This is a genomic window from Sphingobacterium paramultivorum (genome assembly GCF_014109745.1).
GTDB classification, from domain to species: Bacteria; Bacteroidota; Bacteroidia; order Sphingobacteriales; family Sphingobacteriaceae; genus Sphingobacterium; species Sphingobacterium paramultivorum.
On record NZ_CP058555.1, the window covers coordinates 1382975 to 1613660 of the forward strand.

207 protein-coding genes and 5 tRNA genes (2 of these 212 cut by a window edge) are annotated in these 230686 nt (G+C 40.3%); 105 read left to right on the forward strand and 107 right to left on the reverse strand.

What is annotated here, in order from left to right:
- A protein-coding gene (locus HS960_RS05905) for a hypothetical protein (protein WP_182331788.1) crosses the window boundary here: on the forward strand, window positions 1-149 show its 3' portion. Its footprint begins 304 nt before the window's first position; only the last 149 of its 453 coding nucleotides appear in the window; its start codon lies off the left edge, out of view; it ends in the stop codon at window positions 147-149.
- Window positions 150-193: 44 nt separating this feature from the next.
- Here HS960_RS05905 and HS960_RS05910 read toward each other — a convergent pair whose 3' ends face one another.
- Both HS960_RS05910 and HS960_RS05915 read right to left on the reverse strand, forming a co-directional pair.
- Window positions 194-1105 (reverse strand): helix-turn-helix domain-containing protein, encoded by a 912-nt coding sequence (locus HS960_RS05910; protein ID WP_075992934.1) that lies wholly within the window; start codon window positions 1103-1105, stop codon window positions 194-196.
- A gap of 65 nt (window positions 1106-1170) precedes the next feature.
- Window positions 1171-1974 carry an SDR family oxidoreductase gene (locus HS960_RS05915; RefSeq protein ID WP_182331790.1) on the reverse strand — a complete coding sequence of 268 codons (804 nt, stop codon included), beginning with the start codon at window positions 1972-1974 and terminating at the stop codon, window positions 1171-1173.
- A gap of 279 nt (window positions 1975-2253) precedes the next feature.
- Here HS960_RS05915 and HS960_RS05920 point away from each other — a divergent pair, with 279 nt between their 5' ends.
- Complete coding sequence (locus HS960_RS05920) at window positions 2254-2514, forward strand: hypothetical protein (protein ID WP_075992933.1); 261 nt, start codon at window positions 2254-2256, stop codon at window positions 2512-2514.
- Window positions 2515-2577: 63 nt separating this feature from the next.
- Here the strand turns inward: HS960_RS05920 and HS960_RS05925 are convergent, their stop codons facing one another.
- From HS960_RS05925 to HS960_RS05935, 3 genes are all read right to left on the reverse strand, one after another.
- Window positions 2578-3501: a helix-turn-helix domain-containing protein gene (locus tag HS960_RS05925; RefSeq protein WP_159726347.1), complete on the reverse strand. Its 924-nt coding sequence runs from the start codon at window positions 3499-3501 to the stop codon at window positions 2578-2580.
- Window positions 3502-3579: 78 nt separating this feature from the next.
- Entirely contained in the window at window positions 3580-4575 is a 996-nt protein-coding gene (locus tag HS960_RS05930; protein WP_182331792.1) for an aldo/keto reductase, read from the reverse strand.
- 100 nt (window positions 4576-4675) lie between these two features.
- A complete protein-coding gene (locus tag HS960_RS05935) occupies window positions 4676-5917 on the reverse strand; it encodes a site-specific integrase (protein WP_182331794.1) in 1242 nt (413 codons plus the stop codon).
- A 293-nt stretch (window positions 5918-6210) separates the two neighbouring features.
- Here HS960_RS05935 and HS960_RS05940 point away from each other — a divergent pair, with 293 nt between their 5' ends.
- The 9 genes from HS960_RS05940 to HS960_RS05980 all read left to right on the forward strand — a co-directional run bounded on the left by HS960_RS05940 (window position 6211) and on the right by HS960_RS05980 (window position 13156).
- Entirely contained in the window at window positions 6211-6378 is a 168-nt protein-coding gene (locus HS960_RS05940; protein ID WP_182331796.1) for a hypothetical protein, read from the forward strand.
- A complete protein-coding gene (locus HS960_RS05945) occupies window positions 6368-6784 on the forward strand; it encodes a response regulator (protein WP_153848205.1) in 417 nt (138 codons plus the stop codon). Before HS960_RS05940 ends, HS960_RS05945 begins: the two co-directional genes overlap by 11 nt.
- 20 nt (window positions 6785-6804) lie before the next feature.
- Window positions 6805-7659, forward strand: coding sequence for a helix-turn-helix domain-containing protein (locus HS960_RS05950; protein WP_153848204.1), 855 nt, complete (start codon window positions 6805-6807; stop codon window positions 7657-7659).
- Window positions 7660-7942: 283 nt separating this feature from the next.
- Complete coding sequence (locus HS960_RS05955) at window positions 7943-8212, forward strand: hypothetical protein (RefSeq protein ID WP_153848203.1); 270 nt, start codon at window positions 7943-7945, stop codon at window positions 8210-8212.
- A 187-nt stretch (window positions 8213-8399) separates the two neighbouring features.
- Window positions 8400-8843, forward strand: coding sequence for a hypothetical protein (locus tag HS960_RS05960; RefSeq protein WP_153848202.1), 444 nt, complete (start codon window positions 8400-8402; stop codon window positions 8841-8843).
- A 427-nt stretch (window positions 8844-9270) separates the two neighbouring features.
- A complete protein-coding gene (locus HS960_RS05965; RefSeq protein WP_182331798.1) occupies window positions 9271-9921 on the forward strand; it encodes a transcriptional regulator in 651 nt (216 codons plus the stop codon).
- A gap of 246 nt (window positions 9922-10167) precedes the next feature.
- Window positions 10168-11262, forward strand: a complete 1095-nt coding sequence (locus tag HS960_RS05970; RefSeq protein WP_182331800.1) for a sensor histidine kinase — start codon at window positions 10168-10170, stop codon at window positions 11260-11262.
- A gap of 132 nt (window positions 11263-11394) precedes the next feature.
- The gene (locus tag HS960_RS05975) at window positions 11395-12171 is read left to right on the forward strand and encodes an SDR family NAD(P)-dependent oxidoreductase (RefSeq protein ID WP_182331802.1); all 777 of its coding nucleotides are present in this window, start codon (window positions 11395-11397) and stop codon (window positions 12169-12171) included.
- Between the two features lie 58 nt (window positions 12172-12229).
- Complete coding sequence (locus tag HS960_RS05980) at window positions 12230-13156, forward strand: helix-turn-helix domain-containing protein (protein WP_182331804.1); 927 nt, start codon at window positions 12230-12232, stop codon at window positions 13154-13156.
- Here the strand turns inward: HS960_RS05980 and HS960_RS05985 are convergent.
- A complete protein-coding gene (locus HS960_RS05985) occupies window positions 13114-14982 on the reverse strand; it encodes a PAS domain-containing sensor histidine kinase (RefSeq protein WP_153848197.1) in 1869 nt (622 codons plus the stop codon). The genes HS960_RS05980 and HS960_RS05985 overlap by 43 nt on opposite strands.
- 305 nt (window positions 14983-15287) lie before the next feature.
- On the opposite strand from HS960_RS05985, the gene mdlD reads away from it, so the two are divergent.
- The 5 genes from mdlD (at window position 15288) to HS960_RS06010 (ending at window position 20872) form a co-directional block, all read left to right on the forward strand.
- Complete coding sequence (gene mdlD / locus HS960_RS05990; protein ID WP_153848196.1) at window positions 15288-16607, forward strand: NAD(P)-dependent benzaldehyde dehydrogenase MdlD; 1320 nt, start codon at window positions 15288-15290, stop codon at window positions 16605-16607.
- A 439-nt stretch (window positions 16608-17046) separates the two neighbouring features.
- Entirely contained in the window at window positions 17047-17802 is a 756-nt protein-coding gene (locus tag HS960_RS05995) for an SDR family oxidoreductase (RefSeq protein WP_182331806.1), read from the forward strand.
- Between the two features lie 185 nt (window positions 17803-17987).
- A complete protein-coding gene (locus tag HS960_RS06000; protein WP_182331808.1) occupies window positions 17988-18830 on the forward strand; it encodes a helix-turn-helix domain-containing protein in 843 nt (280 codons plus the stop codon).
- 392 nt (window positions 18831-19222) lie between these two features.
- On the forward strand, window positions 19223-19798 hold the full coding sequence (locus HS960_RS06005; protein ID WP_153848193.1) for a Crp/Fnr family transcriptional regulator: 576 nt from the start codon (window positions 19223-19225) through the stop codon (window positions 19796-19798).
- A gap of 63 nt (window positions 19799-19861) precedes the next feature.
- Window positions 19862-20872 carry an NAD-dependent epimerase/dehydratase family protein gene (locus HS960_RS06010; protein WP_153848192.1) on the forward strand — a complete coding sequence of 337 codons (1011 nt, stop codon included), beginning with the start codon at window positions 19862-19864 and terminating at the stop codon, window positions 20870-20872.
- Here HS960_RS06010 and HS960_RS06015 read toward each other — a convergent pair.
- The 6 genes from HS960_RS06015 to HS960_RS06040 form a co-directional block, all read right to left on the reverse strand.
- Window positions 20869-23199, reverse strand: a complete 2331-nt coding sequence (locus HS960_RS06015) for a GAF domain-containing protein (protein WP_153848191.1) — start codon at window positions 23197-23199, stop codon at window positions 20869-20871. The two genes, HS960_RS06010 and HS960_RS06015, sit on opposite strands and share 4 nt — an antisense overlap.
- Before the next feature lie 20 nt (window positions 23200-23219).
- Window positions 23220-23585: an NHL repeat-containing protein gene (locus HS960_RS06020; RefSeq protein WP_153848190.1), complete on the reverse strand. Its 366-nt coding sequence runs from the start codon at window positions 23583-23585 to the stop codon at window positions 23220-23222.
- Between the two features lie 251 nt (window positions 23586-23836).
- Entirely contained in the window at window positions 23837-24508 is a 672-nt protein-coding gene (locus HS960_RS06025) for a diacylglycerol/polyprenol kinase family protein (protein ID WP_182331810.1), read from the reverse strand.
- A gap of 10 nt (window positions 24509-24518) precedes the next feature.
- Window positions 24519-25229, reverse strand: coding sequence for a phosphatidate cytidylyltransferase (locus HS960_RS06030; protein ID WP_182331812.1), 711 nt, complete (start codon window positions 25227-25229; stop codon window positions 24519-24521).
- Between the two features lie 2 nt (window positions 25230-25231).
- Window positions 25232-25813: a CDP-alcohol phosphatidyltransferase family protein gene (locus HS960_RS06035; protein ID WP_182331814.1), complete on the reverse strand. Its 582-nt coding sequence runs from the start codon at window positions 25811-25813 to the stop codon at window positions 25232-25234.
- Window position 25814: 1 nt separating this feature from the next.
- Window positions 25815-26936, reverse strand: a complete 1122-nt coding sequence (locus tag HS960_RS06040) for a hydroxymethylglutaryl-CoA reductase (RefSeq protein WP_182331816.1) — start codon at window positions 26934-26936, stop codon at window positions 25815-25817.
- A 126-nt stretch (window positions 26937-27062) separates the two neighbouring features.
- Between HS960_RS06040 and HS960_RS06045 the strand changes: the two genes are divergently transcribed.
- Window positions 27063-28016: a hypothetical protein gene (locus tag HS960_RS06045; RefSeq protein WP_182331818.1), complete on the forward strand. Its 954-nt coding sequence runs from the start codon at window positions 27063-27065 to the stop codon at window positions 28014-28016.
- A gap of 141 nt (window positions 28017-28157) precedes the next feature.
- Window positions 28158-28754: an FMN-dependent NADH-azoreductase gene (locus HS960_RS06050; RefSeq protein WP_182331820.1), complete on the forward strand. Its 597-nt coding sequence runs from the start codon at window positions 28158-28160 to the stop codon at window positions 28752-28754.
- An 88-nt stretch (window positions 28755-28842) separates the two neighbouring features.
- Here the strand turns inward: HS960_RS06050 and HS960_RS06055 are convergent, their stop codons facing one another.
- From HS960_RS06055 to pfkA, 15 genes are all read right to left on the reverse strand, one after another.
- Entirely contained in the window at window positions 28843-30078 is a 1236-nt protein-coding gene (locus HS960_RS06055; protein WP_228280220.1) for an RNA polymerase sigma factor, read from the reverse strand.
- A 5-nt stretch (window positions 30079-30083) separates the two neighbouring features.
- Window positions 30084-30422: a YciI family protein gene (locus HS960_RS06060; protein WP_182331822.1), complete on the reverse strand. Its 339-nt coding sequence runs from the start codon at window positions 30420-30422 to the stop codon at window positions 30084-30086.
- A gap of 123 nt (window positions 30423-30545) precedes the next feature.
- Window positions 30546-31898, reverse strand: a complete 1353-nt coding sequence (locus HS960_RS06065; RefSeq protein WP_182331824.1) for an SWIM zinc finger family protein — start codon at window positions 31896-31898, stop codon at window positions 30546-30548.
- Window positions 31895-34576 carry a DUF6493 family protein gene (locus HS960_RS06070; protein ID WP_182331826.1) on the reverse strand — a complete coding sequence of 894 codons (2682 nt, stop codon included), beginning with the start codon at window positions 34574-34576 and terminating at the stop codon, window positions 31895-31897. The genes HS960_RS06065 and HS960_RS06070 overlap by 4 nt, the downstream gene beginning before the upstream one ends.
- A gap of 74 nt (window positions 34577-34650) precedes the next feature.
- Window positions 34651-35559, reverse strand: a complete 909-nt coding sequence (locus HS960_RS06075) for an SMP-30/gluconolactonase/LRE family protein (protein WP_182331828.1) — start codon at window positions 35557-35559, stop codon at window positions 34651-34653.
- Between the two features lie 45 nt (window positions 35560-35604).
- Window positions 35605-36678 (reverse strand): ACR3 family arsenite efflux transporter, encoded by a 1074-nt coding sequence (gene arsB, locus HS960_RS06080; protein ID WP_182331830.1) that lies wholly within the window; start codon window positions 36676-36678, stop codon window positions 35605-35607.
- Between the two features lie 22 nt (window positions 36679-36700).
- A complete protein-coding gene (locus HS960_RS06085; RefSeq protein ID WP_075992911.1) occupies window positions 36701-37120 on the reverse strand; it encodes an arsenate reductase ArsC in 420 nt (139 codons plus the stop codon).
- A 15-nt stretch (window positions 37121-37135) separates the two neighbouring features.
- On the reverse strand, window positions 37136-37705 hold the full coding sequence (locus HS960_RS06090) for a DUF6428 family protein (RefSeq protein WP_159726381.1): 570 nt from the start codon (window positions 37703-37705) through the stop codon (window positions 37136-37138).
- Window positions 37706-37744: 39 nt separating this feature from the next.
- Entirely contained in the window at window positions 37745-38074 is a 330-nt protein-coding gene (locus HS960_RS06095; RefSeq protein ID WP_075992909.1) for an ArsR/SmtB family transcription factor, read from the reverse strand.
- 190 nt (window positions 38075-38264) lie between these two features.
- A tRNA-Leu gene (locus HS960_RS06100) sits at window positions 38265-38349 on the reverse strand.
- A 5-nt stretch (window positions 38350-38354) separates the two neighbouring features.
- Window positions 38355-38427 (reverse strand) — tRNA-Gly (locus HS960_RS06105).
- A gap of 50 nt (window positions 38428-38477) precedes the next feature.
- Window positions 38478-38553 (reverse strand) — tRNA-Phe (locus HS960_RS06110).
- A gap of 175 nt (window positions 38554-38728) precedes the next feature.
- Window positions 38729-39727, reverse strand: coding sequence for a type I glyceraldehyde-3-phosphate dehydrogenase (gap, locus tag HS960_RS06115; protein ID WP_070561154.1), 999 nt, complete (start codon window positions 39725-39727; stop codon window positions 38729-38731).
- Between the two features lie 4 nt (window positions 39728-39731).
- On the reverse strand, window positions 39732-40583 hold the full coding sequence (locus HS960_RS06120; RefSeq protein WP_153844740.1) for a hypothetical protein: 852 nt from the start codon (window positions 40581-40583) through the stop codon (window positions 39732-39734).
- 17 nt (window positions 40584-40600) lie between these two features.
- Window positions 40601-41578 carry a 6-phosphofructokinase gene (gene pfkA / locus HS960_RS06125; protein ID WP_075994837.1) on the reverse strand — a complete coding sequence of 326 codons (978 nt, stop codon included), beginning with the start codon at window positions 41576-41578 and terminating at the stop codon, window positions 40601-40603.
- A 185-nt stretch (window positions 41579-41763) separates the two neighbouring features.
- Here pfkA and HS960_RS06130 point away from each other — a divergent pair, with 185 nt between their 5' ends.
- The 7 genes from HS960_RS06130 to HS960_RS06160 all read left to right on the forward strand — a co-directional run bounded on the left by HS960_RS06130 (window position 41764) and on the right by HS960_RS06160 (window position 53074).
- Complete coding sequence (locus HS960_RS06130) at window positions 41764-42435, forward strand: NUDIX hydrolase (RefSeq protein ID WP_075992906.1); 672 nt, start codon at window positions 41764-41766, stop codon at window positions 42433-42435.
- Window positions 42436-42604: 169 nt separating this feature from the next.
- Window positions 42605-43204 carry a TetR/AcrR family transcriptional regulator gene (locus tag HS960_RS06135; RefSeq protein ID WP_153844738.1) on the forward strand — a complete coding sequence of 200 codons (600 nt, stop codon included), beginning with the start codon at window positions 42605-42607 and terminating at the stop codon, window positions 43202-43204.
- A gap of 28 nt (window positions 43205-43232) precedes the next feature.
- The gene (locus HS960_RS06140) at window positions 43233-44576 is read left to right on the forward strand and encodes a TolC family protein (RefSeq protein ID WP_153844737.1); all 1344 of its coding nucleotides are present in this window, start codon (window positions 43233-43235) and stop codon (window positions 44574-44576) included.
- Window positions 44577-44590: 14 nt separating this feature from the next.
- Window positions 44591-45646 (forward strand): efflux RND transporter periplasmic adaptor subunit, encoded by a 1056-nt coding sequence (locus HS960_RS06145; protein ID WP_153844736.1) that lies wholly within the window; start codon window positions 44591-44593, stop codon window positions 45644-45646.
- A gap of 64 nt (window positions 45647-45710) precedes the next feature.
- Window positions 45711-48893 carry an efflux RND transporter permease subunit gene (locus HS960_RS06150; protein ID WP_153844735.1) on the forward strand — a complete coding sequence of 1061 codons (3183 nt, stop codon included), beginning with the start codon at window positions 45711-45713 and terminating at the stop codon, window positions 48891-48893.
- 150 nt (window positions 48894-49043) lie between these two features.
- On the forward strand, window positions 49044-50885 hold the full coding sequence (glmS, locus tag HS960_RS06155; protein ID WP_182331832.1) for a glutamine--fructose-6-phosphate transaminase (isomerizing): 1842 nt from the start codon (window positions 49044-49046) through the stop codon (window positions 50883-50885).
- An 8-nt stretch (window positions 50886-50893) separates the two neighbouring features.
- A complete protein-coding gene (locus HS960_RS06160; protein ID WP_182331834.1) occupies window positions 50894-53074 on the forward strand; it encodes a DUF4954 family protein in 2181 nt (726 codons plus the stop codon).
- A gap of 167 nt (window positions 53075-53241) precedes the next feature.
- Here the strand turns inward: HS960_RS06160 and HS960_RS06165 are convergent, their stop codons facing one another.
- The 4 genes from HS960_RS06165 to lgt all read right to left on the reverse strand — a co-directional run bounded on the left by HS960_RS06165 (window position 53242) and on the right by lgt (window position 57064).
- On the reverse strand, window positions 53242-53808 hold the full coding sequence (locus HS960_RS06165) for a helix-turn-helix domain-containing protein (RefSeq protein ID WP_120334066.1): 567 nt from the start codon (window positions 53806-53808) through the stop codon (window positions 53242-53244).
- Window positions 53809-54265: 457 nt separating this feature from the next.
- Window positions 54266-54808: a L,D-transpeptidase family protein gene (locus HS960_RS06170; protein WP_182331836.1), complete on the reverse strand. Its 543-nt coding sequence runs from the start codon at window positions 54806-54808 to the stop codon at window positions 54266-54268.
- A 94-nt stretch (window positions 54809-54902) separates the two neighbouring features.
- Window positions 54903-56093: a tryptophan synthase subunit beta gene (trpB, locus tag HS960_RS06175; RefSeq protein WP_220801536.1), complete on the reverse strand. Its 1191-nt coding sequence runs from the start codon at window positions 56091-56093 to the stop codon at window positions 54903-54905.
- 155 nt (window positions 56094-56248) lie between these two features.
- On the reverse strand, window positions 56249-57064 hold the full coding sequence (gene lgt / locus HS960_RS06180; protein ID WP_120334068.1) for a prolipoprotein diacylglyceryl transferase: 816 nt from the start codon (window positions 57062-57064) through the stop codon (window positions 56249-56251).
- A 271-nt stretch (window positions 57065-57335) separates the two neighbouring features.
- Between lgt and HS960_RS06185 the strand changes: the two genes are divergently transcribed.
- From HS960_RS06185 to HS960_RS06260, 16 genes are all read left to right on the forward strand, one after another.
- Entirely contained in the window at window positions 57336-58454 is a 1119-nt protein-coding gene (locus HS960_RS06185; protein ID WP_088161775.1) for a M42 family metallopeptidase, read from the forward strand.
- Between the two features lie 36 nt (window positions 58455-58490).
- Window positions 58491-58832: a DUF3467 domain-containing protein gene (locus tag HS960_RS06190; RefSeq protein ID WP_153844730.1), complete on the forward strand. Its 342-nt coding sequence runs from the start codon at window positions 58491-58493 to the stop codon at window positions 58830-58832.
- 418 nt (window positions 58833-59250) lie between these two features.
- Complete coding sequence (locus HS960_RS06195) at window positions 59251-60759, forward strand: carbon-nitrogen hydrolase family protein (RefSeq protein ID WP_075992894.1); 1509 nt, start codon at window positions 59251-59253, stop codon at window positions 60757-60759.
- 29 nt (window positions 60760-60788) lie between these two features.
- Entirely contained in the window at window positions 60789-62831 is a 2043-nt protein-coding gene (locus HS960_RS06200) for a M13 family metallopeptidase (RefSeq protein ID WP_182331838.1), read from the forward strand.
- A gap of 160 nt (window positions 62832-62991) precedes the next feature.
- Window positions 62992-63303 (forward strand): 50S ribosomal protein L21, encoded by a 312-nt coding sequence (gene rplU / locus HS960_RS06205; protein WP_028068281.1) that lies wholly within the window; start codon window positions 62992-62994, stop codon window positions 63301-63303.
- A 44-nt stretch (window positions 63304-63347) separates the two neighbouring features.
- Window positions 63348-63611: a 50S ribosomal protein L27 gene (gene rpmA / locus HS960_RS06210; protein ID WP_046672918.1), complete on the forward strand. Its 264-nt coding sequence runs from the start codon at window positions 63348-63350 to the stop codon at window positions 63609-63611.
- 323 nt (window positions 63612-63934) lie between these two features.
- Entirely contained in the window at window positions 63935-64678 is a 744-nt protein-coding gene (locus HS960_RS06215) for a hypothetical protein (RefSeq protein ID WP_153844728.1), read from the forward strand.
- A 5-nt stretch (window positions 64679-64683) separates the two neighbouring features.
- The gene (locus HS960_RS06220) at window positions 64684-65274 is read left to right on the forward strand and encodes a hypothetical protein (protein WP_120334071.1); all 591 of its coding nucleotides are present in this window, start codon (window positions 64684-64686) and stop codon (window positions 65272-65274) included.
- 236 nt (window positions 65275-65510) lie between these two features.
- Window positions 65511-66479 (forward strand): formylglycine-generating enzyme family protein, encoded by a 969-nt coding sequence (locus HS960_RS06225; protein ID WP_153844727.1) that lies wholly within the window; start codon window positions 65511-65513, stop codon window positions 66477-66479.
- Between the two features lie 26 nt (window positions 66480-66505).
- A complete protein-coding gene (locus HS960_RS06230) occupies window positions 66506-67819 on the forward strand; it encodes a Gfo/Idh/MocA family oxidoreductase (protein ID WP_182331840.1) in 1314 nt (437 codons plus the stop codon).
- A 12-nt stretch (window positions 67820-67831) separates the two neighbouring features.
- Window positions 67832-68854 (forward strand): FAD:protein FMN transferase, encoded by a 1023-nt coding sequence (locus HS960_RS06235; RefSeq protein ID WP_182331842.1) that lies wholly within the window; start codon window positions 67832-67834, stop codon window positions 68852-68854.
- Between the two features lie 15 nt (window positions 68855-68869).
- Entirely contained in the window at window positions 68870-69793 is a 924-nt protein-coding gene (locus tag HS960_RS06240; RefSeq protein ID WP_075992889.1) for a hydroxypyruvate isomerase family protein, read from the forward strand.
- Between the two features lie 95 nt (window positions 69794-69888).
- Entirely contained in the window at window positions 69889-71127 is a 1239-nt protein-coding gene (locus HS960_RS06245) for a nucleoside permease (protein WP_182333132.1), read from the forward strand.
- Between the two features lie 42 nt (window positions 71128-71169).
- On the forward strand, window positions 71170-72855 hold the full coding sequence (locus HS960_RS06250; protein ID WP_153844724.1) for a GMC oxidoreductase: 1686 nt from the start codon (window positions 71170-71172) through the stop codon (window positions 72853-72855).
- A 19-nt stretch (window positions 72856-72874) separates the two neighbouring features.
- Window positions 72875-74308 carry a Gfo/Idh/MocA family protein gene (locus HS960_RS06255; RefSeq protein ID WP_182331844.1) on the forward strand — a complete coding sequence of 478 codons (1434 nt, stop codon included), beginning with the start codon at window positions 72875-72877 and terminating at the stop codon, window positions 74306-74308.
- A 19-nt stretch (window positions 74309-74327) separates the two neighbouring features.
- Window positions 74328-74957: a gluconate 2-dehydrogenase subunit 3 family protein gene (locus tag HS960_RS06260; RefSeq protein ID WP_153844723.1), complete on the forward strand. Its 630-nt coding sequence runs from the start codon at window positions 74328-74330 to the stop codon at window positions 74955-74957.
- Between the two features lie 46 nt (window positions 74958-75003).
- On the opposite strand, the gene HS960_RS06265 is transcribed toward HS960_RS06260, so the two are convergent.
- Window positions 75004-75729: an acyl-[acyl-carrier-protein] thioesterase gene (locus HS960_RS06265; RefSeq protein WP_153844722.1), complete on the reverse strand. Its 726-nt coding sequence runs from the start codon at window positions 75727-75729 to the stop codon at window positions 75004-75006.
- Between the two features lie 324 nt (window positions 75730-76053).
- Between HS960_RS06265 and HS960_RS06270 the strand changes: the two genes are divergently transcribed.
- A complete protein-coding gene (locus HS960_RS06270) occupies window positions 76054-76320 on the forward strand; it encodes a hypothetical protein (RefSeq protein WP_172462508.1) in 267 nt (88 codons plus the stop codon).
- Window positions 76321-76441: 121 nt separating this feature from the next.
- Here the strand turns inward: HS960_RS06270 and HS960_RS06275 are convergent, their stop codons facing one another.
- The 6 genes from HS960_RS06275 to panB all read right to left on the reverse strand — a co-directional run bounded on the left by HS960_RS06275 (window position 76442) and on the right by panB (window position 83753).
- The gene (locus tag HS960_RS06275; RefSeq protein ID WP_153844721.1) at window positions 76442-77743 is read right to left on the reverse strand and encodes a TolC family protein; all 1302 of its coding nucleotides are present in this window, start codon (window positions 77741-77743) and stop codon (window positions 76442-76444) included.
- Between the two features lie 7 nt (window positions 77744-77750).
- Complete coding sequence (locus HS960_RS06280; protein ID WP_120334078.1) at window positions 77751-80834, reverse strand: efflux RND transporter permease subunit; 3084 nt, start codon at window positions 80832-80834, stop codon at window positions 77751-77753.
- 6 nt (window positions 80835-80840) lie between these two features.
- Complete coding sequence (locus HS960_RS06285) at window positions 80841-81902, reverse strand: efflux RND transporter periplasmic adaptor subunit (RefSeq protein ID WP_153844720.1); 1062 nt, start codon at window positions 81900-81902, stop codon at window positions 80841-80843.
- Between the two features lie 187 nt (window positions 81903-82089).
- Window positions 82090-82242 carry a 30S ribosomal protein THX gene (locus HS960_RS06290; protein WP_075992880.1) on the reverse strand — a complete coding sequence of 51 codons (153 nt, stop codon included), beginning with the start codon at window positions 82240-82242 and terminating at the stop codon, window positions 82090-82092.
- A gap of 83 nt (window positions 82243-82325) precedes the next feature.
- Window positions 82326-82928 (reverse strand): hypothetical protein, encoded by a 603-nt coding sequence (locus tag HS960_RS06295; RefSeq protein WP_145326891.1) that lies wholly within the window; start codon window positions 82926-82928, stop codon window positions 82326-82328.
- Between the two features lie 9 nt (window positions 82929-82937).
- Complete coding sequence (gene panB / locus HS960_RS06300; RefSeq protein ID WP_088161770.1) at window positions 82938-83753, reverse strand: 3-methyl-2-oxobutanoate hydroxymethyltransferase; 816 nt, start codon at window positions 83751-83753, stop codon at window positions 82938-82940.
- Between the two features lie 83 nt (window positions 83754-83836).
- Between panB and HS960_RS06305 the strand changes: the two genes are divergently transcribed.
- Genes HS960_RS06305 through HS960_RS06330 form a run of 6 tightly spaced genes read left to right on the forward strand, consistent with a single transcriptional unit; the run spans window position 83837 to window position 90064 of the window.
- Window positions 83837-84580 (forward strand): RluA family pseudouridine synthase, encoded by a 744-nt coding sequence (locus HS960_RS06305; RefSeq protein ID WP_159726405.1) that lies wholly within the window; start codon window positions 83837-83839, stop codon window positions 84578-84580.
- Between the two features lie 14 nt (window positions 84581-84594).
- The gene (locus HS960_RS06310) at window positions 84595-85188 is read left to right on the forward strand and encodes a TlpA family protein disulfide reductase (RefSeq protein WP_159726407.1); all 594 of its coding nucleotides are present in this window, start codon (window positions 84595-84597) and stop codon (window positions 85186-85188) included.
- A 23-nt stretch (window positions 85189-85211) separates the two neighbouring features.
- Window positions 85212-86048, forward strand: coding sequence for an orotidine-5'-phosphate decarboxylase (gene pyrF / locus HS960_RS06315; RefSeq protein ID WP_153844715.1), 837 nt, complete (start codon window positions 85212-85214; stop codon window positions 86046-86048).
- A 42-nt stretch (window positions 86049-86090) separates the two neighbouring features.
- On the forward strand, window positions 86091-87641 hold the full coding sequence (gene guaA, locus HS960_RS06320) for a glutamine-hydrolyzing GMP synthase (protein WP_159726411.1): 1551 nt from the start codon (window positions 86091-86093) through the stop codon (window positions 87639-87641).
- Entirely contained in the window at window positions 87598-88881 is a 1284-nt protein-coding gene (locus tag HS960_RS06325) for an ABC transporter substrate-binding protein (protein WP_159726413.1), read from the forward strand. Before guaA ends, HS960_RS06325 begins: the two co-directional genes overlap by 44 nt.
- A 7-nt stretch (window positions 88882-88888) precedes the next feature.
- Window positions 88889-90064 (forward strand): RsmB/NOP family class I SAM-dependent RNA methyltransferase, encoded by a 1176-nt coding sequence (locus HS960_RS06330; RefSeq protein WP_182331846.1) that lies wholly within the window; start codon window positions 88889-88891, stop codon window positions 90062-90064.
- An 81-nt stretch (window positions 90065-90145) separates the two neighbouring features.
- Here the strand turns inward: HS960_RS06330 and HS960_RS06335 are convergent, their stop codons facing one another.
- Window positions 90146-90619: a universal stress protein gene (locus tag HS960_RS06335; RefSeq protein WP_120334088.1), complete on the reverse strand. Its 474-nt coding sequence runs from the start codon at window positions 90617-90619 to the stop codon at window positions 90146-90148.
- 73 nt (window positions 90620-90692) lie between these two features.
- On the opposite strand from HS960_RS06335, the gene HS960_RS06340 reads away from it, so the two are divergent.
- A complete protein-coding gene (locus HS960_RS06340; RefSeq protein WP_182331847.1) occupies window positions 90693-91466 on the forward strand; it encodes a C40 family peptidase in 774 nt (257 codons plus the stop codon).
- A gap of 73 nt (window positions 91467-91539) precedes the next feature.
- On the opposite strand, the gene HS960_RS06345 is transcribed toward HS960_RS06340, so the two are convergent.
- The 6 genes from HS960_RS06345 to HS960_RS06370 all read right to left on the reverse strand — a co-directional run bounded on the left by HS960_RS06345 (window position 91540) and on the right by HS960_RS06370 (window position 96266).
- Window positions 91540-92127: an outer membrane beta-barrel protein gene (locus tag HS960_RS06345; RefSeq protein ID WP_153844710.1), complete on the reverse strand. Its 588-nt coding sequence runs from the start codon at window positions 92125-92127 to the stop codon at window positions 91540-91542.
- A gap of 311 nt (window positions 92128-92438) precedes the next feature.
- On the reverse strand, window positions 92439-93593 hold the full coding sequence (dnaJ, locus tag HS960_RS06350) for a molecular chaperone DnaJ (protein WP_046672894.1): 1155 nt from the start codon (window positions 93591-93593) through the stop codon (window positions 92439-92441).
- Window positions 93594-93603: 10 nt separating this feature from the next.
- Window positions 93604-94155 (reverse strand): nucleotide exchange factor GrpE, encoded by a 552-nt coding sequence (locus HS960_RS06355; protein WP_182331849.1) that lies wholly within the window; start codon window positions 94153-94155, stop codon window positions 93604-93606.
- A gap of 152 nt (window positions 94156-94307) precedes the next feature.
- Window positions 94308-94988 carry a cell division ATP-binding protein FtsE gene (locus tag HS960_RS06360; RefSeq protein ID WP_046672892.1) on the reverse strand — a complete coding sequence of 227 codons (681 nt, stop codon included), beginning with the start codon at window positions 94986-94988 and terminating at the stop codon, window positions 94308-94310.
- Window positions 94989-94993: 5 nt separating this feature from the next.
- Window positions 94994-95197, reverse strand: coding sequence for a fructose-6-phosphate aldolase (locus HS960_RS06365; RefSeq protein WP_153844709.1), 204 nt, complete (start codon window positions 95195-95197; stop codon window positions 94994-94996).
- Window positions 95198-95252: 55 nt separating this feature from the next.
- Complete coding sequence (locus HS960_RS06370) at window positions 95253-96266, reverse strand: acyl-CoA reductase (protein WP_182331851.1); 1014 nt, start codon at window positions 96264-96266, stop codon at window positions 95253-95255.
- Between the two features lie 156 nt (window positions 96267-96422).
- Between HS960_RS06370 and HS960_RS06375 the strand changes: the two genes are divergently transcribed.
- The 4 genes from HS960_RS06375 (at window position 96423) to HS960_RS06390 (ending at window position 99234) form a co-directional block, all read left to right on the forward strand.
- Window positions 96423-96773 carry a 4Fe-4S dicluster domain-containing protein gene (locus HS960_RS06375; protein ID WP_046672889.1) on the forward strand — a complete coding sequence of 117 codons (351 nt, stop codon included), beginning with the start codon at window positions 96423-96425 and terminating at the stop codon, window positions 96771-96773.
- 175 nt (window positions 96774-96948) lie between these two features.
- Complete coding sequence (locus tag HS960_RS06380; RefSeq protein WP_075992868.1) at window positions 96949-98385, forward strand: dicarboxylate/amino acid:cation symporter; 1437 nt, start codon at window positions 96949-96951, stop codon at window positions 98383-98385.
- A gap of 210 nt (window positions 98386-98595) precedes the next feature.
- Window positions 98596-98754: a hypothetical protein gene (locus HS960_RS06385; RefSeq protein WP_182331852.1), complete on the forward strand. Its 159-nt coding sequence runs from the start codon at window positions 98596-98598 to the stop codon at window positions 98752-98754.
- Window positions 98755-98805: 51 nt separating this feature from the next.
- Window positions 98806-99234: an alpha/beta fold hydrolase gene (locus HS960_RS06390; RefSeq protein ID WP_182331854.1), complete on the forward strand. Its 429-nt coding sequence runs from the start codon at window positions 98806-98808 to the stop codon at window positions 99232-99234.
- Between the two features lie 189 nt (window positions 99235-99423).
- Here HS960_RS06390 and HS960_RS06395 read toward each other — a convergent pair whose 3' ends face one another.
- From HS960_RS06395 to HS960_RS06440, 10 genes are all read right to left on the reverse strand, one after another.
- Window positions 99424-99843: a YchJ family protein gene (locus HS960_RS06395; protein ID WP_182331856.1), complete on the reverse strand. Its 420-nt coding sequence runs from the start codon at window positions 99841-99843 to the stop codon at window positions 99424-99426.
- Entirely contained in the window at window positions 99821-100633 is an 813-nt protein-coding gene (gene metQ / locus HS960_RS06400; protein WP_088161762.1) for a methionine ABC transporter substrate-binding lipoprotein MetQ, read from the reverse strand. Before metQ ends, HS960_RS06395 begins: the two co-directional genes overlap by 23 nt.
- A gap of 15 nt (window positions 100634-100648) precedes the next feature.
- Entirely contained in the window at window positions 100649-101302 is a 654-nt protein-coding gene (gene metI, locus HS960_RS06405) for a methionine ABC transporter permease MetI (protein WP_159726428.1), read from the reverse strand.
- A complete protein-coding gene (locus HS960_RS06410) occupies window positions 101295-102314 on the reverse strand; it encodes a methionine ABC transporter ATP-binding protein (RefSeq protein ID WP_145326884.1) in 1020 nt (339 codons plus the stop codon). Before HS960_RS06410 ends, metI begins: the two co-directional genes overlap by 8 nt.
- Window positions 102315-102463: 149 nt before the next feature.
- Window positions 102464-103324 carry a fumarylacetoacetate hydrolase family protein gene (locus HS960_RS06415; protein WP_153844704.1) on the reverse strand — a complete coding sequence of 287 codons (861 nt, stop codon included), beginning with the start codon at window positions 103322-103324 and terminating at the stop codon, window positions 102464-102466.
- A gap of 58 nt (window positions 103325-103382) precedes the next feature.
- Window positions 103383-104315 carry a TIGR01777 family oxidoreductase gene (locus HS960_RS06420; protein ID WP_182331858.1) on the reverse strand — a complete coding sequence of 311 codons (933 nt, stop codon included), beginning with the start codon at window positions 104313-104315 and terminating at the stop codon, window positions 103383-103385.
- A gap of 177 nt (window positions 104316-104492) precedes the next feature.
- Window positions 104493-105326: a DUF3347 domain-containing protein gene (locus HS960_RS06425; RefSeq protein ID WP_182331859.1), complete on the reverse strand. Its 834-nt coding sequence runs from the start codon at window positions 105324-105326 to the stop codon at window positions 104493-104495.
- Between the two features lie 153 nt (window positions 105327-105479).
- Window positions 105480-105680, reverse strand: a complete 201-nt coding sequence (locus HS960_RS06430) for a hypothetical protein (protein ID WP_182331861.1) — start codon at window positions 105678-105680, stop codon at window positions 105480-105482.
- A 246-nt stretch (window positions 105681-105926) separates the two neighbouring features.
- Window positions 105927-108305 (reverse strand): hypothetical protein, encoded by a 2379-nt coding sequence (locus HS960_RS06435; RefSeq protein ID WP_182331863.1) that lies wholly within the window; start codon window positions 108303-108305, stop codon window positions 105927-105929.
- 47 nt (window positions 108306-108352) lie between these two features.
- Entirely contained in the window at window positions 108353-109225 is an 873-nt protein-coding gene (locus HS960_RS06440) for an SH3 domain-containing protein (protein WP_182331865.1), read from the reverse strand.
- 269 nt (window positions 109226-109494) lie between these two features.
- Between HS960_RS06440 and HS960_RS06445 the strand changes: the two genes are divergently transcribed.
- The 4 genes from HS960_RS06445 (at window position 109495) to HS960_RS06460 (ending at window position 113492) form a co-directional block, all read left to right on the forward strand.
- Complete coding sequence (locus HS960_RS06445; protein ID WP_227550082.1) at window positions 109495-110307, forward strand: helix-turn-helix domain-containing protein; 813 nt, start codon at window positions 109495-109497, stop codon at window positions 110305-110307.
- 110 nt (window positions 110308-110417) lie between these two features.
- The gene (locus tag HS960_RS06450) at window positions 110418-112202 is read left to right on the forward strand and encodes a DUF885 domain-containing protein (RefSeq protein ID WP_182331867.1); all 1785 of its coding nucleotides are present in this window, start codon (window positions 110418-110420) and stop codon (window positions 112200-112202) included.
- A gap of 422 nt (window positions 112203-112624) precedes the next feature.
- Window positions 112625-112822 (forward strand): hypothetical protein, encoded by a 198-nt coding sequence (locus HS960_RS06455; protein ID WP_182331868.1) that lies wholly within the window; start codon window positions 112625-112627, stop codon window positions 112820-112822.
- Window positions 112823-113120: 298 nt separating this feature from the next.
- The gene (locus tag HS960_RS06460; protein ID WP_182331870.1) at window positions 113121-113492 is read left to right on the forward strand and encodes a helix-turn-helix domain-containing protein; all 372 of its coding nucleotides are present in this window, start codon (window positions 113121-113123) and stop codon (window positions 113490-113492) included.
- 143 nt (window positions 113493-113635) lie between these two features.
- On the opposite strand, the gene HS960_RS06465 is transcribed toward HS960_RS06460, so the two are convergent.
- On the reverse strand, window positions 113636-114523 hold the full coding sequence (locus HS960_RS06465) for an MBL fold metallo-hydrolase (RefSeq protein ID WP_153844696.1): 888 nt from the start codon (window positions 114521-114523) through the stop codon (window positions 113636-113638).
- 631 nt (window positions 114524-115154) lie between these two features.
- Between HS960_RS06465 and HS960_RS06470 the strand changes: the two genes are divergently transcribed.
- Both HS960_RS06470 and HS960_RS06475 read left to right on the forward strand, forming a co-directional pair.
- On the forward strand, window positions 115155-115733 hold the full coding sequence (locus HS960_RS06470) for a Crp/Fnr family transcriptional regulator (RefSeq protein ID WP_182331872.1): 579 nt from the start codon (window positions 115155-115157) through the stop codon (window positions 115731-115733).
- Window positions 115734-115796: 63 nt separating this feature from the next.
- Entirely contained in the window at window positions 115797-116771 is a 975-nt protein-coding gene (locus HS960_RS06475; RefSeq protein ID WP_153844694.1) for a quinone oxidoreductase family protein, read from the forward strand.
- A 151-nt stretch (window positions 116772-116922) separates the two neighbouring features.
- Here HS960_RS06475 and HS960_RS06480 read toward each other — a convergent pair whose 3' ends face one another.
- On the reverse strand, window positions 116923-118410 hold the full coding sequence (locus HS960_RS06480) for a RagB/SusD family nutrient uptake outer membrane protein (RefSeq protein WP_182331874.1): 1488 nt from the start codon (window positions 118408-118410) through the stop codon (window positions 116923-116925).
- A gap of 12 nt (window positions 118411-118422) precedes the next feature.
- Between HS960_RS06480 and HS960_RS06485 the strand changes: the two genes are divergently transcribed.
- Window positions 118423-118731 carry a hypothetical protein gene (locus HS960_RS06485; RefSeq protein ID WP_182331875.1) on the forward strand — a complete coding sequence of 103 codons (309 nt, stop codon included), beginning with the start codon at window positions 118423-118425 and terminating at the stop codon, window positions 118729-118731.
- 454 nt (window positions 118732-119185) lie between these two features.
- Here the strand turns inward: HS960_RS06485 and HS960_RS06490 are convergent.
- A tRNA-Ser gene (locus tag HS960_RS06490) sits at window positions 119186-119275 on the reverse strand.
- 127 nt (window positions 119276-119402) lie between these two features.
- Window positions 119403-121520 carry an HD family phosphohydrolase gene (locus HS960_RS06495; protein ID WP_153844683.1) on the reverse strand — a complete coding sequence of 706 codons (2118 nt, stop codon included), beginning with the start codon at window positions 121518-121520 and terminating at the stop codon, window positions 119403-119405.
- Between the two features lie 149 nt (window positions 121521-121669).
- Here HS960_RS06495 and rpe point away from each other — a divergent pair, with 149 nt between their 5' ends.
- The 4 genes from rpe (at window position 121670) to HS960_RS06515 (ending at window position 128836) form a co-directional block, all read left to right on the forward strand.
- Window positions 121670-122350: a ribulose-phosphate 3-epimerase gene (gene rpe, locus HS960_RS06500; protein ID WP_153844682.1), complete on the forward strand. Its 681-nt coding sequence runs from the start codon at window positions 121670-121672 to the stop codon at window positions 122348-122350.
- A gap of 361 nt (window positions 122351-122711) precedes the next feature.
- Complete coding sequence (locus HS960_RS06505; protein ID WP_182331877.1) at window positions 122712-125474, forward strand: bifunctional aconitate hydratase 2/2-methylisocitrate dehydratase; 2763 nt, start codon at window positions 122712-122714, stop codon at window positions 125472-125474.
- Window positions 125475-125524: 50 nt separating this feature from the next.
- Window positions 125525-127789 (forward strand): aconitate hydratase, encoded by a 2265-nt coding sequence (locus HS960_RS06510; RefSeq protein WP_182331879.1) that lies wholly within the window; start codon window positions 125525-125527, stop codon window positions 127787-127789.
- 174 nt (window positions 127790-127963) lie between these two features.
- Complete coding sequence (locus tag HS960_RS06515) at window positions 127964-128836, forward strand: hypothetical protein (protein ID WP_046672928.1); 873 nt, start codon at window positions 127964-127966, stop codon at window positions 128834-128836.
- Between the two features lie 96 nt (window positions 128837-128932).
- Here the strand turns inward: HS960_RS06515 and HS960_RS06520 are convergent, their stop codons facing one another.
- Entirely contained in the window at window positions 128933-129769 is an 837-nt protein-coding gene (locus HS960_RS06520) for an MBL fold metallo-hydrolase (RefSeq protein WP_182331881.1), read from the reverse strand.
- A 473-nt stretch (window positions 129770-130242) separates the two neighbouring features.
- Here HS960_RS06520 and pckA point away from each other — a divergent pair, with 473 nt between their 5' ends.
- On the forward strand, window positions 130243-131862 hold the full coding sequence (gene pckA, locus HS960_RS06525) for a phosphoenolpyruvate carboxykinase (ATP) (RefSeq protein ID WP_182331882.1): 1620 nt from the start codon (window positions 130243-130245) through the stop codon (window positions 131860-131862).
- Window positions 131863-131944: 82 nt separating this feature from the next.
- On the opposite strand, the gene ppk2 is transcribed toward pckA, so the two are convergent.
- Window positions 131945-132754 (reverse strand): polyphosphate kinase 2, encoded by an 810-nt coding sequence (gene ppk2 / locus HS960_RS06530; protein WP_182331884.1) that lies wholly within the window; start codon window positions 132752-132754, stop codon window positions 131945-131947.
- Between the two features lie 553 nt (window positions 132755-133307).
- On the opposite strand from ppk2, the gene HS960_RS06535 reads away from it, so the two are divergent.
- Window positions 133308-133478 (forward strand): hypothetical protein, encoded by a 171-nt coding sequence (locus HS960_RS06535; RefSeq protein WP_182331886.1) that lies wholly within the window; start codon window positions 133308-133310, stop codon window positions 133476-133478.
- A gap of 419 nt (window positions 133479-133897) precedes the next feature.
- Here the strand turns inward: HS960_RS06535 and smc are convergent, their stop codons facing one another.
- Window positions 133898-137440, reverse strand: coding sequence for a chromosome segregation protein SMC (gene smc, locus HS960_RS06540; protein ID WP_182331888.1), 3543 nt, complete (start codon window positions 137438-137440; stop codon window positions 133898-133900).
- Window positions 137441-137509: 69 nt separating this feature from the next.
- Window positions 137510-138214 (reverse strand): DsbA family oxidoreductase, encoded by a 705-nt coding sequence (locus tag HS960_RS06545; protein WP_182331890.1) that lies wholly within the window; start codon window positions 138212-138214, stop codon window positions 137510-137512.
- A gap of 110 nt (window positions 138215-138324) precedes the next feature.
- Between HS960_RS06545 and HS960_RS06550 the strand changes: the two genes are divergently transcribed.
- The gene (locus tag HS960_RS06550; RefSeq protein WP_153844672.1) at window positions 138325-139140 is read left to right on the forward strand and encodes a patatin-like phospholipase family protein; all 816 of its coding nucleotides are present in this window, start codon (window positions 138325-138327) and stop codon (window positions 139138-139140) included.
- Window positions 139141-139245: 105 nt separating this feature from the next.
- Here HS960_RS06550 and HS960_RS06555 read toward each other — a convergent pair whose 3' ends face one another.
- A complete protein-coding gene (locus HS960_RS06555) occupies window positions 139246-140160 on the reverse strand; it encodes a glycerophosphodiester phosphodiesterase family protein (RefSeq protein WP_153844671.1) in 915 nt (304 codons plus the stop codon).
- 378 nt (window positions 140161-140538) lie between these two features.
- Here HS960_RS06555 and topA point away from each other — a divergent pair, with 378 nt between their 5' ends.
- From topA to cmk, 3 genes are read left to right on the forward strand one after another with little or no spacing between them, the layout of a single operon-like run.
- Window positions 140539-142938 carry a type I DNA topoisomerase gene (gene topA / locus HS960_RS06560; protein WP_153844670.1) on the forward strand — a complete coding sequence of 800 codons (2400 nt, stop codon included), beginning with the start codon at window positions 140539-140541 and terminating at the stop codon, window positions 142936-142938.
- Between the two features lie 2 nt (window positions 142939-142940).
- Entirely contained in the window at window positions 142941-143354 is a 414-nt protein-coding gene (locus HS960_RS06565) for a hypothetical protein (RefSeq protein WP_153844669.1), read from the forward strand.
- Window positions 143354-144049 carry a (d)CMP kinase gene (cmk, locus tag HS960_RS06570; RefSeq protein ID WP_153844668.1) on the forward strand — a complete coding sequence of 232 codons (696 nt, stop codon included), beginning with the start codon at window positions 143354-143356 and terminating at the stop codon, window positions 144047-144049. Before HS960_RS06565 ends, cmk begins: the two co-directional genes overlap by 1 nt.
- Before the next feature lie 43 nt (window positions 144050-144092).
- On the opposite strand, the gene HS960_RS06575 is transcribed toward cmk, so the two are convergent.
- From HS960_RS06575 to HS960_RS06590, 4 genes are all read right to left on the reverse strand, one after another.
- Entirely contained in the window at window positions 144093-144386 is a 294-nt protein-coding gene (locus HS960_RS06575) for a hypothetical protein (protein ID WP_075992843.1), read from the reverse strand.
- 163 nt (window positions 144387-144549) lie between these two features.
- Window positions 144550-145749, reverse strand: coding sequence for a pyridoxal phosphate-dependent aminotransferase (locus HS960_RS06580; protein WP_182331892.1), 1200 nt, complete (start codon window positions 145747-145749; stop codon window positions 144550-144552).
- Window positions 145750-145846: 97 nt separating this feature from the next.
- Entirely contained in the window at window positions 145847-146221 is a 375-nt protein-coding gene (locus tag HS960_RS06585; RefSeq protein ID WP_075992841.1) for a DUF1573 domain-containing protein, read from the reverse strand.
- 98 nt (window positions 146222-146319) lie between these two features.
- Window positions 146320-147285 carry a KpsF/GutQ family sugar-phosphate isomerase gene (locus tag HS960_RS06590; RefSeq protein ID WP_153844666.1) on the reverse strand — a complete coding sequence of 322 codons (966 nt, stop codon included), beginning with the start codon at window positions 147283-147285 and terminating at the stop codon, window positions 146320-146322.
- A 101-nt stretch (window positions 147286-147386) separates the two neighbouring features.
- Between HS960_RS06590 and recQ the strand changes: the two genes are divergently transcribed.
- From recQ to HS960_RS06605, 3 genes are all read left to right on the forward strand, one after another.
- Window positions 147387-149576: a DNA helicase RecQ gene (gene recQ, locus HS960_RS06595; RefSeq protein ID WP_153844665.1), complete on the forward strand. Its 2190-nt coding sequence runs from the start codon at window positions 147387-147389 to the stop codon at window positions 149574-149576.
- Window positions 149577-149591: 15 nt separating this feature from the next.
- Entirely contained in the window at window positions 149592-150407 is an 816-nt protein-coding gene (gene kdsA, locus HS960_RS06600) for a 3-deoxy-8-phosphooctulonate synthase (RefSeq protein WP_120334127.1), read from the forward strand.
- An 84-nt stretch (window positions 150408-150491) separates the two neighbouring features.
- Window positions 150492-151586, forward strand: a complete 1095-nt coding sequence (locus tag HS960_RS06605; protein WP_153844664.1) for an SGNH/GDSL hydrolase family protein — start codon at window positions 150492-150494, stop codon at window positions 151584-151586.
- A gap of 152 nt (window positions 151587-151738) precedes the next feature.
- Here the strand turns inward: HS960_RS06605 and HS960_RS06610 are convergent, their stop codons facing one another.
- Both HS960_RS06610 and HS960_RS06615 read right to left on the reverse strand, forming a co-directional pair.
- Complete coding sequence (locus HS960_RS06610; RefSeq protein WP_153844663.1) at window positions 151739-153040, reverse strand: DEAD/DEAH box helicase; 1302 nt, start codon at window positions 153038-153040, stop codon at window positions 151739-151741.
- Window positions 153041-153093: 53 nt separating this feature from the next.
- Window positions 153094-153423 carry a DMT family transporter gene (locus tag HS960_RS06615; protein WP_153844662.1) on the reverse strand — a complete coding sequence of 110 codons (330 nt, stop codon included), beginning with the start codon at window positions 153421-153423 and terminating at the stop codon, window positions 153094-153096.
- A 152-nt stretch (window positions 153424-153575) separates the two neighbouring features.
- Between HS960_RS06615 and HS960_RS06620 the strand changes: the two genes are divergently transcribed.
- From HS960_RS06620 to HS960_RS06645, 6 genes are all read left to right on the forward strand, one after another.
- On the forward strand, window positions 153576-155822 hold the full coding sequence (locus HS960_RS06620; protein ID WP_153844661.1) for a tetratricopeptide repeat-containing sensor histidine kinase: 2247 nt from the start codon (window positions 153576-153578) through the stop codon (window positions 155820-155822).
- Window positions 155823-155834: 12 nt separating this feature from the next.
- Window positions 155835-156467 (forward strand): response regulator, encoded by a 633-nt coding sequence (locus HS960_RS06625; protein ID WP_182331894.1) that lies wholly within the window; start codon window positions 155835-155837, stop codon window positions 156465-156467.
- Window positions 156468-156781: 314 nt separating this feature from the next.
- Complete coding sequence (locus HS960_RS06630) at window positions 156782-158062, forward strand: hypothetical protein (RefSeq protein ID WP_182331896.1); 1281 nt, start codon at window positions 156782-156784, stop codon at window positions 158060-158062.
- A 65-nt stretch (window positions 158063-158127) separates the two neighbouring features.
- A complete protein-coding gene (locus HS960_RS06635) occupies window positions 158128-159132 on the forward strand; it encodes a YihY/virulence factor BrkB family protein (RefSeq protein WP_182331898.1) in 1005 nt (334 codons plus the stop codon).
- Between the two features lie 67 nt (window positions 159133-159199).
- Window positions 159200-159739: a helix-turn-helix domain-containing protein gene (locus HS960_RS06640; RefSeq protein WP_159726505.1), complete on the forward strand. Its 540-nt coding sequence runs from the start codon at window positions 159200-159202 to the stop codon at window positions 159737-159739.
- A gap of 106 nt (window positions 159740-159845) precedes the next feature.
- Window positions 159846-161069 (forward strand): retropepsin-like aspartic protease, encoded by a 1224-nt coding sequence (locus tag HS960_RS06645; protein ID WP_159726507.1) that lies wholly within the window; start codon window positions 159846-159848, stop codon window positions 161067-161069.
- A 65-nt stretch (window positions 161070-161134) separates the two neighbouring features.
- Here HS960_RS06645 and HS960_RS06650 read toward each other — a convergent pair whose 3' ends face one another.
- Together HS960_RS06650 and HS960_RS06655 are read right to left on the reverse strand one after the other, a co-directional pair.
- A complete protein-coding gene (locus tag HS960_RS06650) occupies window positions 161135-162292 on the reverse strand; it encodes a Gfo/Idh/MocA family protein (protein ID WP_153844655.1) in 1158 nt (385 codons plus the stop codon).
- Between the two features lie 34 nt (window positions 162293-162326).
- Entirely contained in the window at window positions 162327-163379 is a 1053-nt protein-coding gene (locus HS960_RS06655) for a sugar phosphate isomerase/epimerase family protein (RefSeq protein WP_182331900.1), read from the reverse strand.
- Window positions 163380-163710: 331 nt separating this feature from the next.
- Here HS960_RS06655 and HS960_RS06660 point away from each other — a divergent pair, with 331 nt between their 5' ends.
- Entirely contained in the window at window positions 163711-165399 is a 1689-nt protein-coding gene (locus tag HS960_RS06660; RefSeq protein ID WP_182331902.1) for a GMC oxidoreductase, read from the forward strand.
- A 20-nt stretch (window positions 165400-165419) separates the two neighbouring features.
- A complete protein-coding gene (locus HS960_RS06665) occupies window positions 165420-165989 on the forward strand; it encodes a gluconate 2-dehydrogenase subunit 3 family protein (RefSeq protein ID WP_153844652.1) in 570 nt (189 codons plus the stop codon).
- 29 nt (window positions 165990-166018) lie between these two features.
- On the opposite strand, the gene HS960_RS06670 is transcribed toward HS960_RS06665, so the two are convergent.
- From HS960_RS06670 to HS960_RS06685, 4 genes are all read right to left on the reverse strand, one after another.
- Window positions 166019-166558 carry a hypothetical protein gene (locus HS960_RS06670; RefSeq protein ID WP_153844651.1) on the reverse strand — a complete coding sequence of 180 codons (540 nt, stop codon included), beginning with the start codon at window positions 166556-166558 and terminating at the stop codon, window positions 166019-166021.
- Between the two features lie 142 nt (window positions 166559-166700).
- Complete coding sequence (locus tag HS960_RS06675) at window positions 166701-167411, reverse strand: LytR/AlgR family response regulator transcription factor (protein ID WP_202883763.1); 711 nt, start codon at window positions 167409-167411, stop codon at window positions 166701-166703.
- Complete coding sequence (locus HS960_RS06680; RefSeq protein ID WP_182331904.1) at window positions 167404-168579, reverse strand: sensor histidine kinase; 1176 nt, start codon at window positions 168577-168579, stop codon at window positions 167404-167406. Before HS960_RS06680 ends, HS960_RS06675 begins: the two co-directional genes overlap by 8 nt.
- A 63-nt stretch (window positions 168580-168642) precedes the next feature.
- Window positions 168643-171045 carry an outer membrane beta-barrel protein gene (locus tag HS960_RS06685; RefSeq protein ID WP_182331906.1) on the reverse strand — a complete coding sequence of 801 codons (2403 nt, stop codon included), beginning with the start codon at window positions 171043-171045 and terminating at the stop codon, window positions 168643-168645.
- A 247-nt stretch (window positions 171046-171292) separates the two neighbouring features.
- Between HS960_RS06685 and HS960_RS06690 the strand changes: the two genes are divergently transcribed.
- A complete protein-coding gene (locus tag HS960_RS06690) occupies window positions 171293-172315 on the forward strand; it encodes a bestrophin family protein (protein ID WP_153844648.1) in 1023 nt (340 codons plus the stop codon).
- A 6-nt stretch (window positions 172316-172321) separates the two neighbouring features.
- Here the strand turns inward: HS960_RS06690 and HS960_RS06695 are convergent, their stop codons facing one another.
- On the reverse strand, window positions 172322-172780 hold the full coding sequence (locus HS960_RS06695) for an Lrp/AsnC family transcriptional regulator (RefSeq protein WP_153844647.1): 459 nt from the start codon (window positions 172778-172780) through the stop codon (window positions 172322-172324).
- A gap of 144 nt (window positions 172781-172924) precedes the next feature.
- On the opposite strand from HS960_RS06695, the gene HS960_RS06700 reads away from it, so the two are divergent.
- Window positions 172925-174130 (forward strand): aminotransferase class I/II-fold pyridoxal phosphate-dependent enzyme, encoded by a 1206-nt coding sequence (locus HS960_RS06700; RefSeq protein ID WP_182331908.1) that lies wholly within the window; start codon window positions 172925-172927, stop codon window positions 174128-174130.
- A 208-nt stretch (window positions 174131-174338) separates the two neighbouring features.
- Window positions 174339-175523, forward strand: coding sequence for a metallophosphoesterase (locus HS960_RS06705; RefSeq protein ID WP_159726521.1), 1185 nt, complete (start codon window positions 174339-174341; stop codon window positions 175521-175523).
- Between the two features lie 35 nt (window positions 175524-175558).
- On the opposite strand, the gene HS960_RS06710 is transcribed toward HS960_RS06705, so the two are convergent.
- Together HS960_RS06710 and HS960_RS06715 are read right to left on the reverse strand one after the other, a co-directional pair.
- Complete coding sequence (locus HS960_RS06710) at window positions 175559-175963, reverse strand: NUDIX hydrolase (RefSeq protein WP_159726523.1); 405 nt, start codon at window positions 175961-175963, stop codon at window positions 175559-175561.
- A gap of 98 nt (window positions 175964-176061) precedes the next feature.
- The gene (locus HS960_RS06715; RefSeq protein ID WP_202883802.1) at window positions 176062-176712 is read right to left on the reverse strand and encodes an ankyrin repeat domain-containing protein; all 651 of its coding nucleotides are present in this window, start codon (window positions 176710-176712) and stop codon (window positions 176062-176064) included.
- Window positions 176713-177125: 413 nt separating this feature from the next.
- Between HS960_RS06715 and HS960_RS06720 the strand changes: the two genes are divergently transcribed.
- Window positions 177126-178337 (forward strand): amidohydrolase, encoded by a 1212-nt coding sequence (locus HS960_RS06720; protein WP_182331910.1) that lies wholly within the window; start codon window positions 177126-177128, stop codon window positions 178335-178337.
- 213 nt (window positions 178338-178550) lie between these two features.
- Window positions 178551-179294: an NAD(+)--rifampin ADP-ribosyltransferase gene (gene arr, locus HS960_RS06725; RefSeq protein ID WP_182331912.1), complete on the forward strand. Its 744-nt coding sequence runs from the start codon at window positions 178551-178553 to the stop codon at window positions 179292-179294.
- 32 nt (window positions 179295-179326) lie between these two features.
- Here the strand turns inward: arr and HS960_RS06730 are convergent, their stop codons facing one another.
- On the reverse strand, window positions 179327-179911 hold the full coding sequence (locus HS960_RS06730) for a hypothetical protein (protein WP_182331914.1): 585 nt from the start codon (window positions 179909-179911) through the stop codon (window positions 179327-179329).
- Window positions 179912-180235: 324 nt separating this feature from the next.
- Window positions 180236-180802: a YceI family protein gene (locus HS960_RS06735; protein ID WP_145326844.1), complete on the reverse strand. Its 567-nt coding sequence runs from the start codon at window positions 180800-180802 to the stop codon at window positions 180236-180238.
- 199 nt (window positions 180803-181001) lie between these two features.
- Between HS960_RS06735 and HS960_RS06740 the strand changes: the two genes are divergently transcribed.
- Window positions 181002-182057: an NAD(P)-dependent alcohol dehydrogenase gene (locus HS960_RS06740; protein ID WP_182331915.1), complete on the forward strand. Its 1056-nt coding sequence runs from the start codon at window positions 181002-181004 to the stop codon at window positions 182055-182057.
- 37 nt (window positions 182058-182094) lie between these two features.
- Here HS960_RS06740 and HS960_RS06745 read toward each other — a convergent pair whose 3' ends face one another.
- Window positions 182095-182541, reverse strand: a complete 447-nt coding sequence (locus tag HS960_RS06745; RefSeq protein WP_202883764.1) for a GNAT family N-acetyltransferase — start codon at window positions 182539-182541, stop codon at window positions 182095-182097.
- Between the two features lie 323 nt (window positions 182542-182864).
- Here HS960_RS06745 and HS960_RS06750 point away from each other — a divergent pair, with 323 nt between their 5' ends.
- Window positions 182865-183809, forward strand: a complete 945-nt coding sequence (locus HS960_RS06750) for an aldo/keto reductase (protein ID WP_182331917.1) — start codon at window positions 182865-182867, stop codon at window positions 183807-183809.
- Window positions 183810-183948: 139 nt separating this feature from the next.
- Window positions 183949-185664 carry a M14 family metallopeptidase gene (locus HS960_RS06755; protein ID WP_182331918.1) on the forward strand — a complete coding sequence of 572 codons (1716 nt, stop codon included), beginning with the start codon at window positions 183949-183951 and terminating at the stop codon, window positions 185662-185664.
- 45 nt (window positions 185665-185709) lie between these two features.
- On the opposite strand, the gene HS960_RS06760 is transcribed toward HS960_RS06755, so the two are convergent.
- Both HS960_RS06760 and HS960_RS06765 read right to left on the reverse strand, forming a co-directional pair.
- Complete coding sequence (locus tag HS960_RS06760; protein WP_227550078.1) at window positions 185710-186441, reverse strand: DUF3667 domain-containing protein; 732 nt, start codon at window positions 186439-186441, stop codon at window positions 185710-185712.
- An 85-nt stretch (window positions 186442-186526) separates the two neighbouring features.
- Window positions 186527-187333, reverse strand: a complete 807-nt coding sequence (locus HS960_RS06765; protein WP_202883765.1) for a DUF5694 domain-containing protein — start codon at window positions 187331-187333, stop codon at window positions 186527-186529.
- Window positions 187334-187483: 150 nt separating this feature from the next.
- Between HS960_RS06765 and HS960_RS06770 the strand changes: the two genes are divergently transcribed.
- Window positions 187484-188239 (forward strand): response regulator transcription factor, encoded by a 756-nt coding sequence (locus HS960_RS06770; protein WP_182331920.1) that lies wholly within the window; start codon window positions 187484-187486, stop codon window positions 188237-188239.
- A 59-nt stretch (window positions 188240-188298) separates the two neighbouring features.
- Here the strand turns inward: HS960_RS06770 and msrB are convergent, their stop codons facing one another.
- Both msrB and dxs read right to left on the reverse strand, forming a co-directional pair.
- A complete protein-coding gene (gene msrB / locus HS960_RS27215; protein WP_228280223.1) occupies window positions 188299-189294 on the reverse strand; it encodes a peptide-methionine (R)-S-oxide reductase MsrB in 996 nt (331 codons plus the stop codon).
- Window positions 189295-189695: 401 nt separating this feature from the next.
- Window positions 189696-191663 (reverse strand): 1-deoxy-D-xylulose-5-phosphate synthase, encoded by a 1968-nt coding sequence (dxs, locus tag HS960_RS06780; protein WP_317167973.1) that lies wholly within the window; start codon window positions 191661-191663, stop codon window positions 189696-189698.
- 58 nt (window positions 191664-191721) lie between these two features.
- Between dxs and HS960_RS06785 the strand changes: the two genes are divergently transcribed.
- From HS960_RS06785 to HS960_RS06795, 3 genes are all read left to right on the forward strand, one after another.
- Complete coding sequence (locus tag HS960_RS06785) at window positions 191722-193140, forward strand: aminotransferase-like domain-containing protein (protein WP_182331924.1); 1419 nt, start codon at window positions 191722-191724, stop codon at window positions 193138-193140.
- Between the two features lie 76 nt (window positions 193141-193216).
- Window positions 193217-193732 carry an N-acetyltransferase gene (locus tag HS960_RS06790; protein WP_182331926.1) on the forward strand — a complete coding sequence of 172 codons (516 nt, stop codon included), beginning with the start codon at window positions 193217-193219 and terminating at the stop codon, window positions 193730-193732.
- 211 nt (window positions 193733-193943) lie between these two features.
- Window positions 193944-195242, forward strand: a complete 1299-nt coding sequence (locus HS960_RS06795) for a hypothetical protein (RefSeq protein WP_182331928.1) — start codon at window positions 193944-193946, stop codon at window positions 195240-195242.
- Between the two features lie 152 nt (window positions 195243-195394).
- On the opposite strand, the gene HS960_RS06800 is transcribed toward HS960_RS06795, so the two are convergent.
- Entirely contained in the window at window positions 195395-195796 is a 402-nt protein-coding gene (locus HS960_RS06800) for a helix-turn-helix domain-containing protein (protein ID WP_182331930.1), read from the reverse strand.
- Window positions 195797-196726: 930 nt separating this feature from the next.
- On the opposite strand from HS960_RS06800, the gene HS960_RS06805 reads away from it, so the two are divergent.
- Window positions 196727-198067, forward strand: coding sequence for a M60 family metallopeptidase (locus tag HS960_RS06805; protein ID WP_153844632.1), 1341 nt, complete (start codon window positions 196727-196729; stop codon window positions 198065-198067).
- 171 nt (window positions 198068-198238) lie between these two features.
- Window positions 198239-198568: a YegP family protein gene (locus HS960_RS06810; protein WP_075992803.1), complete on the forward strand. Its 330-nt coding sequence runs from the start codon at window positions 198239-198241 to the stop codon at window positions 198566-198568.
- A gap of 108 nt (window positions 198569-198676) precedes the next feature.
- Here the strand turns inward: HS960_RS06810 and HS960_RS06815 are convergent, their stop codons facing one another.
- The 4 genes from HS960_RS06815 to HS960_RS06830 all read right to left on the reverse strand — a co-directional run bounded on the left by HS960_RS06815 (window position 198677) and on the right by HS960_RS06830 (window position 204134).
- Window positions 198677-200797 (reverse strand): ATP-binding protein, encoded by a 2121-nt coding sequence (locus HS960_RS06815; RefSeq protein ID WP_182331932.1) that lies wholly within the window; start codon window positions 200795-200797, stop codon window positions 198677-198679.
- 147 nt (window positions 200798-200944) lie between these two features.
- Window positions 200945-201463, reverse strand: a complete 519-nt coding sequence (locus HS960_RS06820; RefSeq protein WP_182331934.1) for a methylated-DNA--[protein]-cysteine S-methyltransferase — start codon at window positions 201461-201463, stop codon at window positions 200945-200947.
- A 119-nt stretch (window positions 201464-201582) separates the two neighbouring features.
- Window positions 201583-202809 (reverse strand): sensor histidine kinase, encoded by a 1227-nt coding sequence (locus tag HS960_RS06825; protein WP_182331936.1) that lies wholly within the window; start codon window positions 202807-202809, stop codon window positions 201583-201585.
- Between the two features lie 230 nt (window positions 202810-203039).
- Window positions 203040-204134, reverse strand: a complete 1095-nt coding sequence (locus HS960_RS06830) for a sensor histidine kinase (protein ID WP_153844628.1) — start codon at window positions 204132-204134, stop codon at window positions 203040-203042.
- Window positions 204135-204353: 219 nt separating this feature from the next.
- Between HS960_RS06830 and HS960_RS06835 the strand changes: the two genes are divergently transcribed.
- Window positions 204354-204818 carry a GNAT family N-acetyltransferase gene (locus HS960_RS06835; RefSeq protein ID WP_182331937.1) on the forward strand — a complete coding sequence of 155 codons (465 nt, stop codon included), beginning with the start codon at window positions 204354-204356 and terminating at the stop codon, window positions 204816-204818.
- Between the two features lie 37 nt (window positions 204819-204855).
- Here HS960_RS06835 and HS960_RS06840 read toward each other — a convergent pair whose 3' ends face one another.
- Window positions 204856-205377 carry a DinB family protein gene (locus HS960_RS06840; protein WP_182331938.1) on the reverse strand — a complete coding sequence of 174 codons (522 nt, stop codon included), beginning with the start codon at window positions 205375-205377 and terminating at the stop codon, window positions 204856-204858.
- A 194-nt stretch (window positions 205378-205571) separates the two neighbouring features.
- Window positions 205572-207152, reverse strand: a complete 1581-nt coding sequence (locus HS960_RS06845) for a discoidin domain-containing protein (RefSeq protein WP_200845515.1) — start codon at window positions 207150-207152, stop codon at window positions 205572-205574.
- A 251-nt stretch (window positions 207153-207403) separates the two neighbouring features.
- Here HS960_RS06845 and HS960_RS06850 point away from each other — a divergent pair, with 251 nt between their 5' ends.
- Window positions 207404-207895 carry a YdcF family protein gene (locus HS960_RS06850; RefSeq protein WP_153844625.1) on the forward strand — a complete coding sequence of 164 codons (492 nt, stop codon included), beginning with the start codon at window positions 207404-207406 and terminating at the stop codon, window positions 207893-207895.
- 65 nt (window positions 207896-207960) lie between these two features.
- Here the strand turns inward: HS960_RS06850 and HS960_RS06855 are convergent, their stop codons facing one another.
- The gene (locus HS960_RS06855) at window positions 207961-208929 is read right to left on the reverse strand and encodes an acyltransferase family protein (protein WP_317167974.1); all 969 of its coding nucleotides are present in this window, start codon (window positions 208927-208929) and stop codon (window positions 207961-207963) included.
- 516 nt (window positions 208930-209445) lie between these two features.
- Here HS960_RS06855 and HS960_RS06860 point away from each other — a divergent pair.
- A complete protein-coding gene (locus HS960_RS06860; RefSeq protein WP_153844623.1) occupies window positions 209446-209751 on the forward strand; it encodes a hypothetical protein in 306 nt (101 codons plus the stop codon).
- Window positions 209752-209786: 35 nt separating this feature from the next.
- Here HS960_RS06860 and HS960_RS06865 read toward each other — a convergent pair whose 3' ends face one another.
- The 4 genes from HS960_RS06865 to HS960_RS06880 all read right to left on the reverse strand — a co-directional run bounded on the left by HS960_RS06865 (window position 209787) and on the right by HS960_RS06880 (window position 213005).
- The gene (locus tag HS960_RS06865) at window positions 209787-210086 is read right to left on the reverse strand and encodes a hypothetical protein (protein WP_182331939.1); all 300 of its coding nucleotides are present in this window, start codon (window positions 210084-210086) and stop codon (window positions 209787-209789) included.
- Between the two features lies 1 nt (window position 210087).
- A complete protein-coding gene (locus HS960_RS06870) occupies window positions 210088-210600 on the reverse strand; it encodes an ATP/GTP-binding protein (RefSeq protein WP_153844621.1) in 513 nt (170 codons plus the stop codon).
- Window positions 210601-210878: 278 nt separating this feature from the next.
- Window positions 210879-210951 (reverse strand) — tRNA-Lys (locus tag HS960_RS06875).
- A 134-nt stretch (window positions 210952-211085) separates the two neighbouring features.
- Window positions 211086-213005, reverse strand: coding sequence for an ABC-F family ATP-binding cassette domain-containing protein (locus HS960_RS06880; protein WP_182331941.1), 1920 nt, complete (start codon window positions 213003-213005; stop codon window positions 211086-211088).
- A 60-nt stretch (window positions 213006-213065) separates the two neighbouring features.
- Between HS960_RS06880 and HS960_RS06885 the strand changes: the two genes are divergently transcribed.
- Together HS960_RS06885 and HS960_RS06890 are read left to right on the forward strand one after the other, a co-directional pair.
- A complete protein-coding gene (locus tag HS960_RS06885; RefSeq protein WP_088163570.1) occupies window positions 213066-214100 on the forward strand; it encodes a quinone-dependent dihydroorotate dehydrogenase in 1035 nt (344 codons plus the stop codon).
- An 8-nt stretch (window positions 214101-214108) separates the two neighbouring features.
- On the forward strand, window positions 214109-214888 hold the full coding sequence (locus tag HS960_RS06890; RefSeq protein WP_182331943.1) for a TIGR02757 family protein: 780 nt from the start codon (window positions 214109-214111) through the stop codon (window positions 214886-214888).
- Window positions 214889-214990: 102 nt separating this feature from the next.
- Here HS960_RS06890 and gap (HS960_RS06895) read toward each other — a convergent pair whose 3' ends face one another.
- The 6 genes from gap (HS960_RS06895) to HS960_RS06920 all read right to left on the reverse strand — a co-directional run bounded on the left by gap (HS960_RS06895) (window position 214991) and on the right by HS960_RS06920 (window position 222712).
- Window positions 214991-215998 carry a type I glyceraldehyde-3-phosphate dehydrogenase gene (gap, locus tag HS960_RS06895; RefSeq protein WP_153844618.1) on the reverse strand — a complete coding sequence of 336 codons (1008 nt, stop codon included), beginning with the start codon at window positions 215996-215998 and terminating at the stop codon, window positions 214991-214993.
- A gap of 6 nt (window positions 215999-216004) precedes the next feature.
- Entirely contained in the window at window positions 216005-216622 is a 618-nt protein-coding gene (locus HS960_RS06900) for a TlpA family protein disulfide reductase (protein ID WP_153844617.1), read from the reverse strand.
- Between the two features lie 221 nt (window positions 216623-216843).
- Window positions 216844-217938, reverse strand: coding sequence for an AI-2E family transporter (locus HS960_RS06905; protein WP_153844616.1), 1095 nt, complete (start codon window positions 217936-217938; stop codon window positions 216844-216846).
- A 249-nt stretch (window positions 217939-218187) separates the two neighbouring features.
- Window positions 218188-218385, reverse strand: coding sequence for a hypothetical protein (locus HS960_RS06910; protein ID WP_153844615.1), 198 nt, complete (start codon window positions 218383-218385; stop codon window positions 218188-218190).
- Between the two features lie 79 nt (window positions 218386-218464).
- Window positions 218465-221503, reverse strand: coding sequence for an AAA family ATPase (locus HS960_RS06915; protein WP_182331945.1), 3039 nt, complete (start codon window positions 221501-221503; stop codon window positions 218465-218467).
- Window positions 221504-221506: 3 nt separating this feature from the next.
- A complete protein-coding gene (locus tag HS960_RS06920; protein ID WP_159726545.1) occupies window positions 221507-222712 on the reverse strand; it encodes a metallophosphoesterase family protein in 1206 nt (401 codons plus the stop codon).
- Window positions 222713-222958: 246 nt separating this feature from the next.
- On the opposite strand from HS960_RS06920, the gene HS960_RS06925 reads away from it, so the two are divergent.
- A complete protein-coding gene (locus HS960_RS06925; RefSeq protein WP_182331947.1) occupies window positions 222959-223657 on the forward strand; it encodes a carboxylesterase family protein in 699 nt (232 codons plus the stop codon).
- Between the two features lie 90 nt (window positions 223658-223747).
- Here HS960_RS06925 and HS960_RS06930 read toward each other — a convergent pair whose 3' ends face one another.
- The gene (locus tag HS960_RS06930; protein WP_227550076.1) at window positions 223748-224509 is read right to left on the reverse strand and encodes a murein L,D-transpeptidase catalytic domain family protein; all 762 of its coding nucleotides are present in this window, start codon (window positions 224507-224509) and stop codon (window positions 223748-223750) included.
- An 82-nt stretch (window positions 224510-224591) separates the two neighbouring features.
- Window positions 224592-225611 (reverse strand): L,D-transpeptidase, encoded by a 1020-nt coding sequence (locus tag HS960_RS06935; RefSeq protein ID WP_153844612.1) that lies wholly within the window; start codon window positions 225609-225611, stop codon window positions 224592-224594.
- A 250-nt stretch (window positions 225612-225861) separates the two neighbouring features.
- On the opposite strand from HS960_RS06935, the gene HS960_RS06940 reads away from it, so the two are divergent.
- Both HS960_RS06940 and HS960_RS06945 read left to right on the forward strand, forming a co-directional pair.
- Entirely contained in the window at window positions 225862-226275 is a 414-nt protein-coding gene (locus HS960_RS06940) for an NUDIX hydrolase (RefSeq protein ID WP_153844611.1), read from the forward strand.
- Between the two features lie 70 nt (window positions 226276-226345).
- On the forward strand, window positions 226346-227728 hold the full coding sequence (locus HS960_RS06945; RefSeq protein WP_182331949.1) for an OmpA family protein: 1383 nt from the start codon (window positions 226346-226348) through the stop codon (window positions 227726-227728).
- A gap of 98 nt (window positions 227729-227826) precedes the next feature.
- Here HS960_RS06945 and HS960_RS06950 read toward each other — a convergent pair whose 3' ends face one another.
- Window positions 227827-228879, reverse strand: a complete 1053-nt coding sequence (locus tag HS960_RS06950; RefSeq protein ID WP_153844609.1) for an outer membrane beta-barrel protein — start codon at window positions 228877-228879, stop codon at window positions 227827-227829.
- A gap of 289 nt (window positions 228880-229168) precedes the next feature.
- On the opposite strand from HS960_RS06950, the gene HS960_RS06955 reads away from it, so the two are divergent.
- Window positions 229169-230473 carry an ammonium transporter gene (locus HS960_RS06955; protein WP_153844608.1) on the forward strand — a complete coding sequence of 435 codons (1305 nt, stop codon included), beginning with the start codon at window positions 229169-229171 and terminating at the stop codon, window positions 230471-230473.
- Between the two features lie 151 nt (window positions 230474-230624).
- Window positions 230625-230686, forward strand: partial view of a hypothetical protein gene (locus HS960_RS06960; RefSeq protein ID WP_153844607.1) — the 5' portion only. The gene runs 244 nt beyond the window's last position; 62 of the gene's 306 nt are visible here — the first part of the coding sequence; it begins with the start codon at window positions 230625-230627; its stop codon lies beyond the right edge, outside the window.

The window sequence follows — 230686 nt, forward strand, 5'->3', positions numbered from 1 at the left end:
CATTGACCATTCCTGAGCAGGCAGGTCTGGACGCTACGCCGATAAAAAAGACCGACCGTACCAAGTTGATGACCGTGGCCTGGTATGTGATCGGAGGATTGGCCGCAGGGATGGCCATGAAAGCATTGGGGAAGCGCAGGTTTCTTTAAATGTAACACACAATTCGCACTAAAATTTATTTTATACTGTTCTGTCAGTTAAACGATTGCCTGAATGCTAAAGGTGAAACATTGGTTTTTTTCTTAAACAGTTTGTTGAACGATTGCGGATGTTCAAAACCGAGTTTGTAGGCAATTTCGGCCACGGAAAGGCTTGTCGCCGTGAGTTGTTCCTTGGCTTCTTCAATTAACTTGTCGTGAATATGCTGCTGTGTGTTTTTACCGGTAACGGAACGTAGTAAATCGCTTAAATAACGTGCTGATACATGGAGGCTTTCGGCTAAATACTCTACGGTTGGAAGCCCTTGTTTTAAGGTTTCTTCGCTGTCGAAATAATCGTCCAGCAATTTTTCCAATTGGGTCAGCAGCGCATGGTTAACCGCTTTCCGAGTAATGAATTGACGCTCATAGAAACGGTTGCTGTATTGCAAGAGCATATCAATTTGGGACAAAATAATGTCTTGGGTATGCTTGTCGATATGCTGATATTCTTGTTCGATTTTAAGAAAAATTTCTATAATGTCTTTTTCTTCGCGTTCGGAGAGATGTAATGCTTCGTTAAGCGCATACGAAAAGAAATTGTAGTTTTTTATTTTGGTGGCTAGGGGATGGGTATACAAAAAATCAGGGTGGAATAGGAGCATGTAACCTTTTCCGCATTCGACCTTCATCTTTCTGATTTCGGCCATCGTTAACGATTGAATCTGCTTGGGCGCAATAAAATTCATTGTTCCTTTGTCGAAATCGTAATATTGTTGGCCGTACTTTATTTTTGCAGTAACATCTTTTTTCAGCGAAATACTGTAGAAATTCACGTAGAACTGCTCCCAGATGTCGCTTTCATCGGGTTTTATTCCAGCTACATCAATTACACTGACGAGCGGGTGTAATGGGGCCGGCAAGGACAATTGCCGATGAAATTCGGATATGGAATTGATACTATGCATCCTTTTTTTGTTATACAAATTTACAAAAAACAACTGCCTCGCAAGGCAGTTGCTGATTTAAAAAATTAGGCCTCAAATTGTTTCGCGATTTCTTGCCTGAAGGCTTCTTTTCCGATTTGTAATCGTCTTTCATAGAGTGCATGTGCATCTTCGCCTGCCAGATAACGTACCTGATCTTTATTGTCCGTGGCGGCTTCATACACCACTTGGGCAATTTGCTCGGCAGTGGATGCATTTTGCATCATCAGACCCATTTGTTCGAACAGTTTGTCTTCGATGTCCTGATAGTCCGAAGCTCGGTTTAGATCCAAAGAACGACCTGCAAAATCTGTCGCTATTCCTCCCGGAGCAACTGTTTTGATGGCTATTCCAAATTTTTTCAGTTCAAAGGACATGCTTTCGCTCCAGCCCTCCAGGGCGAATTTTGTCGCATGATACATGGAATTTAGCGGGAATCCCATAAATCCACCAATCGATGTGGTCGAGATAAATAAACCACTTTTCTGTGCCTTAAAATGGGGAATAAAGGCTTGTGTAACCCGCAATACACCCAATAGATTCGTGTCGATTTGACGAAGTATTTTTTCGTCGCTCAACGTTTCAAAGGCACCCATTAACCCATAACCTGCATTATTGAAAACGACATCAATGTTACTTATAGCGATTGCTTTTGCTACAGTTTCTTTGATCTGGGCAGCATCGGTAACATCTAATTTTAATAGCCTGATGTTTTCGATCCCGGTAAGTTCGGTTTCATTTTCGGGATTACGCATGGTTGCGATCACATTCCAACCCGCCTGTTGAAATAATTTGGCAGTTGCTTTTCCCAAACCGGAAGAAGCCCCTGTAATGAAAATTGTCTTTTGCATGCTGTTATTGTTTGATTCCATACCACAAATGTCTAAAGAAGGCATCGGATACCTGTTGCCAAATTGAGCTTGATTGTAGCCAAAATGACGAAATCAAAATGTGTGAAAAAAATCATCGCCAATGGAGCGGAAAATTCATCGACTTTGGCACGATTATTTGTTGATATTCGTTATAAAAATAATGCAATGTTAAGCTGATTTTTGCTCGATTTTATACTTTTTATCGTATTCGTATTGGCGTAATTGCTGTATTTTAAAAATTTTAGAAGATCTATATTTATGCAAGGCACAATTGACGGGATAAGCGGGGAACCACATCGTTCACAGGTGTTCCGTTTAACTTACAAAGGACAGGATTATCAGCTGGTGTTGTTGAAAAAATCTTTATCAAAGCTCGATACGGAATTGCCAATTTCGCTTGATGGAATTGACCAAAAACTCGTAAAAAAAGGCGACCACTGGTTTTTTGAAAACAGGCATTCAGATCAGCATTTTGCGACAGAAATCTGGCGCAATTTATCGCTTCGATATCGCCTCTAAGATCAAAAGTCTGCTGTATGGTGGCCCGCCGCTCAATATGCAGCAGATTTTAAGGATGCTATCTTAGCTTGTAGCCATCTTCCGTCTAAACTCCAGTGGTGAGAGCTCCGTTTTCTTTTTGAATAAACGATTGAGTGACTGCGGTTGTTCAAAACCCAGCTGATAGGCAATTTCGGCAACGGAAAGCTCCGACCTGGACAGCAGATCTTTCGCTTTTTCGATGAGCTTATGTTGGATATGGTTCTGCGCACTTTCACCGGTCTGTAACCGTAATAAATCGCTTAAATAGTTTTTCGACATATTCAGCCGCTCAGCAAAGTAGCCCACCTGCGGCAAGCCCTTGTGTTGGGTTTCGGCTTCAAAATACTGATCCAACAATTGTTCAAACCGGCTTACCAAGGGCACATTGTGTACTTTACGCGTAATAAATTGCCGGTTATAAAACCGCTGCGAATACACCAGCAACAGTTCGATGAAACTGACAATGGCATCCTGGCTATAGCTGTCGATCGGACTGTCATATTCGCTTAAAATCCCTTTTCCGATATTTCGGATCTGCTCCTTTTCCCGGTCGGACAGAAAAAGTGCTTCGTTGACTTCGTAATCGAAAAAACTGTAGCTGCCGATTTTGTGTGCCAGGTCATAGGTGCGGATAAAATCGGGATGGAAAACAAGGGAATAACCTACTTCGGCATGGGCAGTATCGGGATCAACACTGATCATCTGCCCGGGTTTAAAGAAGGTCATCAGGCCTTCCCGGAAGTCGTACTGATGTGGGCCATAACCCAATACGCATTGTGCATCTTCTTTGATGGAAATGCAGTACAGGTTGAGCTGAAAGGTGGTCTCGACCGTTGGATGTATATGCTTGTTTTTGGAGAAATCGGTGATGCTAAAAAGCGGATGCTGCGGTTTGGGCAGCTGCAGCGCTTCATGATAGTCGGCGATACTATTGATCCTGATCAGTACGGGTTCTTTCTTTGACATGCTCTTTTTGCCTGTTAAATGATAGCCTAATTTAAGTAAAATGCCATGCGCTTTCTGCTGGCATGGCATTTATATTTTTTATGATTGCAGCGGAATACTTACATCGCGGGATCCGGTATCCAGTCCGACCGGCAGAATAGCCTCAATGCGTTGCAGCTCTTCGGCGGTCAATAGGATGTCTGTAGCTGCGATATTCTGCTCCACATAGCGCACTCTTTTTGTCCCCGGTATTGGCACGATTCCTTTTTGGATCAGCCAGGCAAGGGCCAGCTGCGACGAGGTAACGTCTTTTTCTTTTCCAATCTGTTCGAGTTCACGCACCAGATCGAGGTTTTTATAAAACTGCTCGCCCTGAAACCTCGGGATAAGCCTGCGGAAATCATCTTCGGGGATATCGTCCGGCGACTTGATCTCACCCGTGATAAATCCACGGCCCAAAGGGGAGTAGGCGACCAGGCCTATACCCAGCTCCTGTGTCAGATCGTATACGCCATTGGTCTCCACCTCGCGTCCGAACAGGGAGATTTCATTCTGCACAGCCGTGATCGGGAAGGTCGCATGTGCCTTGCGGATCTGCTCGGCACTGACTTCCGAAATGCCCAGGTACCTGACCTTGCCCGCTGTGACCAGCTCGCCCATGGCACCTACGGTTTCCTCAATGGGTATGCTGGGGTCGGGGCGGTGCATATAATAGAGGTCAATCACATCGGTATCGAGGTTTTTCAGCGAGCGCTCGATAGACTTTCGGATATAATCTGGCCGACCATTGATACGCCAGGTCACCTGGTCGTTATCATCAATCTCAAAGCCGAACTTGCTGGCGAGGATATAGTCGTTGCGGTTGCCGCGTATGGCCCTGGAGATCAACCTTTCGTTTTCAAAGGGTCCATACAGATCGGCCGTATCCAAAAAGTTGCCACCCAGTTCCAACGATCGGTGGATGGTAGCTATGGATTCTTTTTCGTCGGCCTTGCCGTAGATATCGCCAGTGGACGCAAAACTGCTCATCCCCATACAGCCTAAGCCGATCATTGGAATTTCAAGTCCCTGCGCGCCTAATTTTCTTGTTTTCATCTGCTTCTTATTTTTGTTACCCAAAATTACGAAGCAGAGCCTGCAGCATGTTTACCCCAATTACGGAAACTTGTAACCGAATTACGGATCTAATCGCTAATTAAGCTACCCTGAATTTTTCGTTATAAGCATCTTCCAGGTACTGTCCCAACGTTCTTGTCCGCTCCGTATCAATGGTACTGATGTAGCGATGAAACATCTGCTCGGTACTGTGACCTGTAGCTTCCATCAGTAGCGGAGTAGGGATTTTACCGTAAAAATTTGAGGCAAAGCTTCTTCTTCCGATGTGGCTTGTGATCGCTTCCCATTTTTGCACAAACATTTCTACCGCCCGGAAGCCCTTTCTTTTGCGGACTTTGACCAGGCTATTGATACCGGCAAGTTCCGCGACTTCTTTGATCTGCAGATTATACTTTTGCGCAGTAAGCTTCTCTGGAAATACGTTTAAATTGCCCGACAATATGGTCAATGGTACCGGATGTAAAGGCAGCAGAATTTCTTTTTGCGTTTTCTGCTGGACAAATGAGATACAGGGTTTTCCCTTGATTATCTCGAGGTTCTGGATATCAAAATTCATGAAATCTGAAATGCGCTGGCCGGTGTAGCAGCTGATGATTAGCCAGTCCCGAGCTGCCTGTAGTCTTGGAGGGACATCCGTTTCCTTGAGTTTTACCAGTTCATCCTCACTGAGGGTGACAAAAAGATTGACTTTTTTTTCCTTGGGAAGCTCAAGTTCATATACGTAGGTTCTGACCCCTCTTTTCTCCAGAAAATTAAGCACCGTCCGGACAAAATGTATGGTGCGGCCGATCGTACTTTTATTGTATTCTTCCAGCTCGCCAAATTCAAGGAACTCTTTGACAAAGGATGCATTGACTTCGTGCAGCAAAAAGTGTCTTTGGCGATGGCCTTCAAATCGCTCGAGCAAATGGAGGAATACCCGGTAACGCTTGGAAGTCGGTTCGGAAATAAGGTGGGCACGGCTCCGGATATAAGTTTCCACATAATCTAGAAGGCTGTTGGCGGGGCGACAAGTCTTTGTACCATCACAATTTTCTTTTATGATCTTGCGGAGTTTGATATGCGAAATTTTGCTGTTTTTTGCCGCGACATTGCTCAGGTATTCGGCGATTCCGATTTTTAGCCTATCGAGCTTGGCATTTAAATTTTTATTTTTTTTGAGGTAAATATTGTGGGGTCGCTGTTTTTCGAAATCCCATAAATCCGGGCAAATTTTAAGGGGAGTATTGATCACATGTTCCGTCTGAGAATCATCAAGGATCGTGAGGGATATTGTTGAAAAGGGGGAGGAATATAGCAGCGTAAATTTGAAGTTTATCATTGGACTTGAATCTAATTTTCTGAAAATAAATATATAAGTTTTCCAGAGAAGTCCAATTCAGACTACAGTTCCAATAATCAAATGTAACTATTTTACCTTACAAAAAATAATCTAATAAATATTATTAAAAACTACACCTTAATCGCTATTCATTTCATGACAAATCCTATTCAGACAGATAATTTCATTTTTTATCCTTTATGAATCAGTTAATTGAAAAAAAGTTGTAGTCTGAATTGGACTACAGTGCTATGTAACTAACGCATATATTTCAAACTTAAACAGAATCGAAAATGAAGGATCAATTAAAGGCCAAACGAGAATATATAACACCTGCAATTCATGCAACCAGCGTGGAAATGGAGAATGCTTTCGGGGCTATACAGATTACTTTCGTAGCGGGAACTGAACAGGACTATTTGCCATTGGATATTTTGCAGAAGGGAGAAGATGGGAACTGAGATTGGAAGAAAAATAAAAATAGCATTTGTGGACGATAGTCTCTTTCAGCGGACGCTCATGAAAATAGTGCTTGTCAACAATGAAACATTTGATCTACGTTTTAATTGCAGCAACGGACTGGAGCTCCTGAAAAAACTCGAAAGTACCGCCGAGCTGCCCGACGTATGCCTTGCGGATCTTAATATGCCTGTAATGGATGGACATGAGGCCGCTCTTCATATCCGCGATCGGTTTCCATCGATTAAAGTATTCGGGTATACGACCACAGATAATATCACCGAACTTGAACGGTTTAAGGCCAACGGTGCACTTTTCATTTTCAGTAAAACCAACCTGAGAATGACATTGGACGAAATTAAATATTGGCTTGATGATGACATCCGATCTCCATTAAGCAAAGGATAGATACATAGCATAGCTCATTTATGGACAGTAAAGCGGCTGAATTTGAAATTATACCTTTAAAGGAATGGCAGCAGCAGCGGTTTCCCTACTGGTATCATGGTCAGGATCTTTTCACTATCCTGATACCATTTGATGACATTGAGATCCGCCTGGAGAATGATTCTTTTTGCATGGAAGGCAATACGCTCATTTTTATTGGTCCGGCGAAAGATTTTACCCTCAGGGGATCGGGCACTTCGAACGGGTATCTGATCCGCTTTACTTCACGGTTTTACGAAAGGTCGGCCCTGGATAGGACATTGATCAATTCGGGATTATTTTTTGACAGTGAAAGATTGCTCAAGGCCGTTAAAAGCCGGATAAAACAGGAAGAGATGAAGATGCAGATTATCGGAAATATCCAAGGTTATCAATCAAGAAACGCCGCGGTGACTTCGCTGATCGTGCACAACTTCATCGAGTCGGTCCTTTTACAAGGGATATGGGAAACAGATTTCGATAAGGAACTCAGCAGGGGTAGGGACAGTACGGTGCAGGGATTGGCCAACCGTTTTTCCATACTCGTACACAAACATTATAAAGAAAATTGCAACGTCAAATTCTATGCAGACAAACTACATATTACGCCAAGAAAGCTAACGAATCTATGTACAGAAGTCTGGAATAAAACGGCAAAGAATGCCATTATCGACATCGTTTTGAAAGAGGCGCTGCGCTATATTGAAAATACGGATCTTTCTATTTCCCAGATCTCCTATGAAATGGGGTTTTCAGAAGAGTCCAATTTTCGGCATTTCATCAAAAAACATTCGGGTTCCAATCCACTGCAATACCGTGGAAGAATGCGAAAGGCCAGCGGTCCATATGCGCATTAGCAGCTGTTTTTTTGTGCGGATTCGTGTAAAAAAATACTGGAACGAATCCCTTCGCCCCAGTGTCCATTAATATTATATTAAATAACAACCCGCAAAAAAGTTGTTATCCAAAAGTAGGGCGATAAAAGGTGTGAAAGTATGTGAATAGCGGCATTAAACGTGTAAAAAGTGGAAACCGAAAGGAGTGTGGGGGTATGTATAGCGGATCGAAGAAAATGAGATTGGGGCGAGAAAGTAGGGGCTGATTCGGTATTTAATAGAATACTTTAAAATAAATTAAATTATGGAAAAATTTGAAGATCAATGGCAGGATGGTGATGCGGATGTGGGACGTAAGATTAGAGAAGCCACATTAAATGATGAAGAGATCGGCCGATTAAGGGAGAAGCTCAAATCACTTCTGGGAAAATTTGCCGAGCATAAGTTGGTCGAAGGTGAGCTGCATCCATTCTTTAGGGATCAGAAGGTTCAGGATGAATACGATCATACGGTTCTTCTGATCGAAAAGAGACATGCCGAGATAAAAGGGCTGTTTTCTGTTAAAGATAACTGAAGCTTTTTTAAACGATTTCAATCTTACTCTTGTTTTTCTATCAATCCATTTGATGGATAAATAGTTAGAAAAGACCGGCACATCTTTGAGGTTTCTGGTCTATTCGTTCTAAAATAACCTGTCGATCTATGGGCTCGGCAAGATTGAGAACTTAACAAGCAAGATTGAAAAAGTAAAAAGACAACCTATGAACGGATTGAATAAAAATATGCTGGGCGGATTGATCGGTGCACTCGTCCTCAATATAGTGCACAGCGCTGCCAAAAGATTTGATTCCCAGTCGCCCGAAGTAGATAAAGTGGGTGAGGAGGCGATGAAGAAAACAGTACGCTTCGCCGGATTTAAACCACCCCAAGGTAATACGCTGGTAGCAGCTACATTTGGCGCCGATGTGGCCTCAAATACCATGTTATATACGCTTATCGGCTATGGCGGTCAGAAAAATAGGCTGCTGAAAGGAGCCTTGCTCGGTACTGTGGTAGGGCTCGCAACATTGACTATTCCGGAACAGGCCGGACTCGATGCCAAACCCATAAAAAAGACCAATCGTACGAAGTTAATGACGGTTGCCTGGTATGTTATCGGTGGTATTGCAGCCGGACTGGCCATGAAAGCGATGGAAAAACGCTAAGTTTTTTATAGCTCGGGCTTTGATACACCTTTTTAGGTACTATACGCTACACGGCTATGGTTCAACTGTACTACGCAGCTGCGGTTCAACTGGGCTCTACGCGGCAACGGTTCAACTGTACGCTAGGCAGCTAAGGTTCAACTGTACGCTGCGCGGCTACGGTTCAACTGGGCATTAGGCGGCAACGGTTCAACTGGGCTCTACGCAGCTACGGTTCAACGGTAGTTAGCTGCTGTGCGGTAGCGCCATTGTATTGAACTGATTAGCCAACTGTTGCGAATATGAATTAATATCCAGCGGATTGTAAATGTGATTAGCTAAATATTTATCAAGAGCAGAAAACAACTGACAAAAAGTGTAATTTACATTAATATCAGGTCTCAAGATCAGATTTTAATCGTTTTGAAATCGCTAAATTAAAACAATCATGATGAGAAAATATGTTGGTATAATGCTCTTTTTTATTGCAGCAGCGGGTAGCCTACATGGGCAAACGCTGACGACGAAATTGATCCCGATGCGTTTAGCTGCAAGTTTTGACCGCGTAAAAGAGGGCATCCCCGATATGTCCGGTCAGTTTGTCGACAGCAAAATCAAAATCACAGCGCTGGGAAGTACAGATTCGACTGCCCGTTTTGAAATCGAGGAGCAGGGGATAAGCATTGAAACGGTTGTGGATAACGAAAAAGAGTATCATAAATTGGTCACGGCTGCGGCAAAAGATGTTTCCAAACCAAGTATTCATATGCTGTATACGTACACGTTAAAGAATAAAAAATTGAAAGTACCGCCGCCGAGAAAAGTCTTTTTCTCTCCGGAATATGGGGTAATCTGGACTTTGACGTTAAAAAAAATAGCAGAAAAGGAAACCGAAGTTGTACTTAACTACAAATCACTATCGCCTGCATTCGCCGAGAAAATCGAAAGTGAATTTGAAAGCGACAGCTATTACAGCCACAAAATCGTAAAAATCGACGTCAATGATAAGCGAATGAATCACCTGATCAAGGAGATTTTGATCAATCAGATGCATGTCGACAGGGATTATCCCGCGCCAATCTATCCCACGCGCAATTAATCATTCCACATGAATTGAATTTTATCTATGGCTATTCCATTTCTTTACCCATGATAAAGTGTGTAAACCTTTATTTTATGTAATTTCTTTGCCGCTAACTGGGTAGCCGGATCGGCTCCCTGCGCCATAATTTGTGTATACGATAGTTTAAATGCAGTTTATTCTTTCAGTATGGCACTATTTGTGTGAATGTATTTGAACGATATTTCCATATTTTTTGATTTATTTTTACACAATTAGTTAATTATGATGCTCAACGATCAGTTTTTGCTGCCGATACTTGATATGTCTCCCTTGGCAACTGCTATATACAGCAGCCCCGATCTACATATAGCCTACGTCAATAAGTCTATGCTAGAAACCTGGCGAGCTGATAGCAGTATAGTCGGCAAAACGTTTTGTTCATGTTTTCCGAGTTTTCATAAAGAAGGATTTTCATCCATATTGAAAAATGTTTGGAAGACGGGAATCACGTACACAGCAAAGGATACTCCAGCAGATATTGTCTGTGGAAATCAAGTTGTAAAGCGCTATTTTGATTTTGAATACAAAGCTCTCCTTGATGATAATGGGAATACCTATGGCATTCTTCATTCTTCGTGGGATGTGACCGAGCGAAAACTAGCTTATGACATTGCCGAAAGTCAAAATGAGCAGTTGATCTTTAATAGAAAGCTTGATGCTTTTGCAAATACGTTATCTCATGATTTAAAAAATCCATTGTCAGTTCTAAAATTGGGAAATCATTTTTTGAGCAGAAACATTAACCTGCCACAAGATGTTAACCAAAAATGGCTTGAAAACATGAACATGGCTATACAGAATATCGAATCTATACTTGATAAAAAACTCCAGCTAAATAAAATAAGAGACCACAAACCTGTGATAGAGTACTTGGAGATGGATAAAAGAATGATGGAATGGACGGAAGAAGTCAAGTTGATATATCCAAATTCGCAGGTGAAATTTAAATTGGGAAAGCTTCTCGCACTGCGTACAGATGCCAATGCTGTTTATCAGATATTTTTTAACCTTATTTCAAATGCCATAAAATATGCGGCACAGACAGCCGATGATTATCTACATATCTACAGTGAGGAGACAAGTAAAGGAATTGTATACTATCTGGAAGACAATGGCGTCGGTATTCCTGATGTAAATCTCAATCTGGAATTTATGGCCCATGAAAGATTACATCTCCAACCGGATCAGGTTTCAGGAATAGGCCTTCCTCTGGTAAAAGAGCTTATCGAGCGTTTAGGTGGAGCTATTAATATTTCCAGTAAAATAGGGACAGGAACCGTTGTTCGTTTATTTTTTCCTACAATGCAACTCAACTGAAGTTTGTAAGGATTGTAGGTTAGCCGTGAATTTATATCTACCCTTAATTTGGTTAGAAATATCCACGATTCAACTACAACTGACCGCTCGTAGATGTGGAACTTTGTCCTGTTACATTTAAATAAGTTTAACATGCAGACAAATGAAATAAAAGTAGCCCTTGTTACAGGTGCCAATACAGGTGTTGGTTTTCAGATTGCCAAAGCTCTTGCTGAAAATGGATATCATGTGTTTGTTGGATCACGAGATTTAGAAAAAGGAAAGGATGCCGCCAATCAGATAGGAGGTGAAGCACATGCCATTCAACTGGATATTACCGACAATAATTCAATCAGGAATGCTGTCAGTAAAATAGAAAATGAGTTTGGGTACCTTACTTTGCTAGTCAATAATGCGGCGATTTCAAACGCAGGGATCCCCGGTCGTACGATGTGGGAAATTCTGAGTGCGCAGAAGGCAAGCGTCACATCCATAGCTGAAATGCGCCAGGTTTGGGAAACCAATGTCTTTGGCACGCTTGCCATAACACAGGCCTTGTTGCCCTTACTTCGGAATGCAAAACAATCTAGAATAGTAACCGTTTCAAGTTCTCTAGGCTCACTAACCCTGAATGCGGATCCGGACAATGCATTTCGTAGTGGATTTGATGCCGTATATGGCGCTTCGAAAACCGCTTTAAATGGTGTTTTCCTTTCTTTAGCAAATGAATTGGAAAATACCAATGTTAAGGTACATCTGGTAAGTCCGGGTTTTACAGCGACAGCCCTGAATAACTTTGAAGGTACAGATACAGTGGAAGAAGGCTCACTTGAGCCGATACGCGTGGCACTGGCGGAAGATATACCCAATGGAAGCTTTACGGGACCGGCTACCTATCGCACAGAACAAGGCGGTCAAGTGCCGTGGTAGAATTACACAAAGGAAGACCTTTAGCTACAAGCTAGAGGTTTTTTTATAAATTTAGTGTATGAAAAAGAAAGAGGATAAGTTAAAACGCTTTATATCTATATCCGAGAGTCACGAAGCTTTTGGCCTACCAAAACCGCAGCATCCCCTGATTAGCCTGGTCCATTTCAATCAGGATAATCCATTCAATACCGCTATGGCTCCAATATACGATGTCCTGAGTTTCTACAAGATAACTTTTATAACAAAAAACAGCGGAAAACTCAAGTACGGCAGGGGGTACTATGATTTTAATGAAGGAAGTATGCTTTTCTTTGCGCCCAATCAATTGGTGGGCAGCACAGAATATAATAGGGATACCTATGCTTATCTGCTGCTGATCCATCCTGACTTTTTTCTGGGTTCCGCTTTAGCCCATAAAATTAGGAAGTACGGCTATTTTTCCTATTCTGTGAATGAAGCGTTACATCTATCTGATCAGGAAAGAGAAACGATGATAGCGATCTTGAATTTCATGAAAAATGAACTTGACAATCGGATAGACGAATTTAGCCAAGAAGTCATTATATCGCAGGTGGAGTTAATGCTGAGCTACGTCAACCGGTTTTACAAGCGGCAGTTCATTACGCGAAGAAATATAAACAATGATATTCTAATGAAGGCAGAAGCGCTGTTGGATGATTATCTGGATCATGATCATTCGGTAATTCAGGGAGTTCCAACGGTCCATTTTCTTTCGGAGCAGTTGAATGTGTCTGCGGGTTATCTAAGCGATATGCTACGCTCGCTCATTGGCCAGAGCACGCAGCAGTATATCCACCATAAACTTATTGAGCGGGCAAAAGAGAAATTATCAACGACACAACTTACCGTAAATGAAATTGCTTACGAACTGGGTTTTGAGCATGCACAAAGTTTCAGCAAACTGTTCAAAAAGAAAACGGCTCAGACGCCACTGGAATTTAGAGGGATGTTTAAGTCAAAGTAAAACGTTGATCCTTTATCCTTCTCGCTTTCAAGCTGGATCCTTGTGCCATGGCAGCGCAATATTTCAGCCACGATATACAGGCCAATGCCAAATCCTGATATATAAGAGGTGTTCAGATTATCTACGCGATAAAAAGCCTTGAATAAATTTTTCTGATGTTTCTTTTCAATGCCTAATCCCTGATCGCGTACAAAAATGCGAATTTTTCCGTCGACGCTTTCCGCGCCGATAGTTATTGTGCCACCCTTAGGAGAATATTTCACGGCATTGCTCAATAGGTTCCCCAACACCTGGTCTATCTTTGGCCGGTCTGCGAAAAGTTCGCTGGAGGCATCGCAGCTCAGTTCAATGCGGTGGTTATGTGTACCAAGATCTGCTATGCAGTCTCGCATCAGTTCCCTTAGGTTGAAAGATGATCTATTGAGCTGTAGTTTTCCCTGTTCAACTTCTGCAACACTGAGGAAATCGCCGATCATAAGCATCATCTTTTTTACCTGGTTTTCGATTTTTGATCCCATCGCCGCGCTCTTTTCCCCGAACAGTTCTTTATGTTGCTGCATAATTTGTGCACTCAACAGGACACTTGTCAGCGGTGTCTTGAGTTCATGGCTGGCCATAGAGATAAAGACATTTTTGCGATGCTCTTCTTGCTTTTTCGCTGTGATATCCCTGGCGATCTTGGAAATTCCGATGATTTCTCCCAAATCATTTTTTATAGGGGATATCGTCAATGATAAATCGATCAGTTTGCCTGATTTTGTCCTACGCACTGTCTCAAAATGCTTTATGGAATGTCCTCGGCAAAGACGCTCCAGAATGTAATTTTCTTCCGCATGTCTTTCTTCAGGGATCAATTTTAATATAGACTGACCGACCATTTCCTTTGAAGAATACCCAAAGAGCTTTTCGGCTGCTGCATTCCAGCTTGTGATGATTCCTTGCAAAGTCTTTCCGATTATTGCATCATAGGATGAATTTACGATCGCCACCAGTTCCGCGCTTCTTTCGACCGCTATTTTCTGGTCTGTTATATCTATGATTGTACCGATTATTCTTCCGGCATGTTCGCTTCTACTAAAATAGGCCGATCCCTGTACCCGGATAAAAGCAATTAGACCATTGTAGCCGTTAATGATCCGACAGGTAAAATCAAAATGGCCGTCAGTTTTACGCTCACTTAGCTCTTGAATCTGTTTAAAGATCGTAGGCCTGTCTTCGGGATGTACAAGGTCGATAAGTTGTTCTTTACGGCATAACTCATTGGGCAGGCCTAATATATGTTGCGAACGTTCGGAAATACTGACCTTTGCAGATGCTGAATCCCAGTCCCAGGTACCCATTCCTGAAGAGACAATGGCAAGCCGCAGGCGTTCTTCCTTTTCCCCCAACATCGCTGTGAGTTTATCTTTCTTTTGTTCAGCCAGAACAGCTTCGGTGATGTCTTTGGTAAAGCACATGGAGTGAACAAACTCCGAGTCTTTCATCAGTGCGCTCGAATTGATGTTGACATACTTCAGATCACCGTTCTTGCAAATGAGTGTCGCGCGGCGGTCGATAATGCGCTGATCTGCGGCAAGCATCTGCAAGATATCCGCAATGATCTCCTGGTCGGCGTGAAAGTTCCTGATCGGCTTACCGATATATTCCTGTGGAGTATAACCGAGCAGATCAAGTTCTGCCTGATTGGCCCAGATGATAATCCCTTCGCTGTTGACCCAATGCAGGGATAGGGAGGCTTTGTCAATAAATTCAGACAGTTCGGAAACGCTGTTCCTCAGCTTCCGGTTTTCCTGTTGCAACCCTTCAATGGTATTGATGTCCGCCATAGATCTTTCAGATAGAAAATTTTATTAATGAGCCTAAAATAGGTATTACAGTCCAGTTTTGAATGGGTAAAATTACGTACTCTGCAAGGGTAATAATAACGTTAAATTGTGCTATAAATACAGGTTTCAGCTAATATATATGACAATATTATGTTTTGCACAATATAAAATTATTTTACCTTTGTTTTGTATCAAAGCACCGTAATCTTGGTCTACAAGATATAAACACGCTAGACACTTTTACTTTATTAAAACAAACACTTTATGCGCTATGCGTGTTTTAAAATGCATAAAATCACAAACAAATGACTACAGAAATTAAAAACAGAATAAAAGAAGTATTCGAAAAACAGAAAGACTTTTTCGGCACGCAAGCAACGAAGGAAATCACATTCCGTAAAAGACAGTTGCAAAATTTCCGTAAAGTTTTTGCGAGTTATACGGATGCGATCTGTGAAGCAGTGAATATCGATCTTGGAAAAAGCAGGGCAGAAGCAGAGTACGTCGAAGTTCAGATTGTTCTCGATGAACTCGACGATATGATCGAAAATATGGAAGAATGGGCAAAACCAACCTATGTCAAATCAAAACCGCATGCTTCGGGAGCGGAAGTCATCAGTAAGTACATTTATGAGCCCTACGGTGTAAACTATATCATAGGTCCCTTTAATTACCCGGTGCAGTTGACTTTTAGTCCGCTGATCGGTGCCCTGATGGCCGGAAATACGGCTATCATCAAACCTTCTGAAAACACGCCCCATGTTGCCCAGGTTATTGAAGATATTGTTAGCGAAGCTTTTGATGAAAAATATGTTGCCGTTTTTCAGGGCGCTATTGAAGAAAATACCTATCTATTGAGCCTTCCTTTTGATTACATCTTTTTTACGGGAAGTCCGAATGTTGGCAAAATTGTCATGAAAGCCGCTGCCGAACAACTGATTCCGCTTACACTGGAACTGGGGGGGAAATCCCCAACGATCGTGCACCATGATGCGGACATCGAAAAAGCAGTTCAGCGCATTTCTGCCGGCAAATGGATCAATTGCGGACAGACCTGTGTTGCTCCGGATTACGTTTATGTGCATGAATCTGTGAAGGGCGCCTTTATCGAACAGTTAAAATCTTATCTTAAAGCTACATACAACGACGAATCTTTAGGGAAAATCGGCAAGATTGTAAGCCAGCATCAGATCGGGAATTTAGCGGGATACCTGGATGCCGCTCCCGAAAAAGTTATTTATGGGGGAAAATATGATTTGGAAACGCGCCATTTTGAAGCAACTTTGATGGACGATGTCAACTGGAATGATGCGGTGATGCAGCAGGAAATTTTTGGTCCGATCCTTCCTATTTTAGCTTACAGCAATATTGATGAAGTACTGAAAGAGATCAATAGCAGACCCAAACCATTGGCGCTGTACGTGTTTTCTGAAAGTCAACAATTTGCAGATGATGTGATCGCAAGAACCACCAGTGGCGATGCGGAGATCAATAGTACATTGATCCACGTCGGATCGCATTACCTTCCTTTCGGTGGCGTAGGTGCTTCGGGAATGGGAAAATATCACGGCAGATTCAGTCTGGAAAACTTTAGTCACCAGCGTTCGATCCTGCAGGTAAAATAGCGATAATTTACGCAATGGCTATAATTTACGCACACAATTAATCAATTAATCAGGGGCCACCTCAACGGGGGGTCCTTTTTTTTGATATTTCCGGACGTTATATTTCCGTTTCAACCTCAGATCGGGTTAGTTAACTGTTTAATCCTCAGATCAGATTAGTTAAGTGTTTAATGAAAATCACTTCGACCGAGCTACTCTTTCTAGCTATCGAAGTATATGGATTGATAACCACGGGACTACCTGCTATTTTGATAAGTGTGATAGCATTGTGAAACCCTGTTTTTTTTGATTGGCAGCTCAATTATTGATATTTGGTTTGAGAGATTCTAGCGGGGTAAAATAGCTTTGAGAGGCCAGAATAAGCGCTGATAGAATCTAAACCTGTAATCCAGCGCATCCACGGCAAATCAGTGGGCGATGGATTCAAATTTTCAAATTTATGGCAAATCAAGAAGTAAATGGAAAAGTAGTTTTGATCGCAGGTGGTGCGAAAAACTTAGGGGGGCTGTTGAGCCGGGATTTTGCGGCACAAGGAGCAAAGCTTGTCATTCACTACAATAGTGAGAGCACAAGAGCCGAGGCAGAAAAAACATTGTCGGATGTACAGGCGTTTGGTGCCGAGGGACTGCTTGTCCAGGGCGACCTTACACAGCTATCAAATATAAAAGCGCTATTTGACAAAGCCGAAGAAAAGTTCGGTAAGGTTGATATCGCAATCAATACGGTCGGTAAAGTACTGAAAAAACCGTTTGTAGAGACGTCAGAGCTTGAGTACGACAGCATGAGTGATATTAATTCGAAGGTCGCTTATTTTTTTATTCTCGAAGCCGGCAAGCGGATCAATGATAACGGCAAAATCTGCACTGTCGTTACGTCTTTATTAGCAGCCTATACAGGCCTTTATTCGACATATGCGGGAATGAAAGCTCCTGTAGAACATTTTACAAGGGCTGCGTCTAAGGAATTTGGACCGCGCGGAATTTCAGTTACGGCGGTAGCTCCTGGTCCGATGGATACACCTTTCTTCTACGGACAGGAATCTGAAGATGCTGTAGCCTATCACAAGTCGGCGTCTGCACTGGGTGGACTTACCGATATTAAGGACATTGCACCACTGATTGAGTTTCTGGTAACTGATGGCTGGTGGATAACCGGACAGACTATTTTCGCCAATGGCGGGTATACCACAAGATAAAATATGTAGGCAAAAGGCAGTCAAAGCTGACTGTCTTTTGATACACAGATAACAGCGCATGATAACATAGCACAGCTTCCAATCCGATTTGGGTTCCAAACAGGATCAGCTTATGATCTCAGACAAGTGAAGATGAACTGCAGGAGGTTTTAGTGCTGATAACTGTATAAACGCTTATCAAGACGATGATGAATAGTAAGGACCTAGAAATAGGGCTACAGGATTTTGGGATTTGTACACTCGCCGAATTCCAACAAACCGAAAGTGATATAGCAAGTGATACTTATTACATCATAAAAATAGATGAACCGATCGTCATTGCTGTAAATAGGGAGTTTTATACGCTGGATAGCGGACAGCTACTATTTGTAGGGCCGAGAAAGCGAATCAAATTCATGAACGATGCGCCAATAGGGGGCTATGTGCTATCATTTACCGCAGCGTTTTATCTGAGATCGAAATCCGACGTGAAGATTCTCAACTCCATATTGTTCTATGGCATTCAGAATGCCATACAGATTGAGGGTAAAATGGGAAATCAGGTCTATTTTGATACGGCTATTATTGAACGCATAAAAATGGCGCGGGTACAGGGACCGGAAATATTGGATCTGGTCGCTCATCACTGTGTCGAGTCAATTTTGCTTGAAGGGCATTACAGGCTCTCTCTTCAGGGGATCCTATCAAAGCTGTGCAGTTCATCGGAACAAATCGTGTTTAACAGCTTTAACATTTTGGTATACAAGTATTATCGTGAAAGTACCTCAGTCAGTTTTTATGCCAATAAATTAAAACTTACAAGCAGAAGGCTTTCCGAGCTCTGCGCAGCGAATAGCGGGAAATCTGCAAAAGCATTTATTTCTGGAATTGTAATCGGGGAGGCTATTCGTTTGATCAGACATTCGAATTTATCCATTTCGCAGATTTCTTTCGAAATAGGTTTTAGTAATGTCGCAAATTTCAGAAGTTTCATCAAGAAACATACCGGCAAACAACCCCATCTGCACCGTAACGAAAGAGATAAATAATTTTGGATAACGTATATCATTTGCGGTCTAAGGGCTGGGATGAGTATAAACCAGACAGACCGGTGAGGGTAGGCAACCGCAAACCCTAAGCGGCATTTCGCAAAGACTATTTTTTCAATGACGCAGCCCCCGGGCTGCGTTATTTGTTATGAAGCAATATCCACTGCTTCATAAAAGGCTCTCGCAAAGCGTGACTTTGCTTTTTCAAATCGTGATTCAAATCAAGTATTTATTTCAATAAATTGATATTTGTCTACTAATTTTATTAGTATGTTAATCGCTTTTAGTATATTTGTTTAGTCAACGAAACGTTTCCCCGGATGCAATATCACGCGCAAAGCATTAGGAATGTACATAGCGCAAGGGTGAGGGGCACGAATAAAATAGATACAATGCACGCAAAGTTTATTCAGCTTATCAAACAACACAGCAAGTTATCGGAGCCAGAAATTGATCTGTGTAAGAACTATATGGAGCCAGTGCGCTATGCCAAACATCAGATCATCGAAGAGGAGGGAAAGGTACCGGCTTACCTCTATTTCGTTGTGTCGGGCTTTGTACGTCTGTTCCATTACAACGATAAAGGCGACGAACTGACGACACATATCAACTGTCCCCCGGGATTTATATGCTCTTACCAGAATTTTAGCAATCAGACGCGTTCCGAAGAAAACCTGGAAAGCATCACCGACTGCGAACTGCTGCGTATCACCAAAGCAAACCTCGATATGCTAACTGCACAATCGTCTGCATTTAAAGATTTTAGTATGTATGTGTTTCAGCAGGCCTTAAGCTACAATGAGAAGAGATCGAAAGAGCTAGCCACGCTTACGGCCGAAAAACGCTACCTCAAGCTCATGGCCGAACAGCCAGATCTGCTGCACAACGTACCCATGCAATATATCGCATCCTTCCTCGGCATGAACCCCAAAAGTTTGAGCCGTATCCGCAAACAGATCATTAGGTAACATTTGTGAACTGGTTTTGAATGGTCAAAGCAGAACTTTGTGCTATCATTTAAAATCAGACACATGACAACAAAAAAATTGGTACTGGTATCGGGCGCAAATGGGCACCTGGGCAACAACTTGGTGAGACTATTACTTTCACGGGGTTTTCAGGTACGCGCTTCTGTGCGAAATCTCGACAATAGCGCTGCACTACAAGATTTGCCCTGCGAGCTTGTGGCGGCAGATATCACCGATAAGGCTTCTTTTACAAGGGCGTTGCAGGGAGTGGATACCTTCTATGCCGTGGGCGCAGCTTTTAAACTATGGGCCCGGGATCCGCAAAAGGAAATCTACGACGTGAATATGCAGGGGACCCGCAATACCATCGAAGCCGCGGCGGCGGCAGGCGTCAAAAAAATCATCTATGTAAGTTCCATCGCTGCACTGGATTATACGCATACCCCCACAAGGGAGAGCAATGGCTATAACCCCGACCGGAGGGATGCCTATTACAATTCCAAAAACGATGGCGAAAAGTTAGCCTTTCAGCTAGCACGTGAATTGGGGATCGAACTCGTGTCGGTCATGCCCGGTGCCATGATCGGCAGCGAAGCCGCTCTGCCCCTCAATGTATCGTACGATGTGCTACGCCTTATTCTGACCAGGCAGATTCCTGTCGATACGGGGATATCCCTCAATTGGGTAGACGTCAAAGATGTCGCCGAGGGCTGCTACCTTGCCGCCCTACACGGAAAACCGGGAGAACGCTATATCCTCGCCAATGAAAAGTGCATGAGTATTAGTGATACGACCCGGCTGGCACAAAAGCTATATCCACAACTTCAGCTCAAGATTCCGGCAGCTGTTCCCAAAATAGTACTTTATACGATTGCCGGCCTGATGCAATTTGCGGCACGGCTGCAAGGGAAAGCTCCGGTGATCACCACCAAAGATATTGCGATGTTTTCGGGGCTGCAACAGGATTTTAACATCAGCAAAGCGCGCACGGAACTCGGCTTTAATCCAAAAAGCAGCGAGGAAGCCGTACGTGAGGCATTGGCCTACCTGATGGAACACCAGGAATTACTTTAGTGCAGATCTTGAAAGTTGAATCCCACACGGATCGCTTTCAGGCCAACTAGTCCCTGCAGATCTTCCACCTCAAACTGCTCGATATTATCGTCTAGTAATCCTTTGTGCTGTAGTAGGTTGATGTATCCCAGATATTCTGTTTCTTCATGTACATTGGAGTAGACAATAACCAGTTTGCCTTTTTGTGTGATGCGCTCCGTCGAGCCCTTGATCTTGGCTTTATCAATGCGTTTCTTGGCAATCTCGTAGCGCACATTGTAGGAGCCGTCGATATCGAACTGCTTCTCGTCCATGCGAAAGCGGATGGAAATGGGGGTGGCAAAGACCAGCACCAATGAGGTCACCTCCAGCTGATGCGGAAGGGCGGGCTGGAGCTGCCTAAACTCGCGTTCCATCGCACACATCACCTGCAGCTGCCATAGCCGTAAATTGCGTAGGTAGTAGAGCTCAAAATTCCGACCGGGAGCGATGGAGGCCCCGATATACATGTTGTGCTCGATACCATCTGTCTTGTAGCGCTCGTAATAATGAGGAAAGTATTCTTGGGCTTCTACCTGCTTTTCGTCGAGGATGGCCACCAGCTTTTTGTTGATCAGCGTGATAGAGTTGTCATAATCCTGTCGGGCCTCGTAAAAACCGCCGATAGAGAGGTTGATCCGCTCAAAATAGCGGTCGATGGCTTCGGTGGCGACGCTATTTTTGTTGTTTTTCCTGAAATTCTCCAAAATAGGGTGAATATCCTGGTTAAAATAATCGAGCATAAGCTGTTCCGTATCCGTCAGCAGCGCTTGCTGCAGCGTCGTCAGGTTTCTTTCCAGGTCGAAGACCTTCTGCTCAAAGAGCGGTAATCGCTGCGTTTGGTTGACTGCTGTGAACAATGCGATCAGTTCCTTGCTCTGATTGATCAGGTCCTGACGGATGGCCTGATTGCGGGATTCTGAGGAGCCCTGTACGTCGATCTGCCCATAGAGCGGATAAACATGGTCAAAGACGATTTCCTGCAGGGCATAGTCTTTTCCAAAGGCGCGGTCGTTGAGGAAATGCATGGCTTCTTCCTGAAACCGCCATTTAACACTCGGGTGTATAGCGGTATATTCCTTTTGGATCACCGCTTCGATCTGATTTTCAGTTTCGGCAAAGGCTTTCGATACTTTATCTTTGATAAAGGGCAAGATGAAGTTGAGCTTGTTGGCATTGACCGAATTGAGTTCCCGCACCTTGGATGAGGACATTTCCAGTAGACCCAGCACTTTGTCGCCTTCGACCAGGGGAACAAAAATAAAGCTCTTCACCTTTTGCTGCTTGAGCTTGTTGATAAAATAGGCCTGCTTTGGATCATCCAGTGGCAGCTTGTCAATATCCGGTACAACAAAATATTCGTCCTTGGTGAGCAGGTTTTCCAAGGTCTCGCTGCAGAGCATGTTTTCACATTCCTCGATCGTCGAGTCGTAAAGCAGATGACTGTACAGCTGTTTTTCGACAATCCGTAAGTTGTACTCGTTCCTGACCTTTTCAAAGGAGGTCAATCCGATGCGCAGATCATTTATTTTATAAATCGACCTGAAAATGCTTTCTATTTCTGCCAGCTGGACAGCGCTTTTTTCGCGCAACAGATTGCTCTTGAAGCTGGATACCGCATTTTCAATGGTCGCATCAAAAAGCGTCATAATGGAAAAGCCTTTCAGGATCCAGCTCTGCTCAGGGAATTTGGACTTCCATAGGGCAATATCCGAAAAGTTGTCGACCAGTTCGGTAATATCTTCAGCCGTAAGATCGAGCGCCCGTTCTGTCGGAAGGACATCGATAAAATCGGCATTGAATAGGACGCGGTAATGATGGATGATATTATCCTTGTCTGGAATATCCAAAAAGAGGGGGGCATCCATGGCATCCACTTTAAAGCCATAATACTGGCTGATGATAACGCAGCAATTGAGAATATAATAGGTATCGGGCGAGATATCACGAAGGCTAAATTCATAGTGATCGCCGGCATCCGCTAATATTTTTTCCAGTCTTGCGGTATGGTTGAACGTATAGAGATGGAAGGGAATGGTAACGGCCTTGATCTCATTATGTGTCAGTGAGCTCGGGAACAGGTCGGCCAGCAGCACCTTGATAATAGGCTCATAGCGCAGCAGGTCTTCTGCTTTTTCGACCCCATCGATAAGTTCGGGGTATTTGCTGATTTCTTCCAGCAGCGATCGGGCATAGCTGGCCTGAAAGCCAACCGGCGATAGGGCCGCTGCTTCAAAGGATGGTATAATCTTATGAAAAGCGATCAGGGTTTTAAACGGACTGGAATCAAAGGCGAAGTTAAATTGCATAATGGTTGTTCCCGACTAAATTAGATTATTGCTGGAAGATGTACAAAAATATAAAATAATCGGCGAAAAGAAAACCCAAAGCGGACGGATAAAAACAGTTCAATGACATTGACGCCATTGAACTGTTCTGCTTTGCCGATACCGTCTTTGCTGCTGTTGGTCGGGTTGTTGCCACCAGCAATGGTGGTCACTACACCATAACTATTGACAACCCGGATACTATAATAATGATTGTTGTAGTCGTTATCACAGACGACAATATACTGGTCTGACCACAGGGCTATACCCATCGGATTGCCAAATAATGCGGCATTGCCCTGGCCATCCTTGGCGGGTTTATGGTTGTTATTATTGGCTCCGGCAAGCAGGTAAAAGCAAAACTGCACAAATTTGTTGTTGGACGGCGACGCTAGCTATTCGGTAAGCCAAGTCCGTGTGATGTCATCCTTCAGTTCCGCTAATCTGTCCTGGCCGCTACTATCGTTTGCAAGGATGATAATAGCGGTATTCTTTTCGGGGTATAGGTAGCATAGTACAGTGAAGCCACAACCGTCGCGCCCCGTGTGCATAAGGTAGGAGATACCATTCGTATTCAATAACTCTGCAAATGAAATTAAGATTTCTGGACTGTTCGTTATCAGGGAAATAGAATATACAAACTGAGAATGCTACTGACCGGAATGCTTATATTGTCGTAACCGTCTTTGCTACATGCTTCGGCTATGGTCACGACGAGAGCCAGGGTACATATCATGGTGATTTCGCTCATGTGCAGGCTTGGCTCTTGCATATAGTGTCCAATTAAAACCACGGTAATCAAAGCGCATACAAAGAACACTGCGGACCCTAGTAGTGTTTTTCGCGCACCAAATAGGCGGTAAGAACCATAAGGCCATTTTTTGCCAGATAATGCTGCCATCGGATCACATATTGCCAAGGTGAGCAAAGGCAAATAATAAAAAATAGACCCTTTGTCCAACAATATCTGTGCGAGAAAGCAAAGATAGACTGCCGCAGGATAGGCCAGGCTACCGACAGATTTTCGGTCGATTGCATGGATAGAATTCAATAAATCGAACTTGATGGACAGCAATAAAATCAAAGTGAACAATCCGCATAGGATGAAAACAGACCAGTGGCTGCTAATCAAAATCGGGAATGACATGCAGATTATCCCCGTACCGACATGGACGAGTTTTCGGGTAAACTCTGCTTTGACCTTAAACTTTTGATACAATAGTTCAGCAAGTCCGAATAGCAGCAAGAAAAGGGTGCCTAATAGGAGCATACTCTCTAAATCGTTTTTCATAATCTTGTTTTTAAAGATAAATTAGTCCGTACATGGCTCCGCTGAATATAAAGCTGTCAAATCGATCCAGTATTCCGCCATGCCCTGGAATGAGGGGGGCGTAATCTTTAATTTGACAGCTTCGTTTGTACCACGAAGCCAATAGATCGCCCAGCAATGCGGAAAAGCAAATAAAAAGGGCGGTCTTTAAAGTTTGCGTGATGGACAGGTCGATGGATGGAAAGAGGAAAAGGCTGGTGCCAGTGGCAATGACCAAAGCGCCAATTAGACCCTCAACAGTTTTATTGGGACTAACCGAGGGAATAAGTTTTCTTTTGCCGAATAATTGACCGCAGAGCTGGCTGAATCCATCAAAAATCACCACCATAAAATAGATAAAACAAACCTTTTCTGTCGATGCCCTGTGCCCGAAGTTTATAAACGCAGCGATAAGAGCGACGTAAAGGACCACTACGGGACATAAGAATAGCAGTGGTCGTTCTGAATATAGGTGGGCCTTGACAATTTCGTAAAAACCGACTATTCCAATGCAAATAGCCAAAAGTCTGACATAGTCCATATAAATGGAAAAAAAGACAAGGATCAAAATCAGGAAGTAAAAACCCAGTTTTAACCAGCGTTCTCTGGCTTGCGCAACTTGACTATTCTTATTGAGATAGCCTGTGACCAATGCCCCGATGCAAAAAAATAACAACACTATATTCGCCATCAATACATACATAATCAAGCTTTTTTTTGTAATTGGATAAGGAATATACTTTTCAGATTGGATTGCAACTTCGGGAGAATAATCACGAGGACCAATTCTTCCAGATAGGCCAAATAACTTACGGTTAGCATCAGGTGGAAATAAAAGCTGTTAAAACCGAATACAAAATAGCTAAAGATAAATATGCCCTGGAGATAGCCCGTTAATTTATAGGACCATAAATGGAAGCTGGGAAAGCGTTTAAATCGGATAAGAGCATAGATCTGGGGAACAATCCATAGGGCAATAAGTAGGATAAATTCGACTTTATAGGCCATTACAAATCCTTTTTCCAATGTTATCATGCCGATGAATGCCATGAGGTATGTTCCGATATCTGCGATCGAATCTATTTTGGCGCCAAATTCCGTCTGAAGGTTAAATAGCCTGGCGATTAATCCATCGAGGATATCGCTAATCAGGTTGATGGACAGCAATAGGATAAAGAGATCCCTGTCTGCTGTTAAAAGGGCATAGCTGATAAAGGGTAATGCCAGTATACGGTAGGCGGAAAGTGCATTAGGCACATTCCATCTGTTTTCTTTTTTAGTTTCCATTTTATAGTGATTTTCTTCTGCCTAATTTTTGATGTGCCTGTGTAAAATGACCTGCCGAAAGGGCCGCGGCAATAGATAATTCTCCGGCGAGTGCAAGGGCTGCAGCTATTTCGGCATATTTTATGGCCTTCCCTTCGCCATAACAGTCCATCATTTCCAGGCACTCTCTTTGGGTCGGAAGTGCTGTTCCACCACCGATAGTGCCGACAATAAGATTGGGTAAAGTCACGGCTGCATAGAGTGATCCGTCTTTATTCTGCTCCATTCGCGTGATACCCGTTGCCGCTTCGGCGACGCAGGCGACATCCTGACCTGTTGCCAAAAACAAAGCGGCCAATCCATTGGCATAATGCCCCTGTGCACCTATAGCTCCACTTTGGATAACACCCATGGTGGACGTACGCCAATAGCGATCCATCAGCTCGGCTGAAGTTTTAAGGACTTCGGACACGATGTTGGCCGGTAATGTTATTTCAGCTGTTACCTTTTTACCCCTGACATGATTGAATGCTGCGGCGGTCGCTTTTTTGTCTCCCGAGCTGTTTCCCTCTATAAACCAGTGATTGGGCTTAATAGGACAAGAGTCAATCATAAACCGGCAGATGGCCTCTGTGCAGATGGTAACCATATTCTGGCCAGCCGCATCGGCAGTGAAATATTCAAAGGATATGGTTAAATGGTTGCCTTCAATCTGTATGCGGGTATCGGTTAACTTAGCAAATCTGCTTGTGCGTTTGACGATTTCCTGAAAGTTTTCTTTTTCTGCGAGGAACCAGGAAACAAAAAGACTTAAATCCTTGATGTTCTCAAATTTGAATACAGGACTTCTCTGAACCCCTTCTTGCAGACAGATCGATGTAATGCCGCCGGCGAGCAAACAGGCTTTAGATCCGCGGTGATAGGATGCAACCAATGCACCTTCAGTTGTGGCAAGTGGAATATGGTAATTTCCGTTGGCTGAAGTGCCATGAACTTTAAGGGGGCCGATGACGCCTGTAGGGATTTGACTCATACCGATGAAGTTTTCAATGTTGCCCTGGAAGAGTGATGGCGCTAGGCGGGTGTTTGTCAAGATCGGCAATTGGCTTGCGAATTCCTCTTGTTTATTTAATACGGTTTTCATAGTTGGCTTTTAATAAAATAAATGTGTATTGTCTTTCAAAGTTATTGTGATAATCGCAGTTAAAATTGTGAGAAACAATAATATAAATTTTTATTTTTGTGATTATCGCAAAAAAATAATTGGCTTATGTATCAGGAAAAGTTGATTCAGGAAATACAGCGAAAAATTGATCCCTCGAAATCTCTTATTGAGGTGATTGCTGACGCGCTTGATATTAGTTATGATGCGGCGCACCGCAGAATTTCAATGAAGAGTAAATTTTCAATAGGAGAGACGGTGCAGCTTGCAAATCGCTTTTCACTTTCTTTGGATAAGCTATTTCAGCAAAGTGATCACATCTTAGTAAAAAAAACAGCGGAAATCCAGTCCTTTAATGATCTGTCAAATTATCTGGAGCATTCGTTTAAATCGTTAACGGAGTTTGAACCCAATCTTCAGACTTACCTGTATTACTCGGCAAAGGATATTCCGATCTTTTATACCATCAATACAGGGCTTTTGTCCATATTCAAAAAATATGTATGGCTCAATTTATTGAGTCCAGACGGTTTGGAGTTGTCTTTCGAATCTTTTTTGTCGAAAACACCCATCGATAGTAGGGGGCAGAAGCTTTATGATTATTATTCGTCCATCCGGGTGAAAGAGATCTGGAATGATACCACAATTAACAGTACACTCCAGCAGATCATCTATTTTTCCCAGGCCGGCTTACTGACCGCCGAAAACGGAAAGATGCTCTGTGAGCAGCTTAAAGAACTGCTGTTTTCACTGGAGAAAAGTTGTGTGCCAAACAATGACCAGTACCAGCTGTACTACCATGAGCTATTGATTTTAAACAATAACGTCCTTGTTGGAAATAACGACAGAAAGTCATTATTCGTTCCGCATACGATGCTGGGCTATTTCATTACCAATGATAAAGACAGCTGTCGACACGCTTTCAATTTCTATCAGCATCAGCTCAAAAATTCCAGGTTGTTAAATACGGCCGGAACACGGGACAAGAAAATGTTTTTTAACAAAGTTTACCAAAAGATTGATCGCTATAAGGCACAGGTAAGTGCGGATAATGGAATGTAAGAAGAGAGCGCGATTGGTACATCGTTAAGGTTGAATTGGGTAATCGGAACGAGAGTGATGTTCGGATTGGGTGTTATTTCGAAGAATGGAGTGTCCCCTTTTGTTTTTCTTGGTCGTTAAGTCGTAAAATAGTTAAAACGAATGAAGACCATTTTACACATTACATCAAGTGCAAGAGCAGACAGCTCCTATAGCACAAATTTGGGCAAAGAAATTATTGATCGTATCAGAAAAAAATACGGCTCAATATCCGTGATCACATGGGATCTGGTTGATACACCTCCGCCTTTGTATACCCATGAGATGGTTCAGGGATTTTATACTCCAGTAGATACGCCAAATTATCGTTCGATTAAGTCATTGGCCTATGCGAATGATTTAATTGAGCGAATTAATGCGGCAGACATGCTCGTCATCAGTACGCCAATGCATAATTTCGGCATTTCTGCTCACCTTAAAGCATGGATCGATCAACTGGTTCGTTTTGGTGTTACCTACACGTATGATGGCACCGGTAATCGTGTTGGACTTATCGCGGACAAAGATGTCTATTTGGCTATTGCTTCCGGTGGAATGCAAAGTTCATCGCCGGTACAAGACTACATAGCGGATTATCTAGCTGCTGTATTCCGAACCTATGTTGGGATAACGAAAATCCAGACGTATCGGATAGAAGGTACGGTCTTCCCTAATTTTTCACCCGATTACAACGCGATATTGGCTGACTTTCCACACTAAGGTCAAAACAAGGGAATAAAGCTGATACCTTAACCGTTGTTTTTAGCCCAGATCCCAAGTCTTTTGCTTTGGGATCTGGTATCGATTATCACTGGAGTGCAAGGATTTGTTTTTGGTAAACATCCTGTTCAGTTAATGAAGAAGCTAAATTCAGCGCTTTAGTGTAGTTATCAATTGCTTCGGCTTGGTCAAGATCCCGATAGAGGTAGCCCAGTAATCCAAAATAATGGGACATTTTAATGAGATTAAGCTTTTTTGTTTCCTCGATACCTGCCTCTGTGCCATACATCTTGGCATAGGCAAATGCCCGGTTGAGGGCCGTCACGGGGGAGTATTCGATCAGAATCAACTGATTATAAAATTTTAAAATGTATTCCCATTTCGATTGGTTATCCACCACGGTGTGCCAATAAGCGATGGCTGCTTCGATATGGTATTTGGAGGTTTCCTGCGTATCGGTCGCCTGTACCATGTAGAAATTACCTTGATCGATCATATCGCTATCCCATTGTTGCACATCCTGTTGTTCAAAAAGTACGATTGCCCCATCCTTATCCATTCGGGCATCAAGCCGCGAGCTTTGGTAACACATTAACGCTATTAAAGCGTTGGTCTGTGGCAGGTTGGTTGTTTCATGTGCTGTCAACAGGAGAGCTAATCGTATGGCCTCCATGCATAGTTCTTTTCGAATGATGTGATTTTCATGTTGAGCATAATATCCTTCGTTGAAGAGAAGATATATCGTTTTCAATACTGCGGCTAGGCGAGCGCTTATTTGGCTATCGGATAATTCTTTTAGTTCAAATTTGCTATCCCTTAAGGCTGTTTTTGCTCTAAATATGCGCTTCTTTATGGTTTCTTTATTTGTGAGCAGCGCCTGGGCGACCTCTAGGATACTAAATCCGCATAAGATCTGCAATGCTAAACTAATCTGCCCCGCTATGGGTATTATCGGGTCACAGATGGCAAATAGCATCGCCAATTGGCTGTCGCTAATGGTACGTTGGTCTATGTCGTCTGGCAGCGTCTTTTCATTCAGTTCCTTTAAGATATTGTCTTTGACTTTAAGTTCAAAGACAGCCTTATGTTTAAAGTAATCTTTTACCTTGTTTTTGGCGACAGTGTAGAGCCAGGCCTGTGGGTTTGCTGGGATGCCGGTAACTGGCCAGACTTCCGAAGCTTTTAAAAATGTATCGCTGGCAATATCTTCCGCAAGCTGGATGTCGGACAATCCAAAATGACGGCATAATACAGCCGTCATTTTGGAATATAGGTCGCGAAACAGACCTGGTATCAACTCAGCTGTTGATGTAGGCTTTTCCAACGGAATTAGGATTTTAGGAGCTCACGCACTTCAATACTTCCGCCAATTTTAAATATTGGATTCTGTTTGGCAATTTCTACAGCTTCATCAATGTTTTCGGTCCGCACCACAATAAAGCCACTGACGTATTCCTTTAATTCGGTAAAGGGACCGTCGGTAACTACTTGATCAGCGGATATATGTCGTCCACTGTCGATCGTCGGTAAAAGTGTTTTTCCCTTATCCACCAATTTTTCCTGAGCAGCGATACTGGCCAGCCAGTTCATACGCTCCTGCATTTGTGCTGGAGAAGGCTTGAAATCAGCGCCGGCCTTTAGTCTGAAGATTAGCATAAATTCTTTCATCGTTTTTAAATTTTAGTATTTACCATCAAACGATCGAGCATTACAAAAGGGGACATCTGTGCTGGAAATTGAAAAAATAACATAGGAAACAGTCCATTTTAAAATGCTGCGGTGTATGGCAAGTTACGAAATATCACTCAGCTTCATCTTTACTGCCAGGATGTGTTTGCAGAGGCCTCTATTTGTCCTGTTATTCGTAAACCAGGTACAGGTACATTGTAGATCATTCCCTTTACCGACGACAATATGGCTCAGGTCTGCACTGCCTTTTACTTCGGCCTTAATACCATTTTTGTCATGCTGCAGGAGCAGCACTGCATCTTCATCAATCAACTTAACGGCATTTTGCAACCTTGGATTAAAGCGTTTTAAGCGTGAAAGTTTGAATGGAAGCTTTCTGTAAAAATAATTGTTGCTCCACAAATCGTAACCCAATAATCCCATACTGGATAATGAGGCTTGCATGGTTTCCATGGTGCCGAGCTGAATGTCATGTTCTATGGAAACTAGCGTAGGTTGAAAAACCTCATTGGTTTTAAAATAATTATTGATACCCAAGAGCCATTCTTCCGGCAGTTGAACAAGCAGGTTTTCGATATGCTTACTTTCACCAGAAAAACCGCGATAGACGCTTTCGGAAAGTAGAAACAGCATTTGTATGTCCTTAAAATCAAGTACTACCGCTGTACTTTGCTGATCTTCGTGTTTATAGAATGAGACACTGTCTACATGTATAAGGAGGTTTTCGATCAGATTGAGTCGATGAATGCCACCTATTTTTAAACTGTTGGGCTTGGCAACGGCAGAAAAAGTATAGCTGTTGCCCGATTTAGATAAAAAGTATTCGGGCTTAACCGCGCTTTTAGGTATAGCTTTAAAGAGCTGCAAGGCTTCAATTCTGTTCAATTGAAAGGCAAGTTCCATTTGCGATAAGTAGACTTGGACATTGCCTAGTCCTTTAATCCAGCGATCGGGTAGACTCACTTTTTTCTCTGTAGTCTCTGCGCGCGCAGTGATGACTTTCAGCTCATTGGAACCAACGCCTACAATCAATTTATCGGTGCGGTTAACGGTATTGAAAGCTCGGATCGTTACATCGTTAAAATCAACATTGGTACAGCCAGATTGAATAAACTCCCCGTCAATTCCTGTTTGCAGCACGTCAATGCGCGCGTAAACACTGTTGCAGGATGAAAATGCTTCAAAATGAAGCTGGCCATTACCGACAGAAACGATCGGGTCGCGCATATTGATGCGCTGATCTGGGCTAATTGCAAAATGAGAACGTACCGTTTTACCGAGTGTACTTAAACATTTTGAAGCAACAAATGAATTGATAATGCTGCCATGAAAGAAACAGGGAACCTGATTGTCCTGTTCGATTTCAGAACAATGCGCCAGGATGAACGATTTATCCTTACTCCCGATAGCGATCGTAGAAGTATGTTGATACAGATAATCAAAGTCTACATTCATTTGCGTTTTACTTTACTTAAAAATATCGGATTTACTTCGCTTTGAAGTTGGGCCGAAACCTCAACATAATGAGCGACCAATTTCTTGCTGTTTACGGGAAGGTGTTCGTTATCCAGATGTTCCATGGTTTTTTCCAGACATACGAATTGGAACTCTTTGATCTGCTGTGCTACAAATGGCCGATCTAAATATTCGATAAACCTATTGACCGGTGCATATCCGGCAGCAAGTAACCTACCGATGATATCAGCAAGGTAGGAAAGATCCTGTTTTCTATTTAAAAGCGCAAACTGCACATATTCTGTCGCCAGATCTCTCGAGATCTTCTTTTCAAACAATAAACAAACAGCAATATAGAGCCATCCGCTGCCCTGTACCTCCAGGCGATTATCCATCACGAACTGCATCGGGTATAGGCAGTTTTCCATGTCCGGGACTTCATTTCCTGAAGCGGTGTCTGGGATATAACGGCATAACAGCGGACCAATGTATTGAGGTGTTAAGCTGAGTTGAAAGGCAATGGCTTCTCGAAATGTCCTCGAAAAAGGTGCTGTATGATAGAATAACGGTGGGTAATGTTTGGTTTCTTCCTGCCGGCACCAGGTATAATTCCAGTTGTGTTCCAGAAATATTCTGTGCCAGGTTGCGTATTCGTTTTTGTCGACGACAATTTCGAATGTGATCTCAAATGGATTTACGACAGCGGGATAGCTTTTAGCTGAAGTATGTTCAAATTCCGGAAATACCTGATCGGGCTGTTTGATCCGTGTTACCTGAGCCCAGAGTGCCAATACATCTGCTGTAGGCTTAACCTGGTCTGTAGCTCCCAAAAAGTACTGCATCGCAGAAGCGTAATTTCCCTTTAAGGTCTTTACAAGACGAATGGTCTCTTCATCTGTTTGTTGATATAACAATCTGTTACAGGCGACGATTAGATCTTCTATTTCAATGGTAACCTTTTTTTGTTCATACGCGAGTAGGCGTTTTATCAGTACGTTAGGATGCAGGTAAAAGGGGAGGTGACTCGGCGTCGACAGAAATGGTAAGCTGTTGTTGCTGACGAGTTTTTGTCGCATCCAATCTAGCTTATGCTGTGCAAAGGGAATACTATCACTTTTATGGCCAGTTTTTTCGCCGCTATCTTCGCCAATCCAATAATGCATAAAATCAGCGAAAGAGCGCATGTAGTCAATGTCCCAAAAACGGCTGAACAGCTGTTTGCAATAGGGTTTCAATTGCTTTTTGTAGTCGTTGGGGATATCGTTCTGCAACTGATTCAGCCCTTCGAGGAAGAGGTCGAAATCTAGAGCAGACTTCGTTCTGATGAAATGACCGATCTGAAATAACAAAGCATCCCAAGTTGAAGGAATCGTGACCTGCTCCAGTTGTTCTGCCAACTCTTCAAACGCGGGGTCTGCCATGGCGGTATCTGCCACGAAGGGAGTCGCCCGCGCCAAGCCGAGAATTTCGAGGGTCTTAAGTTTTAAATTAGTGCGGTGGGGTTCAACGAGATCTTTCAGGACTTCCGGATCAGCCTGTTCCACTAAAAGCTGGGCACCTTTTTCCTGTACTTTTGAATCAGTCTGGAGTAACAGCATGGATAGATCTGCGGAAATGTCAAGCGATCTATATTCTTCTTTTTTCAGCAGGTGTTCGAGGATATCCAGGCACAGCAGCAGTGATTTTTCTATTTTCTCCTTTGGGAAAATAGTACTCACATGATCAATAAATCCATTTTCATCAAAACCTTCCATTTTATAGATTGTCTTGATCTGTCTGACCGAAAAATTAATAAGGCTTGTATTCGAGGTATTCAGTAGCGAAAACAAGAGCTGTTGTTGCTGTAGATAATCGTGTTGTGTTGTATTAAATATGCCCAAAAGTCGGATATGCCAATCTAAATGTGGCTTCTTCCAGTTATTGAGTAAGGATTCCATTAAATCTGGAATAATAGCGCGGTTAAATACATAGCCCTTCTCCTGCATGATCTGTATGACTTCGGTCCAATATTCAGTCACTTTTTTACAGACATATCCCGTACGTGCTTCCCATTTGGAAAGGTCGAGTACTGGAATTTCATAGCGGTGGAATTGTAGAAATACGTTGTCGATTACCGCAGGATTTTTCAATAAAAAATCGGCTTCCTCTTCTGTATTTCTGTCATGCGTATCTACTGTCAACAAACGAGCAACAAAATAGCTTTCATCAAAGGTGATCCAACCTTGTTGGTAAAATGCCCATAGTACCTTGAAATCAATACCGTCGAAACGTTCCTTTTGTGAAACCTTAACGATCTTATGCAGATAGTCGGGCGGAAAAAGCCGATAAAAGGCCATTAAGGGTTCTACGCCAATGGTTGGATTGCTTAAGTAGGACCTCAATGGGCACAATTGCCAAGTTCCATTTAAGCGTTTAATTTTAGCGATATCCTCAAATTGGCGGGTACAGGCAATAAGTGCAAAATTGAGCGTGGCGTAGACCTGTTGACGGTTCTCATGAAAATCAAGTCGTGCCGGTCCTTCTAAACTACTGTCATCCTTTGCTAAAATATCGCGATCAATATCCAAGGCATGTAAATATGCTATAGTTGCTGCACGTTCATCGGGATTGAGCACTTTACAGTGGTTCAGCACTTCTACCCAATTTTTGTCTCTGATATACTGTTTGAGGTTATTCATACGGTTAATTAAACATTCAAAAATAACATAAATCTGACGAGCTCCTATAAAAAATGTTTTTTCTTTTGTTGGTATTAATCCACTCCCTGGGTATGCATGGGGATCTTATAGATGGCTGTTGATGCGGTTATAAATAAAACCGTACGATCTTTACCACCAAAACAGACATTGGATGTCCATGGTTCATTTACTTCAATATGGCCGATCAGCAGGCCTGTCGGGCTATAAATAAAGACGCCTTTGCCCGTTAGGTAAATATTTCCTTGATGGTCTAATGTCATCCCGTCAGATCCCTGATCGATAAGCGCCGTCTGTCCGCTGAGCTTGCCGTCAGATTCAATGGTGTACTTATACGTTTTATTCCGTTCGATATCTGCGACATAGAGGTATCTTCCATCGGGCGAGCCGACAATGCCATTCGGCTTGCTTACATCATCAGCTACTACGATGGGTTTTTTCGCTTTTCCTGGAGGAAGGTAGTAGACTTTCTGCCTCGCTATTTCTGGCTTTTTCCGGGTCCAATAATCGCGCAGATAAAAGGGGTCTGTAAAGTAGATGCCACCTTTCTTGTCTGCCCAAAGATCATTTGGACCATTCAGTTTCTTTCCGTCGATAGCGGTCAGCAGGACGGTAACCTGACCATCTTTGCTGATTGACCAGATCTCGTTCTTTTCGTCGGCACAGGCAAGGAGCAGACCCTGATGGTTAAAGTACAATCCATTTGCGCGGCCTGCAGAATCTTTAAAAAGCGAAAGTTGCCCTTTGGTGCTATATTTCCAGATTTTGTTATTGGGCTGGTCGGTAAAATAGATGTCCCCGGTCTTGTCCACTGCCGGCCCTTCGGTAAAGGCAAACTGTCGGGCTATTAATTTTAGGCTGTCCTGATGAAACAACTGTGCGCTGAGGTCTAAGCCATTTAAGGAGAAGAGTACGGACAGCAGGAGTGTAGGCCAGTGCCTGCGAGAATGAGCTGAATGGAACATATCAACTAATTTATCAATTTTCTGGCAATAAATAATTTTCTTGGGTTATACCACCTGGCCTTTGTAATATTTCTTTCTTAACCAAAAAGCTACATTGACCAAGGCAATCAATGCGGGCACTTCCACGAGTGGACCGATAACACCGGCAAATGCCTGGCCACTGTTGATGCCGAAGACGCCAATAGCAACTGCAATAGCCAACTCAAAATTATTACCGGAAGCTGTAAAAGAAATGGCTGCATTTTTGGAATAATCTGCGCCCATTCGTTTACCGATAAAAAAGCTCACCAGGAACATAATGGCAAAATAGATCACCAAAGGAATCGCAATTCTGACAACGTCCATAGGAATCTGAACGATCAGTTCACCTTTTAGGCTGAACATGACTACAATTGTAAATAATAACGCGATTAAGGTGATGGGAGAGATCAGCGGTACAAATTTGCTTTGGAACCATTCTTCTCCATTTAACTTAATCAGGCCATAACGGCTGATTATGCCCAGTGCAAAGGGAATACCCAAATAAATTCCGACACTTTCCGCAATCTGACCGATCGAAATATTGACATCAAGACCTTTCATCCCAAATACTGGAGGCAGAACAGTGATAAAGATATAAGCATAGACGCTGTACAATAAAACCTGAAAAATGCTATTGAGGGCGATGAGTCCTGCAGCATACTCGCGGTTTCCTTCTGCGAGCTCATTCCATACAACGACCATTGCAATGCAGCGGGCTAGCCCGATAAGAATAAGGCCGATCATATATTCGGGATAGCCCCGAAGAAATACAATCGCCAGGATAAACATTAAAATAGGCCCTATGATCCAGTTCAGGAGTAGGGAAGTCCCCAGTATCTTTGTGTCCTTAAATACGTTGCCCATATTTTCATATTTCACCTTGGCAAGTGGTGGATACATCATCAGGATCAGGCCAATGGCAAGTGGAATATTGGTGGTGCCGCTCGAGAAAGAATTGATAAAATCAGATGAAGACGGGAAAAGGAATCCAATAGATACTCCGATTGCCATCGCCAGGAAAATCCATAAGGTAAGGTATCGGTCGAGGAAACTCAGTTTTTTCCTTTCATGTGCTGGGGCGCAGTTGTTGGCTGACATATTTTTTTGTTAGTGGGTATGTTTATTTATCGAGATTTTCCGCTACAAATTCAGCACTGTATGTTTTGATAAGATCACGTACCCTTCTGAATTCATTCATAACTTCTTCCTCCGTCCCGGTAGCTTTTGCCGGGTCTGGGAAATTGTAATGTAGTTTTTTAGCCCTTGAAGGAAAATATGGACAACTCTCTTTGGCATTATCACAGACCGTAATTACATAGTCAAAGTCTATTGCCGCATACTCATTGACATGATTAGAGGTGTGGGATGAGATATCAATGCCGGCTTCAGCCATAACCTGAATGGCTTTAGGGTTAACGCCATGCGTTTCTATACCGGCGCTATAAACCTCGGCTCGGCTACCTGCGAAATGTCTTAAAAATCCTTCTGCAATTTGGCTGCGGCAACTGTTGCCGGTGCAGAGTACCAATATTTTTTCCATTTTTTAATGTTTTGATTAGCAGCAGCCGCCACCAGGTTTACAAACGGGGCCATCAGCAGCCAGATTAACCATTTCCAGCTTTACAGGTTCGGCTTTAGCAACGGGTGCGCAGCATTCTTCTCCAGCTGACGTGTTGCCACAGCTTCCTCCACGGTTAATGGCTTTGCACTGGGTATAATCTGGAGTAAGGTTAACGATTAAATCTTGTCCGGACACGGTAAAATTACCCGGATACATTTGGCGTGTATCGAACTGCGAGTTGCCAAATTCAATTTTTACAATAGCATTGGGATTAAGCGGCAATTTCTTTTCAACGATATCCACGATAGACATCGCTTTACTTGCTTGCATTGCACGGCCTTCTTCTGTTTCCCTTGGTTCCCATAGTTGGACAATGATTTCAGTCCAGGAGTTCATTACGCCACCACAATCGACGGATACGATAGGAGCCTGTTTGATTTCTGTAATATGGTAGGAGGGATCTACCCATTTACCTTCTGCATATTCAAATTGTAAAATTTGATTCGGGTTTTGCTGGAGCTGCGTTTTAAACGTTTCCCAGTTGATAAATGCGGAGTTGCTCATGTTATATTGCAATTTAACGATTAATTGATGTAAATTTTTTTAGCAACAGTTTGTGTTCTCTTTATAAGAGTCAAAGAAAGCTGCCAGGTTTGTTTTCAATAATTTCCACGCTTTCGGTTCAATGCAATAGCATACCCGTACACCCTCAATGGTGCCCTGGATAATACCCGCATTCTTCAATTCTTTAAGGTGCTGGGAAATTGTTGGCTGTGCCAATCCTAGTTCCTCAACCAGATCACCACATATACACGAATTTGCACGGATGATGGATTGAAGGATCGCAATACGGGCAGGATGGCCCAATGCTTTGAGCATTGTGGCGAGCTGATTCTGCTCTTCTGTGAATATTTCTGTCTTAGTAAGTCCCATAATGTTATTGCAATATTACGATTAATTTTTCTAAAATCCCAAATTGGAAACATAAAAATTATGTTACGATGATATTAATCGTAGTACTGCGCTCAAATCGAACTCGAAATGGCCTAATATTAAATTTGGGGCAAAGGGTTTATATTGGTATAAAAAAAAAGAGACAACCGATATTCGGCGTCTCTTTTTGTACCTAGGGCGGGAATCGAACCCGCACTCCCTTAACGGGAACAGGATTTTAAGTCCTGCGTGTCTACCAGTTCCACCACCTAGGCAGGTGAGCGAAAAACGAGATTCGAACTCGCGACCCCAACCTTGGCAAGGTTGTGCTCTACCAGCTGAGCTATTTTCGCATTGGAATTATTATTCTTTCAATCTATCAGAACCTTGCGTTCTTCCTTTTTGGTGGTGCCAGCTGGATTCGAACCAGCGACACAAGGATTTTCAGTCCTTTGCTCTACCAACTGAGCTATGGCACCTTTTCAATTTAGCTGTCTGCCTTATTGATGATGCAAATATAGACGGATTATTTGAATTACGAAAGCTAAAAGCGCTTTTTTTTGCGTTTAAACGCCAACCTGCTGATTTTTAAGGAAAAAAATAAGGGGCTATTCGTGTAGAATAGCCCCTTTATAGGATTACTGGTCGAGTTGATTAAGACAATTTACCAACTTCTAATACCAAGTCAACGATTTTGTTTGAATATCCCCATTCGTTGTCATACCAAGATACAACTTTAACGAAGTTATCATTCAATGAAATTCCTGCTTTTGCATCGAAGATTGATGTACGTGCATCACCTAAGAAATCTGAAGAAACAACTTCGTCTTCAGTATAACCTAAGATACCTTTCAATTCGCCTTCAGAAGCTTCTTTCATCGCAGTTTTGATTTCTTCGTATGAAGCACCTTTGTTCAAACGTACTGTTAAGTCAACAACTGAAACGTCTGCTGTAGGAACGCGCAAAGACATACCTGTCAATTTACCTTTCAATTCTGGAAGAACCAAACCTACTGCTTTAGCAGCACCTGTAGATGAAGGGATGATGTTTTGGTATGCACCACGACCACCTCTCCAGTCTTTTACTGAAGGACCGTCTACAGTTTTTTGTGTTGCTGTAACCGCGTGTACTGTTGTCATCAAACCTTCAACGATACCAAATTTATCGTTTAATACTTTAGCGATAGGCGCTAAACAGTTTGTTGTACATGAAGCGTTTGAAACGATGTGTTGATCAGCTTTCAATTCTTTGTGGTTTACACCCATTACGAAAGTAGGGGTGTCGTCTTTCGCTGGAGCAGACATCACTACTTTTTTAGCACCTGCATCGATGTGTTTTTGAGCCAACTCTTGAGTCAAGAAGAAACCTGTAGATTCGATGATTACTTCAGCACCTACTTCATTCCATTTCAAGTTTGCCGGATCTTTCTCAGCTGTAACACGAATAGTTTTTCCGTTAACAACCAAATTACCGTCTTTTACTTCTACAGAACCGTCAAATTTGCCATGTGTTGAATCATATTTCAACATATAAGCCATATAATCTGGTTCAACTAAGTCATTGATACCAACAATTTCAATTTCTGGACGATTGATAGCCGCTCTAAATGCTAAACGACCAATACGGCCAAATCCGTTAATTCCAATTTTCATATTCTTAATTTTTATTGATATAATATTTAATTAAATTATGTATCGGCTCTTTTACAACAGTACCAATACTGATATTAAATTCGTCTGTGGCAACTTCCCGAAGCAAGTGCTCATAATTAAACGCTACTGAACCCGTAAAGTTTACATCACTGTCCGGATATTCTTTCATCAATGGCTTGATGTAGGTTTTTATAAACGTACGAAGCCCATTTTTAACCAATTGACTCATGAATAGATGATCCTTATTTTCGAGGACAAAGTCGGTAAATGAATTCAGAAAATTTGTCGGTTGTGGGGAAATATACACCCTTTCCAAAATGGTTTTCTTATCGATGTTAAATTCTCTTTCCAGTTTGTCCCGCAGATCAACAGGTAAGGTATCTGTCATATAATGTTTGAGCAACTGCTGGCTGTTCCAGTTTGTCGCCCCTTCATCGGCCAGAATATAACCTAGACCATAGTTATTGTCAATGATTTTTTTCCCTGTATAAAAAGCTGCATTTGATCCACTGCCAATGATGCCAATAATTCCTCTTTCGTCGCCGAAAGTCGAAATTGCCGAAGCAATGACATCATGATCAACCCGTACGCGCGCATTGACGAAAAAACGTTCGAGGACGTTTTTTATTTTATCCTTACGTTCCTTCGACGAAGATCCCGCACCAAAAAAATAGATCCGTCTGATTTTTTCGGCGTTGTTGATCAGGTTGGTGTTTTTATGCAAATGCTGTAGTATGGAGCGCTCATCTTGAAGATAAGGATTGATCCCGTTCATGCGGAACCCCGTGGTGATCCGCCCCTTGTCAGCCAATCTCCAGTCGGAAAATCGAGACCCACTATATACTACTGCTATCATGTCTGTTCAAATTATGATTATAAAATCTCAGCCATCTCCAATAAATCAGGGCTAAGTTTAATTTCCTTATTGCTGATTGCTTCTTCAATTGGAGTTGTCTTGATTTCATTACCACGAAGCCCAACAGTAACTCGTGTGTTTCCGGCCAATAATTCATTGACAGCAGCAAAGCCCAATCTACTCGCAAGCACGCGGTCGAAACTCGTTGGAGAACCACCGCGTTGCAAATGCCCTAATATACTAACTTTCGTGTCGTAATGATCAAACTTTTCTTTTACTTTTTTTGCGACATAATAAGCACCGCCGTTTTGGTCGCCCTCTGCGACAATAACAATAGACGACGATTTCTTCTTAATGGCACCGTCTTCTAAATGACGGATTAAATCGTCAATGGCGGTTTCTTTCTCTGGAAGTAAGATTGCTTCGGCTCCGCCAGCAATGCCTGCATTCAATGCAATACAACCTGAATCCCGGCCCATTACTTCAACAAAGAAAAGACGTTCATGTGACGCCGCAGTATCTCTGATTTTATCAATAGCTTCAATTACAGTATTGTTGGCCGTATCGTAACCAATGGTATAATCAGAACCATAAAGATCGTTATCTATCGTGCCGGGTATACCTATAATAGGTATCTCAAATTCTTTGGAGAAAAAATTAGCCCCTGTAAAGGTACCGTCACCACCAATGACCACCAATGCATCCACACCAGCAGCGATCAGGTTGTCATATCCTTTTCGACGGCCTTCCGGCGTCTTAAACTCCATGCAACGCGCTGTTTTTAATATTGTACCACCACGTTGTATAATATTGCTGACCGAACGCGTATCCATTTCTATGAAATTTGCGTCGATCAGACCTTGGTATCCTTGATAAATACCCGTTACTTGCAATCCCTTATGTAATGCTGTTCGAACAACAGCACGAATACAGGCATTCATCCCAGGAGCATCACCTCCCGACGTCAATACACCTATTTTTTTAATTTCTTTTATCACACGCTATATTTTAGGTTTTACGAATATAAGATTTTTATAGTGTATATTCTACACTTTGAATAAATTTTTCAATATTTTTTTGCGCATCACGTTTAGGAAGCGTATAATTGTTACAGATAACCCGATGATTAGTAACCGCTAAATTTAGCTCAGTATATTGCACATAAATAAATTTAGAAGTTTTGTATAGTAATTTTACCGTTGACTGTGTCATATTAGGCTTTCACGAAGGAGAATTAAAAGTTCTTTTGGCCGAAAGAAATGAATATCCTTTTAAGGATTGGTGGGCATTGCCAGGTTTTTTCGTGGATAATGACGAAGAGATGGAAGATGCCGTAAAACGAATTTTGTATGAGAATACAGGTTTGAAAGATGTATTTATGGATCAACTGCATTCCTTTGCCGGATTAAAACGGCATCCAAAGGGGCGGATTCTGACGGTGGCCTATTACGCCCTCGTGCAGCTGGATAATACCAAATTGAAAACCAAACCTGTTACAAATTATATGAAACAGGCGAAGTGGTTTCCCGTTCGGAATGTACCTGAACTGGCATTTGACCATAAGCAGATTTTGGACCTCTGTCTGGAGCGATTGCAGCGGCGCCTTGCTTATAAGCCGATTGCTTTTGAGCTGCTGCCCGAAAAATTTACCCTCACCCAGTTACAGCTGGTGTATGAGGGAATCTTGAATAAACCACTCGATAAACGCAATTTTAGAAAGAAAATGCAAAATTATGGCTTTCTAAAAGAACTCGACGAAGTGCAGACTGGAGTTGCCTATCGTGCAGCACGGCTCTATAAACTGGATAAACGAAAATTTTTAAAACATTTTCAGAACACGGTCGCATTCTAACAGATCTGTTCGTATAATAAAAGGCAAACTCGAGAGTTTGCCTTTTTTGTTGTCAGGTTAATATCAAAATTATTACAATTTCAAAATTTATTTTGCCCAACATGTTACTTTTTATATTTTTGAACAATTTTTGATAAAAGTCAGAAAGTAGAAAGGAGTTTTTTGAAGAATGGAAGATAGAAAAGATCAAATCATTCATGCGGCGATAAGACGCTTTATGCATTACGGTTTTAGTAAGACTACGATGAATGAAATTGCGGAGGATATAAAAATTACCAAAGCGAATTTGTACTACTATTATTCGGAAAAGAATGCACTTATACGGGATGTGATTGTGCGTTTGACGGATGAATATAGGGAAGAGGAGGAGAAGATGGTGGCTGTGCATGTGGGCACTACCTACGAGCTGATCATGAAAATACTGGAACTGCGCGATGCATTTGTCCGGAAATACTATATGCTGCACATGAACGAAAATCTGGAATGGATCAAGGGACTTTCCATGCAGGATTTTTTTCAGTGTCTCCACAATCGTGATGTACAGGCGCTGTATGAAATTCTTCAAGTGGGCGCTCAAAAAGGGGAACTGAATGAAGAGCATCTTTATGAAACGGCCGAAATCTATGTGGAATTGATGAAGAGCTTATCCTTGATGTGCAATATCTCGGATATCATTTCGGGGATTCCAAATCAGGATCGTTTTGATGAAGTGTTGCAAAAACAAAAGCTGGCTACCAAGCTGTTTTTTAATGGTATAAATAAAAAGTAGATATAAAATTAGGACAAATAAATTAGGAATGAAAACAATCAGAATACTAGCCAGCCTTTTATTAGGTACGATGGTTTTCCAGAGTCATGCACAGCAACAATTGAGCTTAAGTGATGCGATTAAATTTGCTTTGCAGAACAAAGCTGATGCGAAAAAGGCAGGGCTCGATGTCATAAATGCCGAACATAAAATCGCGGAAGTTAAATCAGGCGCATTGCCACAAGTGAATTTTAATGGTGGAATTACCTACAATCCAATGATCCAAAAAGTTGCTTTACCAGGAGAGCTTGTTGGTCAGCCAGGTACAACCGTTATGGCAGCTTTTGGACAAAAATGGCAATCCACAAATTCAATAAGTTTAAACCAACAGCTGTTTAATCAAACGGTATTTACTGGATTGAAGGCTGCTAAAACTACACGTGAATTTTATGTAGTCAACAAGACTTTAACAGATGAGCAGCTGATTGAGAAAGTGGCAAATAGTTATTATGATGTTTATCAGTCCAAATTGCAATTGAAAACTGTAGATAACAACTTGGAGAGCACAACAAAAACAAGGGATGTTATCGAGGGGTTGTTTAAAAATGGGTTAGCCAAGAAGATTGATTTGGACCGTACAAACGTTGCCGTGACGAATTTAAAAGCCTCTAGACAACAGCTGATAAATGCTGTTGAGCTAAAGGAAAATGCGTTGAAATTTGTGATTGGCATGTCCATGTCGGAGCCGATTTCCATGCCGAGCTCCACCTTTGAGACCGTTGCCTTAGATGCTGTATATAATCCGCTAGACGTTTCTGACAGGACGGAGATTCAGGTGTTGGCAAAACAAAATGAATTGCTTGAATTAAATAAAAAAGCAGAGATCTCCAAATATTATCCGACGCTGTCGTTGACTGCCAACTATGGAAGACAGGGTTTGGGACCTGTTTTTCCTTTATTTTCTAAAGCTGAAGGTGTAAATTGGTCCGGCTTTTCGGGTATCGGACTTAATCTGACCGTTCCTATTTTCAACGGATTCCTGACACGATCGAAAGTTCGTCAGGCGCAAATTGATATTGATAAGTTACAGGTGGATATTGCTGATACGAAACTGGCCTTAAGTATGGCAGCAGAGAATTCAAAGGTTCAGATCAAAAACTCCTTGTTGACGATCGAGTCGAATCGCAAAAATGTGGATTTGGCGAAATCGGTATTGGAAGATACAAACAACAACTATAAAAATGGTCTAGCGACATTGACTGATCTTTTGGATGCAGAAAACGCTTATGCAGATGCACAAAATAATTTAAACACTTCCTTGCTGGATTATAAAATTGCTGAAGTTCAGCTGATCAAAGCAAATGGAAAACTTAAATCACTCATTAACGAATAATTGACTAATACAATATGAAACGCGGAATTATTACCCTACTTATTATTGCTGCTGGTCTAGCAGGAATATTTTTTGTGTTAAATAAGAATAAAAAGAAAAACGAAGCCGAAACAGCAGAAGTAGCCAAGAAAAATGTGGCTATTGCTGTGCGTATCGATACAGCAAAAGTATCTTCCATGGATTTACGCTATACTGCTAACGGAACATTTTCTCCGAAACAGGAAGTAACTGTTTCGGCTGAAACTGCCGGCCGGGTAGTGAAAGTATTGGTTGATGAAGGTTCTCATGTGAGTGCGGGACAGACTTTGGCGATCATCGAGGGTGATAAACTGAATGTGAACGTGGCGAATGCGCAAGCCGCATATACCAACGCGCAGGCTGATCTGAATCGCTTTGAAAGTGCTTTTTCTACGGGAGGTGTAACCAAACAACAGTTAGACCAGGTGAAATTGCAATTTGAGAATGCGAAAAATAACTTAAGAGCTTCTAAATTGAATGCTGGCGATGTAACCATCAAAACGTCGGTATCAGGTATCGTCAATTCACGTAAAATCGAACCGGGAACTTACCTGAGTGTCGGTGCTGCGGCCTTCGATATTGTGAATGTTGCTACCTTGAAATTGCGTGTCAATGTAGACGAAAAGAATGTGGCGACCTTAAAGATCGGTCAATCTGTTGATGTGACAGCGAGTGTGTATGCAGACCAACGCTTTACTGGTAAAGTAACTTTTATTGCACCTAAATCGGATGGTAGCTTAAATTTCCCAGTAGAAATCGAAGTAAATAATGCATCGAACCAATTGCGTGCCGGTATGTATGGTACGGCCATCTTCGGCGAAGGCGTTGCCAGCAATACATTGATCGTACCACGAAATGCTTTTGTGGGTAGTGTGAGCGACAACAAGATCTTTGTGCTGAAAAACGGTAAAGCAATCGAAACAAATGTCAAATCGGGTAGAAACTTTGGTGATTACATCGAGATCTTAGGTGGTTTGCAAAATGGCGATCAGGTGATTGTTTCGGGTCAGATCAATCTATTTGACCAAAGCCCTGTAGAGATAATTAAATAGAGCATACTGTAATCAGTAGCAGATGGAACCCCGGTTGCATGGCTATTAAAAATAAATTATTCGAATGAAAATTACCGAAATATCGATAAAACGCCCCAGTATAATTATCGTATTATTTATAATACTGACATTAGGCGGGTTGTTTTCTTATACGCGATTGGGCTATGAATTGGTCCCTAAATTTGAAATTAACGTCATTACGGTACAGACGGTCTATCCGGGAGCTTCACCTGCAGAGGTTGAGAGCTCGGTGACCAAAAAAATAGAGGATGCAATTTCATCCCTGGAAAGTATCAAAAAGGTGGAGTCGACTTCGTTGGAAGGGGTATCGATTGTCATGATTACCCTCAACAACGGCGCGGATGTCAACTTCCTACTTACCGATGCTCAACGGAAAATCAATGCCGTAATCAACGATTTGCCGGATGATGTAAAGACACCTTCACTCTCCAAATTTTCCCTGGATGATGTGGCCATCATGAGTTTGGCCGTCACTTCCAACTTATCGGAGAAAGAACTCTATGATCTTTTGGATAATAAAATCCAGCCGGTCTTTGCGCGGATCAATGGTGTTGCAAAAGTAGACCTGATCGGTGGCGAGGAGCGTGAAATCCAGATCTCTGTAGATCCGAAGAAAATTGAAGGTTATGGACTGACAATTTCTCAGGTACAGCAAATAGTAGCTGCATCCAATCTCGATTTCCCGACAGGTAACGTAAGTACCCGCGATAACCGGACAACCATCCGTCTTTCGGGTAAAGTAACTTCGATCGAGGAGCTGCGTAACCTCCCGATCACAACGCCGGCAGGGGTGCAGATCTATCTGCGCGATATCGCCGATGTACGGGATGGTATCAAAGAGATTGAAAAAGTGGCCCGCCTGGACCGTCAGAATACGATCTTATTGCAGGTCTTTAAACAGTCTGATGCAAATGCGGTAGCGGTGTCCGAAGCGGTGAAGAAAACGATTGCTGTACACGATAAAAGTGGAAAAGTAATTAGTGGTGTAGAGAAGGATTATGCGGCACAGAATATTAAAATTCTGGTGGCCAATGACTCTTCAGAATTTACATTGAATGCGGCCGATAACGTGATCCACGACTTAATGATTGCCATTGCCTTGGTGGGCTTTATCATGTTGTTCTTCTTGCAGAGTTTACGTAATGCGGCGATCACCATGGTGGCGATTCCTTTATCTTTGATTGCAACCTTTATTGGCTTGCTTTTGATGGGCTATACCCTGAACTTGATGTCTTTATTAGGTTTATCTCTGGTGGTAGGTATTCTCGTGGATGATGCGATCGTTGTTATCGAGAATATTCACCGCCACATGGAGATGGGTAAAAACAAAGTGCGTGCGGCATTTGATGGTGCTTCGGAAATTGGATTTACGGTAACGGCGATCACCTTGGTTATTGTGGTGGTGTTCCTACCGATCGCGATGTCTACGGGCTTGGTGGCTAATATCCTGGCACAATTCTGTGTGACTGTAATCATCTCGACTTTATTATCCTTATTGGTGTCATTTACGGTAGTGCCTTGGTTATACTCGCGTTTTGGTAAATTGGAGCACTTGAGCAAAACTTCTTTCTTTGGCCGTATTATTCATGGTTTTGAAAGCGGTTTGAACAGCTTTACACATTGGGTTGCAGGATTGTTAGTTTGGGCCTTAAGAACCTGGAAAACCAAGTTGGCAGCTTTATTATTGGCCATTGGTTTGCTTGCGGCATCGTTTGTTTTGGTTGGTAAGGGGTATATCGGTTCGGATTTCTTCCCGAGTATCGACCGTAAGGAGTTTTTCATCCAGTTGGAACTCGATAAAGATGCTTCCCTGGAGAAGACCAACTTATTGACGCAGAAAGCGGAGGCTTATATTAAATCGAAACCCGATGTCAAAGAAATTATTACGACAGTGGGACAGTCTTCGGATGGTATGGCTTCGACAACGGGTTCGCGTTACAAATCGGAGATCCACGTGATCCTCGACAAAGAAAATTTTGAGGGCAACTCACAGGTGTATTCAGCGACATTAAAGCGTGAACTGGAAAATAAGCTGATCGGTGCAAAAATCAAAACCGTCAATGTGGGTATCATGGGAGCGGAGCAGGCACCATTGAAGCTGACCATCATCGGTGCTTCTGTCGAAGATGCACAGGAATTTGCAGAGAAGGCGGCAGATCAATTGCGCAAGATCCCTGGAGCAGCGGGTGTCAAATTGACTTCTGAAGCGGGTAATCCCGAGATCAATGTGAAGATCGACCGTGATAAAATGACCTCTTTGGGACTAAATGTCTCTACTGTGGGTATGACGATGCAAACGGCATTTTCAGGAAATACGGATAACAAATACAGAGCCGGCGATAATGAGTACGATATCAATATCCGCTATGCGGAAAATGGTCGTGCCAATATCGACAACGTGCGTGATCTGAAATTTATCAATAATCAGGGTGCTTCTATTTCTTTGGATCAATTTGCCAATGTTACTTTTGGTTCGGGACCTACTTTGTTGGAACGTCGCGACAAGTCGCCGGCAGTATCCATTCAGGGACAGGCGATCGGTAGACCAATGGGTACCGTAGCGCAAGAGTGGCAGGCACAGTTTGAAAAACTGCCGCGTAAACCGGGGATCGTCTTTATCTGGGGTGGTAATATGGAAAACCAAACCGAAGGTTTTGGTACTTTGGGAATTGCCTTATTGGCATCTATTATCCTAGTATATTTGGTAATGGTTGCTTTATACGATAGTTTTATCACACCATTTGTGGTCTTATTCTCGATTCCATTGTCGTTTATCGGAGCCCTGTTATTCTTGGCTTTGGGAAATCAGACCTTGAATATCTTTACGATTTTGGGTATCATCATGTTGATTGGTCTGGTGGCCAAGAATGCGATCATGCTGGTTGATTTTGCCAACCATCGTAAGGAAGCTGGCGATAGTACGCACGATGCATTGGTGGCAGCCAATCATGCACGTCTTCGTCCGATTTTGATGACGACAATTGCCATGGTATTTGGTATGATTCCTATTGCAATCGCTACTGGAGACGGTGCCGATATGAATAGAGGTCTTGCGATTGTTATCATCGGTGGTTTGTTATCTTCTTTATTTTTAACCTTGGTTATTGTACCGGTGGTATACTCCATTTTTGACAGTCTTCAACGTCGTTTTGGCAAGAAAGAAAAAACAAATTATGAAGCCTTGATGAAGGAAGATTATGACCATGTAGATGTGGCAGAACACTAAAAAATAATACATTTTACAATAGAAAAAGGCGGCTAATGTTTCATTAGCCGCCCTTTTTGTGTTAATTTTAGGTTAATCAATCGATTGCGTAGATATTTTTTATTACATTGCGGCGCATTAACAAAATATACACTTAAAATTGAGACATACATGTGTGGAATTGTAGGATACACAGGTTATCGTCAGGCGTACGGTATCGTCATTGACGGATTACAAAAGTTAGAATACCGTGGTTATGATAGTGCTGGAGTGGCATTGCATAAAGGTGAGCAGATCGATGTTTACAAAAAAACAGGTAAAGTCGCAAACTTGGAAGAGTTTGTGTACGACAAAGATCTGCAGTCGACCACAGGGATAGGCCACACGCGTTGGGCTACCCATGGTGAGCCTTCTGACCGGAATGCACATCCGCATTATTCCAACAGCGGACGTATCGCGATGATTCATAATGGCATCATTGAAAACTATGCTTCCTTAAAATCGGAATTAATCAATAAAGGTTATACGTTTAAAAGTGATACCGATACAGAGGTTCTGGTCAACTTTATCGAAGAAATCCAATTGCAGAATGAATGCTCTTTAGAAGAAGCGATTCGCATTGCTTTGAAACGGGTCGTAGGGGCCTATGTGATCCTCGTATTGGAGGCCGGTCATCCGGATCGTATTATTGCAGCGCGTAAAGGAAGTCCTTTGGTGATTGGTATCGGTAAAAATGAGCATTTTTTGGGTTCAGATGCTTCCCCGATGTTAGCATACACCAAAGAAGTTGTTTATATCAATGACTACGAACTAGCCATTATCACACCGGAGGAGTTGATCCTTAAAAATCTTGGTAATGAGCGCATCACGCCTTATGTCCAAAAATTGGATCTGGAGTTGTCGGCTATTGAAAAAGGTGGCTTTGATCACTTTATGTTGAAAGAGATCTTCGAGCAACCGCAAACGATCTTTGACTCCATGCGTGGACGTCTGGATCTGCAATCCCATCAGATTACACTGAGCGGCATTGAAAAATTTGCGAATGAGATCAGCAATACCAATCGCATTGTGATTGTTGCCTGTGGTACGAGCTGGCATGCCGGACTTATTGCAGAATATGTTATTGAGGAATTATGCCGTATTAATGTAGAAGTTGAATATGCGTCGGAATTCCGCTACCGTAATCCGGTTATTCATCCGGGGGATGTTATCTTGGCGATTTCCCAAAGTGGTGAAACGGCTGATACATTGGTTGCATTGGAAAATGCGAAAAAACAAGGCGCTATCATATTGGGTGTTGTCAATGTTGTTGGATCTTCTATCGCACGACTTTCTGATGCAGGTGCCTATACACATGCTGGACCTGAAATCGGCGTAGCGAGTACAAAGGCATTTACGGCACAGTTGACTGTATTGAACCTGATTGCCTTAAAGATTGCTTCTTTGAGAGGCTCGATCAGCGAAGAACGTTATCAAAAACTTGCGCAGGAATTAAATGAAGTGCCTGAAAAGGTGGAGTGGATTTTGGATACGCAGGTCGATAAAATCAAGGCCATTGCCAAAAAGTACAAAGATGCCCGAGACTTCCTTTTCTTGGGTAGGGGGTATAATTTCCCGGTTGCCCTGGAAGGCGCGCTTAAACTCAAGGAAATTTCTTATATCCATGCCGAAGGTTATCCTGCAGCAGAAATGAAACATGGACCTATCGCATTGGTTGATGAGAACTTGCCGGTTGTTTTTATCGCTACAAAAGATACTTATCACGAGAAGATTGTTTCAAATATTCAGGAGATCAAAGCGCGTAAGGGAAAGATTATATCGGTGGTTACCAAAGGCGATACCGTTTCTGAAAATCTATCGGATGATTTTATGGAAATTCCGGAGGCAGATGAGATCATTGCTCCATTGATTTCGGTTGTACCATTGCAATTACTATCGTATTATATTGGTGTAGAGCTAGGCTTGGATGTGGACAAACCACGTAACCTGGCGAAGTCGGTAACTGTAGAGTAAGGAGGCCGATGAGTGTATTGAAGAAGAAACCTTTGGAACAGCTGGGTTATGGATTTATCCCAGATGAGTTTATTCCAGCAGGACAGGACGAATATACCCTGCGCTTTCAGCAAAACCCGCGTAATGACTACCGTGACCTGACGGAAACGGAGGTTCAACAGTTGATTAACAATGGAAACTGGTCCAGCGACTGGTCCAAAGTCAAAGTATCGGCAATCTTTGATCCGAATCAGGTTCAGCACTGTAAATTCTATGGTTTGGTCCGTATCGGCAATTTGAGTCCGAGTTACCTGGATTACCGCAATTTGCAGCTGCCCATTGGCCTGTATCATTCGACGATCATCAGTTCAGATTTTGGCGACGATGTTGCTGTCCACTATGTCGGCTACTTGTCCTACTTTATTGTTGGTAATGAGGTGCTGTTGAGTCAGATCAAGGAAATGGAGACTGGTAGTACAGCCAAATTCGGGAATGGTATTCTCCGTGATGGTGAAGAGTCAGATAAACGGATCGAGCTGGAGCTCTGCAACGAAAATGGTGCCCGTTCGGTTTACCCTTTTGATGGTATGCAGGCTGCAGATGTATACCTTTGGACCCGCAATCGGCATGATCATGCTTTACAGCAACGATTTGGAGAACTGACTGATCAGAAATTTGGAAGTCAACGGGGCTATTACAGCCAGATTGGCGACCGTTGCGTCATCAAAAATACGTTAACGATCAAGAATGTCAAGATCGGGACAGATGTCTATATCAAAGGGGTCAGCAAGCTGAAAAATGTAACCGTCAATTCCTCGCAGGAATCGTATACGCAGATCGGTGAAGGCTGTGAGCTTGTTAATGGAATTATTGGCTATGGCTGTCGTATATTTTACGGCGTTAAAGCTGTACGTTTTATCCTGGCGTCCTATTCACAATTGAAATATGGCGCGCGTTTGATCAACTCTTATTTGGGTGACAACTCGACAATTTCCTGTTGTGAAGTGTTAAATTCCTTGATTTTTCCAGCGCATGAACAGCACCATAACAACTCGTTTTTATGTGCGGCATTGGTGATGGGCCAAAGTAATATGGCTGCCGGAGCAACCGTAGGATCCAATCACAACTCCAGAGCTGCGGATGGTGAAATTATTGCGGGACGTGGTTTTTGGCCTGGGCTCTGCGTCAGCCTAAAACACAACTCCAGATTTGCATCGTATTGCCTTATTGTGAAAGGGGATTTTCTGCATGAACTGGATATCAAGTTGCCTTTTACCTTAGTGAGCAATGACGTGCAACATGATCAACTGGTCTTGATTCCGGGGTATTGGTTTATGTACAACATGTATGCATTGGTACGGAATGCCAATAAGTATGCGGCGCGGGACAATCGACATTTCAAAAATCAATATTTTGAATACGATATGTTGGCACCGGATACGGTGAACGAGATGTTTGAAGGGATGGATATGTTGGCCTTGGCCGTGGCAGATAGTCTCCACACCGCCGTGGGGAAGGATAAGCAAGAACGTATTGTTGCCGGTCGGGCACTGCTTGCCAACAACATGGACCTAAAAGATCAGACAATTGTGCTGCAAGGAGCCGAAAATTCACGCAGACCGACTGTTATTCAGAAGGTTGGCGAGGCTTATCATTTATATCGTTCGTTTATTAAATACTATGGTGTACTGCACTTGATGGATGCCCTCGAGGAAGGCCTGTCACTGCAGGATATTATCGGGTCCTTATCGGGTAGATCGCGTACAAGCTGGGAAAATATAGGTGGACAGCTGATCGAAAGCAATGCCCTGCAAACTTTCCTGGATGATGTCAAATCAAAAAAAATAGATTCATGGGATGATATTCATGAATTCTATCATGATAAAAGTAAAGCATACCCCTTAGATAAACGTGAACATGCACTCTTGTCTTTAATAGAAGTCTTAAATTTGGAAGGTATGGTTTTATCAACAGATAAAATTGTATCTTTGTTGGATCAGGCGCTTGGACACCGGATCTGGATTGGTGAACAGATTTATAAATCCCGGGCCAAAGACTACAAAAATCAGTTCAAAAACATGGTTTATGCCAATGATGAAGAACGTGATATTGTGGTAGGAAAACTGGAGGAAAATTCTTTTATCAATCAACAACAAAAAGAATTAGAGATATTTAAGATAAGGGTTGCTAATTTGAAAGGGCAATTTTAAAAGAAAGGCTTCCGCTCGGAAGCCTTTTCTTGTTTTTGTGAATCACGTATTAGCGGTCTTGACAGTTGGTAATGTCCCAAAAGTGGCGTTGTAGATTCTTTTTCTGCGATAGGCAGAAGCGGTCAAACTTTGATTTCTTCCTGCGCTGTGAAGCGCATCGCAGGTCCTTAGTCGTTGATCTTATCAAGTGGTTTGCGTTTATTGTCTTTGATCTGTTTAAAGTGGCTTGGCGTCAATCCGGTTACTTTTTTGAATTGATTGCTCAAATAAGCAACACTGGAGTAATTGAGTTTATAGGCAATTTCACTCAGGGTAAGTTCGTCGTAAACCAATAACTCTTTCACATATTCAATTTTTTGGCCGATGAAGTATTTTTCGATGGTTATGCCTTCAACATCCGAAAAAAGATTGGAGATGTAGTTGTAATCATGGTGCACTTTCGTGCTGATGATTTCGGAAAGATTAAGAGTGGTATCGTTATGTTGATTGCGGATAAGATCCAATACCACATGTTTTACCTGTTCGATGATGACGGTTCTTTTATCGTCAATCAGTTCAAAACCAAGTGCCGAAAAATTGGAAGCAAGTTGCTTGCTCTCCGCTTTGGTCAGCTCTTCTTCAATCTCAACCTGGCCCAAAGAAATATGCTTAACATGGAGATTGAGCTTAGCCAATTCATTTTCAACAACCATAATGCATCTATTGCATACCATATTCTTTATTGCAAGTTTCATATATAAATTATTACTGATTTAAGTCTGCATCCTATGGTTTCATGAATGCTTCGCATCTTGTCTTTTAGAGGTCCTATGGAATATCCTGTTGATTTTATGCAGGTGTATTTAATTCTTGGATGCCGTGCATGCTGTGATGTGGTCATCGGTATTTGTGTTTATCACATTGGATATTCCATCGGAATTATTTTAAATACAAGTTACTAATGTAAACTCAAAAATCGATAATTTATTAGACATGGCGTTGTAATATTTAGGGTTTATCTTGTAGTATTTTGAAAACAGGGTGTAGGGTAAAATAGGGGGGAACGGCTAAGCGGCCAGCGGATGAGCGTAATGAGCGTAATGGGCGTAATGGGCGGGCCATTCGGCGCTTTAGCCTTGAGGTCGTTAGGGGTATGTTTCAGTCAAGAGTTATTTTAGTTAAGTCTTTATTCCAGTTAAGTCTTTATTTCAGTTAGGGTTTTATTTCAATAGCTGTGCCTATCGGAACAGCATCAAAAAGTTCGTCAATCTCTGCGTTTGTAAGTGCCATACAACCGAAAGTCCAGTCCATGTGGCGCTGCAATTTAGCGATAAAGCCTAGTCCGTTTCGAAGTCCGTGGATCTTAATGTCGCCACCGGCATCTTTTCCTAAACTTTTGGCGTGGGCGATATCCTGTTCATTCGGGTAGGAGACCCCCAGGTTTTTGTGATAGCTGCTATATTGATTTTTGTCGTTGATCGTGTAAAGCCCTTCGGGTGTTTTTAAATCGCCTTCAAATTCTTTGGAGCCCACAGGTTGGCCGCCCAATGAAATACGGTAAGATTTTAGGAGCTTTCCCTTATTATAGGCCAATAGTGTTCTTTTTGATTTATAGACGATAAGCTTGTCTACTTTGGCATGCTGATCCAACGTTGGTTCTGGATAAAGATTATAGCCTATCAGACCCAGGCAAAGCAAGACGAGGAGGCTGATTACTGTTTTTAAAACTATTCGACGATTTCTTGGTCGCTTCATCTTGGAGATTGTTAGCTAATGGATAAAATGTTTAGACCGACTGCCTAACCTAGGGCCCTGCACTCGGTCTAAACATGTATTTTGATGCTGCCGCCTAGAATTCGCGGTCAACATCTTTGTCGCCACGTCCCGAGAGATTCACAATAGCGACTTTGTTTTTGTCTTTTAACAATTTCACCGCGAGAGCAACAGCATGTGATGATTCAATGGCCGGAATAATACCTTCCAGTCGAGAAAGTAACTTGTAGGCATCGATCGCTTCTGCATCTGTCACGGGGTGATAGTTTGCACGATTGCTATCTTTTAGTTGGGCATGTTGCGGCGATATCCCCGGGTAGTCAAGGCCCGCAGACACCGAGGTTGACGGGATCGGATTGCCCTCATCATCGACAAGGCAGTACGAAAAGGTTCCCTGGAATACGGTTGGTTTGCCAAAAGAAAGTGTCGCAGCTGTTTTTGGATAAGTTCCGGTGCCACCGCCTTCGCCACCATGAATTTCGACCTCATGATCATCGAGAAAACCCGAAAATAAGCCAATAGCATTTGAGCCACCACCTACACAGGCGAAGATGCTGTCTGGAAGGCGCCCTTCCTGATCAAGAATCTGCTGGCGTGCTTCCTTACCGATAACGCTTTGAAAATAGCCGACCATTTTTGGATAGGGGTGTGGGCCAACGTGCGATCCCAGTAGATAATAGGATGTTGGATTTTCAACGTAATACATCAAGGCCGCATCGACGGCATCCTTCAATGTACGGCTACCTAAGTTGGTCGTTACAACTTCGGCGCCCAACAATTCCATGCGCTTGACGTTTAGGGCCTGGCGCGCAGCGTCGATTTCACCCATAAATACTTTACAGGGGATGTTTAACAATGCTGCTGCTGTTGCTGTTGCAACACCATGTTGACCAGCGCCAGTTTCGGCAATGATCTCTGTTGCTCCCATTTGTTTGGCCAGAAGAATTTGACCGATACAGTTGTTTATCTTGTGGGAGCCCGTATGGTTGAGATCTTCCCGCTTTAAATAGATTTTGGAACCGATATACTCGCTTAAATTCTTCGCGTAATATAAAGGTGAGGGGCGACCGACATAATGTTTTAAGATCGCAATAAACTCTTTCTGAAATTCTTCTTTTTGGACATGGCTATCGAAAAAAGCAGCCAGTTTATCTAATTGTTCTTCCAGTACCGGGGGGATGTAGGATCCGCCGTACGCTCCATATTGACCATTGTATTGAAGCATCTTTTCGTTTGCTTCGACAGATGCTGCTTGTGCTAGACTCATTTTAGGCTTAAGTTTCTTGTTGTAAAAGGATATATTATTTATTGAAGCCTAATATAGTAATCTTTGCAGGTATTGGAAAAAAAACAAGGCATCTTTTCTAGAAAAGATGCCTGTTAAATTTTGTATTTGCAAACAAGGACATATTGCGCCCTGTTTTAAGCTTTGGTTTTCCGGAATATAAAGTAGAAACCCACCAGAATAAAAGGTATACTCAGCAATTGGCCCATGTTTAAAGCCATACTTTGCTCGAAGGCTTCCTGGTCAATTTTAAAATGTTCCAAGACCATACGTGCACCAAATAATAAGACCATGAATATGCCAAATAATTGACCTTTTTGGCGATTGGGATTCGATTTGAATAGGGAACCAATGATAATAAAGATCAAAATATAGGCGATTGCTTCATAAAGCTGTCCCGGATGGCGCGGTACATTGTCGACACGTTCAAACACGATAGCCCAAGGTAGATCTGTAGGCGTACCAATTATTTCAGAATTGAAGAAATTTCCGATACGGATAAGTGCACCTGCAATAGGGACTACAACAACCAATCGGTCCGCTAGCCATAGAAAGTCGGTTTTTGTTTTTCTGCAGAATAAATATAGCGCGAGGATAATTCCGATGGCGCCACCGTGAGAAGCCAAACCTGCAAAGCCGGTGATATGAAATCCTGTTTTATCCCATTTAAATGGAAGGAAGATTTCAAGTATATGATCTTTGTAATAGTCAAAATCGTAAAATAGGCAGTGTCCTAATCGAGCGCCGATCAAAGTGCCCAGGAAAATATAAATTGAAAGCTGATCCAGCTGTTCTTGTGTGCGGCCTTCCTTTTTGAATATACGCAACATAATCACGTATGAAACAAAAAACGCTAATAACCAGCATAAGGCATAATAGCGAAGGGCAAAGGCGCCAAAGTTGAACATTTCCGGGTCAATATTCCAATGTATTGCACTTAATATTGAATTCATAAATTTTATAGCTGTTTAAATTACTTTGGAGTAAAGATAAGCTTTAATCTCATTTTTTATTCCTACAATTTGTTTTTAAGCATAATATCATTGGACTGCGAACCTAATTCATTCATCGTGAATGAAATATTGTCTTTTGCTGATCCTTTTTACTAAAATAGGGGGCTATGACCTAAAATAAATTGCACAAACAATATTTCAAAAAACATTTTTACTTTTGCATTTCATTGAAATTTTCATATTTTGACGAAAGTAAATAGAAAAGGAAAAGATGGCAGAAAAAAACAAGAAAAAAGAGCCGAAGCACAACGCGGTTGTGACTAAAGATTCGCTTTCATTTTTTGAGAAATATATCAATAATGCTTCTCCTACAGGATTTGAGTGGGAAGGACAGCGACTGTGGTTAGATTATTTGAAGCCCTATGTCGATGATACATTCGTTGACAACTACGGTACAGCTGTGGGGGTAATCAATCCAAAAGCAGAGTACAAGGTCGTTATAGAGGCTCATGCGGATGAGATTTCTTGGTTTGTCAATTACATTACCAAAGATGGACTGATCTATGTGATTCGTAACGGTGGTTCGGATCACCAGATTGCACCGTCTAAGCGCGTGAATATCCATACGGAAAAGGGCATTGTCAAAGCTGTATTCGGCTGGCCGGCAATTCATACACGTTCGGGAGAGAAAGAAGAAAATCCTTCGCTGAAAAATATCTTTTTGGACTGCGGCTGTAGTACCAAAGAAGAGGTTGAAGCCCTGGGTATACATGTGGGTTGTGTTATTACATACGAAGATACATTCTCTATCCTCAACGACCGTTATTATGTTGGGCGGGCTATGGACAATCGTGCCGGTGGTTTTATGATCGCTGAGGTTGCTCGTTTGCTAAAAGAGAATAAAAAGAAATTGCCATTTGGATTATATATCGTAAATTCGGTGCAGGAAGAGATTGGTTTACGTGGTGCCGAAATGATCGCAGATCGTATCAAACCGAATGTCGCTATCGTAACCGATGTGACACATGATACGCAAACTCCGATGATCAATAAGATCACGCAAGGAGATCTGTTTTCAGGAAAAGGTCCGGTATTGTCCTATGCTCCAGCGGTTCAGATTAATCTGAATAAACTGCTGGTTAAGGTTGCTGAGAAGAATAATATTCCTTTCCAGCGTCAGGCTTCTTCTCGTTTTACAGGAACTGATACGGATGCATTTGCCTATAGCAATGGTGGTGTACCGTCGGCATTGATTTCTTTACCTCTTCGTTATATGCACACAACAGTGGAGATGGTTCATAAAGAAGATGTTGACAACGTAATCAGATTGATCTACGAGACGTTATTGAATATTGAGAACGGACAAGACTTTAGAACATTTACAAAGTAGAATTTAAGAATATATTAACTTATCATTAGAATTATTATGGAAAATAACCAAAATCAAAACGAATTGAGCATTGAGTTGACAGAAGAAGTAGCAGAAGGAATCTACTCAAATCTTGCGATTATCACTCACTCTAATACTGAATTTGTGGTTGACTTTATCCGTGTGATGCCAGGAGTGCCAAAAGCAAAAGTGAAATCAAGAATCGTTTTGACTCCGGAGCATGCAAAACGCTTGTTAGGTGCATTGGTTGATAACGTGAACCGTTTCGAAGCATTAAATGGCCCAATTAAAATGGACTTAGGTGTTGCTGAACAACCTCAACAAGGTGGCGATCCTACAGTTGCATTCCCTTTTGGAACGCCACAAGGTCAAGCATAGTTGATAGCAGCTATCATTGAGATATCGAAGCGCCAATTGAACATTGGCGCTTTTTTTTATGTCCTTAATTTTAGAAAAGTCTTTCCGATACCCCGATTCGGTTCATGTATGAAAAAGACGATTGCCTAACTGCCTGTTAAGGGATAAGATCATCAAGATCTATATTAAAATTGAAACATCTGCATACCAGGTAGTTTCTATTAACATTTTTTAATCAATGTTTAGACAGTAATAAGTCAGTGCATATTCAGTCTACACTGAGCAAGCACTGAACGAGCACTGAACAATCACTGAGTAAGCACTGTCTAAAATATAAAATAGGGTGCCATCTAGTATTCGCTTGTTGCCTATTGCTAGTTTTGGACTTGGCCTTTACTTTTACTAAATTTAAATAACTAATTTCAAAAAGGAGATTTATATGGATATTCAAGTGCGTAACTTGACAAAGAAGGATTATGTTGATTTGAAAAAATCGATGGAACAGGCTTATGATGGTGTCGGCGAAACCTGGTCAAAGGAAAATATTCAGGATTTGATAGAATTATTTCCCGAAGGGCAGTTATGTGTGGAGATTGATGGACATGTGGTCGCTTGTGCCTTGTCGATTATCCTAAATTCAAAGAAGAATAATATTTACGATAGTTATTATGATATTATCGATGACGGTAAGTTTACCAAACATAGTGATGATGGAGATACACTGTACGGGATAGAAGTGTTTGTTCATCCGGCACATCGGGCGTTACGTCTTGGACGCCGTCTTTATGATGCACGTAAGGAGCTGTGTGAACAGATGAACCTCAAATGTATTGTTGCCGGGGGGCGTATTCCCAATTACCATAACTATGCGGATAAAATGAGTCCGCGGGTTTACATCGAGAAAGTCAAACGTAAAGAGATCTATGATCCGACGCTGACCTTTCAGCTTTCGAATGATTTTCATGTCAAAAAAATACTTAAGCATTATCTGCCCGAAGATGCTGAATCCATGGAATTCGCTACTCTGTTGGAATGGAATAATATTTATTATGAGTCAGAGACGCGCTCGATTTCGACGACGAAGCAGACGATCCGCTTGGGTCTGGTGCAATGGCAGATGCGTTTGTTTGATAACCTAGAGGCATTTTATGATCAGATCGAGTTTTTTGTGGATACAGTGAGTGATTATGGAACAGATTTTATCATGTTTCCGGAATTTTTCAATACGCCACTCATGAGCCCCTATAACGATCTCCCGGAGCGCCTGGCAATGGAAAGGCTTGCGCAGCATACTTCAGAGATTATCGATCGCATTCAACAGTTTGCCGTTTCCTACAACGTCAATATCATTGCAGGGTCGATGCCTTTGATGGAAAACAAAAAGCTCTATAATGTTTCCTACCTCTGTCATCGCAACGGTAAGCTGGATGAGTTTAAAAAAATTCACATCACACCAAATGAATTTAAATATTATGGTATGGTGGGCGGAAGTGAGGTGAAGGTGTTTGATACCGATTGCGGTAAAGTGGGACTGTTGATCTGTTACGACGTAGAGTTTCCTGAACTGAGCCGTATTTTGGCCGATCAGGGGATGCAGATCCTATTTGTGCCCTTTATGACGGATACCCAAAACGGATACATCCGGGTGCGTACCTGTGCACAGGCTAGGGCGATAGAAAATGAATGTTATGTGGCTATTGCCGGCTCTGTGGGCAATTTACCCCGTGTGAATAATATGGATATACAATATTCGCAGTCCGCTGTTTTTACCCCTTCGGACTTTGCTTTTCCCAATAATGCCATTAAAGCTGAGGCGACACCGAATGCCGAAATGGTGCTTATTGCCGACGTTGATCTTTATGCCCTGAGAGACCTGCATGAGTATGGTACTGTTAAAGTCAAGAAGGATAGACGGAAGGATTTGTATGAAGTGAAACTTTTGAAGTAAATTTAAATACTCTTTTAATCTCTTAAAATATGATACAAAAAGTCAAATGGGGGACGCTATCCATGGTCTTAATGATGATGTCATGTCAGTCAAATAAGAAAAGCGATACTGCTCAGGAGGTCCGCACAAATTTTTTTGATGTCTCAGGCATGGAGACTACAGTGAATCCAGGAGATAATTTCTTCCAATATGCGAATGGAAGCTGGATGAAAAACACCCAGATCCCGGCTTCTGAAACTGGCTGGGGTTCATTTTATATTCTTGCTGATGAAAACCTAGCAAACCTAAAATCTATTTTGGAAGGTGCGGCAAAGTCTGACAATAAAAAAGGTTCCGATCAGCAAAAGGCCGGCGATTTCTATGCGAGTGGTATGGATACGGTGACGATTGATAAATTGGGCGCAAAACCGATCGAAGGGGCCATTCAAAAAATCAATGGGTTGAAAAGTATTGATGAATTGATCGCTTATGCTGCGGATGGATTTAAGGAGGGTGATGGTGATCTTTTTACATTTTATGTGGCCGCAGATGACCGGATCAGCACTAAAAATGCATTGCAATTTTTTCAGGGGGGACTCAACCTGCCTGAAGCGAGTTATTACTTGGATCAGGATGACAAAGCGAAGAAAATCCGGGAGGCTTATGTTGCGTATCTGGTAAAATTATTCGGGCTGATCGGCGAAGGGGCAAATGCGCAAAAGTCGGCAGAGGAAGTGCTGCGCTTGGAAACAGAAATTGCCAAATCGCATGCTACACCTGTGGAATTGCGGGATCCCATCAAAAACTACCATAAATTTGCGGTACAGGAATTTCAGAAGCAAACGCCAAACCTCAATTGGAAAGATATTTTGCAACGCTTGGATGTGAAGACCGATACCATTTTGGTACAGCAACCTAAATTTTATCTTGCTTTAAATAATTTGTTGAAATCACAGTCCTTAGATAGTTGGAAAACAAAACTAAAAGCAGATCTAGCGAACGCTTCTGCGACGGCACTGAGCAAAGGTTTCAGGGATGCAAAGTTTGAATTATTCGGAAAAACCCTGAATGGACAGAAACAGGAGAAAGAGCGTTGGAAGCTGATGGTGAGCTCGGCCGACGAGAACCTTGGCGAGATTGTCGGGAAGCTGTATGTGGATGAGTATTTCAAACCCGAGGCAAAAAAACGAATGCTCGAATTGGTCGACAATTTGCAAAAAGTCTATAAGAGCCGGATTGAGAAATTGGACTGGATGACGCCTGAGACCAAAAAGAAAGCAATTGAAAAATTGGAAGCGTTCACCAAAAAAATCGGCTACCCGGAGAAGTGGAAAGATTATAGTGACGTGGAAGTTGCCAAAGATACCTACTATGCCAATTTACAGTCTGCTGCAAAGCATGCCTATAAAGAAATGGCAGGTAAAATCAGCAAACCGGTTGACAAAGCGGAATGGCTGATGACAACTCCTACGGTGAACGCCTATTACAATCCACCGTATAATGAAATTGTATTCCCGGCCGGCATCTTGCAGTTTCCATTCTTTGATGCCAATGCGGACGATGCGATCAATTATGGCGCTATCGGTGCCGTTATCGGACACGAGATGACACATGGTTTTGATGATCAGGGGCGTCAATATGATAAAGACGGTAACTTGAACGATTGGTGGACCGCAGTGGATGCGAAACAGTTTACGCAACGCGCCAATCAGGTAGCAAAGTTATATGGTAGTTTTACCCTGTTGGACAATCAACATGTAAACGGTGAGCTTACTTTAGGTGAAAATCTGGCGGATATCGGCGGTTTAAATATTGCCTATGACGCTTTCAAATTAACCAAGCAAGGGCAGGGGCAGGATAAAATTGATGGCTTTACACCAGATCAACGTTTCTTTCTGAGTTTTGCGCAAGTGTGGCGCGTAAAGAGCAGCGATGAGCGCATGCGATTACGTTTAAAAGTTGATCCACATAGCCCCGAACAATTTAGGGTAAATGGTCCCGTATACAATATGGAGGCCTTCTATAAAGCATTTAATGTACAGCCTACGGCAAAAATGTATGTAGCACCTGAGAAGAGAATTTTGGTTTGGTAAGCGAAAACAGGGGTGAACAGCATTGTCCCGATACAGATTAAGACAATGCTGTTCAACTGATAACGTTTAAATGGAAACGAAAAAGTAAATTTGTCTTTGAATTATGATAAAAACTGATTACTTTTGCCCTTCATTTAATAACACATTTAATTAATTAACAATGTACGCAATAGTAAATATAGCAGGACAGCAATTTAAGGTTGCAAAAGACCAGTTCCTTTTTGTACACCGTTTACAAGGAGATGAAGGCGCTAGTATTGAATTTGACAATGTATTGTTAGCAGAAGACGGTGGTAAATTCACCATTGGTACACCTAGCGTTGCTGGTGCAAAAGTTTCGGCTAAAATTTTGTCTCATTTAAAAGGCGATAAAGTTATCGTTTTCAAGAAAAAACGTCGTAAAGGCTACAAAAAGAAAAACGGTCACCGTCAACAATTTTCTAAAATCCAGATCACTGGTATTACGTTATAATTGAATTTTTAATCAGACAAATAGTCTTAAATTAAGATAAAGAAATGGCACACAAAAAAGGTGCGGGTAGTTCTAAGAACGGCCGTGAGTCACATAGCAAGCGTTTAGGTATCAAAATCTTCGGTGGTCAACAAGCAATCGCTGGTAACATCATCGTACGCCAACGCGGTACACAACACAATCCTGACACAAACGTTGGTATTGGTAAAGACCACACATTGTTCGCTTTAGTAGACGGTAAAGTAGTTTTCCGTAAAAAAGCTAACAATAAATCTTATGTATCTGTAGTTCCTACAGAACAAGCATAAGGTTTTGCAACAATATTGGAGAGGCATCAAGAAATTGATGCCTTTTTTGTTGTTTATACTTTTAGCTACTGTTCCGATGTGCCTGCTACCGGGTGATTTTGGAGCGGTATAGCGGGCTGCTCTGCGGAATTGCTACCTAGTATGCTGAATTTATCGGGCTTGGTACTGAGCTTTTTAAGCTTTTTGGACTGTTTAAATTGTTATTTTCTGTTAAATGTAACCGCTTTGGTACAATTTTTATAAAGGATAGGTGTTTTTAAGACAATAGGCGAAGCATTCGTAAATATCACTGGATGCAAGCACGATTGAATAAATACTTACATATGAAATACAACAATTTTGGATATGGTTTGTGTGCCGGGTTATTTGCCTGTTCATTTTATTCCTGTAGTTCGATTTATATGCCCAATGTGCCTTCAGCGCCGATGTTTACAGAAGCTGGCGAGGTCTATGTTTCCGGCAATATCAATACAAAGGCCAATGTATCTGCAAATCTGGGGGTAGCTGTAACTGATCATGTGGCTGTCATTGCCAATGGTTCATATGTTGATAATAGATCCAATATCAAAGACTATGCGCAAAAGATGGGCGAAGCGGGGATAGGTTATTATACACGCTTTGGCAGAAAAAATAATCGTGTATTTGAGGTTTACGGGGGTTATGGGCTGGGTAATACCAGTGTGGTTGATAAGCGTTCGTCGACGATGGGACAGGCCGTTGTAGAAACGAAGGACATGGATTTTGACAAGGTGTTTGTGCAGGTAAACTTTTCATCGGAGAAAAAGGATGCCCTGAAATTGTTTGGCAACCGGCATGATATCGATTACGGTACCATCATCCGACTGAGCAATATGCGTATGAAGAATTTTGCTATTGATGGTCTTCCGGCAGAGAAAGAAGATAATATGCTTATTGAACCTGTATTTTATACAAGAATGGGGTTAGGGAAAGGATGGAAGCTGCAATATACGAACGGTATGGTATTCGGTTTTAAAAGTAATACCTATTTAAAAGCAGGGTACCCATTGTTTACACTGGGAGTTTTATATAAATTTGGAGGAAAATAGTGGCTATGAGCAAGAAAATTTTATTTGGATGTTTGGTTCTGCTGGGTTTGTTTATTTCCGGCTGTGGTGTGAATCGACAAAAGGCACAGATCGAAAATTTGGCGAAATGTAAATTCGATGTGGAATCGGTAGATAGTATTCGATTGGCCGGAACATCATTGCAACGACTGATCAGGAATAATCAAATTGACCTGGGAGCGGCGCCGAGCTTGGCATTGGCCTATTTGCGGAAAGATATTCCATTGGAAGCAGTTATTAGACTTAAAATTGATAATCCGACGCTTAAAAAAGCGTCTATCAATAAGTTTCAGTATATCATTCTTTACGGTGGACAGCAGCTTGTGGAAGGGATTGTGAATCAATCGTTACAAATAGAGCCCGGAGAATCTACAGTGGCCAATGTGCGTATAGCGACCAATATCTATGATTTGTTGAAGAATTCGGACCTGCAGGATTTTTTAATGTCAAGCGATGAGAATAAAAAGGGGATATTTACGTTAAAAGTTAAACCTTCTATCAATATCGCAGGGCAGTCGGTGTTCTATCCGGGGTATATTACCATAGATAAAGCGGTAAGTCGTAAGATTCTGCTTTAGACACACGCATGCTGTGATAAGATATCAAGGTTTTCCATGAAAATGGAAAACCTTTTTTATTGATCTTGATTTTCAGGCTAGTTAAGTTCCCCCGGGACCCTAATCAGTATCTTGCTAAATCGTTATTACGAATGGACTATTATGTTAAGAATTAAACTGTAATAAAAAAGTTATAGTGTCAAAGTGTAAAGTATACACCTTATTTTATATTTTAGTCTCTAATTACAAACCTAAATATGTTAAAAAGAATCTTTATTCCTGTTTTGTTATTTGCTGGCGTGCACGCTATGGCTCAGAAGACGTTCGAACCGTATGAGCAACCCATTGAAGGGACTAATCTGACGTTCAAAATGCTAGCAATCCCTGGTGGTAGTTTTAAAATGGGAACTACAAGCGGGGGGAAAGAGGATGAAAAACCTGCACATGAGGTGAAGTTGGACCCATTTTGGATGGGGCAGTATGAAGTAACCTGGGATCTGTTTGAGCCATTTCTGTATAAAGATTATGAGATTGCAAAGAGCAAGGACGGTAAAGTATCCAAAGAGATTGATGCTGTTACGCGACCTACCAAACCCTATTTGGATATGACTTTTGGTTTTGGAAAAGAGGGGCACCCGGCCTTGGCGATGACACATTACAATGCCATCCAATTCTGTAAGTGGTTGTATGTCCGTACCGGTGTGTTTTATCGTTTACCAACAGAGGCTGAGTGGGAATATGCAGCTCGAGCTGGTTCAAAGACAACTTATTTTTTCGGCGATCAAGCAACGCCATTAGCAGATTATGCCTGGTATAAAGATAATGGTGAACAGAAAACACATATTGTAGGACAGAAGAAACCGAACCCTTGGGGCCTTTATGATATTTATGGCAATGTTGCCGAGTGGACTTATGATCAATATAAGGCCGATAGTTACAATGAAGGCAAAGGAAAGGTATTGACCAACCCCGTAGTCGTTCCGACAACCCTGTATCCACATGTTGTACGCGGTGGTGCTTTTGACAGCGGGGCAGAGGACATGCGCTCTGCTGCGCGTGGTGCTTCAGATCCCGTGTGGAAACAGTTGGATCCACAAATTCCAAAAAGTAACTGGTGGTTTCCGGAAGCCCCATTCGTGGGTATGAGACTGGTAAGACCCCTTAATCCACCAAGTCACGAAGAAATTATGGCTTATTACGACAAACAGCCAATCAAAGACTTTTAATATAAAATAATCAATATAAAACTGTTATGGAAAATCTAGAAAGAAGAGATTTTATTAAAACTTCTGCTGTAGTTGCTGGGGGCGCTGTGTTGAGCTCAATGCCTTTATCAGGTGCATATGCCGCTGGCTCAGATGTTATCAAAGTTGCCTTAGTGGGCTGTGGGGGCCGCGGAACTGGAGCTACATTTGATGCGTTAAGTTCGGGAATGAACATTAAAGTGGTGGCACTTGCAGATGCTTTTAAAGATAATTTAGAGAGTACTTATAAAACGCTCAAAGAAAAATGGCAAGATAAGATCGATGTAAGTGACAACCATAAATTTGTAGGGTTCGATGCGTATAAAGATGCAATTCAATTGGCCGATGTTGTTATCTTGGCAACTCCTCCAGGATTTAGACCAATGCATTTTGAGGAAGCGATCCGTCAAGGTAAACATGTTTTCATGGAGAAGCCGGTAGCTGTTGATATCCCTGGTGTACAGCAGGTCATACGTGTAGCTGCAGAAGCTAAACGTAAAAAATTGAATGTTGTGGTTGGTTTGCAACGCCGTTATCAAACGAATTACCGTGAGGCTATCAAGCGTATTCACGAAGGTGCAATCGGTGATGTTACCTCTGGACAAGTCTATTGGAACTCAGGAGGTGTATGGGTGCGTCCGCGTAAGCCAGAGCAAACTGAAATGGATTACCAAATGCGTAACTGGTATTATTTTAACTGGTTGTGTGGCGATCATATCGTTGAGCAGCACGTGCACAATATTGATATCGCCAATTGGGTGAAAGGTGCTTATCCTGTATCAATCCAAGGAACAGGGAGCAGAGCACACCGTACCGGCAAAGAGTATGGTGAAATCTATGATAATTTCGCATTAGAATTAACATATGCTGACAATAGTGTTGTTTATAGTCAATGTAGACACTTTGAGGGTATACATAACCGTGTAGACGAGCAATTCCAGGCAACAAAAGGACGTGCTTATCTTTCTGCAGGTGGACAGGCTGTATTGTACGACTGGAAAGGAAAAGAAATCTATCGCCATGATGCCAAGGGCAATCCAAATCCTTATCAACAAGAACATAAGGAACTTTTTACAGCAATTTCGAAAGGCGAATATAAATTTGATAATGCAGAATATGGTGCTTATAGTACGTTGACAGGTATTATCGGACGTATCGCTTGTTATACGGGTAAGGTGATCAAGTGGGATGAAGCCTTGAAATCGACCATCAAATTGGGACCAGATGTACTTGCTTGGGATGCTAAACCAAAATTACTTCCCGATGCAGAAGGTTTTTACCCTGTAGCGATGCCTGGTCAAAACACAAACCTATATATTTAAGTTTTTGGGCCAATGGGATTAAAGTGGAATTTGTGTCTTCTATTTTTTGTCACGATTTGTTGCATTGATGTACAGGCGCAAATACCATCAACGAAAGTCCATAAAATTAGGCTGGAGGGCCCCGCGCAGGGGACCCAATTCCATATCACTTACTTCGCTTCCGACAGTCTTGTTAGACGGTCGGAAGTTGATAGTATTTTAACGGCGATCGATTTGTCGATGTCAATTTATAGGAAGGACTCGAGAATATCCAAGTTCAATACAGATACGGTAATGTCTATCGTGATGGATAGTCATATGGCCAAGGTGATAAAAGCTTCCTTTAAATATCATAAATTATCGAAAGGTCAATTCGATATTACTATTGCCCCGCTAGTCAACCGATGGGGCTTTGGTGCTAATAAGAGCCCGGTCGCTCCAGATTCGGCGACGGTGCTAAAAGCGAAGGAACTGGTGGGAATGCACTATCTGAAGGTTAGCGGCAATCGGCTGATCAAAAAGAAAAAGGGGATTAAAATTGATGTCAATGGTATTGCGCAGGGCTATACGGTGGATGTTTTGGCCGACTATCTTGGCCGGAAGGGAATTGCCAATTATATGGTAGAGGTAGGTGGTGAAATCAGGGCTTTGGGGACTCCGCCAGGTGGACAGGGTTTTTCCATTGGTATTGTTCAGCCCGATGATACGGGTGGGGAGGAATTGATGACCGCTGTTGCGCAGCTCAAAGAAGGGGCGCTCACAACGGCCGGCAGTTTTGAAAAGTTTATTAAATACAAAGGGAAAAAATTGGGGCATCATATAGACCCTGTTTCGGGTTTCCCATACATGACCGATATATTGAGTGTCAGCGTCTATGCGAAGACTGCTATGGAAGCGGATGCACTGGATAATTATTTTATGGGCATGGAACCCGAACAAATTAAGACAAAGGCCAAAAAATTGAAGGGTGTGGAGGTTTTTGTCATTTTTAAAAATAAAAATCAGTCCATTGAAGCGATTTATTCGGATGGATTTGGTAAATTATTTAAAAATTAATCAATTATAAATAAAATGAAGAGATCGGATTTTATTAAAGGTAGTCTTTTGGCCGCCGGGGCAGGACTAGCTGGACAGACTTTTGCGTCAACCACTCAAAATACAGCAAATACAATGGATAAAGGAAAGACATTCAACTTAAATTATGCCCCGCATCAGGGGATGTTCAAAAATCATGCAGGTGATAACTTCCTCGATGAAATTCGGTATATGTATGATTTGGGATTTCGCGGAATAGAAGATAATGGCTATTTGGGCAGAACATTGGACGAGCAGAAGAAGATTGGTGATTTATTAGCTAAGTTAGGCATGACCATGGGTGTATTTGTTGTGGATGGCGGACAAAACTGGATGCCTTCTTTAGCGACGGGTAAACAAGAGTATTTAGACAAGTTTGTCGAAACATGCAAGAAGTCCGTCGAAGCTGCCAAGCGTTGCAATGCAAAATGGCTGACTGTGGTACCGGGCTTTTATGAAAGAAAACTGCCTTGGGGTAATCAGTTCAGCAACATACTTACTGCCATGCGTAAGGGTGCGGAGATCTTTGAACCACATGGTTTAGTAATGGTGTTGGAAACCTTAAGTGATACACCAGATTTATTTTTGCAGCAAACACATGAGACCTATGCTTTATGTAAAGCGGTGAACAGTCCATCCTGTAAAATTTTATATGATATTTATCATATGCAGCGTACCGAAGGAGATTTAATTGCAAATATGAATCGTTGCTGGGATGAAATTGCTTATATTCAAATCGGCGATAATCCAGGTCGTAAAGAACCGACTACAGGCGAGATCAATTATAAAAACGTATTCAAACACATTCATAGTAAAGGATATAAGGGTATCATGGGAATGGAACATGGCATTTCCAAACCTGGTAAAGAGGGGGAGGATCGCTTGGTGGCCGCTTATCGCGAGGTCGATAGCTTTTTGTAATATTTTAATAGTGTACTATTGACAATTAGATTTAATTTCTTAAATTGAGCAGGTAAAACCAATTAGTAGTATTGTAAAACACCATTTTTTTTATGATTTCATCAACAATAAAATTTAAACTATCCTTCATGATGTTCCTCGAATTTTTTATTTGGGGGGGATGGTTTGTCACATTAGGTACTTTCTTGAGTAAGAATTTGAATGCAACAGAATTTGAAAAGGCTAATGTATTTTCAACACAATCATTGGGTGCTATTATCGCTCCTTTTATTGTCGGAATGATTGCAGATCGCTATTTTAATGCAGAGCGTATTTTGGGTGTTTTACACTTGGTTGGTGCAGTATTAATGTATCAGATGTATGGTGCTGCAGACATGTCGACATTTTATCCGTATGTATTGGCCTATATGATACTTTATATGCCAACATTGGCTTTGACTAGTTCAGTTTCTTTTCGACAATTGACGAATCCGGAAAAGCAGTTTTCAGGTATACGTATCTGGGGAACTATTGGTTGGATTGTAGCAGGTTTAGTTATTAGTTATTTTTGGGATGCAAAAGCATCAGAAGGAGCATTAAAAAATACTTTCCTATTATCGGGCGTTGCTTCTTTAGTATTGGGTGTATTTTCTTTTGCACTGCCCAAAACGCCGCCGGTTAAATTGGATGAAAACGAAAAACCATCCTTTGCATCAATTATTGGTCTGGATGCGATTAAATTGTTAAAAGACAAGAACTTCTTTATCTTTTTCATTTCTTCGGTATTGATCTGTATTCCTTTGGCATTTTATTATTCTAATGCAAACCCTTTTCTTTCCGAGATAGGGCTGGAAAATGCTACTGGTAAAATGACAATCGGTCAGGGGTCTGAGGTATTGTTCTTATTGGCCTTACCAATTTTCTTTACAAGATTTGGCTTTAAGAAAACAATTTTGGTGGGTATGCTGGCTTGGGTAATCCGCTACCTGCTATTTGCTTATGGCAATGCGGGTGAATTATCCTTTATGTTGTTGATCGGTATTGCATTGCACGGTATCTGTTATGACTTTTTCTTTGTTTCAGGACAGATTTATACAGATAGCAAAGCTGGTGTTAAATACAAATCAGCAGCACAGGGCTTGATCACTTTGGCAACCTATGGCGTTGGACAGTTGATCGGTTTCTGGGTAGCAGGTTACGTAGGAGACAAATACAAAGAGATGAAAGCAACAGACCTAGCAGGATTTTGGAATCATACCTGGGTTGTACCTGCAATAATCGCAGCGGTTGTATTTTTTATCTTTTTAGCCCTATTTAAGGATGAAAAGATCGACAGTACAAATGCTGCACACTAAACAGAAAAAATAACTATTTAAAAACAAATAATTAGAAGAGAGATGGCAACAAATACTTATGACGCAATTGTAATCGGTTCGGGGATAAGTGGTGGATGGGCTGCGAAAGAATTGACAGAGAAAGGGCTGAAAACAATTATGCTGGAGCGTGGTCGTAACATTGAACACATCAAGGATTATACTGCGCCAAATAAAAATCCATGGGAATGGCCTCATGCTGGCGGTCGTACGCAACAAATGATCGAAGATTATCCGGTTTTGCGTAGAGATTATCCTTTGAATGAGAAGAACCTGGATTTTTGGGTAAATGAAAAAGAGAGTCCATATACCGAAGTAAAACGTTTTGACTGGTACCGTGGGTATCATGTTGGTGGACGTTCTTTAATGTGGGGAAGACAATCTTATCGTTTGGGCGATTTGGATTTTGAAGCTAACTTAAAAGATGGTCACGGTGTAGATTGGCCGATTCGTTATAATGAAATTGCTCCTTGGTATAGTTATGCTGAAAAATTTGCGGGTATCTCTGGGAATAGAGACGGTGTACCGTCTTTGCCAGATGGAGATTACATGCCGGCAATGGCGATGAACATCGTTGAAAAAGACCTGGCTGAGCGTTTGAAAAAACAATACGGTGGTCAACGTCATTTCATCATGGGTAGAACAGCAAACATTACTGTTCCGCATCATGACCGTGTAAATTGTCAATATCAAAATCAATGTTGGTTGGGTTGTAATTTTGGTGCTTATTTCAGTACGCAATCGGCGACTCTTCCTGCAGCAAAAAAGACAAATAACTTAACATTGCGTCCTTTTTCTATCGTAACAAAGATTATCTACGATAAAAACACGAAAAAGGCAAAAGGCGTTGAGATTGTTGATGCTGAAACAAACCAAACCTATGAGTTTTTCGCTAAAGTAATTTTTGTTTGTGCGTCTGCATTAAACTCGACTTGGGTATTGATGAACTCAGCTACAGATGTTTGGGAAGGTGGTTTAGGAAGTAGCAGCGGTGAATTGGGCCACAATTTGATGGATCACCATTTCCGTTGTGGTGCTGGTGGTAAGTTGGAAGGCTATTTAGATAGCTATGTATTTGGACGTAGACCGACAGGTTTGTATGTACCACGTTTTGTAAACGTAGAAGGTGATACCAAAAAACGCGACTATGTACGTGGATTTGGCTACCAAGGTGCTGCAGGTCGTGGACGCTGGTCTGGTGCAGTAGCAGAGATGGAAGTAGGTGGCGCTTGGAAAGATGCAATCTGTGAGCCAGGCGACTGGACGGTTGGCTTTACAGCCTTTGGAGAAACCTTGCCATATCACGAAAATAAAATTACACTTGACAAGTCCAAAAAAGATAAATGGGGTTTACCTGTATTATCATTTGACGCTGAGATCAAGGATAATGAATTGAAGATGCGTGGTGACATGCAAAATGAAATGAAGGAAATGTTGGAAAGCATTGGCGTAAAAGATACGTATACGTACGATAACGTATATGGTCTGGGCCAAGGTATCCACGAAATGGGAACTGCCCGTATGGGACGTGATCCGAAAACTTCGGTATTAAATGGTAACAACCAAGTTTGGGATGCATTGAATGTTTTCGTAACGGACGGTGCATGTATGACTTCTGCAGGTTGTGTCAACCCTTCATTAACGTATATGGCGCTTACTGCTCGTGCGGTTGATTTCGCAGTGAGCGAATTGAAAAAAGGTAACATCTAATAGCTAAAGATTGATAACAATGGAAAATAACTCAAATAAGACGAGTAGAAGAGGTTTTATAAAGAGCGCAGCAACTGCTGCTGCGGCTTTTATGATCGTCCCTCGCCATGTATTGGGCGGAAATGGCTTTACAGCTCCAAGTGACAAATTACAAGTAGCAGGTATTGGTGTAGGGGGTAAAGGTTTTAGTGACATCAATGCATTTCATGATTCAGGAAAAGCAGATCTAGCTTTCTTGTGTGATGTGGACGACCGTCGTGCAGCTGGTGCGTTGAAACGTTACCCGAAAGCAAAATATTACAAAGACTACCGTGAGATGTTGGATAAGGAGCACAAACGTATAGAAGCCGTTTCTGTATCAACTCCAGATCATCAACATGCGATTCAAGCGCTTGCAGCTATGCAATTGGGTAAACACGTGTACGTTCAAAAACCGTTGACTCACGATGTATGGGAAGCTAGAGCATTGACGCATGCAGCTAAGAAATATAGGGTTGTTACCCAAATGGGAAATCAAGGTGCATCGAATGATGGACCGCGTTTTGTACGCGAATGGTATGAAGCGGGTCTGATCGGTGATGTACATACGGTATATTGTTGGACAGATCGTCCGGTATGGCCTTCAGGTATTGCATGGCCTACAGGTAAAGCTGAAATTCCAAAAGAATTGGATTGGGACCTTTGGTTAGGTACAGCGCCGCATAAAGAGTATGTTGATAAATTGGTGCCTTTCAACTGGCGCGGCTGGTGGGATTATGGTACTGGTGCACTGGGCGATATGGGTTGCCACTTGTTGGAAGTTCCTTTCAGTACCTTAGGATTGACTTATGTACAAGATGTACAGGCAACTGTAGGATCGGTGTATGTGGATGAGTTCAAACGCGGATATTTCCCTGAAAGTTGCCCTCCATCGAGCCATGCGACATTAACTTTCCCTAAAACGCCACGTACAAATGGTCCTGTTACCTTACATTGGATGGATGGTGGTATTCAGCCTGCTCGTCCGGATGAATTAGGTCCAAACGAAATTTTTGGTGATGGTGGTAATGGTATTTTACTTGTTGGTACAAAAGGTAAAATCCTTGCTGATACCTACGGCCAGAATGCACGCTTGTTGCCAACTTCAAGAAAAGAGCAGGTGGTACAGAAATATGCCCGTGTTCAAGGACAAGAAGGCGGACACTATGCACAATGGGTTGAAGCTTGTCAAGCTGGATACGGCAAGAAAGAAGTGAGTTCACCTTTTGAAATAGCAGGTCCGTTGACAGAAGCTTTATTAATGGCTAACCTAGCGATCAGAGGTGCTGATTTACGTATTGATGGTAAATACCCTGGACGTAACTTAAAATTGTTGTGGGATAACGATAACATGCGTGTCACCAATTTTGATAACGTCAATCAATATGTAAAACGTAATTACAGACAAGGTTGGGAAATGAAATATAATTTCTAAAATTAAGATATTTAGTAGTATGAATAGAAGAGAAGCATTACAACGAGTTGCCTTAATTTTAGGAGGTACCGTTATCGGCGCTAATTTATTTTTGGAAGGTTGTACACGCTCAGCAACAAAAGATGTACAAGCCTTGTTTGAAGCGAAGACAACTGATTTATTAGGTGACTTGGCTGAAGCAATTTTACCAGCTACCGCAACTCCGGGTGCGAAAGAAGCAGGGGTAGGAAGTTTTATTCCGGTCATGGTTCGCGATTGTTATACGGAGAAGCAACAAAAAGCATTTTTAACTGGTTTGGGGAGCTTAGATGATAAAGCAAAAGAGGTGAAAGGAAAACCATTCCTGGAGCTTTCTGCTGAAGACAGAACAGCTGTTGCCGCTGCTTTGGATAAAGAAGCAAACGAGTTTAATAAAAAGCAAGCTGAAGATCAAAAAGATATTCTGGAGAAAAATAGAGAAAAACAAAATCAATTGTACAATTATGTTGAGAACGATCCACCACACTGGTTCACGATGTTCAAACAGTTGACATTGACTGGTTTCTTTAACTCAGAGCTGGGTTGTACAAAAGCATTGCGTTTTGTGAAGATCCCAGGAAGATTTGATGGCAACCTTCCTTACAAAAAAGGAGATAAGGCATTTGCATAACATTATGCTATATGTAAAATAGAAGGGAGGCTCAAAGCCTCCCTTTTTATTTTGTTTCTATAGCCAAAGCAAAGTGGATTCGTTGCTGTTTAGTAACAGTCATAAAGTAACCTTGATCTGTCGCATCGCCGTTAATTTCAACGGTATCATTATAGCGTAATTCACGCAGGTAATTCATCTCTAAAGATCTGATCTGATTGGTCAATACAAGCTCAATGGGCAATCTGTCCATACACCAGTCCAGGTATTTTACATTGTTGGCGTGATTGACAATATCCAGGTCAGAGAGCTTAACGCTATATTCATCAATATTTTTGACGGTCTGGGAAATATCCAATTTTGAAAATGGCTGTTGTGTTGCCGGGCGATCAGGGTAGGTGGTAAAATCTTCGGTGGAAATTGCGAGTGTTTCAGAGCTCCTTTTCACGGTATTGATGACAGCCCAATAACTGGTTGCAGTAACATAGATCTGTCCATTGACTGTAATTTCAAAATTCCGCGTTGAGCGTGCGCCCTCTAATTCTTGAACCCAAGTTTTTACCTTGACATGATCCATCCATTTGGGCAACCGTACAATCTCTATGCGTATGCGGCTAAGTACCCAGGTTTGGTTATGTTTGGCCATTTCTTTAAAACCGAATCCGACAGCATTGGCATGTTCTCCGGCGGTAAGCTGCAGGATATTGGATAAATCGGAGAAACGAATGCGGCCGTTAGAATAGCATTGTGTGAAATAAATTTCCCACTCTTTTTCAAAAACAGATTTTTCCATTTACATATTATTTTGAGTAAAAATAGGCAATATGAATGATTTGGACTATAAATTCAAAATGAAATGACACTATATTTAGATATCTCGTTATAAATGCCTGTTGGGCTTGCTGGTGCCCCCCAAAGCGGAGCAGTGTGTCCAAAGTACAATCGTTTTTTTATTGTAAAATAAATGATAGTTTTCAAGTATTTAATTGATTTTTATCATGGGAATCGGTAGATTTAAATAAGCCAATGGCAGAAAGAGATAAAATAAGATTGGCTTTAAAGCGTTATAAAAGTAGTATAGCGCAAAACAATAATTTACACATTAAATGCTAGTATTATGGTTGGAGAACTAATAGCTAAAGAGGAAATTCCTCAATTTAAATTTATCCCGGCGAGTGAAGATAAGACAGCGACTTTTATGGATAAATTGAAAGGGGCACTTCGGTTGGGAAATGAGTTTAAATCCAAAACTGAAATCGCCTTTGAGACTGATTCCGGACCAAAGCGTATCGAGACCACTGTATGGTCGTTAACCGATAGATATATTCAGATTAAAAGTGGCGTTTTAATACCGCTGAAATCTATTATAGCAATTGACTATTAAATAGACAAACGAAAGGCTCCTCATTTAGTTAAGGAGCCTTTCGCTTTTAATGATAGATGCTGTTAAAAAGCGCATCAGTATTGTGTTCCTTTCTAAGAGGACCTCTTGTAAAAAGAAATTTCTAATACGTTTCGCCTGTTAATTCTTTTAGGCGTATCTCGGATACCTTCGCATCATATTGTGCTGTATAGCTACGTGTCATTACATTGATGTAGTTTAACTGCGCTGTTCTTACTTCTAAGGTTGTGATGGTACCGATACGGAATTTATCCATCGTGATGTTTAAATTTTCTTTTGCCAGCTCCTCATTTTTCCGTTCTACATTAGCCAGCTCCATATTGGTGATGTAGGTTTGGAATAGGGTTCTGACCTGAGCCTGGATATCTTGTTTTTGTTGCTGTATCTGTAGTTCTGAGCCTTTAATCTGAAATTTGGCTATCCGTTCGTTTCTATTTTGAAGAAATCCATTGAATATATTAAGGGAAGCCGATACGCCGTAGGTAAGACCTCTATTTTTGTTTTCTGTCGAGAAACCGAGGGAGGAGTGTGATTCGTTCCAGTTGTACCCACTATTTAAGCCAATTTTGGGATAACGTTCGGCCTTAACTGCTTTTAGGTTGAGTTCGGCCACCCGATTGTTGATGATGGCAAGCTGAATTTGCGGATTTTGTCGATCAGCAATTTCGATCAGATTACCAAGTTTAAGATCCGTATCAAGTTTCATTTCGTCTTCAATTTGAAAATCTAAGCTCAAGTCGCGCGTCATCAGCTGATTGAGGTAAGTCTTGGTATTTTTGAAGCTTTCCTGCTGTCTGAGCAGGTTTGTCTGATCGGTATTCAAATCGACTTTTGCATTCAGGAGATCAAGCTTGGAGCCTTTTCCGATCTCCAGGCGATTTTCGGCAAGCGTGACACGGTATCTCGATAAGGTGATGGTTGTATCTAGGGCATTTATCAGGCGCTTTTGTTGCACCAGATTGTAGTAGGTTGCCATGACTTCGCTGAGTTGGGTAATCACTTGATATTTAATCTCCGCTTCCCCTTGACGTTGTATTTCTTTGAAGCGGTCGCGACGGGCAAACATGCCCAATCCATCGAATATCGTCCAGTTTAGGTTGACTCCATAAGACATGTTATCATTTTTTGCATTGGAAATCTGCTGTATTTGACCATCTGCTCTGACCTGTCTTGAATTCTGGATGGAGTTGCTTCTGCTGAACGTTCCAGTTACTGCTGGAAGCATACCAGCGCTTCCTAGACTGGTATTCTCCATATCAATGTTATTGTCATTTTTAGCCAAAAGAATATTGAAGTTATTGCTCAACGTTGTTTTTAGCGCATCTTCCAAGGTCAGTATCTCTTGTGCACGAGCTTGAAACATGATGGAGTAAAGTAATACTAGTAGGATGAAATTTCTCTTCATGTCTTTATTATTCGTAGCTTTTAATGTTATCAAATTCAGGTCTATGCTTTTTTTGTCTTGACCACATGTAATAGATCGCCGGGATAATGAACAAGGTTAGGATAAGGGAGAATATTGTACCACCAACGATAACAACCCCCATACCAATTCTGCTCGTTGAAGCAGCGCCAAGTGACATGGCAATTGGTAATGCACCCAGGGCAATGGCCAGACTTGTCATTAAGATCGGTCTGAGTCGTGATTCGGCGGAGTGCATAATTGCCTCAAATTTTTCCATTCCTTCTTCGCGCATTTGGTTAGCAAACTCAACAATCAAGATACCATTTTTGGTCACGAGACCGATGAGCATAATCGTTCCAATTTGGCTGAATATATTCCAGGTTTGATCAAATAACCATAGACTTATCAGTGCACCGGCAACGGCCATCGGTACTGTAAGGATAATGATAAATGGGTCGAGGAAGCTCTCAAATTGGGCAGCTAAGATTAGGTAGATAAGCAACAAAGCAAGACCAAAGGCAAATAAGGTATTGGAGCTACTTTCAACGAAGTCACGTGATTCGCCACTGAGGTCGGTGGTGAAGCTTTGATCGAGTACCTTTTCTTTAATGCGATCCATTGCTGCAATGCCGTCGCTCATACTCATGCCCGGCGCCAAACCGGCTGAAACTGTAGCCGACATGTAACGGTTATTGTGGTAGAGTTGGGGTGGACTGCTTTCTTCCTTAACGCTTACAACGTTGTCTAACTGGATAAGCTGTCCGAGGTTATTACGCACGTAAATTGACGCAAGGTCTGTTGGCGTGGCTCTACGGTCGTTTTCAACCTGGCCTATGACCTGATATTGTTTGCCATCACGCATAAAATAGGCGAAACGTTGACCGCTTAGCAATAATTGGAGGGACTGCGAAACATCAAGTACGGAAACGCCCAGACTGAGTGCTTTCAGACGATCAATTTCGACATGCAGTTCGGGTTTGTTGAACTTCAGGTTGATGTCCGTTGTGGAGAATGCCGGATCGCTGTTGACCTCATTCATAAATTCGGGTATCTTTTCCTGAAGTTTTTCAAAATTTTGTGCCTGGATAATGTACTGAACAGGTAATCCACCTCTGCGATTCATGGATATCGTTGGCGTTTGCGAAACATTGACGCGGACACCATCATATTTTTTTGTCCATTTGGTCAGTTCTTTTGCAATATCATCCTGAGACTTTTTACGTTCTTCAGGATCTACCAGTGTCATCCGTATACGTCCGGAGTTGACCGAACTCGCTCCGAAACCAGGAGAGGTAATGTTTAAACTGATTTTGTTTTCGGGAATGGAGTCATAGACTAATTTATCCAGATCTTGCATGTATCGGTCCATGTATTCATAAGTAGCACCCTCAGGGCCCGTCACGTTGACAGAGATGCTGCTTCTGTCATCATAAGGCGCCGTTTCTTTTTTAATGGAGGAGAAAAGGATGCCAATAATCACAAAACATAGGATCAGAATTGGAAAGCTTATCCATTTGAATTTCATGAATTTTTCCAGCGCATTGGCATAACCTTTATTCATTTTGACGAACATGGGTTCTGTCCAATCGTAAAATTTTGTCTTCTTGTGTCCACCGCCTTTGATCAGATAGGCGTTGAGCATCGGCGTGAGTGTGAGGGAAACAAATGCGGAAACCAATACGGCCGAGGCGATGACGACACCAAACTCCCGGAAAAGCCGTCCCACAAAGCCCTGAAGAAATATAACGGGTAAGAATACGGCTGCAAGTGTGATTGAAATGGAAATAACAGCGAAGAATATTTCCTTCGACCCTTTCAGGGCCGCCTCAATAGGCGACATTCCCTCTTCAACCTTCTTGAAGATATTTTCGGTAACAACGATACCGTCGTCGACGACAAGCCCCGTCGCGAGTACAATAGCGAGCAGCGTCAGTACATTGATGGAAAATCCGAAAATATACATAATAAAGAATGTCGCGATCAAGGATACGGGAATGTCCAATAGAGGACGTAGTGCGATACCCCAGTCGCGGAAGAAAAAATAGATAATCAGGGTGACCAGAATGATCGAAATAAGGAGTGTCTCGGCGACTTCCTCAACAGACTTTTTAATAAATGTTGTATTGTCAGAAGCGATGTTGAGTATAATATCCTGCGGCAGATCTTCTTTGATCTGATCGAGCATTTTATAGAAATTGTTGGCAATATCGAGGTAATTTGTTCCCGGCTGCGGAATAATGGCAATACCGACCAGCTGTTTACCGTTACTGACCATTTTTGTTTCGAGATTTTCAGCATCTATTTCTGCTCGGCCAATATCGATAAACTTGACGATACGGCTGCTATCGGCCTTTAAAATGATGTTATTGAATTGCTCGGGGGTAGACAGGTTGCCGACGGTTTTTACGGTGAGTTCGGTTGTGTTTCCGACAATTTTCCCCGAAGGTAACTCAACATTCTGGCTATTCAATGCCGTACGAATATCCGAAGCCGTGATACCATAGGCAGCCATACGGTCGGGGTTGAGCCATAGACGCATGGCGTAACGTTTTTGACCATAGATCTGTGTGCTGCTGACACCGGGGATGGTTTGCAACCTTTCGGAAATCACATTTTCGGCGTAGTCGCTTAGCGAAAGTTTATCGCGCGTCTCACTTTGCAATGTCAATGTAATAATAGGATCGGAGTCCGCATCGGCTTTGGATACCACCGGTGGGGCATCAATATCCTGTGGCAGGCTTCGCACGGCTTGGGATACTTTATCCCGGACATCATTTGCGGCTTCCTCAAGGTTCTTTTTTAAATCAAACTCAATGGTGATATTACTGGATCCCTGATTGCTCGAAGAAGAGATGTTGCGGATACCATCGATCGAGTTTATGGCCTTTTCTAGCGGCTCGGTAATCTGAGATTCAATGATATCTGGATTGGCACCGGCATAGTTTGTTCTGACGGAAACAATTGCTGGGTCAATAGAGGGGTATTCGCGTACGCCAAGAAAACTAAAACCAATATAGCCAAACAATATGATGGTAATATTGACGACAATAGTTAAAACAGGGCGTTTAATAAAAACTGCAGATAAATTCATGTACAACTAGTTAGCTAATGATACCTTAACTTTTGCTCCATCTTTTAACGACAGAACGCCCGTGGTTAAAACGGTGTCACCGGCACTGATGCCAGATAGAATGACGATGTCTTTGTCGGTACGCGCACCTGTTTCAACCTTCACTTCCTTGGCAAGGCCATGCTGTAATACAAAGACCTTTTTTCCGTCCTGTACGGGAACAATGGCTTCTGTTGGAATGGATATCGCATCGTTTTCCACTTCGATCGGCACAATCACATTGACAAAGGATCCGACTTTCAATTTGCCCTGATCGTTCGTTGCTCTGGCGCGGACGGTGAGTGTTCTGGTGTTAAGTGATACTTGTGGTTCAACGGCGTAAATGTTTGCTTTTATGACGGTTGGGTCGTTGGCTACGCTGAACTCAATGGGCATGTTTATTTTAATAATATTGCTGTATTTTTCGGGAACTGCAAAAGTAATTTTGACAAGATTGTCCTTCACTAAGTTCGTAATCAGGGTACTGGATGAGACAATGGCACCTACGGAAATATTCCGAAGTCCAATCATGCCACTAAAAGGGGCGCGGATGGTTGTTTTGGATATTTGTGCCTGAATCAACTGGATCTGTGCTAAGGAGGTTTTTAAGGCTGCACTGGCTATATCAAACTCTTCCTGACTGATTGCTCCTTTTTGCAGCAATAGTTTGGCCCGACGTTCATTTTCGGCATTCAGCTGGTTTGTTGTTTGTGCTTGTCTTAATTGTGCCTGAAGTTCAATATCATCAATCTTGATCAAGGGTTCGCCCTGTTTGATGCGCTGCCCTTCGGAGAAATAGATTTTGGTGATTCGACCACTTACTTCACTTCTGATTTCAACCTGCTCTTCTGCGTCAATGCTTCCCGAGAGATTAATGGATCTATCGGCGACGGAAGATTTGGCAATGATAGCCTGTGCGGGGACTGGCATATCTTTTTTCCCATTGGGCTTATCAGCTTCTTTTTTGTCTTTTTTAGCAGTTATCAGAAAGTATCCACCTCCAAACACAGCACAAGCCAAAAGGAGGTAAATGATCGATTTTTTATTCATACGGATATAGTCTCTTATGTACTTTTTACATTTAACGGGTAAATATAGGTTTATTATTATGCCAATATCAGTTGTCAAAAGGATTTTACAATACGACCAAAACCTTGCAAATGAACATCGAAATGGACGTAGTGGGAACGATTGGAAATAAAAAAAGCCAGAAATAAGTTTCTAGCTTTATTGATTACTATTTTTTTGATTTTGCTTTTTGTTCCACTTCTTTTGAAGCCCCATTTTTTACTTTTGGCTTGATGGCAGCTTTCGATACATGTGGTCTTCTTTTTCCAAAAGAACCATTTGATATTTTTCCTCTTCTGGTCTTGATATCACCTTTTCCCATAGTGTAAAATATTTTGGTTTTAACAAATTATATTGATTACCTAAATATAACACTTTCTTTTCGGATGTTCAACCTGTTCATTTTTAAATAATTGGAAAAATACGTTTTTGAATAGCTACGTTGAAGTTTTGGTTAATCGTGTCGAAAAATAAATTATTAACGGGCCTGTTTTCAGCGACTAAATAGGGGATTTCCAATATTTTGTTCTTTAACTTGATACGGTAGTAGCCGTATAATAAACCTTTGGTTGTTTGAATTGATTCGATTTTCTGAACAGCTTCTATGTCCTTAAAAATGTTAAAAGCATAATTTTCTCCTTTTAGCTGTTCAATAAAAACCTCATTGGTTTTCGCATTGTACCATATTTGTTGGCTTTTGAGCTTACTAAAGTGGTTGTTGAACAGAAAGAGATAGCCCAACAAGAAAAAGGCAATCGGAAGCAGGAACAGGACAATTTTTATCTTCATGAACAGCAACACGGTGATCAAAATGAGGATAATCCCCATAACGGCATTGGAAACACTCTTCTTTAGATTTGCCTGGATGACTGGAGATGAAGCTTCAATCAACTGAAAACCTGATTTTAAATTTCTGGACATATCCTCGGTAAACCCAAATAGATTGAATTTTTTGCGTATCATCAGATAAGCAATAAGAACAATAAGCCCAATGATCAAAAACCGCATATTTTTCTTCTAGTATTGTTCGTCTTCGTTCGGGTATTGTACTGCTTTTACTTCGGCCACATAATTTGCTACTGCTGTTGTGATTTGTTCGTGCAAATTAGCGAAATGACGCATAAATTTTGGTTTGAAGTCGGCATTCATTCCAAGCATGTCGTTAATCACAAGGACTTGTCCATCGCAATCCGGCCCAGCCCCAATACCAACTGTTGGAATCGCTAGTTTTTCGGTTACTGTTTTAGCTAATTTTGCCGGTATCTTTTCCAGAACAATTGCAAAACAGCCCGCCTCCTGCAAAGCGAGTGCATCTTCTATTAATTTAGCGGCTTCTTGTTCTTCTTTTGCCCGCACACCAAAATTTCCAAATTTATTGATGGATTGGGGAGTCAAGCCCAAGTGTCCACATACAGGGATTCCTCCGGCAATGATTTTTTTGATGTTTTCGATGATTTCAAGTCCTCCCTCGAGTTTTAATGCGTGCGCACCTGATTCTTTCATCATGCGTACAGCTGCATTGTAAGCTTCATTGGCAGAGCCCTGATAAGATCCAAATGGCAAATCTGCTAATACCATGGCACGCTCGGTACCCCGAGCAACGGCAGCGGCATGGTAGATCATATTATCTAGGGTGATAGGCAAGGTAGTTTCGTAGCCAGCAAATACGTTGGCAGCGGAATCTCCAATCAAAATAACGTCAACACCAGCTTGATCTACCATTTTGGCCATGGAGTAATCATAGCTTGTAAGCATAGAAATCTTTTCCTGACGTTCTTTCATGGCTTGCAGCATTGCTGTGCTTACTCGTTTCATTTCTTTGTTTACAGACATCTTAACTTATATTGTGTGTTCAAAAGTAAGCTTTTTATCATACATTGACCAATATTCTGCCTTGTGTTTTGTATTTTTGCAAAATGATACAAAATGAGAATCGTCTATTTAAATTTCCCAAATTTTCAGAATTAATCATCCATGAGGATGAAAATCTGATTGTTATCAATAAACCGCCGTTTATCGCTTCTTTAGATGAACGTGAGGGTGGGGAGGTTAATATTCTTCGTTTGGCGAAGAAATATCATCCTGATGCACAGGTGTGCCACCGCCTGGATAAAGAGACCTCGGGTATTTTATTAATTGCAAAAAATCCAGAAACATACCGTACAATCTCCATTGCATTTGAAAAAAGAAAGGTGAATAAGATTTATCATGCAATCATAGGAGGTACACATACTTTTCAGGATTTGCTTGTCGATTTGCCCATCTTGAACCAAGGTAATAAAAATGTATCTATTGATCGTGCAAACGGCAAACCAGCAGAGACCATCTTCAATTCGATCAAATACTACAAGAACTATACCTTAGTGGAATGTAAACCCATTACAGGACGTATGCACCAAATCCGTATTCACCTAGCGACACAACATGCCGCTATTGTGGGGGATGACATGTATCGCGGTAAACCTGTGTATTTGTCCCAAATTAAGAAAAGAGGATATACATTGTCCAAAGATGAAGAGGAACAGCCTATTATGAAGCGTTTTGCACTACATTCAAAACATGTTGAGTTTGAATTGAACGGAGTTAAGATGGCTTTTGAGGCACCTTATCCAAAGGATTTCGCGACGTTGTTGAAACTATTGGATAAGTTTGATTCTTAATAGCGGGATTACCTATGAGTCCGAAGACAAAAAAGATAATCGGAAACGTTGTATTTGTACTGCTCATCGGTTTGTTGATTTGGCCAACAAGTAGAAGTTATTTCCAGCAATTTTTAATGAAAATAGGCTTTTTCAAGCCGAAGTTGGAGGTTCCGTCGACTTCTAAAGAGTTCGTTGTGACGACTCCGCCCGATGTATTCGCGCATGTGTCGTTTGTTAACCAGCTTGGGGACACCGTAAAAGTAGCGGATTTGAAGGGCAAAGTGGTTTTTATTAATTTTTGGGCAACGTGGTGTGCACCTTGTCGCGCAGAAATGCCTTCGATCAATGTGTTATATGATCGTTATAAAGATAATCCCAATATGGTGTTTTTGATTGTGGAGATTGAGGGCGACAAAGCAAAGGCCGAGACCTTCGTGAAAGGACAGCAGCTGACTTTGCCAATCAGTTTTCCAAACAGCGATATTCCAAAAGAATGGCTCTCGGGATCTATTCCTTCAACGGTGATATTGGACAAAGCAGGAAAGGTGGCCACACGGCATGAAGGTATGGCGGATTATTCGAGCCCTGATGTAGGTAAATTTATTCAAGATTTAATCAATAAATAATTTTTAAGATCTCTAAATATAGCATGACAAGAGCAGAACTTATTCATCAAATAAAAGCGAAACGCTCATTTTTATGTGTCGGATTAGACACAGACCTCACCAAAATCCCGGAGCATCTTTTAGATGATGAGGATCCCATCTATAGCTTCAATAAGGCTATCATAGATGCAACAGCTGATTTATGCGTTGCCTATAAGCCCAATATTGCGTTTTATGAATGTTATGGAATCAAAGGCTGGCAATCGCTTCAAAAAACCTGGGCTGCATTACCAAAGGATTGTTTCAGTATTGCTGACGCAAAAAGGGGGGATATTGGCAATACGTCGGGACGTTACGCAATGGCATTTTTTGATGAAAAGACGTCTGGTCTTGGATTTGACAGTATTACAATCGCACCTTACATGGGGAAGGACTCGGTGACACCATTTTTGGATTTTAACGATAAATGGGCAATCGTACTTGCTTTGACATCGAATGAGGGTAGCTTGGACTTTCAAAATTTTGAAAACAAAGAAGGGCTGCAATTGTTCGAACAGGTGATCGATAAAGTTAATACCTGGGGGACACCTGACAATTTGATGTATGTTGTCGGAGCAACACGCGGAGAGGGGTTTATCAAAATTAGGGAACATGCACCAGATCATTTTTTATTGGTGCCGGGAGTGGGGGCGCAAGGAGGTTCGCTTGAAGATGTTTGTAAATTTGGTATGAACAAAGATTGTGGACTTTTAGTAAACAGCACAAGGGGAATTATCTATGCTTCAAAAGGACGTGATTTCGCTGAAAGAGCGCGGGAGGAAGCCCTAATTCTACAGAAAGAAATGGAAGTAGAACTGTTAAAAGCAGGCATTATTTCCTGATTTGACATTTAATAATTCATTCGTAATACTTACCTTTGCAGCATGCCAGAAAAAATTATAATTCTAGACTTCGGGTCTCAATACACACAGTTGATCGCTAGACGTGTCAGAGAACTAAATGTGTATTGTGAGATACACCCGTTCAATAAATTGCCGGATTTTGATGACTCCGTAAAAGGTGTTATCCTTTCAGGAAGTCCTTATTCTGTTAGACAAGAAGATGCACCGCAAATTGATTTTGTCGCTATTCAGGATCGTTTCCCACTTTTAGGAGTTTGTTACGGAGCACAATACATTGCTCAAAAATCAGGTGGTGAAGTATTACCTTCTGAAATCCGTGAATATGGTCGTGCAAATCTGCAGTTTGTCAATAGTGAGAATGAATTATTGGCAGGAGTACCAACTCAATCGCAGGTATGGATGTCACATGGAGACACCATCAAAGAAGTTCCTGCAAATTTTGACATTATAGCAAGTACGGATAAAGTTCGTGTTGCTGCTTATCAAGTAAAAGGTACCCGCACCTATGGTATACAATTCCACCCGGAAGTAACACATAGTACTGATGGGGCTATCTTATTGAAAAACTTCGTTGTAAACATTTGTGGTTGTGCACAGGATTGGACACCAGACGCATTTGTTGAAACAACAGTATCCTCTTTGAAAGCGCAATTGGGTGACGATCACGTTATCATGGCTTTGTCAGGAGGAGTAGATTCAACAGTAGCAGCAGTATTGTTGCACCAAGCAATCGGAAAAAAATTACATTGTATTTTCGTAGATCATGGTCTGCTTCGTAAAGATGAATACGAGCAGGTGTTGGATTCTTACAAAAATATGGGGTTAAATATTAAAGGAATAAATGCCAAGGATTTATTTTATGGTAGATTAGCTGGGGTTTCTGAACCAGAAGAGAAACGCAAAATCATTGGTAATTCATTTATTGATGTTTTTGATGAAGCTGCAAAAGAAATCCAAAAGGAATTACCTGAAGGAATTGAAGCGAAATGGTTGGGACAAGGAACAATTTACCCAGATATTATCGAGTCGGTTTCAGTGAAAGGACCTTCAGCAACAATCAAATCACACCATAACGTTGGTGGTTTACCTGATTTCATGAAATTGAAAGTCGTAGAACCACTTAAAACGTTGTTTAAAGATGAAGTAAGAAGAGTAGGAAAAGCTTTAGAAGTGGATCAGGCAATTTTAGGCAGACATCCCTTCCCTGGACCAGGTTTGGCAATTCGTATTTTAGGTGATATTACACCTGAGCGTGTACGTATTGTACAAGAGGCTGATGCGATCTTTATCAATAATCTGAAGGAAGCTGGCTGGTACGATAAAGTATGGCAAGCTGGTACAATTTTCTTGCCAGTGCGTTCTGTAGGCGTAATGGGTGACGAGCGTACTTACGAGCATGTTGTTAGCTTACGTGCAGTTGGTTCTCTTGATGGAATGACTGCGGATTGGATACATTTACCATATGACCTGTTGGCAAAAATTTCAAATGAAATTATCAACCATGTGAAAGGAATAAACAGAGTTGTATATGATATCAGTTCAAAACCGCCCGCTACAATTGAGTGGGAATAAAATATGGGTTGCGGCACTTGTAGCATTATGTCTTGCAAGCTGCACAACCAAAAAAAGCACAGTATTGCGTTCGCCTTCCTCTGGTCAAGGCGAACAGCAAACTGCTGTGACTAAACCAGCAGTTGACAAAGATAAGACCATTGCCAAAGTGGGGGATATCCAGGATGTCAACGGCCATGCTGTGAAAAATAATCGCATCGCCTTGCTATTACCATTCGAGTTAAGTGGTATTGCCGGGACGATTACAAAAGAAGATGTGGAGCGATCTTCCTTGGCACTTGATTTTTATCAGGGATTTCAGTTGGGCCTTGACAAAATTGCCAAAGAGGGGGCTTTATTTGATCTACAAGTAATTGATTCTCGAGACAATGTTGCTTATAATGCGACCTTAGGGACTTCGGCGAATGTCAAAGATGCCGTACTTGTGGTTGGTCCGGTATATCCTCGTGAGATAAAAAGCTTTGGGCAAACATTTGCAAACAAGAATGTGTTACAAGTTTCTCCGTTGGCGGCGACTATGGCTTCTGAATTTAGCCTACCCAATTTGGTTTCCATCACACCTTCTATTCGTACACACGCAGAAACATTAGCAAAATATGTTGCTGACCAGTACTATACAGGTGATCAGATCGTCGTATATGATGCCGGTGACGATGAAAGTAAGCAGTTTCTAGTCAGTTTTGTTAGCGAAGTTTCAAAGGCTAATGCACAGGCAAAAGTAAAAACGGTTTATAATCTTGCCGAACTGGATAACAGTCTTGTATTGACCGGTTCAAATCATATTGTAAGTGGTACCGCCAATAAGAATCTTGTGAAAGCCCTATTGGATAATATGGACGAACGCTTTTTGAATCCTGGTAATCAATTTAAGTTATACGGACATCCAAATATGGCTAAGCTTTCGTTTGAGAATTTCGAAAATATGGATTTTTATGGACTTACTATTACCTCTTCCAACTTAGTGAATGAGAGTGATAGTGATACCCGAAAATTTATTGGAAATTATAAATCGGCTTATAAAGTGGATCCATCCGAGTTTTCTTATAAAGGTTATGATGCGGCATTGTATTTCGGTCGATTGATCCACAAATACGGCGTGGATTATGTTAGCCGAATGACGCAAGATAAGTTTTCGGGATTGAATAGCGATTACAAATTTGAATTTTATCCAAAATGGGGCTATGCTAATAGAGCTTTGGGTATAATGGTTTATCACAACAAAAAATTTGAAAGAAAATAATCTTTGAATGGCTGAATTCAGTGAAAGACGTGTTCATCAACAAATACGTAATTTTGAGCGGGCAATGGATGGTTTTGAAGCTGAGCAACCATTTTCGCGTTATTTAACTACTTTTTTTAAGTTGAATAAGCAAATGGGATCTTCGGACCGGAAATCTACCTCCCGTTTATGTTATAATTATTTTCGTCTGGGAATGGCGGCTTCGCAGTTGTCACAACAGCGTAGATTGGTGCTTGCGGAATTTCTATGTGAACAGGAAAGTCCTTTGGTGGCCCTTTTTGAGCCTTCCTATAGCGATAAACTCCATCTGCCGCTGAAAGACAAAATCGCATTTCTAACGTCTGAAGGTGTTTTTAAACTGAATGATCTCTTTCCATTTGCGGATTATATTTCTGAAGAGGTTGACTTGGTGCAATTTTTAGAGAGCCAGTTGATCCAGCCCAACTTATATATTCGGGCGAAACGCGGGAAGACAAAGATCGTGTGCGCTATTTTGGATAACAATCAGATTCCTTATTCCGTGATTGGCGATCAGACTATCGCCTTGAATAATGGAACATCCTTGCATCGATTTGATGTCTTGGATGGGATTATAGAAGTGCAGGATCTGTCTTCGCAGCGCACTTTGGATTATATGGAGCCCGCTGAAAGAGAATCATGGTGGGATGCATGTGCTGCTTCGGGTGGCAAATCGCTCTTATTGATGGATGCTTGTCCAACTGTTAATCTTTTAGTATCCGATGTTCGCATGAGTATTCTCCGAAATCTCGATGAACGTTTTGACCGTGCCGGAATAAAGCATTACCGAAAAAAAATACTCGATCTTACCAAGGATAGCTTCGCAATTCTTGGGAGCGAACGATTTGACGGGGTGTTATTGGATGCGCCTTGTACTGGATCAGGAACCTGGGGGCGTACACCAGAAATGGTTAGACAGTTTCGGGCCGCTAAGATTGCCGAATTCAATGCACTACAAAAGAATATTGCAAGTAATGTGGTGGGGCATGTTAAAGCGGGCAAGCCTTTGATTTATATAACCTGCTCTATTTTTAAAGCAGAAAACGAAGATGTTGTCAATTACATTGTAGATAATTTTGGTTTTGAAATAGAACGTATGGACTATTTGAAAGGTTATGAAGAGAAAGCGGATAGTATGTTTGTGGCGCGATTGATTAAAAAGTAATTTATATATATAATACAAGCAAAAAGGCTATTTTTTCCAATGAAAAAATAGCCTTTTTTTATACATATGGACCGTTTAATATCAGTCACATTTACTTGGAACAACGAGTACAGGGCAGGTAGATTTACGAATGACTGATTCGGATACTGAGCCGGAAATAAAGTGATCAAAGCCCGTCCGTCCATTAGTCCCCATAATAATAAGATCTGCAGACCACTCATGGGACGCAGCCAGAATTTCTTCTTTAATGGATCCGATTCGATTAAAAAGATATACTTCGCCTGCACCTGTAAATTCGCGGCTTATTTTCTCAAGATATTTTTGTGCATTATCCTGTTCCATTTCCGATACTTCTGGAACGATGATGGGTTGCTGACCTAATAGCGGGTCCGCACCAAAGCTGGCCGGAGAAGTAGGGGGAACAACAGTGACAAGCGCTATGGAGGCTCCAAATACCGCGGCCATTTCTTTGGCATATAGTATAGCCTTTTCTGAGCATGGTTCGTCGTCAACAGCGACGAGTATCCTTTTGAATTTTGAATTTGTATTCTCCATTTCTACTATAATTAATTTATCTTCGTCATATAATATATAATCACATTTTTGACGATTTTGTTTTGTTTAGCACATGAAATATGGTATTTGTACACTAGCTCTCGTTCCGTTACGTTTAGAACAGGCACACCGTAGTGAGATGGTTTCTCAGGTATTGTTTGGGGAACTTTTTGAGATCCTTGATGAACAGGCCGATTGGACATCAATACGTCTGTTGGAAACGGACTATTTAGGCTGGATTCAAAACGGGCAGTTTCAGGAACTAAACGACTTGGATATGCAACATTATCTGACCGGAACACCAATTATCGTTGGAAGGGAAGGGGGAATTCTGTTTACTGATACCGCACAATTTCAGCTCTGTCATGGAACCAAGCTTTACCTAGATGCAGAGAATACTGTCAATTTATCTCCATTGAGATTAACTTATCAAGGTAGTATCAATCCGTTTACTAGAAATCAATTTGAGACTGAGGTGTCGCGATTGGCTTTGAGTTATAAGGACACCCCTTATTTATGGGGCGGGCGTTCGCAATGGGGGATTGATTGTTCCGGTTTCTCCCAATTGATTTATAGTTGTTTTGATCTTTCCTTGCCTCGTGATGCTTATCAGCAAGCTGAAAAAGGGGAGACTGTAGATTTTATTTCAGAAATAAAAGTAGGCGATTTGGCCTTTTTTGACAATGCCGAAGGAAGGATTACCCATGTAGGGATTATGCTGGATCGCGATACGATTATCCATGCCTCAGCGAAAGTCGGTGTTGATCGGATGGATACGGAAGGTATTTTTAATGCTGAACAGAATCGTTATACACACAAACTCCGGATTGTTAAGCGTTATGTATGATGTATGGTTATTAGGGATATAAAAAAGGCTATAAGTAAATTATAGCCTTTTCTATTGATAAACTCCTTATCGACTAGAAGTGAAATTGTACACCTAAAGTTGGCGCTAGTGAGTTTACATTCAAACCAAATGTATTTACTGCAACGTCATGAGTTTTATCTTTATTATAGTTGTAGTATAAACCTCTAACTTTTAATTCGATGCCGATTTTGCTTGTTGGGAAGTAAGCTAAACCTGGAGCCAATTCAACACCATATGATTCGAATTTATTCTTTGACTCTACGTTACTTACTTCAGTGGTTGTTGTACCCCATGCCATCGGAACTGACAATTGAGCAAAGAATCTTACTGGGCCGTTTGCAGTGTATTTTCTGGCAAAAGGAGAAACTTGAAAAGCATCGTTTTTAACGCTATTATTTTTGTCTGATTCAGTTTTGCCCCAATTGTAACCGATTCCAGTACCAATTGCCAAGTTGTCACTTACAAAGTAACCAACTGTTGGGTTGATAGAGAATGAATTGTTTTTATAGTCTGTATCTTTCACTTTAGAAGTTTCGAATCCTATTTGACCACCAACCATAATTTTTCCTTGTTCAGTTTGAGCTTTTGCTGCTATTGTTAAACCTGCAATGGCAGTTAATGTTAGTAAAACTTTTTTCATGTCTTTTTATTTAATAGTTTGTTTTAATGTGCCAGTAATTACTTCCTGACTTTTTAAATTTGTTAGTCAAATATCGAAATCTTATTTTGATTTTTTGTCACTAGATTGTCTAGATGTTTTGTCATTATTGTAAATAATAGTGGTTCAATTAATTAAAATTTAATGTATTTTTATTTTTATAGATTCTATTTAGTAATAATGATATTGGGCTGACTTTTTGTTTTTAATTGTCAATTTCAAGTAAGAAGATAAAAAAAAGCCATTTGTCAACAGCGGACAAATGGCTTTTTTTTGTATTTGAAAGACCGATTTTAATCGAAATATTCTTTGATTCGCTCGAAGAATGATTTTTCACTTTTACCTGGTTGAGGTTTAAAGTTTGGCGATTCTTTCAGTTTGTTCAATAATTCTTTTTCTTCGTTAGATACGGCTTTTGGTGTCCATATATTAACGTATACAAGTTGGTCCCCTTTGTGATAAGAGTTGACTTCAGGAATACCTTTTCCTTTTAACCGTAAAATTTTACCACCTTGTGTGCCGGGCTCAATTTTGATCTTCGCTTTTCCATCTATTGTAGGGACTTCAACGCTTGTGCCTAAGGTCGCATCTACGAAATTAATGTATAGGTCATAGATCACATTTAGTCCATCACGTTTTAAACTTTCGTGTGGTACTTCTTCGATCAGGATAATTAAATCTCCTGGTACACCACCACGCGGAGCAGCATTTCCTTTTCCACTCATGGAAAGTTGCATGCCTTCACTTACTCCTGCAGGAATATTGATTGCGATTGTTTCCTCACCGCGTTCGAGTCCTTCACCTCTACAAGTTGTACATTTTGCTGTAATTTCAACGCCTTCACCATTACAAGTAGGGCAAGTGCTTGTTGTTTGCATTTGTCCTAAGATGGTATTTGTTACTCTTCTAACCGATCCGGATCCCCCACAGGTTTTACAGGTATGGAAAGAAGATTTATCTTTAGCACCAGATCCGTCACAAGAATGACAGACCACTTGTTTGTTAACCTTTACCTTTTTCTCGACGCCTTTGGCAATTTCTTCGAGTGTTAATTTAACTTTTATACGTAAGTTGCTTCCACGAGCTACCCGACGGCCGCCACGCTGGCCACCTCCGCCGCCAAAGAAACTTTCAAATGGATGTCCTCCACCAAAGATATCACCAAATTGGCTGAATATGTCTTCCATATTCATACCGCCGCCACCGCCAAAGCCACCACTTGCCGAATTACCGGCATGGCCAAATTGGTCATAACGTTGACGTTTTTGTGGATTGCTCAAGATATCGTATGCCTCAGCAGCTTCCTTAAACTGTTCCTCAGCTTCATGATCACCAGGATTTTTATCCGGGTGGTATTTTATCGCCAATTTGCGATATGCTGATTTAATCTCCTTCTCGTCCGCTGATCGCGAGACACCAAGTATATCGTAATAATCTCTTTTTGACATCGTCTTAATATTATTGACCTATAACTACCTTTGCGTGACGGATCACTTTGTCACCTAAGTAGTACCCCTTTTCGATCACGTCCACTACTTTATTCTTTAATTCTGCTGTGGGTGCAGGAATTGCCGTGATAGCTTCTTGTAATTCAGGATCGAAGGCTTGGCCTGTAGCTTCCATTTCCTTTAACCCCAATTGCGACAACGCTTGTCTGAATTTGTTGTTAACAATATCCATTCCTGTTTTTACAGATTCAACATCTGTCGCTGTTTCCATGGCTGTTAATGCTCTGTCAAAATCATCTAGTGTAGGTAATAGCTTACTGATGACATCTTTTCCCGCTGATTGAATCAATTCAACACGTTCTTTGCTTGTACGTTTTCTATAATTGTCAAATTCAGCAGAAAGACGAATGTATTTATCCTTTGCCTCTGCCAATTCTGCAGCCAATTTCTCTTCAGTAGACAGTTCTTCTGCTATATTATCAGCAGGCTGTTCTTGTTGTTCAGAAGAATTTGTTTCTACTGGATCTTGACCTTCATCGTAATAGTTATCTTGCTCATTCATATCTTCAATGCTAAAATTAGATTCAAAAATTTACTCTATGCTTCGTTTGTCAAAGTTTTTGCCAAACAATAAAATTCCGACAGCTTGTCAGATTTTATTAAAAAAGCCTAACAATTTGTCGGAATCTCATTTTTTATATGTCAGTTTTCCGTCTAGATACTGACATTGTCCTGTAATACCCCATCGGCGGTTTTGATGATGCGGGATGGCATATTACGGATAATAGTATAATCGTGGGTTGCCATTAAAATAGCTGTTCCCGAATTGGCAATGTCACGTAATAATAAGACGATTTCTTCTGATGTAGCAGGATCTAAGTTACCGGTAGGCTCATCTGCCAGAATAATTTCGGGGTTATTTAGCAATGCGCGGGCAATTACAATACGCTGTTGTTCACCGCCAGAAAGTTCATGCGGCATTTTCTTAAGTTTGGAACGAAGTCCAACTTTTTCCAGTACATCCAATATACGGCTATCGATCATTTTCTTATCTTTCCAGCCTGTTGCTTTCAGTGCAAATTCGAGGTTTTTCTCGATGCTTCTATCGGATAAAAGATGAAAATCCTGGAATACAATACCCAATTTTCTACGCAGGTAGGGAACATCATTTTCGTGCAGCTTTTTAAGATCAAAGCCCGCAATCATTCCCTCACCATTGCCGATGTATAAATCGCCGTAAATGATTTTTAGTAAACTACTTTTTCCACTACCGGACTGACCGATAAGATAAATAAACTCTCCTTTACCAATGTTTAAATTGACATTGGACAATACCAAATGTTTTTGTTGGAAGATATCAACGTTTTTTAATGTAATTACTTTATTTTCAATCATGGAAGCTAAAATTCTAATTTTTTAATTTGCCCAAAAGGCATTTCTTTAACCAGTTGCATGATATATTCTGCCTTTTCTCCTAATCCAACCTTATCGAGTGATTTATCTGGGCGGTCGACTCTAAAATATGCCAGCAAGGTGAAGGCATCATCTCTTAATTGAACATAATCAGGGATTTTGGCGACACCTTTTACTTTAATGATATACATGATTTCAAAGTTAGTATTTTTAATGCAATTTATTTACTATGAATTTAAAGGAAGCTTATTGGTTTGCGAATAAAAAATCCAGTGTATTCACGCCATCAGCAAAATCATCTAAAGCAGGGCATTGGCTTTCTCCAAAATGAAATACCGGCGACGGCACATTTAATGCTATTTCTGATACAATACATTGGATATTTTCTTGCGCTAGTTTGAGTTTATTTTCAACTTCAGCCAGTGTTTCGTATGTTTCGAAATAAACCACAGCAAGGGGAGAAGCCGTGCGCTCATCTTCTTTGAGCAATAAAAAACCATTATCAAAATGCTTGTCGCCATTGATCAGATAGATGGATTTGTTGTAGTCGTAATTGTTATTGTATTTAAAATGCTCTGTCATGCTGTTAAAAGCAGCGATACCTTCAAAGAAGTGCCCTATTGGGTAATCTTTTGGGATAAATAGCTTTGATACAGAGCGACAGCCCAACCCAAAATAATCAAAGATGTCGTGTCCCAGTGATTCCAGCTGGTTAGGAGATTCTTGGCCACCGATAACGGCAATACTATTTCTATTGCGACGAATAATATGTGGTTTGGTGCCAAAATAGTAATCAAAGTAACGGGAGCTATTGTTGGACCCTGTTGCAATAACCAGATCGAAATCTTTTAGTATGTCGACAATTTCAAAGGCATCATTAAAGTATGGGTCAATTTGTTTAAGAAGGTTGAGCACATAGCTTGTCAATCCTGCATCGTCCGATGAGACTTTGATTTTGGCTGTAAAGCCGCTGATCAGTACCGATAGGATATCATGGAAGCCAACCAATGGAATATTGCCGGCCAGAATTAAACCTACAATTTTCGTTGAATGAAGATCTGGATAAGGCGTCAACCAGTGATTCAGCTTTTCTATTGTCAAATTGGCAGCAATGGCTTGAATGGCGCGTTCAACATTTTGAGGGGTATACCAGGGGTTTTTATGTTGGGCGAATTGAATGATTTGAATCAAATCTTCAGGGCGCTTTTGCAGCTGTTCGCCTAATTTTACAAATGCATTTATTCGTTGTTGCTTTGTCAAAATATTAAAATTTTAAAAGATGAATACACAAATTTGTATTATATTTGTGCTGTTAACATTAATCAACGTGAATCAACTAGCCTTATTGTTCAATCAGACTTTGTTTCATATTGATAATGCAAAAATAGTTTATTTATCATAATTGTGAGGTTATAAATGGCGATTAAAATTACAGACGAATGCATTAACTGTGGTGCTTGCGAACCGGAATGCCCAAATAATGCAATATACGATGCTGGTGTAACTTGGAAATTCTCAGACGGGACGGCTTTGGATGGGGTTATTGATTTTGGCGATGGTGTTACACTAGATGCCAACGAGTCTCAAGAAGCAATCTCTAATGAAGTCTATTATATTGTTTCAGATAAGTGTACAGAATGTGTAGGTTTCCACGATGAGCCTCAATGTGCAGCGGTTTGCCCTGTGGATTGTTGTGTGGATGACGAAGATGTACGTGAATCGAACGATGAGCTATTAGCGAAAAAAGCTTGGTTACACGCGGAATAAATTTAGTACTCCGTTAAAATATAAGGCAGGATAAGAAATTTTCCTGCCTTTTTTGTGTCTTTCTATTTTGGCGAAATCGATATTTTGTTGCGAAACTTGGCTATTTGGAATAATAATATTTGCAAAAGCATAGTATTTTTTTATTTTTGTTCTTTTGACCATTAAAATCTTTTAAATGTTAAAAACCAAAATAGGGTTGATTACCCTGATCACAGTTACATTAGCTTGTATCATTGCTGTATTATACGAATTTGATGTTGTAGGCTTTTCGCATGAATTTCTAATGGCTGTCCGTTGGATAGTTGCTACCGTTTTGGTTGTAAATGCGCTCTTTAAGAAAAATTTGACCACCTGGATTTTGACCTGTATGATTATGGGGATATTTGTCGGGTTGGATTTTCCAAATCTAGCGATTTCCCTGCAACCTTTGAGTAAAGGTTTTATCAAGTTAGTCAAGACGATCGTGGGACCGATTCTCTTTTCTACGCTTGTTTATGGAATTGCAGGCCATTCTGATTTGAAACAGGTGGGACGTATGGCATGGAAATCTATGCTTTATTTCTTTTGCGCAACGACATGTGCTATTTTTATTGGTTTAGGTGCTATAAATCTGACTCGGGCAGGAGTGGGCGTTGATGTTGCACATATGCCACATGAAGAACTCCCTGTAGCGAAGGAAAGTATGGATGAGCATATCCTCAAAACACTTCCGGATCATGTGCATCCTGTATATAAGTTCACTTCTTTTATACGCGACTTGTTTCCTGAAAATATCGTTAAATCTGTAGCCGATAATCAAGTTTTACAGATTGTTGTATTTTCAATTTTGTTTGGGATTGGATTGGCAATGGTAGATGAGAAAAAGCGTAAACCCTTGGTTGATTTTACCGAGAGTATGTCTGAAACGATGTTTAAGTTTACGAACATGATTATGTACTTTGCACCTATTGGGGTTGGGGCCGCTATGGCCTACACTGTGGGGCATCTCGGTGTCGATATCCTAAAGAATCTTTTCATGCTTTTGGCGACGCTGTATTTTGCTTTAGTGTGCTTTTTATGTCTGGTTCTTCTTCCGGTAGCACTTTATCTAAAAATACCTGTGAAACGTTTTATTAATGCGATTAAGGAACCAGTTTCGATTGCATTTGCCACTACAAGCTCAGATGCGGCATTACCGAAAGCAATGAGCGCGATGGAGAAATTTGGTGTACCACGTAAGATTGTTTCGTTTGTAATTCCGACAGGATATAGTTTTAACTTGGATGGTACTTCACTTTATTTATCATTGGCTGCGATTTTTGTCGCTCAGGCGGCTGGTATCCATTTGTCGTTTGGACATCAATTAATGATTGCATTTACATTGATGATCACCTCTAAAGGTGTTGCTGCTGTCCCAAGGGCTTCATTAATTATTTTGATTGCAACAGCGGATCAGTTTGGCTTACCAACATTTGTCATTGCTGCAATTTTAGGTATCGATGAACTCATGGATATGGCGCGTACTTCTGTCAATGTAATCGGAAATTGTTTGGCAACCGTTGTTGTTGCTAAATGGGAGGGCGAGTTTGATGAAGAAGCTCCTTACCGCGAAGATACTGAAGAGGCAATCTAATAGAAATAACTGACGAATATTCGTTGAAGAAAAGCAGTCTTGACATCCCGTTGAGACTGCTTTTTTTATTGTCTTTAGCTCATGTTGATGATTTTGCTATGCCTATTTATTATATTTAGCGCAATAACTACCGTTCTTTAAACCAAATAGAAGTTTAAACCAAATCCGTACAGGGAAATGAGACAATCTATATTTTATTTTTTTTGTGTAATGATTACGATCAATATGGCATTCGCTCAAACAAAGACGACTGCTGTCGATCGGGATTCATCTGCTTATATTGAAACCCAGGATGGGGTCAAGCTTTTTGCGAAGTCTGCTGGAAATGGTCCGGTCTGTATCTTCGTACATGGAGGGCCAAGAGCCTAGAGTAAGTCGTTTGAGGAGATGGGAGGTCGTGGTTTTGAAAAGTTGCTAAAGATGGTGTATTTGGACCAGCGAGGTTGTGGAAGGTCTGAGGTGTCGACTAGTGGAAATTATTCGTTAGAACGCATGGTAGAAGACATTGAAGCTATTCGTCATGCTCTAGGGGTTGAAAGAATCTATCTATTGGCGCATTCCTTTGGTGGGGTAATCGCTGTAAATTATGCGAAAAAATATCCAGATCATTTGTTTGGTTTAATATTGGCAAATTCGACTTTGGACCTCAATAGTTCATTGGAAGATCAGATAGGGCATGTTAACCAATTAATCCACAGCAACTTCAAGGTTGTGGCCAGGGATTCCATCTTGGCAACTTTTTCATTGGCAAGGCGAGCACTTTCAGCGAAGATTTTAGGCCAGAAGCAAAAGAGATTAAAGTGCCAGTTTTGGTCATTGTGGGTAAAAAGGATTATGCTATTGGGGTGAATCACTACCGAAAATTTCAATTTCCGCACCAAAGAAATGTGCTCATCGAAGGTGGGCATGTCTTGTATTACGAGCAAAAATAAAGCCTTTGTTGATGCTATATTTTTTTTATAAAATAAAAAGCTGCTTGCAAGCTGTTGTTGACGGCCTGGGATCCTTTACAATAGCTTGCAAGCGAAATATTTTATATCAACGTCCATCAACGTAGTACCATAAATCACCTTGTTTTTTGAAAGTAGACTTTTCATGATGAATTTGAACTTCCAGCTGTGGATCCAGGTAATGTGCTTCAAACTCGACAATGTGGAATGTAGATTTAAGGATAGAGAGTTGCATCCATTTATTCTCCCGCGCCCATTGTCCGATTGCCTGTTTATTTTGGAACCGTCGTGTTGAGGGATGGAACGTATCGTATAGGAAATCGATCTGTTGTGTCACAAAGGCGCTATAACGTGCGCGCATCAATGCCTCTGCTGTGGTTGCTTTGGCATGGAAACGATGAATTTGCTGGCAGCATTCCCCATAGGTATTGCCAGAGCCACAAGGGCATAATTGACCTGATTCTATCACTTGTCTGTTTAAAATTTTACCAGCCTTTAATAGCGCCATTTTTGAAGACTTTTTTTGCGGTCGCTTCGACTTCCGGTGACTGATACGCCTGAATAAACTGCTGCACCTTCTCATCGTTTTTATTATCTGAGCGGGCAACAATCAGATTAACATAAGGCGATTCCTTATCTTCTGTGAATAAGCCTTGTTTTTCGGGATCTAACCCAGCCTGAGAGGCGAAACTATTGTTGATGATGGCAATTGTAACCTGAGGATCATCAAGAACACGAGGTAGCTGAGGAGCTTCCATCTCTATGATCTTAACCTGTTTAGGATTGCTTACTATATCTGTTACTTTAGGTTGGATACCTACATTTTCTTTTAGACCGATAATTCCCTCGCGCTGGAGAAGCAAAAGAGAGCGTCCACCATTGGTAGGGTCATTAGGGATGGCAATAACGGCTCCCGGTTGTAACTCTGTAATTGTTTTTATTTTCTTTGAATAGGCAACAATGGGAAATACAAACGTATTTCCGACAATGGTTAATTTCGTGAAACCGCGTTGTTTGGATTGCTCTTGTAGATAGGGCTGATGCTGAAATACGTTTACATCGATATCACCCTGATTTAAGGCTTCATTAGGTACGACATAGTCGTTGAAAGCCACTAACTCAACATCAAGATTGAACTTTTCTTTTGCAACTTTCTTAGCCGTCTCCGCAAGCTCCTTTTCTGGGCCGGACACAACACCGACTTTGAGGATATTCTCTTTCTTTTCTCTGTTATTGCATGCCACAATCGATACGAGACTGAAGGCTAAGATTGCAAATGCATAGTTCAATTTTTTCATATGATATAATTTATGTTAACGATGGTTTACTTTTTTTGAGATGTAATCTCCTGTATATTGTAGCAGGAATACTATTAAAATTAATAAAATTAGAACAGAATTCATGATAAAAGTATCATATCCGACATAACCATACTGATAGCCAATCTGTCCAAGTCCACCGGCACCTACAGCACCGCCCATCGCGGAGTAACCAACAAGTGTTATTAAGGTAATTGTCGCATTGTTTACTAGTGAGGGAAGAGCCTCCGGAAGCAAAACTTTGAAAATTACCTGTTGTGCATTTGCACCCATTGCTCTTGCGGCTTCAATCAGGCCATTTGGAATTTCCAGAAGACTATTTTCCACAAGTCTTGCTATAAATGGGGCCGCGCCTATACTCAGGGGAACCAATGCTGCGGCCATACCGATTGATGTTCCGACAACGTTGCGTGTAAACGGAATCATCCATACGATAAGTATGATAAAGGGGATAGACCTAAACACATTCACCAGCAATGAAACAAGTTGGTGCATGGCTTTGTTTTCGAGCAGTTGATGTTTTCGGGTCAAGAACAGGTATATCCCGAGTGGGAGACCTAGGACAAAACCAAAGAAACCTGATAGGAAAGTCATGGTTAGGGTTTCTAAAGTACCCGATAGCAGAAGATTAAATACCTGATCAGACATAGCCTAATATTTTAGTTTGTGAATGCTTTTCTTTTAAGAAAGATAGACTACGCGTTACATTTTCTTTTTCACCCGATAGTTCGGCCAATATAACACCAAATTTCATTTCGCCGATATAATCTATTTGAGCGGTAATGATATTTGTCTTGACTTGATATTGTTGTTCCAAATGCTGTATAAATGGGATGGATTCTTCATTTGAAGTTAGATAGATCTCTACGAGTGGGTTTCCAGCGCTTTTTAAGCGTTCCTGAAAACTTAGTGGAATTTCAACTTCAAGTGAAGACTGAATAAAGTTTTTAGTTGTTGTTTCCTGAGGATTGGCGAATATTGATTCTACCGGGCCGGTTTCAATCAATTCTCCGTGGTCTAATACGGCAACCTGATCGCAAATACTTTTTATAACATCCATCTCATGAGTAATCAACAATATCGTAAGGTCAAGCTGCTTATTGATTTTTTTTAGTAGTTTGAGGATGGATTTTGTAGTTGCGGGGTCTAAGGCACTTGTGGCCTCATCGCAAAGTAGAATGTAAGGATCATTGGCTAATGCACGCGCGATAGCAACACGTTGTTTTTGGCCTCCGGAAAGATTTGCAGGGTACACGTCGGCTTTGTCTTCCAACCCGACCAAACGCAATAGTTCCAACACCTTTTGGCTGATAAATTCTTTCGATTTACCTTCAAGCTCGAGCGGAAAGGATATATTTCCATACACTGTTCGTGATGATAGTAAGTTGAAGTGCTGGAAAATCATACCAATTTTTCTTCTTTTCAACATAAGGCCAGTGGAAGATAGCGACATCAAGTCGTCATTTTCTATAATTACTTGACCACTGTCTGGTCTTTCCAAAAGGTTGACGCAACGGATCAAAGTACTTTTGCCGGCTCCGGAAGCGCCTATTACACCAAAAATTTCACCTTTTTCGATAGACAGTGAGATGTCTTTTAAGGCATCAATACGTGTCGCTTTTACCTCAAAAGATTTGGATATGTTGTTTAGTTGAATCATTGACCCTGTAGGGATTTAGCAATTTTAGTTGGACAAATGGATGATGTTGATATAAATGTACACAAATGCCAGGGATAAAATAAAATCAAGTGAAAGAAAATGGGTTCTTTCAGACCGAAAAAGAATGAAAGAACCCAGATATATGTTTTTTACAACGCTTGATAAGCTGAAATCACTTGTTTTGCAGATCCGAGTCCATCGATGCCATATTCGATGATATCGCCATCTTTCAGGAATCTTTGTGGGGATTTGCCCATGCCAGATCCTGCAGGTGATCCTGTGGAAATGATGTCGCCTGGAAGTAAGCTCATAAAATGGCTTAAATAAGAAATCAGTTTGGGCACACGATAGATAAAATCACTTGTATTGCCATCTTGCATAAGCTCACCATTGAGTTTAAGCCATATTTTTAAATTATCAATATCTGTGAATTCATCTTTGGTTGCTATAAATGGGCCAATAGGAGCGAAAGTGTCACATCCTTTACCTTTATCCCAAGTTCCGCCACGCTCGATCTGAAATTCACGCTCTGTAACGTCATTGTGTAGCACATAGCCAAACACATGGTCCAAAGCTTCTTCTTCAGTAACATAAGAAGCTTTTTTCCCAATTACAATGGCAAATTCGGTTTCCCAATCAGATTTTACAGAGAACTTCGGAAGGGTGATTCCATCAAAAGGGCCATTGAATGCAGATACAGATTTCATAAATACGATAGGCTCTGAAGCTTGTTGCAATTTGGTTTCTTTGACGTGATCATCGAAATTAAGCCCTACACAAAGGATTTTGGACGGAGCTTCCAATGGTGTACCGATACGCTCGTCGTCGGCTATCTCTTTAAGCGTATCGCCTTTTTCATTTATATATGTTTGAAGTCTTTCTAAATTTACAATATCCGCAAAGAAATCGCGGTTGTATTGAAAATTTCCCTCTGAAACATCATATTTCTTTTCGTTTAAAATGACTCCCGCTTTTTCGGAGCCCTTTGCGCCATATCTAAAAATCTTCATAAGCCGCAAATATACGGATTTTGTCCCAAAAAGGGCAGAAATTAACGCGAATTAACAATTAATCAATATGTAAATTATCTATACAATTATTGTCCAAAAGAGGATATTTAAAGGGGAATTTTTCATGTACTATCTTTTTGTTGCTTACCCACGTACCATTGAGCACCATTTCCTGTCCTTTTTTTCCAAGCATAAATTTGATCAAAAAAGAGGGGACGGGTAGGGGAATATAGAATGGACCGTATTTACGTTTGGCTATTCTTTTTGCAAACTCCGCGAGGGGAAGTGGTTCGGATGAACAGGCATTATAAATTCCGGCTATGGTATCATTTTGTATGCCAAAGAGCAGCATCCGACAGAGATCATCCATATGGATCCAACTGAGTATCTGTTTTCCAGAGCCTAATACCGGAATTGACCGAAAGGGTAAGAAACGGTTGATTTCCTTGAGTAAGCCTTGATCCTTGCTGATAACTACCCCAAAACGGAAGACAATGAGTCTTTTTCCCAATGTTTCGATAGGTTTCACGCTTCCTTCCCAGAGGTTACATACCCAGGCGAGGAAATTTCCGCCTTGTGGATCTCCTTCTTCAAAAGGTTTCTTTTGGTATTGATCGTCTGTTCCATACCAACCTATAGCGGAGGCCGATATGACTGCTTTTACTTGATTTGGTATTTGTTTTAGACTTTGATAGAGCAGTTGCCCACTTTCTACCCTGCTAGCAATAATTTCTTGTTGATATGATTTTGTCCAGCGTTTCGAATTGAGGTTTGCACCCGCCAGGTTGATGATATAGTCGGCTTCCTGAATTGATTTGACATCAATCTCCTGTTTACTGGGATCCCAATGTACATATCGGATATTGTTTTGTATGGGATGAGACTTCGGATTTCTGGTAAAAATAATAACTTCATAGAAATTGGCAACCAATAGCTTTGTTAAATGAAGACCTATAGCTCCAGCACCACCTGTAATAATTACTTTTTCCATGAATTGAACCTTGTTTTATAATATACGCCTGTTGTTATTTAAGCAAACCAATTTCTGCTGATACTAAATATACTATTTTGGTTTATAAAAATCCACCATTGCGGCAGCAATTACAAAAAAAAGGTTTATCTCATGGGGAGATAAACCTTTTAAGAGTCGATTAAGCGACGTTATTCGTTAAAGCGCTTGAATTGTGCTGCCACATGTCAGCATCTGTGCACCGTAGTAGGGATTTTTGATTTCTTTATGACGGCTTAACCAAGTCGCACCTTTACCTTTGTTGAACATCGGACACTTTTGATAATAAACAGAAGAAGATGGTTTTGAGTTTTTGGACAAACTATAGATATCTTCTGACAATAGCGCGAAGGCTTCTCGTTGTTTACTGATATCCTTTGCCTGTTGTAGGCTCTTCACTGTCGCTTTGAGTGATGTTGTTTTGGTTTTCCAGATGTCCTGTTCCGCTTTCGTTAGATCAGCAGTTTGTATTTTAGCGATTGCATCGGTAAGATCGTTTGCTAGGCCTGCAGCTTGTTTACTATCCGCAGCTACAAGTGCATCTTTAAGCAGAAAGTATTGGTCATAGATCTTTTGAAAATTGCTTGCGTTGCTGATGTTATCTACTGAAGCTACCGGCTCAATGCTTTCGTCTTGTGGGCTATCTGAAGCTGGAGGAGCTAAATTTCTTTCGTATTGGCAGCAAGCATGTAGTTTAGCATAAGTATCTTCCGCGGCAAGGTATTTTTCATTGTCATAGCCTGCTCCTGCGATACTTTTCAATACAGCATCTAAGGAAGTTTTCTTTCCGTCATAGGCTATTGTCGCTGTTTGGTTGTCTTCGTTCCATTCAACTTTAGCCTGAGCGGAGGCTCCTGCATTTTCTATTGTTTTTTTACACATACCGCAGTTTCCAGCAATTTTAACATTGGTGTTCACGGTGTTGTTTTGTGCATAGTTTGTTAAAGAGGATAGTACAAAAGCCCCTGTTATGATATAATGTTTGATTTTCATATGATTGGATGAAAGAGTAAATAAAAATAAGTAATCAAAAATGATTGATAAATGATCAATGTATGGATTAACTTATTTTTGGCGGGACCCAAGGACAAAAATATCCCTCAGAAATAAATGTTGGCGCTATGGGTTTATAATTTTTTTTGATTGCTATACCGCAAAGTTCATGACCTTGTTCAAGGGGATTGGAAATTGCCAAAAATGTACCACTATACGTGCATTGACAATTGCAATTTTTACATGGTTTGTGATGTTTACAGAAAGCCTTTTTTTTGGAAGATTTAAATTTTGAACAACAATGGTCCTTTTTGTCAGTGGTAGCATCATCTTGCGTGTGACTACTGTGTGCATTCATTTTATGGCAGGCAAAAGCGTCGGGTGCACTTAAAAGGAAACCGAAGGTTAAAAATAGTAGTATAAGTCGCTTAAGGGCCATATCAGCTCAAATATAGTTGTTTTGGGTAGAATCTGCTTCTACTTTTAACTTTTTTTGGCATTATGGACTTTTTTTATAGGCTCCATGTTATTTGAGTTTGGGAGGACCAGATAACATGGAGCGACGTTTAGAATTCTTTTTTTCGGAAAGCAAAGAAATACTTAAAACTTAAAACCAGAAAAAAAGCCGGGCTTTTTCCAGGTACGTTTATATTCATCAGCTAAAGGAGAATGATCCGAATAGGCGAGCACTTCATCAAGCAAATTGTGTGCTTTTTTCAGATTCCCTGTTTTATAGTTTGCATATGCCTCTGCTAATTTAACCGATTCGACATCATCGTCGTAGCCCCAATCACATTGCTGATAAATACCGTTGAAAACATTGACGTATTTATTTACTTCATTTATATCTCCGTTTTCGGCGAAAAGTTCAATTCCAAATTTTAACCAAAGGACATAATCATTAGGCTCCATGACTGACTGTACCCAGTTTTCATACGTTTGGAATATTTCTATACCTGCGCTAAATTCCGTAAGATAGTAATGGCTTTTAACAATGAGATAGAGTGTCTTTGCTTTATCGAAATTATCGATGATAAATTCCGGTTTATTTTTAAGGTATTTCTGTGCAGCGAGGTTCATGGACTTGTAATTGCTCTTTTCATTATATAGTTGCATTAAGACATATTGAGGCTGCGCTTCGTGTGGGTATTGTTTAGCCATCTGTTCGTAATAGGAGATACGTTGTGCCAAATTATCGTGTTCGATCATCTGATAGATAATATGTTCGATCCCATTCTTTGATGCCTCAAAATCACGATACTGGTAGTCGTCTAAATTGGGATGATCAATATAGAATTTGTAAATAAACTCGAGGAGCTGTTGGGCCCGGGATTGAATATTTGTTGAACGCCCTAGCTGGTATTCAACATCGATTTGATGCATAAGCATGCGGTAACAGGGAGGAAATATAACAGACTCCGTATCTTCGGCTTCTTCATCTTCTTCGGAGGTAAATGCTTGCTGCTCCAGGGTGGCTTCCAGCGAGATCTGATAGGTGTCAAAGTATTGTTGAAGTACCTCCTCCAGACGTACGTAATCTTCCAATGCTGACAAGGCATCGGCTCGGGTGAAATGAAGTTCTTCAAAGTCGGAATAGCTTAACCCTTCGGTTGCGATAGCATAACAGATTTCCAGTTCTCCCGCTGCCTTATACGCTAAGGCTAGATTATTACAATTCATGGCTCTGTTGTGGGAGCCCCCAAAGTAGTCACTTTCATATTTATTCTGTTCAAAATACTCCTTGAAAGCGTCGTAGGCTTGACGATAAAGTTCGAGGACGAGCAATTGTAGTGCAGATTGATCAACTGTGGTTAAGTTGTCCTGAGAGTGAATAAAATCAGATAGCGCGACAGCTTCATTATAACATTCACGGGGAAGGTCATGGAAAGTAGGAACCTGATCGTAAACTGTTCCATTAGCTATAAAGGTGCATTCAACTAGGCGTCGCCAGGATGTTGCATTCCATTTTCGCTCACCTACCATTGTTAGATGCGGAATAGCCGCGGCATACTGTCCCTCGTCATAGAGATAGGCTGCCGCAAAATGGTAACCGACATAAGAATCAGGATAGGCATCGACCAATTTGAGTGCATGGAGATAATAATAGTCAAGCGGGATTCCGATTTCTTCTGAGTAATTGCGCTCAATGATAAGCTGATAGTAGAAGACCTCAGGGTGCTCATACCCCTCGGCAATCAATTCCTCAAAACGAGTATGCCATTTGACCAACTCCTGATGGATATGCACGGCTGAGTTTTCCCCTTTGATAAGCTTAAGTAAAATTTGCAGTGCTAGGTCGATTGCTTTATTTTCGTAAGCAATTTCAGCGAGATCCACATAATTCATTTCATTGCTGCTGATGAAATGCTTAAAATCAGCTTCCATTAAAGCTAAAATATTAGACTCATTGATCTGTTTGGTACGGTCAAGCAGGTATATTTTCTTTATCCAAAAGATGGAAAAATTATGATCCAAGGTTTCCCGTTCATTCTTGAATGTTTCTTTAACGAAATCAATGCTCGCCTCCAAAACTGGAAGCATCGCTGTATCGTCCTGGAGCCCTTCGTAGATATTGGTTAAATAGTTGTGCCCATATCCGGACATATTTGGGGAAGCGATTAGTTTTTTTGCGTATTCGATGAATAGACCTTTATTGCCTTCAGTAATATGAAATTTTGGACGACCAATTTGTGCTAATGTCGCTTGATTGTCCAAAACATAATTCAGTATATGATATAGGGTCGTTTCATTATCAGGTTCGATGGCCAATGCTTTTTGAAAATAGGGGATCATTTTTTCCTGAATAACATCGAAAATAGCTTCGTGGCCTTCATAGAATGCCTGATCATGATAGGCGATGGCTAGGTGTGTCCAAAGCGTAACATCTTGATCGTTTTGTCGCAGTTGGTTTTCTCCTTCAATAATAAATAAGTCTAGTTGTCCGCTGTAGAACAAATCATATATATTCTTTTCTTCCATTTATTAATTTTTATATGTATCCAGTATGTTAAAATCTGTGGAAAATACTATTTAGCCGTTGGAAGCTTTTCAAAGCTATTACCGTTCCATAGAAATTCTTCACTTTTTTTTGTGATCTTGAAATTCGGATTTTCTGCATCGTCGTCAATAGCTTCTCCCTCTTCGATGTATTTATAGATAAGCTGATTATTTTTTCCGTGTTCGGAAGGGAAAAGAATCTTTTCATCGTAATAGAACACACCAGCATCACTCACCGAATACCGGCTAGGAAGACCCACAAGTCGTTGTCCTGTCCAGGCCACATAGTTGTACTCAGAAGGTATACCACAGGCTTCACCCAGAAATTCGATGCGGATGATTTGTTTGACATTTTGCAGCCCCATTGCCGGCAGCAATTTACTCTGAGAGAAGGTTTGTTCTGAATAGGCGAAAGGGAAGGTGTGTTCAGCTAGAAAATTTCCGTTTGTGTCGAGAAGTTTTACCACTGTTGAAAAATGATCCTGTTCCTGTTCGTTGATACTTTTGGTAAAACGTTCAAAACCGTAAATATATTGCGAGCCGTCCGAAGCGGTTTGTTTTCCGAGCGCTAATAGTCCGAGCCAAATAAAACCATTTTTTTTACTGCTACCGTCGGAATAACTTATCTCATACCAAGGAGCATAAAAATTTTTCAGCGTATTTCCTTTGAAAGGCGCGCTGGTGATCGTAACGACATTTCCTACCGATAAAGAATCTACGATTGCTGCCTTAAGACTAGGTTGAGCACGCACATAAGCTTTTGTGGCAAAAACAGTTGCCGACTGACCCTTTTGTATGTTCCATAGGTTGAAATTATCGTCAAATTTTAAATTTTCCTGCGCCTTTGAACAAAATGGTCCGATGACCAAGATGATTAAATAGCATCCCATTAGTTTTCTCATTTTTCACTCTCCTTTCCTGCAAAAATAGACGAATTGGTCCATAACCCTTATCACTGGTTTCAGGTATTTTTTGTAGAATGTCCCCAAAAGAAGAAATAGCTCGGGAGGAAGTTGTAAAATAAAAAGGCTGGACTTTCGTTCGAGAGAAAGTATGTTGGGATCTTTAGATAAGTGATAGGGCTAATCGGGTCGATCATTTTAGAACATGAATTTTAATTATATTTATCATTTCGGAAATATGAAAGTACATTTAAAATAGGGGGAAAGCTGTGGAAAATGAAAACAATAAGCTGCTCGTATTAGAAGCTGGCAAGTATATTGGGAATGAAGTTAGCCAAAGTTCTTTTGCTGGTATCATTACTTCTGATATTTATTACGAGGCTGGTATTATCTCTGATTGGCATTGTCATCAGAATCCACATTTTTCACATATTTTGAATGGTGGAAGTGTTGAAATCAGGCAGAATGAGAAAAATCGGCAGCAACAGGGTACTTCTCTATATTATTATCCCGGTATTATCCACCAGAATATTGGTTATATAAAAGGGACAAGAATCTTCAATCTTGAATTTACCGAAGATTTTCTAACTAAATATGATTTAAATGTACCAGATGAATCTTGCATGTTCTCGCATGGTATTCAATGGGGCACAAGCGGTTTAGTAAGGATTATGGGGGAACATTATTTAGACGACCAACAAAGCATATTGGCAATGGAGCAACTTTCCATCCTGCTTTTGACATGTACCACTACCATCAAGTGTATGGGGCCAGCGTGGATTTTCCGGATCAAAGATTTTTTGTATGATCATTGGAATATTCCATTATCGTTAAGTTATATTTCTGAAGAGATGAATTTGCATCCCGTTACCATCTCTCGATATTTTCCTCAATATTTTGGTTGTACAATTGGAGATTATCTTCGGCGGATTAAAATTGAAAAGGCATTACCTATGATCAGATCGAAGAAGCAATCACTCACAGAAATCGCATTCAATTGTGGCTTTGCTGATCAAGCTCATTTTATTAAAACCTACAAAAGGTTTATGGGGATCACGCCGAGTCAGTATCAACGGATGTAGAAAAAAGGTTGAGGCTAATTGGGTACAATTTTGTCTAGCGTGTTGATTTTAACTTTGATCATAAGGAAAATGGTCCAGATGGATTATTTATGATTAAAGCTTTAATTCCAATGAAAAATAAAATTTTAACAACTGTATTGTTGCTCTCCTCTATCTTGTACTCGAGCAAATCTATGGGACAGCATTTAAGTGCTTTACATAGGCTATTTGAAAAATACTATGAAAAAGAATGCTATTTCAATCCGCTCCAAGCAACAGCGGATGGTATTCATGTCTACGATGACTTGCTTCAGAATGAGGGTTCTTTTGATTTTTTAGCCGCTAAGAAAAATTTCTATCAGTCATGTTTAAACGAATTACAGCAATTCGATAGGAAAAACTTGACAGAGGCAGATCGTATTTCCTATGATGTATTGGATTATACGTTAAAAACGGGATTAGAGGGGCTCTCTATGCATTTTGAATATATTCCTTTTAATCAGTTTATAGCTTCGGTTCCAACAGACCTTGCGCTATTTGGTTCGACCAATGGTCCCCAGCCATTTCATACCATTGAAGATTATACAAATTGGTCTAAAAGGATGATCTCTTTTAAGGCCTGGGCAGATACTGCTATCGCAAATTTCGAGAAAGGGAAGAAAGCGGGAGTCGTTCTACCAAGGTCTCTGGTTGGCCGCATGATTCCACAATTGATCGCGCTCGGTGAAAGAGATACTTTAAAAAGTGCTTTTTACAGGCCATTGCAACAATTTCCGGAAAACTTTTCCCATGAGGAAAGGAAAAAATTGACAATGCTATATAACGAAGTTATACCGAACTATGTCTTGAATTCCTATGCGAAGTTAGCAAGTTATTTACAATACGATTATATGCCTTTTGCATCTTTACAATCGGGCTTAAATAGTCTTCCTGACGGGGATAAAATGTACCAATACTACATCAAGTTATATACGACCAGCTCTACACTTAGTCCCGACCAGATTTATCAGATCGGGCTTAAAGAGGTGGACCGTATAACCCATGAAATGGAACAAAATATGGTTCTCAATGGCTTTAAGGGGTCTTTAAAAGATTATTTTAGATTTTTGCGCACAGATCAAAGGTTTAGACCATTTAAAACCCCAGAACAGGTGCTAGACGCCTATCAAAAAATATATAATAAGATTCAGCCTCATTTAAAAGATATGTTTTTAGTGGAGCCCAAAACGAAATTTGTTATAAAACGCGTAGATCCTTACCAAGAGGCGTCACAAGGAGGTCCTTATTATATTAAGGGAAACTTAAAAGAGAAGAGAGCTGGCACTTTTTTCGTTCCGATACCTGACCCGACTAAGATAAATACAGTTTTTTATGGCCTAGAATGCACATTTATACATGAGGCAATACCTGGGCATCACTATCAGATTGCATTACAGCAGGAGTATAGCGAACTTCCTACTTTCCAACAACAAAATGCCCTATATGCTTACATGGAAGGTTGGGCGCTGTATTGCGAATCCTTGGGTGAACAATTGGGATGCTATACAGATCCATATCAAAAGATGGGTGCGCTAAATAATGAGATCCACCGTGCAATACGTTTAGTAATTGATGTTGGTATTCATACCGGAAGGCTGACTGAACAACAGGCAATTGTATATATGATGGATCATGAATCAATAAGCGAAAATATCGCAAAGGCAGAAGTTGAAAGATATATGGCTTGGCCAGGACAAGCACTTTCTTATAAAATCGGGGAGCTAAAAATCAAAGAATTGATAAAAAAATACCAAAACTTACAGGGCGAGAAATTTAGTTTTCAGGCTTTTCATGCCGCAGTGTTAAAATATGGTTGTTTGCCATTGGATGTTCTTGAAAATTTCCTGGATGACTGGAATACAAAAATTTCCAATTAAAATTTGGAATATTATCTGGTTTGATCTTCTCATTGGTCCACAAACAACATTTTATGACCTTAGGCATGTCGCTGTTATTAGGGATAAAAAGAGCTATTTGTTCAACAAGTATATCAGTGGGAAGAGTGCTGCATTACTAATCTATTTTTTGTGAATAGGGGCCTGTTTTAATGCAATCATTTCTTCTTGGTAGTAGGTGAAATGAAAAATCGTTTATAAAATTCATCTATATGCTTTATCAAATCATTCATTTTGCTGCTTACGTTTTGAGAATCGATAAATTCAATGTTATTTTAATTCGATATTATTTTCTGTTGAGGGAGAATTGATAAATTTTCTCACACATATGGGACAGATTCCCTAGAATCGTATGGATGGCGTCATTTGTTGCAAATAACGTCATTTGTTGCAAATAATTGGATATGATGAAAAACAAAAATTATGAAATAGAGCATTTTGAATATTTTCAGGAATTGAGGGGGACAAAAGAAGAGATTCTATATTTCAAGACTGAGCGGCAGATGTATAGAAAAGAGCCTATCGGACTTGATTTTTTTCGTTTTTGTTGTTTGAAAGAGGTGGTGGCACGCATACTATCGATGGGGTTGCTTATGAAATAAACTGTAAGCAGTTACACATAGTCTTTCCTGGCCAGCTTCATAATTGGGATATTTGGGCAGGAACGAAATCACATACCGTATTTGTTTCCGGGCGACTTTTTAAGGCATTTGAGAATTTCTTTATTTATCCGATTGAATATTGTAAAAAGAATCCTGTGATGAACCTTTCGACTCGGATTTTTCAAGAGATGTTGAGAGAGTTTAGGGGATTGATCGAGAGCTTGCGTTCAAGCAGGGGATGAAGGAGATTATTTTTTCAAAATTCAGGATTATAGCATTAATGTTCAACCGAGAAGTTTTGGGAAAACTGAAACCCAAGAAAAAAGGTAAACTTGAACCTCTTCTCACACGTTTTTCGTTGTTACTTTTAGCATTCTGTCGAGAGCATCGTTCGGTAAAATATTATGCGGATAAATTGGGGGTTTCTGCAAATTACCTGAATGTTTTCTGCAGGAAGCACCTCGATATGAATGCCAATGCTTTTATCGCGAAAGAAGTTGTTAATGTCATTATGTCTGAATTGCTGAGTACAGACAAATCGATCAAGCAAGTTGCTGTAGATCTTAATTTCAATGATCTGGCGGGTTTTTCCAATTATTTTAAAAGGCATAATGGATTATCGCCACGTCAGTTTTTGGAGCATTCTGGAATGCAAGAGGTTGAAGAATAGCGGTTGAAGTAAAAAATATAGTATACATCTGCCAAAACGAGCTGGGGCTGAGCCTTACAGCTAATGGACTTTTAATTGCAAACGTGCATACTGCGCTATGTGAAGTAGCGCAATCTGCTGCGTGTTTTTTTGGAAAAGACATTTTAGTCAATGATGTTTTTAGGAATCCACTCCAATTCTTTACACTTGTTTTTTCGACCTATGAAGCCTATCCCTGGCCAAGGCATATGAGATGCGACCACAAGTGTTTGTTCTCGATAACAGCGATCAAGTATTTTTATCCGTGTATCCACAGCACGATTGAAATCAATATCCCATTGGGTTCCCCAATGAGGCTGGGAAACTAGGATAGGTGAATGTATTAGATCAACGAGATTTGTAATTGCGCTATTGTCGGATTTTATTGTATAGATGATATGTCCCGGGGTATGCCCAGCTGCTGATTCTGTATGAATGCAGGAAAAGAGTTGGTCGCCCGGTTCAAATAGCTGCAATTTGACCTCAATACCTAGAAGTGTTTTTCGTATTAAATCGATGTTAGATTGACCGATTTCAGGATTTTCGCTCTTCGAAAAATCAGGATGATCTGACATCCAAAATTCAAATTCGGGTTTAGCCATGTAGTATGTTGCGTTTGGATAATTGGGTGAACCATCGACATCTAATATACCACCGATATGGTCCCGATGTGCGTGCGTAATGAGAATATCTGTGATCTTATTGCGGTCAATATCTGCTAAAAGCAGACTTTCTTTTAAATTTCCGGCATTGTCAGTGTCATAATGTCCCTCACCAGTATCAATGAGTATATATCGATCCTGTTGTTTGATCAACATAACGATAATAGGCGCTTGATAGTCCTTTGTTGAAAGTGAAAGCCTTTGCAGTTCCATTTCGACTAGTTGAGAGGATATTTTTGGGGCAAGGGTAGGCTGTAATGTTTCTAGTGTAAAATAACCATCTGTCAGGAGTACAAGTTCGAGCGTGCCGAAGGGAATTTGGACATGGCCTGTTCTTTTAAGCTGTTTCATATTGCCAAAGTTGGAAAAACGGCCTGTAACAAGCTAATTGAGTGATGAAAATCAAACACAATGTAATAAATCAATAAAATATTTGTGTCAAGAAGCTGTTGGCTCAGGATTAGCGTTAAGCTGAATACTACTACTTTCATGAAAACTTAGTGTTAAATACGTTTTTGATTTTGGCCGGGCGTGATGTGGCCATTGTTGTGGAAAGTTAGGACAGAAGTTGATTTGTCTACAAATAACTATTCCATGTTTTAGATTAGAGATGTTGTGAATGTTATAAAAAAAGAAAGTGATGGAATAATTATGTTAATAAAAGACAATTAACAAAGCTTTATTTTTGATTTGAGGGATAGGTTTTTTTCATACGGCTACCCAAATCCTAGTTTATCGAATATGCCCAATTTGGTTGTTGGGTAAATTTCGGAAAGTTTAAATGGCTATTGAACTTTACCTGTAGATAATTTGAAGAAACAGGAAATTGGGTAGAAAAAATGTGATTAGTTTGGTTCGGCAATTTGTCGAACCATTTTTTTGTATTACTCCGCCCTTTTCTTTCACTACCGTAATTTTTTGTAAGTTAGTAGAAGTGAAAGAGAGCTATTTTATATATCGACAGTGCAAGTACGACAAGTAAATGTTTGAACAATTCAGAAATAAATTCCAACTTGATGACGATAAATGGAACGAATGTATAGATTGCTTCCATCGCATTAAAGTTCCTGCCAAAACCATACTTTTGAACGAAGGCGAAGTTTCCAAAAAAATGTTTCTGATTGAAAAGGGGGGGATTCGTGCTTGGTTCAATAATAATAGTAAAGATATTACTTCCCAATTTTTTTTTGAAAATGAAACCGTTGGCTCCATTGAAAGCTTCCGGAAAAATATTCCAAGCCAGACCAATATAGAAACCATCGAACCAAGCGTTTTGTGGTGGGTACACAAAACCGACCTAAACAGGATAATCGAAGAAATTAAAGAAATTCCACAGTTACGGGATATGCTTATAGATAAAATTTTTGAACGGACATTCGATTATATGAATTATTTTTTCTCAATGGTCAAAAATACGCCGCAGGAACGCTATATTAATTTGCTAAAAGAAAGACCCGAAATTATAAAACGTGTTCCGCAACATTATATCGCTTCTTATCTCGGGATTTCTTCGGTCCATTTAAGTCGGATAAAAAGTATATTGGCAAAAAAGCGGATTTAATAACAAATGTTATCGCCTGCTGAAGTATCGGTTTTTAATTTTGCTGCATAAAATTTAGACAAAATGAAAGCAGCAGTAGTATTGAAAAAAGGCGAAATGCCAAAATATGTAGCAAACTTTGCCGAGCCAATAGTGCAAAATGAAAACGAATTATTGATTTCGGTGAAAGCATCTGCCGTGAAAAACCTTGACCGGATGCAGGCAAGTGGAAAACATTATTCCACACAAGACGAAGTGTTTGCAGCAAAAGTGGTCGGTGGAGATGGAGTTGGGGTACTAGTAGACGGTACACGTGTTTACGGAATTGGCGTTAGTGGAATGATCGCCGAAAAAGCCGTTGTTGAAAAAAAACGTACGGTAAGACTACCCGAAAATATTGACGATGCAACAGCAGCAGCTTTACCAAATGCAGTAATGGGCTCAGCTTTGGCATTACGTTTCAGAGCGGGGTTGCAAAAAGGTGAAACCGTACTTATTAACGGTGCGACAGGTGTTACCGGCAAAATTGCTGTGCAAATTGCCAAACATTACGGTGCAAAAAAGGTGATAGCGACAGGAAGAAACGAACAGTCTTTAAACGAATTATTATCATTAGGTGCAGATGAGATCATTTCGTTGAAACAAGACGATGAAGCGTTTATTACACGACTAAAAACCTTGCAGCAGCAAAATCCAATTGACGTGGTTATTGATTACTTGTGGGGAAAAAGTGCAGAGCTGATCTTATCGGCATTAAAAGGCAATGGCGGATTTTCGCACCATACGCGTTACGTTACTGTTGGCGGAATGATGAGCGATTCAATTACGTTGTCATCTTCCATTTTACGCAGTACAGATATTCAGCTTTCAGGCTCGGGTTTAGGTACCTGGAGACCGGAAGAAATAAAGTTATTGATTACCGAAATACTTCCCGAAATGTTTCAGCTTGCTGCTGACGGAAAATTAGAAATCGAAACGGTAAATATTCCACTTAAAAACATTGAAAACGCTTGGGAAATGAATATCGATGGAGGCAAACGGTTAGTTGTTTTAATCTGAAAAATGCAGTCGTTAACTATTGATTTTGGCCTTTGGGTGTTTAATTTTTTATGTTGTCTTTACCATCAAAGTTGACTGATAAGCTCCTTTGATGGTAAAGACAACAGTTGATTGAAATATATTGTAATATATCTCGGTTTTCTATAATTGTTTACTGCGCCGCTCCAATAACCACAGGCCATAAAGGGTTCTGAACGAGTAAACGGCCCTTGCTTTTATTGATTTCATCTTGGGGAACAGGATACCAATAATACTCTTTTACCCACCGCCGGTTTTCTACGGATGTCCGTTTGTAGAAAGAATCGGGGTCACCTAAAGGTTTTACTGTTGTGGTATTCTGACCGTAAGTTTGTTGTACATTGTCAAAACCGTTCATATTCATTCCGGTCATACGTGTCATATCACCATCAACTCCGCCTTTGTCTGGTTGATTTGCGCTTACAGGATCACAGATCATCCATCGGCGCATGTCAAACCAGCGCTGTCCTTCGCCTAATAATTCAACATGTCTTTCTTGAACAATCGCTTTAAACTGTCCGGCTTTATTACCGATAACACCGGTTTTAATACCGCTTGCTTCCATTTCTGCATAACCCGGTATCCCGGCGCGTTGCCTTACTTTGTCTATATATTCGATAATTTTTGGATCGTTGGGATTAATTTCGTTGAGGACTTCGGCGTAATACAAGTAGAAATCGGCTAAACGGAACAAAATAGAAGGTCGTGCCCAGGAAGTGTAAACGGTGAATGGAGTACCTGGTGCACCGGCGACGTTAATGGAACTAATTCCTTGTGCGATACGTCTGTTTTTAAATTTATATAGTAAATACCCTGCTCTTGGCCAATTCTCGCCACCGGCGATTCCCGAAGGTTTGCCGCGACCGTACCATTGATAGTATATACCATTTGGATTATTATGCTCATTTGCATGAATATGCCAACTTTTTCCATTGTAGCCCACTGTAGCATAAAACCGGGGCTCCCGGTTGGCATACATATTGAAAATGTTTTGATCCGCATGATTATTGACATGGGTAGGGTTATTGACTGTCGTGAATCCATTTTCTTTGTAATTCGATCCGGCATCATAAATCGTTTTGCCATTGCTCATAAAAAATGCGTCTACAGACTCCTGTGAGATGCCTACATTAGCAAAATTAGTGGGGCTTGCGTAGAGATCTACGGGATTAGAACGGCGCTCCTGATTATTGGGATTGCTATAATCGTTGTATCCCGTTGCCCAAATAATTTCATCATTGTACTTTTGAAATAGTTGATAAATAGATTCATTGGGATTGATCTCCTGCACGCCGGGGTTAGCAGGATCGGCCGGATAATACTCGATATGTAATTTGTGACCGAGACCATGCGCATAGTCCAAAAATTCTTCTAGACGTTGTTTTGCGGTTTGTATCTTTTGTGGATTATAGTCTGGGAATAAACGGCTCCCATCGGGATTGACAATGGCTAAGCTTTCGGTAAATCCACCGTTAAAAAGCTTGGAAGAAGCATATACCCAGAGCTTAGCGCGCAATGCACGTGCTGCGACAAGTGTCGGACGTACCATACTGCCCGTATCATATTGATTTGTACTGACATTACTTTTGATAGTGGCAGGTAGATTTCCTGTATTGATCAAATCTGCCTAAAAGTGAACGATGAACGCCTCAGACTCACGTCGCCCAATCAACTTGGTTATGCATTAGTTACCTATAAAACGGCACTTGCACAGCTGGTCAAAGCAGTCAATATATACAATTATTTTAGACCACATATGTCCTGCAATATGATGTCGCCCCAACAGGCACATCTGGAATGGCAGAACCAGAAAACTCCCAAAGTGTTTCAAAGACGTAACGCTGAGTTAAAAAAGTCCCGCAGTAAAACCAGGGAAACTGTGGGCAGGGAACGGACAACGGATAATAGTAAGAAAACAGACAATGACAACTATATCCAGTAGAAAAAAATAGAATGTAATCTATATAGTAATCTGTTCGGTATAAGTAAACCTATTTCATTATAAGACAACTCGTTATAAACGGACATAATCTGCATGTCTGCTTCGTACCTGCTTCGTGCCTTATTCGGAGACGGACAGTCGGGATGCGAATGTTGACTAAGTATGGAACAGGCTTTTCCTGGTCAGAGACTGGTCAACATCTGTACAGCATTTGTACAATATCTGTTGATGATCCGAAGCAGGTACGAAGCAGGTACGAATAAAAAGGTATCTTGTGTAGCAATCTCCTGGCAAAGGTAATCTATCTCGTCCCTGACGAACCGCAGGTTCTTGAACTGTCTTGTCCTCATGAGCCGCTTTCTGTAGGAATTTATACGTGACGTTGTTTTTGGTGCTGCCCCTGCTCCAAAAACAAAAAAAAGGCTTTCTGATTTCTCAGAAAGCCTTTTTGTCTTGGCGGAAGAGGCGGGATTCGAACCCGCGGTACCGTTTCCAGTACGACAGTTTAGCAAACTGTTCCTTTCGGCCACTCAGGCACCCTTCCTCGTTTTGACATTGCAAACATAAGGCAATTATTTGATTCTGCAAAGTCTAAATACTAAAAAAAATGCAAAAAAAATGTAACGTTGCAATAAGCGTTTGAAATTCAATTTGTTGTTTGACAATTAAAATTACATTGTTTTTTTGCTTAAATCGTAATCTACCCGAACATGGTAGATACTTTTGAGCATTGCCTTGAAAATAACGGCAGATTCGGTGATATCTTTTAGCGTGATGTTACTATTATTGAACTGCCCCCGCATCAATTTATGTTCAATAATCTTATCGACAAGATTATTGATAGACTCTTCAGATGGTTCTTTTAACGCACGGGATGCGGCTTCGACCGAATCCGCCATCATGAGTACAGCTGTTTCCTTGGAAAAAGGAATAGGGCCGGGATAAGTAAATAAAGACTCGTCAACCAGTTTGTCTGGGTTGTTCTTGACAAAAACGTTATAAAAATAGTCAACACGTGTCGTTCCGTGGTGTGTGCGGATAAAATCAAGGATCACGTCAGGCAATTGATGTTTTTTGGCAATATCAACGCCTTTGATGACATGTGATATAATAATTTGTGCACTTTGTTCTGGTGAAAGCTCGTCATGCGGATTTTTTTCTGTCCTCTGATTCTCGATGAAAAACTGGGGGTTTGTCAATTTTCCGATATCGTGATACAGGGCTCCGGCGCGGACCAACAGCGGATTCCCGCCAATTTTATAGATAGCGGCTTCGGCTAGATTAGCCACCTGTAAGGAGTGCTGAAATGTTCCCGGAGCTTTAAAAGAGAGCTCCCGCAATAACTTGGAGTTACTATTGGTAAGCTCCATGAGTGTTAGATCTGATACAATACCAAATAACTTTTCGAATGCATAGATCATTGGATAAGCTAATAAGGTAATCATCACGCTTACGAAAAAAGGAAGAAGGTCAGACCAGTAAATGGTGTCTATAGATCCATTTCTCGTGACGACCAAGCCAATGTAAGCAATCCAATAGGTACCGAGGATAATAGCAGAGGAAATGAACAGCTGCTCTCGTTTAACCAATGTTTTAATACTATAGATCGCAACTATCCCCGCCATAAATTGCAAAAAGACGAACTCAAAACTATTCGGTACAAAAAGACCTGCCAGCAGAACCATCAACAGATGTATATTGAGTGCAACACGCGTATCAAAAAGAATACGAATAATAATGGGGACGGCGCAAAACGGGATGTAATAGAGATTGGGGATTTTGATTTTGATGGCCCAAGATAGGACAGCGAGCATACCAATGATCACAATCATGATAATGACCAGCAACCTATTGTTAAAATAGATGTCCTTACGGAAAAGAAAAAGGAATACCATCAAAATAGAAAGGGCGAGCGAGATAATCAGAAATTGCCCCAGGGTCACATAGTTTTGATTTCCGCTGATCTTGCCTTCATCTTCATATACCTTACGAAGCGACTCGAGTTTCTGGTACGTCTCATTGGATATGATTTTCTCCTTTTCAGCGATCAGTTCTCCTTTTTGGACCACACCGCGCGTAGCCGATATGTTTGCAATGGCATTTTGTTCTAAAGCTTCTGTTTGTTGATCGTTGTAGATGTAGTTAATGGTAATGTAATTTTTTAAAGTTTCCTCCAGCCAGCTCTTTTGTTTTATCTTGGTCAATTTGGGCATGATCTCATCCATATAACCATAAGAGCTTTCGATGGTGTAACAGTCGGCCGTGTTTTTTTGGCTGGCAACTTTGTCCTGGATCAATGTGAAGTTGTAATGCTTGGAAGCCGGAGATTTGTCATTGCTGCGGTTCTGAAACCGATTGTTCAATGACAAAATGCCTTTGCCATAGAGATGGCTTAAGATGGCATTGCCGGCATTTCTATAATCTACTATATTTTCATGCGTTGTATCCAACTTGCTGCTTTGCCACTTTTCGGCCAGATCCGTGTTGAACTGATCAATTTGCTCCTTGCTGGTCGTTGTATTAGCATTATATATAGGTTGAATCGTGTTTAAGATACTTTTCTTATCCGCATTCAGTTCCTCTTGTGTTTTTAATATCGCAAAATTATAAGGTGATATCAGATTCTCATGATTCCATACTTTTCCCTTTTGGAATTCATAGCGAAAACGAGGCTGTTTGGGAAGGAAAATACAGATCAGAATAATGGTGATAAGTATTAATCCAATTTTTCGGACGAGGTTCTCCGTTGTATTTAATTCTCTTCTGTATTTTATTTTTAGTCTTCCCACGGTGAGCTGTATTTTATTATCATGTTAATATACAAATGTAATTATAATTATTTTCTGCAGCTTCTGCCAATTGTCGTTTATAGGTATTAAATAGGAGGAATGCTGTGATGGACAAAAAATACTTGTTATCTTTGCAGAAAAAATACAACATGTCAACAAAATCACATCTAATTGCACCATCCGTTCTTGCTGCAGACTTTGCAAAATTATACGATGATATCATCATGGTAAACAACAGTGAGGCAGATTGGTTTCATATTGATATTATGGACGGTGTTTTCGTGCCAAATATCTCTTTTGGATTTCCAGTTATGCAGGCTATTGCAAAACATGCCGCTAAACCTTTGGATGTACATTTGATGATTGTTGATCCAGACCGTTATCTGCAGGTATGTAAAGACTCAGGTGCAGCAATCATTACCGTTCATTATGAAGCCTGTACACATTTGCATCGTACATTGGCTGCTATTAAAGAATTGGGCTGTAAAGCAGGCGTTGCATTGAATCCACATACGCCAGTAGCACTTTTAAAAGATGTTCTTGCGGATCTGGACTTGGTTTGTATCATGTCGGTTAACCCAGGTTTCGGTGGTCAGAAATTTATTCCAAATACCTATGCCAAAGTACAGGAACTAAGGGCCATGGCACAGGGAGTGAATGATGGTCTGCTGATTGAAATCGATGGGGGAGTAACGAGTGCGAATGCAGCGCAGTTATTGAAAGCCGGAGCAGATGTGCTGGTGGCAGGTTCATTTGTCTTCAACGCGACAGATCCTCTGGAAACTGTGAAAGCATTAAAAGACATTGATATAACTGTAGAAAGTATATAAAACGAAAAGGTGATTTAATAATATAAATCACCTTTTTTTTTGAAAGAAATAAATGCGATATAGCGGATTTCAAAAAAAGATGGCAGGATTGCATAAGTGCTGTTTAGAACAATTCCAAATTGATTTAAATAAATGGAATGCATGCGTTTAAAGTTGGATTTTCACTATTTTTGTAATTAGTCATATAAGTTGATTTACGACAAATAGATCAGCTTCAAAACATGAAGTGGAAGGGCTAATTTGTGATTTGTCAGGGGGGGACCCGATAGATGGCGTATTAGCTTAATTATATTACAGACATGGTGGTGTAGAAAGACATAGGTGTTTTTATGCTGCCCATAAAATAGAAAGATAGATATCTATGAGTATTTACAACGATTACGTACAAGAGGTTGTAGAACGGGAAGGCCAAGGATTACATCCTAAGCCTATTGACGGAGCAGAATTACTAAGTGAGGTAATTGCTCAGATTAAAGATTTAAACAATGAAAATAGAGCTGAATCTTTAAGATTGTTTATTTACAACACGTTGCCGGGTACTACACCTGCAGCAGGTGTTAAAGCACAATTCCTGAAGGAAATTGTTTTGGGTGAATCAGTTGTTGCTGAAATTACACCTGATTTCGCTTTTGAGTTGTTGTCACATATGAAAGGTGGTCCTTCAATCACGGTTTTATTGGACCTGGCCTTGGGTGCAGACCTAGCTATTGCAAAACAGGCGGCTGAGGTTCTTAAAACACAAGTTTTCTTATATGATGCGGATACCGCTCGTTTGAAAGAAGCTTTTGAACAAGGCAATGAGGTCGCAAAAGATATTTTAGAAAGCTACGCAAAAGCAGAGTTTTTTACAAAACTGCCTGAGGTTGCTGAGGAAATTCAGGTGATTACTTTTATCGCTGGTGAAGGTGATATCTCGACAGATTTATTGTCGCCAGGTAACCAGGCGCACTCGCGTTCAGATCGTGAATTACATGGAAAATGTATGATCACACCTGAAGCACAGCAACAGATCGTTGAGTTACAGGCGCAACACCCTGGTAAAAGTGTCATGTTAATTGCTGAGAAAGGAACAATGGGTGTGGGGTCATCTCGTATGTCGGGTGTCAACAACGTTGCATTATGGACGGGTAAACAAGCGAGTCCTTATGTTCCTTTTGTGAACATCGCACCAATTGTAGGCGGTACAAATGGTATCTCACCTATTTTCTTGACCACAGTGGATGTGACCGGAGGTATCGGTATAGACCTTAAAAACTGGGTGAAGAAAGTGGATGAAAATGGCAACGTAATCCGTAACGAGAAAAATGAGCCAATCCTTGAAGAAGCTTATTCTGTCGCTACAGGTACTGTCTTAACGATCAATACCAAGACTAAAAAATTATATAATGGCGAGCAGGAGCTGATCGATATTTCCAAAGCTTTGACTCCACAAAAAATGGAATTTATCAAAGCGGGTGGTTCTTATGCGATCGTTTTCGGTAAAAAGATCCAGACTTTTGCCGCTGCTGCGCTGGGAATTCAGGCACCTACAGTGTTTGCTCCATCAAAAGAAATCACGATTGAAGGACAAGGTTTGACTGCTGTAGAGAAAATTTTTAATAAAAATGCGGTTGGTGTAACTCCAGGTAAAGTGTTACATGCCGGTTCTGACGTTCGCGTTAAAGTAAATATTGTTGGTTCTCAGGATACAACAGGTTTGATGACAGCGCAGGAGCTTGAAGCAATGGCTGCGACTGTAATTGCACCTACTGTAGACGGCGCTTATCAATCGGGTTGTCATACGGCATCGGTTTGGGATAAAAAAGCACAAGCGAATATTCCAAAACTGATGAAATTTATGAATGACTTTGGATTGATCACAGCACGTGACCCTCAAGGTGTATATCATTCGATGACAGACGTTATTCATAAGGTATTAAATGATATTACAATTGATGAATGGGCGATCATTATCGGAGGTGATTCACATACCCGTATGTCTAAAGGTGTTGCTTTTGGTGCTGACTCTGGTACGGTGGCGCTAGCTTTAGCGACAGGTGAGGCTTCTATGCCAATCCCAGAATCTGTAAAAGTTACGTTTAAAGGCAGTATGAAAGAACACATGGATTTCCGTGATGTGGTTCATGCTACACAAGCGCAGATGCTGCAGCAATTTGCTGGCGAGAACGTTTTCCAAGGCAGAATTATTGAAGTTCATATCGGAACGCTTTTAGCCGATCAGGCATTTACTTTTACTGACTGGACTGCAGAAATGAAGGCGAAAGCTTCTATTTGTATTTCACAGGATAATACCTTGATCGAATCATTGGAGATCGCTAAAAACCGTATCCAGATTATGATCGATAAAGGCATGGAAAACAAAAATAATGTTTTGCAGGGCTTAATTGACAAGGCGAATAAACGTATTGAGGAAATTAAATCTGGTGCTAAGCCTGCTTTAACTCCAGATACCAATGCGAAATATTATGCTGAGGTTGTTATTGATCTGGATATCATCGAAGAACCGATGATTGCGGACCCGGATGTGAATAATGCGGATGTTTCCAAACGTTATACACACGATACAATTCGCGACCTTTCTTACTACGGTGGAAATAAAAAGGTAGACTTAGGTTTCGTTGGTTCTTGTATGGTTCACAAAGACGATTTGAAAATCGTATCGAAGATGTTGAAAAATATTGAACAGCAAAAAGGTGTCGTTACATTTGAAGCTCCTTTGGTCGTTGCAGCTCCAACGTACAATATCATTGATGAGCTGAAAGCGGAAGGCGATTGGGAATTCTTACAAAAGTACTCTGGATTTGAATTTAGCGATGCTTTACCAAAAAGTTCTGCGCGTACTGAATACGAGAATATTATGTACTTGGAGCGCCCTGGTTGTAACCTTTGTATGGGTAACCAGGAAAAAGCAGCTAAAGGTGACACTGTAATGGCTACTTCAACGCGCTTATTCCAAGGACGTGTTGTTGAAGACAGGGATGGTAAAAAAGGGGAGTCTTTATTAGCATCAACTCCGGTTGTTGTTCTTTCAGCGATCTTGGGCCGTATTCCGAATATCGAAGAATATAAAGCTGCTGTGGAAGGCATTAACTTAACAAAGTTTGCGCCTATTCCAACAAAATAATGAGTGATTAGGGTTTAGTAACTTAATTAAACAACATAAATTAGAGAGATATGGCTTTTGATATAGATATGATTAAAAAGGTCTATAGCCAATATGACGAGCGCATTGCTGCGGCTCGTCAAGTGGTTAACAAACCTTTGACTTTATCTGAGAAAATTTTGTATGCCCACCTTTGGGATGGCAATGCTACTGAAGATTACAAACGTGGCGTTTCTTACGTCGACTTTGCTCCAGATCGCGTTGCTATGCAGGATGCAACTGCACAGATGGCATTATTGCAATTTATGCAAGCTGGGCGTCCAAAGGTAGCAGTTCCTTCTACTGTACACTGTGATCACCTGATTCAGGCGAAAGAAGGAGCAGACAAAGATTTAGCACGAGCTAAAAACGAAAGCTCTGAAGTATTTAACTTTTTGAGTTCTGTGTCCAATAAGTATGGTATCGGTTTCTGGAAACCCGGAGCAGGTATTATTCACCAGGTTGTTTTGGAAAACTATGCTTTTCCAGGCGGTATGATGATTGGTACGGACTCGCATACGGTGAACGCCGGCGGTTTAGGTATGGTTGCAATCGGTGTGGGTGGTGCTGATGCTTGTGATGTCATGGCAGGTTTGCCTTGGGAGCTTAAATTCCCTAAGCTGATCGGTGTAAAATTGACAGGTAAGCTCAGCGGATGGGCTGCAGCAAAAGACGTGATCTTGAAAGTTGCAGGTATCTTGACTGTAAAAGGTGGAACAGGTGCTATCGTTGAATATTTTGGCGAAGGTGCGGAGTCTTTATCTTGTACAGGAAAAGGAACAATCTGTAACATGGGCGCTGAAATTGGCGCGACAACCTCAACTTTTGGGTACGATGAATCCATGGAGCGTTATTTACGTGCTACTGGTCGTGCCGAAGTGGCGGATGCGGCAAATGTAATTAAAGACCACCTGACAGCAGATGCAGAAGTTTATGCTAATCCTGAGCAGTATTTTGATCAGTTAATAGAAATCAATCTATCTGAATTGGAACCTTCTCTAAATGGTCCTTTTACGCCAGATTTATATACCCCAGTTTCACGCATGCGCGAAGAGGCTGAAAAGAATGGCTGGCCATTGCAAGTGGAATGGGGATTGATCGGTTCGTGTACAAATTCTTCTTATGAAGATTTATCCCGTGCTGCCTCCATTGCAAAACAAGCAGTTGATAAAGGGCTTATCACAAAAGCTGAATTCGGTATTAATCCCGGGTCAGAGCAAGTGCGTTTTACGGCTGATCGCGATGGTTTGCTGAAAACTTTTGAAGACCTCAATGCGACAATTTTTACCAATGCATGTGGTCCATGTATCGGTATGTGGGATCGTGTAGGAGCCGATAAACAAGAGAAAAATACAATCGTTCATTCTTTCAATCGTAACTTTGCAAAACGTGCAGATGGCAATCCAAATACTTATGCATTTGTTGCATCACCAGAATTAGTAGCTGCGATTGCGATCTCTGGTGATTTGGGTTTCAATCCGGTAACTGATACCTTGACAAACAATAAAGGTGAACAAGTGAAGCTGGATCCTCCTGTAGGGGATGAGTTGCCAACGAAAGGCTTTGCGGTAGATGATCCCGGTTATCAGGCACCTGCAGCTGATGGTAGTTCGGTGGTGGTTGATGTAGCTCCTACTTCTGATCGTCTTCAACTGTTGGAGCCTTTTGCGCCATGGGAAGGTACGGATTTGAAAGGGTTGAAATTATTGATTAAGGCAAAAGGTAAATGTACTACTGATCATATTTCAATGGCTGGTCCTTGGTTGAAATACCGTGGTCACTTAGATAATATTTCAAACAACATGTTGATTGGCGCTTTGAATTTTTTCAATGAGAAGACTGATAGCGTTAAAAATCAACTCACAGGCGAATATGGTCCTGTTCCTGCAACACAGCGGGACTATAAAGCACACGGTATTGGTTCAATTGTAGTCGGTGATGAAAACTACGGTGAAGGTTCTTCCCGCGAGCATGCTGCGATGGAACCTCGTCATTTGGGTGTTCGTGCTGTTTTAGTTAAATCTTTCGCACGTATTCACGAAACGAATTTGAAAAAACAAGGTATGTTGGGATTAACTTTTGCAGACAAAGACGATTATAACAAGATTCAGGAAAATGATACCATTGATATTATCGGCTTGACAACATTTGCACCAGGTAAACCTTTAACACTTGTATTGCATCATGCAGACGGAACGCAAGAAGAGATTTTGGCGAACCATACCTACAATGCGCAACAAATTGAATGGTTTAAAGCTGGTGGGGCTTTGAATATCATTCGTAAAAATCAAGGGTAATAATTCCTTGGAAATAAAATAAATGAAAAGCTGCTTTCCTGGAAGGCAGCTTTTTTTGTTTCTGGAGTGGAATGACATTTCTGTGATCTTCGTCATATTTTTCCAATTTCCATTGATTTTATTTGCTTATAAAATAGAATGCGGGTACTTTTGCCCAACGTTTTTAGCACCGATATGAGAAAAATATTTTTAACGATTGGAGCACTTGCATTAAGTGTTTCTGCCTTATTTGCCCAAGAAAATCCTGAGATAGGAAAAAGCATTTTCAAACCGAAAAATTTGAGAACAGAAAGTAACAAGGGCAAATTCTTCTTCTTTTGGGGGTACAACTTCTCTTCTTACGCGAAATCAGATATTCATTTTACGGGTCCTAATTATGACTTTATACTCCATGATGTAAAAGCGGGTGATAGGCCAACTAAATTTGGTTCGACGTATTTTGATCCAAGCCGGTTAACTATTCCACAATTTAATCTGCACTTTGGTTATTATATCAAAGATAATTACTCAATTTCATTGGGATGGGACCATATGAAATATGTGGTCGATATTCCGCAGCAGGTGAAAATTTCCGGTTTTATCGGTGAAGAGATTTCTAATCCTGGTATCCCGACGGGAAACCGCGCCGGTCAATATAACGGTGAATTGATTACTGTAGACTCTGCCATGCTGACATTTGAGCATACAGATGGTTATAACTTTGCCTCAGTAGGTCTGGAGCGTTATGATGACATCATCAATAATCGCAAAGGTCAACAGGTGCTGACAATGGAATCTGGTGTGGATGTAGGTCTATTGATTCCTCGTTCCGACGTGCATCTTTTTGGCGAAGGAGCCAACCACTTTTGGAACATTGCGGGTTATGGTGCTTCGGCAAAAGTTGGTTTGCACTACCGTTTTTATAAAGGACTCTATCTTCAGGGGAACTTCAAAACGGGCTGGACTGATTTAACAAACATTCGTACAACTGGAAGAAGAGGGGTAGATAAAGCATCCCAACAAATATGGTTTTTCGAAAATTACTGGGCTTTGGGCTTTAGATTCTAAACATATTCATGAAACAAAAAGGGCTACTTTCAAAGTAGCCCTTTTTTTTGTTTATCCTTTTTTATATCCTATTTGATCTTCCTTTGATTAGACCAGCTAAATCTCACCTAGTTTGAAAATATCCTTTACCCGGATACCTTTTTCAGTACGTTGAAGTGTACAGCATTCATGTATGGGATCGTGTTCGAAAAATAAGATGTATTCATTATCGACGATCTCATTCCAATAGCTGTTGCGTTCCTCCATGGTCACGAGGGGTCTGACATCATAACCCATAACGTAAGGAATAGGAATATGTCCCACCGAAGGCAATAGATCCGCCATATAGAGGATTGTTTTGCCTTTATATTGTATCTGTGGCAACATCATAGCTTCTGTATGGCCGTGTGCATAACGGATAGCGATATTGTTTCCAAAAGGATTCTGATGATCTTCGACAAATTTTAATTGTCCACTTTCCTGTATCGGTAAAATGTTCTCTTTTAAGAAAGAAGCTTTTTCGCGCGGGTTAGGATCGGTCGCCCAAGACCAATGGTCACTATTGCTCCAAAAATGAGCATTTTTAAAAGCCGGAACCAGCTGTTCACCTTCGCGGACTATAGCGCCGCCGCAATGGTCAAAGTGCAGGTGTGTAAGAATGACATCGGTGATATCGTTCCTGTCAAATCCAATATTTTTTAATGATTTATCCAGCGTTGCATCGCCGTGAAGATAATAATAGCTGAAGAATTTTTCATTTTGTTTGTCTCCCAGTCCTGTATCGACCAGCATTAATCGATTACTGTCCTCGATGAGGAGCAGGCGGTTTCCCCAGGTACACATATTGTTTGAGTCGGCCGGGTTTGTTTTGTTCCAGATACTCTTTGGAACAACGCCAAACATTGCACCGCCATCGAGTTTAAAAAATCCCGTTTCTATAGCATGTAATTTCATTCGCAGATTATGTGTCTTTTAATGGTTATATAGCATATCCAGTTTATTTTAAGCACAAGCAATTATTTGTCAGATGGCATGAAAGCCACCCTGTGCTCTTTCGTGTTCGTGCTACAATTGTAGCTATTTCATCTCTTTATCTTTACTCATATTAGCCCGTCTGCCTGGACATTGCTGCCACTTTCAACGATCAATGGCTGATGGACGTTACACTGTCTGTTTTTTTACCTTATTAATATTTGTAAAGGTTGGAACAATTTACGAAAAATATGTGATATTTTTTGATAGTGATAAATTGATGTGCTAAAAAAATATGCTAAAAAGTTTATTTTTTTTTATCTGCATAAGTTATTGTTAATGAGTGGTTTGTTTTTGTGTTTTTTGTACAATAAGCTTGATTTTTAGGTAATTAAGTTTTGTTTTTAGCGAAAAATGCCTTTAAATTTGGGCACATTTTAAAACAAACAAAAAATATGAAAAAGGGTAACATTGGAAACGCGCCTGATTTGAAATATTTAAAAATTGATAGTACAAAAAATGTATTTTATCAATTGCCTGTTTCTGAATTGGTCGAACATGCCTTAGCAAATCACGAAGGTCGACTTTCTGATACGGGAGCACTCGCTGCTGATACGGGAAAATTTACTGGGAGATCGCCAAAAGATCGGTTTCTGGTCGAAGATTCTTTAACAAAAGATAGCGTTTGGTGGGGCGAAATCAATCAACGGATGTCTCCGGCTCATTTTGAAGCACTATTTTCGAAAGTAGCTGCTCACTTAAGTGATAAAATCATCTATGTAAGAGATTGTGCTGCAGGAGCTGATCCAGCTTATCAAATAGATTTGCGTGTTGTTACGGAGACAGCCTATCAAAGTATATTTGCCAATAACCTGTTTCTGCGGCCGGAACCAAATTTGGATGCTCAGCCTGCTTGGTCGATTTTAGCTGCCCCGACGCTACTTATCGAAGAGCCGCATCAATATGGCATTATCAACGAAAATTTTGTCGCGATTGATTTTACAAAAAAGATAGTACTGATTGCGGGGACCGGTTATACAGGTGAGATTAAAAAGAGCATTTTCTCAATATTGAACTTTATTTTGCCATTCCAGCATAATGTGCTTTCTATGCACTGTTCGGCGAATACTTCGAAAGAAGGGGAGACCGCTTTGTTTTTTGGACTTTCGGGTACAGGGAAGACGACCTTGTCAGCTGATAGAAATAGAAAGTTGATCGGAGATGACGAGCATGGATGGAGCGAAAAGGGAATATTCAATTTCGAAGGTGGCTGTTATGCCAAATGTGTAGGTTTGTCGGAGGACAAAGAGCCTGAGATTTTTCACGCAATTCGTTTTGGGTCTTTGCTTGAAAATGTTGTTTTGGATAAATTTGATCGACCTGATTATAACGATATTAGCAAGACGGAAAATACCCGCGTATCCTATCCAATAGATTTCATGGAAAATGCCGAAATGAGCGGTATTGGTCGTGAACCTGAAAATATTTTTTTCCTGACGGCAGATGCTTTTGGTGTACTTCCTCCCATTTCATTGTTGACCACAGATCAGGCGGTATATCATTTCGTTAGTGGTTATACAGCAAAGGTTGCGGGTACAGAGGTAGGGGTAAAGGAGCCTACAGCAGCATTTTCAACCTGTTTTGGACAGGCATTTTTGCCGCTGCATCCTTCAAAATATGCGGCCTTGCTACGTTCAAAACTAGAGCAAAATCGCAACATCAAAGTTTGGTTAGTGAACACGGGATGGATTGCCGGTCCTTACGGAATAGGCAGACGTATTAAGCTAAATTATACGCGATCGCTAATTCGAGCAGCAATGGATGGCTCACTGTTGGAGTCTCACTTCAACAAGCACAATATTTTTGGACTGGAGTATCCGACGAGCTGTGGAGAGCATGTTCCCGCACAAATTTTAGATGCGCGAGGCTTATGGAACAATGACGAGGCTTATGACATGCAGGCAAAACGCCTGGCGAAACTGTTTATTTCGAATTTTGAAAAATTCAATAATGAGATGCCAGCCTCGGTGCATGCAGCAGGACCTAAAATAGAAACTACGGTTCTTGTTTCCTAATTCGTTCTGACATTATAAAAAACAGGAGGAAATACTTTTCCTCCTGTTTTTTATAATTGTACCTTTTCTAATCAACAGACCTTTAATCGTGTTTTGTGACGAAAGAATCTATTTTTTCCTGTTCACTTCCAACAAGAGCATTGATAATCAGTTTGAAGGACGCCAGGCGAGCCTTTTTCTTGTTATCTTTCGTGATTTCTAGCCAAGGTGATTTTTTGGTGCTTGTCTTTTTAAATAAATTCTCAATATAGCCCGTATATACATCCCATTTCTCCTGGGCCTGCTGGTCTAGCACGCCAATTTTCCATTGTTTTAGGATATCTTCTTTTCGCTCTTTTAACCTTTCGGCTTGCTCTTCTTTGCTGACGTTCAGGAATAATTTGATGAGGATGATGCCATCATCGATTAACTGCTTCTCAAATTCAGGGACCTGGTTCATAAACAGTTCATGTTGCTCCTTGGAGCAAAACCCAAATACAGGTTCAACAACAGCTCTGTTATACCAGCTACGGTCAAAAATCACAATTTCGCCAGCATTAGGGAGCTGTTTGATATAACGTTGAAAATACCATTGCCCGGCTTCCTCTTCGGTTGGTTTGGGCAATGCAACAACGCGTACCTTTTTGGGATTTAGATATTGGGTTACACGGCCTATTGTACCACCTTTACCCGCAGCGTCCCTACCTTCAAAAATAATAAGGACCCGTTTTCCTTTTTCAATGATTTCATATTGAAGCTTTAAGAGCTTGACTTGAAGCTCGTAAAGTTCTTTCTCATAATCGTAAACATCATTGAATTTTTTTATTTCCAGAATGCCATGTTGTTCCAGATAGTTTAAAACATCTTTGTTTTCGTGGATCTTCTGAAGTTCATTTAAATCGTATTCTGCCATATGATATTTATTTATATGTTCGTTTTCCTAAAGTTACTTATTGAATTGTTAAAAAATGTCAAATCTCACATAAATCCGCAAGAGCTGTGTAATAATAAGCTCATGGCTTACGTTTAATATTCAAAACAGCGAAAGAGGCTGTTTGCATAAATTAGACTTTTCATAAATTTAGGTTAATAATTGGTTAGGTTAGCTCGGAGTTCCCCACTTCGAGCTTTTTTGTGGACAGGATCGGAGGATGCCTAACACGAACACGAAAAATTACGGTTTTGGCTAGGCTCAAATAGAGTGTATCATTAATTTTTTCTAAATGTTAAAAAACGTTAAATACCTTTTATTGTTATAATGAATTCAAAAATGTAGCGTTTTCATTACAAATACTTTTCATAAAATAGGTTAATATATGGCTAACGAAAGCTCAGAGTTCCCCACTCTGGGCTTTTTATTTTTCAGGTTCCTTTTTTGACTTGCCGACTCTTTTTTTGGCTTGAGTCAATGTTTAGATTTTTGATCTGCAGCATATTTGCACTCGAAATATTTAAATAAAAAATATATGCGTGCAAGATTAAAAAAAAGACAAACAATTGGTTTTTACAATGCCATAATTCCCATTATTGTATCGGTATTTGGAGTCTATTTGACCATTGGAATTGCTTTGGCGCTATTATTGTCAATAATGAGCTGGCTTGCCACGGTAAAACTACCAGCGGTAGCCATTGATTAAGATCATATCCGTAGACCATTTTATAAGGTAATATGGGCGATTTCTGGACAAGGGCTGAGCCTGGCATTTTCTTCCATGGCATTTGGCTGTATTGCGTCCATCATTGTCTTGTTCTTCAAGGGAATGAATTGGAGGGAGTCTTCACTGGCGTTTATGGTCTCTGCGACTGGAAGGACCATTGGCGGGAATGATCGCGGGCTCGTTTGGTTATCAGTCGGTCTATTTATTTGAGGGAATCGGCTGTCTGCTGTCCATCCTTATATTGATCTGCAACAGGAAATAAGCTTAGGGCAATTCACAGCATGTTGCAGCAAAGAATCTCATTAAAGGCGAGAGGAATTAAATTGATCTGTATAAATAAGACGGACCGGGTGTAGATCCCCTGAGTCCGTCTTGTTTATTGTGTATTTTGTTGCGCACTAGGCAACTTCTCTTAGATCTACTGCAACTACACGGGATACACCTTGTTCAACCATGGTTACTCCGTAGATGATGTCTGTACTTGCTATCGTTTTTTTATTGTGTGAGACCACGATAAATTGTGAATTCTTGGAAAAATCCCGGATAATATTATTGAATTTATCAATATTAGTATCATCCAAAGGAGCATCCACCTCATCGAATATACAAAAAGGCGCCGGTTTAGAAAGATAGAGTGAGAATAACAAGGCTGTTGAAGTCAAGGTCTTTTCACCACCCGAAAGCTGATTGATAGACAACGGTCTTTTCCCTTTTGGCCTTGCAATAATGTCGATGTCTGAGTCCAGCGGATTGCTTGGGTCTGTGAGCACCAGGTCACAGCTGTCTTCTTCGTTAAATAGCGAACGGAATACCTTGACGAAGTTATTCCTTACGGCATCGAATGTAAACATGAACTGAACTTGAGCGGTATCGTCAATTTCTTTTATTGTTGCCATCAACGAGCCTTTTGCTTCGATTAAATCAGCTTTCTCTTTGTTAATGAAATCATAGCGTTCATTCATCTCGTCAAAAGCCTCTTTTGCCATTAGATTGATCGTTCCAAATTCATCAAGCTGTTTCTTGAGTTTGCTGCATTTGCTTGCCAATGTCGTCTGATCTTCTGTGATCTCAGGCACATCTTCACGGTCAATCAGGTCTTTCAGTTCAACGTTGAATTCAACAGAAAGACGTTCTTTCAAGGCATTGAGGTCGATCTGAAGACCCGTTTTTTTATCTTTGATCTCTGAAACAAGAAAGTCACTCTGTTCTTTTGAACGACGCTGCTGTGTCAGAGCATCTTCGAGGTTATTTATTTTCTGCTTATCTGCATAGTAGCCGTCTTCCAATTCTTTGAGACCATCTTCCAGCGCAATCTTCTGCTCATACATGGCAATAAGATCCTGATCTTCTTCATCTTCAAATGGAATGGTTGTTCTTAAAGCTTCTAGCACTTCAACTAATTCTGCACTGTTTCGCTCCACACGGATTTCGTGGTCATCTTTCTGCGTCTCTCTAAATTCGAGATCTTTTGTGATATTGGAAACTTTGTTTAACTGTTGATGGTAAGTGATATTCTCTTGATTGTATGCAGTCGATTTTTCGTTAAGTACTTCAGATATTTCATGGAACTGATCTTGTAAAGTCGATAGTTCGGCGATACTCTGTTCTTTTTCCAGGCGCAACTCCTGAAGCTGTGGCTCCGCAATTTTTAAATCTGATTCTATACCTTCAATTTTCTCCTGAATATCTTTTTTACGGGCCTGTGAGTTATTGATGAAGGCTTGATATTGCTCTTGCTTTGTTTTGACGGTAATTAATTCATTATTCAGTCTATTGAGCTGAAAGCGCAGCTCGTCGATTAACTCTTTCTGTGAATTGCCACGCAGTGCATCCAAACGAGCTATTTCGGCCGTTATTTTATCTTCAAGTTTTGCTATTTCCTGATTTAAGGTTTTGATCTCTTGGGATAGCACTTCCAGGTTTTTCGCTCTTCCGATACGTTTGCCCTCAAATAATCCCACAGAACCACCAGAAAGACCCAAATGATGTTTCGAATAACGTCCATTTTTTTGTAGAATCACCTGTCCTAGAGCAGGTAGCTTTTCATCCAGTTCCTTTTCATTTTCATGTTTAAGGATGAAGACCTGCTGGAGCAGCATCGTACATAAAGCCTTGTACTTTTCGTCTACGTTAATCACATCTAACGCAGACATCAAATTGTCATTTGGTGCAGGGGCAGCGCTTGGGGAACCTACTATGGCATCTAAAACAAAGAAATTAGCTCTTCCTTTTGCTGCATCGCTCAAGAGTTGGATAGCCTGAACAGCATCTTGTTGTGTTTCGACAACATAATGGTTCATAATAGGCTCTAGGTAGTTCTCAATAGCCACACGGTAATCTTCCTGACAGAAAAGGACATCTGATAGGAGTGGGGGCTGCTTTTTCCAGCCTGCATTTTTCTTGAGGAATCGAATGGAATCGGGGAAACCTTCTAAATTATCAACAAGTGATTTTGTGAGGTTGTATTCGTTTTGTTTGGCATCTACCAGACGGAGATCTTTGGCAAGCTGGGCTTTAAATTCCTCTAGGTTTGCCTGGCACTGATTAATCTGTCCTTGGAGCTCTTCTTCCTGCTGGTTTGCTGAATCGTACTGTAGCTGCTGTGCTTCTACACGGCCCTCCAATTCCATAACAGAGGAATTGAACTGCCGCAATTCAGCTTCTTTTGCTTCTGTATCTACACTATTGCGAACAGATTCTTGCTGAAGAGCTTCTTTCTGAATTGTGAATACTGCAAGATCTTTTTCTAATTTGTAGATTTTGGCCTGTAATTCAGCATTACTCTTATTAAAAATATCAAGTTTTCCCTTTGCAGACTGTTGCTGTCCTCTCAGTTCGTCGACTTCGGATTTATCCGATTCAAGATTCGTTTTTAACGAATCGAGTTTATTTTGCTCATCAAACAATTCTTCATTCAGTCGTTTGATGGTGTAGAGTACGTGATTAAGCTGTTGTTTATCGCTGTTGATATCGAGGTTCAGCCGGTTTTCCTTATCTTGAAGATTTTTAACTTTTTCGTTTTTGATCTTCTTTTCCGATTCATAACCTCGGATTTTATTGACAAATTCCTGTGTTGTTTTTTGCTGTACCGAAAGATTTTTTTCCTGTTCCAAATTTGTCTGGCGGAGTGTTTGGAGTTCAGTTTCCGCGTTCAGGATATTTTGCTGTGCATTGACGGCATCTTTTTGAACCTTGGATTCTTGTGTCTGAAGTCTTTCTAATTCGGTCGAAAAATCAGCAATTCTATAATAAGCCAAATCTATACTGCTTTGGCGGTATTCTGCTTTAAGTGAGGTATATTTTTCAGCTTTTTTAGCTTGATTTTCTAATGATTTGAGATTCTTTGTGATTTCATAAAGCAAATCATCCACACGGCTAAGATCGGCCTCAGTATCTCTCAGCTTTGCTAAAGTTTGTTTTTTACGAACTTTATACTTAGAGATTCCGGATGCTTCTTCGAAGAGGTTGCGACGTGAATTATCTTTGTTGTTGATAATTTCATCAATCATTTTCAATTCGATAATCGAATAACTGTCGGCACCAACCCCGGTATCCAGGAACAGATCCGTGATATCTTTTAAACGACATTTGACATCATTCAATCGATATTCACTATCGCCGTTGCGAAACAGCTTACGAGTGACGGTCACTGTCGAGAATTCCGTTGGCAGAATATTATTGTTGTTGTTGAAGGTCAGCGAAACTTCTGCAAGGTTTGCCGGCTTTCTATTTTTCGTTCCATTGAAGATAATATTTTCCATTTTATCGGAGCGAAGCATCTTTGTGCTTTGTTCTCCCAGTACCCAGCGTATGGCGTCGACCACATTGGACTTCCCGCATCCATTGGGACCGACAATCGCTGTGACACCATCATTGAAGTTGATCGTGATCTTGTCTCCGAAACTCTTAAATCCTTTAATTTCTAGTTTGGTTAACTGCATTTATACCAAATTTGTTTGTCGTTATAAGCTTGCGAAAATAGTAAAATTAAACAATAATTTTTTCTTTCTTTATTCACATTTTCCTGTTTCAGGATCACATGAAGGGCCTTCTTCGCCTCTGCGTTCAAGAGGTGCAGGCTGACTGGCCAGGCATTCATTTATTGTATTGTGAAAGACTTCCATGGGCTGTGCTCCGGGGATAGCGTATTTTCTGTCAAATACAAAGAAAGGAACACCTCGGAGTCCTAAGCTGACACCTTCTTGGATATCCTGTGCAGCATCATAAGCAAACTCATCTGATTCCAATAAGTTTTTTACCTCCTGAGCGGAAAGATGCTCTTCTGTTGCGATAGCGATGAGAACCTCGTTGTTATTTACATCGAGACCATCGGTGAAATGAGCCTTAAATAAGGCTTTTTTGAGCTGAGTGCCTTTTTGCTGTGCCTGGGCGAAATGGATCAGACGATGAGCTTTTTTTGTATTTACAACGATTGCTTTTTCAAAATTCAGGTCAATACCCAGCTCTTTTCCCTGCGCACTGAGTTGTGAAGTCATCGCAACCACATCGTCCATGCTCATGCCCTTCGTTTGAACGAGGTAGTCGTAGGTTGGCATTGCCGGAGCATCTTCGGGATAGTCGGGGTTAAGCTGATACGATTTCCAGATGATTTCAGCGGCTGGCTTACTTGCGGTTTGCTGAAGCGCCAATTCAAGCTTTGTCAAGCCAATATAACAAAATGGACAAATGATGTCCGACCAAATTTCTATTTTCATATTTCTTTTTTTACTGCGTATATTGTAATCAAAAATACATATAATAACGATGATTATCTGTTTACATTGTTGCTTGGATGTAAACAAGTGTTTCATGTACTTGTATACTTATGTTGGAGAAAGCTTTTTTGAATCGTAAAGTTACCCTTGTCCTGGGTGGAGGTGGTGCAAGAGGTCTTGTGCATATTGGTATTATTCGACGGCTTGAAGAGCTGGGCTTCGAAATCGATGAGGTGGTAGGTTGTTCAATAGGAGCACTTGTTGGTGGTATTTATGCGCAAGGGAAGATGGATGTTCTCGAAGATTGGATGCAGCGCCTGACGAAGAAATCGGTCTTTAATATGATGGATTTTAGCTGGAAGGGGCTAGGAATGATGAAGGGAATCAAGGTGTTTAACGCCTTGAAATCTGTGATCCCTGATGCTAATATAGAGACTTTTCCAATTTTGTTTAAAGCCATTGCGACAGACCTAAACTACGAAAAGGAGGTTGTGCTGGATTTTGGGAGTATGTATGATGCCATTCGTGCTTCGATTGCTATTCCAGCTGTATTTACAGCGGTGGAAGAGGAGAACCATGTGTACGTTGACGGTGGTGTGCTGAATCCATTGCCCATAAATCATGTAACCAAGAAAGAGAATTTAATCATTGCTGTTAATTTGGAATCTAAACCGGATAAACAATATTCTGTTATCAAAAAACTGGATCCGAAGACTTCGAATTCCTTGGATATTCTACAAGCCTCATACTATGTGATGCGCAGGAAAATGAGCCGTATGATTGTTGATTTATACCATCCCGATGTGGTGGTGGATATTCCCTATAATATATGTAACCTTTGGGATTACCACCGCTCTGAATTTTTGGTTCAAAAGGGACGTGAATATATTGACAAAGCATTAAAAAACAAAACCAAAACAAAGTAGTTTAGGGCGATTAACGAACTGCTTTGCTTTGGCTTGGTTTCTCCTGACATTAAGATGCACTGGAATTTATTTTTTTTATTCTTAACGAAACAAGCAAGGTGTTTGTTAAAACAAATTGGGGTAATCGCTAATAATTCCGTCAACCTTTACAGCCTTCAGCTGTTCTATCTCGTCTTTTGTGTTGACTGTCCATGGAATAACCTTGATATCCGCTTTATGGCACTGTGTAATAAAATCGCGTGTAGCTATTTTATAGTGCGGACTTATAATAAAAGGTGTAAAGCCCAAAGCTGCAATTGTTTGCTCAACACTCTTGGTGTAATTTGCATCAATAAGATAAGAAACTTTGATTTGAGGATATGCTTTGTGCAGATATTTAATAGCCCTGCTGTCAAATGATTGGATGACGGTTCGTGAAGCAATTTTCTTATCGGTGATCACCTGCACCATAAGGTCCACAAACTCTTCTACCTTTGGATGGAAAATACCATCTTTATCCTCCTTACTCTTCACTTCGATATTGTAAAACATCGGTGCTTTCCTTTTTAGACTTGCGTAGGCTTCAGTACTATCAATAAGGTCTGATAGCTTTGCTATACGTGTAACCTGTTTTTTCTGTTCTGGAAACTCTTTATAAAATTTCGATCCGATATCGTATTTAATCAGATCTTTATAAAGCATATCATAAATTCTCAGCGATTTGTCCTTGTCAGAAATTTCGGAGCCATTGGGTTTCAAGACAAATTTTGGGTTAAGATAATCGTCGTGAAAGACAACAACCTTACGGTCTTTGGTAATGTGGCAATCCATTTCCAGTGTGGTCACCTTTGCAAGATCTATTGCATTTTTCATAGCAGCGATAGACTCTTCAGGATATAGGCCGCGGCCGCCGCGATGTGCTTCCAGACTAAGTTTAGGGAAATTGCCTGAATTTGTTTTTGCTGAATCTTTCATAACTGAACAAGATACAAATGGTAATAACGTGCCCCAAAAGGCAATTCTGAGAAGACTTCTTTTCATTATTGAAATATTTAAACAAAATAGGGGAGTTGCTATATATTGCCCTTTTGAATAAGCGAATATACATATATATTTTACTTATATGTATTTTAACTGTTTCGAATATTTGATTTAGCAACTTTATGAAGGTTGATTCGAAACCGAATAAAGTTAAATGAATTTATTTTTGTCTGAAATAGATGGAAACAAGGTAGTTGGATCGGTGAATCTCCTTGATCTGACAGCGTTTCTGTGTCGACCTCAACTCCGTTGCGCGGTCCTTTGTCCTTGGATAAATTTCTTAATTGTCGACATGAAATCTATTTTTTTTGTCTTTTTTGCAAGAAATTATTGTCATTCCTTTCAGAATTCCCTTTATTTGCACAAATCTCAAATTAGATGGCGAAAAATTTATTGATAGTTGAGTCTCCAGCGAAAGCGAAAACGATAGAAGGGTATTTAGGAAAGGATTTTTTGGTCAAGTCAAGTTATGGACATATTCGCGACTTGGTGAAAACCGATGATGCAATTGATACCGAAAAGAATTTTGAACAAAAGTATGAAGTTCCCTCCGACAAAAAGGCGGTTGTAAGTGAACTGAGGAAATTGGCTAAAGCTGCAGAAACCGTTTGGTTAGCGTCCGATGAGGACCGCGAAGGAGAGGCTATTTCATGGCACTTATTTGAGACTTTGGGATTAAAAGATGAAAATACAAAAAGGATTGTGTTTCATGAGATTACGAAGCCAGCTATCCTGAAGGCTATTGACAATCCGCGTAAAATAGATTATAACCTAGTAAATGCACAACAAGCGCGAAGGGTTCTAGATCGATTAGTCGGTTTTGAATTATCTCCGGTTCTATGGAAAAAGGTGAAGCCTTCTTTATCTGCTGGGCGGGTGCAGTCTGTTGCGGTTCGTCTGATTGTAGATCGTGAGCGTGAAATCAATAAATTTGAACCCGAAGCGGCTTTTAAGATCGTTGCTTTTTTTCATACGGGAAAAGTTAAAGATAGTTTTAAAGCCGAGCTTCCGCAGCGTTTTGCAACAGAAGCAGAGGCGACCAAATTTTTGGAAGATTGTAAAGCAGCGCTGTTTTCTGTAAAAAATCTAGAAACAAAACCTGCAAAGCGTTCACCATCGGCGCCATTTACAACATCAACATTACAGCAGGAAGCAAGTAGAAAACTTGGATTTTCGGTTGCCCGCACCATGCAGGTGGCTCAAAGGCTGTATGAATCAGGACGAATTACCTATATGCGTACCGATTCTGTTAATTTGAGTGATACGGCGATTGAGGCTGCTGAAAAGGAAATCAAATCGGCTTATGGTAACCAGTACCATAAACTCAGAAAATATAAAACAAAAACATCGGGTGCACAAGAGGCACACGAAGCTATTCGTCCTACCTATTTCTCAGAGCACACCATTGATGGTGATGCATCCGAAAAAAGATTATATGAGCTTATTTGGAAAAGAGCAATTGCTTCCCAAATGAGTGAGGCGGAGTTTGAACGTACATTGGCAAAGATCGACATCTCAACCCGTACTGAAGATTTGAATGCTTCAGGAGAGGTTATGAAATTTGATGGATTCTTGAAAGTTTACATGGAATCCTTGGACGACGAGCAAGACAGCGCGATGGACGAAGATAGTGACAATGCTATTCTTCCACCATTAGCCGTTGGTATGCCATTGACTTTGAAAAACATGTCGGCAACAGAGCGTTTTACACGACCTCCAGCACGTTATACGGAAGCTGCTTTGGTGAAAAAATTGGAGGAATTGGGAATCGGCCGTCCTTCAACCTACGCACCTACGATTTCAACGATTCAAAACCGCGGTTATGTTATAAAGGAAGAACGTGAAGGTAAATCGCGTGATTACCGTGTACTGACATTAAAGGATGCTGAATTAACAGCGATAACAAAAACTGAAATAACCGGTGCCGAAAAAGGAAAAATGTTTCCAACAGATATCGGTGTTGTGGTGAATGATTTTTTGGTTGAACACTTCAACGGTATTGTGGATTTTCATTTTACGGCCAACGTAGAAAAAGAATTTGACGATATTGCGCATGGACTGACCGAATGGACAAAAATGTTGCATGATTTCTATGGACCTTTTCATTCTGAGGTAGAAGATACTTTAGTAAATGCAGATCGTGCGAATAATGAGCGTGAGCTCGGTATCGATCCAGTGTCCGGTAAACCCGTTTCGGTTCGCATTGGTAAGTTCGGCCCACTGGTACAGATTGGTTCTCCTGACGATGAAGAAAAACCTCGTTTTGCTTCCTTGCGGAAGGGACAGATGATCGAAACCATTACTTTTGAGGATGCCATGGAATTATTCAAATTACCGAAAAAAGTCGGTTTATTTGAAGACAAGGAAATGACTGTCGCGGTGGGACGATTTGGACCTTATATACGTCACAATTCAGCGTTTTACTCGTTGCCTAAAGGCGTTGATCCTTTGGACGTAACCGAAGAAGAGGCGATACAGATTATCAAAGACAAACGTCAGAAAGATATCGAGAAAGTTATTCGGGTTTTTGAGGAAAATCCGGATGCTCAAATTGAGCAGGGACGCTGGGGACCATTTATTCGTTTTGGCAAGCAAAATCTGAAAATACCTAAAGGAACCGAGATTGAAAAAATCACGTATGCGGATGTGCTGAAATGGGCTGAGGCAGATGCTCCAAAAGGAAAAGCGACTAAAGCAAAAACAACAGAAAAGAAAACTGTAGCAAAAAAGGCTCCAGCAAAGAAGGCTCCAGCTAAAAAAACTACAAAGTCTAAATAAGGATGAAAGCAGATTTTCCTGAAAATATTGTCAAAGACATTATGATCGCCGTTGTTTTGGAAGGTGAGACGGTGGAGACAAAAAATTGGACTGTCTATGTTATCAACGACAAGAACATTGCCATTCAGAATGTGCTGATCAGCTCAAAAGGTTATGGCGAAAAGGATGGCCGACAAGTAACAACAACGACTTTGCGTCATTTTATTGGAAATATAGAAGCGAAATCTTTCGATCGTGTTGAAGCGATCGATGAACAGGTATTCGGGCTAACAAATGAATATTGGTTGAGTTTTTATATTGATAATATTATTTACGATAAAAAATATATCTTTTTACCCGAAAGCATTGTGGATGGTAACCTCACTAAGGTTCCTTTGGTCAATCGTCCAGGTGTAATCATAGGAGGAAACGAATAATGAGTGGACGTCACAATTTTATTATCGCCATAGATGGTTTTTCCTCCTGCGGTAAGAGTACCCTGGCAAAGGCTTTGGCAAAAAAACTGAAGTTCGCCTTTATTGACAGTGGAGCCATGTATAGGGCTGTCACACTCTATTTTATCCGGCATGAAATAGCGCTGGATGATCAAGAAGAGATAGAAAATGCACTGAACGATATCCATATTGATTTTATCCCAAACGCAATAAAGACGGAGATCCATCTAAACGATGAGGATATCTCTGAAGAGATCCGTCAGATGTATATTTCTGATAAAGTCAGCGATGTGAGTGCGATCAAAGCTGTTCGGGTTGCTATGGTTGCCCAGCAGCAAAAATTGGGTAGCAGGCGAAATATTATTATGGATGGCCGTGATATTGGTACTACCGTTTTTCCAGATGCTGATCTGAAGATTTTTATGACCGCAGATCCTAAAGTACGTGCTGCGAGGCGTTATCTAGAGTTAACGGAAAAAGGAGAGGACGTGACTTTAGAAGAAGTTGTGGAGAATCTTTCTACACGTGACCGTATCGACAGTACGCGTGCGGAAAGTCCATTACGACAAGCCGAAGATGCGATTGTTTTGGACAATTCAAATCTGACACCAGAACAACAGCTTCATTTTGTTGAAGAAGAATATTTAAAAGCTAAGGCTGCAAAAGCCCAGTCATAAAACAAAAAATAGGCCGATTATTTAATCGGCCTATTTTTTTTAGCTATTTTACGCTATTGATCTGTTGTTGTTCCAATAGTTTTCCAACATTGTTTTTCTCCCCAAATTCTGCTGTCTGCTCTTGAAAAGATTCCAGAAGAGCTTTGATAGCATCTGAATTATCTGCTGTGCGCTGATAGATATCGGGAATTGTTTTTTCAATATTCTTATCGCCGAGTTCAATGTTATCAACTTCGATTTTGCCTATTTTTTCCAAAACAGCTTGTTGGCTATTTCTGACATCTTCTAATTCTCTTGCTATTTTTTCCATTAATTGGAATTTCTTCAATTTATCCATATGAAATCGCTTTGGTTACTATAATAAGAACAAGATGCTTCAAAAGTTTGTTTTGTTTTTTTTAAAATAGCAAATAGAAGAAGGGTTTATGAGGAGGAGCTATGAAAAAAGAAAAAGACGGAACATACATGTCCCGCCTTTCATAAGTGCTGTTATTTTGTTATTAATTTGTACGTCCCGGATACACTTGAAGAGCTTTCTCTAGGCAAACCAATGCTTTATTGAGATCATCTTGATTAAGCACATAGGCAAGGCGTACTTCATTTATACCGGCACCCTCCGTACTGTAAAAACCGGTAGCGGGAGCCATCATTACCGTTTCGTTATTGTAAGAGAAATCTTCCAACATCCATTGACAGAATTTATCAGCATTGTCAATCGGTAGTTTGGCAACGACGTAAAATGCACCACCTGGGTTAGGAGAGTAAACTCCTTCAATGGCGTTAAGTCCTTTCACTAGGGTATCTCTTCTTGCTGTGTATTCTTTGGATACTGCTTCAAAGTAACTGTCTGGTGTATCAACAGCAGCCTCACCCGCAATTTGACCTTCCAACGAAGGGCTTAAGCGAGCTTGCGCAAATTTCAGTGCAGTCTGATATAGCTCTTTATTTTTGGTAATGATACATCCAATACGCGCACCACAAGCAGAGTAACGTTTTGATACTGTATCAAAAATAACCACATTATTTTCGAGACCTTCTAAATGCATTGGTGAGATAAACTCTCTACCATCGTAACAAAATTCACGATAGGCCTCATCTGAGAAAAGGTAAAGATCATATTTTAGACAAAGTTCACGAAGAGCTTCGAGTTCTTCTCTGGAATAAAGGTACCCCGTCGGGTTATTTGGATTACAGATGCAGATCGCTCTGGTTTTCGGGGTAATTACTTTTTCAAATTCAGCGATAGAAGGTAATGCAAATCCGTTTTCAATATAGGACATGATTGGTTTGATTACAACATCAGAGGAACAGGCAAAACCATTGTAATTTGCATAAAATGGCTCCGGAATGATAATCTCTTCTCCTTCATTTAAACAGGCTTGCATAGCGATCATAATCGCTTCCGAGCCGCCATTAGTTACTAATATATCAGTTGGCTCAATATTATAATTTAGCTTATTATAATATTCTGCTAACTTGTTCCGATAAGAGGCTGTACCTTCAGAAGCTGTGTAAGCCCACACTTTGAACTGTATATTTTTCAAAGCATTAAGCATCACTTCAGGTGTTTGGATATCAGGTTGTCCGATATTGAGGTGGTATATCTTTTTACCTTCTTTTTTTGCTTGATCAGCGTATGGCGTCAACTTTCTAATAGGCGACGCAGGCATATTTAGCCCTTTTTCTGATATTACTGGCATTATAGTTTTTTTAAAATTAGTAGTGCAAAGCTAACCAAAATAAAACGAAAAAAGCCACATGATTGAGTGGCTTTTTTCGTTTTATTTACAAGAATTGTTATTCTACAATACCCTTAATATATAGCGTTTTTACAGGAGTCTTGGTGTTCGACTGTACCGTGAAACTCTTTGTGAATGGAGCTTTTGCCGCTGCATTGTAAGTCACTTTGATCGTTCCGCTTTCGCCTGGTTTAATTGGCGTTTTCGTAAATTCTGCTACAGAACATCCGCAGGTAGGCACAACATTTGAAATGATAATTGGCTCACTGCCTGTGTTTGAAAACTTGAAATTATACGAAACGGGCGTACCGGCCGGAATTTTGCCAAAATCATGGGTTTCTTTTTCGAATTTAAATTCCCCTTGTCCTGTCTGCATCGAAGAAAAACCAATAAAGGAAATGATCACTGCTAAGATTGTTATATACTTTTTCATGCTTCTAAAATATTACTTTACGATTAAAATAGTACAACTGATATGCCAAATTTAATATTTATTGCCAATTTATTGTACATCTAACAACTTTATTACAGTTATATTATACCTTCTTTCAGTAAGTCCTGTATGTGGATAACACCAGCATAATTCCCTTTGTCGGAAACCAATAATTGTGTGATGTTATTTTCTCGCATAATATGGAGAGCATTGGCTGCCAATTCATTTTTGTCAATGATTTTTGGTGATTTCCCCATGATATCGGCGGCAGTAATTGTCGCTAAATCGGTGTGTTTCTCCAGCATACGACGGATATCACCGTCTGTGATGATGCCGAGTATGTGGTCAGCATCCAACACGGCTACAGCTCCCAGTCTAAACTGTGTTATGGTGATGATGATATCACTTACAGTGGCTTGCGGTTGGACACTGGGTTTGCCGTTCTGATCGGATAGATCGCCGACTCTTAAGTACAGTTTTTTGCCTAATGCTCCTCCTGGATGGTATTTTGCAAAATCTTTGTCTGTGAAATCGCGGCACTCTTGTAAAACGACAGCAAGCGCATCACCCATTGCTAACTGAGCAGTTGTACTTGAAGTTGGTGCAAGGTTGTTAGGACAAGCTTCTTTCTCAACGGTAGTATTTAAGATATAGTCTGCATTTTTAGCGAGGTAGGATTCGGTATTTCCAACCAAAGCAACCAATACATTCTTTGTCTGTTTTAAAAAGGGAACAAGCACTTTAATCTCAGGTGTATTACCACTTTTAGAGATCGCAATAATTAAATCATTTTGTTGGATAATACCAAGATCTCCGTGGATAGCATCAGCTGCATGCATAAAGATCGATGGTGTACCTGTCGAATTTAGTGTTGCAACTATCTTTTGGGCGATAATAGCACTTTTGCCGATTCCAGTTACAATAACTCGGCCTTGCAAATTTAGAATACGATCGACAACGGTAACAAAATCATCATCAATATATTGAGCCAAAGCAGCTACTGCCTTGGCTTCTTCTTGAATAGCTTGAATAGCTATATTTTTTATTTCGTAGTTGTTTTTCACAAAAAATACTCTTACTTTTATGTATTAGAATAGATTGCAAAAATAGATTATTTTTCAAGATTATTTCTTCATTTATCTATCTTATTTTTGCCCAAGGCGCAATGGAAATAGAAAAATCACTTTTCGACAATTTACAAGATTTTTTTGGTTTTGATACTTTTAAAGGGGATCAAGAGGCAATTATAACTAGTATTCTTCAACGAAGAGATACTTTTGTAATTATGCCAACCGGAGGAGGGAAATCAATTTGCTATCAACTTCCTGCTCTCATGAGTGAGGGAACTGCAATTGTTATTTCTCCGCTGATTGCTTTAATGAAAAACCAGGTAGATCAGCTTCGTGCATTCGGTGGCGAAGATAGTATCGCTCATTTTTTAAATTCATCATTGAATAAGAGCGAAATTACAAAGGTTAAGGATGATGTACTCGCCGGGAAGACCAAATTGCTGTATGTAGCTCCAGAATCACTTGCCAAGCAAGATAATCTGGAATTCTTACATCAGATTACCGTGTCTTTCGTAGCGGTTGACGAAGCGCATTGTATTTCGGAATGGGGACACGATTTCAGACCAGAATATCGTAAAATACGCCAGGTAATTAACGAAATAGGTGCCAATATTCCTATTATAGCTCTTACTGCGACTGCGACTCCCAAAGTTCAGTCTGATATTCGTAAAAATTTGCAGATGACTGATGCTGTTTTATTTAAGTCATCATTTAATCGGAGCAATTTATATTACGAGGTAAGACCTAAAAAAGATGTTGTTAAAGAGATTGTTCGCTTTATCAAAACCAAACCGGGAAAGACTGGTATAGTTTATTGCTTAAGCCGTAAGAAAGTAGAAGAAATCAGTGAGGTTCTGAACCTAAATGGTATCAAAGCTTTACCTTATCATGCAGGTCTAGATGCGAAAACGAGAGCTGATACGCAGGATAAATTTCTGATGGAAGACGTCGAAGTTATTGTTGCTACCATCGCTTTTGGTATGGGAATAGACAAACCGGATGTTCGTTATGTCATTCACCATGATATTCCTAAATCCATGGAAGGTTACTATCAGGAAACGGGACGTGCTGGCCGTGATGGCGGAGATGGTTATTGTTTGGCTTTTTACTCGGAAAAAGATGTTGAAAAGCTGACCAAGTTTATGAAAGATAAACCTGTGGCCGAACGCGAGATCGGGACACAGATTTTAAAAGAAGTTATTGATTATTCCGAGTCTGCAGTATGTCGTCGCAAACAGATCCTCCACTATTTTGGGGAAAATTTTGACGAGCAGGGCTGCAGTAACATGTGCGATAACTGCCGCTCGGAGAAAGAATATTTTGAGGCAGAAGATTCCTTGAAAAATGTACTGGGCTTCATTCAGGAGCAGGGCGAGAAATTTGATGATCATCACGTGATCAACGTCATGATGGGTCAAAATAATCAACCAGTATCTTCCTATAAACATGATGAACACCGTCTTTTCGGAACGGGTAAAGAGAAAGGTGTTATCTATTGGAAATCTTTGCTTAGACAGGCTGTGCTTGATAACTTTATCCAAAAAGATATTGATCATTATGGCCTTTTAAAATTGACAGATATTGGCCGTCATTATTTGGATAATCCTTATCAACTAAAATTTGTTTTGAATCGTCCAATCGAAGGGGGAGATAACACAAATTCGGAAGATGCAGGGCACGGTACAGGAGCCTTAGATACCGTCTTACTGGGTATGCTTAAAGATCTACGCAAGAAAATTGCAAAAGGGAAGGCACTGCCACCGTTTGTTATCTTTCAAGATCCTTCGCTGGAAGAAATGTGTACACATTATCCAATTGCCATCGATGAGTTGAAACAGATTCAGGGAGTAGGGAATGGTAAAGCGATTAAATTTGGAGCACCATTTATTGCCTTGATCAAAGACTACGTTGAGGAAAATGAAATCGATAGACCTGTGGATCTTGTCATTAAAAGTACAGCTAATAAATCGGCATTAAAGGTATCTATTATCCAAAATATCGATCGTAAAATCGCATTGGATGATATTGCCTCAGCTAAGGGGATAACTTATGAGGAAATATTGAAGGAAATAGAGACGATTGTAAATGCGGGTACAAAAATCAATATCAATTATTTTATTGACGAGATTATTGATGAGGATCGCCAGGATGAGGTATACGACTATTTTAAGACAGCGGAGACTGATTCAATTAATGATGCGCTTAAAGAACTTGGAGGGGATGATTACAGTTATGAAGATCTCCAATTGATGCGAATCAAATTTTTATCGGAGCTTGGCAATTAATTTTTTTATAATTATATGATTAATAAATACATTCCCGAAATAAAGAATGGGACATCGCAGAATTTCTTTTTAATGGCGGGGCCCTGTGCAATTGAGGGAGAAGAAATCGCTTTGCGTATTGCTGAAAAGATTGTTACAATTACAGATAAACTTAATATTCCTTACATTTTCAAGGGATCCTACCGCAAGGCCAATAGATCCCGTCTAGATTCATTTATGGGAATAGGTGATGAAAAGGCGCTGAAGATTTTGGAAAAAGTTGGAAAAACTTTTGGTGTGCCCACGGTGACAGATATCCATGAGAGCCACGAGGCAGAAATGGCAGCCGCATACGTTGACGTTCTTCAAATTCCGGCATTTTTGTGCAGACAGACTGATTTATTGGTTGCAGCGGCAAAAACGAATAAGGTGGTCAATGTAAAAAAAGGTCAGTTTTTGAGCGCTGGATCTATGAAATTTGCAGTAGATAAGATCGTGGAATCTGGAAATGAAAAGGTTTTTTTAACTGATCGTGGCAATACATTCGGCTATCAGGATCTCATTGTAGATTATCGAGGGATTCCCGAAATGCGTGCTTTTAACGTACCCACAGTGATGGACTGTACACATTCCTTGCAACAACCGAATCAGACTTCTGGCGTAACAGGAGGAAAACCAGCTTTAATTGAAACAATAGCAAAAGCTGCAATCGCCGTGGGAGCTGACGGTCTGTTTATAGAAACACATCCTGATCCGGCAAATGCGAAATCTGATGGCGCCAATATGTTACATTTGGATTTACTTGAAGGCTTGATGGAAAAACTTGTACGAGTTAGACAAGCTATTTTATAGTATAATAAATAAATCACAATAGAAAGGAGCCAATAGGCTCCTTTTTTATAATCAATTATATCAAACTTAAAGCCAAATTATTGTATGTTATCAAAAGTTGCGTTGACAGCGTTTTTTCTGTTGTCTTTTTCTGCCATCAAAGCGCAGGAGAATTATAGTTGGTTTTCTCCACTAGAAGATAAGCATGTGGAAGGTCGGTTGGAGAATCAGAAGCTTTCAGCCTTCAACAGGCTTCCGGATGAATTGGAAAGTCAGGTACGTAAACCTGTATGGGAGCTGGGGAAGAATAGCGCCGGATTCTATATTGACTTTCAAACTTCTTCACCTGAGATTACAGTTCAATACCAAGTTGCGGGAGGCTTAAATATGCCCCATATGCCCACGACAGGTGTTAGTGGGCTGGATCTTTATGCTTATGATACAGCAAAGAAGGAATGGAAATGGGCTTATGGTAGTTATGATTTTTCGGATACCATTTCTTATACGTGGAAGAATATTGGGCGCAATGAAAAATTTAATTACCGCTTATATCTTCCGCTCTACAATACAGTTAAGTGGTTAAAGATTGGTGTGCCAAATACGGCTAAATTAACGTATACTCATACCACAGCGGCAAAGCCTATTGTTGTCTATGGAACCTCGATTGGACAGGGGGCCTGTACAAGCCGTCCTGGTTTGGCTTGGACCAGTCAGGTAGGAAGGGCATTTAATCACGAAGTGATCAATTTATGTTTCTCTGGAAATGGTCGACTCGAACAACCTATTTTAAATATGATGAACCAAGAAGATGCCGCCTGCTATATTCTCGATTGTATTCCCAATCTGGCTATTTCGAAATCGTTAACAGAAACACAATTGGATTCTTTGTTGGTCCATGCAGTGACATTTTTAAGAAAAGAACATCCTACAACGCCTATTATTTTGACGCAGCATAGTTCGGGGAATATAGCCGAAGTCTTTAATGAAGATAAAAATGCAGAATATCAGCAAAGCAGCCGGGTACTGAAAGCGACGTTTGAAAAATTACAATCAAAAGGAATTCGTCAGCTTTTCCTATTGTCGAGCCAAGAGCTTAATCTGGATCTGAATTCAACTGTAGACTATGCCCATCCAAATGATCAAGGTATGGACAGAATCGCAAATGCGTATATTAAATTGTTGAAGAAAATTCTAAAGTAGGCTGCCGCTAACGGCGCCTTCACGATATTGGCGTTCAGAATTTATTATATCGATAGACTTGTATACGAAATAGATTTATTGGATTAGCAGACATCCCTCAGCAAAAGAAATAAAAATAGAAAAGGGAAGTTTTAAACTTCCCTTTTCTATTTTTATTTCTTTTTCATTTTCATCGTCATTTTTGCCTTTTCGCCCCCCCCATAATTAAAGGTCTTGGCATTGCTTTCTTTCTTTTGGTGAAAAGCACCGCCACGGGAAAAATCTTCTTTATTATCTTCCTCCTTGCTGGACTTTTTCTTTTTGTCGGTGATGTGATTATAGATCGCAAGATCCTCTGGCAATTCCAAAACATCCATTCTTTTACCGACGGCCTGTTCTATTTTTTTGACCATTGGTAATTCCAGATCTGTTGTGAAAGTCAACACGACCGATTCTTCATTTTCGTCATTTTTAACAAGATGATTTAAGAATTCCTCCTTTTCATTCGGTAACTCAAATTGAAAAATGAATGGAATAGCGGAAAGGTCCACATCGTTTGTATTTTCCCGAGCAATAATCAAGACACGAGATTGACTATTTTCTTTGAAATCTTCCATGTTGTCATAGCCAAAATCATCGTAGAACAATGGATTGAGGATAGCAATTTCTTCTTTATTGCTACTGAACAAACTGCTGGCCAACTTTTGTGCAGTAAGCTTAGAGTTCACAAAGACGACTACTTTTTGAAATACTTCTTTATCCTGCAACAGAAGATTTAATAAATTGATCTTTGTTGTGAAATTAGGAACATGATATAATAGTAGATCTAGGGTATCGACAATGTCATTCTCAAGTTCATCTATTTCGACTGAGGCACAATTTTCATTCATGAAATTGTCGATCATGTCATAAAGTTTTTGGTGTTCAACAGTACTGAAAACCAAATGTTGTACTTTTCCGCAGCTTTCGGCTAATTCCCTTACTGTATTTTGCATTCCTTGCTTGATAATCTCCTCAGCATCATCAATAATTAATGTCTGAATACGGTTGAGATTCAAGGCCAATTTAAGATAGATAGCTCTTGCACGATTTGGAGTAGCTACAACGATGTCTTTTCCATCGACCAGTTCTTCGATTTCTTCTTCCATGCTGCCTGAAGACCGCAATCCAATGATGCGAAGATCTTTATTTTTGCTTAATTGGTAGAATCTCTCAACAATTTCGTCGATACGTTCTTCATTAGGCGCCAAGATCAAAAACTTCGGAGCTTCATCTGTTGTGAATTTCAACTTCATCAAGGTAGATAAGACATAAGTTGTGGTTTTGCCAGCACCTTCCGGAGCGATGGCAATCACATCCTGTCCACCAAGAATTCTGGAAATGCATCTACTTTGAATTTCCTTTGGAGCCAGATAACCGAGTTCAGTCATCGCAGCAGTCAATCTTTTGCTAAGTTTTAGTTTCTCTAACGACACGTATCCTTTTATTTATGTAAGTTACAAAAGTACAAATTTAGATCTTAGATCAGCTAATGTGTGCCCATTTTTGAAAATAGATTGATAATAATGACTCCAACGACAATCAAGACCATGCCAATAATGGCTGCTGTATCGGGGATCTGTTTGAATAAGAACATACCAATCAGTGTAATGGCTACAATACCAACGCCAGACCAAATTGCATAAGATATTCCGACAGGCAGGTATTTAAGTGTGATACTTAAAAAATAGAAGGCAATGATATAACCTACAATACAGATAAGGGTAGGTTTTATAAGGGTAAAACCTGCAGATTTCTTTAAGAAAGTGGTTGCAAATATCTCAGCGGCTATGGCAAGAAAAAGATAGATGTACTTCATTGTTACAAAGGTACAATTTTTTGTTTGGTAAGGTTCGATTAATTAGGTCAATAACAGCGAGAAGTTAAGTTATTTTAGAGATAATGAATTGCGTATAAGGGTAAATTTATCTAAGTTTGGCCAATTCACATAGCTAGAGCAATTATTTTTTTATGGGGCATATTCAAAATTTTTGGAGATCGGTACTGATATTTTTTACCTTTTTATGTTTCTGTTGTACTGTTTTTGCCCAAGAACAACTGCAGGAGTTAAAAAAATCATATTACAGTCTTCCCTTAGGAAGCAAGGAACGTTTTGTATTAACAGGAAAATATGCACAGGCTTTATATTTTAATAATGAGAAAGCGCTGGCTAGTCAATTGCTTAATGATAATATTCAGTTGGCCAGAAATTATCCTGACAAACAATATTATGCCTACTTGAATTGTATTGCTGCCATGAATAGCTTCAACGATCATGCGTTTGAAAAATCACGCTATTATTTAGAACATGCTAAATCTGTGCTCCCCATAGTTAGCGATAATGGAATTAAGGGTTATGTCCATTATTGTGATGGATGGGTTATGACACGGCAGAATAAGGAAGATGAGGCTGTTTCCCAGTTCCATAAAGCAATTTCATTTTTGGAGAAGGCGCCACAGACTGAGACAAATATCGCCCGAAAATTGGCGGTTTATAAGGAGCTTACAGCTATCTATGCCAATCAGCGTAACTATGATTTCCAGGAGAAGTATACATCGCTTTTGTTGGAAACGGCTAAGGAAGGGAAAAATATCAATAGTTTATTTGATGCCTACATGCAAGCTGGTTACTTATTTGAAGAGGAGTATAGATCAAATAATGCAGATCGCAATTTATTGAGAAAAGCTGAGCACCATTATCTTGAGGCATATAATTTGGTAAAAAATAATGAGAAGAATCTGGTTAATCCGACTGATCTAGCGTATGTTTCTGTTAATTTGGCGAATCTGTACCATGAGTTTTATCCTGATAATGGCGGTAAAAAAGCAATATCATATGCGAAACAGGCCTTAAATATCGCCGCCGAAACAGGCCAGTATGCGATTACAATACCTGCATATGGCGTCTTGGCAGATGAATCTTTTAAATTGGGACGTCGGGAGGAAGGTAAAAAATATTTACAGCAAGCACTGTATAATCTTCAACAAGAGCCTCATTATGACTACCAGGTAGGGTTAAGCCTGTTTAGCAGATTGGCCGAAGTAAGTGTGGAAGAGGGAAAATATGAAGAAGCTTTCAACTATCAAAAAAGCTACATTGACGTCTTTGAAAAGGCATTTAATTCGGACAAACTGGATAAGACGAAGCAGCTGGAGCTGAAGTATGAGCGCGAACTGCAAAACCAAAAATTAATGCGGCTTCGACTGGAAGGGGAGAAAAAGGAACAGCAGATCAAGTTGATGAAAGCATTGAATGATAGGCAGCATCAACTGGTGGAGAATCTGAAGTTAAATGAATTGAATCGAACCCAGCAACTTAAAGTATTACAGCTTGAACGCGATAAAAAGGAGCAGGATCTGCAATTAAGCCGACTGGAAAATGAACAGCGCTTACAAGAGCTTGATGTCTCCAAAAAACAGATTGCTTTCAAATCACGGATGAATTCGATCTATATCTGGTTATTTATCAGTTGTTTGATCGTGATCGTATTGTTGTTTTACGCCTATTGGCAGCGATCAAAAGCATTGAAGCATAAGGAACATTTGCATGAACTTGAAATAGAAAAGAATAATCAGCAACATGCCATTAAAAATCTAACTGCGATGCTTGCAGGAGAGGAGAAGGAGCGGACCCGCCTTGCCCGAGATTTGCATGATGGCTTGGGTGGTTTACTTTCGAGCACCAAATTGGGATTATCAGCCATCAATAAAAATACTTTAGAACAGGAATCCATGAAAGAAGGGATCGACCGAAGTATTGATTTGCTGGACGGGGCTGTCGATGAACTTCGTAGGCTTGCACATAATCTTATGCCAGATTTAATTGTAAAATATGGTTTGAAAGAAACTTTAAGAGACTATGCGGGCCGAATGAGTCAATCTACATGTCAAGTTGAATGTGAATTTTTACAATTTGAATCAACCTTAAGTACGGAACAGGAGATTTTTTTGTACAGAATTATTCAAGAATTGGTGAATAACGCATTGAAGCATGCTAATGCGGCCAACATTTTAATACAGCTTTCTTCACATAATAAACGTTTACATATTACAATTGAAGATGATGGCAAGGGTTTTGATATGGAAAGTGTCGATTTGCAGCATTCTGCAGGAATGCACAATGTGAGATCAAGACTTTCATTTCTACAAGGAGAGATGAAGATTATGTCGGAGAATGGAGCGGGTACAACCATAGAATTGGAATTACCCATGATTTAACTTTTTGGAAAAATGATAAAAATAGCGATTACAGACGATCACCCTTTGCTACTTGAGGGATTGAAAAACATTATAAATGCGCATGAGGATTTTGAAGTAGTGGGCATGTATTCGAGTGCGACTGAACTGTTCCATCATATTGCTACTGATATGCCATTGGTATTGCTACTTGATATCAATCTACCAGATGCTAATGGTATCGATTTGGTTAAAGGCCTGAAGGAAAGCAATAAGGATTTAAAAATTATTGCGTTTAGTGTCCACAATGAATTTGCAGTGATCAACAGCATTTTAAATGAGGGTGCCAATGCCTATTTACAGAAAAATGCAAATGGTGATGAAATACTTGCTGCCATTTCCGCTGTTCTTGTTGGAAGAAGATATCTGTGTGAAAAAACTCAGACCATCTTGAACAAGAAGGTGGAAATGGGGCTTAGGCAGGTACCAAAATTGACACGTCGTGAGAAAGAAGTGCTTACTTTCGTAGCACAAGGAATGACAACAAATCAAATTGCAGATTCATTGTTTATCAGTTCACATACAGTAGAAAGCCATCGCAAAAATCTAATGGAGAAATTTCAAACCAAAAGTGTTACTGCTGCAGTAAAATCGGCTATAGAATACGGATTAATTCGGGAAACCTAATTAAATTCCCCAATTCCCTGATTTCAGGGATGAAAAGATCTCCAGGCATTTGATACTTTTGCTATTATTGATTTAAAATAGAAGGTATCAAGTGCATTGCTGAAACCCAGTATTTTACGATATTTCAAGAGATAGCATCGTTTCAGTCTTCGATTCATTGATCTATTTTAAATAGAATATGTTTCAGAACAAAATTTCAAATCTAGGTTTTTCTTAGGGCGCCCAATATTGCGAAATCTAATTTTTTTAGCTTGGGGGATCTATCAGGCGAGCCTTTACGAGATAAACAACCAAAAATTACTGATTCAATTGATATGATTAAAAAAATAATACTTTGGACGATAGCTGTCCTCGTACTTTTGGTGATTGTCGCCTGGGGCGGATATATACTGCGACAGCAAGAATCCTACAAATCATTGGTTCATAAAAAAAGTAAGGCTTTGTTGACCGTATCATTGGATGATATCCTTTTGAATCAGTTTTTTAATAAATGGCAGTCAGCGCCGAAAGAGGGGCAAGATTTTGGTAAAAAACTACGTAAACTCAAAGACAATGGAATTGATATCAAAGCGAATGTATTTCTTTTTGCTTTGGAGCCCCACCCCAAAAACTTTTATGTTTTTTTTCAGCTAAAGGATAAACAGCAATTTTTGAACTTTCTAAAAGATGTGATACAGGTTGGTGCGGTGGAAAGTAATTTAGCCCCTGATGTGAGCTATGCTTATCATCAACCGAGCAAAATCGCATTTATCTGGAAAGGGGATGATCTGCTGCTAAGTCTAGGCTTTGATCTTGATACAAAGAAGAACGAAATGCTGCAGCTAATTCAATCAAAAGAAGACCGGGTTACCATTGAGCAATTTATTAGCCGTCCAAGTACATTGACAGGTAAATCACTGCGTTATAGCGATATTTCAACAGATAATTTTATTGAACTTGATTTGAAAGGAGACCATGTCGATGTGTCTGGCGAATTTTTCTCAACAGATTGGAACTTTCCGAAGGAATATCTTGTTAGAGAACTCGTTTCCGCAAAATACATTGGTAAAGCTTGGATCAATATCCCAAATAGTCAACTTAAAAATCAGCTAAAACAACTATTTAGCGAACTTCCTATAGCCGCTGATTCTATTATGGCACATTTGGATGGAAATTACGTCGATATTGAAATTTTGAAAAATAAGGTCATTCAAACAGATACCATTGTTAATTATGCGGTTGACGAAAATTTCGAAACGATCGAAGAGAAAACACCCTACGAAACGAAAGTTCCCGAAGTAAGATTAGCCATGCGTGGAGATAGCGACATGCGCAGGTTCCTACCCAGTAAATTATTTTATCAATGGTTTCAAAAACAAGATAATGGATTTAGTCTGTTGTCCACGTCAAAGGATATTGATAAACTTAATGTGGCTTACAATAAGACAGCTGAGCTATCCCATGTGGCAGTTCATTTGGCGGATTGGCCAAATGAAGCTAAAATATCACCGATTCTATTATTGAAAACTATCGCTTCAGATATTACGGTGAGTCTGAAAGTTGTAGACCACAATCGCTTGGTTCTCCAGGGAACTATAGTGGACTACTCGCATTAAAACACACTAATCACAAACTTTCTTCGCTTCTCAATGGTTTGTTCTTGAGTACAAAGTACAAGAACATGGATAAACGAACTAAAAGTAAAAGTATGGTGAAAACCTATTGGCGAATTTTAAAGAGTACGGTCTCGGGATTTTTGAATGAGGATTCGATGAAGTATAGTGCTTCATTATCCTATTATACTGTTTTCTCTATTGGCCCAATATTGGTTTTAATGATTGCCTTAGCCGGAATTTTTTATGGTGAGGATGCGATTGAAGGGAAAGTATTCTTGGAACTCCGTGGATTGGTGGGAAGCAGTGCTGCAAAACAGATTCAGGAAGTTATTCAGAATTTGCAACTTTCGGGAAAGTCAAACCTGGCATTGCTTGTCAGTGGTATTACATTGATTTTAGGAGCAACGACTGTTTTTGGGGATATACAGAATTCGATCAATAAGATTTGGCATGTAAGGGCGAAGCCGAAAAAAGGCTGGTTAAAATTGATTCAGGATAGATTATTGTCTTCATCTTTGGTGATTGGATTGGGGTTCTTGTTAGTTGTTACATTGATTGTAAATGGTGTAATATTAGCATTGACAGATCAGCTACAGCATTATTTCCCGGACATAACGGTGATGTTAATGGATGGGATTAACTTTGCATTGTCCTTCGGAATTATATTCTTGTTATTTAGTGTCATATTTAAAGCGCTTCCGGATGTCAATATACATTGGCGGACAGTAAGGGCGGGGGCCTTATTTACTTCAATTTTATTTGTATTGGGACGTTATTTAATTGGAGTCTATCTGGAGCATTCTGCAACCCAAGATACCTATGGAGCGGCAGGTTCATTTGTGCTGATCTTACTTTGGGTCTACTACACAGCAGCCATTTTATATTTTGGTGCAATCTACACGAGGGAGTATGCTACTGTAATGGGAATCCCTATTGAACCCTCACAATATGCCGTGCATGTTGAAACGCAGGAAATTGAGCGTAATGTAACCGAAATACCTCCCGCCCCGTTAACACAAGAGGAACAGACAATTACCGAGCAGGACGCTAAGATTCCCAATAAACCATAAACCTTAGATTTACTGAATTCTTACCACCAAATTCTGTAAATTTGATGGTAAGATCGATCTATTGTTTATGAACAAATTACAATCATTACGTGAGAAACTCAATTTAACCCAAGAGGAACTAGCGCATAAATCAAGTATTTCAGTTAGAACAATTCAGCGGATTGAAGCGGGGCAGTCGCCAAAGGGCTACACCCTTCGTGCACTTGCTCAAGCGTTGAATGTGGACGAATCGGAGTTTTCTGCATATGATATGCCTCTTGAATCCGAAAATCTCACATGGATCAAGATTATCAACCTTTCTTCCTTACCCTTTTCTATATTGCCTCCATTAAATGTTTTGGTGCCCATTGCAATCATGCTGTTCAAAAAACAGCATTCGTATAAGGTCCGTCAGTTAATCTCCATTCAGATCGTATCTACCTTAATCGCGGTGTTACTGATGCTTGTTATTTTTATACTCAACGATTGGCTAGGTGTTAAAAGCAATGTGAAATTGCTTATTCCGCTATGTTGGATCCTTATGAATATAATCGTTATACTGCGAAATGCGATCGGATTAAATAAAGGTGATAATTCACGGATTTTGCCCGATATTAGTATTTTATAGCGACTATTATACAATTGTCGGGTAGCTGTCGGGACATTGTCGGGTAGCAAAAGGATGTTCATCTTTTAGTATTTTTTTTCTTTGATCTTGAAAAAAAAGCAAAATTATGAAAACAGACTATCAAAAAAAGCAAAGCCATCTTGCCTTGGCTATCTTTGTTATTATTCTTTCTCTTTTTACGATGACAAACGTCTTTCCACAAGATAAGATACCTTTGATCAAAGCTTCATCTGAGAGAGCTGGTATTAAAGACGGCGCCTATTGCCATGTCGACTGGAAATTAGACCCTAAAGCAGACCCTGATGTCTATTTCGTGAATATTCCAACAAAAGAAAGTACAGTCGTTTTCAAAACAGATCAGGAGGAATTAACTGTTATGACTAAACCCGGAGCGATGTATGATTTCATAGTACTATTGAACGGCACGGATTCTTGTCACATTCGTATAAAGACTCAACTACCGCTTGACCTACCCGTATTGGATCGAAACGAGGCGTTTCCTATGCGAATACCTTTTCGTCTTATTGGTTCACGGATTTTCCTGAATGGAACAATTAACAAGAAAAATGTTGCGATACAGTTTGATTTAGGAGCAGGGACAGGTGTTGTCAATAGAAATAACTCAAAGCAGCTAGATTTATCATTTTCATCGTTTACGACAGTTGTGAATACCGATGGGATCAATAGTGAGCGGACAAGCCTAGGCAATCAATTGCGTATTGGGCCGATGGTTTGGAAAAATGTGTCAATGACAGAAGTCGGAAATATGAAGTCCTTTGAAGATCTTATTATTGGTAACAGTTTCTTTCGAAATCACATTATTGAAATCGATTATGACAAAATGGAATTGGTAATTCATCGCGATCTCCCCGGCAAAGCAAAGAAATATACAAAGCTTCCGGTATTCTATGAGCAAAATCGACCCAAGTTTAAAGCTGCTTTTAGACATAACCAACGACACTATGATTTTTGGTTCCTTTTTGATACGGGCCGTGATGGTACGATGCTGTTAGGGGAAGATTTTACAGGTATAGGTCATAATTGGACCGATCTAGAGCCGCTTACCATGATCAGTAACCGTAAGATTATCCGTTTGGATGCTTCAATAGCTGGTGTTGAATTTAAAGACATTGTGACGAATGCCGCTGATCCAGCCAAGCTTAATGGCAGACCAAGCTTGTTCGGAAATCAGATTCTGAACCATTTTAATGTTATTTTGGATAATCAGGAAGGATTTCTTTATCTGAAACCAAATGGTAGGATCAAGGAACCTTATTCAAACTATGAGGGATATTTGAAACAGATGTCTCAGTCAATGCAGAAAAATTAAAGTGAGCAGCCAATGTCGTTTGTTCAGGGAGCAAATGACATTGGCTACTTGTGGTAACTATATATCTAACGAATGAAATTGGTCCATTTTTGTGCTGATTTTCCCGAGGCAATAACAGTTTCTAGGAACTTCATGCCACGCAGACCATCAGCTACAGTAGGAAAATCAGTATCTTCTTCTCGCGGATCTATACCTTGCATAGATGCCAATAGTGTGGCTGCAAAATTTCTATAAATATTGGCAAATGCTTCTATATATCCTTCGGGGTGACCGGCCGGTAGACGGATGTTGTGTTTGGCGATTGGTGAAAGGTACTGTTGACCTGCACGAAATAGCTGGGTCGGCGCATCGAGCTGTTTAAAGATGAGTGTATTTGCATCCTGTTGGTTCCATTCCAATCCTCCAAGTTCACCATATACTCTAATTTTTAACGCATTTTCTTCACCTGCAGCAACTTGGGATGCCGATAGCACACCCGTGGCTCCATTTTCAAATCCAAGTAATATGTTGCCGTCATCTTCAAGTTTTCTTCCGGTCACAAATGTTTGAAGGTCGGCACACATTTTAGTGATTTTTAAACCTGAAATATATTCTGCGAGGTGGGCAGCATGTGTTCCAATATCGCCCATACAACCACTTTTTCCACTCTTTTCGGGATCTGTACGCCAAAAGGCCAGAGAAAGACCATTTTCGATCATCTTACTGAGCCAACCCTGCGGATACTCGACCATAATCTTTCTAATCGAACCTAATTGGCCCTCTTTGACAAGATGACGAGCTTGTTTTACCATCGGATAGGCAGAGTAGGTGTATGTAACACAGAGTATTAATCCTGTTTCAGCTACTTTTTGTTGGAGCAATTCGGCCTGTTCTGTTGTCAGAGTCATCGGCTTTTCAAGCACGACATGGAAGCCATGTTCCAGAGCCATCATTGCTGGTTCAAAATGAGCAAAATTTGGCGTGACTATGCTGACAAAGTTCATGCGGTCATCCGCCGAACGTTTACTTTCCTCGACAATCATTTCCTGGTAACTTCCATAGCTCCTTTCCTTCGGAAGCCCTAAAAGCGCGGCGGATTCTCTTGCGACAAGGGGATCAGCGCTCAGTGCTCCGCAACATAATTCAATCTGACCGTCAATTCCAGCAGCCATACGATGTACCGCCCCTATGAATGCATTTTTTCCACCGCCGACCATGCCCATTTTTAGTTTTGTATTGCGCATAAAGTTGATTTTTTAATGACGATATCTTTTGTAATTACAAACCCAATAGTTTACGGTTAAGGCTATCATTGGTTTCGACGGCAGCAAAATTATCGAATGCCTTATCAGTAACACGGATAATATAGTCTTTAATATGCAGCGCGCCTTCCCGTGCACCATCTTCAGCATTTTTGAATGCACATTCCCATTCCAGTACTGCCCAGCCTTGATAATCATATTGTGTGAGTTTGGTAAATATGGCTTTGAAATCCACTTGTCCATCACCAATTGATCTGAAACGACCGGCTCTTGACTGCCAGCTTTGGAAGCCACCATAGACGCCCTGACGACCAGAACGATTGAACTCAGCATCTTTAACATGAAACATTTTAATTCGCTCATGGTAAATGTCGATGAATTGAAGGTAGTCAAGACATTGAAGGACAAAATGGGAGGGATCATAGAGAATGTTTGCCCGCTTGTGGTAATTTACATTTTCGAGAAATAAGTCAAAAGTAGCACCGTCATGGAGATCTTCTCCGGGGTGTAATTCATAACATAGGTCGACATCGTACAAGTCACATTCATCGAGAATTGGTAACCATAATTTTGCAAGTTCAGCAAAACCTGTTTCGATCAGATTAGCTGGTCTTTGTGGCCAAGGGTATATAAATGGCCATAGAAAAGCTCCACTAAAGGTTGCTAGCGCTTTAAGTCCGAGGTTGTGGGAAGCTTGTACGGCATATTTTAATTGCTGGATCGCCCACTGTTGTCGTGCTTGAGGATTACCATGTAAATGCTGTGGCGCAAAGGCATCAAATAGATCATCGAAACTTGGATTTACAGCCACTAATTGCCCTTGGAGATGGGTTGAAAGTTCGGTGATCTCCAATCCAAAAGATTGTACTTTAGCTTTTAGATCAAGTGCATAGCTTTTATCGAGCGCTGCTTTTTCTAGATCGATAAAACGGGCATCTAAGGTTGGTAGTTGTATTCCCTTATAGCCAAGCTCTGCAGCCCACTGGCAGATTGAGTCCAAGGAGTTAAATGGAGCTTCATCGCCGATAAACTGTGCGAGAAAGATAGCAGGACCTTTAATTGTTGTCATATGTATTGTGTTTTGAAAAAGACTATGTTATGTACAAAACAGATCAATATTCCAATTCGTTTGAAGAAATGGCTCAGTCTGTCGTTTATACTATTATAATTTGGTTATTCAAGCTACCTGCTTGTTTAATACAATATTACAAAAATTTGCAACCGGTTGCAATAAAATCAAAAAAAAACCTTAAACTTGTTTAGACGATCTATTCTTACGCTTTCGAAAATATAAGAATGGATCGTCTAAACAAGGTAAAACTGTCAGGCATCTTTGTGGCGCTTGATTTGAGAGGGAAATTTCCCTTCGAGTAATAACCAAATAAACCAATTATAAATAAATGGCAAATAATGTTTATGATGCAATTGTCATCGGGTCTGGGATCACAGGTGGCTGGGCAGCCAAGGAACTAACGGAGCGTGGACTTAAAACCATCATGTTAGAAAGAGGACGCAATATTGAGCATATCAAAGATTACCCATCACCAAACAAAGATCCTTGGGATTTTCCGCATCGGGGTCGGGTGCCCTTGGATCGTGCCCAGCACTACTTACCTTTTGGAATTAAAAATCAATGGATGAACGAAGGGAACATCGACTTTTGGACTAATGAGACAGAAAGTCCATATAAGGAAATAAAACCCTTTAATTGGTTCCGGGGCTATCACGTTGGTGGGCGCTCGCTTATGTGGGGGCGGCAAAGCTATCGGTGGTCGGATGTTGATTTTGAAGCAAATAGCAAAGACGGGCATGGGGTTGACTGGCCCGTACGTTATAAAGATATAGCACCTTGGTATAGTCACGTTGAAAAATTTGCGGGTATTTCGGGTAATAGAGACGGTATAGCGGTGCTGCCCGATGGCGAATTTATGCCACCAATGGACATGAATATTGTGGAGAAAGATCTTGCTGCGCGATTGAAATCGCATTATCAGGGAAAACGACACTTTATAATTGGCCGGGTAGCCAACATAACAGTGCCCCACCATGGCCGTGTTAATTGCCAATACCAGAACAAATGTTGGCTGGGTTGCAATTTCGGCGCTTATTTTAGCACACAGTCTGCAACATTGCCTGCAGCAGTGAAGACAGGGAAACTTACCCTACGACCATTTTCCATTGTAAAAAGCATTATTTACGATCGGGATACACAGAAAGCTAAAGGAGTAGAAATTGTTGATGCGGAGACGAATCAAACCTACGAGTATTTTGCTAAAATTGTCTTTGTATGTGCTTCGACTTTAAATTCCACCTGGGTGTTAATGAATTCAGCTACCGATGTATGGGAAGGTGGTCTTGGGAGCAGCAGTGGTGAATTGGGACATAATCTGATGGATCACATGTTAAATAGTGGGGCTGGGGGAAGAGTTGAAGGATTTGAGGATAAATATATTTTTGGACGACGCGCCAATGGATTATATGTACCCCGATTTGCTAATATTGCTGGCGATACCAAGAAGAGAGATTACATACGTGGTTTTGGCTATCAAGGCGGAGCTTCAAGGGGACAATGGTCAGGTAAGGTCGATAATAAGAGCGTAGGCGGGGCTTGGAAAGATGCTATCGCCGAGCCCGGAAGCTGGGGAGTAGGTTTTACTTCATTTGGCGAAATACTTCCATATCACGAAAATAAAGTCCTATTGGATTCATCTGTAAAAGATAAGTGGGGCCTTCCTGTACTGGCTATAGATGCAGAGATTAAGGATAATGAGCGGAAAATACGGGTTGATGCAAGCCATGAAATGAAGGAAATGTTGGAATCTATCGGTGTCAAAGACGTAACAACCTACGACAACGGGTTTAGTATGGGACAGGGAATTCATGAAATGGGAACAGCACGGATGGGCAATGATCCGAAAACCTCGGTATTAAACAAATTTAACCAAGTATGGGATGCTAAAAATGTTTTTGTGACAGACGGGGCCTTTATGACTTCTTCTTCCTGTGTGAATCCATCGCTTACCTATATGGCATTTACAGCAAGAGCAGTAGATTTTGCTGTAAATGAGTTAAAAAAAGGGAATCTTTAATATTTTATGGTGCAATAGTTATGAATAGACGAGAAGCAATACAACGTGTAGCCATACTCATGGGAGGAACAGTTATTGGTGCTTCGTTATTTTTGGAAGGATGCCAAAGGTCTGCTTCGAAAGATATAGAAATGCTCTTTGATCCAAAATCAATCGATTTTTTGGGAGATCTCGCGGAGGCGATTCTTCCTAAAACTACTACCCCAGGGGCGAAAGAAGCTGGTGTAGGTTCTGAAATTCCCGTTATAGTGCGAGACTGCTATAAACTTGAAGAACAGCAGGTTTTTCTGACTGGAACAGCCGGAATTGACGAACGTGCCAAGAAAGAATTCGGACGTAATTTTCAGCAACTCGACAAAAAAGACCAAACTGCTTTTGTTGATATTTTGGACAAGGAAGCACAAGATTACGATGAAAAGAAAGCAGCTAATGAACTGCCCCATTTTTTCACACTCTTTAAACAGCTTACACTCCTTACATTCTTTAGCTCAAAATTAGGCGCCACGGAAGTGTTCCGTTATGTGAAAATCCCAGGGAAATATAACGGCGATTTCCCTTATCAAAAGGGTGATCATGCTTGGGCAACCTAGCTAATAAATTTTATATTGACCCCTTGTCTTTAATTGGCAGCGGGGTCAATTAAAGAGGTTGTCAAGCCTATGAACTTTAAAAGATTTTTGCTATCGAAAAGTAAAGTGGTAAAATGTGTTCCTGTTTTCATCGTCAGTCTGGTACCACCCGGAAAAGAGCTTCCAGCATCAAGTTTTTCCTTTTTAACATTGTGTCGGCTGAATTTTGAGAGCGCCTCCTTGACTGTTGTTTTATTGATCGCAAGATCAAAAGGCAACCCTTCGACAACCAGAAACTTGTCATCAGGGATATCAAAAAATAGTTCATTGACGGATTTATCAGCCCCATAATTGCTATAGAGTTCCAAGCCGGATTTTGTGATCCATTTTGCATACTTTTCTTCGTTGGCATCTTCATAGAAGACTGTTTTTACATTTAATGTAGCCGCTATTTTATCTATTGTCTGCGGAAATACAAATTCACTGTTTTTATTTAACAATGATTTTAACTCCGCTTTGTTCTGCGCGAAAGTCGTTGCAGCAAAAAGGAAAAGACCTATATTTAATGTAAATGCTTTTATCTTCATCATATCCTCGTTCTATGTTTGGCAGTTGTTTATGTCCGTTAGATTAAAATTAATCAAACGAATAAAAATATACAATAGTGCTTTATACTTGTTTTGATAGCGGGATCAACTAAAGTTTTCAGCATGCGTATCGTCTATAATCGATCTAATTTAATCCTAAAAGCGCATATAAGAGATCTTTTTTATTGCTCGCAATGGGGATAGTTTTTCCATTTGAAAGCTGGACTATATTTCCATTTAGCGATTGTATGCTATCTGTATTGACAATGAATGCTCTATGAATTCGAAAGAAACTGGTGTTATGTAAAATTTCTTCCATCGCCTTAAGGGTAGATAGGGTTTGATGTGCACTGGTATGCATGACAATATTCAAATAGTTTCCCTGAGCTTCAATGTATAGAATATCAGTAAGCACAATCTTTATAAATTTATTTTCACTTTTTATAAAAATTCGTTCTGTTTTTATTGGTTTGGTATTTAGATTGTTAAGGGGGGATATTTGTTCTTTTACTCTATTTGCAGCTTTCAAAAAGCGTTCAAATCGAATGGGTTTAATGAGGTAATCTACGGCACCTTTTTCAAATCCGTCAATGGCGAAATGTCGATGGGCAGTTATAAAAATAAAGTAAGGTTTTTGGGCCAGCGTTTCCAACAGATCTAAACCAGTTAAGCGGGGCATCTCAATATCGCTAAATACAATATCGATCGGATTTTCCTGCAGAAAAGCCATTGCCTCCAGTGGCTTACTGAAGGTCTTTTTTAATTCCAAAAAAGGTACTTGTTCGACGAAATCCGTAATAAGTTCAATGCCTAAAGGTTCATCATCGATGATGATGCAACTATATTTTTCAATCATGTTGTAATGCGATATTCAATGCAACGCTAAATTCATTGGAGCTATCTATGATGTGAAGGTCGCTTTGGTTTGGGTAAATTAATTGTAAACGCTTTTGTAAATTTTTAATACCGATACCCGTAAAGCTAGGCGTTTTCACGGTATTGAATACATCTTTGTCATTTTTTATTTTAAAGGTGACCTGATCTTTGCTGATGTGAATAGTAAGTATGACATAGGATGCTTCCTCGTTTTTCAGCCCATATTTAAATGCATTTTCGATAAGGGTGAAGGTCAATAACGGAGCAATCGTTAAAGCGTGAGCATGCGCTCGCCCCTCTATATTTAGTTCAATCTGATATGATTTTGGGTAACGCATTTTTTCCAATGAAAAGTAATTCTCTATAAAATCCAGCTCTTTAGCTAAGGAGACGTATTCTGCATCCGAATCGTATAGTGTATACCCCATAATTTCGGATAAATTTAATACGACCTCAGGCGCTGTGTCGTCTTTTTTTAGCGTCAAACGATAGAGGTTGTTAAGCGTGTTGAATAAAAAATGTGGATTGAGCTGTGCTTTTAAAAATGCCTTCTCTACGCTAATATTTTCCAATAATAATTTTGACTTCTGCTCTAGGATTCGCATTCGGTCTTTATTTATTCTTCTGATGTCGATTAATATTTTGGTAAAGAAAAAAGGTGACAATGAATAGATAACCGACAATGCATTTAATAGCACTGCTTTAAAGCTGAATACGGACCACAGGTTGGGAATGAAGTCCTTTTCCTTGCCCATTAATGGATACAAATTGGAAATATCAAAACCATATTTGTAAGCTAGCACATAAAACAAATTATTGATAAATAACCAAATAAAAATACATACTGGCGCAGTTAAGAGAGGTAATATCCATAAATTTAAGTTCCTCGCGTAAGGGATAACCAAGTAGAAAAATAGATAAAAGACAACAAGAGAAGACAATAAAACACGCGTTGACAAAAATATTGACTGGTTTGAGGATATTCCAGTTACATAATAGTAGTTGCTGAACAGGAGCAGGGTAAATGTAAACCACATTCCAAAATGAAGTAGGATACGTACATTCGTTGTATAAAAAGTATCGAAATCCTGCTTCCTGAAAAATGTATCTGCTTTAGTGATGTATTGATTAAGTCGAGATTGTTTCATAAATCCTTAGATAGTTCAGTTTTGCGGCTCATTGAGCCGCAAAGATAAAAAATAGTGGTACATTTATAATCTTCCTTTCTCCTCCATACTGCTTGATTCCATTCGTTTTGCTTTAAAGGTAGTGCCGGTTCTGAAGTTATATAGTAAAGAAATGGAGCATACACGCGATTGCTCCCTGTGCATTATCCAGATTTTAGTATTGTTAAAATAACTTGTCGCGCGATAATTATTGGTAAAAAAGATGTCGCTAATATTTGCCTTGGCAACCAATTGATCTTTGATTAGTTTTTTCTGGATCCCTAGATCAACGGAGCAGATGGCTTTAGTTACAATATTTCCAAGTAACATTTGGGGGGTGTAAAAAGCATTCAGATTTATACTATATCCTTTGCCAAAGGAAATTTCTTGTTCTGTCTGTAATAAAAAAGAAGCTTTCTTTAAATTAAAATAGGGGGAAGTTGAACGTGTATGAGTGAATAAAATCGTGTTCGTACTTGACCAGCAGGGTAGTAACGAAACGGGAGCGCTCAAGGTGGCTGTCCATACTCCTTGAGTTCCAACGTTGTCTTTAATAACTGTTAATAGTTCTTCTTCTGCCTGATTGCGTATAATTTGTGAGATCGCATTTCTGGTATGGGAATAGTTCAAAGCAGTATAATATTTTTCCTTCCACAATCCACTAATTTCGAGGGAATTTGTAAACTGCGGCTTCAGAAAGGGATTTCCCGTCTGTACGGAATAATTATCTATATAATATTTATAGGGATTTAAATCAAAATATGAGGGCCGTTTAATTCTTCTATTGTAGGTAAGTGATACATAATTGCTTCCCTGCGAGTTTAAATTCTTCTTTAAAAAAATACTTGGGAACAAATTGAAATAGTCCTGTGCGAGTTTGTCCCTTTGCTCGCTTAAAAGTTGTCCTTGAATATTGGATTTCTCGCCTCTTAATCCCAATTGATAATCTATTTGGGCCCATTTTCCCGTATAATTTGCATAGGTAGCATAAATTCGTTCTTCATAATCGAACTGGAAATCAAGGGCAGGCATTGGCATCCAGGCCTGATGAAAGACCTGGTATTGATTGGTATTCATGATATTTGTTGCGGTCGCTTTTACACCAATTGATAAATTGTTTCCAGATTTAGTTATCCAATTATACTTTGCGTCGCCAGTAAAAATTTTTGCTTCGCTGGGATAATCCAATCTGAACAAAGTATCACTGCGTATGTTACCATTAGCATCGAAATCGGCACTATTGCTGATACTATTTCCGTTTCGTTGATTGTGTGTGTAATCGATAACAACGCTGAATTTCGAATGTAAACTGTCTGTTTCCACGACATAATTTAAACCTAGATTCTGGTAGTTGGATTTTGATTCGGACGGAAAGCTACCTTGCGAGTGGATGTTTTTTGCCGCATCGGGGTAGAAAATTGTCGAATGAGCCGTGGATGGTCCAAGGAAACTGCTGTATTGACCGGTGTAGGATAGTCCGAGAAATTGTTTTCCAGTGAAATCATAGGTCGCACCAAGCCGTATACGGTCGTTTTTGTTGGTCTGAGTATTTTCCGTTTCTTGCTGATATAATCCCTGATTTGGAAAATCTCGTCGTTGTTTTAGTTCCTCGTATGACTTTGCACGGCTATGGGAATAACTTGCCATTAAACCAACTTTACCCATTCGATAATTCAAACCTGCATAAGGAGTGTACGTACCATATTTTCCAAGCCCAATTGCATAGTCATTGCCAATATAACCATTGAGGCCCTGTTTATCTTGCTTTTTTAGCACTATATTGATGATACCACCACTGCCTTCTGCGTCGAACTCTGCAGAGGGATGTGCGATAATTTCAATGGATTGGATATCGTTGGAACGCAAGGTTTGAAGGTAGTTCCTGAGATCATTTCCCGCGAGGTTAATACTTTTGCCATCGACAAGAATACGTGTTCCTACAACCCCATTAATGGAGATTTGACCATTGTTAACGAATACCCCGGGAGCCATTTTAAATAATTCCAAAGCCGATTTTCCAGAAGCATTGGCGGTTTGTGCTACATTCATAATGAGGCGGTCAATTTTTCGCTGTATTGTTGGTTTGCGCTTATTTACTGTTACTTCATCTAATTTGAGGTTGGATAGTAGTGATTTTGGGATAATGAATGTTAGAGGGACTTTAAGGTCGTTAATTTCAATTTTTTGCTGCGTTCTGAGTACATTTTCCACACGAATTGAAACGAGGTAAGTCTCTTTTTCGGTAAGCGTTAACTGAAAATTTCCATGTTCATCTGTTATTTTTTCAATGAGAGAATCTTTCTTTACATGTAATGCGCGAAAGGATAATGAAGCATAGGGGATCGACGCGCCATATTGATCCGAGACTTTACCAACAATGGCGGTTTGGGCGAACAGGAAGTTGTTAAGGAGAAAGGTGATAAGACTGAAAGTAATTAATTTGATCATAAATTTTGAATAATTATTCAAAACTAGTTTCGCTGGTGGCTTATTTCAATTTTTTTGGATATAAGGGAACCTTTTAGGGATGGAACCAGTAAATTTAGGGATAAGCCATATAAAGCGACGAGGTTTATTGTTATAAAAATGAGCGGGATAAAATATCATCGTGCCGAAAACAATTTAGCGTATTGGACAGTTACAATTTAAATTGTACTTTCATAACGTTTTTAATAAAGGAAGATATTTAATTTTTATGATCACAACCAAGTATTTTAATCATCGACAAATATTTAATTTAGCGGGTGCACATTTAATATGGCTGACGCTTTGGTGCTCTCTGGTGGCGGTCATCTATTATTTTTTTAATTGGCAGTGGATGATAATTCCCTGGGTACCATTGGCTTTGATCGGAACCGCTGAGGCTTTTTATGTCGGGTTTAAGAATAATCAGGCCTATGATAGACTTTGGGAAGCCCGGAAAATCTGGGGTGGGATTGTCAATTCAAGTCGTTCTTTCACGGCAATGTTATATGCCTTTGATACCCAGGATGGTGATCATACCGATTTGGAGGAGCGGAGGAAAAGGATTGCCTATCGCCATATCGCTTGGCTATACACTTTTCGTGAGCAGTTGTTGATCCCGACAGAATGGGAGCACATCAGTTTGAAAAAACACTTTGGTTCAATGAATGTTAAACGGAACAGGCTGATAAAGGCTGGCTTTCCTGATTACAGTAGAACATCGATTTTTTTACGCAAATACCTTTCTACAGATGAGTTTAAGCTGCAGAGCACATATAAAAATTTTGCAACTTATTTGATTTCTAAACAAGCAAAGGAAGTTAATGCATTGAAAAATGATCAAATCATTTCGGATTTTAACCAAACGCAACTGCAGAATTGCCTGAATCAATTTTACGACTATCAAGGTCAGGCAGAAAGAATCAAAAAATTTCCTTCACCGAGACAGTTTGCCAGTACAGCATTTGTCTTTAATGTCATTCTCATCATTCTGCTCCCATTGGGCCTAGTAAATGAATTTGCGAAATTGGGCGACTGGGGGATATGGACGAGTATTCCTTTTTGTGTGGTAATTGGATGGATTTATATTGTGATGGAATTGGTCGGCGATTATACCGAAAATCCTTTTGGAGGACTCATGTTTGATGTGCCTATGCTTTCGATTTGTCGGACCATAGAAATTGATGTGTTGCAAATGGTGGGAGATGAGGATCTTCCGGAGGCAATTGCATCGAAAAATGGTGTTTTGGTTTAAATTTTCTTACAGATCTATTGCTATTGTATTTTTCACCTCAGCGATCATAAATGAGCTATGGGTGCTTGCGATATGCTGTAGGCTCGTTAACTTCGTTAACATAAAACTGCGATAGTCTGCCATATCCTGGACACAAATCTTTAGGATATAGTCGTAGTCGCCACTCACGTGGAAACACTCGGTTACCTCCTGAAGGTTCATGACCTCTTTTTCAAATTGTAAGATATACTCCTTTTTGTGCTGTGTTAATTTTACGTGGCATAATACGAGGAAATCTTTTGCTATTTTCTTTTTATCAAGTATGGCGACATAGCCTGCGATAATTCCAGTATTTTCGAGTTTACGGACTCTTTCATAGACCGCTGTTACGGACAAGCTCAGTTTGTAGGAGAGTTCTTTGGTCGTTTGTTTGGCATCTTCCTGTAGAAAACGCAATAGCTTACGGTCAATCTCGTCGAAGTGCATAGATTTTTTTTTGGTTTTTACTAGCTCGTTTTAAATCAGTTAGATATTTTAACTAATTATTGTTTGTATAATAGATTTATATTCTAAGATAAGTAAAATTACTTGTAATATAATTTGAAATATCTCAATTTTAAAGATAAAAACATGGAAAATTTTAACGCAGCAAATGAAATTCAAGATTTGCAATACTTTGGTGAGTTTGGAGGAGTGAACCCGTCTATTTCAGATAGCTCCACCTATACTTTTCTTTCCGCTAAAAAGATGTTCGACACATTTGAAGGGAATGCGGAAGGCTGTTATCTCTATTCAAGGCATTCGTCGCCGATGAATTTGTATTTGGCACAAGCCTTAGCTAAAATGGAGGATACCGCTGCGGCCAATGTAACATCTTCTGGGATGGGAGCGATTACAACAGTTCTTTTACAACTATGTAAAAGTGGTGACCATATCATTTCCAGTAGGACAATCTACGGTGGAACTTATGCCTTTCTTAAGAATTTTCTCCCGCCTTTCCAGATTGAGACGACATTTTTGGATATTAATGATGCCGAAGAACTCGAAAGATCGATAAGACCTAATACAAAAGTGCTGTATTGTGAAAGTGTGAGCAACCCTTTATTGCATGTGGCAGATTTAAGAAAACTTTCGGCCATCTGTAAAAAATACAAGCTAAAACTGATTGTCGACAATACGTTTTCTCCATTGTCCATCTCGCCAACACTTTTGGGAGCAGACATTGTCATTCATAGTTTAACGAAATTTATCAATGGCAGCAGTGACACTGTCGGTGGGGTTTATTGTGGAAGTCAGGAGTTTATTAATGAAACAAAAAATGTGAACACAGGGGCCTGTATGTTATTGGGGCCAACGATGGACAGTTTACGTTCGGCGAGTATATTGAAAAATTTAAGAACACTTCATATACGGATGAAACAGCATTGCTATAATGCGATGTATCTTGCCGAGCGGTTTGAGAAAGATGGACTAAAGGTATCTTATCCGGGCTTGCAGTCGCATCGAGATCATGAATTAATGAAAAACATGATGCATGAGAGCTATGGTTTTGGGGGCTTAATGACAGTTGATGTGGAAACAACCGAAAAAGCCAATGAATTAATGGAACTGATGCAGGCTGAAAATTTAGGGTATTTAGCCGTCAGCCTAGGATTCTATAAGACGCTATTCTCCTGTTCAGGTAGTTCTACGTCGTCAGAAATTCCTGAAGAAGATCGTTTAAAGATGGGCATTTCCGATGGATTGATCAGGTTTTCCATTGGCCTAGATCAAGACATTGAGCGTACTTATCAAAAAATGAGAGCATGCATGCAAAAGACTGGAATTTTGGAGTAATAAGCAGCATTTCGGTTGGATCATTTATGGGATAATCAGACATCTTGACATGTTTTGGAGGAAACTATGCGAGGTTTTCTGATTGATTGGAGTGCAAAAAGTTTCAATTGTCACATGTACATCACTATTTACGATGATAGGGGCTTTAACAGTTGAAAAATCTCTTTTGGCATATCATTAGCAATTTAAAATCAATATTTTAGTTAATATGGCAAAGAGACTTTTACTGATATTATTCTTATTTGTTTTGGGTGATATCTATTTTTTTCAGGCGTTCAGCACGGTTATTCATGGTTCAATTTGGCACAACATGTATTGGGGCATTGATATCCTATTGTTTTTTGGTGTTTTTAGTTTAATTTTTTTACGGAGAGCGGGGTATGATGTCCAGGAGACAGCAACAAGTTTGATCACGGCATTTTTAATTGTTTTCATACCAAAATTGCTTGCTGTTCCCTTTTTATTTGTTGAAGATCTGATGCGTATTTTTCGTTATTTTCCTCCACGTAGTATATTTTTGAGTGAGATTGTATTGTTTTTGGCGGGGGCCATATTATTGGTTATTTTTTTCGGTTTAACGAAAGGTCGTTATTTCTATAAAGTGCGGGAGGAAGTATTGAGTTTTCCTGATCTACCTATGGCGTTTGACGGTTTTAAAATTACGCAGCTATCGGATATTCACTCTGGTAGTTTATCTGATATCAAAAGGGTACGTAAAGGTATCGAATTAGCCAATGCACAAAACAGTGATCTGGTATTGTTTACGGGTGATCTAGTCAATAATAAGGCTTCCGAAATGGAACCCTGGGTTTCGGACTTCAATCGATTAGAAGCTCCTTCGGGCAAGTTTTCAGTCCTTGGAAATCACGATTATGGAGATTATGTGCAATGGGAAAGTGTTGAATCAAAAGCCTTAAATTTGAATAGGCTTAAGGAAATTCATCATGAAATGGGATTTAAATTGCTGCTAAATGAATCGATAGCGATAGAAAAGCAAGGTGAGCATATTTCGTTAATTGGTGTTGAAAATTGGGGAAAAGGAGGGTTCCATCAATATGGTGATCTCGCTAAAGCAACCCTTGGATTGGACGCGGATACCTTCAAAATTTTGATGTCTCATGATCCTTCACATTGGGATCATGTTACTTTGGACTATAACCAACATGTCCATCTGACGCTGGCGGGACATACGCATGGTATGCAGTTTGGGATAGAATTATTTGGGTTAAAATGGAGTCCAATTCAATATTTTTATAAACAGTGGGCTGGACTCTATCAAAAACAAGGAAAATATCTTTATGTCAACCGTGGTTTTGGTTTTCACGGCCTAAAAGGTCGGATAGGTGTTTGGCCTGAAATTACGGTTATTACATTACGGAAAAGCGTTGTCTGATATTTTGGTATGAGAAACAACGCTCATCTGTTCTATCAATCGATAAGGTTCATTTCCTTTAATCGGTGAAAGATAATCTGATCTACGGCAGAAGTCCTATGTTTGTCCTTATAGGTTAACCATTCAAATGTCTCGATTTCATTCGCTGGATGCAATACTCCTTCGAAATCAGAAAAGTAGCAGATCATTCTTACGAGCGTACCTTGATTTCGTCCATCGGCGATTGCTTCAAAGGTGCCCAAAAGGCGCATTGATTCTTCGACGATGTGCACAGAAAGCTCCTCCAGTATTTCTCTTTTTAAACAGGTAATATCGGATTCATTATTCTCTCGTTTACCACCAGGAAAGTAAAATTTTGTTTTAGTCTTGGAACGTGCGCTCAGGATTTTCCTATCTTTAATGCTAATTAAAGCAACTTTGTCTATTATATTATGCTGCATATTGCAAAACTAGCCATTGAGAATGAAAAATCAGATAGCATAGTGAAATACTGCTTGAAATTTTATTCAAATTTGAGTATTTAATGGAAGATGAACCTTTATATTTCTGATGTTAGTATCTTAACAATTTCATTGAAGTCTCTTTGTTTTGCGTGTTGCAAAGGGCTTGTGCCATTGAAGTCCGGAATATCCAATTTTGCCCCAGCATCTTTTAGAATCTGAATAATTTCCTGATATTTTTTGCTTCCGTCACCGAGTACAATTGCTTCCATCAAAGCAGTCCATCCTAAACGATTGACATGGTCCAAAGGGAAATTTTTGGTATTGGCCAATAATCTTACCGTTTCTACATATCCACGTTCACAAGCCGGGATTAAAGCTGTGCCATTATATCGATTAAATAAATCAAAGCGAGCGCCGTGATCTAAGAAAAGTTTGACGAGTTCAACTTGCCCACTTGCTCCTGCGTATAAAAATGGGCTATCCATATTGTCGGCCTGAAGGTTGACATCGGCACCATACTCTACCAATAATTTAGCCATTTCAATATTTCCGTTGTTTGTCGCGATAAGTAGAATAGAACGTTTATTCGTATCTTCACTATTCACGTTGGCATTATTTTCTAGCGCTTTTTTCACTCCCTGTAAGTCATTTTTGGTGACCAATTTAATAATCTCTTCCTTGGACGGATTTTCAGTATATGAGTTTTCGGTTAATGCCGATCGGCACGAATTTGTTATGCTCATCATTATCAAGAGTATTAAAGTTGTTTTCATCAATTTATTGTGCTGTAATTTTTTCAATAAAGCCGAAGAAGCTTCGCTGTCTAATACAAAAATAGTAGCTAAGGCTGTTTTTACAATGTGGTTTTCATTCCATCTGTTGGACAATTTATTACTACAGTGTATTTTAAGTGTCGTTCTCATTGGTCTCATGCTGGCTGAAAGCACATTCGTTGTAGTTTCACCTTATGCATACTGTTGAGCAAAAGTCGGCGCTGTGATAAATTGTTCAAGTATCGAGATGTATTCTGCAAAAGATCTGGGAGAATCATTGCGACCTTTGTTCTGGTGATACTGAATAATAAAAGTGGAAAAATAATACCGTTTCTATTGTCCGGTAATTTTTAGAGAACAAGAAAAAGAATATTATCAAAATAAATATGAAAGCTAAAACATATATTTTAGAAAACGTACGGCTTGAGACAGGATTCGAGTTTGATGGAAAGGAAGTTATAAGCACAAATACGGCTTTATTCTGTGTAGAAGTTGAAGAGGGTAAGATCAAAGGAATCAAACCAAATACTGCAAATGCTAATGCGATCGATGCAAAAGGACATTTGATGTTGCCGGCTTTTAAGGATATGCATGCCCATTTGGATAAAATGTTGTTTGGTCTGCCATGGGAAGCTGTATCGCCAACACGGCATACCGTAAAAGATATGATCGCGTATGAGCAGAAGATGATCCCAGAATGGTTAAGCACCTCCGTCGAAAGAACGGGCAAAATGCTGAATTTTCTGCAGGCATACGGAACTGATTTTATTCGTTCACACTTCAATGTTGATCCAACATCTGGACTAAAATCGTTAACAAATTTGGAAAAGGCACTTGCATCGAAAAAAGACACGGTAGAAGCGGAGCTGGTTGCTTTTCCACAGCATGGCCTCTATTATACGGATACTTTACCCATTTTGAAGGATGTTGCAAAACTGGATGCTGTTAGTTTCATAGGTGGAGTAGATCCGTACTCTTTGGACGGAAGTATCGAAAAAAGTATGGAGCAGATTACACAGTTGGCGCTTGATAACAATAAGGGAATTGACATACACCTCCATGAAATGGGAGAAAGTGGTATGAAGACAATCGAGTTTTTGATCGACCGTACATTGGAAAACCCCCAATTAAAAGGGAAAGCTTTTGTTAGCCATGCTTTTGCACTTAGTCGCCTCACAAATGTAGAAGCTGAAAAAATTGCGGCACGTCTCGCAGAAGCGGGGGTAGGAATTGTGTCCTCTGTGCCCTTTGGCAATATGATTATGCCTATTCCGACACTTCGGAAATATGGGGTGGAGGTTTTGATTGGAAATGACAATATTCAGGATCACTGGAATACGTTTGGCTCGGGAAACATGCTGCAGAAAGCGAATCTTATTGCTGAACTTTATGGTTATGGAACAGAATTCGGCTTATCTAGAACACTCGCTTTCGCGACACGTTACAAATTGCCTTTGGACAATAATGGAAATCAACAATGGCCGAAAGTGGGTGATGAAGCAAGTATGGTTTTTGTTGATGCAAGTTGTTCCGCTGAAGCAGTTTCTCGTATTTCACCGGTGACTTCCTTGATACACAAAGGCAATATTGCATTCTAAAGAGATCGACTATTGGATAATTTAGCTGCTCTGTGGAGGTCAACTGTTCTCAGGATTCCAGCGAGAAATATTGAAAATAAGAGAACAATTTTGTTATTCTTAATAACTGGCTTTTTACATACAGAGCCTTGCTTAAGTCCTGATGTTACTAAGGGTATTCACTTATAACTACATCGAGGATAATATTCGGTTGAATAGATAATAATTTATACGATGGAATTTTCACCATTTAACGGGGTTGTCAAACTTTGCCTAAAAGGCATACAATTGGAAGAAAACGGTAGACACGATGAAGCGCTGTTCTTTTTTGCAGAGGGTTATCGGGAGGCAAGCGATGACCATGAGAAGTTTATTGCAGCCTATTTTGTATCCCGGCAGCAGAAAACGGTGTCGGATCTTTTGAAATGGCTGCACATAGCCTTAGATCACGCATTGGTAATCGGTGATGATCGAGCTACCAGTGCGTTGCCCGGAATGTATTTGAAGATTTGTGCCTGTTACACAAGTTTAGGAGAAGAAGCAAAGGCAAGTGAATATGCTAGGTTGGCCTCTTCTTATAAGAACATTCCCTTTGATAAGGGACCTTTTTATCACGGTACAAAAGCAGATGCACAAATCGGCGACTTATTGGTTCCAGGCTTCAATTCTAACTATCAAGCCGACTTCAAAATGAATCATATTTATTTTACAGGTATGATGAATGGGGCCGGACTTGCAGCGGCCCTGGCAAAAGGTGAGCGCAGCGAGCGGGTATTTATTGTTGAACCTACCGGTGATTATGAGCATGACCCTAATCTGACGGACCAGAAGTTTCCCGGAAATCCGACACGTTCCTATAGATCTGAATTTCCATTAAAAATTATAGGTGAGGTTGCTGAATGGGCAAAACCAGGTGTTCAGGAACTTGGAAAATTTCGTGATAAACTAGATCAGAATGATGGCGAGATTATCAATTAAGAAACCAAGAGCGGTTGCTCCGGCAATCGAAATTATGTCTTACTGATAACAATCTTACTGATGACTTCAAAATCTGAAATTCGATAATCGTCGTCAAAAAATAACCCGTTGATATAACGTTGTATAGGATAGAACAGATCGGCCGGTGTATCACCGAAAAACGTTTTGAAATCGTTCGGAATAGAATACAGATAATTGTATTGCCCTTTACCCAAACTGATACCGCCGATCTTTTTGAGATAACCCGTTATCTTATGTTTATTTTTGTTGGAGAATGCTTCTTTCGTCTCTATAAAATAATCTTCAATGTAAAAATTACGGATATCCTGAAGATTAAGTATGCTGTTTGGAGCAGGTTTGATACGTCTTGAATAGGATACATCAACCAAAATACAACTGGCTTTATGCGCTTTCGCGAGATCAATAAAGTAGCCTTCATCGACCATAAGGTGTTTACTGTCTTTATATACACCGAGCAGCATTTCATTGATCTCCCGATCCGAATAATCGGATATATTAGAAGATCTTCCCAACTTTTCAAATGCGAGGTCACTTTCACTCCAATTTTTTCTAATTCTATTAAGCTCGTGCTGTTGAAAAGTTTTTATTTTCTCCATATATAATTTGTCTACCCTTACTTTAGCGAGTTTAAAGATAATTTTAAAACTTTACTTTCATCAATCTTATCGCTTGCTAAGTGCAATTTGAATCAAATCTAATTTAACAGAGTCTTTGTTTAATGTTGTAGCACAGCGCTAATGCGCTATTTCTGAGGAAGAATAAGTGCCGCACTGTTGGATTTTCCATGCCGGTATGAGGTGACATCACAGCCTTAAGTAGTCTGTGTGTAAAAGCAGCTCGAGTAAATTATGTCGATTCTCGGTGCGATTATTCAATGAAGGAAGAGCCGCCTGTATTAACAGAGGGCTCCTACGAAGTTTTTACTTTACAGCCTTAAGCACGATATCTAAGGTGAATTCATCATCGATGGCGCGATTGCCTAGGTCGGAGAAAAAGCTTGCTGAACGATACTGTATATCAAAGTCCAGCCGATTTACCTTAACTCCTATAGCTTCAGCAGAAAGTCCATCTGCAGTTGTGGTGACTTTTGCTGGAAAGGAGATCGATTTTGTTTTATTCTTAATCGTCAGATTACCGGTTATGATTGGAGTGCCTTTGCTATTATCAACTTTACTGATGACAAATTTGCTGCTAGGGTAGGTAGGCACATTGAAGAAATCTTCATTTTTTAGGTGCCCGGTCAATTTAGGTGCGTCAGTACAAGCCATGGAATTCATATCTATGGTAAAACCTCCGCCGGTAATTTTCCCTTTTTCTGTCTGTACCGTGCCTTCTTGTATATTGATTGTTCCCACATGTCCCCCGACAACTTTTTTCGCATTCCATTTGATCGTCGAATTTTGCGTGTTCACTTTGTAGCTTATCTTTTGGGCGAAGGCCATTGATGTTAAGCAAATAATTGCTAGCGTTAGACTGGTTCTTTTCATTGAAGTGATTTATATGAACTCAAATATACATGGTCTTGTGCGGATACTTCTATGTTTAAACTTGTTTTTTTGTTTGCGCAGTGTCAATATTGTGTTTGCCTTTCTTTATCCGTCATCGATACCCGCTAACTTAGCACAACGTAAATAGGGGATCGAAGATATCTTCGTATCCAAATTGTGGTCTATAAAAAAAGATAATATGATTAAGTCGAAAGGTTATGCGGCGAAAGACAGTAGTTCTCCACTTGAATACTGGGAGTTTGAAAGGAGAGAGCTTGGTGCAAACGATGTTTTAATAGATATCTTGTACAGCGGGATCTGTCACTCTGATATTCATCAAGTACATGATGAGTGGGGTGGTACACAATACCCAATTGTTCCCGGGCACGAAATTGTTGGTCGGATAAGTGCAGTTGGTCCTGGAGTGACTAAGTTCAAAAAAGGTGACCTGGCAGGTGTCGGTTGTATGGTTGCTTCCTGTGGCGAATGCGATAACTGTAAGTCAGACCAACAACAGTTCTGTTCAGAAAAGAAGACCGTCTGGACGTACAACAGCAAAGATGTGATGCACGATCACAGCTATACTTTTGGTGGTTATAGCAATAATATTGTTGCGGATGCAGATTTTGTGCTGCATGTGCCGGAATCTTTGGATATTAAAAAGGTGGCACCGCTACTCTGTGCAGGAATCACCACCTATTCGCCATTAAAAAGATGGAATGTTAGCAAAGGGCATAAAGTTGGTGTGTTAGGCTTAGGCGGATTGGGACATATGGCTGTTAAAATTGCAGTGGCAATGGGGGCAGAAGTCACAATGATAAGTCATTCACCGCGCAAAAAGGAGGATGCTGCTCTACTTGGAGCACACAAGTTCTTAAATACGCATGAGGCCGATGAAATAAAAGAATTCTCATCGTATTTTGATTTTATTATTGATACCGTATCAGCACCGCATGACTATAACCTCTATCTTGCATTATTGAAAACAAAAGGAGTTTATATTTGCGTGGGGATTCCGGCTGCGCCCATGGAAATTAATGGACGCTCAATCATGGGGGGAAATAAGATCCTAACGGCTTCCAGCATTGGGGGAATACAGGAAACTCAGGATATGCTTGATTTTTGTGCTGAACATAATATTCTACCTGAAACAGAAATGATTGATATCGACTATGTAAATGAGGCGTATCAAAGGGTATTGGATAGTGATGTGAAATATCGTTTTGTAATCGATATGTCGTCTATTGAAAAGTAATGCAAAAACAGGTCGGTTAAAGAGCCGACCTGTTTTTTTAAATCTTATCCTTGTTTGAGTACTTCATATGATATGAATGCTCGTCTTCTCCGATAATTTCGAAACCAAGACTAAAGTAGAGCTTTTGCGCTTTATTAGTTTTTAACACATGTAATGAAATCGACTTCCCTTCATAAATTGCCTCATTTATAAGATCTTTTAATATCTTTTTTCCCAGCCCTTTCCCTTGATAGCGGGGATCGATCTGTATTTGAATCAACTCGATATGAGCCCGTCCTTTCTCGATTTTCAAAAGCCCGATAGGGATATTGTCATATTCAATGATAGCAGCATGTTCAAATTTGTATTTAATTCTTTGTAGATGTGAATCCGTAGTAGTGGGTAACGCGGCGGCAATTAAATGTGGGGTCATGGTTTTTGCTCTTAGATCTAAAAGAAAAATCAAATCACTTTCCATTGCTGGTCTATATACTATTGGGATCATGGAAGATTGGGTTTTGTCAATTTAATCTGTTCAATCTATTGAAAGCTTTATCGGACATGTTCAGGACCCGTCATATTGATGTCGGCCATGAGAACTAAGATGGCATTTTAGGCTATGAGCACAATCATCCGGCCGAAAGCCTGTTGCAATTTAGTATAATAAATAGTAACTGCGTACTAAATTACAGTAAAGTACTTTACTCTTTTTGACAATTAGATGTGAAGAATGCTGTCGTGGCTCAAGATGAATACTGTAACTTTAGCTTTATAGCTATACTTGCATAGCGATTTTTTATTTAAAGGAACAATAAACAGATAATTTCAATGAAAAAGGTAGAAATACAACACACAGATTTGCAGATAGCTCCAATTAATTTTGGCGGGAATGTTTTTGGCTGGACATTAGATGAGCAAAAATCGTTTGAAATGCTAGATAAGTTCGTAGGAGCAGGATTTAATTTTATCGATACGGCAGATACCTATTCTTGGTGGGTGAATGGAACCGGCGGGCAGTCCGAAGAAATTATTGGGAAATGGTTAAAAAGCCGTGGTAACCGTCAAAATATAGTAATCGCAACAAAAGTTGGATCCGAGACTAAGGAGCACGGATATGATATCTCAAGGAAACATATTTTGAAATCTGCTGATGAATCATTGCGACGATTGGGAGTAGATCATATTGATTTATACTATACCCACTTTGACGATAACATAACACCTGTGGAGGAGACATTGTCGGCTTATGCTGACTTAATAGAAGCAGGCAAGGTACGTTATATTGCCGCTTCTAATCTATCGCCGGCGCGGTTAACGGAAAGCTTTGATGTTGCTGAGAAAAATGGTCTTCCTAAATATGTTGCTTTGCAACCGCATTATAATTTGGTAGAGCGCACAGGTTTTGAAACAGATTATGCGGGATTGGTCGAGAAGTACGGCTTGAGTGTATTTCCATATTGGTCACTTGCTGCAGGTTTCTTGACCGGTAAATACCGTACTGAAGCTGACTTTGATAAAACGGCTAGAGGCGGTGGGATCAAAAAATATTTTGATGCTAAAGGTAAAGCTGTCCTGGAAGCGCTCGATGTTATCTCCGAGAAACATGGGACAAAACAGGCGACTGTAGCATTAGCATGGTTGTTGGCTAAACCGCTAATTACCGCTCCCATTGTGAGTGCTACAAGTGAGCGTCAATTGGATACGTTATGTGCGGCTCCGGCTCTTAAATTAGATACGGAAGATATTGAATTATTAAACGAGGTCAGCAAATAAGATAGCGATAAAGAGTAAAAACAAAATCCCTACATTTCTTAGGGATTTTGTTTTTATCGGGAAGCCGTTCTTAATAGAAGGGCGAGATTGCTTACGCATTTTAACAAGTTTATCGTAAATTGGAGCCTAAATTGATCTTATGAAACAGTTCCTGATATTATTTTCTTTCATGCTTTTTGGCAGAAGTTATGCCCAAATACTTACACCTTATGAACGGGGTAATGGCAATCAATCGGCAACTTTTGAAGAAATGCGGGCATATTATCAGGAATTGGCACAGAAATATACAACAATTCACTATGAAACAAGGGGAGAAGACGATAACAATAAACCAATAGATGTTGTTGTATTTAATCCGTTTGGAAAGACTCTGGAAGTGGCTAGGGAAGAGAGGTGCGTTTTATTGGTCAACAATGGTATTCATCCTGGAGAGCCAGACGGTATTGATGCGACTATGATGCTCATGCGCGATTTGGCGACAGGAAAGATAAAGGCACCTCAAAATGTTATTGTTGTTGCGCTGGCGAGTTACAATGTGAGTGGGATGTTAAATCGTGGGAGCTTTTCCAGAGCTAATCAAAATGGCCCTGAGGAGTATGGTTTTCGTGGAAATGCAAGACACTATGACTTAAATAGGGATTTTATTAAGACAGATACTAAAAACTCGCGGAGTTTTCAGCGAATTTTTCAATGGGTCAAACCAGATGTTTTTATAGATAATCATGTCAGCAATGGGGCCGATTATCAGTACACCTTCACCTATATCTCAACAAACAAAGAACGTCTAGGAAACCTTTTGGGAAATTATTTTAACAGCCACATGCAAAAAAACTTACTCAAGGATCTCCAAAAGAAAGGATTTATGTCTGTTCCCTATGTTAACATCCACAACGATGTGCCCGATGGAGGTTTTCCAACCTTTATGGATTCGCCAAGATACGCAACAGGCTACACCAGTCTATTTAATGTAATCGGAACTGTTGTGGAAACACATATGTTGAAACCTTATCAAGAACGTGTCAAAGCGACTTATGACTATATGCGTTGTAACCTGGATTTTATCGAACAGAATTATAAGGTGATTAAACAAAAAAGAGCTGAAAACCTAAAGCAATATCAAATAGGGGATAAATATGCCATAGCATGGAAGCTTGATTCCTCAAAATATGAATCGCTGGAATTTAAGGGCTTCGAGGCAAAATATAAACCAAGTGACGTTTCTTCGAAAGATAGGTTGTGGTATGATAGAAACGCTAAGTTTTCAAAACAAGTTAAGTTATATAATACATATGTTCCGATAAAAGAAGTGACGATTCCATCGTATTATGTCATTCCGCAGTCTGAATGGAAAATTATTGAATTGTTGACACTCAATCAAATCAAGATGATTCCGCTTAAACAAGATTCTGTTATTGCGGTGGAACAGTATAGGATTAAGGATTTCAAGACAACTTCAAGTCCATATGAGGGGCATTATTTACATTTTGACACCAGTCTCCTTCGGGAGTCCAACAAGGTAAACTTCAGTGCCGGTGATTTTTTGGTCCCTTTGAACCAGGACGGTGTGAAGTTTCTGCTGGAAACCTTGGAACCTGAAGCAATAGACTCTTATTTTAATTGGAATTTCTTTGATGCGATCTTAGGACAAAAAGAATACTATTCAGCTTATGTTTTTGAAGATACAGCAGCCAAGCTTCTAAAGGAGAATAAAGATTTAAGATCTGCCTTTGAGCGCGAAAAGATGAACAACCCTAAACTTGCTGCAAGTAGTAGTGCGCAGCTGGATTGGATATACAAAAATTCACCTTATTATGAAGAGTCACATCTTCTCTATCCTATTTATCGCATCAATTGATGATGGTGGCTTCTTAGATACATGTCTGCATCAGTCACAAAATTGCTATTTTATAAGTATATCCAATGTAATACCAATGAAAAGTATGACGACCAAATAGGAGAAAAAGCCTATTATTGAAGCGGCAAATGCTTTGAAATAGTTGATCTTTTTAGCTTTATCAAAAAACTGTCCCATGGCCCAGGAGTAATATATAAAAGTTACTAAAGTTGCATATAGGATTAAACTTTGGTGCGTGATACCGTCAATTATTGCAAAAAGTGCATAAATTAACATTGTCATCCCCATAATAAAACATAATAAGATGATGATTTCAAAAAGATTATAACCGTATTTTTTAAAGAATAATTTAGTCCAAAGGGCGATAAAGAACCCCATAATAATGTTAGCATAACCATAATGATCTCGTAGCCATCGAAAGATGTTGCTTGTGATTACGAGTTTACTTTCAATACCATGGCTGTCGATTGATTGCATATAGCGCTCTTCAGTATGGAAAAAGTGGGCAATAATAGAATACACTAAAGATGTGACAATAACGAAAATAATAGGTTTGACCAGCCGGCTGCGATTTTCAGAAATGTAGTTTTGCACATTCTTCCCCGGAGCTGTCACCAATTCTCGAATGGTATAGAGGATGCCGCGTTCAAAGTGAAGCACATGTTGTATTTCGTGGGTGATATAATGAGCGTCTATTCTTTTTAGCATTGCAGGTTGGCCACAATCGGGACAGAATTTTGACGTAATGCCTGTGCCACAGTTTTTACAAGTTATCATTTTGAAGTGTTTATTTAAGTAATTAAGGTTTGTTAATCTGTTTCATTCGAAAGTCGACCAAAAGAGTCTTTTCTTACCGATGGTTTTATTGAAGGTATTCGGCAACTTCTACGAGTTTGTATTTGGGGCTCCATTGCAAAAGTTCACCAAGGAAAGCTGCGTGAGTCGCGCCCGTGATTAGCAAAATTCGATCCTGCCCAGTGACCGGGATCTGATTTAAATTGGAGAATATCCGTAGATTTCTTCGGTAGAATTTACTGGCTTCGTCTGCTCCTTCAAAATTACCTTTTGTACTGCTGTAGGTTAAGATATCAGCGTTTACATTGATAAACTTTTGCAAGGTCTCTTTCTGATTAAATACCTTTAATTTTTCTAAAATGGAGAGTTTATCAATATGGGCGAATTCCTGCATAATTTTTCCCATGTAGCTTTTATAGGTTACACTGTCTACCTGATTCTCCAACTCATTTGCAATGTTGTAATTATAAGCAGCAGTTTGCTGTTCATCAATTCCATAAATTTTTTTTACCCCTGCAAGTTTGCCTACTTCATATGCAATTATGGCTATTTCACCACCGAACTTAGCTTTATGTCCTTTATCTTTAATAAAAGAGCTGTAGTCGCCGTTCAATTCTTCGTTTTTTTCAGGAATGATTTCCACGCAGATGATAGTTGGTTTAAAGTCTGCCAACAGTTTGGCTACTTGATATGTTTCTTTTCTGTTTTTTTGATCTTTTTCGTCAAATTCTACTTTATGTGCATCAGGCGTATAGCTCATGTGAAATGTCCCAAAATTTAGAACCTCAATTTTCTGCTGTGCATTGCTGTTTCCAAAAAATAAGATCCCAAAGGCGATTCCAATATTTCGAATCTGAATAGTGTTAATAAGCATTTGTGTAAGAAATAGTTTTATGTTTTTTCCGGCTTTTCGTTCAGTTAGCTATATTTTTTTAGCTGTTTTGTCCAAAAGTATTACAGTTTGTCCAAATAAAAGCTACACTTGAGTGTAGTTTTATTTAACTTCGACATTTAGAATTTCGTTATGGATTTTAACGCGCTATTTTCACAAAAAAATACTGTTGATCGTCTTTCAGAAAGGGACATCCTGCAGACCCATGGCTATATTGAGCTCGTCAAAGCTTTCTCACGGATTACCTATCAGAGTATTTATCTAATCGATTACCAGGCTAAAAGTTTTGAGTTTGTTTCAGACAACCCGCTGTTTCTCGCTGGTTTAACAGCCAAAGAGGTACTGGAAATGGGCTATGGCTTTTATCAAAAATATGTTCCATCCGATGATTTCCAGATGCTCATTACGATTAATGAAGCGGGGTTCAGCTTTTATGAAAAAATACCCATCGAGGAACGGAAGCTTTATGTTATATCGTATGATTTTCAGATACAAAATGCACACAACAAGTTTATTTTAATTAATCATAAACTGACACCTGTTTTTTTGACAGAAGAGGGGAAAATATGGAAAGCAATTTGTATCGTGTCTTTATCCACTAACGTATCTTCAGGTAACGTGACTATCGAAAAGCTGCACTCCGATCTAGTATGGGAATTGGATCTGTTGACTGGGAAATGGAACTCCCAAAAAAAGATTAATCTTACCGAACGTGAAATAGAGATTTTACGTTTTTATCATCGCGGTCTGACCATTCATGAAACTTCGGAAAAAATTTTCGTTTCCATTGATACGGTGAAATTTCATCGGCGAAAATTATTTGAAAAGCTGGGGGTAAGTAACATGAATGAAGTATTGGTTTTTGCATTGAATAATAGGTTATTATAACGCTAGCTTGAAGGAATCTGAAATGTTCAGGGCAAGCGCCTCGTTGGAGGCGCTGCAGACTATTTTTTTACCAATAATGGCAAATACTTTTCGTAGCCCTGTGCTTTCATCTTGTCTTTTGGAATAAATCGAAGTGAAGCACTGTTTATACAATAGCGTAGACCACCTTTATCTGCCGGTCCATCGTTAAAAACGTGGCCGAGGTGTGCATCACCAGTTTTGCTGCGTACTTCCGTTCTGCGCATCCCGTACGAATTGTCGGAGTGTTCTTGAATCAGGCTATCGCTAATTGGTTTGGAAAAACTGGGCCACCCACATCCCGATTCAAATTTATCTGTAGAAACAAATAAGGGTTCTCCGGTTGTGATATCGACATAAATACCTTCCCTAAATTCATCATTATAGGCATTGTCAAACGCGCGCTCCGTTGCACTGTTTTGTGTAACATCGTATTGCAATGGAGTCAACTCTTTCTTCAAGGTCTCCTTATCTGCTTTTTTATACGTGTTTTTAACGTCCGCTTTCGCTTTTTCGGGGTTGGCATTTCGCGCAAGTTTAAATAAATCAGGGCTTATATGGCAATAACCGCCAGGGTTTTTGTCCAGGTATTTTTGATGATAAGCTTCAGCATTATAATAATTCTGTAAAGATTCTATTTCCACCACGATTTTGCTGTTGTATTGACTTGCTAAAGCAGCTATTTGTTCTTTGATAACAGCGGCATCATCCGCATTGGTATAATAGATTCCTGTACGGTATTGTGTACCGATATCGTTGCCTTGTTTATTTAATGAAGTTGGATCAATTGTTTTGAAGAAAAGGTCTACGAGAAGCTTTAGATCGACAAGCTCCGGGTCGAAGGTTACCTTTACCGTTTCGGCAAAACCTGAGGTTCCTGTCGAAACTTGTGCGTATGAAGGGTGCTGAAGGTTTCCATTGGCATAGCCAACTTCGGTTGCGGTGACCCCGCGGACTTGTTTAAAGAAATGCTCAGTTCCCCAGAAGCATCCTCCGGCAAAATAGACAACATGATCTTTTTGATTTATAGTATTCATAGTATTTTGTATTGACGGTTTTGAATCTTTCCCTTTTTGTGAAAAGCAAACCTTGCTGATCAGAAATAAGCCTGTCGCTATAGCAAGGAGGACGAATAAGTGTTTCATGGTATGAATTGCTACATGAAAGAAACAACATTGTTTCTTTCATGTAAGCCACAAACACCGTACCTTTCTGGATGTTTGTCTTAGAAGATATAAGCAGTTTTGGCTCTTATAGATTCTTTTTACAATTGAAAGACGAAGTAAGTCTATGAAAGGCATGTCCTGACAAAAAGACCTTTTAGGAAAGCTTCGCAAGCTGAATGTCTGACAGGGTTGGTCCTATGCTGTTTACATCCTATGATCAGACCAAATGATAGTTTAATCTATATTGTTTAAGCACTACTATTGTGACTAAGTTAACTGTTTGGGGAAGACTCGTTCGGCTTAAGGCTACACCCTGAGCCTGCCGATTCGAGCGGACCCGTGTATAGCTGTCTCACCGTGGCGATAATAGCCTGCTTGTCGTAGTGATAAAGTTGGTGAAGCTGTCGCTGTGTACCCTGTACTGCAAAAGTATCGGGCAAGCCAAGTCGCTTCAAGGTCGCTGAGTAGCCATGTTCGGCCATAAATTCCAGCACTGCAGTTCCTACTCCACCAGCTATACATCCATCTTCAACAGTGATGATATAGGAATATGATTGGAATACTTCATGTAATAACGCTTCGTCGAGCGGTTTAAAGAACCGTAGATCATAGTGGCCAACCTGCATGCCTTCCCGGAGCAGTTCGTTGCAGGCGTCCTGTGCATATTGACCAACGGGCCCAAGAGAGAGTATGGCAATGTCTTGCCCTGAACAAAGCCTTTTTCCTTTTCCAATTTCAAGTCTTGTAAATTTGTCTGATTGCTTCTCTCGACTACCTGGGCCTTTTGGGTATCGGATTGCAAGCGGTCCGTCAAGAGTGATATCCTGAGCCGTGAACAACAAATTTTTAAAGTCTGTGAGCGTCATGGGCGAAGCGCATGCGATGTTGGGTATACAGCGAAGAAAAGCAATGTCGAATGCCCCCTGATGGGTGGGGCCATCGGGACCGACAACGCCGGCCCTGTCGATACAGAACACGACCGGTAATTTCTGTAAAGCGACGTCGTGGATTAGTTGATCATAGGCGCGTTGTAAGAATGTCGAATAAATCACACAGAAAGGAAGTAGCCCATCAGCAGCAAGGCCTGCGGAAAAAGTAATGGCATGCTGCTCGCAGATACCAACATCAAAAACGCGGTTAGGCATCAGCTGTTTCATTGCCGTCAGCCTGCTGCCGGAAAGCATAGCTGGGCTTATAGCGATAATACGGCTATTATGTTGGGCGAGCTGTATCAGCGTTTCGCCCAGCACTTGCTGAAAAGTCTCCTTGTAGAGTTGCGGTAGCTGGTTTTCTAACCGTATACCTGTCAGTTTGTCGAATTTCCCTGTGGCATGCCATTCCGCCTTGTTTAACATGGCTGGTGTAAAACCTTTTCCTTTTTGTGTTACACAATGCACTATTTTGGGCCCGGGGACATGCTTCAACTGCTCAAATATTTTGATAAGCTTGTGGAGGTTATGACCATCCACTGGTCCAAAATAACGTATTCCCAATGCCTCGAAAATATTGCTCGATGCAAATAGCCCTGTTTTTATCAATTTCTCTATTTTTCTAATCGCAGCAATTGACCATTGTGTCCGATCTTTATGGGGTGACAGCAGCTTTTTGATCTGTGATTTGAACTGATTATAGGCTTGCCCCGAGGTCAGGTCGGTCAGATAGTTTTGTAGGGCTCCCGTACCGGCATCAATAGACATATCGTTGTCATTTAATATAATCAATAGGTTAGGCTGTTCGAAACCTATATTATTTAAAGCTTCGAATGCTAGACCGGCAGTCATGGCGCCGTCACCGATAACAGCGATGTGTTGACGGCTGTTATCACCCTTATACCTGGCTGCGCAGGCCATACCCAGAATTGCTGATAGGGATGTGGAAGAATGACCTGTACCAAAGGCGTCAAAGTTATTTTCTTCCATAACAGGAAATCCGCTTATACCGCCTAGAAGTCTGTTCGAATGGAAGCGAGCCGCTCTCCCCGTGAGTAATTTATGGACATAAGCCTGATGACCAACGTCCCAGATCAATTTATCCTTAGGGGTGTTAAATACATAATGAACTGCTATAGTAAGTTCTACAACTCCAAGGCTTGAACTAAAATGACCGCCATGTGTAGCAATATGGTCAATGAGGAAGTTTCTTAGTTCCTGACTTAACTCGGGTAATACTTCCTGTGGAAGAGCACGTAATTCGCTGGGGCTGTTGATTTGATAATTACCTGTCATTTCTTTTTTAGACAAATTTAGTTTGATTAGATTTGCGATACAGGTACAGTATAGGTAAAAGTGATCAATACAGATGAAGAGCTATAAATTTGAAATATTTACACAAGCAATTGAGAAAAATATAAAATCAGGGATCTATAAACCTGGGCAAAAGCTGCCTTCAGTACGCGAGGTTAAAGATTATTATGGTTTAAGCATGAGTACTGTTCAGTCTGGATATGAATATCTTATGATTATTGGTTTAGTGGAAAGCGTTCCGAAATCTGGCTACTATGTCAGTGCGAAGAATGAAATGCTGGCAGAACCGGAAGGGCGTCGACGTCCACCGGTAGTAAGGGATGCTGTCTTTGAAAAAGGGCTTGGTCTGACAACAGCGTCACCTGTGAGGCGGGGTTTTTCGGAATTTAATGTTGCTGCCCCGGGGGATCTTCTTGTTCCGCAAAAACTTTTACTTCGGACCATGCAGCAGGTCATTCGGGAACAAGGGGCAGGGTTACTGCGCTATTATCCATCTAATGGTTCGGTACAATTGAAGGATAATATTATCAGGCGTGCGGCTTCCTATCAGACCTTGCTGCATGCAGATGAATTGCTGATCACAGATGGTGCCTTACAGGCTTTGTATATCGCCTTGGCTGCTGCATGTGAAGCCGGAGATATTGTTGCTGTGGAAAGTCCATGCGTATTTTCTGCGTTAGAGGTCATTCGGGTGCTCAAACTGCGCGTCATTGAAATTCCTGTTCTTGCTAAAGATGGTTTTGATATAGACTTTTTTAGAAAAGCATGTCAAGGAAATGCTGTTAAAGCAGTCGTCCTAACACCGAATTTTCATAATCCAACAGGTATTTTGCTTTCAGATGAACAGAAAATTGCTTTATTGGCGATTGCTCATCAATATCATGTTGCTGTAATCGAGAATGATATCTATGGTGACCTGAACTTTCAGGGGAGCAGACCATCCACACTTAAACAATTTGATGAAAGCGGATTGGTTATGACGTATTCATCGTATTCAAAAACCCTGGCACCTGGAATTCGGCTGGGCTGGTTAAGCACAGGGCGATTTCTGAAGGATGCTGAACAGATCAAGTTTGCATTGGGCAGTACAGTTTCTCCTCTGAATCAGGAGACCGTAAACCGTTTGATCGGTAGCAGCAGTTACGATCGGCATATTCGTTCACTGAAGATGCAACTGGCAAAAAATGCCTATCTGGCCACCAACCTAATCGCTTCCAGTTTTCCTGAAAAAACCAAAGTGATCACACCTGCAGGAGGGTATAATCTTTGGGTTAAAATGCCCGAAAGTACAGATATGGCGGATTTTTACGCGCAGTGTGAAAAAATTGGTGCAAGATTTACGCCGGGCTATACGTTCTCTTTTTCGAATACTTTTGAACATTATTTTAGGTTGGTCATCGCGGATAAGTTTTCTGATAAACGAATAGAAGCGATCCAGCATATAGGTCGTTATTTATGTGGGAGCCTGTACTGATGCTAAATGAACAATGTGTATCGAATAATAGCAAGTGATAGCATGTACATTTGTGTATTTAATAGTAGATGCACATATGAATATAGTCACAAAATTTACGGTAGCAACAGAGCAGGGAATTGAAGCGTTGTCAATGCTCACCAAAACTCTAGCCCTAGAAAAATTCGGCAGCTTAGTGGAGCCAGCTGAACTAGATAATTACATTGTTGATAGTTTTAATTCCAAAACCCTTGTCAGCGAAATAAACAGTATGTCAAATCAATGGCTGGTAGTATATGCTAACGATCAGCCGATGGGTTATGCAAGAATAACCTCAAAAGGGCAGAAGCCGAAAGGCCTGGCAGGTAAACGTGTGATTAGAATCGCGGATTTCGGTGTCTGCCAGCATGAGGCTCTGCAGCAAATGGAGGCATCATTAATGAACAAATGTCTTGCCGTCTGCAGTACCTACGACGTGATTTGGATCAATGAACCCTTAAAAAGTTCGTTGATAGGACTTTTTGAACAGAATGGATTTGTAAAACAACCAGGTATTAGCAGACTCGATGGATTGAACTTGGAATCAGCAGTATATCTCAAGAATACTTTGTAGTTCAAAGAGTCTTTATAATGATGTATAAACACAGCATCGTCGATGTTGAGCAAAAAAGTACACAGATTAAGTGTGCTTTTTTTTGTTTAATGATAGATATTTTAGTGATATAATGTGTATTTTTAGCAATTAGAAAGAAGATGTTTGTCAAATTCTAACAATCTCTTTTTAACCAAAAAATATCATTTATAACCGTTTTCACAAGTGTTTAATGAAGAAAATATCTATAACGTTTCTATATCTTTTGCTCAGTGCATTAGCGCTTGGACAAGAATCTAAGGAGACAAAGCCAGACAGTATTGTTCAATATTTTAGTGAAATTAAAACTGCAACTAAAATTGGTTATTCGTTATGGAATAGAGATTTATATGATGATATTATTTTGGTGAACCCTGAGACACGACAGCTATTTAGTAATAACTTTGGTGCTGATAGTTCGTTTGTGCAATATAAAAATAGCTATATTGCTAAATTGCCCGACAGTGTAAATATTGCCAATACGTCTTTAACGTGGAATGGTCGCACTTGGGCGATGATTATGTTGCCTTTATCTAAAGATTATTATGCACGGATCAATTTGTTGGCTCATGAATTGTTTCATTCCGCACAATCGGCTTTGGGATTTGTTCAAAATAACAGCGAAAGTACTCATCTCGATCAAGAGAATGGACGGATATACTTACGTTTAGAATTGGAGGCGCTTAAAAAGGCGGTTTGTTCAGACGCGCAAGATGAACAACGAATGCACTTGAAGGATGCTTTGATTTTTCGGAAGTATCGAAATTCACTTTTTCCAGGCTCTGCCCATATTGAAAATCAATTGGAACTTAATGAAGGGATTGCAGAGTATACCGGAGTAATGATCAGTGGGAGAGATAAAGAAAAAACAAAAAAACATTTCATTGATGTAATAGACAGATTTTTCAAGAACCCCACTTATGTAAGGTCTTTTGCCTACAATACCACGCCCATCTATGGATATATAATGAGTTTAAAGGATCCGCTTTGGAATCAAAAGATTTCAGTAAATACAGATTTAACTGTATTCTTTATGCGCGAATTGAACATTGAACTTCCGAAAGATCTTGCAGCAACAGTAAAAGCCATTACAGCGGAGTATAATGGAAAACAGATATTCACAGAGGAACAACTACGAGCGGAAAAAATAAAGAAGCAAATTGCATTGTATCGTTCCTTGTTTGTGGATCAGCCTCATATGACCATTAAATTTGAGAAAATGAATGTGTCTTTTGATCCGAGAAATATCCTCCCAATCACAGATTTGGGAACTGTTTATCCAACCATAAGGATCGCCGATAACTGGGGGATTCTAGATGTCAAAAGTGGGGCGCTCATGGCGCCCAATTGGGATAAAATAACCGTTAGTAGGCCTACTAAAATCGAAGGACAGCGAATAGAGGGTGAGGGTTGGGTGATGCAACTCAAAGATCAGTATACTGTTCAAAAGGACGAATCGCTGAATAATTACAAGCTTATCAAAAAGCAGTAGCTGCTCTATCTTGATTTTTATTCACTGTGCAGCCTTATTGAATCAATATTAAATGTTGGTAAATGCATGAGTATCATGAAACATCATAAAAAGGTTTACCTAAAGATATTCAATTTTTAACTATCGAAATGAGAGATAGTCGCTGGGCAAGTTTAAACATAATCCAATGCGTTTAATGCTCTAAATTTTCGCGGACTAAGACCAGTATGTTTTTTGATAAACCGTGTTAATGATGCCGATGAACTAAAACCATAATACGAAGTCAACTCTTTAATCGGAATCTCCGTAGAAGCTAGTTTTTTAGCAATCTCACTTGCAACAATTTCCTTGACGATCGTGCTGGGTGAAGTTTCATTACTTGAAAGCGTCAATCGATGTAACGCTATTCTTGATATATTGAGCTTTTTCAAGTAGAATTGGAGGTCCCAGTGATTCTGAGGATACTGGTGAATAAGGTTTTTAAATTCTACTAGAATGGGGTGTTCTGCTAGCAATGCTGAATTTTGATCCAATTGATTTAACGTTTCGTTTTGTTCCTTTATGTTGTTTTTCATGTTTTAAGATAATCGCTCGTTATTGCCGCACTATAGTGTCTAGGGCTATAGTTTAGGTTAAGTGTTCCATCAATCTTGTTTGAATGCAAGCAAAATTAGAGTATTAATTTCATAGTGTACTTTTCGAAATTAATGATTCGTTTTTTAAAATTATAATTTTTTATCACTGATTGTAGTAAAACTGACGTGCAGCAGACCATCCTTGGAAAAATAGACGGATGATTAAAAACCTGGTTCCAATAACATGGAAATCGCTTTTTATACTCTAATTTTTAACAGCTTTTTTCTATGATTATATTTTCTATTATTCTTTGTAATATAGATGTTTGTGTCTGTTATCTGTATTAAAAATAAAAGGTTAAAACAGGTGGGTTATAACCATTGGTTATACTGTTTTTTTTAGAGTTTTTCGGCTTCTCGTAATGATTAATCCACTTCAAGACATATAATATATAATTCTTTAATGGCAGCAGATGTGATGATCAGGTGCTGACATGTCAGTCTTTTATGATATGGTGTTCGAGGGAATAGCGTTGGGGCTGTGTGATTAGTTTGAATAACATCTAGCTTCTATAGCAGTATAGAATAGGGCTATTACTCGTTTCTTACCATTTTTTTAAAACAGATTTTCTTTATAATTATTTGAAATTCATCAAAGCGAAAAGGTTTTCGTTGATTGTGCAAACGTTTGATGTGGAGTGGTTGATTATTTTTCTGTACAATATATTATATCTTGCTTTTAGATTATGAACTAAAATACTTTGCTGAAGGTGAAGTGAATTCTTTGCATGGATCATCTGGTTTTCAAGTTTCGATGAACCATAAATCGATTAGAAAAATAAAAACTTCGAAACAGTCGCTGAGGCTTTGAAGGGTGATCGGAAAGAAGTGTTGACAATTAATACAAATTATAAACTTTATTTAAAAATTATGAGAAAGACCGTGTTTTCCTTAATCACGATTTTAGTGATCGCTATGACCACTTCCTGCCGGAAGGATGGTAGCTTAATGTACACTTTACTGAACGATTCCAGTGCGGAATCCTTAGCAATAGCGGATTCGGTCCAACGATTTAAAGTAAGTCCTTCGGCTGCAACTGAGGCTGATAGACTTCAGTTTCGAGCAAATCATAATGAAATGCAAATGACCGGATTTTATGTAGCGCCAAACAGTACTATAACGATAAAAGTAAAAGTCAACTCGGGGACTACAGCAGCACGCTTGGCGATCGGGACGCCTTTTAGAGACAATATTCGACCAGTGCGGCAGTATTTCAATCTCCAGGCAGGTACGCAAACGTTCACAGTGGACCAATACGGGGGCTTGGTTTATGTGATTTATACAGCTGATAACTACACAGCAACTGGAGAAATAGAGCTTTCTTTTGGCAATGGCTTTATCCCGGTACCTTACTTTCAAAAGGGAATTACCACCCATGAGCAATGGGTAGCTACATTGGATTCGTTGAAAAATACCGTGCCGGATGTCGTCTTCTCGTCAGATCACACCATTATGGTAACCAAAATTGCCGATGCGCTACTGTATAAGAACGAAGATCAACAGCTTATTGTGGATAGACTGGATTCAATTATTGGTTTTTCCAATCGTATCAGTGGTTTGAATGGTACGAGTGGAGTCCATGCCATACCATATAATAAACACCTGATTACCGTGAGAGATTCGAGTGCAGGTGGTTATATGGCTGCCGGTATTTCTATTTATTTTACCGATGCTTTATCTTATCGTATGTTACAGCCAAAATACCTGTCCAATACAAATGGATGGGGAATATGGCATGAAGTAGGACATACCTATCAACAAAAAGCTTGGACCTGGGGCAATCTGACAGAAACAACCGTGAATGTCTATTCTCTAGCCAGTGAAAGGGGATTTGGATTGCCGGTAAGCCGGGTGACTGCCAATAATTCCTGGCCTAAATTGACGACTTACTTTCAGAAAAACATCGCGGACCGCAACTTTAATTCAGGAGATAATGATTTGAAAATGATTATGTTTCATCAGCTTTGGCTAGGATTTGGTGATGATTTCTACATCAAACTTAGCAAAACTACCCGGGAGAACAGGCCTACAGTTTCAACAGACGCAGAGAAAATGCGCTATTTTATGCTGTCGGCATGTCAGATTGCACAAAAAGATCTTTCGGATTTTTTTAGAAAATGGGGTTTTAAAGTCGATGAATCTGTCTATACGGCGATAAGTAATCTGAATTTGCCGGCTCCTACACAAGATTTAACCGCGTTAAGAGATTAAACAGTCTTGCATACTGTGACGTTTAATCTGTTAGAACAGATGTTAGGAAGTATGTACCTTATTGATGATAAAAAAATTAATCGTTGTTTTACAATAAAAACATTGAAAAGTATTATCTTTAGTATGGAAGTTAATTCCGATAACCACATATTTATTTAATTAATTGAGAAAATGGGTAAATTTGAAGTAAAAACACGGAAAAATGGAGAATTTCAGTTTAATCTAAAAGCTGGAAACGGACAGGTGATTTTAAGCAGTGAAGGTTATACAACTAAAGCAAACTGTTTAAATGGCGTTGAATCTGTAAAAAAGAACGCTCAGGACGATAACAAATTTGATCGTAAAACTTCTACGAACGGTAAGCACTACTTTAACCTCAAAGCTACCAATGGCCAAATTATTGGAACCAGCGAGATGTATGAAAGTGCAAGTGGTATGGAAAATGGTATTGAGTCTGTCAAGAAGAATGCGCCTGATGCGACGGTTGAGGAGATAGCCTAAGTCTATTTTCAAATGCCGGACTACTACACGTAAGTGTAAGCAGTCTGTCAATAATAAGCACGTAGGATTTGATAGTAAAGAGCCGGGTAAAAACCGGCTCTTTTGCGTTTATTTTTCTGCTGTCGGGAGTGGGATGGAAAACCAAAAACTACTGCCCAAACCCACGGTGCTATCAACTCCTATCTGACCCGCGTGTTTTTTGATTATTTCAGCGGAAATATAAAGCCCCAGTCCAAGCCCCGAGTAAGATTTACCTTCGTGATTAGCTCTATAATATCGATCAAAAATAAAAGGCTGTACTGCCGGATTAATACCTTCACCTTGATCTTTGACGGTTATTTTGATACGATCTTGAAGCTGTTCAACCGTAATATTGATTTCTCTCGATTCTGGGGCATATTTAACGGCATTGTTGACAAAATTTACAAGGACTTGTTCAAGACGTTGTTCGTCGGCAAAGATATCTGCATCGAGATCGCCGGTAATATTAACTTGATGGTTGCCTTGGGATATGATATTGTGGCAACTGGAGGTAAGTATCTTTGATGCCTTGAAGGTTGTTTTTTCGAGATGAAGCTGCCCTTCACTTATTCGATGCATATTAAGAAGGTCGTCAACAAGTGTAACGATCTTTTTGATATTGACAGCAGACTGATCAATAAGTCTTGAAATGATGTCACTTCCGGTTTTGTCCTTGAATCGTTCCAGCAGTTGAATCGTTCCCTTTAATCCCGTGACGGGCGTCTTTAGTTCATGGCTGGCAATGCCCAGGAAATCATCTTTTTGTGACTCATAATTTTTCCGTTTTGTGATATCCGCCACTACACCAATGAGGTGAGTCGCATTACCTTCTGCATCGTATTTGGGAAGACCCGACGCATTGATCCAATGCAACGATCCATCAGGCCAACGGATGAGATATTCAGCGTGATAAGTGGTCTTGTTCTGGATAGCATCCTGAACTTTTTGATAGACCATTTCGCGGTGCTCAGGGACGATGCTTTGCATGAGGACATCATAATCAAAGCGATCGTTTTTAGTGAGGCCAAAATTGAGTTTACAGGTTTCCGAGCAGTCCATTTTACCTGTTCTTATATCGCGATTGTAAGAACCAAGTTCACCAGCTTTTAGTGCAATTTCCAACTGATAGTTGAGGGCTTCAAGGTGTTCGTTTCTTTTGATACGCTCCGTAACCTCATTGGCGATGACAATAATAGACTCCGTTTCGCCTTCATCATTTTTCAACGGCTCATAGGTGAAATCAAAATAATGATCGCCCAATTCCCCCATAGACTCAAGTCTTGCGTAGGCAGTGTCTCCAATATAGTTTTGGCCAGTAGTAAAGACATCATCCAATATCCCCAAATAAGGCTGTCCCTGTAATTCCGGAAGTGCTTGTGCTAGTGGTTTGCCGAGAATAACCTCTGTTTTGTGCCAGAGTTTGAGCATCATATCGTTGGCAACTTCAATGACTAATTCACGGCCTTTTAAAATCGCAAAGGCTATTGGGGCTTTATCTATAAAGGATCTGAAGCGACGTTCGCTTTTTTTGAGGTTTTTGTTGAGCAGCACTGTCAAATCATAGGATTTGTTGAGCTGGCTATTGGTACGATAAAGTTCATCGTTGGCAAGCTCCATCTCGTCATTAAGCTCGAGCAGCCGTTGTTGCATGGTTGCCATAGTAATATTGACACCCTCAAGCTCATCAATTTTATCTATGGAAGAACTTCGAAGCTCGATTTGATCCATTGCGGTCCGAGCAAGACCTTCTAATATCTGTCGATCAGCCGCAGTGAAAGCGCGTGGATGTTTGTCGATGACGCAAAGCGAACCGATCATAAAACCATCATGTGTAATAAGTGGTGCACCTGCGTAAAACCGTAGTCCAAAATCACCAATTACATTTGGATTGGTCAGTAGGATATCTTCTTTCAGTGTATCTTCAAAGCCCGTTACTTTCTTGTCCAGAATAGCTAGACTACACAAGCTTTGCCCTCGATTCGTTTCCTTTGTGGTGCCCATGCCAATATTTGCTTTGAAATAGACAGATTCTGCATCCACCAGTGAGAGCAATGCAATAGGGGCATTGAAGATTTGTGTGGCTAATTTTGCAATTCCATCAAAACTGGCTTCAGAAGGGGTTCCAGTTATTTTATAGCGTCTGAGGGCATTCAGTCTGTCATGTTCATTTTCAGGCATTATATCCATTCCAAACGTATTCTCTATCATAGTGACCGTGTAATTCTTTTCATAAAGATATAGTTTTAATTACAAAAGCGGAGATGCAATTTTTTTTCTCTTCATCGGCGATTCAAAGATTCCCTGAAATGATTGGAATGCCGCAGGAATGATGTGCTCCAAGGCTAATAATCAGCGTTAAAGATCGAATAGTGTTGGGGTCTGATAGTGTTGTTCAAGGTCAAGCAGGATAGACTTATTGCGAATGCCCCCGGCAAAGCCAACAAGCTTGCCTGAGGTGCCAACTATCCTATGACAGGGGACAATGATGGCTATAGGATTTTTATTCAACGCGCCACCAACGGCCCGGACAGCTTTGCTGTCGCCAAGTTGCTGCGCCAGTTGACCATAAGTCCTGGTTGTACCATAGGAAACACCTAAAAGCACTTCCCTGACCCTGATCTGAAAGGCTGTTCCCTGAAAATCAAGCGGAATATCAAATATCTTTCTTTTTTTTGCAAAGTACTCATTCAACTGCAGTTCTGTCTGTATTAAAACTGGAGCCTGTTCATTGTAGGTTGCTGTAGGAAGTTTTGTGCGGATATAATCCTTGTCCGCCAAAACTAAACCTGAAAGTCCCTTTTCGGTAGCGATTAAGTGTATAGGACCAACTGGTGTGTCGATGATTTTATATTCATAATTGGCTTTTACTTCCATATTTCCTTTGCGTCAATGTGCGTTAGGGGTAAATCTACAAAAATGAACATATATTGAAGCACATAAAGTTTCTCGCCCGGAAATAATTTTACAAAAAAATTTCTAAACCTATATTTGAGTTAACAGCATGTAGGCACTTCGACATTGGTTTGCGGCTTATGGCTGGGGCAGGATGGCAATCCAACTGTAAAAACGGATCCCTTATTGGGTGTACTTTGGATGTTCACAACACCTTTGTTTCGTTCAATAAGATCCTTGCATAGGACTAGGCCCACACCCGATCCGGGCTCGTCTTCTGTGCCAAAGGACTTTTGCTGAATTTCATTAAAAAGTGCGGCAGACTTCGAAGGGTTAATCCCTATTCCTTCATCCTGAATATGAATATGTGTATAGGTTTCATCCATGCTGGTGTAAATGTTGATATTCCCATTCACATAGCTGAATTTGATTGCATTGCTAATCAGGTTGCGTAAAATAATGATGGTATGATCCCGATTGGCAATTATCTGCGTGTTGTTAGGTATATTAATGTTGATTTTTAGTTGTTTAGATTGTGTGTTCTCATTAAAAACTTTAATAATTTGTTGTATCATAGGTTTGATCAATTGGGGTGATGCTTTAGTATTCATACCTTGCATACTGCTGCTGCCCCACTGCAGCAAATCATCCAAAGCTTGATTCTGCTGCGTAATCTGCTGATAGATCTGTTGGATATATTCCTGGGATGCCGTACTATCGAGCATCTGATTACGAAACATAAATACCAGTGCTTCCAAGTTGGCAAAAGGACTTTTGATGTCGTGCGCGATAATAGAAAAAATTTTTTCTTTGTCCCGATTCATGGATTCTAAGTTGAGGCGTTGCTGCTCAATTTTTTTCATATTCTTATAGATGATATCAAGAAAGAAGTTGACCGCAACGACCATGAAAGCAAGTGCATTGATAATATTGAAAACAGATCTGGATCGTGGAACTTGCTGGCTCAGGGGAAGTATATCAGGAAGCAAATATAACAGTAAAATCAGGAAAGCTACCGTAATACAAAGGACTATATGGATCTTTCGGTTGTCATACATTAACATCGAGACAATCAAAGTGCACAATAAAAAATATTCGCCGCCATTTTTATAAAGTAGTGCCCCAGCGAAGAAAAACACAGAATTACTTGTCAATAGTGTTGCCTTCGCGATATTGTGTTTCCCATAATATTGAAGCAGAAGGACCGTAAACGAACAAATAGAATTGGAGAAATTAATCGCCGATAAAACATAGCGGTGGTCGATAAGATTGAGGATTGAAAAGAAAATTGTCGGAAATAAACATAACAATGCAATCAAATTTATCATGTGCACACGTTTGAAATCGATGTATGACATGCCCGGATGTGCACCAATATGGGAAAATAGTTTCCAATATTTACGAAAATGATTCATAGAGACGTGTCTGATTTTGCTTACAATTTCTAAACACTCAAAATTAGCCATAAATCAGCAGTCCAACAATGATTTTTCTTGAAAGCAGTTTAAGATTGGCAAAATCTGCCATGAAAGGAAGATAAAAGGGCTATGTCGCTTTATTAATTTGGGAAAAATAAACGGATTTCGGTTCCTTGGTTTTCCTTACTGAAGATGGCCATCTGCGCTTTGAGTCTTTCAAGAATTTCCTGAACGATAAACAATCCGATGCCTTTTCCCTGGTAATCCGTTGAATTTGAACCACGGAGTCTTTCCATGCGGATATTTTCGAGTTCATGCTGCGGAATACCGATACCATTGTCTTTGATGATATATAACACACCGTTCGTTACTTTTTCACTATATATATGCACCGTTGCTTTCTTATTGGCCGAAGAGTATTTGACGGCATTGTTGATCAAGTTTGTAAAGATTTGGTAGATTGCATTTTGATCGCTGTTTACTGGAAAAAGGTCACCAAAGATAAGTTCAGTATGTGGGCTACGATATAATAATTTGGCTTCCCGGCACCAATTGGGCAATGTAAGATCTAAACGAAGAGCTTGTTTCCGTAGTCTGTTAATTGGAGCAAGACTCAGTTCGACCGTTTTGTCGATAATATCAGCAATGTTTTCAAGTGATTGATCAATGACATCGTACAATTCGAGCCGCCTATTGGACTGCATATCCAAATGTTCTTTTAGCACACCTATGCCCAATTTAGCAAGAGCCAAAGGATTTTTAGCATCATGTGATAGCGTATAGGATATCATGCGCAGGTTGGTTGCGGGATTGATTGTTATATTTTCTTGATCTTCAGGTTTCTCTTCGTGTATCTTATGCGTGACATCTGTGGCTGTGTGGAGGATGGAATAAGTTCGGCCACGCTTATCAAAGAGGGGCCTATATTCAAAATCAAAATAACGTTTGATCTTGAAATCACGGTCAATGATCGTTGCAGGGGTTTCAAATGCCTTGTAGGTGACACCGCTCTCCCAGACATTACGGAGTATATCTGTAAATCCTTCTTGGGTAAAAACCGGAAAAACCTCTCCAAAGGAATGTCCAAATATTTCGTTTTCTGTACGCCACATATTTAGCATTCGCGAGTTGGCGAATGCGATATTGAGGTTCGAATTATCATAAATGGCAGTTGCAATCGGCATCTGATTTAATGCTTCAAAAAAAATCGGAATATCCTTTTGAGGTTTTTGCATATTGGGTATTTAATGATCATCTGCTTACCGCAGTGCGACCGTAAAATTAATCAAAAATCAAGCCAATAGCGATGGTTTTTAATGTTTCTTGGGAAAAATACGGCCAATCGGTGGGCTTGGAAATAGCGCAATAAAAACACACTAAATTATTATTATATTTAATAAACTTCAAAGGAAATGTAAGTTAACAATAGACAGGGATTTGTAATCATACCAATTATGGATAAGTATTTGGAAATTAGGAAATATGATGTTCAGGACAGAAATAGGCTGATCGATATTCTTCATATGAATATACCGAAGTACTTTGCACAGAGCGAGGTTGCCGATTTCACAGAATATCTTGACCAGGAAATGGAGACGTATTTTGTTGCACTGGTTAACGGGCAAATTATTGGTGGCGGTGGAGTAGGTTTTTCTGATGATGAGCGCACAGGATTTTTGAGCTGGAGTTTTTTAAATCCAAAATATCACGGATTTGGTTTTGGAAAAAACCTATTGCATCACCGTATTGACTTTCTGTACACCCATCATCAGGTTGAAAAGATCGAAGTCGGTATCTCTCAATTCACGTTCGGATTTTATAAGAAAAATGGTTTTATACTAAGGGAAATCCATAAAGACTATTGGGCTGAAGGCTTTGATTTATATGATATGGTCCATACAAGAGAACAATACCATTAACACTGATTTGATGAAAAGCTGATGAATAAAGTGTAGCTCATTGATTGAATGAGACCAAGTTTTCCTTGATTTGATTCAGGTGGTGTAAGGGATGATAGCTCATCAGAAAAAACATTTCGCGTATACTGAGTTTGCCGAGCAGAGGATGTGGTAAAACCAGGCTATCGAGCTCCTCTTCATTGTACAGTACAAATAGCTGATTGATTGTAGCTAATACTTCTTCCAGTTGCGCAATCAGCCCCTCTTTCTGTGCGGGCAGGATTTCTTCATGCAAAAATTGACTAGGGGCCTGCCGGCTTGTTTTGAGATAATTGTTACGCACCGTATCGTAGTCCCAGGTTGCGCGTTGCAGGGATCCAAATTTTTGGGCTATATAATCTTTTGACTGAAGTACCTTTGGAAAGGGTAGAAGCGTTAAGAGAATATGTTTTAGCTGCTGACCAGCCGTCCATTTTTCATGATTACGATATGAAAAATGAGGCTCAGGTAATGCCTGGATATAGGCAATAACCGTATAGTGGTTGTCAGAAAAATTTTTGATCAGTTCTTGTCTATTCATCCTAATTTTAGTGATAAGTGATTATTTCGATCGTTTTTTCTAGCTTATTGATAAGTCAAAGTCAGCATGATCTACTAAAAATATAAAATTATTTGCTAACCTCAATTATGAATCTCACTTATTCGGTGTTGATCAAAGTTAGAAAAGGCCGATATTATTTGCTATATCGGCCCTATATTCTATCGATCTAAATTTTAATATGCACCAAAATCTGCAAGATGAGAATAGAAGAAATCACCCCAAGAACTTGTCGATTCTATTTTAAGGTATTGGGTGCTAATGGATGTATTAAGATCGACATTGATCCAGGAGCCAGCGACTTTGCTCAACTGAGTCGTTTTAATCAACGTCCAGCTTATACCATTTGTACTTGAGTAAATATTGACATCTTTCATCGCTCCATTTAAATTGTCGCGGTTACGGAAAGCAACTCCTTTTACGGTACGTAATGCGCCCATATTGACGGAGAAGAAATGTGGCTGCGGAGTTTGAGTGGACGACCAGGGAGTATGCCAGACTGTACTTCTATTCATATCCAATACATTGCTTGCCGGTGATCCAGGCTCATTACTATCGCTAGCTACAATTGACCAACCTGTGGTCGGTAACAATTTATAGGTTACAACCTTGGATAAATCGGGGATATTGTTAACGAAGTTATAAGCGTATCCTAAGGTAGTACGGCTTCCATTGACATGGAGAAATCCTATTCTCATTTCGTAATTTCCTGTCAGATCATAAAAATCAGCTAATGGGCACTCAAATCGAAAACTATCCTGGCCTATTATTTTTGTAGCCCATTGTACGGCATCATAATCGTTATTCACTCCAAAAGGCTCCCTATCGTGCCAAACAACAATGTCATTGACTGGTTTTGTTGTTGTAAATTTCCCCGAAACGATAATCTTATTGTTCACAAAGCTTGATGACAGGGATGTTATTTCTGCAGATGCAGAAGCATACCAGTCACTTCTTGCTACAGGGCTGAATACTTGGCTATTGTTAAATGTTGCCGCTGTGGTACCGGTCAAAGAGGTTGTAGATATTCCGTAGGTTGAATTGCCTGAGCCCATTAATGCGGTACCTAAAGTTGGCGCTAGCGTTTTGTTCATTCTGTTGTGGCTGGCATTTAATCCATGGCCCAGTTCGTGAATCATTCCACCTATCCATACAGTTGCTTTCCATCCAATATCACCGCCTATTCCTAAGTTTTTAGCGTCCAGATTTACATAATCTAACGCATAGCAGCTGGTACCTGTACCATAAAATGGAGGGCCTCCCGGATTAGCTGGATCTGTATTGTAGGTTGGAATAATGATTAGATTGTGCTCGCTTTTTTTTCCTGACGGATTTTGATTAAAATAGCTGTCCACTTCTGCCTTCACAGCGCCGCTACCCCCTGAGTATGGATAAGTAGCTTTACCATATTTTCCAGCGATGTAATGGATGTTAATTAGGCTGTCATTGAGCAGATCTAATCCGAAGGATTTTCTGCCGAAGCCTTCGCGATCCATATTATTTGCAAACATATTTTGGGCATCCAAAAGGATCTTGCTAAGACGCTTTCTGAAGTTGGGAATGGAATCAACATCATTTGGAACAAAATAGATGACGTTCAGCTTGTAGGGATTACTGTTCCATTCATTTGTTACCGAGCTAGTTGATGTTTTTGCTTTTAGAGTTTCGACACTTTCTTCGGTATTTACCAAGGTCTTGTTACAGGAGGCAGCCCCTAAAGCGAGGGTTGCAAGCATTAGATTTAAAAGTTTTCTCATAATGGTTTATATTGTGTATCAATAAATATAAATAAGGCATTTTTTATTGGTGTGTAAAAAAATAAACTTTTATCATAATTAGTTTAGTCAATCGATTGATTAATCAACTTTGAAAAATGTTTTGTAACATTTTAATTTATTTGAGCATGAAATGATTAAGAATTAATAGTAACTGGATAAAATTTAACCGACTTCTTACTTGGTTTTCATCTAGGTCTTATTACATTTGATTGTATGAATAATTAAATCGTATGGAAAAAATTAAAAACCTGATATTATTGTTGGGCGCACCCAATGATGAGAAGGGGAATCTCAGCGTTATGGCATTAGATAGAAATGAATGTGCCTATAATTTCTATTGTCATAATGAGGGGACTGCAATTTTATGCACCGGAGGCATGGGTGAACATTTCAATCGGACAGAAAAGCCGCATGGCACTTATGCTCAAGCTTATCTTATGGAAAGAGGTGTCGCAGAGAAAGATTTACTTCCATGTGTACTATCCACAAATACCTACGAAGATTTTATGCTATCAAAGGAGATTATCAAAAAGATCTCTCCAGATCTCTTCATCGTGATCACCTCTGATTTTCACATGGAGCGAGCGAAATTATTGCAAGAAAAACTCATTGACTACCCAAATGTGCTGTTCATTGCTGCAAAGTCGACTGTTAGTCCCGAGAAATTCAATTTGTTGTCACTGCATGAAAAACAGGCTATCCGGAGAATACTGGAACGTTAAACAGGAGTATTGGAATAGCACTATTTTTAGCGATTGCCCCCTTATGCCGGCAGTTTTTTTATGCATTAGCCCAATTTCTTTCTGAGCCATTTGCGGACAGGTTCGTCATACCATTTCAAGCTGATATAGGCCAGTGCAATACTCGCCGCCAAAATCAATAGGGCATAAGGCAAAGCTTTTATAAGCGTCACATCCTTATTGTTGCTGATCCAGGCAACATAAAAATAGACGAAAGGGTAGTGTACGAGGTATAGCGGGTAAGAGATGTCACCCAAAAATTTACAGAGCTTATTTTCTAATCTGCTGCTTGATATGCTGCCTGTCCCCAGGTAAACAATCAGGGGGAATACAATGATAATGCATACCGACTCATATATCCCGTTCATCCAGAGCTGTTCTGCTCCGCCTATACGAGGCATATACAACACAATGGCGATTAAAATACTACAGTACAAAAATGCATGTCGGATACGACTTGGGCTTGTTATTCTGGAGAGCAGGAGGCCCGCAAAAAAAGGGTACATGGTGCGGGTGATTCCTATCCGCACTTGTTCAGCATTTAATGTCCAGCCACCGCTAACATCTCCAGTAGGACTTGTGATCGCCAAATGGGCGAGTGCCACAGCCGCAATAAAGACCAAAATGCTTAAAGCTGTTTTAGATAGTTTGCGAATACCGATGGCATATAGAATATTGGCAATATATTCAAAAAACAATGACCAGCCGACACTATTGAGCGGATGCATTTCCTGCCAGCCACGAATATCCAAAGAGAGGGGAACGGGAAGAATCGTATAACCAATGAGCATTACCAAAAGCATTTTCCAGAGCGGAACGGTGTGAATAAGTGGCCAGATTGTAGAATCTGTAAAATAAAAGCCTATCGCGCCAAGAGTCATACCTAATATAACCATCGGCTGAAGGCGTTCAATACGGCGTTTAAAGAAGGTGCCAATAGACATTTTATGCCAGCGATCATCATAGGCATAGCCGATCACAAAGCCAGATAAAAGAAAGAAAAAGTCAACGGCCAAATAGCCATGGTTGACCAAGATATCGAGATGTCCTGTTCCAATGGCTCCGTGAGATGAAAGGTTACAACGATAATCGCTGCGACTCCTCGTAGTCCGTCTAAAATGGGATAGTGTGGCTTTGTAGAAAGGTTTTTATTGTTCATGGCTTTTGATCGTATTTCGAAGATGTCTATGGACTTGCTAACTGTTTATAAATGTTATTGAATGGGTGAAAATAATGAAATAACAGGTTTAAATTTGATCAAATCGTATCAAAATCCCGATGGTTAGTCTCATTTTTTGTGTTGTACCGAATCGTTTATGTGGATTCACAAGTTTTATTGCTGGTACACACAGCTGCCAGTATTTATATTCTTATAGATCGTGCATTCCGAGATCCAATGACCCAAATTTTTCATATCTTGCTGTCCAATTCACAAAGGCTTTCTTCGACCGTCAGTTTACGTGAAATCGAGAATCTCCCTTTGTGCATTGAAAATCCCGCTGTGCATTTATAAACATAAATTAATAAAAGAAATGATTGTTGTTAAAGTAACCTATAGTGTTCGCGATGACTATGTACATGCGAATAAAAAAATGATTGAAAGCTTTCTCAAAGATTTCAGGAAGTTAGATGGAACACAATTCCTGTATACTATTTTGCAGGGTGGTGAAAGCAATACTTTCGTACATATTTCCCAATATAAGAATAATGAGATACAGGATCAATTACTGAGAATACCGAGCTTTGTCGATTTTCAGGAACAAAGAGATAAAAACCTTGCTGTTGAGCCCAAAATTGAGTTTATGAACTTTATAGGGAGCTCAAACGATCCGTTTTAGCGAAGGAGAGACCGCGCTTCATGCAAAAGATATGTTTAATCGCTATATGCAATTAAACCACTTTGTTTGTTACTTGAAATGTCAAGGATTTGAGTGAAGCTTTTTATGTCAGTATCCATTTGGAATCCCTTGTCTAATATAATTTGCTGAATTTGTTTAATCAGAGCAGTATTCAGCCTGAAATCCGTATAATAGTCAAATTGTGTAGCGATTATGCCTTTTTGCTGAAGACTGCTGAAAGTCTTTTCGTCAAGTTGTCCAACGAAAACCAATCCTGCCTTTTCAGGAAAATCTGGTTTTACTTGTTTATCATCGATAATATAAAAATCTAACATCTTAGGATTTAATTTTTGCAAGTATCTGGTCACTACGACTCGATAATGTGCCGTTTACTTCAATAGCTTGTATACCGAAGTCGTCAATCCAATCGAGGAGTAAATCATTAACTTTAGATCTAAGTTTGGGTAGATCCGACTTGTGGCAAGGTATCAAATCGGGTTCTTCAATGGGGACAAACACCAAAAGATCAATTTCGGCCAATACAGCAAAGGCTTTTTCAAAAAGGAACTGAATATTTTTCTTTGGATCAAGAATATGCAGATAAGCTAAGATGTCGAGTACACATCTATCGAATATTACATTGTCTCCACTTTGTGAAATTAACTGGGCAGAGTAGTTAAATTGTTCAACGAAATCTTCAGCGCTGGGATCTTCAAGGAATTCATGGCCCAATGATTCCAGTTGATAGTAGGGTTCTACTTCCAGCGCGTATCCGGGAAGTTTTTCCAGAAGCTCTTCTGCTAAGGAGGTTTTACCTACTTTGTGCGTGCCAAATAGGGCAATTCTCATTTTTCAAATTTATTTTATGAACTACGTTGTCAACATCCAAGGTAATGTTGTTAAACAAAAATAGCTAATTAAATATCCGATATTCTAATCGCCTTCATATGTTTTATGCTGTATCTAACGCTTTCCAAAAAATTACATGTAATAGCCGAATCAAATATCCGCAAACAGAATATAGTTGTTATTGATGGACAGGAAAAAGGCAAAGTAAGTGCCATTAATCTTTCGAATCCTACTCTGTTAAAACAAAAAAAGCTAATCTTGCGATTAGCTTTTTTCTGTGATCCCGCTGGGATTCGAACCCAGGACCCATACATTAAAAGTGTATTGCTCTACCAGCTGAGCTACGGAATCTTACTTCTTTATTTTTGAACTACCGTTCCTTGTTTGAAGTGATGCAAAAGTAGGGCTTTAATCCTATTCCTGCAAATAATTTTGGCTTAAAATCACGCTCTAATGCTTAATAAGCTGATTTTAAGCCAAAAAAATTAATCATTTTCCAAATCCATGATTTCTTCTGCCAACTGCTCCCAACTCTCCTGGAATTGTGTCAATAATGCCTTTGCTGAGTTGTAAGAACGTGTAGTTTCCTGTAACTTAGTCGCATCCGAATACACAGCTTCGTCCGCAAGTTTCGATTCTAAGTTTTTGACTAAAATTTCCTGCTCCTCAATTTTTTGTTCAAAAGAAGTTAGCTCCTTATTTTTTTTGCTCAACAAACGTGTCTTATCTTCCGTAAGTGGTTGCTTCTCTTTCTTTACTTTGGGGTCTTCCTTGACTTTTTTCTCGGTTTTTACCTCCATCTTCACGACGCGTTTTGCAGCCCATTCTTCATACTCCTGGTAAGTACCAGGGTACTCCTTGATCTGTTTGTCTTCAATGTACCAGATTTTATTCGCCACATTGTCCAAGAAATACCGGTCGTGGGATACAACGATAAATGTACCTTCGTATTGCTGCAAAGCCTGGATCAGAATGTTGACAGACTGCATATCCAAGTGGTTGGTAGGCTCATCGAGCGCTAAGAAGTTCGCGTCTGCGGTTAATGCTTTTGCAAGAGCCACACGTGATTTCTCGCCTCCGGAAAGTACTTTGATCTTTTTGAAAGCATCGTCTCCAGTGAATAGAAAACATCCAAGAATGGAGCGCAATTCGGTCTCTGTATGCTTCGGTGCAAAAGTTTGTAACTCGGCAAGGATGGAATTTTCCAGATGTAAGGCTTCCAGCTGATGTTGTGCAAAAAATGTTTGCGAAACGTTGTGTCCCTGTTCTGCCTTTCCTTCAAACTCGTGATCCGCGTTAGCCACGATACGTAAGAGGGTAGATTTACCTTTACCATTGGCACCAATTAGTGCAATTTTATCACCCTTTTCTATAATAGCCGAGGTATTTTTTAAGATCTCTAGATTAGGGTATGACTTGGAAATATTTTCCAATGTCACGACGTGGCGACCTGAAGGTTTTGAAAATTTAAAGCTGAAGTTTACCGTCGGATTGTCATCGTCAACATCGTCAATTCTCTCCAGGCGATCCAACGCCTTGATCCGCGACTGCGCCATTTTGGCTTTGGAAGCCTTAGCGCGGAAACGCTCAATTAGACGTTCTTCCTGTTTTATCTTGGCTTGCTGGTTTTTGAACTGATTGGCCTGCAATTCATTCCGTAATTCCTTCTCTTCAAGATAAAAACTGTAATTACCTGCATAAAGTGTTAATTTTCCTTTACGTGATTCTACCGTTTTCTTGATGATGCGGTCAAGGAAATATCGATCGTGGGAAACAATCACAATGGCGCCATCAAATGCTTGCAGATAGTTCTCCAGCCATTTGATGGAAGGTAAGTCCATGTGGTTGGTCGGCTCATCCAGTAACAGAATATCCGGAGTTTGCAATAAGATACGGGCAAGCATAACCCGCATACGCCATCCTCCGGAGAAAGTGGCTAATGGTCTTTTTTGTTCTTCTTCAGAAAAACCTAGACCGGCAAGGATTTCATGGGCCTTAAATTCGATGTTATAACCATCTAAGGCCTCAAATTCTACTTGTTTATCGCTTAGCTTATTCAGGATGTCATCCGAATAATCTGTTTCTAGTTTGTGAAGTAAGTTCTCGATTTCGGCATGTAATTGATTTTGGCGCTCAAAAGCTTCCATGGCAACATGCAAAATGCTTTTGTCAGAATGGTACGACAATAAGTCCTGGTTTAAATAACCAATCTTAAGGTCCTTCGCCATGGAAATCGTTCCTGACGTGGGCGTATATTGACCGACAATAAGGCGAAGTAAAGTCGATTTACCTGTACCATTGGCACCGATCAAGCCAACTTTATCTCCTGGTTTGATATGCCAGTTTGCTTCGTCATATAAAGCGCGAGATCCTATTTCAAATGTTAAATTATTTATTGATATCATTTCAACTGCAAAAGTACAAAAGTAATGAATATTTCTTCTTCTTTGAGTAACTTTGCGATTATGTATAAATTAGTCAAACCTATATTCTTTACAATGAATCCGGAGACGGCTCACCATAAAGTGACCGGTGGATTGAATGTTTTCTCAAAAATTTGGGGCGCCAAACAATTATTGAATGCTTTTTTTACCGTGGAAGATCCACGTTTGGAACGCGAAGTCTTTGGATTGAAATTTAAAAATCCTGTGGGCCTTGCTGCTGGCTTTGATAAAAATGCGGAATATATTGCAGATATGACTAATTTGGGATTTGGTTTTATCGAAATCGGAACGGTAACTCCCAAGCCGCAACCGGGCAACGATAAACCCAGGATGTTCCGACTTGTTTCCGATGAAGCTTTGATCAATAGAATGGGATTTAATAATCAAGGGGCAGACGTTGCCGCCACAAGATTGAAAAATCTAAAGGATCGAAAGGGATTGTTAATAGGCGGGAATATCGGTAAGAATAAGGTGACGCCTAATGAAGAAGCTGTCAATGACTACATTTATTGCTTCAATGCATTGTTTGACTACGTGGATTATTTTGTTGTCAATGTGAGCTCCCCGAATACACCGGGCTTACGCGATTTACAAGAAAAGGAACCTTTAAAACATCTATTAAATACTTTACAAAGCCTCAATGTCGCTAAAACAGCTCCGAAGCCAATTCTGCTTAAAATAGCACCTGATTTGACGGATAGTCAATTGGATGATATCGTCGAGATCGTATTGGAGACACAAATTGCAGGTGTCATCGCAACGAATACAACAATTTCAAGAGAAGGCTTAAAGAGTCAACAGGAACTGATTAATGAAGCGGGCGGGGTAAGTGGACGTCCTTTAACCAAGCGTTCAACAGAAGTTATTCGCTACTTAAGTGAAAAGTCCAACAAGGCATTTCCTATCATTGGTGTAGGGGGGATTCATTCGGCGAAAGATGCCATTGAGAAGTTAGATGCCGGAGCCAGTCTCATTCAAGTTTATACCGGTTTTATCTATGAAGGCCCAGGCTTGATTGCAAAGATTTGTAAAGGCATATTGCAGACAGGAAGATAAGGATTAGCATGGCAGTTGATTTTGATCTGAAAGATTTCTTGGATAAGAAAGTTGATGAATATAATCAACCTGGTTTTATTCCAAATGATCCCATATCGATTCCGCATCAATTTTCAGCGAAGCAGGACATTGAGATTATGGGATTCTTGGCTTCCATTATGGCTTGGGGGCAAAGAAAGACGATTATCAATAAATGCAACGAGCTAGTGGCTCGAATGGATGGTTCACCATACGATTATATGATAAATCATCAAGAGCAGGATTTAAAAACCTTACTGGGATTTAAACACCGCACGTTCAATGATACCGATATTCTCTATTTTGTTTCTTTTTTTAAGCATCACTATCAGCATTTCGAATCTTTGGAAGATGCTTTTCTCGGAGGGCAGGAGAACAGGGAAGAGGTCGACTTAGAAATGGCACTGAATGCCTTTAAAACCTATTTCTTTTCGTTGCCTGATTATCCTGTTCGCACACGGAAACACATTAGTAGTCCAGCACAGAAGTCAACCGTCAAGCGGATCAATATGTTTTTACGCTGGATGGTCAGAAAAGATACAAAAGGGGTAGACTTTGGGCTTTGGCACCGCCTGTCCCCAAAAGATCTAATCTGTCCGTGCGATGTCCATGTTGAGCGTGTTGCCCGTAAATTTGGTCTAATAACATTGGATAAAGTGAATTGGAAAACAGCCCAGGAATTAACGGCCAATCTACGCCTACTAGATCCGTTGGATCCGGTCAAATATGATTTTGCGTTGTTTGGTTTGGGCGTAGAAGGGGAAATGTAAAATTAAGGCGTGAAGAAAAAAGCGTCCTTGTCAACTATAGCTGGCAAGGACGCTTTTTTTTAATACTGGAACCTATCGTAAGATGCTGCAGGGGTAGCTAGCTTATACAAGCTTGTCGATCTTGACCAGGAGGTCAACCAAACGATTAGAATAACCAAATTCATTGTCATACCAGCCCACTACCTTGACCAGACCGCCCACTACCGAGGTTAACTGGGCATCAAATACACATGAATAGGGGTTATTGATGATATCTACCGAAACTATGGGGTCTTCTGTATAAAATAATACATTTTTTAAGTCGTTTTCTGCTGCAGCTTTGAACGCTTTATTGATTTCCTCTACCGTGGTTTCTTTCTCAAGTGTACAGGTAAAGTCCGTCAATGAGCCATTGAGTACAGGTACGCGTATGCCTGCGCCTCCTAATTTATGCTGCAAATGTGGAAAGACATTGGTGATGGCCTTAGCAGCACCGGTAGTTGTTGGAATGATCGCCGAAGATGCTGCCCGCGCTCTCCTTAAATCTTTATGTGGTGCGTCGTGAAGATTCTGGTCTCCAGTCATGGAGTGAACCGTGGTAATATAGCCATCTTTGATGCCCCAATTTTCATCCAATATTTTAACTAGGGGAGCAACATTGTTTGTTGTACAGGAGGCATTGGATAAAATCGAAGCAGATAGATCAATGACACGATCATTAATGCCCAATACCACTGTTGGAATGTCTTTATCTTGTGCCGGTGCGGAAATAATCACTTTTTTTGCACCAGCTTCCAAGTGCAACGACGCTTTGTCACGACTGGTAAAGTACCCCGTAGATTCTATGACGACATCAATCTGAAGCTCCTTCCAAGGCAGTTCCGCCGGATCTTTTTCATTGGTGACCAAGATGGAAAGACCATTGACAATAATATGTTGGTCATCGTGGGTCACGGTACCAGGAAAAGGTCCATGTACAGAATCATATTTAAATAGGTGGGCCAACGTCTTGGTGTCTGTCAGATCATTGATAGCGATGACCTGCAGTTCATCGAAAGCCCCTCTTAAAAAGATATTACGTAGTGTATTTCTACCGATACGTCCGAATCCATTGATTGCTATGTTTAGCATTTCAGATTATTTATGAAATTGGCTTATTGCTTCGTTAATATTTTTTTCACCTTCCCAATGTGCTTTTAGCTTTCCATCAGCACCATACACATAATTTGCCGGAAATTGTGAAGGCACATGGATTGTTTGTATAAACGTTTGGTCTTTATCAATCAATACCTCTACGTTAGATGCTTTGGATAGTTTAGGAGCGAATGTGTCAAAAAAACCTAATACTAATGCCGGGTCATTCATGGAAATATAATAGATATTGACGTCTTTTATACGATCAATATTCTTTTCTAGCTCCGTAGCTTCATGTTGACAATGACTACATCCTGGATCAAATAGGATAAAAACCGTATTCTTGTCTTTGGCAACGTTTTCCTGCGTAACACGGATGCCCGAACGAAGCTGATAAAATGTGAAATTAGGGAGAATGGCTGCAGGGTCGGAAGATTGCGTTGGTGCAGCTTGACTATGGTCATGGCCTGCATGATCGTGACCTGCATGGTCATGGCTTTCAGCGCTGGCTTCCTGGGACGTATTTGCAGTATGATCTGTTTTCGGTTTGTTGTTGTTACATGAGGAAAGAATTCCGGCAGCCAATGCCACTGTCACTCCTAAGATTATCTTTTTATTCATAGAATACGTTTGCTTTTAAATCAGTTTTAGTGATTTTATCGTTTTAATATTTATGCTTAATAAATCGTCAATTTCTGTGTAGAAAGCATTGAACAATCTATTGTATTAATGATTCAAAACTATGAAAAAAAAGGGATTATCAATCGTTGAATCTCATTTATGACAGTTTACTGGATATTGATACATTTGTGACCAAATCAACTTAATCCATTGAAGGGCCCTTATTCTATAATGTCAGGGCTGTCATGAGTAGACTTTGTATCTGTCAATGAGGTAGATTGAATGATTTCAGGCGTACTTCGTCCAAATTCAATACTGTAGACTTTCAGGAGTACGCTAACGCAGGATAAAATGAGCGGACCAAAGATCAATCCCAGCATACCAAATAGATTTAATCCTAACAATACACCGAACACGGTTATTAATGGATGTACATCGCCCAACTTTTTCAATATGGTAAACCGAAGTACATTATCAATACTCCCGATGATAATGATCCCGTATAAGGCAAGACCTATTGCATTTCCGGACTGCCCATTCGCAAGTAGAAAAAGCGCTGCCGGTAGATATACAACCATCGTTCCCAAAATAGGAATTATGGTGGAAACAGCGGTGAGTATCCCCAGAAAGATAGGGCTCTCCAAGCCAAAGAACCAATAGCCAAGACCGGCTACAATACCTTGGCACATGGCCAAAATGGGGATGCCGATTGCATTGGATTTTACCATCATGTCAAACTCTTTCCACAATTCGGCTTTACTGGCTTTGGTGAAAGGGATCGCTTGATAGATGGTTTGTTCTAATTTTTTGCTGCTAACCAGCATGAAATACAAAACAAATAGAGCAACCAATATATTGACACCAACTTCTGCAACGGAATTCAGAATATTGGGTATGAATTTAGCTGCTTTCTGAAGCGCTCCCATTAAGGCAGTATCTGAAAGATCGATATTGCTTAAATAAGGGCTGTCTTTAAAGTAGATTTTGATCGAGTCAAACTTGTGCATCAGATCGTCTTTGTTGCTAATGACTTCTGTTACCTGAGGTACCATATAGTTGATTAACAGATAGAGTGGTCCTACCAAGAATATGATGGTCAATAATATCAATAAAATACTGGCGAAAGATTTATTCCATTTTTTTTCTTCAGTTAGCTTAAAGTTGATTTTTCTAAAAAGAACATATAAGGTAACTGCTCCCAGAAAACCGGGTAGGTAGTAGAATAGGCTTGTAAAGATCAATATACATATCGCCAGAATGATGACGATTAGCATGATTTGATTGATGGAATTGTTGTTGATTTGTTTGTACTTCATATAGCTGACAAATATACTGTCTATCGATTGTTATTTATCGTATGACAATATTTTTTTAGAAAAGTTTTATCTTGTTAAATTAAGCTTCCTTTTTTATAATTTCAATGATTTTTTGAATTTCTTTTTTTTGCCCTCGGATCAGCTTGGATGAGGTGGCTCCATGAAAATGGCAATGACGCTATTTTGCATCCAGCAACTCCAAACCAATTGTTCACTTTTGGATGGAAAGATCAGCCTTTTTATGCGAATTTAGTTTTGATTCTGCGGCATTAAAACCTCCCTCAAGATCGTTAGGATATCGTATTGTTTGACAAAAAGCATGGGTTGTGTTGTCCTTAATGGACTGGAATCTTTAGCTAAAAAGGCCGTGTTGACTACTGCTTTGGTCGCTTTATGAAAAAAAGGATGAGACCCTTTTCCTTTTTTGTTGTTTGAAAATAAGCCCATAATCTTTTGTTTTTGTTGGTTATAGCGATCAGGCTTGTTCAGCGGGACCGCTATAACTAATATACAAAATAAAACGGAATTAATTGATAAAAATTTGGCTACCCTGTTCTTCATCCTTTTCTATCGAAAGGGACACTGGAATACGTTCTTTGAGTTCTTCAACATGTGAAATAATTCCGACGATCCGGTTTTCCTTATGTAAATCCAATAGCGTTTCGAAAACAATATTAACAGAAGTGATATCTTGTGTTCCAAAACCTTCATCGATAAAAAAGAAGTTTTTGGCCGCACGTGAATTTGACTGTACACTTTCTGCCAAAGCCAAAGCCAAACTTAGGGATACCTGAAATGCCTGTCCACCGGATAGTGTTTTTACGCTGCGACTTTTTCCTTCATTCAAATAATCTATAATTTCAAATTCATTGTTGTCGTTCAGCTGTAGGCTAAGCTGATTTCGGGTCATGCGATGGAAACGAATATTCGCATGATCACACAGCTGCCGTAGGTAAATCGAAGAAACATATTGTACAAAGCCCGCACCTTTAAAGAGATTAAAAAGTTGCTTCAAATTGTCATGGCGTAAATTTAGTTTTACCTGTTGTTGCAGGAGATTTTCCTTTTTTGCATAGGCGATTTTTAGCTGATCGCGCTCCTGCTGAAGTCGGGCAACAGCTTCAGTGCTCGCTTTCAATTGTTGGGCGCTCTCATCCAGGATTTTTTCCTGTGCGAGAAATTGGTTTTCGTCATATACCTGGTCGACGAGTTTCTTTTCCAACTGACTGATCTGTGCCTTCACAGTTTCAAACTGGATTTGAAACTGTTCAAGCTCTTGTCGAATCTGTATGACAGACAAATTCTCGGCAAGGATTTGCCGAATCTCTGCCAAAGTTTCAAAGGATGAAGCCACAAGTAGCTGCTGGATTGTAGCATCGGTTTCTTGACTTTCGCGGCGGATATCTCCAAGCTGTTCAACAATCGTCTGCACCAAGCTGTATTGTGCTGCAAATTGACTGTTTAACTCATTTAATCGTTCGCTTAAAGCAATGTAGTCGCGCTCAATCTCCAGATTTGATCTTTTCAGTGCAGTATATTCCTTTTCAACTGCTTCGGATTCCCGCATTTCATAATCAGACCAGCGCAGCGCTTTCAGGTTCCCCATATTTTGATTAATCTGGGCCTGTTTGCTTGCTTCATCACGTTCAAACTGATGCAGTGCTTTATTGTATTTATCCAGCTTTTCCTCAACGGAAGCGAGTGTAGCCTGATGCTCACCAAGCTGTTGCTCCACTGTTGTTATCTGTGTTTCGATCCGAGCGAGTTCCTGCTTATTTGATGTGTAGCTGGATTCATCCGTAGCGCTATAACCAATCCATGTAAATTGCTGGGCATGCGCAATTTTGTTATTGGCATTCAGCTGAATTTTCGTGTTTAGATCTTGTTGCTGGTCATTTAATGACTGCAAGCGCAGCTGGAGTTTTTCGACTTGGAATTGCTGGTCCTGTTGATGCTTAAGACTTTCATTTGTCTCGGCAATCAATTTTTCATTGGCAGCAACTTCCTGGGAAATATCCTGTCCTTGGTTGATAGCAGGATGTTCCAATGCTCCACATAGTGGGCATGGGGATCCTGCTTTAAGGTTTTCTGCATATTGGGTCAACCTTTGCTGCAGGAGAAGATGTGATTTTTCATTTTGGAGAGTCTGAAGCTTTTGGTCGAGGGCACTGACTACAAGGAGGTGATTTGATCGGAATTTTTCGAGGTCCGGATGAATGGCCTGGAGTTCCTGCTTCAGCACAGCTATACTTGTTTCTAAATCAATGGCCTGCTTGTTTAGATCGTCTTCCTGTTGTTGGATGCCCTGCTGTTTGGTGTACCACTGGCCCAGCTCCATGAGTTCATGGGCCGAAGGCTTTGATTGCTTTAGGCTAGCGATCTGAATTTCTGTCTCTTGGATTCTGGCTTTAAAATGTCGTTGTTGCTCTCTTGTTTCCTGCACAAAATTGCGTCCCTTCTGTGCCCGATCCTGTAAACTCTTAATTTCATTTGAAAACGTAATCAATTGGCTTATCAATTCAAGATCCAGTTCCTGAACACGACGTTGTGGCAGCAGTTCGTATTGTGATTTCAACAGATTGAGATTTGAGGAATGCTCCTGCATAAGCTGCTGAATTTCGGCCTGTCTCTGTTTTTCGGTTTCTACTCTTTTATGTGCAATTAGGCCTTCTTGTGCTAATTTTTCCTTGGATTTAAGAATATGTAGAAAGTTAGTTTGCGCTTCCTCAAAGCGGTTTAACTTTAATCGTAAGGTCTCTTTTTCACCTTTTTGTTCTAGCAATTGCTGAAAGAGCGCCTTCACCGTACGAAGCTCTAAGACATCCTCTTTGAGTTTTTTGAGCCTTAAGAACTTTTCATGATGCGACTTGTACCACGATTCAATGGCTACAAAGGACTCGACTGCCAGTTGGAGATTTGTTTCGGTCGTTTCTATCTGTTCGCTTGTGACCTCGTCAAATCCTATTAATTGACCGTTGAGGTGATCCAGTTCGGACTGATTTTTTTTATAGAGGTTGGAAACTTTATCCTGCAGGTCAAATCGATGCAGCTGAAAAATCTCTTTCATCATATCCGTCCGTTCCTTGGCGCCAAGTTCTATAAACTCTTTGAACTGCCCTTGGGGAATGATGATTGTTCTTTTGAAGTTCTCATAGCTTAATCCAATGATATGCTGTGTATTGCTGCTTTCCAGTGGAACCCATTCTTCATTTATTTTTTCGTAGAGTACAACGGTGGGGGATTTTACATCATCGAAATTTTTGGAATTACGTTTAAATTCGCGGGTAATTCTAAATGTACGGTCTTCAAAATTGACAAAATCAAGCTCGATATAAGATCGATTGGACTTGAGATTCATCATGTTATAAGCGCGTTTATCCCGTGCATTCAGGCGTTCCGTTTCTCCAAATAAGGCGTAGGTAATCGCTTCCAATATCGATGATTTACCGGAGCCTACAGCACCGAAGATACCAAAAAGCCCCGCTTGAGAAAGCGCGGTAAAGTCGATCGTCTGACGTTCTTGATAAGAGTATATCCCCTCTAGAGTTAGCTTTAATGGAATCATGGATTAAGAGTTTAGGATTTCGCGAAAAAGATCAAGGATGTCATCATTGGGCGCCTGATTGCCATTCTTGGATTTGAAATAATCGTTGAATAAGGTCGACATGTCTTGTGTAAGATTTATTTCTTTGTTGTCCAGAAGCGCTTGCTCATCTTGTTTAACGAGCGGAATGAGATAGATTATTCCCGAATGGCTCTGATAGATTCGCTTGCGGTCCTCGGCTTTTAAGAAGGTTTCTGATTTCAGCGTGAGCTCCACCAAAGCATCGGGGTTTTCAGACAACCAGGATATGCACAGTTCAATATCGTCGAACGATTTTCGGATCAGTGGTTTGCCCTGAGTTAGTGGAATGCGCTCAACACTTGCTTGCTCGCCGGCCGATACATTGACCAGCGCAACGTATTTTACTTGCCCAGCCTCCGAAAAACTATAACATAGAGGCGAAGATGCATAAACCACCGGTTTTTCGGCAGAACCGATATTTTTATACCCGTGGAGATGCCCTAATGCGGTGTATTGGACCTGTGGTGGGATGGCCTCTGAATAGATTAAGTCTGCATTGCCAATTTTGACCGGTTTTTCGCCGTCAGGCTCCTCTAAAAGTGCGCTGCCCAATTTATTCATGTAAAGATGTGCCGTCAATATATTCACGCCTTTATCATCGCAATAGGTATTGGCTATTTTTTGCCAATTTGCTGCTAAGACCTCATTTAATTTACTTTCTTTCTCTTCGCCTAGATATTGTTTTAAGCGTATTTCGTTAGCATAGGCTGTATGAAGAATACGAATCGGGTAGTCAAATTGCGGTAAGCTCAATTCAATGAAGCCCGTATCTGACTGTAACACGGTGAAACCATCTGTTGCGAAAGGGGTAACCACAGCATGCGGATGCCCGATTAGGATGATGCCCGACGCTCGTGCCAAAGGATCGGGCGCGTCAATCAAATGGGGGGAATCGTGATTGCCCGCGATTGCTATTACTGGGCGTATACCATTCTTGGTAAGACGCTTGATTGTTCGGTAGAATAGCTCGATGGCTTCCACACCGGGATTGAAGGCATCGAACAGATCTCCTGCGATGATCACGAGATCCACGTTTTCCCGGTCTGCGATATCAACGATTTCATCCATGACCAGTACTTGTTCATCTATCCGGGAGAAACTGTCCAATCGTTTTCCTAAATGCCAATCGGCGGTATGCAATATTTTCATGTGAGAGCTTGGATATTTTGCGCAATGTTACAAACTAAGATAAATTTGGCATGAAATGCAATTATAATTGGATGGAATCTTTCAAATGATCAGTTTGGGCCAATATGAGATGAAGTCTTTGCTTTGTGCTAAAGTGTAATGCTGTCGCAGTTGAAATGTTAAAACATGTTAAATGCGTGCCATAAAAGTCATTTAATTGTATTTTTAGTGCTCCAAAATTAAGCTAGGTAGTCATAGACAAGAAATATGCGAAAAGTTTACCTGTATATCTGTTTTTTCTTTATGCTGTTGATGCGCGTAAACGCGCAGGAAATACACGCTATAAAAGGAGAAACTGCTTATCCTTTTTTATTGAAAGATGCCGCACTGGATTCTTTGGAGTCTGAAAAACAGCCTGTATTTGTGTTTTTGCATGGAAGAAGTTTGTCCGGGACAAATTTAGATCGTGTAAAGCGTTATGGTGTATTGTATGCCATCAACAAAGGGCAGGAGGTGCCTGGGATAATTGTTGCGCCACAGTCCCGGGGAGGATGGGATCCGGACAAAGTAATCGAAATTATTGACTATGTTATTGAACATTATAATGCTGACCCCGACCGTATTTACGTTTGCGGCATGAGTATGGGGGGCTATGGTACCATGGATGTGGCTGGTAAATATCCCGAAAGGGTGGCTGCTGCAGTAGCAATATGTGGCGGCGGATCGAGTCAGTATGCATCTAACCTGACTCAGGTGCCGATATGGCTTCATCATGGTACCGCTGATCGTGCCGTGCCAATTTCGGAATCCAGAAAAATTATGAATGCGATCAAAAGAGAAGATCCGGATGCAAATGTGAGCTTAAATGTGATAAAAGGGGGGACGCATGGAAGTGTGGAGCGATTGTTCCATGATGATGCAATTTACAATTGGATGTTGAAATTTAAGAAAAAGCATAAATCTTAGAATCGTGTTGGTCCGGTAGCGGTGTATCGAAAGACAATTTATAAATAAAAAAAGCCTGATGAAGTATTTCCATCAGGCTTTTTTTATTTATTAGCCTTCGTGATCAAATGCAGGCGGTCTTTTTTGAAATTGCGCCATCAATATATTGGGTTGATGGATCAAGTGTGTCTTTGTGAGATACTCGGAGTTGTCGGCATAAATAAACAACAACGTTCCATCTTTGATGGTGTTAATGATAGGGCCTGCAAATTCCCTTGGTACTGCGGGGCAACCGTAGCTTTTACCGAGTCTACCTAAACTTGCTATTGTTCCTGTGCTACAGTAATCGGCGCCATGCATCACAACATATCTTGCTTTTGCATTGTCATTTATACCTTCTTCAAGACCATTTAATACCAAGGAGTAGCCATTCTCGCCGTTGTACGTGTTTTCTGTTGTGAAGAACCCTAAAGAACTTTTAAGTGACTCCTGTTGATTTGAAAAATTGACAGCATAGTTTTCTCCGCTATTTTTTCCATGCGCAACCAGTGTGTTGAAAAGTACTCTTTTGTGCGCAAGGTCGAGTACCACAAGTCTTTTTTCCGTTGATGCCAATGAAAAGTCAATGACGGTCATGATGTCCTTGTTGTGGATCGGAAGTTCTTTTCTGCCTTCCATTGCTTGACGAAACGCTTCGTATTTTAATACTTTGCCTAGATTCATTTCATCATACAACGAGTCAACTTCGGTGCGTTGACGTTCGACATTGATACGATGAGTGCTGGTGGTTTGTTGATCTGTTGTTTTTAATTCTTCTTGTGAAGACAATGCTGTATTGAGTGCCATCAAAAGAAACATAAACGTATTTCCCATTCTTCTCCCTTTTCTGTGTAGATGTTTACAAAATTAATTATTAAAGTTAATACATATTTGATTTACAGAATGTTAAATATTGTTAATCAATAACAACGACCAGTGAAGCGAGGTCTTTTGACCGTTTATAGACAAATTGAGCGTGAGATGACGCATTTCTGACGCACATATGCGACTTGGGTATTGTGCCCAGGCTCTCACTATATTCGATAATGCTACCATTGGGATTGTTGACTGGAACTCCATGTATATAGGCCCCGGCGGTAAATCGGGTGGCATAAGGTGCGAATCCGGCGTAAGTTTTGGTACCGTCTTCATAATAAAACATCTTGGATTTGTGTTCCTGGACAACAAAGAGGCCTATTGGTGTTTCCTGGGCATGGGGAGGTTTGTGCCGACCACTCGTCACGGGATTCATGCTTCGGACAAGCCATTCGTTTCCGACTTTTTCCAAGGTGCAGATATTTTGGTTCTTTACATCGACGACATTGATGATCTTGAACTGCACAGTGTCGCTAATAATACGCAGATATCTTTTGGGAACCGTATATTTTCCTTCGAATGAAATACCTTCAATCGGAATTCGAGCTATGCTGTCGGGGCCTTGTATGCGGACGAGCCAGCCGTCGCGACCGTAACGAACAGCTTTGGCGCCGTTAAGATCGTAGAGTGGTGCCGCTTGATAGCGTTCGACATTGAAACTGTCAGATACGCGTTTATAAGAGTCCCGTTTATAGTCCTGTATTGTTGGGGCTTCGCCTTTTTCATTTTGATAATTCTGTAGAATCCCATACAGCGATGGTGTCTGTTGAAAATTTTCGATAAAGGCTAGGCGTTCTTTGATCTTTTCCCATTGAAAACTGCGTGTGGTGTCTTTGTAAGGATAGCTGTCTTCCAGGGTGTATTTGTTGTAAAGCAGCTCTTTTTTTAAGATAATATCCTCAGCGGTAAGTATTTTTTTCTGCTCAACCTGCTCTTTAAGTGGAGTAGGTTTTTGCTGCTCAGTTTGCTGATTGGTTTTTGCTGTGTTTTTCTTGTCTTGCTGGCATCCCGGCAATAGAAACAATATGCTTAGTATTAAACAGGTTAATCTTCGATTCATATATGGAAGTATAGATTATCGTTTTATACCTTAAACTTAGATAATTAGTTTATTATTTGCAATTTTATTGCAGTTGAAGGAAATAGATTTGCTGTTAAACCTTACTATTCGTTTTGTGAACTGTAACAGATTTTCAATGATAAAGCGTTTATTGCGGTAAAATTTTATTTTAAAGAGCTGTCTTGAATGCGGGGGAGATATTTCTTCGATGATGGATAAAAAGTTAGTTTTGTGATCTGAAATAAATGATATGGACAAAATTGTTATTTGCTCGGCGGTGATGCTTGCTCCGGAAGGAGATTTGCTAATGGTTCGTAAAAAAGGGTCTAGCTATTTTCAGCTACCTGGGGGGAAGGTAGGGCCGGAAGAAAGCCGTGAGCAGACCTTAATTCGTGAACTGAAAGAGGAGCTTCGGTATGATGTGAGCAGCATGGAAATAAGCTTTATTGGTAGTCACAGTACACAGGCTGTAAATGAGTTAAATACGGAGGTCGTGGGCTATATCTATTTAATTAAACTGGCAGAGCGTTATGCATTTGAGGCTTACGAAGAACTGGAAGAAGTGCTGTGGATCAGTAGAGCTGATTGGCAAAGTTACCAATGGGCCCACCTGGCATCCGAGTTTGTTCTACCAAAATGGCTTTCGGGTGATTTTGATCGTTAAATCGTGTAAGGTAAACAAATTAAACCTTTGTTTGTTAGAGTTTTATATAAACTATAAATAAACAAAGATTATGGAAAATCAGCTTTTAAAAGGGGCGAAGGACTTTTTTGACGAAGGGGCGGTCGCTCAGATAGGGCAAGTTTTAAATCAGGATAAAGAGGGGGTAAAGCAGGGTTTGAATGTAACAATTCCCGCCTTGTTTTTAGGTTTAAGCCAACATTCCGATTCAGGTAGTGGGATTTCGGAGATACTTGAAAGGGCTAAGCAGCACTTTGCGAATTTTGATTTCCAGGAGCTTCTCGGCAGTGTAAGCAAAGCAGATGGGCCCGCAGCGGATCCTGCTGTGAAAGGTGAGAATGCTCAGGGTTTATTGGGATCAATATTTGGTGGCGGTCTGGATACTGTTTTGAGTACTGTTGCCGGTTATTTGGGGTATGATGGCAGCTCCATTGGGAAATTAATGAATTTTTCTTTGCCCGCGATATTCTCCAGTCTAACAAATAAGGGCCAAAATTGGGATTTTGATCGTATCGGTCATGTTTTGGAGGAAAATAAAACCGCTTTTGCTGCTGCTGTTCCAGCTGGGTTAGGCTTAGGCGCCTTTGGGAAGCTTTTTGATGGTGCACATTTTTCTGCGTCGGCAGAATCCGCGACTGAACATGCAATTCCTGCTGATGTTGCTAAGGAGGTGGATAGTCATAAGTCAATACCCATTAATCCGGCAAATGAACTGGAAGCACATAAAGAGCCCTTGTCATTGCCAAGAGCGGAAGAGTCCAGGGCAGCAATCGCTGGAACTGGTTCTGGAAGCGGTTCCGGTGGCGGTTGGTGGAAGATTTTAATCGCCCTGGCCGTATTGGCTGCGCTTTGGTTTTTATTTGGAAAAGGCTGTAGTGGAAGCAAGCAAGACGGTGCTACCGACACCAGTGTAAACAATACAAAGGTAGAGCCAGATACTATGAAAACGGGGTCCAGTATGGTTGAGCGCGAGCCGACGGAGGTCATCCTACCAAACGGTGTCAAACTTGCTGCTTTTAAAGGCGGGATAGAGGATCACTTGGTCCAATTTTTAAAATCCGATTATAAATCGATGGGTGAAGATTCCCTGAAAAATACCTGGTTTGATTTCGATAACCTGAATTTCAAAACAGGTACAGCCGAGGTACTGCCTGAAAGTCAGGTGCAATTAAGTAATCTTGCTGCGATATTAAAGGCTTTTCCTGCAGCTAATATTAAAATCGGTGGATATACAGACAAAACGGGCAATGAGGATTTTAATAAAAAGTTATCGCTTGAGCGGGCAACAGCTGTAAAGGATTACCTGGGTAAAGAGCAGCTTTCCAAACAGGTGATAGGTGCAGAGGGTTACGGCTCACAGTTTGCCAAGTATATGGCAGATGCGCCCGAATCCGATCGTATTATGGATCGTCATGTTTCGGTAAGTGTTCGATAATTGCTTTTTGCAACGCAGCTAGACCGCTTCGAAAATAAAAGGAAAGAGCAGATTCCACTGGAATCTGCTCTTTCCTTTTATGTGTAATGTAATGCTATTTAGAAACTGTAGACACAGGCCAATAGAAATTGTCCTGCAGATTTGGTCGGGCTTAGGTCATTCTTGATGAATCGTTCGGTATTTCCTTTGTCAATTCTGATTTCGGGAATAAATTTGAATCCATGGTAATTGTATTCTGCGGTCAAGGTGGTTGCGAGAATATTGGAACTAGGGATTCCATTTTCTTCCTCTTTATGCGTTTGGAAAAACTCTTCGCGTAATCCTAGTCCAAAATGTTCTGAAAAATGAATTCTTGGATAAAGTGCTACTCCAGAGTAACCCCCACCATCTCTCTTTTTATAATTTGTAGCATTTAAACCAAGAAAAAATTTGGGGGTGAAGTCATAATTAGCTACAAGATCGACCAATGTTCCAGAGCTGTAATTGGTTTTGCCGCCAGCAGAGGATCCTGTTAGAAAATTGAGATAAAAGCTGCTTTTATCGTTGGGGGTATAGGCAAGTTGTGATCCGACATGTGAAACTCCATTCATATCTTGATAGACGTTCCAGTCGTTAAATAGTCCGACCATTAAAGCCACTTTGTCTGAGAAACTATAAGTAGCTTTTAAACCAGCGTCTTGAAATGGACCGGCACCGAATAAATAAGAAGTTGAATAATGGAAATTGTAGGTTGGTGATATCACTTCAAAACCCACAAATGTTCCCATGAAACCTGCAGTAAGATTGAGTTTTTCGGTCAGATCATAGCCTACATATAGATTTTGGATATGGAAACTGTTTTTGTCATCGCCGGCCTGGCCATCACCATTCATAATGGATCGATACTGCCCTCTAGGGCCAAAAGACAATTCTCCGACAAATGATGCTTTTTTAAACTTCTTTTTTACAGCCAAATCCACCATCCCAATAGAGACGGAGTTGTTGTCTTCGGTGAAATAGGTGTTGATGTTAGGTTTGTTTTGAAAATCATATTTCCAATAAGTATCCACTGATCCGGATATTTCTACTCCTTTTTCTTTGGTTTCTTCTTGTGATGTAGCTGTTTTTATTAGAAATAATGATAAAAAGATGATTGTTAGAAGTTTTTTCATGTTTTTTTTGGTTTAAGTTTGATTTGTTTGATTTTTTTAAGGTTTAATTCTTTTGTTTTGTCTGTTTTGTATTGGTTTTTGTTTAAAAATTAATTGGTAATTATGGTTTTTGTGTTTGTTTCTGTGAAATTATGTAAAAAAAATCATAAAAAATAAAATAACATAGTATTTTTTTAACAAAAAGACTTTATATTTGAAAAAATTATAAGGGAAAGTAGGTTTTTGTTTTGTTCTTGTATTTTTTTAACAATTTTATTAATATATTGAAAACACTAATCAGTTTAAACAAATGAAAAAAATTATTCCACTCATTGTTCTAGTTCTTTTAGGAGTATTGGGACTTGTATTTCCGTCCATTGACTTGTCTGACTTAAACAAGGCAGAATTTGATACGGGAGATACGGCCTGGTTGTTAACTTCTTCTGCATTGGTGTTGATTATGACACCTGGACTTGCGTTTTTTTATGGCGGTATGGTTAGCAAGAAGAATGTAATTTCAACGATGATGCAAAGCTTTATATGTATGTGTTTAATGACAATCCTCTGGGTCATTGTTGGCTTCAGTTTGGCTTTCGGTGATGATATCGGTGGTATTGTAGGCGATCCGCGTACATTTTTTATGATGAAAGGTACATTAGGGAATGTTGCTTGGGGAGCGCTTCCCACTATACCTTTGGTTTTGTTTGCGATGTTTCAATTGAAGTTTGCGATTATCACACCAGCATTGATCACGGGGGCTTTTGCTGAACGTATTCGTTTTAATTCATTTATGCTATTCATTATTCTGTTCAGTATTTTTATTTATATGCCATTGGCACATGCTACTTGGCACCCTGAAGGTATATTGGCAAAATTTGGTGTTCTTGATTTTGCCGGTGGTACAGTTGTGCACATGTCGGCCGGTTGGGCAGCATTGGCAGCAGCGATTTATTTAAAAGGACGTAAACTGCAAATTCATAATCCGGCGCGCATAAGCTACGTGATATTAGGTACAGCACTCTTGTGGTTTGGCTGGTTTGGATTTAACGCAGGTTCTGCTGGTGGAGCAAATTCTTTGGCAGCTTACGCTTTTGCGACCACGACCACAGCATCAGCCATGGCCGCTATGGCATGGATATTTGTTGATATCATACGTGGAAAGAAACCTTCAGCAATGGGGGCATGTATCGGTGCCGTTGTTGGTTTGGTTGCGATTACACCAGCTGCTGGTTTTGTCAGTATTCCACATGCGATGATCATTGGTTTAGTTGGCGCGTTGGTTAGTAATCTGGTTGTATATCTGAGAAGTAAAACAAGTATCGACGATACGTTGGATGTATTTCCTTGTCATGGGGTAGGTGGCATGGTTGGTATGGTACTTACCGGTGTGTTTGCCCATCATAACATTAATCCTGTTGTTGTGGACAATGGTCTATTTTTTGGCGAAACGAAATTGTTTTTTGTTCATATGGTTGCACTATTTGCGGTGTCATTTTTTGCCTTCGTTGGTTCACTTGTGCTATTGAAGATCACCGATATTATAGCTCCATTGCGCGTCGAAGAGACAGATGAAGAGCTTGGTTTGGATGTTTCTCAACATGCAGAAGCATTGTAAACTAGTCGCAGCATAACGCATAGTTTATCCCAAACAATCTACTGCTTAGCGGTACATTGTTTGGGATATTTTTTGCATTTTTGTCCTGCCAGGAGAGGAGTGTATGATGTTATGCGCTATTTCCAGTAATTGTGCCTCTAAAAAGATTTTGATGACTACTGAGATAAAAGATACTTTGCGTTCTGATTTTGAAAAAATGATGCGTTATTGCCT

What these genes read in the sequence shown, in the direction of transcription:
- HS960_RS06720 (WP_182331910.1), top strand. Translation starts at nt 177,126, where the DNA reads ATGAAAGCTAAAACATATATTTTAGAAAACGTACGGCTTGAGACAGGA.
- HS960_RS06145 (WP_153844736.1), top strand. Translation starts at nt 44,591, where the DNA reads ATGAAACGCGGAATTATTACCCTACTTATTATTGCTGCTGGTCTAGCA.
- HS960_RS06770 (WP_182331920.1), top strand. Translation starts at nt 187,484, where the DNA reads ATGGATTTTAACGCGCTATTTTCACAAAAAAATACTGTTGATCGTCTT.
- HS960_RS06520 (WP_182331881.1), bottom strand. Translation starts at nt 129,769, where the DNA reads ATGAAATTACATGCTATAGAAACGGGATTTTTTAAACTCGATGGCGGT.
- HS960_RS06280 (WP_120334078.1), bottom strand. Translation starts at nt 80,834, where the DNA reads ATGAATTTATCTGCAGTTTTTATTAAACGCCCTGTTTTAACTATTGTC.
- recQ (WP_153844665.1), top strand. Translation starts at nt 147,387, where the DNA reads ATGGAAATAGAAAAATCACTTTTCGACAATTTACAAGATTTTTTTGGT.
- HS960_RS06745 (WP_202883764.1), bottom strand. Translation starts at nt 182,541, where the DNA reads ATGATCCCAATAGTATATAGACCAGCAATGGAAAGTGATTTGATTTTT.
- HS960_RS06295 (WP_145326891.1), bottom strand. Translation starts at nt 82,928, where the DNA reads ATGCGGTTTTTGATCATTGGGCTTATTGTTCTTATTGCTTATCTGATG.
- HS960_RS06030 (WP_182331812.1), bottom strand. Translation starts at nt 25,229, where the DNA reads ATGTATGTATTGATGGCGAATATAGTGTTGTTATTTTTTTGCATCGGG.
- HS960_RS06555 (WP_153844671.1), bottom strand. Translation starts at nt 140,160, where the DNA reads ATGAAAAGAAGTCTTCTCAGAATTGCCTTTTGGGGCACGTTATTACCA.
- HS960_RS06635 (WP_182331898.1), top strand. Translation starts at nt 158,128, where the DNA reads ATGGATAAACGAACTAAAAGTAAAAGTATGGTGAAAACCTATTGGCGA.
- HS960_RS06905 (WP_153844616.1), bottom strand. Translation starts at nt 217,938, where the DNA reads ATGAAGTACAAACAAATCAACAACAATTCCATCAATCAAATCATGCTA.
- HS960_RS06185 (WP_088161775.1), top strand. Translation starts at nt 57,336, where the DNA reads ATGGCAGAAAAAAACAAGAAAAAAGAGCCGAAGCACAACGCGGTTGTG.
- HS960_RS06380 (WP_075992868.1), top strand. Translation starts at nt 96,949, where the DNA reads ATGTTAAAAACCAAAATAGGGTTGATTACCCTGATCACAGTTACATTA.
- HS960_RS06505 (WP_182331877.1), top strand. Translation starts at nt 122,712, where the DNA reads ATGAGTATTTACAACGATTACGTACAAGAGGTTGTAGAACGGGAAGGC.
- HS960_RS06425 (WP_182331859.1), bottom strand. Translation starts at nt 105,326, where the DNA reads ATGAAAATCAAACATTATATCATAACAGGGGCTTTTGTACTATCCTCT.
- HS960_RS06290 (WP_075992880.1), bottom strand. Translation starts at nt 82,242, where the DNA reads ATGGGAAAAGGTGATATCAAGACCAGAAGAGGAAAAATATCAAATGGT.
- rplU (WP_028068281.1), top strand. Translation starts at nt 62,992, where the DNA reads ATGTACGCAATAGTAAATATAGCAGGACAGCAATTTAAGGTTGCAAAA.
- HS960_RS06120 (WP_153844740.1), bottom strand. Translation starts at nt 40,583, where the DNA reads ATGATAGCAGTAGTATATAGTGGGTCTCGATTTTCCGACTGGAGATTG.
- HS960_RS06340 (WP_182331847.1), top strand. Translation starts at nt 90,693, where the DNA reads ATGAAATATGGTATTTGTACACTAGCTCTCGTTCCGTTACGTTTAGAA.
- HS960_RS06695 (WP_153844647.1), bottom strand. Translation starts at nt 172,780, where the DNA reads ATGCACTTCGACGAGATTGACCGTAAGCTATTGCGTTTTCTACAGGAA.
- HS960_RS06655 (WP_182331900.1), bottom strand. Translation starts at nt 163,379, where the DNA reads ATGACAACAATTAAAGGTCCTGCTATCTTTCTCGCACAGTTTATCGGC.
- HS960_RS06650 (WP_153844655.1), bottom strand. Translation starts at nt 162,292, where the DNA reads ATGCGCAATACAAAACTAAAAATGGGCATGGTCGGCGGTGGAAAAAAT.
- pyrF (WP_153844715.1), top strand. Translation starts at nt 85,212, where the DNA reads ATGACAAGAGCAGAACTTATTCATCAAATAAAAGCGAAACGCTCATTT.
- metI (WP_159726428.1), bottom strand. Translation starts at nt 101,302, where the DNA reads ATGTCTGATCAGGTATTTAATCTTCTGCTATCGGGTACTTTAGAAACC.
- HS960_RS06660 (WP_182331902.1), top strand. Translation starts at nt 163,711, where the DNA reads ATGGCAAATAATGTTTATGATGCAATTGTCATCGGGTCTGGGATCACA.
- HS960_RS06790 (WP_182331926.1), top strand. Translation starts at nt 193,217, where the DNA reads ATGAATATAGTCACAAAATTTACGGTAGCAACAGAGCAGGGAATTGAA.
- HS960_RS06690 (WP_153844648.1), top strand. Translation starts at nt 171,293, where the DNA reads ATGATCACAACCAAGTATTTTAATCATCGACAAATATTTAATTTAGCG.
- trpB (WP_220801536.1), bottom strand. Translation starts at nt 56,093, where the DNA reads ATGAGTCTAGCACAAGCAGCATCTGTCGAAGCAAACGAAAAGATGCTT.
- HS960_RS06060 (WP_182331822.1), bottom strand. Translation starts at nt 30,422, where the DNA reads ATGAAAGAATTTATGCTAATCTTCAGACTAAAGGCCGGCGCTGATTTC.
- HS960_RS06815 (WP_182331932.1), bottom strand. Translation starts at nt 200,797, where the DNA reads ATGATAGAGAATACGTTTGGAATGGATATAATGCCTGAAAATGAACAT.
- HS960_RS05910 (WP_075992934.1), bottom strand. Translation starts at nt 1,105, where the DNA reads ATGCATAGTATCAATTCCATATCCGAATTTCATCGGCAATTGTCCTTG.
- HS960_RS05955 (WP_153848203.1), top strand. Translation starts at nt 7,943, where the DNA reads ATGGAAAAATTTGAAGATCAATGGCAGGATGGTGATGCGGATGTGGGA.
- HS960_RS06625 (WP_182331894.1), top strand. Translation starts at nt 155,835, where the DNA reads ATGATAAAAATAGCGATTACAGACGATCACCCTTTGCTACTTGAGGGA.
- HS960_RS06565 (WP_153844669.1), top strand. Translation starts at nt 142,941, where the DNA reads ATGAAAGCAGATTTTCCTGAAAATATTGTCAAAGACATTATGATCGCC.
- HS960_RS05940 (WP_182331796.1), top strand. Translation starts at nt 6,211, where the DNA reads ATGAAGGATCAATTAAAGGCCAAACGAGAATATATAACACCTGCAATT.
- HS960_RS06135 (WP_153844738.1), top strand. Translation starts at nt 42,605, where the DNA reads ATGGAAGATAGAAAAGATCAAATCATTCATGCGGCGATAAGACGCTTT.
- HS960_RS06335 (WP_120334088.1), bottom strand. Translation starts at nt 90,619, where the DNA reads ATGGAGAATACAAATTCAAAATTCAAAAGGATACTCGTCGCTGTTGAC.
- HS960_RS06270 (WP_172462508.1), top strand. Translation starts at nt 76,054, where the DNA reads ATGGTTGGAGAACTAATAGCTAAAGAGGAAATTCCTCAATTTAAATTT.
- HS960_RS05995 (WP_182331806.1), top strand. Translation starts at nt 17,047, where the DNA reads ATGGCAAATCAAGAAGTAAATGGAAAAGTAGTTTTGATCGCAGGTGGT.
- HS960_RS06070 (WP_182331826.1), bottom strand. Translation starts at nt 34,576, where the DNA reads ATGAATAACCTCAAACAGTATATCAGAGACAAAAATTGGGTAGAAGTG.
- glmS (WP_182331832.1), top strand. Translation starts at nt 49,044, where the DNA reads ATGTGTGGAATTGTAGGATACACAGGTTATCGTCAGGCGTACGGTATC.
- HS960_RS06955 (WP_153844608.1), top strand. Translation starts at nt 229,169, where the DNA reads ATGAAAAAAATTATTCCACTCATTGTTCTAGTTCTTTTAGGAGTATTG.
- HS960_RS06455 (WP_182331868.1), top strand. Translation starts at nt 112,625, where the DNA reads ATGATGAAAAACAAAAATTATGAAATAGAGCATTTTGAATATTTTCAG.
- HS960_RS05975 (WP_182331802.1), top strand. Translation starts at nt 11,395, where the DNA reads ATGCAGACAAATGAAATAAAAGTAGCCCTTGTTACAGGTGCCAATACA.
- HS960_RS06160 (WP_182331834.1), top strand. Translation starts at nt 50,894, where the DNA reads ATGAGTGTATTGAAGAAGAAACCTTTGGAACAGCTGGGTTATGGATTT.
- HS960_RS06545 (WP_182331890.1), bottom strand. Translation starts at nt 138,214, where the DNA reads ATGAAAATAGAAATTTGGTCGGACATCATTTGTCCATTTTGTTATATT.
- msrB (WP_228280223.1), bottom strand. Translation starts at nt 189,294, where the DNA reads ATGAATACTATAAATCAAAAAGATCATGTTGTCTATTTTGCCGGAGGA.
- HS960_RS06010 (WP_153848192.1), top strand. Translation starts at nt 19,862, where the DNA reads ATGACAACAAAAAAATTGGTACTGGTATCGGGCGCAAATGGGCACCTG.
- HS960_RS06575 (WP_075992843.1), bottom strand. Translation starts at nt 144,386, where the DNA reads ATGGATAAATTGAAGAAATTCCAATTAATGGAAAAAATAGCAAGAGAA.
- HS960_RS06410 (WP_145326884.1), bottom strand. Translation starts at nt 102,314, where the DNA reads ATGATTCAACTAAACAACATATCCAAATCTTTTGAGGTAAAAGCGACA.
- HS960_RS06900 (WP_153844617.1), bottom strand. Translation starts at nt 216,622, where the DNA reads ATGAATAAAAAGATAATCTTAGGAGTGACAGTGGCATTGGCTGCCGGA.
- HS960_RS06670 (WP_153844651.1), bottom strand. Translation starts at nt 166,558, where the DNA reads ATGATGAAGATAAAAGCATTTACATTAAATATAGGTCTTTTCCTTTTT.
- HS960_RS06360 (WP_046672892.1), bottom strand. Translation starts at nt 94,988, where the DNA reads ATGATTGAAAATAAAGTAATTACATTAAAAAACGTTGATATCTTCCAA.
- HS960_RS06005 (WP_153848193.1), top strand. Translation starts at nt 19,223, where the DNA reads ATGCACGCAAAGTTTATTCAGCTTATCAAACAACACAGCAAGTTATCG.
- HS960_RS06330 (WP_182331846.1), top strand. Translation starts at nt 88,889, where the DNA reads ATGGCTGAATTCAGTGAAAGACGTGTTCATCAACAAATACGTAATTTT.
- HS960_RS06685 (WP_182331906.1), bottom strand. Translation starts at nt 171,045, where the DNA reads ATGATCAAATTAATTACTTTCAGTCTTATCACCTTTCTCCTTAACAAC.
- HS960_RS06325 (WP_159726413.1), top strand. Translation starts at nt 87,598, where the DNA reads ATGATATCAGTTCAAAACCGCCCGCTACAATTGAGTGGGAATAAAATA.
- HS960_RS06810 (WP_075992803.1), top strand. Translation starts at nt 198,239, where the DNA reads ATGGGTAAATTTGAAGTAAAAACACGGAAAAATGGAGAATTTCAGTTT.
- HS960_RS06605 (WP_153844664.1), top strand. Translation starts at nt 150,492, where the DNA reads ATGTTATCAAAAGTTGCGTTGACAGCGTTTTTTCTGTTGTCTTTTTCT.
- HS960_RS05965 (WP_182331798.1), top strand. Translation starts at nt 9,271, where the DNA reads ATGATGAGAAAATATGTTGGTATAATGCTCTTTTTTATTGCAGCAGCG.
- HS960_RS06035 (WP_182331814.1), bottom strand. Translation starts at nt 25,813, where the DNA reads ATGGAAACTAAAAAAGAAAACAGATGGAATGTGCCTAATGCACTTTCC.
- topA (WP_153844670.1), top strand. Translation starts at nt 140,539, where the DNA reads ATGGCGAAAAATTTATTGATAGTTGAGTCTCCAGCGAAAGCGAAAACG.
- HS960_RS06755 (WP_182331918.1), top strand. Translation starts at nt 183,949, where the DNA reads ATGAAACAGTTCCTGATATTATTTTCTTTCATGCTTTTTGGCAGAAGT.
- pckA (WP_182331882.1), top strand. Translation starts at nt 130,243, where the DNA reads ATGAAAAAGGGTAACATTGGAAACGCGCCTGATTTGAAATATTTAAAA.
- HS960_RS06705 (WP_159726521.1), top strand. Translation starts at nt 174,339, where the DNA reads ATGGCAAAGAGACTTTTACTGATATTATTCTTATTTGTTTTGGGTGAT.
- rpmA (WP_046672918.1), top strand. Translation starts at nt 63,348, where the DNA reads ATGGCACACAAAAAAGGTGCGGGTAGTTCTAAGAACGGCCGTGAGTCA.
- HS960_RS06645 (WP_159726507.1), top strand. Translation starts at nt 159,846, where the DNA reads ATGAAAACAGACTATCAAAAAAAGCAAAGCCATCTTGCCTTGGCTATC.
- gap (WP_070561154.1), bottom strand. Translation starts at nt 39,727, where the DNA reads ATGAAAATTGGAATTAACGGATTTGGCCGTATTGGTCGTTTAGCATTT.
- lgt (WP_120334068.1), bottom strand. Translation starts at nt 57,064, where the DNA reads ATGAATTCAATATTAAGTGCAATACATTGGAATATTGACCCGGAAATG.
- HS960_RS06015 (WP_153848191.1), bottom strand. Translation starts at nt 23,199, where the DNA reads ATGCAATTTAACTTCGCCTTTGATTCCAGTCCGTTTAAAACCCTGATC.
- HS960_RS06845 (WP_200845515.1), bottom strand. Translation starts at nt 207,152, where the DNA reads ATGAGAAAACTTTTAAATCTAATGCTTGCAACCCTCGCTTTAGGGGCT.
- HS960_RS06850 (WP_153844625.1), top strand. Translation starts at nt 207,404, where the DNA reads ATGGAAAAAATTAAAAACCTGATATTATTGTTGGGCGCACCCAATGAT.
- HS960_RS06470 (WP_182331872.1), top strand. Translation starts at nt 115,155, where the DNA reads ATGTTTGAACAATTCAGAAATAAATTCCAACTTGATGACGATAAATGG.
- HS960_RS06700 (WP_182331908.1), top strand. Translation starts at nt 172,925, where the DNA reads ATGGAAAATTTTAACGCAGCAAATGAAATTCAAGATTTGCAATACTTT.
- HS960_RS06000 (WP_182331808.1), top strand. Translation starts at nt 17,988, where the DNA reads ATGATGAATAGTAAGGACCTAGAAATAGGGCTACAGGATTTTGGGATT.
- HS960_RS06785 (WP_182331924.1), top strand. Translation starts at nt 191,722, where the DNA reads ATGAAGAGCTATAAATTTGAAATATTTACACAAGCAATTGAGAAAAAT.
- HS960_RS06365 (WP_153844709.1), bottom strand. Translation starts at nt 95,197, where the DNA reads ATGTATATCATTAAAGTAAAAGGTGTCGCCAAAATCCCTGATTATGTT.
- HS960_RS06585 (WP_075992841.1), bottom strand. Translation starts at nt 146,221, where the DNA reads ATGAAAAAGTATATAACAATCTTAGCAGTGATCATTTCCTTTATTGGT.
- HS960_RS06710 (WP_159726523.1), bottom strand. Translation starts at nt 175,963, where the DNA reads ATGCAGCATAATATAATAGACAAAGTTGCTTTAATTAGCATTAAAGAT.
- HS960_RS06265 (WP_153844722.1), bottom strand. Translation starts at nt 75,729, where the DNA reads ATGGAAAAATCTGTTTTTGAAAAAGAGTGGGAAATTTATTTCACACAA.
- HS960_RS06465 (WP_153844696.1), bottom strand. Translation starts at nt 114,523, where the DNA reads ATGAAACAGCTTAAAAGAACAGGCCATGTCCAAATTCCCTTCGGCACG.
- rpe (WP_153844682.1), top strand. Translation starts at nt 121,670, where the DNA reads ATGTCAACAAAATCACATCTAATTGCACCATCCGTTCTTGCTGCAGAC.
- HS960_RS06915 (WP_182331945.1), bottom strand. Translation starts at nt 221,503, where the DNA reads ATGATTCCATTAAAGCTAACTCTAGAGGGGATATACTCTTATCAAGAA.
- HS960_RS06945 (WP_182331949.1), top strand. Translation starts at nt 226,346, where the DNA reads ATGGAAAATCAGCTTTTAAAAGGGGCGAAGGACTTTTTTGACGAAGGG.
- HS960_RS06825 (WP_182331936.1), bottom strand. Translation starts at nt 202,809, where the DNA reads ATGATAAATTTGATTGCATTGTTATGTTTATTTCCGACAATTTTCTTT.
- HS960_RS06195 (WP_075992894.1), top strand. Translation starts at nt 59,251, where the DNA reads ATGGATATTCAAGTGCGTAACTTGACAAAGAAGGATTATGTTGATTTG.
- HS960_RS06615 (WP_153844662.1), bottom strand. Translation starts at nt 153,423, where the DNA reads ATGAAGTACATCTATCTTTTTCTTGCCATAGCCGCTGAGATATTTGCA.
- HS960_RS06215 (WP_153844728.1), top strand. Translation starts at nt 63,935, where the DNA reads ATGAAATACAACAATTTTGGATATGGTTTGTGTGCCGGGTTATTTGCC.
- HS960_RS06760 (WP_227550078.1), bottom strand. Translation starts at nt 186,441, where the DNA reads ATGATAACTTGTAAAAACTGTGGCACAGGCATTACGTCAAAATTCTGT.
- HS960_RS06045 (WP_182331818.1), top strand. Translation starts at nt 27,063, where the DNA reads ATGTATCAGGAAAAGTTGATTCAGGAAATACAGCGAAAAATTGATCCC.
- HS960_RS06535 (WP_182331886.1), top strand. Translation starts at nt 133,308, where the DNA reads ATGCGTGCAAGATTAAAAAAAAGACAAACAATTGGTTTTTACAATGCC.
- HS960_RS06390 (WP_182331854.1), top strand. Translation starts at nt 98,806, where the DNA reads ATGGTGTATTTGGACCAGCGAGGTTGTGGAAGGTCTGAGGTGTCGACT.
- gap (WP_153844618.1), bottom strand. Translation starts at nt 215,998, where the DNA reads ATGCTAAACATAGCAATCAATGGATTCGGACGTATCGGTAGAAATACA.
- HS960_RS05935 (WP_182331794.1), bottom strand. Translation starts at nt 5,917, where the DNA reads ATGATAAACTTCAAATTTACGCTGCTATATTCCTCCCCCTTTTCAACA.
- HS960_RS06420 (WP_182331858.1), bottom strand. Translation starts at nt 104,315, where the DNA reads ATGGAAAAAGTAATTATTACAGGTGGTGCTGGAGCTATAGGTCTTCAT.
- HS960_RS05915 (WP_182331790.1), bottom strand. Translation starts at nt 1,974, where the DNA reads ATGCAAAAGACAATTTTCATTACAGGGGCTTCTTCCGGTTTGGGAAAA.
- HS960_RS06830 (WP_153844628.1), bottom strand. Translation starts at nt 204,134, where the DNA reads ATGCAAAAACCTCAAAAGGATATTCCGATTTTTTTTGAAGCATTAAAT.
- HS960_RS06730 (WP_182331914.1), bottom strand. Translation starts at nt 179,911, where the DNA reads ATGGAGAAAATAAAAACTTTTCAACAGCACGAGCTTAATAGAATTAGA.
- HS960_RS06430 (WP_182331861.1), bottom strand. Translation starts at nt 105,680, where the DNA reads ATGCACACAGTAGTCACACGCAAGATGATGCTACCACTGACAAAAAGG.
- HS960_RS06930 (WP_227550076.1), bottom strand. Translation starts at nt 224,509, where the DNA reads ATGGGAAATACGTTTATGTTTCTTTTGATGGCACTCAATACAGCATTG.
- HS960_RS06860 (WP_153844623.1), top strand. Translation starts at nt 209,446, where the DNA reads ATGATTGTTGTTAAAGTAACCTATAGTGTTCGCGATGACTATGTACAT.
- HS960_RS06065 (WP_182331824.1), bottom strand. Translation starts at nt 31,898, where the DNA reads ATGAATGTAGACTTTGATTATCTGTATCAACATACTTCTACGATCGCT.
- HS960_RS06150 (WP_153844735.1), top strand. Translation starts at nt 45,711, where the DNA reads ATGAAAATTACCGAAATATCGATAAAACGCCCCAGTATAATTATCGTA.
- HS960_RS06935 (WP_153844612.1), bottom strand. Translation starts at nt 225,611, where the DNA reads ATGAATCGAAGATTAACCTGTTTAATACTAAGCATATTGTTTCTATTG.
- HS960_RS06260 (WP_153844723.1), top strand. Translation starts at nt 74,328, where the DNA reads ATGAATAGAAGAGAAGCATTACAACGAGTTGCCTTAATTTTAGGAGGT.
- HS960_RS06580 (WP_182331892.1), bottom strand. Translation starts at nt 145,749, where the DNA reads ATGCCAGTAATATCAGAAAAAGGGCTAAATATGCCTGCGTCGCCTATT.
- HS960_RS06170 (WP_182331836.1), bottom strand. Translation starts at nt 54,808, where the DNA reads ATGAAGCGACCAAGAAATCGTCGAATAGTTTTAAAAACAGTAATCAGC.
- HS960_RS06750 (WP_182331917.1), top strand. Translation starts at nt 182,865, where the DNA reads ATGAAAAAGGTAGAAATACAACACACAGATTTGCAGATAGCTCCAATT.
- HS960_RS06050 (WP_182331820.1), top strand. Translation starts at nt 28,158, where the DNA reads ATGAAGACCATTTTACACATTACATCAAGTGCAAGAGCAGACAGCTCC.
- HS960_RS06375 (WP_046672889.1), top strand. Translation starts at nt 96,423, where the DNA reads ATGGCGATTAAAATTACAGACGAATGCATTAACTGTGGTGCTTGCGAA.
- HS960_RS05970 (WP_182331800.1), top strand. Translation starts at nt 10,168, where the DNA reads ATGATGCTCAACGATCAGTTTTTGCTGCCGATACTTGATATGTCTCCC.
- HS960_RS06250 (WP_153844724.1), top strand. Translation starts at nt 71,170, where the DNA reads ATGGCAACAAATACTTATGACGCAATTGTAATCGGTTCGGGGATAAGT.
- HS960_RS06095 (WP_075992909.1), bottom strand. Translation starts at nt 38,074, where the DNA reads ATGGGACTTACTAAGACAGAAATATTCACAGAAGAGCAGAATCAGCTC.
- HS960_RS06920 (WP_159726545.1), bottom strand. Translation starts at nt 222,712, where the DNA reads ATGAAAATATTGCATACCGCCGATTGGCATTTAGGAAAACGATTGGAC.
- HS960_RS06475 (WP_153844694.1), top strand. Translation starts at nt 115,797, where the DNA reads ATGAAAGCAGCAGTAGTATTGAAAAAAGGCGAAATGCCAAAATATGTA.
- HS960_RS06805 (WP_153844632.1), top strand. Translation starts at nt 196,727, where the DNA reads ATGAGAAAGACCGTGTTTTCCTTAATCACGATTTTAGTGATCGCTATG.
- HS960_RS06190 (WP_153844730.1), top strand. Translation starts at nt 58,491, where the DNA reads ATGGAAAATAACCAAAATCAAAACGAATTGAGCATTGAGTTGACAGAA.
- HS960_RS06305 (WP_159726405.1), top strand. Translation starts at nt 83,837, where the DNA reads ATGATACAAAATGAGAATCGTCTATTTAAATTTCCCAAATTTTCAGAA.
- HS960_RS06640 (WP_159726505.1), top strand. Translation starts at nt 159,200, where the DNA reads ATGAACAAATTACAATCATTACGTGAGAAACTCAATTTAACCCAAGAG.
- HS960_RS06025 (WP_182331810.1), bottom strand. Translation starts at nt 24,508, where the DNA reads ATGAAAAACGATTTAGAGAGTATGCTCCTATTAGGCACCCTTTTCTTG.
- HS960_RS06865 (WP_182331939.1), bottom strand. Translation starts at nt 210,086, where the DNA reads ATGTTAGATTTTTATATTATCGATGATAAACAAGTAAAACCAGATTTT.
- HS960_RS06765 (WP_202883765.1), bottom strand. Translation starts at nt 187,333, where the DNA reads ATGCTTATTAACACTATTCAGATTCGAAATATTGGAATCGCCTTTGGG.
- arsB (WP_182331830.1), bottom strand. Translation starts at nt 36,678, where the DNA reads ATGTCAGCCAACAACTGCGCCCCAGCACATGAAAGGAAAAAACTGAGT.
- HS960_RS06395 (WP_182331856.1), bottom strand. Translation starts at nt 99,843, where the DNA reads ATGGCGCTATTAAAGGCTGGTAAAATTTTAAACAGACAAGTGATAGAA.
- HS960_RS06085 (WP_075992911.1), bottom strand. Translation starts at nt 37,120, where the DNA reads ATGGAAAAAATATTGGTACTCTGCACCGGCAACAGTTGCCGCAGCCAA.
- HS960_RS06840 (WP_182331938.1), bottom strand. Translation starts at nt 205,377, where the DNA reads ATGAATAGACAAGAACTGATCAAAAATTTTTCTGACAACCACTATACG.
- HS960_RS05920 (WP_075992933.1), top strand. Translation starts at nt 2,254, where the DNA reads ATGCAAGGCACAATTGACGGGATAAGCGGGGAACCACATCGTTCACAG.
- HS960_RS06385 (WP_182331852.1), top strand. Translation starts at nt 98,596, where the DNA reads ATGATTACGATCAATATGGCATTCGCTCAAACAAAGACGACTGCTGTC.
- HS960_RS06715 (WP_202883802.1), bottom strand. Translation starts at nt 176,712, where the DNA reads ATGATGAGCATAACAAATTCGTGCCGATCGGCATTAACCGAAAACTCA.
- HS960_RS06440 (WP_182331865.1), bottom strand. Translation starts at nt 109,225, where the DNA reads ATGAGAAAACTAATGGGATGCTATTTAATCATCTTGGTCATCGGACCA.
- guaA (WP_159726411.1), top strand. Translation starts at nt 86,091, where the DNA reads ATGCCAGAAAAAATTATAATTCTAGACTTCGGGTCTCAATACACACAG.
- HS960_RS06310 (WP_159726407.1), top strand. Translation starts at nt 84,595, where the DNA reads ATGAGTCCGAAGACAAAAAAGATAATCGGAAACGTTGTATTTGTACTG.
- HS960_RS05930 (WP_182331792.1), bottom strand. Translation starts at nt 4,575, where the DNA reads ATGAAAACAAGAAAATTAGGCGCGCAGGGACTTGAAATTCCAATGATC.
- HS960_RS06620 (WP_153844661.1), top strand. Translation starts at nt 153,576, where the DNA reads ATGGGGCATATTCAAAATTTTTGGAGATCGGTACTGATATTTTTTACC.
- mdlD (WP_153848196.1), top strand. Translation starts at nt 15,288, where the DNA reads ATGACTACAGAAATTAAAAACAGAATAAAAGAAGTATTCGAAAAACAG.
- HS960_RS06165 (WP_120334066.1), bottom strand. Translation starts at nt 53,808, where the DNA reads ATGAAACTTGCAATAAAGAATATGGTATGCAATAGATGCATTATGGTT.
- HS960_RS06950 (WP_153844609.1), bottom strand. Translation starts at nt 228,879, where the DNA reads ATGAAAAAACTTCTAACAATCATCTTTTTATCATTATTTCTAATAAAA.
- HS960_RS06885 (WP_088163570.1), top strand. Translation starts at nt 213,066, where the DNA reads ATGTATAAATTAGTCAAACCTATATTCTTTACAATGAATCCGGAGACG.
- metQ (WP_088161762.1), bottom strand. Translation starts at nt 100,633, where the DNA reads ATGAAAAAATTGAACTATGCATTTGCAATCTTAGCCTTCAGTCTCGTA.
- HS960_RS05985 (WP_153848197.1), bottom strand. Translation starts at nt 14,982, where the DNA reads ATGGCGGACATCAATACCATTGAAGGGTTGCAACAGGAAAACCGGAAG.
- HS960_RS06820 (WP_182331934.1), bottom strand. Translation starts at nt 201,463, where the DNA reads ATGGAAGTAAAAGCCAATTATGAATATAAAATCATCGACACACCAGTT.
- HS960_RS06795 (WP_182331928.1), top strand. Translation starts at nt 193,944, where the DNA reads ATGAAGAAAATATCTATAACGTTTCTATATCTTTTGCTCAGTGCATTA.
- HS960_RS06665 (WP_153844652.1), top strand. Translation starts at nt 165,420, where the DNA reads ATGAATAGACGAGAAGCAATACAACGTGTAGCCATACTCATGGGAGGA.
- HS960_RS06285 (WP_153844720.1), bottom strand. Translation starts at nt 81,902, where the DNA reads ATGAATAAAAAATCGATCATTTACCTCCTTTTGGCTTGTGCTGTGTTT.
- HS960_RS06835 (WP_182331937.1), top strand. Translation starts at nt 204,354, where the DNA reads ATGGATAAGTATTTGGAAATTAGGAAATATGATGTTCAGGACAGAAAT.
- HS960_RS06680 (WP_182331904.1), bottom strand. Translation starts at nt 168,579, where the DNA reads ATGAAACAATCTCGACTTAATCAATACATCACTAAAGCAGATACATTT.
- HS960_RS06870 (WP_153844621.1), bottom strand. Translation starts at nt 210,600, where the DNA reads ATGAGAATTGCCCTATTTGGCACGCACAAAGTAGGTAAAACCTCCTTA.
- HS960_RS06275 (WP_153844721.1), bottom strand. Translation starts at nt 77,743, where the DNA reads ATGAAGAGAAATTTCATCCTACTAGTATTACTTTACTCCATCATGTTT.
- kdsA (WP_120334127.1), top strand. Translation starts at nt 149,592, where the DNA reads ATGATTAATAAATACATTCCCGAAATAAAGAATGGGACATCGCAGAAT.
- HS960_RS06075 (WP_182331828.1), bottom strand. Translation starts at nt 35,559, where the DNA reads ATGTTCCATTCAGCTCATTCTCGCAGGCACTGGCCTACACTCCTGCTG.
- HS960_RS06630 (WP_182331896.1), top strand. Translation starts at nt 156,782, where the DNA reads ATGATTAAAAAAATAATACTTTGGACGATAGCTGTCCTCGTACTTTTG.
- HS960_RS06515 (WP_046672928.1), top strand. Translation starts at nt 127,964, where the DNA reads ATGAGAAAAATATTTTTAACGATTGGAGCACTTGCATTAAGTGTTTCT.
- HS960_RS06235 (WP_182331842.1), top strand. Translation starts at nt 67,832, where the DNA reads ATGGGATTAAAGTGGAATTTGTGTCTTCTATTTTTTGTCACGATTTGT.
- HS960_RS06415 (WP_153844704.1), bottom strand. Translation starts at nt 103,324, where the DNA reads ATGAAGATTTTTAGATATGGCGCAAAGGGCTCCGAAAAAGCGGGAGTC.
- HS960_RS06925 (WP_182331947.1), top strand. Translation starts at nt 222,959, where the DNA reads ATGCGAAAAGTTTACCTGTATATCTGTTTTTTCTTTATGCTGTTGATG.
- HS960_RS06255 (WP_182331844.1), top strand. Translation starts at nt 72,875, where the DNA reads ATGGAAAATAACTCAAATAAGACGAGTAGAAGAGGTTTTATAAAGAGC.
- dnaJ (WP_046672894.1), bottom strand. Translation starts at nt 93,593, where the DNA reads ATGTCAAAAAGAGATTATTACGATATACTTGGTGTCTCGCGATCAGCG.
- HS960_RS06735 (WP_145326844.1), bottom strand. Translation starts at nt 180,802, where the DNA reads ATGAAAAGAACCAGTCTAACGCTAGCAATTATTTGCTTAACATCAATG.
- HS960_RS06740 (WP_182331915.1), top strand. Translation starts at nt 181,002, where the DNA reads ATGATTAAGTCGAAAGGTTATGCGGCGAAAGACAGTAGTTCTCCACTT.
- HS960_RS06230 (WP_182331840.1), top strand. Translation starts at nt 66,506, where the DNA reads ATGGAAAATCTAGAAAGAAGAGATTTTATTAAAACTTCTGCTGTAGTT.
- HS960_RS06510 (WP_182331879.1), top strand. Translation starts at nt 125,525, where the DNA reads ATGGCTTTTGATATAGATATGATTAAAAAGGTCTATAGCCAATATGAC.
- HS960_RS06940 (WP_153844611.1), top strand. Translation starts at nt 225,862, where the DNA reads ATGGACAAAATTGTTATTTGCTCGGCGGTGATGCTTGCTCCGGAAGGA.
- HS960_RS05960 (WP_153848202.1), top strand. Translation starts at nt 8,400, where the DNA reads ATGAACGGATTGAATAAAAATATGCTGGGCGGATTGATCGGTGCACTC.
- HS960_RS06090 (WP_159726381.1), bottom strand. Translation starts at nt 37,705, where the DNA reads ATGAGCAACTCCGCATTTATCAACTGGGAAACGTTTAAAACGCAGCTC.
- HS960_RS06040 (WP_182331816.1), bottom strand. Translation starts at nt 26,936, where the DNA reads ATGAAAACCGTATTAAATAAACAAGAGGAATTCGCAAGCCAATTGCCG.
- HS960_RS06435 (WP_182331863.1), bottom strand. Translation starts at nt 108,305, where the DNA reads ATGGAAGAAAAGAATATATATGATTTGTTCTACAGCGGACAACTAGAC.
- HS960_RS05945 (WP_153848205.1), top strand. Translation starts at nt 6,368, where the DNA reads ATGGGAACTGAGATTGGAAGAAAAATAAAAATAGCATTTGTGGACGAT.
- HS960_RS06800 (WP_182331930.1), bottom strand. Translation starts at nt 195,796, where the DNA reads ATGAAAAACAACATAAAGGAACAAAACGAAACGTTAAATCAATTGGAT.
- HS960_RS05925 (WP_159726347.1), bottom strand. Translation starts at nt 3,501, where the DNA reads ATGTCAAAGAAAGAACCCGTACTGATCAGGATCAATAGTATCGCCGAC.
- HS960_RS06355 (WP_182331849.1), bottom strand. Translation starts at nt 94,155, where the DNA reads ATGAATGAGCAAGATAACTATTACGATGAAGGTCAAGATCCAGTAGAA.
- HS960_RS06550 (WP_153844672.1), top strand. Translation starts at nt 138,325, where the DNA reads ATGTTGGAGAAAGCTTTTTTGAATCGTAAAGTTACCCTTGTCCTGGGT.
- HS960_RS06450 (WP_182331867.1), top strand. Translation starts at nt 110,418, where the DNA reads ATGAAAAATAAAATTTTAACAACTGTATTGTTGCTCTCCTCTATCTTG.
- HS960_RS06220 (WP_120334071.1), top strand. Translation starts at nt 64,684, where the DNA reads ATGAGCAAGAAAATTTTATTTGGATGTTTGGTTCTGCTGGGTTTGTTT.
- HS960_RS06890 (WP_182331943.1), top strand. Translation starts at nt 214,109, where the DNA reads ATGGCAGTTGATTTTGATCTGAAAGATTTCTTGGATAAGAAAGTTGAT.
- HS960_RS06675 (WP_202883763.1), bottom strand. Translation starts at nt 167,411, where the DNA reads ATGATTGAAAAATATAGTTGCATCATCATCGATGATGAACCTTTAGGC.
- HS960_RS06345 (WP_153844710.1), bottom strand. Translation starts at nt 92,127, where the DNA reads ATGAAAAAAGTTTTACTAACATTAACTGCCATTGCAGGTTTAACAATA.
- smc (WP_182331888.1), bottom strand. Translation starts at nt 137,440, where the DNA reads ATGCAGTTAACCAAACTAGAAATTAAAGGATTTAAGAGTTTCGGAGAC.
- HS960_RS06200 (WP_182331838.1), top strand. Translation starts at nt 60,789, where the DNA reads ATGATACAAAAAGTCAAATGGGGGACGCTATCCATGGTCTTAATGATG.
- ppk2 (WP_182331884.1), bottom strand. Translation starts at nt 132,754, where the DNA reads ATGGCAGAATACGATTTAAATGAACTTCAGAAGATCCACGAAAACAAA.
- HS960_RS05980 (WP_182331804.1), top strand. Translation starts at nt 12,230, where the DNA reads ATGAAAAAGAAAGAGGATAAGTTAAAACGCTTTATATCTATATCCGAG.
- HS960_RS06910 (WP_153844615.1), bottom strand. Translation starts at nt 218,385, where the DNA reads ATGGGCTTATTTTCAAACAACAAAAAAGGAAAAGGGTCTCATCCTTTT.
- HS960_RS06880 (WP_182331941.1), bottom strand. Translation starts at nt 213,005, where the DNA reads ATGATATCAATAAATAATTTAACATTTGAAATAGGATCTCGCGCTTTA.
- HS960_RS06225 (WP_153844727.1), top strand. Translation starts at nt 65,511, where the DNA reads ATGTTAAAAAGAATCTTTATTCCTGTTTTGTTATTTGCTGGCGTGCAC.
- panB (WP_088161770.1), bottom strand. Translation starts at nt 83,753, where the DNA reads ATGTCTGTAAACAAAGAAATGAAACGAGTAAGCACAGCAATGCTGCAA.
- HS960_RS06240 (WP_075992889.1), top strand. Translation starts at nt 68,870, where the DNA reads ATGAAGAGATCGGATTTTATTAAAGGTAGTCTTTTGGCCGCCGGGGCA.
- HS960_RS06140 (WP_153844737.1), top strand. Translation starts at nt 43,233, where the DNA reads ATGAAAACAATCAGAATACTAGCCAGCCTTTTATTAGGTACGATGGTT.
- HS960_RS05950 (WP_153848204.1), top strand. Translation starts at nt 6,805, where the DNA reads ATGGACAGTAAAGCGGCTGAATTTGAAATTATACCTTTAAAGGAATGG.
- arr (WP_182331912.1), top strand. Translation starts at nt 178,551, where the DNA reads ATGGAATTTTCACCATTTAACGGGGTTGTCAAACTTTGCCTAAAAGGC.
- cmk (WP_153844668.1), top strand. Translation starts at nt 143,354, where the DNA reads ATGAGTGGACGTCACAATTTTATTATCGCCATAGATGGTTTTTCCTCC.